This is a genomic window from Alteromonas sp. Cnat3-28 (assembly GCF_022348265.1).
GTDB lineage: Bacteria > Pseudomonadota > Gammaproteobacteria > Enterobacterales > Alteromonadaceae > Alteromonas > Alteromonas macleodii.
Map to the genome: position 1 here is coordinate 57,672 of NZ_JAKREY010000006.1, position 193,376 is coordinate 251,047.

At 45.3% G+C, this 193,376-nt stretch carries 169 protein-coding genes, 1 other RNA gene and 2 pseudogenes (1 of these 172 only partly in view); 98 read left to right on the top strand and 74 right to left on the bottom strand.

Annotated features, from left to right (window positions below):
• From prpC to MHM87_RS07985, 3 genes are all read right to left on the bottom strand, one after another.
• Positions 1–724, bottom strand: the 5' portion of a protein-coding gene (prpC, locus tag MHM87_RS07975) for a 2-methylcitrate synthase (protein ID WP_239258501.1). 401 nt of this gene lie to the left of the window's left edge; the window shows 724 of its 1,125 coding nt (coding positions 1–724); the start codon lies at positions 722–724; its stop codon lies beyond the left edge, outside the window.
• A gap of 259 nt (positions 725–983) precedes the next feature.
• Positions 984–1,859, bottom strand: a complete 876-nt coding sequence (gene prpB / locus MHM87_RS07980) for a methylisocitrate lyase (protein WP_239258503.1) — start codon at positions 1,857–1,859, stop codon at positions 984–986.
• Between the two features lie 65 nt (positions 1,860–1,924).
• Positions 1,925–2,587 carry a GntR family transcriptional regulator gene (locus MHM87_RS07985; RefSeq protein WP_014977261.1) on the bottom strand — a complete coding sequence of 221 codons (663 nt, stop codon included), beginning with the start codon at positions 2,585–2,587 and terminating at the stop codon, positions 1,925–1,927.
• Positions 2,588–3,650: 1,063 nt separating this feature from the next.
• Here MHM87_RS07985 and MHM87_RS07990 point away from each other — a divergent pair.
• The 3 genes from MHM87_RS07990 to MHM87_RS08000 all read left to right on the top strand — a co-directional run bounded on the left by MHM87_RS07990 (position 3,651) and on the right by MHM87_RS08000 (position 6,699).
• Positions 3,651–5,915 carry a TonB-dependent receptor gene (locus MHM87_RS07990; RefSeq protein WP_014950531.1) on the top strand — a complete coding sequence of 755 codons (2,265 nt, stop codon included), beginning with the start codon at positions 3,651–3,653 and terminating at the stop codon, positions 5,913–5,915.
• A 160-nt stretch (positions 5,916–6,075) separates the two neighbouring features.
• The gene (locus MHM87_RS07995; RefSeq protein WP_239258505.1) at positions 6,076–6,315 is read left to right on the top strand and encodes a hypothetical protein; all 240 of its coding nucleotides are present in this window, start codon (positions 6,076–6,078) and stop codon (positions 6,313–6,315) included.
• Positions 6,316–6,366: 51 nt separating this feature from the next.
• Complete coding sequence (locus tag MHM87_RS08000; protein WP_239258507.1) at positions 6,367–6,699, top strand: hypothetical protein; 333 nt, start codon at positions 6,367–6,369, stop codon at positions 6,697–6,699.
• A 7-nt stretch (positions 6,700–6,706) separates the two neighbouring features.
• Here MHM87_RS08000 and MHM87_RS08005 read toward each other — a convergent pair whose 3' ends face one another.
• The 10 genes from MHM87_RS08005 to MHM87_RS08050 all read right to left on the bottom strand — a co-directional run bounded on the left by MHM87_RS08005 (position 6,707) and on the right by MHM87_RS08050 (position 16,268).
• A complete protein-coding gene (locus tag MHM87_RS08005; RefSeq protein WP_014950528.1) occupies positions 6,707–7,327 on the bottom strand; it encodes a response regulator transcription factor in 621 nt (206 codons plus the stop codon).
• Positions 7,324–8,514, bottom strand: a complete 1,191-nt coding sequence (locus tag MHM87_RS08010; RefSeq protein ID WP_131137585.1) for a histidine kinase — start codon at positions 8,512–8,514, stop codon at positions 7,324–7,326. The genes MHM87_RS08005 and MHM87_RS08010 overlap by 4 nt, the downstream gene beginning before the upstream one ends.
• A 16-nt stretch (positions 8,515–8,530) precedes the next feature.
• On the bottom strand, positions 8,531–8,860 hold the full coding sequence (locus MHM87_RS08015; RefSeq protein WP_014950526.1) for an SMR family transporter: 330 nt from the start codon (positions 8,858–8,860) through the stop codon (positions 8,531–8,533).
• Between the two features lie 28 nt (positions 8,861–8,888).
• Positions 8,889–9,485 (bottom strand): hypothetical protein, encoded by a 597-nt coding sequence (locus MHM87_RS08020; protein WP_239258509.1) that lies wholly within the window; start codon positions 9,483–9,485, stop codon positions 8,889–8,891.
• 125 nt (positions 9,486–9,610) lie between these two features.
• Positions 9,611–10,993 carry an MFS transporter gene (locus MHM87_RS08025; RefSeq protein WP_343213321.1) on the bottom strand — a complete coding sequence of 461 codons (1,383 nt, stop codon included), beginning with the start codon at positions 10,991–10,993 and terminating at the stop codon, positions 9,611–9,613.
• Positions 10,994–11,012: 19 nt separating this feature from the next.
• Entirely contained in the window at positions 11,013–11,588 is a 576-nt protein-coding gene (locus MHM87_RS08030; protein ID WP_014950523.1) for a BON domain-containing protein, read from the bottom strand.
• Positions 11,589–11,877: 289 nt separating this feature from the next.
• Entirely contained in the window at positions 11,878–12,474 is a 597-nt protein-coding gene (locus MHM87_RS08035) for a phosphoheptose isomerase (protein WP_014950522.1), read from the bottom strand.
• A gap of 177 nt (positions 12,475–12,651) precedes the next feature.
• A complete protein-coding gene (locus tag MHM87_RS08040; RefSeq protein ID WP_039226230.1) occupies positions 12,652–13,740 on the bottom strand; it encodes a glycosyltransferase family 4 protein in 1,089 nt (362 codons plus the stop codon).
• A gap of 181 nt (positions 13,741–13,921) precedes the next feature.
• Positions 13,922–14,263 carry a YraN family protein gene (locus MHM87_RS08045; protein ID WP_014977255.1) on the bottom strand — a complete coding sequence of 114 codons (342 nt, stop codon included), beginning with the start codon at positions 14,261–14,263 and terminating at the stop codon, positions 13,922–13,924.
• 4 nt (positions 14,264–14,267) lie between these two features.
• Positions 14,268–16,268: a penicillin-binding protein activator gene (locus MHM87_RS08050; RefSeq protein ID WP_239258513.1), complete on the bottom strand. Its 2,001-nt coding sequence runs from the start codon at positions 16,266–16,268 to the stop codon at positions 14,268–14,270.
• Positions 16,269–16,409: 141 nt separating this feature from the next.
• On the opposite strand from MHM87_RS08050, the gene rsmI reads away from it, so the two are divergent.
• The 3 genes from rsmI to MHM87_RS08065 all read left to right on the top strand — a co-directional run bounded on the left by rsmI (position 16,410) and on the right by MHM87_RS08065 (position 18,715).
• Positions 16,410–17,246, top strand: a complete 837-nt coding sequence (gene rsmI, locus MHM87_RS08055) for a 16S rRNA (cytidine(1402)-2'-O)-methyltransferase (RefSeq protein ID WP_014980129.1) — start codon at positions 16,410–16,412, stop codon at positions 17,244–17,246.
• 98 nt (positions 17,247–17,344) lie between these two features.
• Positions 17,345–17,608, top strand: a complete 264-nt coding sequence (locus MHM87_RS08060; RefSeq protein WP_014950517.1) for a hypothetical protein — start codon at positions 17,345–17,347, stop codon at positions 17,606–17,608.
• Between the two features lie 270 nt (positions 17,609–17,878).
• Entirely contained in the window at positions 17,879–18,715 is an 837-nt protein-coding gene (locus MHM87_RS08065; RefSeq protein ID WP_014950516.1) for a glycosyltransferase, read from the top strand.
• Between the two features lie 228 nt (positions 18,716–18,943).
• Here MHM87_RS08065 and nspC read toward each other — a convergent pair whose 3' ends face one another.
• From nspC to MHM87_RS08085, 4 genes are all read right to left on the bottom strand, one after another.
• Positions 18,944–20,074 carry a carboxynorspermidine decarboxylase gene (gene nspC, locus MHM87_RS08070; RefSeq protein ID WP_239258516.1) on the bottom strand — a complete coding sequence of 377 codons (1,131 nt, stop codon included), beginning with the start codon at positions 20,072–20,074 and terminating at the stop codon, positions 18,944–18,946.
• 176 nt (positions 20,075–20,250) lie between these two features.
• Positions 20,251–21,453, bottom strand: coding sequence for a saccharopine dehydrogenase family protein (locus MHM87_RS08075; RefSeq protein ID WP_014950514.1), 1,203 nt, complete (start codon positions 21,451–21,453; stop codon positions 20,251–20,253).
• A gap of 434 nt (positions 21,454–21,887) precedes the next feature.
• On the bottom strand, positions 21,888–22,163 hold the full coding sequence (locus MHM87_RS08080) for a hypothetical protein (RefSeq protein WP_239258518.1): 276 nt from the start codon (positions 22,161–22,163) through the stop codon (positions 21,888–21,890).
• 207 nt (positions 22,164–22,370) lie between these two features.
• Positions 22,371–23,405, bottom strand: coding sequence for an AraC family transcriptional regulator (locus tag MHM87_RS08085; RefSeq protein WP_239258520.1), 1,035 nt, complete (start codon positions 23,403–23,405; stop codon positions 22,371–22,373).
• A gap of 365 nt (positions 23,406–23,770) precedes the next feature.
• Here MHM87_RS08085 and MHM87_RS08090 point away from each other — a divergent pair, with 365 nt between their 5' ends.
• Entirely contained in the window at positions 23,771–24,199 is a 429-nt protein-coding gene (locus tag MHM87_RS08090; RefSeq protein WP_061095759.1) for an SRPBCC family protein, read from the top strand.
• On the top strand, positions 24,186–24,998 hold the full coding sequence (locus tag MHM87_RS08095; RefSeq protein WP_239258522.1) for a sterol desaturase family protein: 813 nt from the start codon (positions 24,186–24,188) through the stop codon (positions 24,996–24,998). The genes MHM87_RS08090 and MHM87_RS08095 overlap by 14 nt, the downstream gene beginning before the upstream one ends.
• Positions 24,999–25,119: 121 nt before the next feature.
• Here the strand turns inward: MHM87_RS08095 and MHM87_RS08100 are convergent, their stop codons facing one another.
• Positions 25,120–25,365 carry a DUF4282 domain-containing protein gene (locus MHM87_RS08100; protein ID WP_120961858.1) on the bottom strand — a complete coding sequence of 82 codons (246 nt, stop codon included), beginning with the start codon at positions 25,363–25,365 and terminating at the stop codon, positions 25,120–25,122.
• Between the two features lie 172 nt (positions 25,366–25,537).
• Entirely contained in the window at positions 25,538–26,467 is a 930-nt protein-coding gene (locus tag MHM87_RS08105; RefSeq protein ID WP_239258524.1) for a pyridoxal-phosphate dependent enzyme, read from the bottom strand.
• 107 nt (positions 26,468–26,574) lie between these two features.
• Between MHM87_RS08105 and MHM87_RS08110 the strand changes: the two genes are divergently transcribed.
• The 3 genes from MHM87_RS08110 to MHM87_RS08120 all read left to right on the top strand — a co-directional run bounded on the left by MHM87_RS08110 (position 26,575) and on the right by MHM87_RS08120 (position 28,704).
• A complete protein-coding gene (locus tag MHM87_RS08110) occupies positions 26,575–27,231 on the top strand; it encodes a chalcone isomerase family protein (protein ID WP_239258526.1) in 657 nt (218 codons plus the stop codon).
• Positions 27,232–27,291: 60 nt separating this feature from the next.
• A complete protein-coding gene (locus MHM87_RS08115; protein ID WP_049586013.1) occupies positions 27,292–27,852 on the top strand; it encodes a DUF3833 domain-containing protein in 561 nt (186 codons plus the stop codon).
• Positions 27,853–28,065: 213 nt separating this feature from the next.
• Positions 28,066–28,704, top strand: coding sequence for an RpiB/LacA/LacB family sugar-phosphate isomerase (locus tag MHM87_RS08120; RefSeq protein WP_239258528.1), 639 nt, complete (start codon positions 28,066–28,068; stop codon positions 28,702–28,704).
• 109 nt (positions 28,705–28,813) lie between these two features.
• Here the strand turns inward: MHM87_RS08120 and MHM87_RS08125 are convergent, their stop codons facing one another.
• The 3 genes from MHM87_RS08125 to aceK form a co-directional block, all read right to left on the bottom strand.
• Positions 28,814–30,214, bottom strand: coding sequence for a HAMP domain-containing sensor histidine kinase (locus MHM87_RS08125; RefSeq protein ID WP_039226263.1), 1,401 nt, complete (start codon positions 30,212–30,214; stop codon positions 28,814–28,816).
• Entirely contained in the window at positions 30,211–30,891 is a 681-nt protein-coding gene (locus tag MHM87_RS08130) for a response regulator transcription factor (RefSeq protein WP_014950502.1), read from the bottom strand. The genes MHM87_RS08125 and MHM87_RS08130 overlap by 4 nt, the downstream gene beginning before the upstream one ends.
• A gap of 324 nt (positions 30,892–31,215) precedes the next feature.
• Positions 31,216–32,946 carry a bifunctional isocitrate dehydrogenase kinase/phosphatase gene (gene aceK / locus MHM87_RS08135; protein ID WP_239258530.1) on the bottom strand — a complete coding sequence of 577 codons (1,731 nt, stop codon included), beginning with the start codon at positions 32,944–32,946 and terminating at the stop codon, positions 31,216–31,218.
• Between the two features lie 179 nt (positions 32,947–33,125).
• On the opposite strand from aceK, the gene MHM87_RS08140 reads away from it, so the two are divergent.
• Positions 33,126–33,524 carry a response regulator gene (locus MHM87_RS08140; protein WP_239258532.1) on the top strand — a complete coding sequence of 133 codons (399 nt, stop codon included), beginning with the start codon at positions 33,126–33,128 and terminating at the stop codon, positions 33,522–33,524.
• A gap of 128 nt (positions 33,525–33,652) precedes the next feature.
• Here the strand turns inward: MHM87_RS08140 and arsB are convergent, their stop codons facing one another.
• From arsB to MHM87_RS08170, 6 genes are all read right to left on the bottom strand, one after another.
• A complete protein-coding gene (gene arsB / locus MHM87_RS08145; RefSeq protein WP_239258534.1) occupies positions 33,653–34,681 on the bottom strand; it encodes an ACR3 family arsenite efflux transporter in 1,029 nt (342 codons plus the stop codon).
• A gap of 22 nt (positions 34,682–34,703) precedes the next feature.
• Complete coding sequence (gene arsH / locus MHM87_RS08150; protein ID WP_014950498.1) at positions 34,704–35,471, bottom strand: arsenical resistance protein ArsH; 768 nt, start codon at positions 35,469–35,471, stop codon at positions 34,704–34,706.
• On the bottom strand, positions 35,471–35,938 hold the full coding sequence (locus tag MHM87_RS08155; RefSeq protein WP_014980113.1) for an arsenate reductase ArsC: 468 nt from the start codon (positions 35,936–35,938) through the stop codon (positions 35,471–35,473). The genes arsH and MHM87_RS08155 overlap by 1 nt, the downstream gene beginning before the upstream one ends.
• 172 nt (positions 35,939–36,110) lie before the next feature.
• Positions 36,111–36,455: a metalloregulator ArsR/SmtB family transcription factor gene (locus MHM87_RS08160; RefSeq protein WP_239258537.1), complete on the bottom strand. Its 345-nt coding sequence runs from the start codon at positions 36,453–36,455 to the stop codon at positions 36,111–36,113.
• Between the two features lie 142 nt (positions 36,456–36,597).
• Positions 36,598–37,287, bottom strand: coding sequence for a hypothetical protein (locus tag MHM87_RS08165; RefSeq protein WP_239258540.1), 690 nt, complete (start codon positions 37,285–37,287; stop codon positions 36,598–36,600).
• 238 nt (positions 37,288–37,525) lie between these two features.
• Positions 37,526–38,683, bottom strand: a complete 1,158-nt coding sequence (locus tag MHM87_RS08170) for an S-(hydroxymethyl)glutathione dehydrogenase/class III alcohol dehydrogenase (protein WP_039226285.1) — start codon at positions 38,681–38,683, stop codon at positions 37,526–37,528.
• 189 nt (positions 38,684–38,872) lie between these two features.
• On the opposite strand from MHM87_RS08170, the gene MHM87_RS08175 reads away from it, so the two are divergent.
• The 5 genes from MHM87_RS08175 (at position 38,873) to ung (ending at position 45,715) form a co-directional block, all read left to right on the top strand.
• A complete protein-coding gene (locus tag MHM87_RS08175) occupies positions 38,873–39,751 on the top strand; it encodes a LysR substrate-binding domain-containing protein (RefSeq protein ID WP_039226287.1) in 879 nt (292 codons plus the stop codon).
• A 293-nt stretch (positions 39,752–40,044) separates the two neighbouring features.
• Positions 40,045–42,510, top strand: a complete 2,466-nt coding sequence (gene thrA / locus MHM87_RS08180; protein WP_239258542.1) for a bifunctional aspartate kinase/homoserine dehydrogenase I — start codon at positions 40,045–40,047, stop codon at positions 42,508–42,510.
• A gap of 170 nt (positions 42,511–42,680) precedes the next feature.
• A complete protein-coding gene (gene thrB, locus MHM87_RS08185) occupies positions 42,681–43,625 on the top strand; it encodes a homoserine kinase (protein WP_039226291.1) in 945 nt (314 codons plus the stop codon).
• A 135-nt stretch (positions 43,626–43,760) separates the two neighbouring features.
• Positions 43,761–45,044 (top strand): threonine synthase, encoded by a 1,284-nt coding sequence (gene thrC, locus MHM87_RS08190; protein WP_014950485.1) that lies wholly within the window; start codon positions 43,761–43,763, stop codon positions 45,042–45,044.
• Positions 45,044–45,715 (top strand): uracil-DNA glycosylase, encoded by a 672-nt coding sequence (gene ung / locus MHM87_RS08195; RefSeq protein WP_239258544.1) that lies wholly within the window; start codon positions 45,044–45,046, stop codon positions 45,713–45,715. Before thrC ends, ung begins: the two co-directional genes overlap by 1 nt.
• Before the next feature lie 253 nt (positions 45,716–45,968).
• Here the strand turns inward: ung and MHM87_RS08200 are convergent, their stop codons facing one another.
• The 3 genes from MHM87_RS08200 to tal form a co-directional block, all read right to left on the bottom strand.
• The gene (locus tag MHM87_RS08200) at positions 45,969–46,145 is read right to left on the bottom strand and encodes a DUF3545 family protein (protein ID WP_012519516.1); all 177 of its coding nucleotides are present in this window, start codon (positions 46,143–46,145) and stop codon (positions 45,969–45,971) included.
• Between the two features lie 361 nt (positions 46,146–46,506).
• A complete protein-coding gene (gene pgi, locus MHM87_RS08205) occupies positions 46,507–48,156 on the bottom strand; it encodes a glucose-6-phosphate isomerase (RefSeq protein WP_239258546.1) in 1,650 nt (549 codons plus the stop codon).
• 14 nt (positions 48,157–48,170) lie between these two features.
• On the bottom strand, positions 48,171–49,130 hold the full coding sequence (tal, locus tag MHM87_RS08210; RefSeq protein ID WP_014950483.1) for a transaldolase: 960 nt from the start codon (positions 49,128–49,130) through the stop codon (positions 48,171–48,173).
• A 639-nt stretch (positions 49,131–49,769) separates the two neighbouring features.
• On the opposite strand from tal, the gene yaaA reads away from it, so the two are divergent.
• Together yaaA and MHM87_RS08220 are read left to right on the top strand one after the other, a co-directional pair.
• Positions 49,770–50,546, top strand: coding sequence for a peroxide stress protein YaaA (gene yaaA / locus MHM87_RS08215; RefSeq protein WP_239258548.1), 777 nt, complete (start codon positions 49,770–49,772; stop codon positions 50,544–50,546).
• Between the two features lie 44 nt (positions 50,547–50,590).
• On the top strand, positions 50,591–50,944 hold the full coding sequence (locus MHM87_RS08220; protein WP_039226307.1) for an RNA-binding protein: 354 nt from the start codon (positions 50,591–50,593) through the stop codon (positions 50,942–50,944).
• Between the two features lie 60 nt (positions 50,945–51,004).
• On the opposite strand, the gene MHM87_RS08225 is transcribed toward MHM87_RS08220, so the two are convergent.
• A complete protein-coding gene (locus MHM87_RS08225) occupies positions 51,005–52,264 on the bottom strand; it encodes an MFS transporter (protein WP_039232054.1) in 1,260 nt (419 codons plus the stop codon).
• A 663-nt stretch (positions 52,265–52,927) separates the two neighbouring features.
• Between MHM87_RS08225 and MHM87_RS08230 the strand changes: the two genes are divergently transcribed.
• Genes MHM87_RS08230 through MHM87_RS08240 form a run of 3 tightly spaced genes read left to right on the top strand, consistent with a single transcriptional unit; the run spans position 52,928 to position 54,469 of the window.
• A complete protein-coding gene (locus tag MHM87_RS08230) occupies positions 52,928–53,419 on the top strand; it encodes a helix-turn-helix transcriptional regulator (protein WP_239258550.1) in 492 nt (163 codons plus the stop codon).
• Complete coding sequence (locus MHM87_RS08235) at positions 53,416–54,138, top strand: AzlC family ABC transporter permease (protein ID WP_239258551.1); 723 nt, start codon at positions 53,416–53,418, stop codon at positions 54,136–54,138. The genes MHM87_RS08230 and MHM87_RS08235 overlap by 4 nt, the downstream gene beginning before the upstream one ends.
• The gene (locus MHM87_RS08240) at positions 54,128–54,469 is read left to right on the top strand and encodes an AzlD domain-containing protein (RefSeq protein WP_014950476.1); all 342 of its coding nucleotides are present in this window, start codon (positions 54,128–54,130) and stop codon (positions 54,467–54,469) included. The genes MHM87_RS08235 and MHM87_RS08240 overlap by 11 nt, the downstream gene beginning before the upstream one ends.
• A 28-nt stretch (positions 54,470–54,497) precedes the next feature.
• Here the strand turns inward: MHM87_RS08240 and msrA are convergent.
• Positions 54,498–55,108: pseudogene (gene msrA / locus MHM87_RS08245) on the bottom strand (peptide-methionine (S)-S-oxide reductase MsrA).
• A gap of 447 nt (positions 55,109–55,555) precedes the next feature.
• Here msrA and MHM87_RS08250 point away from each other — a divergent pair.
• Positions 55,556–55,990: an OsmC family protein gene (locus MHM87_RS08250; RefSeq protein ID WP_061486425.1), complete on the top strand. Its 435-nt coding sequence runs from the start codon at positions 55,556–55,558 to the stop codon at positions 55,988–55,990.
• 155 nt (positions 55,991–56,145) lie between these two features.
• Here the strand turns inward: MHM87_RS08250 and sodC are convergent, their stop codons facing one another.
• Positions 56,146–56,691: a superoxide dismutase family protein gene (gene sodC, locus MHM87_RS08255; RefSeq protein WP_039226322.1), complete on the bottom strand. Its 546-nt coding sequence runs from the start codon at positions 56,689–56,691 to the stop codon at positions 56,146–56,148.
• A gap of 419 nt (positions 56,692–57,110) precedes the next feature.
• Between sodC and MHM87_RS08260 the strand changes: the two genes are divergently transcribed.
• The 3 genes from MHM87_RS08260 to MHM87_RS08270 all read left to right on the top strand — a co-directional run bounded on the left by MHM87_RS08260 (position 57,111) and on the right by MHM87_RS08270 (position 60,635).
• Positions 57,111–57,752 carry a glutathione S-transferase family protein gene (locus tag MHM87_RS08260; RefSeq protein WP_101565623.1) on the top strand — a complete coding sequence of 214 codons (642 nt, stop codon included), beginning with the start codon at positions 57,111–57,113 and terminating at the stop codon, positions 57,750–57,752.
• A gap of 237 nt (positions 57,753–57,989) precedes the next feature.
• The gene (locus MHM87_RS08265; RefSeq protein WP_239258552.1) at positions 57,990–59,834 is read left to right on the top strand and encodes a DUF885 domain-containing protein; all 1,845 of its coding nucleotides are present in this window, start codon (positions 57,990–57,992) and stop codon (positions 59,832–59,834) included.
• 465 nt (positions 59,835–60,299) lie between these two features.
• Entirely contained in the window at positions 60,300–60,635 is a 336-nt protein-coding gene (locus tag MHM87_RS08270) for a VOC family protein (protein WP_239258554.1), read from the top strand.
• Here the strand turns inward: MHM87_RS08270 and MHM87_RS08275 are convergent.
• From MHM87_RS08275 to MHM87_RS08295, 5 genes are all read right to left on the bottom strand, one after another.
• On the bottom strand, positions 60,632–62,722 hold the full coding sequence (locus MHM87_RS08275; protein WP_239258558.1) for an NADPH-dependent 2,4-dienoyl-CoA reductase: 2,091 nt from the start codon (positions 62,720–62,722) through the stop codon (positions 60,632–60,634). The two genes, MHM87_RS08270 and MHM87_RS08275, sit on opposite strands and share 4 nt — an antisense overlap.
• A 331-nt stretch (positions 62,723–63,053) precedes the next feature.
• Complete coding sequence (locus tag MHM87_RS08280; protein WP_239258560.1) at positions 63,054–63,527, bottom strand: DUF4426 domain-containing protein; 474 nt, start codon at positions 63,525–63,527, stop codon at positions 63,054–63,056.
• Positions 63,528–63,623: 96 nt separating this feature from the next.
• Positions 63,624–64,160, bottom strand: coding sequence for a YggT family protein (locus MHM87_RS08285; RefSeq protein ID WP_014950467.1), 537 nt, complete (start codon positions 64,158–64,160; stop codon positions 63,624–63,626).
• 20 nt (positions 64,161–64,180) lie between these two features.
• Entirely contained in the window at positions 64,181–65,002 is an 822-nt protein-coding gene (gene proC / locus MHM87_RS08290; protein WP_014950466.1) for a pyrroline-5-carboxylate reductase, read from the bottom strand.
• Between the two features lie 70 nt (positions 65,003–65,072).
• A complete protein-coding gene (locus tag MHM87_RS08295) occupies positions 65,073–65,759 on the bottom strand; it encodes a YggS family pyridoxal phosphate-dependent enzyme (protein ID WP_014999303.1) in 687 nt (228 codons plus the stop codon).
• Positions 65,760–65,786: 27 nt separating this feature from the next.
• Between MHM87_RS08295 and MHM87_RS08300 the strand changes: the two genes are divergently transcribed.
• From MHM87_RS08300 to MHM87_RS08310, 3 genes are all read left to right on the top strand, one after another.
• Positions 65,787–66,830, top strand: a complete 1,044-nt coding sequence (locus MHM87_RS08300) for a type IV pilus twitching motility protein PilT (RefSeq protein ID WP_014950464.1) — start codon at positions 65,787–65,789, stop codon at positions 66,828–66,830.
• An 8-nt stretch (positions 66,831–66,838) separates the two neighbouring features.
• Positions 66,839–67,951 (top strand): PilT/PilU family type 4a pilus ATPase, encoded by a 1,113-nt coding sequence (locus tag MHM87_RS08305; RefSeq protein ID WP_239258562.1) that lies wholly within the window; start codon positions 66,839–66,841, stop codon positions 67,949–67,951.
• Between the two features lie 140 nt (positions 67,952–68,091).
• Entirely contained in the window at positions 68,092–68,409 is a 318-nt protein-coding gene (locus MHM87_RS08310) for a DUF2007 domain-containing protein (protein WP_049586039.1), read from the top strand.
• A 46-nt stretch (positions 68,410–68,455) separates the two neighbouring features.
• Here the strand turns inward: MHM87_RS08310 and ruvX are convergent, their stop codons facing one another.
• From ruvX to MHM87_RS08330, 4 genes are all read right to left on the bottom strand, one after another.
• Positions 68,456–68,887: a Holliday junction resolvase RuvX gene (ruvX, locus tag MHM87_RS08315; RefSeq protein WP_014980071.1), complete on the bottom strand. Its 432-nt coding sequence runs from the start codon at positions 68,885–68,887 to the stop codon at positions 68,456–68,458.
• Positions 68,880–69,446 carry a YqgE/AlgH family protein gene (locus MHM87_RS08320; RefSeq protein ID WP_014950460.1) on the bottom strand — a complete coding sequence of 189 codons (567 nt, stop codon included), beginning with the start codon at positions 69,444–69,446 and terminating at the stop codon, positions 68,880–68,882. Before MHM87_RS08320 ends, ruvX begins: the two co-directional genes overlap by 8 nt.
• A gap of 128 nt (positions 69,447–69,574) precedes the next feature.
• On the bottom strand, positions 69,575–70,528 hold the full coding sequence (gshB, locus tag MHM87_RS08325; protein ID WP_239258564.1) for a glutathione synthase: 954 nt from the start codon (positions 70,526–70,528) through the stop codon (positions 69,575–69,577).
• A 138-nt stretch (positions 70,529–70,666) separates the two neighbouring features.
• The gene (locus tag MHM87_RS08330; protein WP_239258566.1) at positions 70,667–71,395 is read right to left on the bottom strand and encodes a 16S rRNA (uracil(1498)-N(3))-methyltransferase; all 729 of its coding nucleotides are present in this window, start codon (positions 71,393–71,395) and stop codon (positions 70,667–70,669) included.
• A gap of 908 nt (positions 71,396–72,303) precedes the next feature.
• Here MHM87_RS08330 and MHM87_RS08335 point away from each other — a divergent pair.
• Positions 72,304–73,146 carry a mechanosensitive ion channel domain-containing protein gene (locus MHM87_RS08335; protein WP_239258568.1) on the top strand — a complete coding sequence of 281 codons (843 nt, stop codon included), beginning with the start codon at positions 72,304–72,306 and terminating at the stop codon, positions 73,144–73,146.
• A 144-nt stretch (positions 73,147–73,290) separates the two neighbouring features.
• On the opposite strand, the gene MHM87_RS08340 is transcribed toward MHM87_RS08335, so the two are convergent.
• Positions 73,291–74,088, bottom strand: a complete 798-nt coding sequence (locus MHM87_RS08340) for a M48 family metallopeptidase (RefSeq protein WP_014950456.1) — start codon at positions 74,086–74,088, stop codon at positions 73,291–73,293.
• A gap of 502 nt (positions 74,089–74,590) precedes the next feature.
• On the opposite strand from MHM87_RS08340, the gene MHM87_RS08345 reads away from it, so the two are divergent.
• From MHM87_RS08345 to prsR, 4 genes are all read left to right on the top strand, one after another.
• Positions 74,591–76,393: a choice-of-anchor I family protein gene (locus MHM87_RS08345; protein ID WP_014950455.1), complete on the top strand. Its 1,803-nt coding sequence runs from the start codon at positions 74,591–74,593 to the stop codon at positions 76,391–76,393.
• A gap of 408 nt (positions 76,394–76,801) precedes the next feature.
• Positions 76,802–77,926, top strand: coding sequence for a beta-ketoacyl-ACP synthase III (locus MHM87_RS08350; RefSeq protein WP_239258571.1), 1,125 nt, complete (start codon positions 76,802–76,804; stop codon positions 77,924–77,926).
• A gap of 146 nt (positions 77,927–78,072) precedes the next feature.
• Positions 78,073–80,145 (top strand): XrtA/PEP-CTERM system histidine kinase PrsK, encoded by a 2,073-nt coding sequence (prsK, locus tag MHM87_RS08355; protein WP_239258574.1) that lies wholly within the window; start codon positions 78,073–78,075, stop codon positions 80,143–80,145.
• A gap of 75 nt (positions 80,146–80,220) precedes the next feature.
• Positions 80,221–81,582, top strand: coding sequence for a PEP-CTERM-box response regulator transcription factor (prsR, locus tag MHM87_RS08360; RefSeq protein ID WP_014950451.1), 1,362 nt, complete (start codon positions 80,221–80,223; stop codon positions 81,580–81,582).
• A 93-nt stretch (positions 81,583–81,675) separates the two neighbouring features.
• Here the strand turns inward: prsR and MHM87_RS08365 are convergent, their stop codons facing one another.
• From MHM87_RS08365 to MHM87_RS08380, 4 genes are all read right to left on the bottom strand, one after another.
• Positions 81,676–81,993, bottom strand: coding sequence for an ADP-ribosylglycohydrolase (locus MHM87_RS08365; RefSeq protein ID WP_239258576.1), 318 nt, complete (start codon positions 81,991–81,993; stop codon positions 81,676–81,678).
• 18 nt (positions 81,994–82,011) lie between these two features.
• Positions 82,012–84,144 carry a diguanylate cyclase gene (locus MHM87_RS08370; RefSeq protein ID WP_239258578.1) on the bottom strand — a complete coding sequence of 711 codons (2,133 nt, stop codon included), beginning with the start codon at positions 84,142–84,144 and terminating at the stop codon, positions 82,012–82,014.
• A 128-nt stretch (positions 84,145–84,272) separates the two neighbouring features.
• Entirely contained in the window at positions 84,273–84,596 is a 324-nt protein-coding gene (locus tag MHM87_RS08375) for a hypothetical protein (protein ID WP_014950448.1), read from the bottom strand.
• Entirely contained in the window at positions 84,556–85,251 is a 696-nt protein-coding gene (locus tag MHM87_RS08380) for an AAA family ATPase (protein ID WP_014950447.1), read from the bottom strand. Before MHM87_RS08380 ends, MHM87_RS08375 begins: the two co-directional genes overlap by 41 nt.
• A 225-nt stretch (positions 85,252–85,476) precedes the next feature.
• On the opposite strand from MHM87_RS08380, the gene MHM87_RS08385 reads away from it, so the two are divergent.
• From MHM87_RS08385 to MHM87_RS08410, 6 genes are all read left to right on the top strand, one after another.
• The gene (locus MHM87_RS08385; protein WP_239245192.1) at positions 85,477–86,217 is read left to right on the top strand and encodes a glutathione peroxidase; all 741 of its coding nucleotides are present in this window, start codon (positions 85,477–85,479) and stop codon (positions 86,215–86,217) included.
• A gap of 84 nt (positions 86,218–86,301) precedes the next feature.
• Positions 86,302–87,390 (top strand): alpha/beta fold hydrolase, encoded by a 1,089-nt coding sequence (locus MHM87_RS08390; RefSeq protein ID WP_239258663.1) that lies wholly within the window; start codon positions 86,302–86,304, stop codon positions 87,388–87,390.
• A 264-nt stretch (positions 87,391–87,654) separates the two neighbouring features.
• Complete coding sequence (locus tag MHM87_RS08395) at positions 87,655–88,116, top strand: hypothetical protein (protein ID WP_239258580.1); 462 nt, start codon at positions 87,655–87,657, stop codon at positions 88,114–88,116.
• Between the two features lie 188 nt (positions 88,117–88,304).
• Complete coding sequence (locus MHM87_RS08400; RefSeq protein WP_239258582.1) at positions 88,305–89,708, top strand: TolC family protein; 1,404 nt, start codon at positions 88,305–88,307, stop codon at positions 89,706–89,708.
• Positions 89,709–89,720: 12 nt separating this feature from the next.
• A complete protein-coding gene (locus MHM87_RS08405; protein WP_239258584.1) occupies positions 89,721–91,433 on the top strand; it encodes an efflux RND transporter periplasmic adaptor subunit in 1,713 nt (570 codons plus the stop codon).
• Positions 91,426–94,683, top strand: a complete 3,258-nt coding sequence (locus MHM87_RS08410) for an efflux RND transporter permease subunit (protein WP_239258586.1) — start codon at positions 91,426–91,428, stop codon at positions 94,681–94,683. The genes MHM87_RS08405 and MHM87_RS08410 overlap by 8 nt, the downstream gene beginning before the upstream one ends.
• Before the next feature lie 85 nt (positions 94,684–94,768).
• Here the strand turns inward: MHM87_RS08410 and MHM87_RS08415 are convergent, their stop codons facing one another.
• Positions 94,769–96,007: a dipeptidase gene (locus MHM87_RS08415; RefSeq protein WP_239258588.1), complete on the bottom strand. Its 1,239-nt coding sequence runs from the start codon at positions 96,005–96,007 to the stop codon at positions 94,769–94,771.
• 393 nt (positions 96,008–96,400) lie between these two features.
• Here MHM87_RS08415 and MHM87_RS08420 point away from each other — a divergent pair, with 393 nt between their 5' ends.
• From MHM87_RS08420 to MHM87_RS08575, 32 genes are all read left to right on the top strand, one after another.
• Positions 96,401–97,171, top strand: a complete 771-nt coding sequence (locus tag MHM87_RS08420) for a SapC family protein (protein WP_014950439.1) — start codon at positions 96,401–96,403, stop codon at positions 97,169–97,171.
• 170 nt (positions 97,172–97,341) lie between these two features.
• Positions 97,342–98,166 carry a hypothetical protein gene (locus MHM87_RS08425; RefSeq protein ID WP_239258590.1) on the top strand — a complete coding sequence of 275 codons (825 nt, stop codon included), beginning with the start codon at positions 97,342–97,344 and terminating at the stop codon, positions 98,164–98,166.
• Between the two features lie 491 nt (positions 98,167–98,657).
• Complete coding sequence (gene mraZ / locus MHM87_RS08430; protein WP_012519465.1) at positions 98,658–99,116, top strand: division/cell wall cluster transcriptional repressor MraZ; 459 nt, start codon at positions 98,658–98,660, stop codon at positions 99,114–99,116.
• The gene (rsmH, locus tag MHM87_RS08435; RefSeq protein ID WP_014950437.1) at positions 99,113–100,054 is read left to right on the top strand and encodes a 16S rRNA (cytosine(1402)-N(4))-methyltransferase RsmH; all 942 of its coding nucleotides are present in this window, start codon (positions 99,113–99,115) and stop codon (positions 100,052–100,054) included. Before mraZ ends, rsmH begins: the two co-directional genes overlap by 4 nt.
• Complete coding sequence (ftsL, locus tag MHM87_RS08440; protein ID WP_131138155.1) at positions 100,051–100,386, top strand: cell division protein FtsL; 336 nt, start codon at positions 100,051–100,053, stop codon at positions 100,384–100,386. The genes rsmH and ftsL overlap by 4 nt, the downstream gene beginning before the upstream one ends.
• Positions 100,383–102,158: a peptidoglycan glycosyltransferase FtsI gene (locus MHM87_RS08445; protein WP_014977227.1), complete on the top strand. Its 1,776-nt coding sequence runs from the start codon at positions 100,383–100,385 to the stop codon at positions 102,156–102,158. The genes ftsL and MHM87_RS08445 overlap by 4 nt, the downstream gene beginning before the upstream one ends.
• Positions 102,148–103,713 carry a UDP-N-acetylmuramoyl-L-alanyl-D-glutamate--2,6-diaminopimelate ligase gene (locus MHM87_RS08450; protein ID WP_110288237.1) on the top strand — a complete coding sequence of 522 codons (1,566 nt, stop codon included), beginning with the start codon at positions 102,148–102,150 and terminating at the stop codon, positions 103,711–103,713. Before MHM87_RS08445 ends, MHM87_RS08450 begins: the two co-directional genes overlap by 11 nt.
• Positions 103,710–105,119, top strand: coding sequence for a UDP-N-acetylmuramoyl-tripeptide--D-alanyl-D-alanine ligase (gene murF, locus MHM87_RS08455; protein ID WP_239258592.1), 1,410 nt, complete (start codon positions 103,710–103,712; stop codon positions 105,117–105,119). The genes MHM87_RS08450 and murF overlap by 4 nt, the downstream gene beginning before the upstream one ends.
• Positions 105,113–106,195: a phospho-N-acetylmuramoyl-pentapeptide-transferase gene (mraY, locus tag MHM87_RS08460; protein ID WP_014950432.1), complete on the top strand. Its 1,083-nt coding sequence runs from the start codon at positions 105,113–105,115 to the stop codon at positions 106,193–106,195. Before murF ends, mraY begins: the two co-directional genes overlap by 7 nt.
• 21 nt (positions 106,196–106,216) lie before the next feature.
• Entirely contained in the window at positions 106,217–107,749 is a 1,533-nt protein-coding gene (gene murD / locus MHM87_RS08465) for a UDP-N-acetylmuramoyl-L-alanine--D-glutamate ligase (RefSeq protein ID WP_239258595.1), read from the top strand.
• Entirely contained in the window at positions 107,746–109,170 is a 1,425-nt protein-coding gene (ftsW, locus tag MHM87_RS08470; RefSeq protein WP_049586055.1) for a cell division protein FtsW, read from the top strand. Before murD ends, ftsW begins: the two co-directional genes overlap by 4 nt.
• Positions 109,163–110,281 carry an undecaprenyldiphospho-muramoylpentapeptide beta-N-acetylglucosaminyltransferase gene (murG, locus tag MHM87_RS08475; protein WP_239258597.1) on the top strand — a complete coding sequence of 373 codons (1,119 nt, stop codon included), beginning with the start codon at positions 109,163–109,165 and terminating at the stop codon, positions 110,279–110,281. Before ftsW ends, murG begins: the two co-directional genes overlap by 8 nt.
• Positions 110,281–111,726, top strand: coding sequence for a UDP-N-acetylmuramate--L-alanine ligase (gene murC, locus MHM87_RS08480; protein ID WP_187447005.1), 1,446 nt, complete (start codon positions 110,281–110,283; stop codon positions 111,724–111,726). Before murG ends, murC begins: the two co-directional genes overlap by 1 nt.
• A 1-nt stretch (position 111,727) precedes the next feature.
• Complete coding sequence (locus MHM87_RS08485) at positions 111,728–112,711, top strand: D-alanine--D-alanine ligase (protein WP_014999268.1); 984 nt, start codon at positions 111,728–111,730, stop codon at positions 112,709–112,711.
• A 2-nt stretch (positions 112,712–112,713) separates the two neighbouring features.
• Positions 112,714–113,484, top strand: a complete 771-nt coding sequence (locus MHM87_RS08490) for a cell division protein FtsQ/DivIB (RefSeq protein ID WP_014977223.1) — start codon at positions 112,714–112,716, stop codon at positions 113,482–113,484.
• Positions 113,485–113,491: 7 nt separating this feature from the next.
• Positions 113,492–114,721, top strand: a complete 1,230-nt coding sequence (gene ftsA / locus MHM87_RS08495; protein WP_014980043.1) for a cell division protein FtsA — start codon at positions 113,492–113,494, stop codon at positions 114,719–114,721.
• Between the two features lie 108 nt (positions 114,722–114,829).
• Positions 114,830–115,996, top strand: coding sequence for a cell division protein FtsZ (gene ftsZ, locus MHM87_RS08500; RefSeq protein ID WP_239258599.1), 1,167 nt, complete (start codon positions 114,830–114,832; stop codon positions 115,994–115,996).
• Positions 115,997–116,210: 214 nt separating this feature from the next.
• Positions 116,211–117,122, top strand: a complete 912-nt coding sequence (gene lpxC / locus MHM87_RS08505) for a UDP-3-O-acyl-N-acetylglucosamine deacetylase (protein WP_014980041.1) — start codon at positions 116,211–116,213, stop codon at positions 117,120–117,122.
• Between the two features lie 208 nt (positions 117,123–117,330).
• Positions 117,331–118,209: a M23 family metallopeptidase gene (locus tag MHM87_RS08510; protein WP_014950422.1), complete on the top strand. Its 879-nt coding sequence runs from the start codon at positions 117,331–117,333 to the stop codon at positions 118,207–118,209.
• Between the two features lie 181 nt (positions 118,210–118,390).
• Positions 118,391–121,099, top strand: coding sequence for a preprotein translocase subunit SecA (secA, locus tag MHM87_RS08515; RefSeq protein ID WP_239258601.1), 2,709 nt, complete (start codon positions 118,391–118,393; stop codon positions 121,097–121,099).
• Entirely contained in the window at positions 121,099–121,479 is a 381-nt protein-coding gene (gene mutT / locus MHM87_RS08520) for an 8-oxo-dGTP diphosphatase MutT (protein ID WP_239258603.1), read from the top strand. Before secA ends, mutT begins: the two co-directional genes overlap by 1 nt.
• Before the next feature lie 375 nt (positions 121,480–121,854).
• The gene (locus MHM87_RS08525) at positions 121,855–123,762 is read left to right on the top strand and encodes a methyl-accepting chemotaxis protein (protein WP_039227964.1); all 1,908 of its coding nucleotides are present in this window, start codon (positions 121,855–121,857) and stop codon (positions 123,760–123,762) included.
• 36 nt (positions 123,763–123,798) lie between these two features.
• A complete protein-coding gene (locus MHM87_RS08530; RefSeq protein WP_039227966.1) occupies positions 123,799–125,346 on the top strand; it encodes a chemotaxis protein CheW in 1,548 nt (515 codons plus the stop codon).
• A 19-nt stretch (positions 125,347–125,365) separates the two neighbouring features.
• Positions 125,366–126,403 (top strand): chemotaxis protein CheB, encoded by a 1,038-nt coding sequence (locus tag MHM87_RS08535; protein ID WP_131138163.1) that lies wholly within the window; start codon positions 125,366–125,368, stop codon positions 126,401–126,403.
• A 14-nt stretch (positions 126,404–126,417) separates the two neighbouring features.
• Positions 126,418–127,059: a HEAT repeat domain-containing protein gene (locus MHM87_RS08540; protein WP_014950416.1), complete on the top strand. Its 642-nt coding sequence runs from the start codon at positions 126,418–126,420 to the stop codon at positions 127,057–127,059.
• A complete protein-coding gene (locus tag MHM87_RS08545) occupies positions 127,052–127,906 on the top strand; it encodes a protein-glutamate O-methyltransferase CheR (RefSeq protein WP_039227968.1) in 855 nt (284 codons plus the stop codon). The genes MHM87_RS08540 and MHM87_RS08545 overlap by 8 nt, the downstream gene beginning before the upstream one ends.
• A 1-nt stretch (position 127,907) precedes the next feature.
• Positions 127,908–128,285 (top strand): response regulator, encoded by a 378-nt coding sequence (locus MHM87_RS08550; RefSeq protein ID WP_239258605.1) that lies wholly within the window; start codon positions 127,908–127,910, stop codon positions 128,283–128,285.
• Positions 128,278–130,893: a chemotaxis protein CheA gene (locus MHM87_RS08555; protein WP_239258607.1), complete on the top strand. Its 2,616-nt coding sequence runs from the start codon at positions 128,278–128,280 to the stop codon at positions 130,891–130,893. The genes MHM87_RS08550 and MHM87_RS08555 overlap by 8 nt, the downstream gene beginning before the upstream one ends.
• Positions 130,884–131,141, top strand: a complete 258-nt coding sequence (locus tag MHM87_RS08560) for a hypothetical protein (RefSeq protein ID WP_110288244.1) — start codon at positions 130,884–130,886, stop codon at positions 131,139–131,141. Before MHM87_RS08555 ends, MHM87_RS08560 begins: the two co-directional genes overlap by 10 nt.
• Positions 131,138–131,872: a ParA family protein gene (locus MHM87_RS08565; protein WP_101565582.1), complete on the top strand. Its 735-nt coding sequence runs from the start codon at positions 131,138–131,140 to the stop codon at positions 131,870–131,872. The genes MHM87_RS08560 and MHM87_RS08565 overlap by 4 nt, the downstream gene beginning before the upstream one ends.
• A gap of 16 nt (positions 131,873–131,888) precedes the next feature.
• Positions 131,889–132,257, top strand: coding sequence for a response regulator (locus MHM87_RS08570; protein ID WP_014950410.1), 369 nt, complete (start codon positions 131,889–131,891; stop codon positions 132,255–132,257).
• A 9-nt stretch (positions 132,258–132,266) separates the two neighbouring features.
• Positions 132,267–133,556: a methyl-accepting chemotaxis protein gene (locus MHM87_RS08575; RefSeq protein ID WP_239258609.1), complete on the top strand. Its 1,290-nt coding sequence runs from the start codon at positions 132,267–132,269 to the stop codon at positions 133,554–133,556.
• 87 nt (positions 133,557–133,643) lie between these two features.
• Here the strand turns inward: MHM87_RS08575 and MHM87_RS08580 are convergent, their stop codons facing one another.
• From MHM87_RS08580 to MHM87_RS08620, 9 genes are all read right to left on the bottom strand, one after another.
• Positions 133,644–134,516, bottom strand: coding sequence for an aspartoacylase (locus tag MHM87_RS08580; RefSeq protein WP_239258611.1), 873 nt, complete (start codon positions 134,514–134,516; stop codon positions 133,644–133,646).
• Positions 134,517–134,736: 220 nt separating this feature from the next.
• The gene (gene yacG, locus MHM87_RS08585; RefSeq protein ID WP_014980027.1) at positions 134,737–134,964 is read right to left on the bottom strand and encodes a DNA gyrase inhibitor YacG; all 228 of its coding nucleotides are present in this window, start codon (positions 134,962–134,964) and stop codon (positions 134,737–134,739) included.
• A 141-nt stretch (positions 134,965–135,105) separates the two neighbouring features.
• A complete protein-coding gene (zapD, locus tag MHM87_RS08590) occupies positions 135,106–135,858 on the bottom strand; it encodes a cell division protein ZapD (protein ID WP_039227984.1) in 753 nt (250 codons plus the stop codon).
• A gap of 243 nt (positions 135,859–136,101) precedes the next feature.
• Entirely contained in the window at positions 136,102–136,713 is a 612-nt protein-coding gene (gene coaE, locus MHM87_RS08595) for a dephospho-CoA kinase (protein WP_239258614.1), read from the bottom strand.
• Between the two features lie 18 nt (positions 136,714–136,731).
• Positions 136,732–137,625 carry an A24 family peptidase gene (locus MHM87_RS08600; protein ID WP_239258617.1) on the bottom strand — a complete coding sequence of 298 codons (894 nt, stop codon included), beginning with the start codon at positions 137,623–137,625 and terminating at the stop codon, positions 136,732–136,734.
• A 52-nt stretch (positions 137,626–137,677) separates the two neighbouring features.
• Positions 137,678–138,886: a type II secretion system F family protein gene (locus MHM87_RS08605; RefSeq protein ID WP_239258619.1), complete on the bottom strand. Its 1,209-nt coding sequence runs from the start codon at positions 138,884–138,886 to the stop codon at positions 137,678–137,680.
• 82 nt (positions 138,887–138,968) lie between these two features.
• Complete coding sequence (locus tag MHM87_RS08610) at positions 138,969–139,394, bottom strand: prepilin-type N-terminal cleavage/methylation domain-containing protein (protein ID WP_275443375.1); 426 nt, start codon at positions 139,392–139,394, stop codon at positions 138,969–138,971.
• A 569-nt stretch (positions 139,395–139,963) separates the two neighbouring features.
• Positions 139,964–140,818, bottom strand: coding sequence for a carboxylating nicotinate-nucleotide diphosphorylase (nadC, locus tag MHM87_RS08615; RefSeq protein ID WP_239245346.1), 855 nt, complete (start codon positions 140,816–140,818; stop codon positions 139,964–139,966).
• A 32-nt stretch (positions 140,819–140,850) separates the two neighbouring features.
• On the bottom strand, positions 140,851–141,369 hold the full coding sequence (locus tag MHM87_RS08620) for a TIGR02281 family clan AA aspartic protease (protein ID WP_014950400.1): 519 nt from the start codon (positions 141,367–141,369) through the stop codon (positions 140,851–140,853).
• A 183-nt stretch (positions 141,370–141,552) separates the two neighbouring features.
• Between MHM87_RS08620 and ampD the strand changes: the two genes are divergently transcribed.
• The 6 genes from ampD to lpdA all read left to right on the top strand — a co-directional run bounded on the left by ampD (position 141,553) and on the right by lpdA (position 150,660).
• Positions 141,553–142,092: a 1,6-anhydro-N-acetylmuramyl-L-alanine amidase AmpD gene (gene ampD / locus MHM87_RS08625; RefSeq protein ID WP_239258621.1), complete on the top strand. Its 540-nt coding sequence runs from the start codon at positions 141,553–141,555 to the stop codon at positions 142,090–142,092.
• A gap of 42 nt (positions 142,093–142,134) precedes the next feature.
• Positions 142,135–143,037 (top strand): beta-lactamase regulator AmpE, encoded by a 903-nt coding sequence (gene ampE / locus MHM87_RS08630; protein WP_239258623.1) that lies wholly within the window; start codon positions 142,135–142,137, stop codon positions 143,035–143,037.
• 365 nt (positions 143,038–143,402) lie between these two features.
• A complete protein-coding gene (gene pdhR / locus MHM87_RS08635; protein WP_239258625.1) occupies positions 143,403–144,149 on the top strand; it encodes a pyruvate dehydrogenase complex transcriptional repressor PdhR in 747 nt (248 codons plus the stop codon).
• Positions 144,150–144,360: 211 nt separating this feature from the next.
• Positions 144,361–147,036: a pyruvate dehydrogenase (acetyl-transferring), homodimeric type gene (gene aceE / locus MHM87_RS08640; RefSeq protein ID WP_039228012.1), complete on the top strand. Its 2,676-nt coding sequence runs from the start codon at positions 144,361–144,363 to the stop codon at positions 147,034–147,036.
• A 21-nt stretch (positions 147,037–147,057) separates the two neighbouring features.
• Positions 147,058–149,106 carry a pyruvate dehydrogenase complex dihydrolipoyllysine-residue acetyltransferase gene (gene aceF, locus MHM87_RS08645; RefSeq protein ID WP_239258627.1) on the top strand — a complete coding sequence of 683 codons (2,049 nt, stop codon included), beginning with the start codon at positions 147,058–147,060 and terminating at the stop codon, positions 149,104–149,106.
• A gap of 132 nt (positions 149,107–149,238) precedes the next feature.
• Positions 149,239–150,660 carry a dihydrolipoyl dehydrogenase gene (gene lpdA, locus MHM87_RS08650; RefSeq protein WP_014950394.1) on the top strand — a complete coding sequence of 474 codons (1,422 nt, stop codon included), beginning with the start codon at positions 149,239–149,241 and terminating at the stop codon, positions 150,658–150,660.
• A gap of 156 nt (positions 150,661–150,816) precedes the next feature.
• Here the strand turns inward: lpdA and MHM87_RS08655 are convergent, their stop codons facing one another.
• Complete coding sequence (locus MHM87_RS08655) at positions 150,817–151,899, bottom strand: LysR family transcriptional regulator (protein ID WP_239258629.1); 1,083 nt, start codon at positions 151,897–151,899, stop codon at positions 150,817–150,819.
• 404 nt (positions 151,900–152,303) lie between these two features.
• Between MHM87_RS08655 and MHM87_RS08660 the strand changes: the two genes are divergently transcribed.
• The 7 genes from MHM87_RS08660 to MHM87_RS08690 all read left to right on the top strand — a co-directional run bounded on the left by MHM87_RS08660 (position 152,304) and on the right by MHM87_RS08690 (position 160,913).
• A complete protein-coding gene (locus MHM87_RS08660) occupies positions 152,304–153,581 on the top strand; it encodes an efflux RND transporter periplasmic adaptor subunit (protein WP_168462675.1) in 1,278 nt (425 codons plus the stop codon).
• Positions 153,581–156,703: a multidrug efflux RND transporter permease subunit gene (locus tag MHM87_RS08665; protein ID WP_239258631.1), complete on the top strand. Its 3,123-nt coding sequence runs from the start codon at positions 153,581–153,583 to the stop codon at positions 156,701–156,703. Before MHM87_RS08660 ends, MHM87_RS08665 begins: the two co-directional genes overlap by 1 nt.
• A 163-nt stretch (positions 156,704–156,866) precedes the next feature.
• Positions 156,867–157,577, top strand: coding sequence for an SIMPL domain-containing protein (locus MHM87_RS08670; RefSeq protein ID WP_239258633.1), 711 nt, complete (start codon positions 156,867–156,869; stop codon positions 157,575–157,577).
• A gap of 271 nt (positions 157,578–157,848) precedes the next feature.
• Positions 157,849–158,139 carry a DUF1289 domain-containing protein gene (locus tag MHM87_RS08675; RefSeq protein WP_239258635.1) on the top strand — a complete coding sequence of 97 codons (291 nt, stop codon included), beginning with the start codon at positions 157,849–157,851 and terminating at the stop codon, positions 158,137–158,139.
• 40 nt (positions 158,140–158,179) lie between these two features.
• Positions 158,180–159,004, top strand: coding sequence for an HDOD domain-containing protein (locus MHM87_RS08680; RefSeq protein WP_239258637.1), 825 nt, complete (start codon positions 158,180–158,182; stop codon positions 159,002–159,004).
• A 133-nt stretch (positions 159,005–159,137) separates the two neighbouring features.
• Entirely contained in the window at positions 159,138–159,941 is an 804-nt protein-coding gene (locus MHM87_RS08685; protein WP_110288254.1) for a DUF481 domain-containing protein, read from the top strand.
• A 213-nt stretch (positions 159,942–160,154) separates the two neighbouring features.
• The gene (locus MHM87_RS08690; RefSeq protein WP_014950387.1) at positions 160,155–160,913 is read left to right on the top strand and encodes a DUF481 domain-containing protein; all 759 of its coding nucleotides are present in this window, start codon (positions 160,155–160,157) and stop codon (positions 160,911–160,913) included.
• 126 nt (positions 160,914–161,039) lie between these two features.
• Here MHM87_RS08690 and serA read toward each other — a convergent pair whose 3' ends face one another.
• The 7 genes from serA to ssrS all read right to left on the bottom strand — a co-directional run bounded on the left by serA (position 161,040) and on the right by ssrS (position 168,046).
• Entirely contained in the window at positions 161,040–162,269 is a 1,230-nt protein-coding gene (gene serA / locus MHM87_RS08695; protein ID WP_014980012.1) for a phosphoglycerate dehydrogenase, read from the bottom strand.
• Between the two features lie 348 nt (positions 162,270–162,617).
• Positions 162,618–163,274, bottom strand: coding sequence for a ribose-5-phosphate isomerase RpiA (gene rpiA, locus MHM87_RS08700; RefSeq protein ID WP_014950385.1), 657 nt, complete (start codon positions 163,272–163,274; stop codon positions 162,618–162,620).
• 90 nt (positions 163,275–163,364) lie between these two features.
• Positions 163,365–164,138 carry a 5-formyltetrahydrofolate cyclo-ligase gene (locus tag MHM87_RS08705; RefSeq protein WP_239258639.1) on the bottom strand — a complete coding sequence of 258 codons (774 nt, stop codon included), beginning with the start codon at positions 164,136–164,138 and terminating at the stop codon, positions 163,365–163,367.
• Between the two features lie 148 nt (positions 164,139–164,286).
• The gene (locus tag MHM87_RS08710; RefSeq protein WP_275443378.1) at positions 164,287–165,915 is read right to left on the bottom strand and encodes an ATP-binding protein; all 1,629 of its coding nucleotides are present in this window, start codon (positions 165,913–165,915) and stop codon (positions 164,287–164,289) included.
• A gap of 66 nt (positions 165,916–165,981) precedes the next feature.
• Positions 165,982–166,923: a nucleoside hydrolase gene (locus MHM87_RS08720; RefSeq protein ID WP_014977204.1), complete on the bottom strand. Its 942-nt coding sequence runs from the start codon at positions 166,921–166,923 to the stop codon at positions 165,982–165,984.
• 22 nt (positions 166,924–166,945) lie between these two features.
• On the bottom strand, positions 166,946–167,842 hold the full coding sequence (locus MHM87_RS08725) for a ribokinase (RefSeq protein ID WP_014950380.1): 897 nt from the start codon (positions 167,840–167,842) through the stop codon (positions 166,946–166,948).
• 21 nt (positions 167,843–167,863) lie between these two features.
• Positions 167,864–168,046: non-coding RNA, 6S RNA (ssrS, locus tag MHM87_RS08730), on the bottom strand.
• A 594-nt stretch (positions 168,047–168,640) separates the two neighbouring features.
• Here ssrS and MHM87_RS08735 point away from each other — a divergent pair.
• The 8 genes from MHM87_RS08735 to MHM87_RS08770 all read left to right on the top strand — a co-directional run bounded on the left by MHM87_RS08735 (position 168,641) and on the right by MHM87_RS08770 (position 178,447).
• On the top strand, positions 168,641–169,207 hold the full coding sequence (locus MHM87_RS08735; RefSeq protein ID WP_239258641.1) for a UPF0149 family protein: 567 nt from the start codon (positions 168,641–168,643) through the stop codon (positions 169,205–169,207).
• Positions 169,208–169,283: 76 nt separating this feature from the next.
• The gene (pepP, locus tag MHM87_RS08740) at positions 169,284–170,603 is read left to right on the top strand and encodes a Xaa-Pro aminopeptidase (RefSeq protein ID WP_239258643.1); all 1,320 of its coding nucleotides are present in this window, start codon (positions 169,284–169,286) and stop codon (positions 170,601–170,603) included.
• A gap of 205 nt (positions 170,604–170,808) precedes the next feature.
• The gene (locus MHM87_RS08745; protein ID WP_239258645.1) at positions 170,809–172,155 is read left to right on the top strand and encodes an FAD-dependent monooxygenase; all 1,347 of its coding nucleotides are present in this window, start codon (positions 170,809–170,811) and stop codon (positions 172,153–172,155) included.
• Positions 172,142–173,314, top strand: a complete 1,173-nt coding sequence (locus MHM87_RS08750) for an FAD-dependent monooxygenase (RefSeq protein WP_239258647.1) — start codon at positions 172,142–172,144, stop codon at positions 173,312–173,314. Before MHM87_RS08745 ends, MHM87_RS08750 begins: the two co-directional genes overlap by 14 nt.
• 248 nt (positions 173,315–173,562) lie before the next feature.
• The gene (locus MHM87_RS08755; protein WP_239258669.1) at positions 173,563–175,107 is read left to right on the top strand and encodes a M28 family metallopeptidase; all 1,545 of its coding nucleotides are present in this window, start codon (positions 173,563–173,565) and stop codon (positions 175,105–175,107) included.
• Between the two features lie 47 nt (positions 175,108–175,154).
• On the top strand, positions 175,155–176,030 hold the full coding sequence (locus MHM87_RS08760) for an EamA family transporter (protein WP_239258650.1): 876 nt from the start codon (positions 175,155–175,157) through the stop codon (positions 176,028–176,030).
• A gap of 110 nt (positions 176,031–176,140) precedes the next feature.
• The gene (locus tag MHM87_RS08765) at positions 176,141–177,430 is read left to right on the top strand and encodes a Xaa-Pro peptidase family protein (RefSeq protein WP_239258653.1); all 1,290 of its coding nucleotides are present in this window, start codon (positions 176,141–176,143) and stop codon (positions 177,428–177,430) included.
• Between the two features lie 84 nt (positions 177,431–177,514).
• Positions 177,515–178,447: an exopolyphosphatase gene (locus tag MHM87_RS08770; RefSeq protein WP_239258655.1), complete on the top strand. Its 933-nt coding sequence runs from the start codon at positions 177,515–177,517 to the stop codon at positions 178,445–178,447.
• A 53-nt stretch (positions 178,448–178,500) separates the two neighbouring features.
• On the opposite strand, the gene MHM87_RS08775 is transcribed toward MHM87_RS08770, so the two are convergent.
• On the bottom strand, positions 178,501–179,349 hold the full coding sequence (locus tag MHM87_RS08775) for a LysR family transcriptional regulator (RefSeq protein WP_061095674.1): 849 nt from the start codon (positions 179,347–179,349) through the stop codon (positions 178,501–178,503).
• Positions 179,350–179,491: 142 nt separating this feature from the next.
• Between MHM87_RS08775 and gcvT the strand changes: the two genes are divergently transcribed.
• The 3 genes from gcvT to gcvP all read left to right on the top strand — a co-directional run bounded on the left by gcvT (position 179,492) and on the right by gcvP (position 184,006).
• Entirely contained in the window at positions 179,492–180,571 is a 1,080-nt protein-coding gene (gene gcvT, locus MHM87_RS08780) for a glycine cleavage system aminomethyltransferase GcvT (RefSeq protein ID WP_239258657.1), read from the top strand.
• Positions 180,572–180,597: 26 nt separating this feature from the next.
• Complete coding sequence (gene gcvH / locus MHM87_RS08785) at positions 180,598–180,987, top strand: glycine cleavage system protein GcvH (RefSeq protein ID WP_014950360.1); 390 nt, start codon at positions 180,598–180,600, stop codon at positions 180,985–180,987.
• Positions 180,988–181,108: 121 nt separating this feature from the next.
• Positions 181,109–184,006: an aminomethyl-transferring glycine dehydrogenase gene (gene gcvP / locus MHM87_RS08790; RefSeq protein ID WP_239258659.1), complete on the top strand. Its 2,898-nt coding sequence runs from the start codon at positions 181,109–181,111 to the stop codon at positions 184,004–184,006.
• A 413-nt stretch (positions 184,007–184,419) separates the two neighbouring features.
• Here the strand turns inward: gcvP and MHM87_RS08795 are convergent, their stop codons facing one another.
• From MHM87_RS08795 to MHM87_RS08825, 7 genes are all read right to left on the bottom strand, one after another.
• Positions 184,420–187,527, bottom strand: coding sequence for a CusA/CzcA family heavy metal efflux RND transporter (locus tag MHM87_RS08795; RefSeq protein ID WP_032096159.1), 3,108 nt, complete (start codon positions 187,525–187,527; stop codon positions 184,420–184,422).
• Between the two features lie 60 nt (positions 187,528–187,587).
• Positions 187,588–188,517 carry an efflux RND transporter periplasmic adaptor subunit gene (locus MHM87_RS08800; RefSeq protein WP_014951216.1) on the bottom strand — a complete coding sequence of 310 codons (930 nt, stop codon included), beginning with the start codon at positions 188,515–188,517 and terminating at the stop codon, positions 187,588–187,590.
• A complete protein-coding gene (locus MHM87_RS08805) occupies positions 188,510–189,907 on the bottom strand; it encodes a TolC family protein (RefSeq protein WP_239258661.1) in 1,398 nt (465 codons plus the stop codon). Before MHM87_RS08805 ends, MHM87_RS08800 begins: the two co-directional genes overlap by 8 nt.
• A gap of 72 nt (positions 189,908–189,979) precedes the next feature.
• Positions 189,980–190,357 (bottom strand): hypothetical protein, encoded by a 378-nt coding sequence (locus MHM87_RS08810; protein ID WP_014951214.1) that lies wholly within the window; start codon positions 190,355–190,357, stop codon positions 189,980–189,982.
• A 19-nt stretch (positions 190,358–190,376) separates the two neighbouring features.
• A complete protein-coding gene (locus MHM87_RS08815; protein ID WP_014951213.1) occupies positions 190,377–191,276 on the bottom strand; it encodes a cation diffusion facilitator family transporter in 900 nt (299 codons plus the stop codon).
• Positions 191,263–191,628, bottom strand: coding sequence for a DUF3703 domain-containing protein (locus MHM87_RS08820; RefSeq protein ID WP_014951212.1), 366 nt, complete (start codon positions 191,626–191,628; stop codon positions 191,263–191,265). Before MHM87_RS08820 ends, MHM87_RS08815 begins: the two co-directional genes overlap by 14 nt.
• Positions 191,625–192,251: a cation transporter gene (locus MHM87_RS08825; RefSeq protein ID WP_014951211.1), complete on the bottom strand. Its 627-nt coding sequence runs from the start codon at positions 192,249–192,251 to the stop codon at positions 191,625–191,627. Before MHM87_RS08825 ends, MHM87_RS08820 begins: the two co-directional genes overlap by 4 nt.
• A 79-nt stretch (positions 192,252–192,330) precedes the next feature.
• Here MHM87_RS08825 and cadR point away from each other — a divergent pair, with 79 nt between their 5' ends.
• Entirely contained in the window at positions 192,331–192,753 is a 423-nt protein-coding gene (cadR, locus tag MHM87_RS08830) for a Cd(II)/Pb(II)-responsive transcriptional regulator (RefSeq protein ID WP_014951210.1), read from the top strand.
• Positions 192,754–193,080: 327 nt separating this feature from the next.
• Positions 193,081–193,248, top strand: a pseudogene (locus MHM87_RS08835) (helix-turn-helix domain-containing protein); the annotation flags it as partial.
• Positions 193,249–193,376: the final 128 nt, after the last annotated feature.

Sequence of the window (193,376 nt, forward strand, 5' to 3'; positions counted from 1 at the left end):
CTTCTGCGTCATCAGCAGAGGTAAAGCCCTCGATCATTTCCATGGCGGCTTCGTTAGCACCACCGTGAAGCGGGCCGCGAAGTGAGCCGATAGCACCCGTTACACAAGAATGCATATCAGATAAGGTTGAAGCGCAAACACGTGCAGTGAAGGTAGACGCGTTAAATTCATGCTCTGCATAAAGAATTAACGATACATGCATAACCTGTTCATGAAGTTCACGTGGCTTTTCGCCATGAAGCATATGAAGGAAGTGACCTCCAATTGAGTCGTCATCGGTTTCAACGTCTACGCGCACGCCGTCGTGCGAGAAGCGGTACCAGTAACAAATGATACTTGGGAAGCAAGCTAACATGCGATCCGTAACATCTTGTTGCTGGTCGAAGCTGGTTTCCATTTCAAGGTTACCTAGCATTGAACAGCCCGTGCGAAGTACGTCCATTGGGTGGGCATTTTTTGGAATGCGCTCTAGCACTTCTTTAAGTGCTGATGGAAGGCCGCGCATGCCGCGAAGTTTTGTTTTATAAGCGTCTAGCTCAGATTGGTTAGGAAGCTTGCCCTTTAGAATAAGGTACGCCACTTCTTCAAATTGACAGTTTTGCGCTAAGTCTTTTACGTCGTAGCCACGATACGTTAAACCAGAACCTGATTTACCTACGGTTGATAATGCTGTTTTACCTGCAACTTGGCCGCGTAAACCCGCGCCACTTAACTGTTTAGCCATCTTGTTGTCTCCGGTCTTGTAAAATTTGTAAGGTACTTTTTTAAAAATTTAGAAATAAAAACTATATTGAACTCATCAGGCGAGTGGAGTGCGAGGCACCGAGAGAGTGGGGCGGTGCACAGGGCGTTCCCCCCTTTGAGGCATGGATGCCGAAACGGATCCCCCATGGATGGGTTCACGGCGTGGTAACGCCCTGTGTACCGTTTCAACTTCAATGGTGCCTCGCACCTCACTCGCTTCCTGCTGTTTCGTATTCGTGTTAGTTTTTACCTTCTGCGAATAGAGCATCTAGTTTTTGCTCGTACTCGTGGTAGCCAAGATAATCGTACAGTTCCATGCGTGTCTGCATGCTGTCGACAACGGCTTTTTGGTCGCCGTTTTCAAGTATAGATTTGTAAACCATTTCTGCTGCTTTATTCATCGCACGGAATGCACTTAGTGGGTAAAGCACCATGTCGGCACCCCATTCACCAAGCTCTTCTTTATTCCATAGTTCGGTTTTGCCGAACTCAGTGATATTGGCAAGGATCGGAACGTCTAGCGCTTCAGCAAATGCACGGTAATGTTCTTCGGTTTGCACTGCTTCGGCGAATATGCCGTCAGCTCCCGCTGCAACATAGGCTTTTGCACGTTCAATGGCTTTGTCTAAACCTTCTTGTGCGAACGCGTCGGTGCGCGCCATAATGAAAAAGTCTGCGTCAGTTCTGGCGTCAACTGCAGCTTTTATGCGGTCTACCATTTCTTCTGTGCTAACAATTTCTTTGTTAGGACGGTGACCACAGCGCTTTTGCGCAACCTGGTCTTCCATATGAACTGCCGCCGCGCCTGCTTTTTCCATATCGCGAATGGTTTTAGCAATGTTAAATGCGCCGCCCCAACCGGTGTCGATGTCTACCATGAGCGGAAGATCGCACGCGCTGGTAATGCGCTGAACGTCTGCAATCACATCATTAAGTGACGTCATACCCAAATCAGGTAGGCCGTATGATGCATTGGCTACGCCGCCGCCTGAAAGGTAAATGGCTTGATGACCAATGGCTTTTGCCATCATGGCGGTATAGGCATTAATAGTGCCTACAATTTGTAGCGGTCTGTTGTTCTCTAATGCGGTTCTGAATTTCTTTCCTGCACTCATGATAATCACTCGCTTATTTGAAAGTAGGGTAGAGGTGAATTAGGTATGAAGAAGACTGAGTGGTGTTAACCATGATTAAGCTTCTTCTCAATATTATTTTTTGAATAAAGAATATGGCGACGCATTAGCATTTCAGCCAGTTCCTCGTCGCGATTGGCAATGGCATTTACAATGTGTCTGTGCTCATCAAACGCTGTGCTTACGCGGGGGCCTGCCATCCCCAACTGTACGCGGTACATACGAACAAGATGGTAAAGCCCGTCTACAAGTACGCTGATGAGATGATCGTTTTTACTGCCGGTTACAATTCTGTAGTGAAAGTCTACATCGCCGGCTTCTTGATAATAGCTTTGACCGTCTTTTACTTTATCGAAGTGGCTATCAAGCAACGCCTGCATGTCGGCAATTTCTTCATCGCTCATGTAGCGTGCAGCCAAGCGGGCGGCCATACCCTCTAATGCTTCGCGCACTTGGTATAGCTGAATAAGACCTTCGGGGGACAGTGCAACCACACGGGCACCCACGTTAGCTTTACGTTCCACCAAGTGACAGGTAGCGAGACGATTGATGGCTTCACGAATAACGGCGCGACTGACTTCATACTTTGTCGACAATTCCATTTCACTCAGCTTACTGCCTGCTGGAATGATACCCTCAACAATATCCTTTCTTAATTGAAAGAAAGTGCGGTCGGCATTGGTGATGGCTTGTTCGCTTTTTACTAACACTGTATAGAATCTTAAAATGACTAATGTCGACAATATATGCCCATTTTGGCGTTTTTTCAACCTTAAAAGGTTTGGATTGTCGACAACGAGAGTAAGATATTAGTCTGATAGTCTTGTTTAGCGGCCTGTGTTGACAGTTGTGCAATGGTTTAATGCGATACGCAAACAGAGCCATGTGTCAGCTTACGTCTATTAGGCGAACATTGCGCAACCATATTGATAGCTACTGCCCGGACGGAAGAGGGAATTTGGTAACGAAAGTTACATACAGAGGTTCTGAGCTAAAGAATGATTCAAGCCAATGGTGATTTGTTTAAAGTTTGTCCATTTGGTCTAGGTCTTCTTTACTTTATTCGCTTAGGTGTTGTGAAGAGATAGAGTAAATTATCTTTATGATATCTAATTGTTTTTATGGAATTTATACATACTTTTTGTTTGATGCTTAACCTAACCAATTAGTCTAATTTTGAAGTCTTATTTTAGTAAAAGTGTAATGTTTTACTTTGCAAGATCGTAATCTAACGGTAACATATCGTTCCAGTCTTCAAGCCTAAATTCTTCGTACTGAATTTTAGAGGGCTGGAAAAGTAAGTTCTACTTTTAAAGCAGCGTTTCATTGAAAGTAAGTTTGTAATGTTTTATTGCGACTTACTTTTTTATTGCCTGTAATCCAGTATAAGCACAAGGTTATGTGCGCCTCTTAAATTAGGGCCTGTTGACCTTTGGTGTACGAATTTTGGTCTAAATGGAAGCCTTTTAATCGCGAAACAGTCCTGCAAGCCTAGCGGGCTAAGTTAAAGGACTGTGACAAAGAGTAAAAGGCTTCCATAACGACCCCTTCGGGCAGCGCCTTTGTGCCATCTATACTGCGTTGAATGTTCTCGATTTAGAACCACTAAACCGTCAAACATTCGCCTTGTTTAGATGGCACACAGACCGCTGCAAAAATGTACAACAAAGGTCAACAGGCCCTAGTGAGTTTAGTCTTTCAAAGTTCCAAAGAAGAACTTGAAGCGGCCTAGAAATATTATTACACCTAACACTCACGCAAAGAGGTTATACCATGAAAACCAATACTGACGTGTCTAAGGCACTCGCCAGTAAGCTTTCACCTGTCGCACTAGCAGTAGCGATGACCGTTCCAGCAATTTCAAATATTGCCGTTGCCCAAGAAGCAGAAGCAACTGAAGAGCAACAATTTGAAGCCATTACCGTTACCGCAACAAAACGCCCTCAAGTTATCTATGAAGTTCCAATTGCTATTAGCGCCTTTGATGGCGACAAGTTAGCAGACCAAGGTATTACTGATCTGACTGACGTTGGTAAATTCGTTCCAAACCTAAATGTTACTGGTTTCTCTGCCGGCCACACGTCGTCTGTAAACCCATTTATTCGTGGTATCGGTCTTCAAGATCACCTAATCACAACCGATCCGGGTGTGAGTGTTTATGTAGACGGTGTTTATCTGGGCCGTCAGGTTGGTCAAAACTGGAGCCTAAATAATATTGAGCGTATTGAAGTACTTCGTGGCCCTCAAGGAACGCTATATGGTCGTAACTCAATTGGTGGTGCAATTAACATCATCACAAAAGAGCCAGACCAAGGTGATGTAACCAAAATCAACACTGAATTTGGTACACGTGGTCGCGTTAAAGCTGATCTTTTTGTTAACCACGGTCTTTCAGAAACCGTAGCGTTTAACATGAACCTGTCATTTAACAAGCGCGATGGTCTTGGTGAGTTCATCAACGTGCCTAACGCCGAGTACGATGTTGGTGAGACTGAAGATGTTTCTGGCCGCGTTTCTCTTAAGTGGGAGCCATCAAATGACTTCCGCATGGTATTAACTGCAGATGCTAACAATGGTGACGGCGGTCTGCGTCCTTACACTGTGCTAATTGATGAAGTGGGTTCAGATCGCTACTTCGGTGGTCAGAATGGTGTTGGCGTACCGTTACGAAACACAGATGTGACACCTGAAGGCGCTGATATCTACGACAATGCAACAGGTACTGAAGCAGTAACTGGCGTGTCGAACGAAGCGCGTGGACTTTCACTCACTACTGAGTGGGACATTAACGAAGACTACACTGCAAAGGTTGTTGCAAGCCAGCGTACATCTAAGTACAAAGCAGGTCTTGATGATGACGGTACAATTTACTCGTTAGATCAGTTCCCTGAGCGTGGCGAAGCCGATCAAACATCAATCGAACTTCAGCTTAACGGCTATATCAACGAATACACTGACTTTGTTGCTGGTGTTTACTACTTCAACGAAGAAGGTAGCAACCGTCAAGGTGACGACTCTAGTTTTGACGGTGGGGCTAACCTGCTAGAACTCGATCAAGAAACCACTTCAAAAGCGGTTTACGTTAACGTTCGCCGTGACTTAACTGATGAGCTTAGCCTTTCTGGTGGCCTTCGTTACACGAAAGATGAAAAAGAAGCATCAGCGAACGTATTTTCAGCACTTGGTACTATCTATGATTCAAATGATTGGGACGAAGTGACGTGGGAACTTGCCACTAACTACACATTTGAAAATGGCATGACAGGCTATGCGACAATTCAGTCTGGCTACCAGTCGGGTCAATTCCCAGCACGTCCTTACTGCCTAATTGGTGAGTTCTTCGGTGCAGGTGGCTTTGATGATATCGAAGGCGCTCAAGCGGCGGTTCGCGCAAATAACTGTTTTACGGCGTCTGACAATATTACTGCTACTAACTATGAAGTAGGTATTAAAGGTCGTGTGAATGATTACTTCGACATTAGCGTTGCAGTATTTAACACTGAGTTTGAAGATCTTCCTTACCAAGTAAGTCGCGTGAGCGAAGGTGGCTTCGACACCGCAAACCTTGTGGTAGAGCAAACATCTCGTGGTGTTGAAGCTGATGCTACGTTTACCTATGGCAACTTCAGCATGATGACCAGCGTTGGTTATATGGATGTTGATGTTGAAGAGCAAGATGGATTCAATCCTGTAGCGCCACTTACTCCAGACCTAACCCTTGCAATTGGTCCGCAGTATACCTTTGAGCTTGATGGTGGTGATTCAATTCGCGTACGTGCAGATTACTCATATCGTGCAGAAATGTATGGTGAGCCTACTTCAGCACCTGAGCGTATGACTAAACTTGATAGCCGTGAGCTTGTTAACTTCGACATCGCTTATACGCCAGCGAATGATGCGTATACTGTTGCACTTTACGGTCGCAATATTTTTGATGAGCGTTACGACAATGCACGCTTGAATACAGGTGACTACATCCTGCAAATTCTAAGCAACGACGCAAGCGAGTTTGGTGTTAGGTTCTCAACTGAATTCTAATAGCTACAACGAGTTACAATTATAAAGCCAGTCTAAAGACTGGCTTTTTTTTGCTTATTTTTTCTTGTTTTATCTTCATTATTAGCATAGTTTTAAAACTGTTCTAAAAATGCCCAGCAACTATTTATGAAAGTGAAAGCACTTTACGGTATTGGTTTTCTTGTTGTTAATATGCTTTTGTCAGGGTGTTACCTACACGGCGTATTTACCCGACGATGAAGATATAAACGCGAAGAAAAACGGCAAGGTTGCAGTTGCTAAACCTGAATTTGGTAACCAATGTCGTTATAGCGGAAACGGTGAGTATGGCGCGTGCCCAACGTCAAATAGTGAAATGGTTGGAACATCGTGTTCTTGTCCAACACCTTCAGGGCAGATTATGGGAACGGTGTCAAAATAGAAGACGTGCTTTTGTAGTAAGTAGGGCCTTTCAATCATACGGAGATGGAGCGTGGGATTGTTTACCAGTTTTAAAAAATCGCGGTTAGAAAAAAAGTTTAAGAAAAACGAATGGGTAATCATTCAACCTATTCCGTTCGCTCAATTTGAACAACTTATCGTAGACCATGTAGACGGAGGTTGGGAAATAGAAGATGACTATGAACGGCTCGCTGAAACGACCGCTAAGTGGCAGTGTGAATTACGCAAAGGTACGAGTATTTTAACCTGCGTATGGACCGCTAAACAGCACGGTATCGTATACGGTCCCGAACGCGTGCTTACCGGTTTGTCTGAAAAGCTAAATATACCGACGTCTACAGCAATTGCGACGACGTGGTTTTAAGCCTTTATTATAGCCAACCTTTTTGTTTAGCTATGCGAGCAGCATCTACGCGGTTGGTCGCATCGAGCTTTGAAATAGCCTCTGAGAGGTAGTTTCTTACCGTACCTTCAGATAAAAACAGTGATTGAGCAATGCCTTGGGTTTTAAGCCCTTCTGAAGCAAGTTTTAGTGCGGACATTTCTTTTTGCGACAGTGGATTGTTGTCGTCAAGAGCCATGATGGCGAGCTCAGTCGAAATTACCTTTTCTCCCGCAGAGACTTTGTGAATGGCATCTATCAGGTAGTCGCTGTCAGACTCTTTCAATATAAAACCCTTAACCCCTAAACTTAATGCACGCTTGATGTAGCCTGGTTTAGAAAAGGTAGTCATCAATACCACCTTGGTATTGAGATTTTGCTTTGCAATGTGGGCGGCTAGATCTAGCCCTGAAACCAGCGGCATTTCAATATCGCTCAAAATAATGTGTGGTGCAGGGTTATCATTTAAATAATCAATGGCTTCCTTTCCATTACTGCACTTTTCAACAATGGTTAAGTCGTCTTCTAATGACAGAAGCATGGCAATGGCATCGCGAACCAGCGACTGATCTTCAACAATCAAAATGGTAGTTGGCGCTTTTGAGTTCATAGGGAAGCCTTATGTGACAAAGCTTGCTCGGCAGTAAGCTGAACCCTGACAATAGGGTGGGGAAGGAAAGAAATGTCCACATCCGCATGAATAGATGCCGCGCGTTCTCTAATTCCCATTAATCCGTTTCCTTCTTTAATTGATGCGGTGTTCTCAACTACGCCATGATCTTTATAGGTCATTTTCACGGTTTGCTCATTAACTTCAAGACCAAGGGATACCGCGTTACCGTTTGAATAGCGCAAGGTATTGGTTGTCAGCTCTTTGATAATAAGCGCAAGCTGGCTTTCTTGTTTAGCGCTTAAACGTGCTTCAGCGCCGCCTTCAATATCGGTTGTAACATTAAAGCCGTTTTCTTCTAACAGTGATTTGTCTTTTGCTATTTCATCGCTAAGAGAAAGCTGCTTGATATCTGACACTGCTTGACGAATATCACTCAGTAGCGCTTGAGAAAGTTGTGCCAGCGCTTTTACCTCGCGATGCGCGTCTTCAATCTTATCTTTGCTTATAAGTTTATCGGCCAGTTGTGCCTTTAACGAAATAGAGCTGAGTGCGTGACCCGCAACATCATGTAAGTCTCTGCCTATTCGCTCACGTTCAGCGATCGCAGACAATACTCGTAGTGCTTCGGCCTGCTGGCTCTCTTTCAGACTATGGAGCGTTTCTTTGCGCTCCATAACACCAAACCCGAATAGCACTAAGCTGTTGAGCAACGAAGCACTTAAAAGAAAATGTGCGTTATTAAATACGGTAATGTGCAGTGACACGAGTACCAGCATCATCACGCCTATGCTCATTATGCCTGTCTTGAGCGAATTGTAATAACCTACGATAAAAGCAATAAAGCCGATAATGGTTGCGCCACCAGGGTTTTGAAAGCTGCAAGCTACAGAAAGTAGAAACATGAGTAGCAAATAAGTGGGCAGTGTTTTAACAGGCTGGTTTATGGCTTTAATGTAAAGAATGACAAAGCTAAGGTATCCCAGGGTTTGAAGTACCCATGTTTCGATGGGAAGAGGACGGGAAATAATAAGCGGAACAAAAAAGAACAGTGAAAAAAACAAGCTTCCGTGAGACCAGCGCTTTTTCCGTCCACTTGCTAAAAGGGGCATGTCAGGCGCGGCGCTCTCGTTTTTGACGGCAGGCACCGCGCTGTTACTATCTTGTATGCTTTTATTGCTGAGCATTGTGAGTACTTCGTCCCTACTGAAATACAACGGCAGACTTGCTAGTAATTAGCAGCGTACCAGAGATAATCAACATAATACCCAGCACGGCATAAATGTCGAAAGTTTGTTTCCAAAATACCACCGAAGCAGCGGTGATAAGTGCGATTCCCATGCCCGACCAAATGGCGTAGGCGACCCCAATTCCCATATTCTTTAAGACCATGGCAAACAGCATCCCAGATATCGCGTAGAAAAAGATAGCGCCGTACCCAAAAGCCCATTTCTCCCATCCGTTCGACATTTTAAGCAGCATGGTAGCGGTAACTTCGGTGATAACTGCAACTGCTAAAAGTAAATAAGTCATAGTGCATTCCTTTTTAATTAAAGTGAAATTAGTTAGATTTGATTGATTGAAAACGACGTTCAAGGGTGATTAATGACACAATGTAGACAGCGACAATCACAGCCGATATTGCCTCTACCCGCGCATCGGGAAACAAGTACCAGGCGGCGACAATGCCGAAGGTTCTGGTTAGCGTGTGAAAGTAGCCTATCCAGTGTTCGATAGCCCATGATAAAGGCATCCACATCAGGCCTGCGAGAATGCCAATACTCAATGGAACGGTGGTGTGGTCGATGGCTGCAACGGGAAGCGCAATGGCAAATACCATTAGGCTCATAATCATGCCAACGAAGAAAAGACTATCAAAACTGTTCTTTGCCGCCTTCTTGGCAAAAAATCGCTCACCGGTGAGGTAGGAAAGACCTGCACCGAGGTAGAAGATGGCACCTGTGCCGATATACAGCAACCAGGTTATGGTTAATTCAGATACAAAGGGAGCGCTGATACCAAGTAGAGCCCAAACAACAGTGCCTGCCAGCGGCATGGCAATGAATCGGTTCTTTTTAAAATCTTCCCGCTGCTGTTCCAATGGGATGGAAGCATTTTGAACGGGAGTTATTGATGAAGCGTGAGATACTTGTTCCATGAGCTTTACCTGATGTAGTAATGTCTATAGGTAAAGTATGCCGAGGTACCTCAGATTGCGTTAGTCACAAACGTCACCAATCGCGTATGACAATTGTCATCAGTTCACTTAATGAAGCCTATTAACTAAGTCTGTCGTGCTTTTTTCGCTTTTCGTTTGTTTAACACTGAATCACCATCTTCCTTAGACAGCATTAAGCTATCGTAAATGCTGACAAGTGCTACTGCGGCCATAAACATCATAGATAGCGTAAACGTTTGTAGGTTTGGCATGTTGGCGCTTTGTCCAAGAATGAATGCTGCAGCAGCGATAGCAAGCGCAGAAAGCGTAATGCCAAGACCGCGGTTCATTTGCATTAAAATAGCGCCTAGCGTGTTTGCGTCTCGCATTTTATTGGGGGGGACGTCGGCAAAAGCAATGGTGTTTATTAACGTTAAGTGCATTGAGCGAGTAATACCGTTAACAAATAAAATAACGGCAATAGTAAATGACGATGTGGAGTGATTTATCATCGCGAACGCCACAAAACCAAGGGCGATGAGCACGCCGTTTACTACAAGCACGCGTTTGAAGCCGAAGGTATTCATGATCCACGTTGTCGCTGGCTTTATCGCTAAGTTTCCAGCAAACAGCCACAGCAACAGTGAGCCGGCTTCTACAGGTGAGTAACCTAATCCAAGCTGGAGCATGAGTGGCACAAGAAACGGTGCACTGCCAAGTGCGACACGCATCACAGAGCCGCCAAACACAGTAAGCCGGAAGGTTTTGTGTTGCATCGCATCGAAAGAAAATAGTGGATTCTTGGCCGTTTTTACGTGTTTGACTGCCAATACCATGAGTACTAAGCCAATAGCGATGATGCCAAGTGGTCGAATAAGCTTGTCGCTGGTACTAGCTAAAAACTCGATCCCCGCCATAAATAGCGCAAAGCCGATACCGGTGAGTAAAAAGCCTTTAATATCGAATTTACCTACATTGCCTTTAATGTTTTTAAGGAGATACAGTGACGCGATGATAGCGATAATGCCCAGTGGAATATTCATATAAAAAATCCACTGCCAGCTGAAATGAGTGGCGATGTAACCGCCTAGCACAGGACCTAGTAGCGGTGCGCTTAACGCAGGCCAGGTTATAATGGCCACGGTTTTTACCAGCTTTTCCTTTGGCAAGTCCCGCAGAACCACTAATCTTCCCACGGGAACCATCATTGCCCCGCCTAAACCTTGAAGAATTCGAGATAAGGTAAATTCGAATAAGCTGGTACTCAGACCACAAAGCACCGAGGCAAAAGTGAATACGGCAATCGCTGCTACAAATATAGTGCGTGCGCCAAATTTATCGGCGGCGTAACCACTTAATGGAATAAAGAGTGTTACGGCTACCAAGTATGCCGATACACCAATAGATAAGTGGGCTGCCGGCACATTGAAGTCGGCAGCAATGACAGGTAACGCCGTGGTGATAACCGTGGCGTCTAAAATTTCCATAAAGAGTGCCCCTGCAACCAAAAGGGCAGTGGCGAACTCTCTATTGAACAATTTCAAAGGCTCTAACTACGCGCGCGACACCCGTAATATTACGAGCAATATCTACAGCGGCTGTGGCTTCTAAATTGGTTAACCGACCCATCAGGAATACTTCTGAATCTTGAACCACTACCTTAACTTGTAGAGCAGGCACTCGTTCGTCTGCCACAATTTTAGTACGCACTTTTGACGCTAACCACAGGTCGTTGGCTTGTGTGCCTGCACCTATCGCCTCGCCAATTCTAATTTGGTTGTGAATTTTTTTGATATAGCTTACTTCTTGGGCGCGGCGCACAGCTTCGTCAACTAAGCCTTGGTTTGGCGCTTGCCCGGTTAGCAACGCTACACCGTTATAAACATCCACTTGCAGGTTAGCCTGCTCTTTAAGCGCATCGCTTTTAGACCATTGATACGACACCGCAGCATCGGCATTTTGGTCATCAAGCTGCGTGCCCACAGTACGTCTGTCATTAGCCACTTTCGCAGCCATGGCGCCTGCAGCTCCAACGGCCACTACACACCCTTGTAATGTAAGAATTAGGGCTAATAAAGAACCCAGTAGTCCCAAATTTTTCACTTGTGTCCTCGTTATCTGTTTTATACCAATCCGCATAGATCATTGCCCACTCAGAAGGGGCTGGCAAGCTTCATAGCTGCATTCTGGGAATTTGAAAGGGAACAGCCATTCCTGCATTCCCACGCTTTGCTATGAAGCTTGCCAGACGTTCCCGAAGGGCGAGTTTAAAATGTTCGTACTCTTTGTTGTGTCACCTTGATGTAGAACCACTATACCTACGGTAACACGCCGCGATTACGAACATTTTAACTCTCGCTGAGTGGGTAATTATCTATGCGGACTGGTATTACTACTCGTCGCCGTGATCGGCAGGGAATAAGCTGTCGTCAATGCATTCACATAAATTGTGAATTACCAGTAAATGAACTTCTTGAATACGCGAAGTGCGGTTTGACGGCACGCGAATTTCAACATCATGTTCACTTAAAAAGCCCGCCATTTCACCGCCGTCTTTGCCAGTAAGCGCGACAATGGTCATATCGCGAGATAATGCCGCTTCCATCGCTGCTATGACGTTACGAGAGTTACCACTGGTTGAAATAGCCAACAGTATATCTCCGGGTTGGCCGAGCGCTCGTACTTGCTTCGCAAATATTTCTTCGAAGTTATAGTCATTCGCAATAGACGTCAGGGTTGAGGTGTCTGTGCTTAATGCGATTGCCGGTAAGCTGGGACGGTCGCGCTCGTAGCGATTGAGCATGTTGGAAGCAAAATGTTGCGCATCACCTGCAGACCCGCCATTACCACAGCTCAGTACTTTATTACCTCTAATTAAGGCTTCAACGATCATGTACGCCGCTTTCTCAATATGCTCTGGCAATATTTCCGATGCCGCTATTTTGGTTTGTATGCTCTCGGTAAAATTCGCTTTTATCTGTTCAATCATGTGTCATCTCTTTGTTTTCACCAAATGGCAGACCATTTAGTGAAATTTTTTGCGCTGCATTACAGCGCCTTGATTTTTGTAATGGCCAGTATCTGAAAGTCAGAGGTTTAAACTGTGGCCTCAGCGCGAGAGAAAAAGGCCTAACGTTTATCGCTCGCGATAATCAACCCGCATTTTCTATTGAAGCGTGCGAAAAAACTCAACCAAGTTTCTTGCTTCATCTTCAACTTTAAAATTTTTCACAACGTGTTCGCGCCCGGCTTTGCCCATTTCTGCAAGTTTGTCCATATCCGAAAGCAGCAAATCCATCTTTTCTGTGACAGCTTGCTGATCTTTGGTAGGTACAATATACCCATCAACGCCTGGCCTAATGATGTCTTCCCATGCGCCCGCCTGAGTAGCTAATACCGCAGCTCCAGCACTCATGGCTTCAGGTACAGTTAATCCAAACCCTTCGTTATAGCTAAGTGCACTTACTAATGACAGTGCACTGAAGATTCTAGGAATTTGCTCAAACGGCAATTCACCGGTGAAAACAATTCGGTCAGTTAACCCGGCTCTAGAAACTTTTTCTTTAAGCTCGTTTACAAATTCTTGGTTACTCGAGGATATGGCACCTACAACTACTGCGTTCACGTCAGGGTATTTGGGCAATACTTTGATGCACGCTTCAACAAATAGATGAACGCCTTTTTGCTCTCTAACTCTTCCCAGAATACCAATGCCGTACTTGCCGCCGTAGCCTAATGCTTGCCATGCTTCTTGCTTGTTTTCTGCTGGCGTGTAGTTGTCTATTTGCACACCGTGTAGATTTATCTTGGCGGGGGGCTTATTTAGATATTTTGCAGAGCGATTACTCATTGCAATAACCGCATCCATTTTATTGCTTAACCACACCGTAGAAGCCGAACGCTTTCGCTGAGCGGCAGAGCTAAATACAAGCTTTATTTTGGCGCGAAACACGTATTTGAGGATCACACCCTGAATCATCTCGTCAACGCGACGTGCATGAAAAATTCGCCACTTACCATTACTAAGCGGGCGTCGACACATTTTTGCGACCTCCCAAAAAGTAATAGTCATTGATGGGTCTGGAACAAAATGCTTGCCCATTATCCGCAAATTAATCATATGCTTCTGTAGCGATGTTACTTGCAGCATCGTAGACGTTACGCCAGAAAAATTAGAGCTGGAGTTGCCGACTATTAGCTCTATTTCTTGGTTATCAACGCTGCTGGACGAAACCTTGTTGTTGGGATGACTCATTATTTGTGGGAACCTAAGAAACTTTCATCAAACCGATGAAGGGTTGCAAATCATAAGATAAAACAAACGGAATACTTCTGACATAAAGACATTTTCATCAATATCGGCCACGCCCATCGTTGGCGTACGCTTCTAGCCCTCTTTGGGGGACATCAGTTTAAAAGCTGGATATTGTCAGTCTTTAGCCCACGTTCTTCAACCACTGAAGGTTGTCTCCGTCTATGGCAACAACGTCTATTCGCAGAGAAGTAGACGCTGGATTTAAGCCATTATCTAACAAATAGAAATCAAACGCAGCCTGAATTCGCTGGAGCTTTTTGGCAGTCACAAACTCTAGAGCACTGCCAAACTGATTTCGTCTTCGGTATTTAACTTCAACGCACACTATGGTGCTGCCGTCTTGCATAACAATGTCGAGCTCGCCACGCCGAGTGTGGTAATTTCGGCATCGAAGAGTAAGGCCTTGTTCCATCAGATATTTACAGGCCTTGTCTTCTGCTGCACTCCCTTGCAGTGTTGACATAATTTTACTCCGAAAGCATTTGAACTTTTTCGTTACGAATAATTGCCTGAGGCTGTTTGCGTATTACTTCACCTTGTTGATTAAGGGAAAGTGTACCCGTTAACCCTTCGTATGAAAGATATTTCAGCGTGTTAAGCATGCCTAGCTGAGGCAGCAACTGATAGGCATCAAAACCGAACGCAAATAAACGTTTTTGCATAGTATTTTGATTTTGCCAAGCCTGTTCAATCTCCTGCTGAAGAGGTTGCCAACTATGTGAAGGCATTAACCAAGGCATGTCGATAAAGTGTACATTCTGCAGGTCACGCCATTGGTTTTTCCCGCTGTCGTAATCCATTGAACGAGAGGTGGCATACACGGGGACTTGTTTGCCATCGTATGGGTTTAAGCTCGCTTCGATAATGGGGTTAAGCAGTTCTGTGTCTTGAGGTGAGGCAAATGCAACAATGGCATCAATATCACGCCTACTGCGAGGCATGTTGTACACTTCATCATTTGTCATGTACTCAATTTGATTGATACGCTCGTTGCTTTGCGCCACATCTAGCGCCTGTGTAATTCCCTCTCGAAGTGAATTACTGTCGTTAAACGATACCGACGTTATGTTGGCGCGCTGCTTGTTTTCCTGATTGTTGAGTATTCGCCAGTGCTTTTTAAAGGTGTCGTCCATTCGCTGGTACAGACTGCTTTGTGCGGCAATAACGATAGGCGCACGATATCCTTTATTAAAGATAAATTCAGCAAGCTGCTTTGCTTCATCTTCTGGTGCTAGCCCGTAATAATTCAGCGAGGTAGGCAAGCCTAATGAGTGGAGTTCATTTTGTGTGTCATCACCTGCGAGACCTGTACCAGAGGCAAGAGCATCATCGGCTACCGCCGGATTTGACGATCCTGTTGCCAACCCTTTAGTAGACGCATTGTCTGGCAATTCGTCAGGCCTGTTTAATGCAAGTACGTTCACACCAAGCGGCAAACTGGGAATTAAACGTTCAACAGTGTCTTTTAAAAGAGGGCCAATGATGAACTTGGTATCGCCAATTTCGCTGAGTAAATGCTGTGTATCTACTTCGTTGGTGTCGATAAAACGAAGACGAGGTAGAAGGTGTTCATCTTGGCGCTTTTCAACATCGGTGTAATAAGCCGCCATGATGCCATTTTTAACGACTTGTCCTGTGCGAGCTAACCTGCCAGAAAGTGGTAGTAAAACCGCAATGTCGTTGGCGCCAGCATCGGTAAGCTGGGTTGCTTCAATCACGTTTTCAGGCAAAGCGTTTTCTAATACATGACCGCGATAAACCTGCTTGAATTGCTGCAGGCTTTTGGCTAATTTTTCCGGTGACGACGCGTTTTCTTCGGTTAGTTCGCGAAGAGTAATGAAAGGAGACAGGTCGGGATAAGCACTGCCCACTGAATCAAGTGACGATGCTGGAATGGAGGTAATCCACTGCCAAACTTGTTGCACTTTTTCATCGTCAGTAAGATTGGTCTTTAATACGCTATTCGCTGCCGCAGCCAGGTTGCCTTGCTGCGTGAAGAGCTGGGTTTGAAGCTCCGCTTTTTGGAATGCGGTTTCGCCTGTACCGGTTACGCCATCCAACATAGCCAGCAATTCTTCTGCCGAGGCATCAGGCATTCCCGCATAGGCTTTGGTTACCAGAAGGGAGTAATAAGATTGATTTTCCCCTGAAATACCATCTTCTTTTACCTCATATAGCACTTGCTGAGCCAAAACGGGCTGTTGATTTTGAAGGTACAGGTCAGCCGCTTGCAGCAACAGCGTATCGCGCTGTTCTTTGTTGCGGGTGCGCTCCCAAACTTTTTTTGCTTCAAGGAGTTTGTGCTCAGGTGTGACGTTATCTTCAACCTGTGTGGTTTCAATTGGGGTAGGTTGCACTACCACAGGCTTTGACTGGGTTTTAGGTGTACTTCCACAGCCCGTTAGCACCAATACAGAAGCGACGGCTGATAGCGTAAAGATTTTTCCAGCTTGTCCAATATGACGCACAGTTTCATTCCTTTTACATCGTTATAGGCCAAGTTTATCTTAACCAGTGTGAAAATCTACGCTTGCCAGCATAATCTGGACTAATGGCGTGATACACTTATCGCATATTCTTTAAAAATAACGTAAGACTTAACCACTGTTATGACAGACACCGCCACCTTATATATTGTTCCAACACCTATTGGTAATTTAGACGACATAAGTGCCAGAGCAATACGCGTATTAAGTGAAGTAAGCTGGATCGCTGCCGAGGACACCCGTCACAGCGCTCGACTCTTACAGCACTTTAGCATTGGAACGAAAACTCTTTCTCTGCATGAGCATAACGAAGATAAGCGCACAGCAATGCTTTGTGAGCGTTTAAAGGGCGGCGAGTCGGTAGCATTAATAAGTGATGCTGGAACACCGTTAATCAGCGACCCGGGCTTTGTTTTGGTACGCAAGTGCCGTGAGCAAGGTATTCCGGTTAGCGCTCTGCCGGGCCCATGTGCTGCAATTACAGCATTAAGTGCTTCGGGACTGCCAACAGACAAGTTTATATTTGAAGGATTCCTACCGGTTAAAGTGCAGGCACGTGAAAGCGTGTTGTCAGCGCTAATAGATAGAACGTTCACCACTGTTTACTATGAAGCCCCACGACGAATTTTAGACACCGTTACTGATATACAGCGCGTTCTAGGCGATCGCCAGATTGTGGTAGCGAAAGAGCTATCCAAAACCTTCGAAACCTACGTGAGTGGCAGCGCGCAAGATGTAATTGATTATCTCAATGCGGATGTTGCGCACCAGAAAGGCGAATTCGTCGTCATGATTGGCCCTGCGAAGGTAAGTGACCAGGCGATACCCAGTGAGGCAATGTCGTTGCTAAGTGTATTGTGTGAGCACATGCCGCTTAAAAAGGCCGCGGCGGTGGTCGCCACTCACTATGACTTGAAAAAGAATGCGCTTTATCAAGCTGGGCTAGACGCAAAAGCGTAAACACGTTGTTGATCTTAAGGGCCTTAGAATAAATACAAAGGAGTGTAATTCACGTCAACTGCCCAGTTCAAAAAGGACTGAGGTTTATGGAGGCTCATATGACAAAAACACTCAAAATCACCATGTCAGAAGGAAAATGGTTAGTTGATATATTTTCTCAAGCTAACGACTCAGGTGTTTACGACTTAATCCACCCTAATACCTTTGCGGAAGTTTCTCTAAATGAAGGCGAAATGTACGGCTTTCGTTATAGCCTGCATGGAAAAGCAGGAACGTCATTTAAAATTGAGTTAGATGACGAAGTACTGGCTGAAGGTGAGATAGACAAATCTGAGGCGGCGTCGGGAAGTGGAGTTGTATAGTCACTAACCCCATCGCGCCGCCATAAAAATCAATGCGCGATGAATTCCTACGTTGTTTACTTGAATGCTAAGGCCTCGCTTCGACCTGAAATCAATTCAGTTTTTCCTTTTTCAGGAAATAATGTGAGCGAATTAACGTTTTGTGGGTCTTAGTTAACAAAGAAAAAGAAAAAATTTCGTAAAAGAATAGTTTTTATTGGTATTATTTCAATATTCCTTTTGCATTCTTTTTCTTTGTAAATTCATTTTCTTATATTCAACGGCATTATCATGTTTCAGCATTTCATATTAACGCGCTTTAATCTTCGAAAAAAAGGTTGGGATGAGACCAAATCTCAATCCAAAGTTTTAACTGATAGCTGGATGGAAAACAGATTGAAGCTGTTTGAGCAATACTGTTATTCGTCTATAAAATCTCAAACGGTAAAAAACTTTGAATGGCTAGTATTTTTCGATACGAATACACCAGAAATTTATCGCGAAAAAATAAACGAGCTAGCTTCAAAATTCTCCAATTTTATCCCTATTTACGCAGACGGAATGGAAAACTTTTACCCGTCTATAAAAAAAGAAATAGCGTCCAGATTAACAGCCCCCTTTCTTATTACGACGAGGCTTGATAACGATGATAGCCTTCACCAAGACTTCGTTAAAGAAGTACAGAATCAATTTTCAGAGCAATCTTTTATGGCAATTGACTTTGTTGACGGATATACGCTGCAGGTAGCGCCTCGTGTAAGGCTAGGCCTGCACTCACATGTGCATAATCCGTTTATGAGTTTAATTGAAAAAAGTGAAGATTTTAAAACCATCTGGTGTCAAGAAAGGCACGGATATTGGAGTGGTGTAAAAGAACTGACGCCTGTCAGAGGAAAGCGAATGTGGATGTCGATTATTCATTTTGAAAACAAGGTGAATGAATATAAAGGCTATGGAAATGTTCCCAAAGAAAGGGTTGAAGATTTTAATTTACACCCTGCTGCCCTTGAAGACGTTATTGCAAACGTTGAAGATCCCAAAGTCAGTAGAAAAAGCGCGCTAAAGCATAAAATTAAGACAAATTGGAAGGTGAATTTTAAGCTGATGAAGAGGGCGTTATTTTCTTAAGTAGTTATCTAAAACTACTTAGTGTTCGCATCAGTCTTCTCTGGTGACTATTAACTCATATTTGGGTTTAATATTAACCTGAGAAAAATGAGGGGTTCATTGATTAAGGTGAATCAGATAGTAGGGAATTTACTGTGTGAGCCGTGTAAATTAGCAAGCTGTTTGTTTAATCAAACAGCTTGCCCGTAAAAAGGCTTATGAACAATTAGCCAATTACAAAAAAGCTAATTAAGACAAACGACCTTTAAAGTCTTCGTAGCTGAATTCGCGAACCAGCTCAAAGTCGCCGTTAGAACGCAGAATGCCGATAGCAGGATGTTCTACACCGTTGAAGAAGGTGGTTTTTACCATGGTGTAATGCATCATATCCTCAAACTGTAATCGATCGCCGGTCTTAAGCAGCGCATCGAATGAGTAGGTATCAATGACATCGCCAGCAAGGCACGAATTGCCACCTAGCTTCACATTATATGCTTTTTCATTAGGCATACCCGCGCCCAAAATTGTAGGGCGATAAGGCATTTCCAGCACATCTGGCATATGTGCAGTAGCTGAAATGTCTAGAATAGCGATATCACCGTCATTTTCTACCATATCAACCACTTCGCAAATTAATGGCCCTGTCTGCCATGCTACCGCAGACCCTGGCTCAAGAATTACGTCTAGGTGTGGGTAACGGGCTTTAAAGTCTTTTAGTGTTTTGATGAGGTGCTCAACGTCATACCCTTCACGGGTCATCAGGTGTCCGCCACCTAGGTTTAACCACTTTAATTGACCAAGCCATTTGCCAAAACGCTTTTCAATGGCTTCAAGCGTGCGTGCAGTAGCAAAAGAATCACACTCACAAAGGTTGTGGCAGTGAAAACCTTCAATACCCGATAAGTCTACGCCTTCTAGCTCACTAGCGCGTATGCCTAAGCGCGAACCTGGTGCAGCTGGGTCGTACAGTGGTGTATCTGCTTCTTGATGCTCAGGGTTTATGCGAAGGCCTAACGACACGCCTGCTAGCACGTCTTTATGCGCGTTCCACTGGGTCAAACTATTAAAAGACAGGTGATTAACAAGACCCGCCAATTCCTTTGCGTCATTAACCTTGTACGCAGGAGAATATGCGTGAACTTCTTTACCCATCTCTGCAGCAAGTTTCGCTTCCCAAACCGAACTGGCCGTTGCTCCGTGTAAGTACTGTTTGATGATGTCGAAGCAAGACCACATAGAAAAGCCTTTAAGCGCCAAGATAATACGCGCGCCAGATTCGTCTTGAACCCGTTTCATCAGCTCAAGGTTTTTAATTAATTTTGCTTCTTCCAGCACGTAGCAAGGAGAGGGAATATCAGTACGTTGAGTTAAATCGGTCAATGGGATAAAGCTCCAAAAAATAAAACGGCTTTCAACATTTATCAAACGCCTAATGTATTACATTACAGGTCGTAGCTCAAAACTACTCTGTGTCCTACATTCCAGTAATCTGATCTAGATTTAAATAGTGGCGTTAATAAAAAAGGGCGCTTGAATTAAGCGCCCTGATGTTTCAATTATTTAGTGAAAGGGCTACCTTCACATTCGAGTACGTGCCATGGCAGACCATGCTCGTTAAGCATATCCATGAATGGGTCTGGATCGAATTGTTCCATGTTCCATACACCTGCTTCTTTCCATGTGCCGTTAAGCATAAGCGCTGCGCCAATCATCGCAGGAACACCTGTGGTGTAAGATACGGCTTGCGCGCCTACCTCTTCGTTACATTTCGCGTGGTCACAGTTGTTATAGATAAAGATAGTTTTTTCTTTGCCATCTTTAATACCTGTGATGTAAGTGCCAATGCACGTCATACCGCTATAACCTTCAGCAAGTGAGCCTGGGTTAGGAAGTACGGCTTTTAAGAACTCTAGTGGTACAATCTTCTGGCCTTGGAATTCAACTGGCTCAATGCTAGTCATACCAATACCTTCAAGTACACGCAGGTGGTTAAGGTAAGCATCGCCAAAGGTCATCCAGAAGCGTGCACGCTTAAGGGTAGGGAAGTGCTTAACAATAGACTCTAGCTCTTCGTGGAACATCAGGTAAGATGCGCGAACACCAATGTTTTGATAGTCCAGATCTTCACGTACGCTTAACGGATCGGTTTCTTTCCACTCGCCGTTTTCCCAATAGCGACCGCGTTGGGTAATCTCACGAATGTTGATTTCAGGGTTGAAGTTAGTCGCGAAAGCCTGGCCGTGATCGCCGCCATTACAGTCTACGATATCAAGATAGTGGATTTCGTCGAAGTAATGCTTAGCTGCATATGCTGTGTAAACGTTAGTTACACCTGGATCAAAGCCACTGCCAAGAAGGGCCATAATGCCCGCGTCTTTAAACTTGTCTTGGTAAGCCCACTGCCACGAGTATTCAAACTTCGCTTCGTCTTTAGGCTCGTAATTGGCGGTGTCTAGGTAATCAGTATTAGTTGCAAGACATGCATCCATGATTGGAAGGTCTTGATATGGCAACGCAAGGTTGATTACTAGGTCTGGCTTTACTTCGTTGATAAGTGCTTCCACTTCTTTTGCGTTGTCGGCATCAACAGCGAAAACACCCTTAACGCGATCTGCACCTACTTCTTGCTGTAGCGCTTCACACTTAGATACCGTGCGGCTTGCTAAGTAAATTTCGTCGAAATGTTGCGGTAAACGTGCACATTTTTTCACAGTTACCGACGCAACACCGCCAGCACCAATAATTAAAACGCGAGACATAATAACTAATCCCTAATTTTGCTAATGAATTTTGGGCTGAATGCTAGCAGACCAATGGGATTTGGCAAGCAAAGACAGCCCATGACAGTACAAAAAATTTTAATCGTAACAACGAATGTAAAAGGTATTGCACACCTACTAGCGGCCTACCTTTCAAAGCCCTCATTATTGACCGTTTATGGTTCACGCCGAGATACGTCGTTCAATAAAAGTTTGAGCTGATACGAAAGCAGACACGTTTTAAAGTTAATAACGTGTCTGCAATTCTGCTCGGTTTAAAATATAAAGTCGCTCGAATTTCAGCGGGTAACCGTATCAATTGGTGGCGATATGACTACCTTATCATCAACTTTGTAATAAGGGTAAAGAATCAAACGCTCTTCATGATTTGGTGTAGCAGTGGCTATGGCAATGGCGTCGAGGGTTTTACTGTCTTAGGTATTAACCGCCGCAGCATAAACCAATACGCTATAGCTGTTGGTGTCGGTGGTAGTGTCGATAATTCGCCACTGAAGCTGCTCGATAAGCTGCGACTCGCGCTTTTTACCTTGCGTTTCGTCGTTGAAAATACAACCTACCCGGCCGTTTTCATAGATGGCCGCAAAAGGATAAAACACATCGCATACGGGTAACATAAGCTCACATAAGCTTAGTGACTTCGACACGAGTACGTTTAATGGCGTTGGCAATGTAACTGGACGGTCGATCATAGCGCATCTCCTGTGAGTTAGCGTTGCTGGACACTTGCTAATACCTACGCTTACTACGTCACATTAGTTTAATATTCACCATTGCGATAGCTAAACATTACCATTTCATACTAAAAGATTAAGAGACTAATCCTAAGACGATTGCTTTTTATCGGTTGTTTTTCAACGCGACTTAATAGTTCGGCGATAAGGAAGTGGATATTAGCTTTAAGGCGCTAAAAGTTGTTTTCGGTATTTCAGTGGTGTTGTTGAGTACCACTTTTTAAAGGCGTGGGTAAATGATGATTGTTCCTGAAACCCCAATAAATCTGCGGTATCAGCGATAGAGTGATGTTTCAGCAGATCATCTAGGCGGGCTTTGCGTTCGCTATTGAGAATTTGTTGAAAACTAGTGTCACTTTGCTTCAACTTTCGCTGTAAGGTGCGCGGACTGATAAAAAGTGCATTGGCTACGCGTTGCTGATCGCAGCCTTTTAAGGTTGGATTGGCTTTTAAAAGCGCAACGACTCTATGACTTATGTCTTCATGCTGATTGGCGTAGAACTGGCTATTGGCAAATTGAACACGGTCGCCGCCTTTGCTCGCCATTAGTTCTTCTTCGGATACTTTTACGAGCGCACTAAACATCGCTTTGTTCTCGCTGGTAAATGGAATATGTAAAAGGTGCTGAGGAAAAATAATGGCGTTGGTGTTGGCGTTATCAACCACCTCACAATTGAACCACATCGCTAGCATGGCTTTTTCCGAATCGCTCAAAGGAAACGTAAAGGTGACGGCATTTAGTTTACAGGCAGAACCTAATATCTTGTAGACGGTTGCTACCCAGGCTGTAGTGTTGCGCAATACCATCTGCTTGCAATCGGCGCTTTTGGGTACCCACTCAACGCGGGTATTGTCAGGTTCGAAAAACACGCTGGTGGTGCCGATGTCAGCGACTAACGCGTCAAAGCGGGTAAGCGCATTTATGGCTTGAGCCAAGTTTTCGCAGCTTTCAACAAGGTAACCCAGCACCCCGTAATCTTTCGCCTGAATATGTTTACCTAATTCAAAACCAAATAACGAATTGTTGGTTAATGCGACCCCTTGGTTTAACAGCTCAACGTATACATCCATATCAACACGTGAAGAGCCAGACAGTGAGTCATGCTTTTGGGTAGTTAACGAAACATTGTCGGCATTAACGCCTAAGCTAACTAAATAGCTCACCGTACTTTGGATATAGGCTGAGGAAACTGATGGCATATGCTTGTCGCAAAATAACAAAAACACTGTCGCATTAACGCAAGATAAAATAGAAATGTCAATTTATGCTAGGGCCTGTTGACCTTTGGTGTACGAATTTTGGTCTAAATGGAAGCCTTTTAATCGCGAAACAGTCCTGCAAGCCTAGCGGGCTAAGTTAAAGGACTGTGACAAAGAGTAAAAGGCTTCCATAACGACCCCTTCGGGCAGCGCCTTTGTGCCATCTATACTGCGTTGAATGTTCTCGATTTAGAACCACTAAACCGTCAAACATTCGCCTTGTCTAGATGGCACACAGACCGCTGCAAAAATGTACAACAAAGGTCAACAGGCCCTAGGAGCCGTCAAAAAAGGAAATAACGTAGATGGTTAACGTTTACTACCAAAAAAATATTGCTGCAACGCCCAAAGAACTGCGCGATACACTCCTTGATCACCAGAATTTAAGCGATTTTTTCAACGCGTCGTTTAAGGTATTGAAAGCAGAAAATGATAATGAGATTAGCGGCGGAAAGGGCTGCGTAAGAGAAGTCACTATTCTGGGAGTACGCTTTAAAGAAGAAATTGTTCGTGCAGATACCAACGGCATTGAGTATAGAGTGGTTGATGACTTCCCAGTGAAGGCGCACAGGGGCGCTATTGCGTTCACGCAGCAAGAAAATGCAACAAACGTTTCTTATCGCATTGCCTGTCGGGCGCCCTGGTATATACCAAACTGGTTACTGACGCGCCTGTTGCAAAACGATATTAAGCAATGTCTAGATAAGTTAGGAGCACGCTTTGATCCCCGTTGAACTTATTTTGCTAGGCTTGAGCCCTGTATTTTTACTGTGTGTTTTTGTTGAATTTAAAAAAGCACGACAGTTTTACAATGTAAAAGACAGTGCAAATAATGCCTTACTTGCATTACTTCATCAGGGCTCTGATGCCTTGGTCTTGCTTCTACTAATGCCTTTCTTTATTTGGTTGCACCAGTTTTCACTATTTAAAATAGAGCTTAGCGCACTGTCACTTTTTGCAGGTTTTATCCTTCAAGACTTTTTGTACTACTGGTTTCATCGTGCTTCACACAACATACACTGGTTTTGGCTAGCGCATGTGGTACATCACAGCTCGACAAAAATGAATTTCACAACGGCTTTTAGGCAAAGCGTTTTGTATCCTTTTGTGGGCATGTGGCTGTTTTGGGTACCAATGATTCTTATTGGTTTTTCGCCAAGTCTGGTCTTTGCCATTGTCGCCATCAATCTGGCTTATCAGTTTTTTGTACACACTCAAACGATTGGAAACCTAGGCTGGCTAGAGCGTATCTTCAATACGCCTACGCATCACCGTATTCATCATGCAACGAATAAACCATACATCGATAAGAATTACGGTGGCGTACTTATTATATGGGATAAGTTATTCGGCACTTTCGCTGAAGAAGACAAAACGATAACGATAAAGTACGGCATTGTAGGAAAAATGCCTAAGGACAATCCTCTTAGCGCCAACTTCAGTCAAATAGGTGTGCTTCGTGAACAGCTTCAGCACGCAAAAGGGATAAAAGCAAAGTTAAAGAGGTTGTTTGGCTATCCTGTCGCAGATTGATATTAATGGTCTTACACAATCAAAGTACTAGATGGATTGCTAGCGCTACCTAGGGCCTGTTGACCTTTGGTGTACAATAAAGGTCAATAGGCCCTAGAGAAGCGCTAGCCTTGGTATGGCACTATTCTTTACTAGCAATTTTCTGAAGGTTGCTGTGAATTTTGAAAAGTACGATAAGCAGTTCGCACCATATTCTTGCGCCAATACAGCCAGACACGATAATAAATAGGCCGTATAAAAAACTCGCGTCGTACCCTACAAACATCGTTGTTACGCCACTTACCACAGATCCTAGAAGCAATAGCCAGTACACGAAAGTGATAATCTTAGGGGTTAACATTGAGTCGAAGAAGAAAATATCTTTCATAATCATTCCTTGATGAAGTTTGCAGGTAGCAAGCGCTAATGTTTATGCCGCATCCTGCGACAAACTTCTTGTTGTTATCGTTGTTTAGTGTTTAAAAGAATTGTGAGCAAGCTCACAGGGATAGTTGTAACACCGAAAGGTTGTGAGCGCAACACTCTGTTATAAAAGCGTTTTATCTTGCTCCTTGCAAGCCGCCTGTGTGCAGTACAACAATGCGTGACCCGTCTTCAAACATACCTTTGGCCAGCATATCTTTAACTGCCCAAAAGGCTTTGCCGGAATAAATAGGCTCGATATCAAAATCGAAAGTACTATTAAAATCGTTGCAGAAGGTTTGAAGCTCATTTGGCGCTTTGGCGTAACCACCGAAGTGGTAGTTGTGTTCAATATGCCAATTTGATCGCCCAAGCGAGGCTGGAAGAAATTGTTCGACTAATCCTTCTAAGTAGTCTTCACCCTTCAGCACGCCAACACCGACAGCGTTGCAACCAGTGCGATGGAGAGTGTCTTTCGCATTATTTTCATTACGTTTATTTAATGCACTGACTATTCCCGCCAAAGTGGCTCCACTGGCGACAGGAGCGACAATAAAATCAAAATCTATGTTGATTTCATCAACCATGTCCTTTATCCCTTGGAGCGCTTGTGCTTGGCTTCCGCCCTCAGGAATGATCATCGCGTCAGGTTGCTGCTGCTTAAGATGAAGTAGATATGCGCTATCGTTTCGCTTTTTGTAAGTGACTCGGTCTACATATTCGATACGGGTGCCCCAACTTTCCAAATCCTCAATCATGGGTGTAGGTGCAGCGCTGTAGTCACCGCGAATAACGGCGTTAAAAGGAATGCCCAATTTATAACAAACAAAGCCTAGTGCATGCAGGTGGTTAGAAAAACCGCCGCCGAAACTCACTATCGTTTTTGGCAACGGGCTGGTGAGCGCATGACTTAGCTTTCGCCATTTATTACCTGACATTACAGGGTGAATAGCATCATCACGTTTAACAAATAGCGATACCTTGCTGGCACCTTCCCAATTTGGCTTAAATGGGACTAGCGGTGAGGGCAGGGTTAATGACGATTTAAATGCATCAAGGGGAAGCACAACGAGAGCCTAGTATCAGTTGATCAAATGTGTGAAGGCAAGAGTATAACCAGATAGAAATTCAATAAAAGACCTGTAAAGTTTATTACGCTAATAAGAGCATAGTTATGGTTATCAAAATGTATGGCCTATGGCGCCAGTTGAGAGCTAAATCCTTATCAATGCCCCCAGAAAGTGCCAGTGGTGTGTGGGGATATTCGATGTATAGCGCTAGCATGGCTGCGAAGATGTTTTCCATCATTCTTTTTGTTTCGTTATCAACAAGCGGGCTAACCATGTCAAAGAATGCGGTTGCGCAAGAGCCAGATGCTAAGCACATCAGCAATTATGTTCCCAATGCAAAGCTCGTTGGAAAAGGAATGTTCTCTTACTACTTCTGGGATGTGTATACCGGTGAGCTTTATGCGCCTGAAGGTGAATACGCCAACCAGCCCCCCTTTGCACTAAAGTTAACGTACCAGCGAGACTTGGAAGGCAAGAAAATTGCCCAGCGTTCTATTGATGAAATGAAAAAGCAAGGAGACCTATCGGCTGATGATTCAGACAAGTGGCTTTCCCTAATGAATAGTATCTTTCCTGACGTCAGCGAGGGCGACGTCATTACCGGTATCGCTACGAAAGATGGCACGAGTGTGTTTTACGTGAACGGTGAAAAGGCTGATGAAATTGAAGACAAAGTATTTACACAGCGTTTTTTTGATATCTGGCTAAGCGATAAAACGTCTGAGCCAAAATTTAGAAAGAAGTTATTGGGAAACGGATAAGGGCAACGCTTTATTAGCATTACGCCAAGTCTATCTCGTCAATTGATTAAGGTTGCGAAAGTGATAAAGAATACGGTGAAGTTTGTTTTAGGAATCGGAATTGCCACTTTAACGGTGGCAGGGCTATCCGGATGCTCTGTTTCAGTCGATGGTGAAGACTACAGGTCTGTATCGCCTGTTTTCGATATTGAGCAATTTTTTGATGGGAACGTTAAAGCCTGGGGCATTGTTCAGAACCGCTCGGGCGAGGTGGTGCAAAGGTTCGTAGTAGACATCGATGGTTCAGTAGATGGCGATACGTTAACCCTTGATGAATCCTTTAATTACGGTGTGGGCGACGGTCCAACGTCCCGTACTTGGACCATCGTAAAGCAGAGTGATAATAGCTATGTGGGTCGCGCGAGTGACATTGATGGTCCAGCCAAGGGCACAAGCTTTGGCAACGCATTTAACTTTCATTACGAGATGGATTTGCCGGTGGATGACACTACCTATTCAGTGACGTTTGACGATTGGTTTTGGGCATTTGACGACAGTACTATGATGAACCGTTCGTATATTCGTAAGTTTGGCATTGTGATGGCAGAAGTCACCATATTTATGCAAAAACAAACAGACTAATACGCCATTCACCTCGTTTTTTGAAAAATGCTGGCCAGTAGATTTACTGGTCAGTGACTTGTTACTCGTCGGCCCTCCATCTTCATATATTTCCGTTTTCGTTTCACATTTGAAACTAATCGACATTTACTTTGGCATTACCCGTGAGGTGGCATTTCGTTCCATGCTAATGTAAGCGTTTAATTCGTTATTTTTCTTTGCTTAGGAGCGTTCATGAAAGTTGCATTGATGATGGAAAACAGTCAGGCGGCTAAGAATCCGGTAATATTAAATGAGCTCACAAGCGTGGCGGACTCACTGGGACACGCTGTATTCAATGTGGGTATGAACAGCGAAACTGATCACCATCTTACCTATGTGCACTTAGGCATAATGGGAGCTATTCTACTCAACTCGAAAGCTGTCGATTTTGTGATTTCAGGCTGTGGTACGGGTCAAGGGGCTATGATGTCATTGAATGCTCATCCAGGCGTATTTTGCGGTTATTGTATCGACCCTTCAGATGCATTTTTGTTTAACCAAGTTAACAATGGAAATGCGTTAGCGTTACCTTTTGCAAAAGGCTTTGGATGGGGCGCTGAACTTAATGCGCGTTATATCTTTGAGAAAGCGTTAACAGGCGAGCGTGGCGCGGGCTATCCCGTTGAACGTAAAGAACCTCAAGTACGAAACGCTGGTATTCTCGCAGATTTGAAACGTGCGTTGGCTCCAGAGATCTACGTCGATTCACTGAAAAAAATGGACGTTGAACTGGTTAAAACAGCCGTATCTGGCGAGCGTTTCCAGCAGTGTCTATTTGACCACGGTCAAGATGAAGAGATTAAAGCGTACGTGAAGTCGCTGTTAGCGTAAGCGACTGGCACAAATCACAACGTTGAAAATGTAGGATAAAAACGCTGATGCTAAGAAAAAAGCGTCAGCGTTTTTTTATTTTTTGTCGACAAAAGCAATAGTCCAAAGTTTAACGCTTAAACGTAAATACCACACCTAACCCGTGCCCTTTAACTAGCGGGTCGTGAATAAACCAAATGTGGCCGTCGTGTAACTTCACAATGGCAGACACGAGCGATAAGCCCAACCCATTTCCCTTACTGGTTCTACTGCCGTCTGCCCGATAAAATCGGCGCTCCAGATTCACAATTTCATGTTCACCCACGCCAATTCCCGCATCGTTCACAGCAATCACGATATGACTTGCCGTGGTAGAGAGCTGTACGGTGACCACACTGTTTTCGTTAGAGTACTTTATGGCGTTGTCTAACACGTTAGCTACAGCTTGAAATAGCAGGTTAGGATCGGCAAGCATTGTAACTGCATCGAGCTCGCTCGAAAGGGTAATGTCGCGCTCTTCTGCAAGGGGGTGATACAGGTCAACCACGTCCTCTACGATGGCGCGTACGTCAGTGGAACAAAAGCCTTCTTTCTTATTGGTGGTTTCAAGCCCACTTATGCGTAACAAGCTGTTAAACATGTTTAGAAGGTTGTCGGCTTCTTGAGTTGTATCTTCCCTTAGTTGAGTGTCTTCGATTTTTTCTAGCGTGTTACGAAGTCGAGATAATGGAGTGCGAAGGTCATGGGCGATGCTATCGGTCACTGACTTTATATTGTTGACTGAACTCTCGATAGTATCGAGCATTTGATTAAACACAAATGACAAACTGCTCAGATCGTCCCAATTACTGTCAATTTCTAAACGCTCTTGCAGGTTTCCCGTTTTGATAATCTTATCCGCCGTTTGCGACATGCGGTTAATTCGATTAACCACGTAAACGGCTATAGCGAAGCTCAGCACACTCAAGGTACAAAGCAACACCACAATGATCCAGCTGAACGTTTTACCAAACCACTGTGCGCTGTATAAATCGTCAATGCCACGACCAACGTAAAGCACGTGATCGCCAAGGGTTACTTCTCTCATAAGTGCTTGGCGCAGCGTTTTTCTCGTTGTGCTATTGGGGCGGGTGATAACTATTTCTGCGGTAGCAAAACTGGCGCCTTTGTGGCGCTCAAGAACAAGGGGAATTGACGACAAATTGCCAGCCACAACTTGTTCATCTTTACTCAGTGCAACAAATGAACGTAGGTGGTCGGAGGCTGAGGTGATTGTTGAGCCATTTGGCGAATGTTGGCCATTGTCTTTGGCTATCGCTAACTTAACCGCGTCAATACCGAGGTTTTCATAGAGAGTAATAAGCGCGTTTGTTTTGGCATTAACGGCAGCATTCGATTCCGAAATAAACAAGTCGCTGCTCGTTAATCGCCAAAAATAAACAATTAAAACAATGGCAATACAAGCTAGAGTGGTGAGCAATACGCCTACGCGAAAACTTGAACTACGCGTAAAGTCGCGTATTGCTATCATGCAAGCCCATCCGCTATTCGATACCCTGTGCCTCTTACGGTTTCGATAAGCGGGACATTAAACGCCTTATCCACTTTTTGACGCAAGCGGCTAATGTGAACATCTATCACATTCGTTTGCGGGTCGAAATGATAGTTCCAAACCTGCTCAAGCAGCATGCTTCGCGTCACGACTTTACCCTTGTGACGGAGCAGGCATTCAAGCAATTGAAATTCTTTAGACTGCAGGTCGATCTCTTGATCGCCACGCAATACTTTGCGGTTAACCAGGTCTAGAGTGAGGTCGCCTACTTTTATCAGCGTTTTGTCTTCACCTTCTTTGTTACGACCTGCAAGGCCCTCAACGCGAGCAAGTAACTCTTCAAAGGCAAAAGGCTTAGTTAAATAATCATTAGCGCCTGTGCGAAGGCCTTTGACCTTGTCTTCAACCTGACTTTTTGCACTCAGTAATAAAACGGGCGTTGTGTTGCCTTCTTCGCGAAGTTTTTCTAAAACAGAAAAACCGTCGAGTTCGGGCAGCATCACATCCAGAATTACGGCGTCTAATTCGTTACTTGACGCCTGTTGGTAGCCTGATGTTCCATCACCTACAGTAATACACTCATGCCCTTCACCCAATAGTCCATTTGCAATGTGCGAGGCAACCTTTGGATCATCTTCTACAAGTAGCACTTTCATTATTACGCTTCTTTTGTTTATCAACAGTCACACACTTGTTTGGCGTTGCTGTCGCCATTATGTGGCGATTAATCGTCAGCAAGCAAAATCAAGCAGTCGCAAAGCAGTATCGCTTTCACATGCTTTTACGAGTGTTAAGTAACGAAACGATCACTTTTAAGCTTTTTCGCATGTAGCGACAATTTGTTCAGGTGTCTAGTGCCCTAGAGGGCGCATGCACAGTGCGTTGGCTTGCTCTACACTCTTGAACTGCGCTCTCAAACTGTACTCTTGAACTGTACTGGGACCCGGTCAACGTGCACCTTAATCAAACACTTAACTTAATTAGCCTCTGTCAAAACGCATGCTGGCGTTATAAGGCGTGAAGTGTTGAACATCGCCTCGTGCACATTTTTCCTGAACTTCGTGCCAATATTCAGGGGTCATCAAATCACCGTGTAACGATTTAAGTACATCTTTGAACTTGCGTTTACCTACAATGAAATGCTCAAACTGTTCAGGGAATACGTCGTTAGGCGCTACCGAGAGCGTATCAATAGCATAAGGATCGTCAGATTTCGGCAGGGATCTAAAATTGCGCTCATTCATTAAACAAATTTCATCATAGTCGTAGAAAATAACGCGGCCATGACGGGTAATACCGAAGTTTTTATGTAGCATGTCGCCAGGAAATATGTTGGCCATGGCAATTTGCTTAATGCACAGTCCAAGCTCATCTAGTGCACGGGTAATTTTCTCTTCATCTGTTTCTTCTTGTAGATACAGATTAAGCGGCGTCATTTTCCGTTCAATGTACATGTGTTTAATGATGAGTTCAGATTCAGTGAATTCTAGGCTCGATGCACACGTTTCTTTCAATTCTTCAATAAGTTCAGGCTCAATTCTGTCTAGCGGAAACCTGAAGTTTACGTACTCGTGGGTATCTGCCATTCGACCCACACGGTCTGACATTTTCACTAACTTATAGCATTCTTTAACGTGTTCACGCGTGATTTTTTTACTCTCTGCAAACTCGTCTTTAATAATCTTAAACACCACGCCATAAGAGGGCAGATGAAAAACCATCATGACCAGGCCTCGAATGCCAGGGGCCGCCTCAAATTTGTCGTCTGACTCGTCCATGTGCTGCAAGAAGTTGCGATAAAACACTGTTTTACCGTGCTTGTAGTGTCCCATTGCCATGTACAGCTCGAAGTGCTTTTTATTGGGGAGAAGCTCTTGAAGAAAGGCGGCAACTTCCGCAGGGTTTTGAGTGTCAGCCATAAAGTAGCTGCGAGCAAAACCGAAAATAACGCTTAAGTCTTTGCGATCAGTTAGCAGCGCATCCACAAACATATGGGGTTCGTTATAGCGTCTCATGGCGATAACAAACGGCAGCGTTTCGTCGGGCATGCAAATTCGCCCAATCAGGTAAGCGGCTTTTCCTCTAAAAAACGTAGGCTTAAGGATTTCCACAGCTTGAACGCTGGCTAGCTGTTCCTTGTTCAACCGAGCGCGAAGCGCGCTTTCAAGGTTCTGTAGGTCTCGCTCGAAGTTTTCAAACGGAATGTTGTATCGATATATCTTAAAAATTGACTCGTACATTTCACGCACCGAGGTGGTGGTGTCGAAGCTGTTAATCACTTTGTCTCTGTCTTGCCCGGGTAAGAAACAGCGGCTGGGCAAGACAAACATCATATCGTTATCGATTTTTCTATGTTTAAACAAGCGGCCAATTACAGAGTTGTAAAAGGTTTCGGCTAGCTCAAATTGCGGGTGGCCTTCTAGCTGTAATGCAAATACTTTCTTAAGCTCTTGCCAGAAAGCGTCGTCTTTTTGATGTACTTGAGTTAGCTGATAAATTTCGGCGACAGCGTCTGACAGGCTTTGCTCGTAAATGGTTATTCGCTCTTTAGAGGCAAGCTGAGTTTCTTTCCAATTTCCCTTTTCGAACCTTTCTTGAGCGCCACGTGTGATGCGCGTGAACCAGCGGTAACTTTTATCGAAATGAGACAGAATTTGGTAGGCGACTTTTCTCACCAAACTCTTATCTTGACTAGCAGCGAACTCTTGCATGGCCGTGGGATCCTTATTCTGTTACCCGCTATATCTACCACAAAATAAATTGCTTGAAGAGTGGAGATTGGTACAAATAGCGATTAAGTTACCAATAATCAGCCACTTTTTTGTTTTCTTATACTTTTGTTTAATGTATTCTGTTGACGGATTAATAACCAATTATAAGTTTGTATTTGATGGGTTTTAATATTCTTATTTGTGATGACTCGGCGTTAGCACGCAAGATGGCAAGAAGCAATTTGCCGGACGGTTTTGCTGAAACTATTTATGAAGTGTCAAATGGTATGGACGCTTTAGAAGTATTAGCACATCACACAGTAGATTTGGTTTTACTGGATCTTACCATGCCTGTTTTGGATGGTATCAGTGTATTAAGTGAAATAAAACGCCGTCAGCTAGAAACGTTTGTTATCGTCGTGTCTGGCGATATTCAGCCAATGATGAAAGAAAAAGTGATGTCTTTAGGTGCACTGGGCTTTATAGAAAAGCCGATAAAACGGGACGTACTAACGTCAGTTTTGCAGCGCTTTGGCTTTATTCTTCCCGATACTTACAAACCAGCGATTGCGGTTTAAGATTTTAACGACTTATAAAGAGCGTTGTAAAAAGCGTTGTAAAAAGCGTTGTAAAAAGCGTTGATAAAGGTTGATGAGAAAAATTGATGAAAAGGGGCGAACTGCGGTTCGCCCTTTTTCATATGCGCTTAGTCAAACCAGTGGCGCGTTTTGTTCGCAAACCACACTAGCGAAAGCATAACGGGCACTTCAACTAATACACCCACCACAGTGGCAAGTGCTGCGCCGCTGTGTAAACCAAATAGGGAAATAGCGACGGCTACCGCCAATTCAAAAAAGTTAGACGTACCAATCATACATGCAGGTGCTGCAACATTATGCGGCAGTTTCATATGTTTTGCCGCAAAGTAAGCAATGGCAAAAATACCGTAAGTTTGTATTAGTAGCGGTATTGCGATAAGCACGATGTCTTGCGGCTGCGATAAAATAGTTTCGGCCTGAAGACCAAACAAAATAACAATAGTGAGTAGCAGGCCGATAACTGAAAAGGGTTTGAACTTGCTAACCAATGCGTCAACAGCGCCATTTCCTTGTGCGTCATTGCCTTTATTTTCCAAGTGACGGCGCGTGATATAACCCGCGACCAATGGCAATACAACATACAGTGCAACAGAAAGCAGCAGGGTATCCCATGGTACGGTTATATCTGTTACGCCCAGCAGCATGGCGGTAAGCGGAGCAAAGGCAACGACCATAATCAAGTCATTAATTGATACCTGGACTAACGTGTAGTTAGCATCCCCTTTGGTAAGGTGACTCCACACAAATACCATCGCTGTACATGGAGCGACGCCCAGTAGGATCATGCCTGCAATGTACTCAGTGGCCGTTTGCGGATCTACCCAGTCGGCAAAAATGCCCTTAAAAAATAGCCAACCCAATAGTGCCATAGTGAAGGGCTTTATCAGCCAGTTAATCACCAAGGTCAGTACAAGGCCTTTCGGCTTTTTACCCACGTCTTTAATTGAGCCAAAGTCTATTTGTACCATCATTGGGTAAATCATTAGCCAAATAAGTACTGCCACTATCAGGTTTACGTGCGCATATTCAAGCGCCGCAATAGACGCAAATACACCCGGCATGGCATAGCCTAGGCCCACTCCTGCAACAATGCAAAGGCCAACCCACACTGATAAATAACGTTCAAAGAAACCCATTCTGATTCACCTTTGTCTTACTTTACAACGATTTTTGATTAACACGCTTACTCACTTCTTCTGCGCTTTCAACGCGCTCAGAATAGCGGTCAACGAGAAAGTCTTTGTTGTCGCGGGTCAGCAAAGTAAATTTCACCAACTCTTCAACTACGTCCACAATGCGGTTGTAGTAAGGTGACGGCTTCATGCGACCATCGTCTTCAAATTCTAAAAACGCTTTTGCTACAGAAGACTGGTTAGGGATGGTTAACATGCGCATCCAGCGTCCTAAAATACGCATTTGATTTACCGCATTAAATGATTGTGAGCCACCAGATACCTGCATGATCGCCAGCGTTTTTCCTTGTGTCGGACGCACGCCGCCAAGGCTAAGCGGTACCCAATCGATCATGCTTTTCATAATGCCAGTCATGCTGCCGTGACGCTCTGGTGAACACCAAATTTGCCCTTCAGACCACATCATAAGCTCACGCAGTTCTTTCACTTTTGGATGTGAGTCATCTTCAGTATCTGGCTGCGGCAATCCACGAGGGTCAAAGATTTTGGCTTCAGCGCCAAAGTATTCGAGCAACCGCGCCGACTCTTCAATTACTAGGCGGCTGTACGAGCGTTCTCTGAGCGAGCCGTAAAGTAGCAAAATACGCGGCTTGTGATCTGAGAACCTTGATGCAAAGTTAGCCATAATTGGCTTGTGCATTTGCGCCATTACCGCGTTATCAGATGGGCTTTGTGCCGTTGAGCTTTCTTGGTTGCTTGATATATCTTGGCTCATTGATTTACTGTTACCCATTACTGGGCTCCTAATTTTGAGAGTGCCTCTTTAAGCGCTGCTTTATCTAAGTTTTTCTCAGCAAGTTCTGCTAATGCCGCTACACGCTTTTCAATAATATCAATGGTGTTGTTGAATGCCTCTGCTTTCTCTTGTTCGCTACCTTCTAACTTAGACGGGTCTTCTAAGCCCCAGTGCACCTTAAGAGATTTACCGAAATAAACAGGGCATGACTCGCCCGCCGCTGAATCACAAACCGTGACAACAAGATCAGCATCGTAATCTTCAAATTCATCCCACGACTGGCTTTGAAGGCCGTCTGTACTGAACCCGCGCTCTGCAAGGTACTTAAGAGAAAGAGGGTGTACTTCACCGACAGGCTGGCTGCCCGCACTGCGCGCTTCTACATTGCCGTTCGAGGCGTTAGTGATGGCCTCGCAAAGAATGCTGCGACAACGGTTGTGCGTACAAATATATAAAATCTTCATATAAAACCTTGTTTAATGGTCGAGGCTACTGTGGGTAGCTGTAATAAATAGAATAAGACTTCGAAAAAAACAGATACTTGGCGACGTATTAAGCTGCAATTAACACCAAGACCTGTTGACCTTTGCTGTGCATTTTTGCAGCGGTCTTTGTGCCATCCAGAAAGTTTGGAATCTAGCAATTCTCGCAGGACAAATTCGCTAACGCCTCGCTAATATATTCATTGTTATGAATAGCGGTGTTTTTAATGACCTCCAGTGCCCAAGCGGGTAGGTCAGGATGGAGCTGGTAATACACCCATTTACCCTTACGAGTATCGAGAACTAAACCGCACTTTCGTAAGTCAGCGAGATGGCGTGAAATTTTGGGCTGGCTTAATTGAAGCGCATCAGTAAGGTCGCACACGCATAGCTCACCTTTTACACAGAGCATAAGCAGCGTCTTTAAGCGGGTGTCTTCCGACAAGCATTTGAAAAATGTTAAAGGCTGTAGCTGCGAAGAATCAGAACAAGTCGACATAAATCACATCACATATGAAATTTTGTATGTGATGTATCGTATATGAAATTCCGTATGTGTCAATGATAAATCTGAAATTTCATATGTGTTTGGTAGGGACGAGAGGGTCTTAGACCGCCATTATTCTCGGTAAGACAGAAATTTAGTGGTTTTCAGGAGCGGCAGCCTCGAACGACATCGCTACTTCTTTACCGTTTACCTCATTGTAGTGGGCAATTACCTCGTTCATGAAGGCGAACCATGTTGGATTCGGATGCCAAATAGCCATAAGGTCTTTTTGGGCGGCTTGTTCATTTTCACCAAGTACGTTAATTCTGTATAGATACGTAAAAGCAGCGCCTCGCCAATTCAGTTTACAGTGCGTAAGTACCTTGTCTTCTTTGATATCGACGGTTTGCATAAACGCAGCGTAATTTAAAAAGTTGGCTAATGTGGGGCCTTCCCAATCCACGGGCACATTAAAGTAATCGAGTCCTAATTTTGAGGTAGTTAGGATTTCACTGGTTCTATCCCCTGGGATCAAATCTACAACGTGCGTCACCCCTTTTTCTTTCAGTAAAGAAAGGTGAGAGGCATCGGGTAAGCCCGAAGAGAACATATATGGCGCGTTTTCTTGGTAGTTGGTGAGCGTTGTAAGTGTCGGTTTGGTATTCATTTGCGCTTGGTCACTGGTTTGCGGTGTTGAATTGTCTTCATGATATGCGTTCGCATGTGCACTTAAACCTAGCCCTAAACCAATACAGGCCGCACTGACAGCGAGACTACGCTTATACGTTTGGAATGCTTGCGTGCTTTTCTCTTTAGCCAGAATGGTAGGTTTGTGGTTTTTCATAATAGCGGGCTCAGGTTATGGGCGTACAGTTGCAGCAAAATTCTATTTTCTTACGTTACACGCTAGTACATATTTTGTCCAAGTGAGAAAATCAGTAGAGCCTTGTATACTGAAAAATTGAGTTTATAGTGAATTACTGTGTGAGGTATAACCAGCGCAGTCAAGTTGCGCTAGTGGAAAAGAGTAGTTGCTAGGAGAAGCAGAGCTTCTCCTAACGTGTTCCGAGCTAAGGCTTAAATTATTTATCCATATGCACAACAGAGCGGATACTTTCACCTTTATGCATTAAATCAAAGGCATTGTTAATGTCACCAAGACCCATGGTGTGAGTGATAAACTCTTGAAGACCAAAGTCACCATTTAAGTATTGCTCTACAATACCTGGTAGCTCTGAACGACCTTTAACACCGCCAAATGCAGAGCCGCGCCATACACGACCTGTCACTAACTGGAATGGGCGCGTTGAAATTTCTTGTCCTGCACCAGCTACACCAATGATCACAGATTCGCCCCAACCCTTGTGACAGCACTCAAGTGCAGAACGCATCACGTTGACGTTGCCGATACATTCAAACGAGTAGTCAACACCGCCGTCAGTCATTTCAACAATCACTTCCTGAATAGGCTTATCGAAATTCTGAGGGTTTACCACGTCAGTTGCACCAAGCTGTTTTGCTAGGTCAAACTTACTTTCATTAATATCAATACCAATAATGCGGCCGGCGCCTGCCATGCGTGCACCAATAATGGCAGATAGACCGATACCACCTAACCCAAAGATAGCAACCGTGTCGCCTTCTTGTACTTTCGCCGTTTTAAGCACGGCGCCCATACCGGTTGTCACACCACAGCCAAGTAAGCATACTTCTTCTAACGGGGCCGTTTTGTTTACTTTTGCTAGCGATATTTCGGGTAAAACCGTGTATTCAGAAAACGTTGAGCAGCCCATGTAATGATAAATTGGCTCACCATCTTTAGAGAAGCGGCTTGTGCCGTCTGGCATTAAGCCTTTACCTTGTGTTTCGCGCACCGCTTGGCAAAGGTTAGTTTTGCCTGACTTACAGAACTTACATTCGCCACATTCTGCGGTGTAAAGAGGAATAACGTGATCACCAACTTCTACGCTGGTTACACCTTCGCCCACCATTTCAACAATACCACCACCTTCGTGGCCTAGAATTGAAGGGAATACGCCTTCAGGATCATCACCGGACAGCGTAAATGCATCAGTGTGGCATACGCCAGTTGCAACGATGCGTACAAGTACTTCGCCTTTCTTAGGAAGCTCTACGTCAACTTCTTCCATCTTTAACGGCTCACCCGGGCCCCAAGCCACCGCAGCTTTTGACTTAATGTGCGTTTGACCTTCTTGCAACGAATCTTTGAATGACGCCATGTAATGACTCCTTAATCATAAATATTTGATGATGTTTTATAGGCCAAAGTATAGGAGACGGATTACTAATGATAAATACAGTTTTAGTAAATCACTTTTTCATAATTGTAATAATTGATTTAGCCAAATAGAATGTACTTAAATAAACCAGCGCTGTGTTGAACAACGCTAAACTAACGAGTGGCGATAATGAAATATCTAGAAGGCATAGCTGAGTTTTGTGCCGTAGCTGACGTTGGCAATTTTACCGGAGCTGCGAACAAGCTCGACACGTCAGTGGCGCAGATAAGCCGTAAAGTCGCATCACTTGAAAAGCAGCTAGGCGTTAAATTATTACAGCGCACTACGCGAAGTGTTTCACTTACTGAAGCGGGCACGCAGTATTTTCAGCAGGCAATGCCTGCATTAAAGGCGCTCGAAGATGCCCAGCTAGCTGTAAGCGCACTGCAAGCATCGCCGCAAGGGCTAATTAAACTTACCGCTCCCGTAGCGTTTGGCGAAGCCTTTATCGCGCCTTTGCTCAATACCTTTATGCAAAAGTACGCTGGCATTAGCGTGCAATGCACGTTCTCCAATGAAAAACTCGATATTGTGGAGCAAGGCCTCGACCTTGCCATACGCATTGGCAAATTAGAAGACTCGACACTTGTAGCTAAAAAGCTGGCTACACGTCATTTGTTTGTATGCGGTAGCAAAGACTATTTTTCTCAACACTCGATGCCAAAATCTCTACAAGAGCTTAAGGAACATACTTTGTTGGTAGGCTCCCAACCCAACTGGAGGTTCGTTGTAAATAAAGAAGTGCAAACGTTGCCAGTGCAAGGACGTGTGCGATACAACAGTGGCAACGCACTCTGTAGCGCTGCTTTGGCAGGATTGGGGCTTACCCAGCTACCTGGGTTTTATGTGCGTGAAGCATTGGCACGCGGCGAATTGATAGAGGTATTACCAGAATATAAAGACAAGCAAGAAGCTATTTGGGCAGTATTTCCTTCCAATAGAAATGTTGCGCCAAAGATTCGTTTACTGGTTGATTTCCTTGCCCAAAATATCATGGATGATCGCTAGGAAAACAAACAAAGTAAGCCTTGTGTGCCTTAATAAGCAATATTCCGTGTAGAGTATTTCACTTTTTGCAATACAGTGTAGTGAAAACTGCGGTTGACATATAGACGTCTATACGGCAAATTGCTTGTATGAAAAAGATTCTACTTACTCGCACCACCATTATGTTAATTACCACCTTAAAAAGGGCGGTCGCTGACTAGTGCAAGTAAGCAAAAGACAACGAAAGCCCGCCTAACACAGAGCGGGCTTTTTTTTACACACGTTTTAGCATGCGTAACCTTAAGGAGCAGCATATGAAAGTCTTAAAGTTTGGGGGTTCTTCTCTAGCCGATGCACCGCGATATATGCGCGTTATGGAGATTAGCACGGCGACCCACCAAACCGACGGTGCTGCGGTTGTACTCTCTGCCCCAAAGGGGGTAACGAACGCGCTTTCACTACTATGTGAACAAGCAGCCGCGGGTGAAGATTTCCAGCCGTTATTCAATAAGTTGAACGACACGGTTTCCGGCATTGCCAACAACCTAAACGAAGAACTCGACGGGTTTGCACATGCAAGCGTGGTAGAATTCATTAATAGTCACCTTTCAGTATTAAAACAGCACCTTGAAGGTATTAAGCTACTCGGTGTTGCACCTGATAATGTCGCTGCCGGTATTCTAAGTATTGGTGAGTACATCTCGGTGACGCTTTTTAGCGCTATGCTATCTGCTAAAGGTATCGCTAATCGCGTTATTGACCCGGTTAAGTATGTGCTGGCCGAAGGCGATTACCTAGACAGCATTGCCGATGTGTCGCTTAGTAAAGCGCGCTTTTCAGATGTGCCTACTGACGGCAGTGAATTTCTGGTCATGCCGGGGTTTGTTGCTGCTAACGAAGCGGGCGACAAAGTCACGCTTGGGCGTAACGGCTCAGACTATTCAGCGGCCATTTTAGCGGCGTGTATAGACGCAAATTGCTGTGAAATTTGGACAGACGTAGATGGTGTTTATAACGCTGACCCGAACCAAGTTGAAGGGGCAGTGCTGTTAGACAAGCTTACCTATCAAGAAGCGATGGAGCTGTCTTATTTCGGTGCCAAGGTACTTCATCCGAAAACTATCGGTCCTATTGCCCAACACCACATCCCTTGTTTGATCAGAAACACACTAAACCCAGCTGCGCCAGGTACGCTAATCAGCAATGAAAAAAGCGAGGTGTGGACGTCAGTTAAAGGTATTTCACAGCTTGATAACGTCACCATGTTTAACGTTGCAGGCCCTGGCCTTAAAGGCATGGTTGGTATGGCAAGTCGTGTGTTTGAGGTGATGTCGAACGCCAATATTTCAATAAGCCTTATTACCCAGTCTTCTTCAGAATACTCAATTAGTTTCTGTATTCAAAGCAAAGACGCCAGTCGAGCGTTAACGCTTCTTGAAGATGCATTCGCGCTAGAGCTTCAAAATCAATTGCTAGACCCCATTGAAGTGCGTCATGACCTAGCCATTGTTACTTTGGTTGGTGACGGTATGCGTCAAACCAAAGGCTTGGCAGCGCGTTTCTTTAACTCGCTTGCCCAAGCGCGGGTAAACAACGTAGCTATTGCTCAAGGCTCTTCAGAGCGCTCTATTTCAACGGTAATTGAAAGTAAGCGTGCTAAGAAAGCGGTAAAAGTCATTCACCAGAATTTTTTCTCTGACCGCCATACCATCGACGTATTCCTAGTAGGGTGTGGCAATGTGGGAACCGAACTGCTAGGTCAAATTGAAAAACAACAGCCTGCATTGTTAAAACGCAATGTTCAGCTGAGAGTTTATGGCATTGCAAATAGCCGGAAACTGCTGTTAAACAGTCAAGGTATTGACTTAAGCGGTGACTGGAAAGCGGCACTTGAATCGGCAAGCGAAGGATTAAGCGTAGAGCGCCTGCATCAGTTCGCTAACGACAATAGTCTGGTAAACCCGGTGATTGTTGACTGTACTAGTCACGAAGCGATTGCAGAGCAATATGTAGATATGATGGAAAGCGGTTTTCACGTGGTAACGCCAAATAAAAAGGCGAATACGAGCGCTATGTCTTACTACCGCAAGCTTCGCAAGACCGCGCAATCGACAAATCGTCAGTACCTTTACGAAACCACTGTCGGCGCAGGGCTACCGGTTATTGATAACTTGCAAAAGCTATTCAGCGCCGGCGACACCTTACACCGCTTTGAAGGAATTCTATCGGGCAGTTTGTCTTATGTATTTGGCAAACTTGAAGAGGGCATGAGCCTGTCGCAAGCGACACAAACAGCCAAAGACAACGGCTTCACAGAGCCTGATCCGCGCGATGACTTAAGCGGCATGGACGTAGCACGCAAGCTGCTTATCATGGCTCGTGAAGCTGATTTAGCGTTAGAACTATCTGACATTGAAATCGAGTCTGTACTGCCAAAAGGCTTTGCTGAAGATTGTTCAATTGACGAGTTTATGCAGCAGCTGCCAGAGTTAGATGCGTCGTTTGGTGAAAAGGTTGAAGCGGCTAAAGCCGAAGGTAAAGTACTTCGTTATATCGGCAGCATTGAAGACGGAAAATGCAGAGTAAGCATTCAGGCTGTACCGGCAAGTAACCCTCTTTCGCAGGTAAAAGACGGTGAAAACGCGCTGGCGATTAACAGTGACTACTATAGCCCAATCCCTTATGTAATTAGAGGATATGGAGCAGGTGGTACGGTAACAGCAGCAGGGGTGTTTGCTGACATTCTGCGTACTATGCCGTGGAAGCAAATGGCGCACTAAGGGCTAAATAACGCTTAGCTTGCTTAGCGTAGATAGGCGGCTAAAGTAAGATATTCGAAGGTGTGACTTAGTCCAGTAATGTTGTGGCATCGAATTAAAGCGCTAATTTATTGAGCTAATTTGAAGCGCTAATATAAAGAGCACGCCACAAGGGAAGTAAGAGTAATAATATGAAAGCATTCACGGCCTTCGCGCCGGCATCAATAGGAAATGTGAGCTTAGGCTTTGACGTACTGGGCGCAGCGCTTGCGCCCATTGATGGCACTAAGCTAGGTGATGAAGTTGAAATAAAGGCGGCTGAGTCATTTTCACTAGAAACGGTGGGGCGCTTTGCTCACAAACTCCCGGGCGATGCAGACAGTAATATTGTAACCAAGTGCTATCACTATTTCTGTGAGCAAATGGAAAAGGCTGGAAAAACAACCTCTCCTGTTGCGCTTACGCTTCATAAAAACCTTCCAATAGGCAGCGGGTTGGGTTCAAGCGCAAGCTCTATTGTGGCAGCGTTTGCAGCGTTAAATGCTTACTTCGACACCCCGTTCGATGAAGATACTCTGCTTATAATGATGGGCGAATTAGAAGGCCAAATAAGCGGTAGTATTCACTATGATAATGTTGCTCCCTGTTACTTAGGTGGTATGACGTTAATGACAGGTAGCGATGCGCCTGTCACACTGTCGTTGCCGTTAAACGACGAATGGTACTATGCCGTCTGTTATTCAGGCATTAGCGTATCAACGGCGGCTGCTCGCGATATCTTACCTAAACAGGTGGAAATGGCGACGGCACTAACCTTTGGTCGACAGCTAGGTGTGTTTGTACACGCCTTACATGTAGGTAACTTTGATTTGGCGGCATCGGTAATGAACGATGTCATAGCCGAACCTTACAGAAAATCGCTACTGCCTGGCTTTGATGACGCTCGTGCGTTTAGTGAGCAAGCGGGTGCGCTCGCTTTTGGTATTTCTGGCTCGGGACCTACGGTTTTTGCCGTGTGTCCAAGTAAAGCGCAGGCGGAAAAGGTCGCCGCCTATTTAACAGAGAACTACATTCAAAATGAAGATGGCTTTAGCCATGTGTGCCAAATACCAAGCCAAGGCACCATTGTTTCTTAAGGTACATAGCTTTTTAAGGTACATAGTTTCTTAAAGTACATAGTTTCTTAAAGGCAAATGATTTCCTAAAAGCACAATAATTTTTTAAAAGATTAAAAGGGCAGAGTACTTGCCCACATAAAAAGGTAACAGCAAGTGGAATTGGTAAATTTAAAAGATTCATCGGACACAGCAAATTTTGCTGAAGCCGTTAAGCGGGGCTTAGGTAAAAACCAAGGGCTTTATTTTCCAGAGCATATTCCTACCCTAGACAATATTGACGAATTGTTGGAAAAGCCGTTTGTAGAGCGCAGTATTGAAGTACTTCGCGCCCTTATCGGCGATGAGCTGAATAATGGCGAGCTAGAAGAAATTGTTCAGACCGCATTTGCTTTTGGTGCACCAGTTGAGCAGGTCAACGATAACGTATACTGCTTAGAGCTTTTCCATGGTCCAACGCTGGCGTTTAAAGATTTTGGCGGCCGCTTTATGGCGCAAACCCTGTCGCGTATTAGCGAAGGGAAGCCAGTTACCATTCTAACAGCGACTTCAGGTGATACCGGCGCAGCGGTTGCACATGCATTTCACGGCATTGACAATATCAACGTGGTTATTTTGTTTCCAAAGGGCAAGATTAGCTCGCTGCAGGAAAAGCTATTCACTACGCTAGGCGGTAATATTCATACCGTTGCTGTTGAGTCAGACTTTGACGCATGCCAATCACTAGTAAAAACCGCGTTTGACGACCCTGACGTACGTGAAGGCCTTCACCTGAACTCAGCAAACTCAATCAACATCAGCCGTTTACTAGCGCAGGTTTGCTATTACTTTGAAGCAGTAAGTCAGTTGCCAAAAGAGAAACGAGACCAACTCGTTATTTCAGTACCTAGCGGTAACTTTGGTAACCTTACGGCTGGTATGATTGCTAAATCGTTAGGTTTACCTATAAAGCGTTTTATCGCAGCAACTAACTTAAACGACACGGTACCTCGCTACCTTAAAACCGGCGAGTGGGAACCTAAGGCGACGGTTGCGACCATGTCTAACGCAATGGATGTGAGTCAGCCTAATAACTGGCCGCGAATAGAGGCGCTTATTGAGCGTGGCTATATCGACAAAGCGTGTCTTAAAGGTGAGATGGTTGACGAAGAATATACGCAGCTTGCTATGCGTCAATTAGCGCAACAAGGCTATACCAGCGAGCCACATGCCGCGATTGCCTATCGCGCAGTAAGTCATGACTTAGAAGACGGCGAAATTGGTTTGTTCTTAGGAACAGCGCACCCGGCTAAGTTCAGAGAAACCGTTGAAAACGTGCTAGGTAATCCAATCAGCTTACCGAAAGCGTTGGCCGATGTAGCAGGCGAAGACAGCTTAGCGGTAGACTTGCCAGCGTCTTATGATGCACTTAAGCAGCATATGATGGATTTGCTTAAGTAATGACACCCTCGGCTACAACATGGCAAAGCGCGCTTGGTGATGAAAAGCAAAAAGACTATTTTGTTACGTTGCTTGAGCGCGTGAAGCACGCTCGTGAAGCGGGAAGCGTTATCTACCCGCCTCAGTCTGACGTATTCAATGCGCTTAAATACACGCCGCTAGACGAAGTAAAAGTCGTGATCTTAGGTCAAGATCCGTACCACGGTCCTAATCAAGCCCATGGACTTTGTTTTTCAGTAAAAGCTGGCGTTAAAACACCGCCATCGCTTAAAAATATGTACAAAGAGCTGTTGTCTGACATTGATGGTTTCACCGAGCCTAATCACGGCACGCTGACGTCGTGGGCGGAGCAGGGCGTATTGCTACTTAATACTGTATTGACCGTTGAGCAGGGCAAAGCACATAGCCACGCGAAATGGGGATGGGAAACCTTTACCGATAAGGTTATCGATGTGGTCAATGAGCACTGCCACAATGTCGTGTTTCTTTTGTGGGGAAGCCACGCGCAAAAGAAAGGTAAGCACATTAACCGTGAAAAACACCACGTTTTACATGCGCCTCATCCGTCGCCACTCTCAGCACACAGAGGCTTTTTAGGTTGCAAACACTTCAGCCAAACAAACGAATACCTTATTGCTAAGGGCAAAGAACCCATTAATTGGCAGGTATAGTACTGGTACAAATAGCAGCTAGCCACACAGCAAGTGTGGTTGCCTTATTCAGGGCCTATCAATGACTCACTAGATAAATGCCTAAATAGCTATGAGACATGTTATGCGGTCTGGCCGCAATTAGGCACAGAGCATATTCCTTAGCGAATACGCTATTACATAGAGCCAGCGAAGAGACACCACGCTTGCACGTGAAGCATTTACAGCACGCTAGAAAGTAAAAAGGCCGCCTGTGTAACAGGCGGCCTTCGTTTTATCTTTCCAGTGTTTCTAGCTCGTACTCGAAACCACAGTCGAGTTCAGCCAGTTCTTTTTCTAATTTGTAGCGATCTTGTAGCGCTTCGATTTCTCTCCACTTACGTTTTTTGCTTTTGGTTTTTGCTGGGCTTGCTTCGATGTCTAACATGGCAAATAGATCTGATTTATCCACTGGGATCTCCTTTTTATACCACTACAACTAATACAGAGTTTTTGTTTTTAATTCCCTCTGTACAATTTTGTATCACAGCCGCCACTAAAATAAAATAGTTTAATTTACCTTTTATTAACAAAATGTGACGATATGATGACAACGGTAAGGAAATGTCCAGTGTGTTTAAAGCGTGAACAATAACTGTTGTAATTGATCCTATTTGTTTTGTTAGTAATCAATTGTACAGTGTTACGGATATCAAAAATGTCTGTCGTATTGTTGATGAAAACCGCAACAAAAAACGGCTAGCTTCCGAAAAAGCTAGCCGTTCAGTTTGTTATTTGCACCAATTGGGTGATTTTAAATCACCTCGCATTCCTTATTTTGGTGCATTCGCTGCTCTGAATTTGGCAATCAATTGTTGTGTTGAAGCGTCGAAATTATCTTTGTCTGCCTCGCCTTGAATGCCTGCAAGTACTTGGTTTCCTAGTACTTTACCTAACTCAACGCCCCATTGGTCGAATGAGTTAAGGTTCCAGATAACACCCTGAACGAATACCTTATGTTCATACATTGCAACCAGCGCGCCAAGTGTTTTAGGCGTAAGGCTATCAAACAAGAAAGTATTGCTAGGCTTGTTGCCAGGCATGGTTTTATGAGCGGCCAAGCGTTTGCGTTCAGCGTCGTCTAGGCCTTTACCGTCAAGGTCTGCATAACACTCTTCAAAGGTTTTACCCTGCATTAGTGCCTGTGTTTGACCAAAACAGTTAGACGCAAGCATAGCGTGATGCGTGTCGTCCTGGTTAGGAACGTTAAGTGGCAACATGAAGTCTGCTGGGATAACGCCAGAACCTTGGTGAATAAGCTGATGGAAGCTATGCTGGCCGTTTGTACCTTCACTGCCCCAAATAATTGGGCCAGTAGGGTAATCTACGTGCTCACCTTCTTGCGTCACTTCTTTACCATTACTTTCCATATCTAACTGCTGTACGTAAGCTGGTAAGCCGCGAAGATAATGATAGTAAGGTAATAAAACGTGTGATTGCGCGTCGAAGAAGTTTCTGTACCACACGCCTAACAGTGCAAGTAGAACAGGCATGTTTTCTTCTAGCGGTGCGGTTGTGAAATGGGTGTCCATGTCAAATGCACCTTCAAGTAAGCCTTTGAAGTTTTCAAACCCAAGGGCTAGCGAGATAGGCAGGCCAATAGCAGACCACAGTGAGTAACGACCGCCTACCCAATCCCACATAGGGAAAATATTGTCGGCGCTAATACCAAACTCGGTGGCTGCTTTAACGTTTGAAGACACGGCTACAAAGTGTTTAGCAATATCTTCTTGTGTACCGCCAGACTTTAAGAACCAGTCTTTAGCCGTAAGTGTATTTTGAAGCGTCTCTTGGGTAGAGAACGACTTTGATGACATGACCACCAAAGTTTCTTCAAAATCTACGCCAGATAGCACATCGTGAATGTGGCAACCGTCAACATTGGCAACAAAGTGAACCTTCACAGCATCGACTGTATGCGGCTTAAGTGCCTCGGTCATAATTTTAGGACCAAGGAACGAACCACCAATACCAATTGCCACAATGTGCTTGATAGGCTTGCCGGTATAACCTTTGTGTTCACCGCTGTGAACCGATGCGGTAAACGCTTCAATTTTTGCAAGCGTAGCATGCACTTCAGGCATTACGTCTTCGCCATCTACCAGTACTTTACGGTCTGAGAAATTACGAAGTGCGGTGTGAAGCACAGCGCGACCTTCTGTTGAGTTAATCTGCTCACCAGAAAACATCGCGTTGCGAAGGGTTTCTAGTTTGCAGGCTCGGGCAAGGTCGAAAAGTCCTTTAAGCGCGTCATCATTTACACGGTTTTTCGAGTAATCAAGAAAAATACCGCAGGCTTCAAGCTGCATCTTGTTCGCGCGATTTGCATCTTGTGCAAACCAGTCGCGCATGTGCGCATCTTTTACCGTTGCAGCAAGTTCAGACAGTTTTTTCCATTCAGGAAGAGAAGTTAAAACACTCATTGTTTCAATAGCCCTTACGCGCTTAGTTTTTCGCGAAGCATGGTTTCAAGTTTTTCCTGATCTGCGGCGAAGTTGCGGATGCCTTCAGACAGCTTTTCGGTTGCCATTGCATCTTCGTTCATTGCCCAGCGGAATTCGCTTTCTGTTAAGCGGTCACCTGGTGTTTTTGTAGCGCCATTGTCTTTAAGTTTAACCTCTAGATCGCCAGGCTCGTTTGCCAGTTCTTCTAGCAGTGCTGGGCTAATGGTTAGACGATCACAACCTGCCAACGCTTGAATTTCACCAATGTTACGGAAACTTGCACCCATTACTACGGTATTGTAGCCGTGCTCTTTGTAGTAGTTGTAAATTTTAGTTACAGATACTACGCCTGGATCTTCATCTGGTGCGTAAGACTCAGTACCGGTCGCTTTTTTGTACCAGTCTAAAATGCGCCCTACGAATGGAGAGATAAGATAAACACCGGCCTCTGCACAAGCTTGTGCTTGGGCGAAGCTAAATAGAAGCGTTAAGTTACACTGAATGCCTTTCTTCTCTAGCTCTTCTGCTGCCTGAATACCTTCCCAAGTAGACGCAATTTTAATAAGAATGCGTGACTTATCGATACCCGCGTCTTCATATAGCTGAACCAAACGTTCCGCTTTTTCGATAGTGGCGGCAGTGTCGAACGATAGGCGTGCGTCTACTTCAGTTGAGATTCGCCCAGGAATAGTGGCAGAGATTTCTTTACCAATCGCTACCGCTAGTTTGTCTGCTGCATCGGTAAGCTGCTGGTCAGCGTCGTTTGACTGAAGTTTTGCCCATGCTACAGCATCATCAATTAGGCTTGCATATTGAGGAAGACCAGCCGCTTTTAAAAGTAGCGACGGGTTAGTTGTGGCATCGACTGGTTGATACTTTTTAATGGCATCGATGTCGCCCGTGTCGGCAACAACGGTAGTGATATCACGTAATGAAGCTAACTGATTGCTCATAATTCTCTCTGTTCTTTATCAAAATAAATTTGGACAACTCGCTGGAAAAGCCAGTTGAATAAAACGGTTCGCTTGCGCGTGTGTAGGGCTTCGCGCTTGCGTTCTTTTTTACCAGTTCTTAGTTCTTTAACAAGTACTGGTACATGCAGCGCTTTGGTAATTGAGGTACGTTCACGGAGGGTGTATCTCAATTATTGTTTGAATAATTATTTGTAACGCTATTTATATCAAACCCGTGTGACAATTCATACATTGAATAGCGACAAAATGGCTAATCGGATTTCTCTGTTAAGCCAATTTACGTCTTTCTTATGCCATTTTGCTTTTTGAAGCGTATCAGGTGGTACAATACTGTAATACCAATCCGCATAGATCATTACCCACTCAGCGAGAGTTAAAATGCTCGTAATCGCGGCGTGTCACCGCAGGTATAGTGGTTCTACATTAAGGTGGCACAACAAAGAGTACGGGCATTTTAAACTCGCCCTTCGGGAAGGTCTGGCAAGCTTCCTAGCTTCATTCTGGGAATTTGAAAGGGAACAGCCATTCCTGCATTCCCAGGCTTTGCTAGGAAACTTGCCAGAGCCTTCTGAGTCGGCAATGATCTATGCGGATTGGTATTGAACCTAAGGAGTCGAAATGTTAGTTGTAGTATCCCCAGCAAAAAATTTAGATTTTGAAAGCGAAATTCCTGTGAGCCAGTTCACTCAGCCTGCCATGCTTGAAGACACTGAACGTTTGATGGAAGTTTGCCGCACCTTATCGCCTGCTGACTTATCATCGCTGATGAAGATAAGCGACAAGTTAGCAACGTTGAACGCCAACCGTTTTGCTGAGTTTTCTACGCCGTTTTCGCCCGATAATGCACGCCAAGCAATGTATGCGTTTAATGGTGATGTGTATACTGGGTTAGATGCTTACTCGCTTGATAGCGAAACGGTAGAATATGCGCAAAAACATCTTCGAATTTTGTCTGGCCTATACGGATTGCTTCGTCCTCTAGACTTAATGCAGGCCTATCGTTTAGAAATGGGCACTAAATTAGCAAACCCTGAAGGTAAAGACCTGTATGCGTTTTGGGATGATCGCATTACTTATATGCTAAATAAGGCATTAGAAGAACAGGGTGACAATGTGTTGATCAACCTTGCTTCAAATGAGTACTTTAAAGCAGTGAAGAAAAAATCTTTAGATGGCATGATCATTACGCCAACATTTAAAGACTGCAAGAATGGTCAGTATAAAATTATCAGTTTCTTCGCGAAGAAAGCCCGTGGTTTAATGGCGCGTTATATTCTTGAAAACCGTGTAGAAGACGTAGAAGGTCTGAAAAACTTCGACGTAGATGGCTATGTGTTTAGCGAAGAACAAAGTTCATCAACGGAACTTGTGTTTCTGCGTAACCAGGAAAGTTAATAACACCCGTTCATCCATAATCACCTTAAAAGTAGGATATAAATTTGAGCATATTAGTTCGCAATTTACCTAAAACATTTACTCAGGAGAATCTTGAAGACTTGTTTTTCGAGTTTGGCACCATAGCGTCGTGCGACTTGGTGATGGATGAGGCTTCTGGCTTATCGAAAGGCTTTGGTTTCGTAGAAATGAGCACGCAAGAAGAAACCGATAAAGCCATTGAAAAACTTAACGCCAAAGTTATCGACGGTAAGAAAATTCGTGTTAAGTGGTCAAATCAAGAGAAGAAGCAGGCTGAAGCGATAGCTAGTGCGCCAGCGCCCAAAAGAGACATTCCCGAAGATGTATGGGGAAGTGCTTCTCGCAATAACTCTGATCTTGAAAACGACGCCGAGTAATACCGAGGGAATATAATTGACAAGCGCTGACAACGAAGGTTGTCAGCGCTCAACCTTCATTTAACCAGATACGGTTGCTGTTTGTACTTGAGTATTGCGAGCAGTCATAACAATGGCCAGCCACACCAGTACACCACCACCGGCAAGCGCTAGGCCTACCCAACCCGTTGATGTATAGCCATAACCCGCTGACAGTGTCATTCCTGCCAACCAAGGGCCAAGTGCATTAGCGGTGTTAAAAGCCGCATGGTTCATGGCACCGGCTAAAGTCTGAGCCTCGCCAGCGACATCCATAAGCCTTGTTTGCAGCGGCACCACCATGCCACCACCGATACCAATGAAAAACAGTGATGCTGCCATTAAGTATGGATTCCCCATCGACGCAGCGTAAGCTGCAGCTGATAGGCCCAGTAAAACCTGAAACGTAATCGCTGACGTCAGTAGCCTGCCTTCAGAATAGCGGCCTGCAATAATATTGCCCAAGGTTACGCCTATGCCATAGATAAGCAATGTGGCCGAGATTCCCCACTCAGGTGATGAGGTTGTATTGAGGTAAGAGGCGCTGAAATAAGAATAAACTGAGAACATACCACCAAAGCCAATCGCGCCCATAAGTAGTACCAGCAGCACGTCTTTGTTTTTCAGAGCTTTAAGCTCGGTTAGCGGTTTGGCATCTGGATTAGGGCCGCGGTACGGTGCGGTTTTCCAAACCATTAATGCAGTAACTAACGCAAAGGCTGAAATAATAAAGAAGCCAGTTCGCCATCCGAACATTTGCCCAATACCACTAATTGACGGCACACCAATAATATTGGCAATAGCCAAGCCTAAAATGACGTTACTGACCGCTTGCGCCCGCTTATTTTTACCGGCAATGTCTGCAGCAAAGAGCATGGCAATGCCGAAGTAAGCGCCATGAGGTAGGCCAGCAATAAAGCGCGCTATGTTCATTGTCCATTCTGACCACGCTAGCGCTGTTAGCAAGTTTCCGCCAGCATAGAATACCATCATTGAAATAAGCATGGTGCGTCTTGCAAGCCTGGAAAAAAAGATAGTGATAAGCGGCGCGCCCACTACAACACCAATGGCATAAGCACTAATTGCGTGACCAGCGACATTTTCAGTAATGCCAAAATCTTCTGCAAAGTAAGGTAATAAACCCATTGCCGCAAATTCACTGCAACCAATCACAAAGGTTCCGAAAGCCAGCCAAAAGGTTATAGTGGCCAGTGAGTATTCACCCAACGCTGAGTGCTGCTCTGAATAGGCCTGCTTTGAAGAGGCTTGGTCAGAAAGAATCTTGTCGGTTTGATTCGTCATAAACGTCCTTTTGTTCATTGAGTTCAATCACGTACTTAGTGGCTGTTTTAGCGTGGGTCTGTTGAGCTTTGCTGTGCATTTTTACAATGTCTGTGTGTCATCAAAGATAAAAGACGCTCAGCAGACTAGCGCTTTGATGAAACGCAAAAACCGGCTCAACGGAATGTTTGCCGGTTCTCTTCGAAAAGTCGCCCTTATCATCGATAATATTTAGCAACCGTCGGTAATATTTAGCAATGATCAACAGCCCACAGGTTCGTGCTTTTCGTATTCGTTTAATGCAAGAGATCGTAGCATCGCTCAGATAGCAAGTAACGGTAACTGATAAGGTTTCTTAATCAATTCAGCGATTTAAATGTAGTGCTTTTGTTAATAAATTACGTCGGACCTTTTGCGTTAGAAAGTCGAATGGGCGTTTATAAAAAGCGAAGGTGACTGTTTTCTGTGCACAAATATTGGTTACCTTTTAGTTCATCCCTTTGTCATCTTTTAACATTTGTCACGTTTTCCAATCGTGGCGTGAGCACAACGCCGTATCTATGCCTCCATTGAAAACAAACTTCTTGACTTTGAGGCGTTCTATATATAGAACGTTCTTTAAATGGAACAACATTAAATTGGTAAGGTGTGAATCAATCAACGCTCAACATCCTCGGAAGGCATTTGCAGAAACTCAGGCAAGACAAAGGTGTCTCGCTGTCGCAATTGGCAGCAGGGGCAGGTATCGCTAAATCTAACCTTTCAAGATTGGAGCAGGGCAACGGCAACCCGACGCTAGACACCATTTGGCGGTTAGCTAAACAACTAGACGTTCCGTTCGGTCAGCTAGTTCAGCCTCTTAGCGCAATCGTTGGAGAAAAGGGCGTAGAAGTTCGTTTAATTGAGCAAGGACAAGGTATCCCGAACGTTGATGCTTATTGGATGTCGGTTGCACCCAATACTTTTCGAGAGGCAGAAGCTCACGCCACAGGAACAGAAGAAACGATTACCGTTGTTAGCGGCTCTCTGGAAGCTGGGAATAGTGGAAATACTCAATGGCTGCATCCGGGTCAAAGTTTAGCATTTAACGCTGATTTGCCCCACGTATACAAAACGGGAGACGAGTGGGCGACATGTCTTATCACAATCGTTTATCACAAAGAGGCAAAGGAATGAGCCAACTTTCATCAAAAAGTGGACTTAAGCAAGGGGTTATTGACGGGTTACCTTTGTTAGGTGGCTATATTCCGGTAGCCATTTCATTTGGCGTGATCGCAGTTCAAGCCGGTTTTTCTACGCTGGAAGCCACGCTAATTTCCATATTCATTTACGCAGGCGCGTCGCAGTTTCTTTTGGTAGCCATGGTGGCATCAGGTGCGCCACTTTGGCTAGCGGTTTGTATGACGTTATTAGTTAATGTGCGTCATGTGGTTTATGCGCCCAACTTGGTGCCTTATTTACCGCAAAGTAAAGCTTGGCCCTATTTAATGCACGGCCTTACTGACCAGATTTTTGCGCTAGCCCATACTCGCTTGCCGCTAATGGACGATGCTAAAAAGGTAGATTGGTTTAAAGGTGTATCGATGGTGGCGTGGCTTAGTTGGATCGTAGGGACAGCGCTTGGCGGTATCGCAGGGGACTCCCTTACCCAACAATGGCCAATATTAGACAGCGTGATGCCCTTTGCTTTACCTGCACTTTTCCTTGTGCTACTCGCGCCTAAATTCTCAAGTAAACTGTGGAGCGCTACCTTGCTCGCTACAATGACGGCGGCTCTCTTTTTGGCTCTCAGCGCCTTTAAAAACGCTGCAATTCCACTGGCAGCACTATGCGGTGCGATAACCTTTTATCTTCTCACCTCGCACGTTGAAAGGAAGCAATCTCATGCACGTTGATATTTGGATAGCTATTGTTGTAGCGGCCATCGGAACATATGCATTGCGCGTAGTACCGTTGCTGTGGACTCAGCGTCACTTTAATAAACACAAGGCCAATAACACTGAGGCGCGTTTACCTACGTGGCTAAGCGTGTTAGGGCCGTTAATGATTGCCGCTATGCTAGGAGCGTCACTTATTCCAAAAGCACCGTCAGCGGCGAGTTGGATTGCAACCGCAATAGGCACTGTTGTCACTGTGCTTGTTTGGCGCAAATTCAAAAGCTTAGGGCTGCCAGTGTTTTGCGGCGTGCTTTCTTTTGGTGTGGCTTTTGGTATCGCTTTGGTTTAGCGTTGGGCGTAGATGTTAAGTTGCTGGGCTAAGACTTATTCTTACCCAAGACTTTCTCGCCCCAAATTTCTTCCAAGCGCTGGTCACGCCCACAGTTCCATCGGTAGAACTTATAGCGAACGGGACTTTTTTTATAAAAATCTTGATGGCCAATTTCGTCGCCTTTTATCGGATAAAAGGTAGAAGCATCGAGTATGGGCGTTACCACCTTTTTATTGGGAAATTGGGCTACCACGTCAGCTTTTGTTTTTTCTGCTATAGCACGTTCTTTATCGTTTGCTACAAAGATGGCGCTTAAGTAACTGGGGCCCTTATCACAAAACTGACCTCGGTCATCGAAAGGGTCAATGTTCACCCAAAAATGATCGAGAATATCATTATAAGAAAGCATATCGCCGTCGTAGGTGATCTTTACCGCCTCAAAGTGTCCTTGTGATTGCCATTATAAGTCGGATTTGGCGCGCTTCCGCCAGTGAACCCCGACACCACATCAGTAACCCCGTCTAGCTTTTCAAAATCAGACTCCATGCACCAAAAGCAGCCCCCAGCTAGTATGGCCTCGTCGGCACTTGTTGATGGCGTAAAAACCGAAGCGCTCAACGCTGTGCTAATAAAAACTGCAGAAAGTGTTAATTTCATCATTCACCTTTTATGTGTTGGTTCGACGTTGTAGCGACCTTCGCGTTTAATTCGTCAGACCCCAGTTTGCGAAGATATACGGTTAACAAATAAAGAACGGTTTAAGCTGAAATTAATTTCATCGCGGTGCAGCGAGTTAATTCCATTTTTGTTTTACAAGCGTACATTTTTTACAAGCGCACATTTTTTCTAAGCGCACATTGCGAAGCTTGAGGCTTGGCGCGAAACCATAGCTACTGAAAAAGACTAGGAGGAGGTAAGTAAAATTTTCATCTCACTCTGTAGTCTTCTTTCAAAAAGGGAACTGTCTTCGATTTCACCATTTACAAGACGGGGCTGTAAAGGCGCTATGACAAGGGATAAAGCGTTTTCTTATGATCGGCAGAGCACTTGCATCTTATCCAACTACATGAAAATCAGTTTAGTTAAAATGAAAGGAAAGATGATATGTCGATAGTCAAATCAGGTAGTGCAGTTTACAAACCGCTAGGTAAAAAGGGAAAGGGGAGCATTTCTACACAAACCGGTGCTTTATCGAACCAGCCTTATGGTTTTAACACGCGGTTTGAAGATGGAAAGGGAACCAACCCCGAGGAATTAATTGGTGCGGCGCATGCGAGTTGCTTCACCATGGCACTTTCTTTTGCGCTTTCAGATGCGGGATACAATGACGGCGAGTTAAATACCACTGCAAAAATCAGTTTAGAGAAAAACGATGACGGCTTTGAAATAACTCAATCGGCACTAAGCTTAGATGCTGAAGTTGAAGGGATTACCGAAGATGAGTTTGAGAAAATTGCACAGGAAGCAAAAGAAAATTGCCCAGTATCTCAACTTCTTAATGCCAACATCACATTGGAATACCGATTGAATATTGAATAAGAGATAAAGGCTATTACTACCTTTATCGAAAGATAGGACTCGCTTTGTTAGACAACAGCAGGCAGTTGTTTTTATCAGTGTGTGTATAAAAAAGCGGCTTTTGAAGCCGCTTTTTTGTATAAAATGTTGATTGCATAACATGAGGTGGCGTTAGTTTATTTCCCAATTACGCCACATGCTACGCGGTCACCACCGCCACCTAACTTTTTAGGTGAATCAGAGTAATTGTCGCCACCTGCGTGAATCATTAAGGCGCGGCCTTCAATATCATCTAACTCAAGCTCTGGTGCAAAGATAGGCTGGGTTGCGTTTCCATTTTCATCAACATAAAGCACGGGTAGATCGCCCTCGTGACCCTTTTCAGACCAAGGAGCACGGTGTTTACCGGTATCTTCTGGATCGAAATGGCCGCCCGCTGCGCCGCCCAACACTTTTTTTCCATCTGTCATTGCTGGTGAACAATCACCATTTTGATGAACATGAAAACCATGAATGCCCGGGGTTAACCCTGACAGATTTGGCGTAAATACTACACCGTCATCATCATAACTGCTCACCACTACTGAGCCCATGCTCATCCCTGTTTCCAGGTTATTCATTATCACTTCTTTTCCATCGCTATCATGATGGCCTGCGAAACTGCTCGCACTTAACATTAATGTCAGTGAGCCTGCTAAGGTAGATAATAAACGTTTCTTCATCGTGTTCTCCTTCACTCAATTATTAACGAATTTGTTAAAAGCATTGAAGTGAGATGAGCATAAAGTGAACCATTGTGGCGCATAACTCAGGGATACTACGCAAGACTAGGAATACTAGGGCGTTGAAGCGACAACCGAGTTGTGTGTTAGCGCATAGCTACTGGCATTTACGGAAATCATTATATTGGTTACGTGAAAAAGTTACCGACCATTACCTTATCTTTTTGGCTTTTCCTTATGATTTTCACTCTTTTTGAAGGTAGCCTCTTTATATGGTCTTTGGATATGCAGCCTCTCCATAAGTAGGCGGTACTGTCATACAGAAGTTACAGTGTTAAAACTCAGTAACAATATGGCAGTAGCACTTTTTTCCTATTCGACTTACAGTTAGCTCACATTACATAAGCAAGGGCATAGGTATGTATACACTTTACGGATATCCGAAAACTCGCTCGGTTCGCGTGGCATGGGCACTGGAAGAGCTAGGTTTACCTTTTGAGTACAGCTTAGTTGACTTAAAACAGGGGCAACACCTGTCAGAAGAATATAAAGCCATCAGTCCTGCCTCTAAAATCCCAGCGCTTTCGACGCCAGAAGGTACCTTGACGGAATCGGCGGCTATCGTCACTTTTTTAGCTGAACGTCACGGCATGCATGAATTCATTCCAGAGCCTGGTAGCTTCGAGCGAGCCAAATATGAAGAAATGATGTTGTTTCTCACCAATGAGTTAGAGCAACCGATTTGGAATTTGGCAAAGCACACCTTTGCACTACCCAAAGAGCAAAGACTTGAACAAATGCGTGATGTAGCGGTGTGGGAGTTTAAGCGCGTGTTGCCAGTATTTTCTTCTATGCTGGGCGATAAAGAATTTGTATGCGGCACCATGTTTACCATGGCCGACATAATAGCAGGTCATATTTTGGCGTGGGCAAAAGGCAGCAAGCTAGATATCACGCTAGACGGTAAAACAGACAATGTATCCGCGTACGCACAACGTGTGTTAGGTCGTGAAGCGTATGAGAGGGCGTGGCGAAAAGAGATGGATCATTTGCCTGAATAAACAGTGCATCCTGAAAAACCTTAAATGAATAGATACCGTGTGAAGATGTGGCTAATTAAGTAAACGTTGAATTGCATTGTACAGCCGGTATGCCTGATATCTGGCGTCAGGTACGCATTATTAGGTTTAAATGCGCTTGTCACGCGGTATATAGAATCAAGAAAACACATAACGACAGCGCTTTTTTTTTTGCGAAATATAAGCAAAAACAGCGAAGAAATAACAAGGGAACAAAAAATGAAAGCATTCAAAACACTACTTGTAAGTAGTGCAGTAACCATGGCACTGGGCCTTAGCTCAGCAGTGGCACATGAACACGGCAACGCAAATGTGCAGAGTTCATCAAAAAGTACTTCAGTGTCAAAAGAAGCGTCTGAGCACGAAAAACTTTTTGCGTTATTTGCAGCCGCTGACCAGCGTGATATTGAGCTAAACCCAATCATGGCCATTTTTCGCGGCGACATGCGTTACGCAGACAGAATGGGCGACTTCTTAACAGACTCTCACGCTTTAGCGGGAAAGACAGCGACATTGCTGAATTTGTCAGAGCTTAAACAAATTGACCGCAGTAAGTTAAGCGACACCGATAAACTCGCCTACGACGTATTTAAATACAACGAAGAGCGCTCGCTAAAAATGTCTACCGACGAGATTGAAGCGCTAACGGAAGTGCGTCCTGTTAATCACTTCAGTGGGTTCCATACCTTCTACCCGACCTTTGCGAGCGGAAAGGGCGCAGCGCCATTTAAAACAGTAGAAGATTACGAAAATAACTTATCTCGCCATAAGGATTACATTGCTATTTCTGACCGCGCTATCGGAAAGTTCCGCGAGGGCATGGAAAGCGGTGTTCTTGAAACTAAGCTGACAATCGATCGCGTGATCAAGCAGTTCGATACTCAGCTGGCTATCCCAATTAAAGAGTCACAGTTTTGGGGGCCAATTACTATGTTCCCAGAAAGTTTCTCTGACGAAGAAAAAGCCCGTTTAACCGATGACTACGAGAAAGCGACGCAAGAGATTTACGATGCAACCACGCGTATGCGCGACTTCCTTCGCGATGAGTATTTGCCTGTTGCCCGTGAAAGCATTGGCCTTAGCGATATGAAAGGTGGTGCAAAGCTTTATCAATTGATGGTGGAAGGTTCAACCACACTGCCAATGACGCCTGATGAACTGCATAACCTTGGTTTAAAAGAAGTTAAGCGTATCAAAAATGACATGCTTGAAATTAAGGACGAAGTGAAGTTTGAAGGGACATTAAACGAATTCTTCGACTATGTACGTACCGATCCTAAGTTCAAGCCTGAAAGCCGTGAAGCGCTAACACAGAGCTATTACGATATTGGCCGTGAAGTTGATGAGAAAATTGATCAGTATTTTTCACTGTTGCCGAAGTCTGAGCTAGAAATCAAACCCTACGACCCTGCTATCGAGCAATTCAGTGCGGGTGGCTCATATCAGCCGGGCACACCAGATGGCTCTCGTCCAGGTACTTTCTTCTTTAATGCCTACGATTTGCCTAGCCGCTTAACCACTGGAAACGTCACCTTGTACCTACACGAAGGCGCTCCAGGTCACCATTTCCAAGTGAGTCTAGCGCAAGAAAATGAAGCGCTACCTTCATTCATGCGCTTTAGCTTCCTACCAGCCTTCGGTGAAGGTTGGGCGCTGTATTCTGAAACGCTAGGATATGAAATGGGGTTCTTTGACGATCCATGGAATCGTTATGGCACGCTTCAAGATGAGCAGTTGCGCGCCATGCGTTTGGTGGTAGACACAGGTATTCACGCGAAAGGTTGGACCCGCGAACAAGCCATCGACTTTATGCTTGATAACTCAGGCATGACCCGCACAGAAGTTGTTGCCGAGGTAGAGCGTTATATTGCGATCCCGTCGCAAGCGCTATCTTACAAAGTGGGCGCGCTTAAAATTCAAGAATTGCGCGCGCGCGCGGAGAAGGCATTAGGTGATGATTTCGATATCCGTGAGTTCCACGCACAAGTGTTAAACACGGGCGGCATTCCACTTGCTATTCTTGAGCAGAAAATTGATCGCTGGATCGCTAGTCAAAAAAGTTAAGGAATAATATTTTTATTTAAACTTTTTACAGCGCAATCAGCGTTAGGTTAAGAGCAGTAAGACGCCGATATTTGACGTAAAGCCAGTAATATTCAGTATTACTGGCTTTTTTCTTTTTGCGACTAATGGCAGTGATATTGTTCAAAAGCTTCACTAGAGTAATAATACCAATCCGCATAGATTATTACCCACGCAGCGAGATTGAAAATGTTCGTTATCGCGGCGTGTTACCGCAGGTATAGTGGTACTACACCAAGGTGACACAACAAAGAGTACGGACATTTAAACTCGCCCTTCGGGAAGGTCTGGCAAGCTTCCTAGCTTCATTCTGGGAATTTGAAAGGGAACAGCCATTCCTGCATTCCCACGCTTTGCTAGGAAACTTGCCAGCGCCTTCTGAGTGGGCAATTATCTATGCGGATTGGTATACGTGAACAATGGTTACGAAATTTAAGGGAGAATAAAGTGGAGTTAGGGCTATTTTCGTTAAGTTTAACGGTTAAAGACATCAGCAGGTCGAAGACGTTTTATGAGGCCTTGGGCTTTGAAGCCATGCCTTCATGCGGCTCGGTGGAAGATAAATGGTTAATGATGAAAAATGGCACCACCATGATTGGGTTATTCGAAGGGATGTTTGAAGATAACATTATGACCTTCAACCCAAGTGATGTTAGGGCACTTCAGGCAAATCTAGTTGAACAAGGCATCGCTTTAGACGTGCCTGTGAAAGGCGATAGCGGCCCCGGGCATCTAATTGTTAAAGACCCGGACGGCAACGCTATCATGTTCGATCAGTTTTAAATTCGCGCTGCCAGTTCAGCGCCTTGACGGATAGCGCGTTTAGCATCAAGTTCAGCCGCTACGTCAGCACCGCCGATAATGTGCACGGTAAATCCTGCCTCTTCTAGAGGTTGTTGCAGAGGCTTAAACGGCTCCTGACCAGCACATACAATGACGTTATCGACAGGCAATACTTTGGGGGTGTCGTTAATCAGCACGTGCAGGCCTTCATCGTCTACTTTCTCGTAGCTCACACCATTTATCATTTGAACATTATGGTGTTTCAACGATTGCCTATGGATCCAGCCCGTTGTTTTGCCTAGCCCTTTGCCCACTTTAGACGTTTTACGTTGTAGTAGATACACTTCCCGCTCAGAAGGCTCTATGGCTTTTTCTTTTAGTGCGCCAGGAGCAGAATAATCTTTATCTATACCCCAGTGCGCCAGCCACTTTTCTTTATCTTTGGCTAAATGTTCGTGTTCTACTAGGAATTCCGCTACATCAAACCCAATGCCGCCAGCGCCAACAATAGCTACTTTCTTGCCTACTGGCTTGTGGTCGCGCAATACGTCTAAATAACTCATCACTTTAGGGTGGTCGTGCCCTTCAATTGTAAGCGTACGAGGATTAATACCGGTGGCTAGCACCACTTCATCAAACCTCTCATCGGCAAGGCTTTCTGCGTTAATCTCGGTGTTAAGGTGAACCGTAACGCCCACTCGAACTAGCTGATTGTCAAAGTAGCGTAGGGTTTCGTAAAACTCTTCTTTACCCGGCACTTGCTTGGCGTAATTAAATTGACCGCCAATTTCACTGGCTTTATCAAATAGATGTACCTCGTGGCCGCGCTCTGCCGCATACATGGAAAACGCTAAACCCGCAGGCCCTGCGCCTACTATCGCTAGTTTTTTCTTATTGTGAGTAGGGGTAAAGGTAAGTTCGGTCTCGTAGCACGCTTGTGGGTTTACCAAGCAACTTGCACGCTTTTGTTCGAATGCATGGTCTAGGCAAGCCTGGTTACAGGCAATACACGTGTTGATTAGCTTAGACTCATTGCGCATGGCCTTCGCTACAAAGTGTGCGTCAGCCAAGAAAGGTCGCGCCATCGATACCATATCAGCATGGCCTTGTGCGAGTACCGATTCTGCAACTTCAGGCGTATTGATACGGTTAGTGGTAATAAGAGGGATAGACACCTCTTTTTTCATGCGTTCGGTTATCCAGGTAAACGCCGCGCGAGGCACCGATGTGGAAATAGTAGGTACCCGCGCTTCGTGCCATCCAATGCCGGTATTAATTAGCGTAGCGCCTGCTTTTTCGATTTCTTTGGCTAAATATACAACCTCGTCCCACTTAGCGCCGCCTTCGACTAAGTCCAGCATAGACAGGCGATAAATAATAATGAAGTTAGTGCCCACTTTCTCGCGCACACCTTTTACTATCTCAATCGCTAAGCGAGCGCGGTTTTCTAAGCTGCCACCCCATTCATCATTTCTGTGGTTGGTGCGCTCACAGAAAAACTGATTTATGAGGTAGCCTTCAGAACCCATAATTTCCACGCCGTCATAGCCTGCTTGCTGGGCAAGGGCTGCACATTTTACGTAGTCTTTAATTGTGCTTCTTACGCCACGTGAGGACAATTCGCGAGGCTTAAAAGGGGTAATAGGCGACTTCATAGGTGAAGCCGAAACAGCAAGTGGGTGATAACCGTAACGGCCTGAATGCAAAATTTGCATGCAAATTTTGCCGTCTTCCTTATGCACAGCGTCGGTAATAACACGGTGCTTTTTCGCGTGGCGAGAGCGGGTCATTCTGCCAGCAAAGGGCGCTACCCAACCTGAAATATTAGGGCTAATACCACCTGTTACGATTAGCCCCGCACCACCTTTTGCTCGCTCAGCGTAAAACGCAGCAAGTTTGTCAAAACCGCCTTTCTCTTCTTCTAGGCCTAAATGCATTGAACCCATAAGGGTGCGGTTGCGAAGTGTGGTAAAGCCCAAATCTAACGGAGCTAACAGATTAGGGAAGTAAGGCGAGAGTTGTTCCGAATTGTTGGCAGACTGCGGTGTAGCTGTCTGAGATACGGTCTGAGACGAGGGCGTATTCATAATTGTTCTCTTTTTATTTGCTATGAAGGCAGTTAGTGCATGTCGCTCTTTGCTGCGGCGCAGTGTTCAACTGTCTTTCGTGATTTAAGTGCTAATGGTTACACATAATCCAATCACACTAACTTGCCCGACCAGTTGCTTTGATTATTTACCACCGCACTCAATTGGTAAAGTGCAGTTCCCATATTTTTAACATAATAAAAAAGCGAGATACCGGGCTAACGGATATCTCGCTTCGTTAATCATGGCTTTTTCTCAAAAGCATGAATGTTTTATGGGTGAGCGCTTGCTAATGCCATGGGCACTCTTAAAGCGCTAATCGCCCTATGAATTACTCGTCTACGTACATTTTCTGCTGGAACTTGAGTGTTTGTTTACTGCTACCTTTTTTAACGTCAATCTCAAACCTAAAGGTTTCCTGATCGCGAAATGGCAGCGCGGCAAGGTAATAGATAGCATCACCTTCTTCCACCTTTTTGAAAGTCAGCTTACGCGAGTTACCTAACAGATTCTTAGCCGTACCTGTGACATCTGCCCGTTGCGCTTCACCGGAAACTTTGTCTAACACCGAAATGTTAACCAACGCATTAAACTTACTTCTCACAATGCCGTAGCTAGCCGCCACTTCAGGTGTGAGAAATGGCGTACTCACCACCATATAGTGAACATCCCATTCACCAAGCGTTTGCTTCTGCTCGGCAAATGCGGAAACGCTTAAGCATGACATAGCCATCACAAGAAGTGCGACGTAAGCTTTTTTGATTTGATTTATTCTACCCATGATAGAAACTACCTCTGCCTTCATCTTATTTTCAATTCTTACCCATTACAGCTTGTTTTGCTCTATGAACCAAACTGCAAGACCAATACTTTCCCTAACAGTGTCTTGAACTGACATTAGTTACATAGGGAAAGTGTCTTGGATCAGAAGCTGTAAAAACTGTAATGCGATGATGGCAATAAGCACTGACAAGTCCAAACCGCCCAATGGTGGAATGACTTTGCGTATTGGCGCTAAAAACGGCTCGGTTAGCTGATACAGAACATAGTCAACCGGAGACTGACCTTGTGACACCCAGCTCAAAATAGCGCGTAGTAGTAACACCCAGAACATTAACGACAGGGTTTCTTTTATCACACCAATTACTGACAAAATCGCAATGCCGACTGGGTTTAGACTACCGCCAAACATTAACCCTAGGGTTATTAGCTTGAGCGCGCATACCGCTACCGCTAACACAAAAGTAGCGGTGTCGAACCTGCCGATTGACGGAATAATACGGCGCAACGGCCCCACGATAGGGTGGGTTGCTTTTACTACAAATTGACTGAGTGGATTATAAAAATCTGCCTGAACCATTTGTAACCAAAGGCGCAGAATAACCACCATCAAATAAAGGCTAAATAAGGTATCAACCAAAAATACCGTTGCGTTCATATTGTGTTTTTCCTAAAACGTTATAGCTGTTTTGCCATTTCTTCAGCACGTGCTACGGCGGCGCGCATCGACTTGCTGACAATATCTTTTAAACCTTCATTAATGAAAGTGTTAACGGCTTCTGCGGTAGTGCCGCCCTTAGACGTAACTTGGGCACGAAGCTCGCTTAATTCAAGGTCTGGGTTGTTACAAACCATTTCGGCTGCGCCTAACATCGCTTGTTGGACCATTAAGCGAGATTGCGCTTTGTCAAAGCCCATGTTCATGGCTTCTTCCTGCATATTTTGTAAGAACAAGAAGAAATAAGCTGGGCTGCTGCCCGCTGCGGCGATAACACCGTTAATACCCTCTTCTTTATCTACCCAAACGGTTTCGCCAACGCTGTTCATTACATCGTCAACGTATTGCCTGTCTGACTCAGAAACCGTGTCGTCGGCATACATCCCAGACATGCCCTTGCCTAACAAGCTCGGGGTGTTTGGCATAATACGAACAACAGGGTATTCACCACCTAGCATTTCTTGCAATCTGGCTACCGGCAGCCCAGCTGCAATGCTCATAAACAACTTGCCCGAAAGGTCATTGTTTTTCTGAAGCTCGCCGCACATATCGCCCATTATTTGTGGTTTTACCGCAAGGACTATGGCATCAGCGAATTGGCAGGCTTCATCATTAGATTGTGTGGTGTGAATACCAAACTCGGCCTTCAGGCCGTCTAACTTTGGTGTGGAAGGGTTTGCCGCAAGGATGTTTTCTTTCGCGTACCCAGATTTGATAAGACCACTGATGATGCTGCGGCTCATGTTACCCGCGCCAATAAATGCTAATTTTTTCTGTTGCATGTAAATCCTATTTGTTGGTTGCGTTTAAGTCTGTGTAGCGAGGCGAAGCGCTATCATTCAGATTAGCGCGCTAGTTTCGCTTACCGAAAATAGCGGTACCGATGCGCACCATAGTCGACCCGTGTTGAATCGCTTCAGCCATATCACTACTCATTCCTACGGATAGGGTATCAAAATTGCTCAATGATGTATGGTAGTGGTCGAATAATTCTTTTAGCTTAGACAGCGTGGCGTGCTGCTGTTCTTCACTAGGATCAGCTTTAGGAATCGCCATTAGTCCACGCAAAGTCAGGTGCTCTTGAGAGTTAACAAACTCCACTAGCGCATCTAATTCACTTAGGGCTACCCCAGACTTACTCTCTTCATCATCAATATTAACCTGAATGCACACGTTTAACGGCGGCATAGAGTCAGGGCGCTGCTCGTTTAAGCGACGAGCAATTTTTTCTCTATCTACCGACTGAACCCAATCAAAGTGTTCGGCTACCACTTTGGTTTTATTCGATTGGATTGGACCAATCATGTGCCATTCTATATCGCTTAAGTGAGAAAGTTCCTGAACCTTTTCAACACCTTCCTGCACGTAATTTTCGCCGAACATACGTTGTCCGGCTTCATACGCTTCCATGATATCTGATACGGGTTTTGTTTTGCTAACCGCTAGCAATTTAACGGAATTTGGTGGACGATGTGCACTGGTAGCGGCTTGGTCTATTCCTTTTCGTGCGGAATCTAGTCTTTCTGCTATTGTTTGCATTATTCACCTTGTTTTGGAGAAGTGGTTGTGGATATTACCGAACTTTTGGCTTTCAGTGTTAAGAATAACGCCTCAGATTTACACTTATCAGCGGGCCTACCACCAATAATTCGTGTAGATGGCGAAATGCGTAAACTGAACGTGCCAGCCCTCGATCACAAGCAAGTACATGGTCTCGTTTATGAGATTATGAATGACATGCAGCGCAAAGAATACGAAGAAAACCTGGAAACCGATTTTTCTTTCGAAGTTAATGGCTTGTCGCGCTTTCGTGTTAACGCGTTTGTGCAAAACCGAGGCGCCGCGGCAGTATTACGTACTATCCCCAGTAAAGTATTAACCTTAGACGACCTTGGCGCGCCTGAAATTTTCAAGGAAATTATAAATCAGCCTACCGGCATTGTACTTGTGACAGGTGCCACCGGCTCGGGTAAAAGTACCACGCTTGCGGCCATGGTCGACCATATCAACACCCACAAGCGTGAACATATTCTTACCATTGAAGACCCTATCGAATTCGTGCACGACAACAAGCTTAGCTTGGTAAACCAGCGGGAAGTACACCGCGATACGCACTCGTTTAATAACGCACTGCGCTCGGCGCTTCGTGAAGACCCAGACGTAATTCTAGTCGGTGAGCTACGTGACTTAGAAACCATACGCCTTGCCATTTCAGCTGCCGAAACCGGCCATTTAGTATTCGGCACTCTTCACACCAACTCCGCACCAAAAACCATTGACCGTATTATCGATGTTTTCCCGGCAGAAGAAAAAGCCATGGTGCGTTCTATGTTGTCGGAATCATTGCGTGCGGTTATTTCACAGACACTGCTTAAGAAAGTAGGTGGGGGCCGAGTTGCGGCTCATGAAATCATGGTGGGGATCCCCGCTATTCGTAACCTTATTCGAGAAGATAAAGTGCCGCAAATGTACTCGGTTATTCAAACGGGTCAGGCTCACGGTATGCAAACTATGGATCAGTGTCTTCAGCGCTTAGTGGCGATGGGGGTTATCACCAAACAAGACGCCGCAGCAAAGTCAGTTGATAAACAGTCGATGAACAGTTTCTAGAGGCCAATATGTTAGATTCACTACTACAAAAAATGGTCGATACCAACTCATCGGATTTATTCGTAACGGCGGGGTTTCCGGTAAGTGCCAAAATTAACGGCAAACTTACGCCAGTGACGGAAAGCGCGACCTCGGAAGAGGCATCGCTGGCGCTGGTTCACGAAGCGATGACTGAAAAACAGCAGAATGAGTTTCACACGACCAAAGAATGTAATTTCGCCATAGTACGAGAGGGCATTGGTCGTTTCCGCTGCTCTGCATTTTGGCAGCGTGACCAAGCGGGCATGGTGATTCGCCGCATCGTTACTCAAATTCCGAAAGCTGATGATTTGGGTCTGCCGCGAGTATTAAAAGAAATTATTATGGCTAAACGCGGTCTTGTTCTATTTGTAGGTGGAACAGGCACGGGTAAATCAACGTCATTGGCTGCGCTTATTGGGCATAGAAATGAAAATTCGCACGGGCATATACTGACTATTGAAGACCCCATTGAGTTTGTTCATGAGCATAAAAACTGTGTTATTACCCAGCGCGAGGTGGGCATAGATACTCAGTCTTTCGATGACGCCCTTAAAAGTTCGCTACGTCAGGCGCCTGATGTCATTCTTATTGGTGAAATTCGTTCAATGGAAACCATGGAATATGCCATGTCGTTTGCTGATACAGGGCATTTGTGTGTGGCTACGCTGCACGCTAACAACGCGAACCAAGCTATTGAACGTATTATGCATTTAGCGCCGAAAGATCAGCACGATAAGTTGCGCTTTGACTTAAGCTTAAACATCCGCGCCATTGTTGCGCAGCAACTAGTACCTACGCCAGACGGCAAGGGTAGGGTTGCGGCAATAGAAATATTGCTTAATTCGCCGCTAGTGCGCGACCTAATACAGCGCAATGAAATAGGCGCGTTAAAAGAAGCAATGAAAAAAGGCAAAGAGCAGGGCATGCAGAGCTTTGATATGGCCCTGTATGATTTGTACAAAGCGGGTAAGATTGATATGGACCAAGCGCTGCACCACGCCGACTCGCCTAATGACCTGCGCTTAATGATCAAGCTTGATACCAGCGACGGTTCTAGCTTAGGTACACTGTCAAATGTATCTATTGATATGGATGACTAATTGCTTTCGCTTTATGCTGAAATCCCTTTAGGGGGAGCTGCATTTGAAACGCTTACTGAAATAAAGCAGTAGAGAGACACGTTTTTCTCGCATGATGAGCAGCCCACGGGCTGCTTTTGTGTTTAACAAGAGGGTAGCCATTGAAAAAACTCTTCACTTCACAAGACGCTTTTGAACTTCAAGCGGTTCGCAGCGAGCTTGATGCTTTATCTATTCCTTATATGGTAAAAAATGAGTTTGCCAGTGGCGCAATCGGAGAGCTGCCTTGGCAAGATTCTCAGCAGGAAGTTTGGCTTGTTGACGATAGCTGGTATGCAAGAGCGTCGAAAGTTATTGAGCTCTTCATTCAGAAATCAAACGATAAGGCATTATCTAGTGAAGACTGGATTTGTGGTGAGTGCAGTGAACAAAACGGCGCTGCTTTTGATGTCTGCTGGCAGTGTGGGGCAGAAAAGTAATAATAGCAAGAGCCAGCAGCATACAAAGGTCAACAGGCCCTAACAATTATTCGTACTGACTCTCGCTCCAGCTAGCGAATATTACACAGGCCGACACACTATCAACCTTATCTTTAGTCAGTTTCTTATAGCCACCTAACTCAAACAGCATGGCTTTAGCGTCTGTGGTAGTCAATCGCTCATCACAGGTGTCAACGGCCACTTTAAAACGCCCATGTAGACGGTTTGCAAATTTGCGGGCGCGTTGAGTCATCTCCTGCTCAGTACCATCCATATTAAGCGGTAAACCCACCACCACGATATGCGGTTGCCATTCTTCGTAAAGCTTTTCTATTAACGTCCAGTCAGGAATACCGTCTCGTGCCTTCAGCGCTGCAAGAGGGGAAGCCGTACCGGTAATTTCCTGACCTACCGCCACGCCAATGCTTTTGGTACCAAAATCAAACGCAAGTACCGTACGATTTCCTATATCAGGCATGTCCCGCTCCCGGTGCTAGCTGCCATACATCCACACCGAGTTTATTTACTGTTGCTTGCCATTTCTTGTGCATAGGCGTGTTAAACAGAATTTCTTCGTCAGCTTCGATGGTGAGCCATGCGTTTTCCTGCATTTCCTTCTCAAGCTGACCGGCTGTCCAGCCCGCGTACCCCAAAGCAATCAAAACGTCTTCAGGGCCTTCATCATTGGCAATAGCAGTCAAAATGTCCTTGGAGGTGGTCACCATAACCCCTGGTGCAAGCTTTAAGCTAGATGCCCACTCTCTTTGCGACGAGTGCAGCACAAATCCTCGCTCTTGGCTTACAGGACCGCCAGCCAGCACGATTTGCTCTGCTTTGTCGTCAGACACAGTGAGTTCTTTGTCAGTCTGTTCAAGAAGCTGCTTCACGTTCATGGTAGAGGGTTGATTTACTACAATACCCATAGCACCTTCAGCGTTGTGTTCACAAATATAAATGAGTGAGCGAGAAAAATACGGATCGTCCAAACTAGGCATCGCGACCAGAAAATGATTTTGTAGGCTTTTTAATTCCGTCATAGTTTGTCTTTTATCTACTATCTTTTGCTCTGTGAGGGCCTTTACACTATTGAAGCTAAAGGCGCTCTATCCACTCATATTTGCTTTTTACGATACGAACTGCACTGTGTTACCAATACAACCTTACTTTATTTACTGGCCAAGCGCTTTTCAATGGCGTCAAACAGCGCACCCATTATATTAACATCGTAAGCTGCTTCTATTTCTCTTACGCAAGTTGGGCTAGTAATGTTTATTTCAGTAATTTTGCTGCCAATAACATCAAGTCCTACAAATAAAATGTTATTTTCCTTGAGCGTTGGCGCGATGGCTTCGGCTAGGGCGCGGTCAGAATCTGAGATTGGCTGAGGGCGTCCTGTACCGCCAGCGGCTAGGTTACCTCTGGTTTCCCCTTTTGTAGGCAGTCGCGCTAAGCAGTACGGCATGACTTCACCATCAACGATGAGTACGCGCTTGTCGCCGTCTTTAATCTCTGGAAGGTACTCTTGCACCATCATGTAGCGCGTGCCTAACTTGGTTAGGGTTTCAATAATAACGCCTAAGTTATTGCCATCAGGCTTCACTCTAAAGATAGACGCGCCACCCATACCGTCTAAGGGTTTGCAAATAATGTCTTGGTGCTTGGCGTGAAACTCACGGATAAGCGTTTGGTTGTTTGTGACTAACGTATTGGGAATGTGTTCTGGGAAGTATGACGTAAACAACTTCTCGTTGTAGTCGCGAAGCGCTTGAGGGTTATTCACAACTAGCGCTCCCGCGTCCTGCGCAAGCGACAGCACCTGAGTCGCATACAAAAACTCGCTGTCAAAGGGTGGATCTTTGCGCATGAGTAACACATCAACGTCGCCTAAATACAACGTAGACTCGTCTTCAATGGTGTAGAAATCTGTAGCTTGATCCTTGACCGATACGGTTTTACCTAAACCCATAGGCTTACCATTGTCTAAATACAGGTCTTTTAATTCAAAATATACAACCTTTGCACCGCGGCGCTGAGCTTCAAGCATCATCGCAAAGCTTGTATCTTTATGTGGCTTAATACTCGCGATGGGGTCCATAATTACGCCAACGGTATATTGCATAATGTTTTCACCTTGAATGTTGATAAAATGCCGGCTCAGATGGCCCAGCTGATTGTAAACTTATATGGGGGCACACCTGAATTCTTCAAGTTACTGAGCTAGCACTATGCTTGCTATATAGCTGCCTAAAATACTGACTTAGAAGTCGCCGTGCTGAGCTTGAAGAATACTTAGGCTTGTAATCGCCGCTGTCTCGGTGCGCAAAATACGTGGGCCCAAACTTACCGACTGATAGCCGTTTTCGTTTGCCTGATGAATTTCTGTTTCAGATAACCCACCTTCAGGGCCAATAAGCAAACGAAAGCCTTGAGCATTATAAGGTTGTCTTGCCAAGCTTTGCTCTGCGCCAGGTGCGAGAACTAATCTTGTGGTATTGGTTGAAGACGACAACCATTGATTAAGACTAACCGGGGAGTTGAGCGCGGGAATAATGTTGCGACCGCTTTGTTCACAGGCGCCAATAATGATCTTCTGCCATTGCTGAATTTTCTTTTCCCAGCGTGACTCGTCGAGTTTAACCGTACAGCGTTCAGTGATGACGGGCGTTATTTCTGATACGCCAAGTTCCACGCTTTTTTGTAGCACGGTATCCATTCTATCGCCTTTAGATACCCCTTGACCTAAGTGCAAATGAAGCGGGGATTCTTTCGCTAGCGATAAACAAGCGTCGGCTTCAACCGTCACTTTTTTTCTTTGAACGCTAATAATTTGCGCACTGTATTCATTGCCGTCGCCATTAAAAAGCACAATAGGGCGATTGGGCTTAATACGCAGTACCGTCGCGATGTGATGACCGGCGTCTTCAGTTAACTCAAACTCTTGTTCTAACGGGATTGGATTGGGGTAATAAACTCTTGGTATACGCATAGCAAATCAGATGTGTAGTTTTAACGCGTATAATACGTGTGTGGATACAGGTTGCAATGCTGTCGACAACATCGCGTAAGTAAATATGCAAAAACTTACGCAAACGACAGCATGCTGCCTATTTAAGAATCACATGACTCACTCTCTAGGCCGCGGAAGGCGAAGAGTTTCTCGAAGTAGATTTCAACACGTTGGATGAAGACTTCGATTGGGCTGCTGGGCGGTAGTCCGCTCTTGCGTACTTAGTATGTTTTCCTTTATCGGTGCGCAGTGAATATAAAAATAAACACAAAACCACCGAAAACAGGGTTATGAGAAGCAACATGCGTTAATCCTTTACGTGACATAGTTTGCTAAAGCTCCTTCATGAAGTTGCTCAACACACACTGATGAGGCGTAGTGAAAAGTCAACTTTCATGAAACTTTAGTCTAAAACTTTATGGCTAAAAAATCATCAAAAAAAATGTCTTATAACTCGGCAACTTCCAAAAAATGGAAAAGAAACACAAAGCGCATTTAAGCTTCGTGATGAAGAATGCGCTTGTTGAGTGACAAGCGTGTGACAAGCGAAGAAAAAGTGTTCATTTTTTGTTTTTTCATTCTAGCGCCTGTGTGCCACCTAAACGGGATAGAAACTTGTCGATTTAGAGTCACTACACCGTCAAACATCCGCCTTGCCTAGATGGCAAAAAAAACGCTGCAAAAATATACAGAAAAGGTCAGTAAGTCCTAAAGTAAAACAAATAAATTTCCGCTACTTTTGTATAATGCTAACGTTTTTAAACACCCATGTAGCTTAGACTTTAGAGCAAATTTACTGTGTTTGAGGCCATATTATATTGGTCTTAAATAAAATAGCTGCTACCTTATTTGAGCAATTATCAACTAACCATGACAAGGATTATATTATGGAAGAAAAACTTTCGCTTTTTTCTGCAAGCGATGTTGAAAGGTACATAAACGATTACGCCATCCCGTGGGGGATTAACATTCTGATGGCAATCGCGATTTATGTAATAGGTAGGATCGTAGTTGGATTCATTTTATCTGTATTTAGACGCCTAATGGCCAAGTCTAAATACGACAGCATGCTAGTGGACTTCCTGGAAGCTATCCTTAGCGCCATTTTAATGTTGTTTGTTATTGTCGCTTCGCTTGATCAGCTAGGCGTAGATACAACGTCATTAGTTGCTATATTAGGTGCTGCTGGTTTAGCTATTGGTTTGTCATTGCAAGACTCGCTTAAGAACTTTGCAGCTGGCGTAATGCTTCTAGTTTTCAAACCATTTAAAGCGGGTGACTTTGTCGAAGCTGCAGGTACTGCTGGTTCTATTGTTAAGATTGGTATTTTCACCACAACAATGAACACACCAGACAATAAAGAAATTATTGTTCCTAATGGCAACATCTACGGTGGCAACATCACTAACTATTCAGCAAGAGACACGCGTCGTGTAGACATGGTTGTTGGTATTGGTTACGACGCTGACCTTCTTAAAGCGAAAAGAATTCTTGAAGAAATGGTGGCGGCTGATGAGCGTATTCTTGCAGAGCCAGCGCCTAAAATTGCAGTATCTGAACTGGCCGACAGCAGCGTGAACTTTATTGTTCGTCCATGGGTGAATTCTGCCGATTTCTGGGGTGTTAAATTCGACTTCACTGAAAACGTTAAACTGCGTTTTGATGAAGAGGGTATTTCAATTCCATTCCCACAAATGGATGTACATCTTCACAAAGCAGACAGCGAATAATTTCGTTGGTTTCAAACAAAAAACGCTGCATTTCGCAGCGTTTTTTTTATCCTAAGATTAAGTGCGACGTAACACGCCGCGATTACGAACATTTTAACTCTCGATGAGCGGGTAATGACCTATACGAAATGGTATTACTTACTTTTAGCGACAGTTTGGGCGGTAAGCAGTAGCTTGATAGTCTGCATAGGCGTTAGGCATGTTCGCTTGTAAATTATCAATTCTGGTTTGAGGTGCTGGGTGAGTCGACAAAAGTTCCATTGGGCGGTTGCCGCCGCTTGCTGCGTCCATGTTTTGCCACAAGTTTACAGATTGTCTTGGGTCAAACCCAGACTTCGCCATTAGCTGAAGACCAATGACATCGGCTTCAGATTCATGAGTTCGGCTAAATGGAAGTTGAACACCGACTTGAACACCTAATCCGATCGCAGCCATGATAGGACCTGACTGGGGCACTTCATTCGCGGCTAAAACTTGGCCTACCGCCTGACTGCCCATGTTTATCAATGTTGACTGAGACATTCTCTCATTACCATGCTCTGCAATAACATGACCTACTTCATGGCCAATGACAGCAGCAAGTTGATGCTGGTTTTCTGCAACGTTGAGCAAGCCGGTATAGACACCAATTTTTCCACCGGGTAGCGCAAATGCGTTAACTTGTTCATCGTCGAATACAACGACTTCCCATTGACCATTGAATACCGTGGCTGGTACTTGAGCAGTGATGGCATTTGCAACGCATTCTACGTAAGAATTTTGAACCGCTTTATTCGAAATTTTTAATTCTTCTTTCATGCCTGTGAATGCCTGATCACCCATTTGCGCGAGCTGAGTTTCAGAATAGAGCAACACTTGATTTCTACCCGTAGGAGATGTTGCACAGGCTGTTAAAGTAAGCGCTGCGGCAATAACTGCCGAAGCTGTGAATTTCAATTTCATGGTTAATCCTTTTTTATCACTGAATGTTCTCGCTTCGCTCACTTTTGCGCGCTAAAGCACTATCCCATTCAGTTTATACGTCTATTTGGCAATATTAGTATCAGATAGTGCTTATAAATAAAACTATACCTTTGAAAAAGCGAAGCGTGTTCCGCTGTTAAGCTAAACCGTTTTTCCTTACACGCATTAGGATATTTGAAATATATGCTTACAATTGCATGAACGAAGTGTGATTACTTTGAGCCTACTGCTCCGTGCTGTCCATATTTAAAGCGGCGTGTGTGCCATCTATTGTTATAGAAAAGTTACGCGCTTTTGCCTATTTAATATTTGTGTCATAAACTGATTCTAATTTATACATAGAAGTTACATAAAATTTCTGGTGTACTAAGGTTAGGGATCCCTGTTTTCTTCCTTCGCTTTGCGAGAACAAGGTGGAAAAATCCTTGGGTTTCTCGAGCCTCATAACGTACGACAAAAATACAAATAAAAAGGAAATCAAATGGCAGTGCGTAATAAGTTTAAATACGGGTTACTTGCATTTTTAGTATCAGCGGCGCTCACGGGATGTGGCCTTGATGGTGACGACGGTGCGCAGGGCGAAACAGGAGCTCAAGGACCTCAAGGGGAACAAGGTGACCCAGGGACAGACGGAAGTGATGGTACCGATGCGTCAATCGGCATTGCAATGGATATCGTTGGTCGTGCTTTCTTAGGCAATCAAACGGCCGCAGAAATTGTTCAGTACCATGCTGAGACCAATACGATTTACGCGACAAACGGCGAGACCAATACAATAGCAGTTATTGATGCCTCTAGCGTAAGCACGGCTACTATGGCTGATCCGATAAACACCACTACGCTAACGCTTACCACTATCGCACTGCCTGCCGATATAAATGGTGTGACTTTAGGTAGCTTAACAAGTATTGCGGTTAGCGGTGACCTTATGGCTGTAGCTGTACCTGCAGACGTTAAAACTGATAACGGTTATGTGTTGTTCTACAACGGGCTAGACAGTTCTGCTCCAGCCTTTTTGGATTCTGTCGAGGTTGGCGCACTACCGGATATGGTCACTTTTACGCCAGATGGTGGCAAAGTGTTGGTAGCGAACGAGGGTGAGCCTTCTGATGACTACACCATTGACCCTGAAGGTTCTGTTAGCGTCATTAATATTCTTGCAAGTGGTGAGCCAGAAGAAACGGGGACGACCGTTGGCTTTACTGCTCTAAACGGTACTGAAGCAGATTTGATGGCGCAGGGAATGATGTTTCCTAACCCAGCAGGACGCACGATTAACGGCACAGCTATTACCTCAACGGTAGCGAAAGATCTGGAACCAGAATACATCACCGCTACTAACGACGTTGCATACGTTAGTCTCCAGGAAAACAATGGCCTTGCGATTATTGACTTGGAAGAGTTAACGGTAGATGTCGTCGGCCTAGGAACTAAGTCTTGGGCTGGACTTAATATTGATATCCAAGAAAATGATGCGGTGAGTTTTGGTCAGTACACAGGTATTTATGGTGTATACCAGCCTGATACCATTGCTAACTTTACATGGAAGGATGCGACTTTCATTCTTACCGCTAACGAAGGCGATGCCCGTGAGTACTTCTTTGACGCTGCTGATGAGGCGGCATGTACTGCTGCAGGTGGTGTTGATTTTGACGAAGATGATGGCTGTCTAGCTTATACAGACGAAGTTAAAGTAGAAGATCTTACCGCCGCCGCCAACTCTGAATTAGCTATGCTACAGGCGACAGGTGAAGCGGACGACTTACGTGTAACTTCAGCTATGGGTGATGCTGACGGAAACGGCGAGTACGATGCAGCGTACGCTTACGGTGCACGTTCATTCACTATTTGGGATCAAAATGGTTTAGTGGTTTATGACTCGGGTGATGATTTTGAACGTATTACAGCGTCGGTTCATGGGGCGCAGTTCAACAATGGTGACGATGAAAATGCAAGCGACTCGCGCTCAGAGAATAAAGGTCCTGAGCCAGAAGCGTTAACCGTGGGTCAAGTTGGCGATCGCACTTACGCGTTTATCGGCACAGAGCGCATGGGCGGTATTTTCGTATACGACGTTACTAACCCTTATGACGTTCAATTTGCAGAATATGTAATTAACCGTGACCTAACCGAAGGTTTGACAAGCGACGATGTCATTGGTGACTTAGCGCCAGAAAGCCTGGTTTTTGTTAGCGCTGAAGACAGCCCAAGCGGTGTGCCTCTTCTTGTTGTAGGCAACGAAGTTAGCGGCACAGTAACGGTGTGGCAAATCAACCAGCTGTAAGCTCCCGCATTGATTACATGAAACCCCGCTTTGAAGCGGGGTTTTTTTATTGGTAGCTTGCCAGACCTTCCCGAAGGGCGAGTTTTAAATGTCCTTACTCTTTGTTGTGTCACCTTGATGTAGAGCCACTATACCTGCGAAAACACGCCACGATTACGAACATTTTAAGTCTCGCTGAGTGGGTAATTATCTATGCGGACTGGTATTAAAAGGAGGAATAGAGCTTTCCTTGCGTTCACTATGGTTACACCGTTTAAGGATTAAGGTAAGCTATAACCCATAAAACGCAGTCGTATTTTTAAAGGTAAATACGATTAGGCTCAATTGCACTGGTATAGATGCGTTTAGGACACAGAGTAACGCAATGCTCAATACCGCCATAGTGCTATCAAATAATAGAGAATGCCTATGTCTCAGCAAGTTGTGATTAGTGGTGTGGGTGTATGGCACCCTAAAGACAGTATAACTAACGAAGAGCTCGTAGATAGCTACAATGCTTACGTAGATGCGTTTAACGAAGAAAATAAAGCGCAAATCGAATCAGGTGATGTAGCAGCAATGCCTTATTCAAGTGCAGAGTTCATCGAAAAAGCATCAGGAATTAAAAGTCGCTACATCTATCAAAAAGAGGGTGCGCTAGACATCACTCGAATGAAGCCTAAGATTGCCCCTCGAGCAGATGACGAACTTTCTCACCAAGCCGAAATTGCCGTCGAAGCGGCCAAGTTAGCTCTTGCATCCGCCAATGTTACTGCCGATGAGATTGATGCTGTGATTGTGTCGTGTGCATACACCCAGCGTGCTTATCCTGCGATTGCAATTGAAGTACAAGAAGCCCTTAATATTGAAGGGTTTGGTTTCGATATGCTAGTTGCTTGTTCTGCAGCAACGTTCGGTATGCATCGCGCCTATGAAATGCTGAGCGCGAAAAATGCGACTCGCGTATTGGTTATTAACCCTGAGTTGGTCTCACCGCAAATTAACTACGCTGATCGCGACAGTCACTTTATTTTTGGCGATGTGGCTACGGCGACTGTGCTTGAGCTTGCTGAAACCGCCAAAAGTGAGCACGTATACGACGTGCTAAGCACCAAGGCATTGACGAAATTCTCAAACAATATTCGTTCTAATTTTGGCTACATGACACGTGCCGAAGACGTTGATCCGTATGGACCTGATAAGCTGTTCCATCAAGCGGGTCGCAAAGTTTTCAAGGAAGTGTGTCCATTGGCAGCAGCGCATATTGAAGCGCATTTAGCGAGTCACGACATTGCGCCAGAAGGCGTCAAGCGTTGGTGGCTTCACCAAGCTAATATCAATATGAACACCTTGATTTGCAAACGCCTGTTAGGTCGCGATGCTGACCGTACCGAAGCGCCAATTGTGTTGGACGAGTTTGCCAACACTGCTTCTGCGGGTTCTGTGATTGCGTTTGGTTTAAACCATGAAGACCTGGTTGCCGGTGACGTGGGAGTACTTTGCTCTTTCGGTGCAGGGTATTCAATTGGCTCACTAGTGATCCGTAAACGATAGTTTTTATCATAGCGCGGGCGATGCCTGCGCACCGTACCTAGCTGAAAACGTTATGTGCTGTATATCGAAGGTTTCAGGGACGTTGCATCAATGCGCCTCCCTGTATTTCATCTCCTAAATAATGATAATAAAGGTGAGATAAAAGGATGATTTCAGATGTAGGCTATGGGTTAAATAGTCTGGCGCACTTAGCCCTTTTATTGCTGTTGTTAACGGTACGCAAACCCGGCGTAGCCAAGCATTTATTGGTGTTGGCGACCGCAGCCACCTTTTTATGGTCTACAACCTTAATCACTTCGCTATTTGGACCTATCTCGCTAAGCTGGTTACTCAGCGCTGACGTGCTTAAGCAGCTCGCATGGCTACTCTTTTTGGCTGGCTGTATACAGACCAGCTTTAGTAATATCTTCGACGTTCTAAAACGACCAGTAACGTTAATTATTATTGCCCCCGCACTAGCAGCATTGCTCGCCCCTTATCTATTGGTAGTAAATCCCGCGTGGAGCTTTCTTGTACTGATCGTGCTGTCATTAGAAGTGCTTGTTCTTCTGGAAGTTGTGTATCGACAGGCGGGGCGTGAGCAGTGGGCGTTTAAACCCATTATTATTTATCTGGGAGCAACCAACCTGTTTGAGTTCGTTACCTATGCAAACGCTACCATGGTAAACCAGGTGGAAATTGGCTACATAGCGGCACGAGGCTATATTTACTTCTTGTTAATGCCCTTACTCGTCATATCGATTCGACGAATTCATCACTGGGGCATTGATATCTTTATCTCGCGGGACGTGGTATTGCACAGCTCTCTACTCTTAGTGGCGGGCGGTTATCTTTTTGTGATGGCTGTTGTCGGCTACGCCATAAATTATATGGGAGGCAACTGGGGAGCGACGGTTCAAATCATATTGGTTGTGATGTCATTCGCATTGCTCGCCACGGTATTCTTGTCCAACGGCTTTCGCACTAAGATAAAAGTATTTATCACTAAACATTTCTTTGCGAATCAGTTCGACTACCGGGTTGAGTGGGTGAAATTAACGCAGTGGTTAACACGTGCAGGGGATACCTCATCAGATGTTTACCACGCTGGCCTAACAGGAATGCTTAACGCCATTCAATATGAGTCAGGTCTGCTGTTTAAAGTCACGCAGAATGGCTATGAATGCGTGGCTAAGGCATCACCTATTACAAACACTGCGTCAACAGATAACAATGAATCGTCAACTGATTCGAAAGAAAACAACGCTACCTGTACAACGTTGGAAACGCTTGCAAGTTACAGCGACAAAAATGGCTGGATCATTGATACGGACGCCTACCTCGTCAAACCATTCGATTACGAGGGGTTAAAGCTAGATAGAGATGCACTAAAAGCATGGGGCTACCAACTCTTCGTGCCTTTCTTAAAAGAGGGTAAACTGTGGGGATTTGCTGTTCTCGCGTCAGGAGACAATGAAAAAATCACTTTAAATTGGGAAGTGAAAGACTATCTAACCGCCGTATCTGAGCAAGTAGGCACGTACATGCAGCACCACGAGGCCGCTCAAGTGGTAGCAGAAAACGCCCAGTTTGCGGCGTTCAATCGAATGTCTGCGTTCGTTTTACATGACTTAAAAAATGTACTTGCTCAAGTCGACCTTATTCTTGCCAATGCTCAACAGCATAAACACAACCATGAATTTATCGAAGACACCTTCGAAACCTTGGAGCATACTAAGGCAAGAATGGAAAAAATGCTCAAACAGCTGACTGATAAGAAGGCCGTTGAAGAAGGTGTAAACTCAGAAGTTTTGATTTCGGAGCTGGCCAAAGATGTGGTCAACAACCGCTGTTCAGGTTTACGTCCGCTACCAACAGTTCATGTGCTAAAAGAAACGGCCGTGACGGTTGATAAGGATAAGGTGGCAAACGTGCTTTATCACCTAATCAGCAACGCTCAGCAGGCAACCGCAGATGACGGAGAAGTCGACGTGGTGATTACTGGAAATTCTGACAACAAAACGCAGCTAGTTTTGATAGAAGATACAGGGTCAGGTATGGATAAAGCGTTTATTGAAGAGCGACTATTCAAGCCATTTGATACCACGAAAGGCAATGCTGGTATGGGGATTGGTGCATATGATGCAAAAACATATATCGAGTCTATCGGTGGCAAACTAACTGTTCAAAGTGAACCTGGACGCGGTAGCTGTTTTACGCTGCATTTTCCGATAGGATAGGGTGTATAACTAAAAAGTGGATATTATCAAATCCACTCCCTTTCGATGGATGAAGTAGAATAATAGGATGATGAAATGACCGATACCATTTTGGTAGTAGATGATGATTTAGGTATCCAAAAGCAACTTAAATGGAGTCTTACCGATTACAACGTTGTTTTTGCGGACGATCACACATCTGCCATAGCCCAGCTCCGTCGTTTTGAACCTAAGGTTGTTACCCTAGATTTAGGGCTTCCGCCAGATCCAGCGAATGCGTCGGAAGGTTTGCGTATTCTTCACGACATCATTGCGCTAGCGCCTAGAACCAAAGTTATCGTTGTTACAGGTAATAACGATAAACAACACGCATTAAAAGCAATCGATTTTGGGGCATACGATTTTTATCAGAAGCCTATCGATTCAGATACCATCAAATTATTGGTGCACCGTGCGCTTAACCTGTCTAAGTTAGAGCATGAGAATAGCATTCTTGCCCGCACCCGTTCTGGTATGTCCAGAATAGTGGGTAACAGCGAAGCTATTCAAAAAGTGGTACGTCGCGCTGAGAAAATTGCCAATACCGACATAAGCACTCTGTTACTTGGTGAAAGTGGCACAGGTAAAGAAGTTTTCGCGCGCAGTATTCACGAACACAGCCCTAGAAAAGACAAACCTTTTGTTGCTATTAACTGTGCGTCTATCCCAGAGAACTTACTAGAAAGTGAGTTGTTCGGTTACGAAAAAGGGGCGTTTACTGGCGCGAACAAAACCACCGTCGGCAAGATAGAAACAGCACAAGGCGGAACACTATTTTTAGATGAAATTGGTGATATGCCCATTGGTCTGCAAGCTAAGATGCTTCGTTTTCTGCAGGAGCGCGTGATCGAACGTGTTGGTGGACGCAATGAAATTCCCGTTGATATACGCGTAATTTGTGCAACGCACCGCGATTTACAGGCTATGGTGGCACAAGAAACATTCAGGGAAGATTTATATTACCGTGTGGGGGAAATGCCGATTATGATTCCTCCTTTACGTGAACGAGACCAAGACATTATTTTACTTGCACGTACGTTCTTGAATATTTATCGCGAAGAATTCAAAGCTAAAGCGAAGAGCTTTTCAGAAACTGCAGTTAACGCCATGCTAGCCCATAAGTGGCCGGGCAACATTCGAGAAATGCAAAACAAGCTAAAGTCTGCGGTTATTATGGCTGAAGGTACGGTAATTCAACCTGACGATTTAGGCTTGATGCCTGTAGATGCCCATGATGAGCCTGAAACGTTGAATCTGCGTGAAGTGCGAGAAATTGCTGAAAGTCGAGCTATTCGCAGGGCCTATCAAAAAGCAGATAAGAATATGTCAAAAACGGCAGAATTACTTGGCGTCACTCGTCCCACGTTGTATTCGCTCATTGATAAATACCATATGGAAGACATCAAAAATAGCGACTAGGGTAGACATGACTACCAAACAGGAGAGAAATGTACTTCTCACCTGTTGATATCTGGGCGAACGCGCAGTTCGCCTTTATCCTTGTGTACCCACCTAAAATACAAACTGGCAGTGAGACTCTGCTAAGACGTCATGACCGCTGAAGGTCACCTCAACCGACACTTGGTTAGAGCCACGCTCAACAAAGATAACGCTCCCACAAATGTTACACACGTGGTGGGTTTCGTCATTAGCCTCGTGTAGTTCCGCTAGCGCTGACGGTGCACAGTCAATAACCAGCTGCTCTTTTTCAACTGTAACGCGCAGTTCCCTGGTATCTGAATGGCTTAGCGTTTCGTCATCGGCGTCAAGCTCTCCGATATGATCAATTTCATATTGAATTGCTTGGCAGCTGCAGCTTCCTCTGTACATATCTCTATTCCTCTACTGCTATTTCTCGAGGGTCTCCGGCCATTTGATACTTGCCACGTTGTTGAACGATGTGGCAATTCTCGAACCAGGAAAATTAAACTTCGTATCTAGTGGAGTGGGGTATTCCCTTGGAGTTTTAAGCGTTTCGATTACGCCAACCCATCCATTTCTCCCTGATAACTTAGTGGCATACAGCGCGTAATCGATAACAGCGAATGTGCGTTTCCACGCGGTATCAAAGTCTTCCTCTCTATCTGGAGGAAGCAGCGAAAAGCCAATGCTACAAGTAATATTGATTGGTTTTTCTAAGCCGATATCAAAAGGAGTGTTTGCGACCATTTCTCGGCAGCGCTCGGCAACCTCAGGGAGCTCTTCACGAGTAGATTGGCGACAAACCACCAAAAACTCCTCGCCTCCCCATCGAATAATTAAATCCGTTTGTCTGAACACCTTTTTGAGGACATTGGCAAACGCTGATAGCACTTTATCGCCGGCAATATGCCCATAGTCGTCGTTGATGCGCTTAAAGTGGTCGATATCAATAAGTAAGCAAAGTAAGTCTTGTTTCGTCTTTCCTGTGCTGGGGCTTTGTTTCGCCGAGAACTGGCTGCGCCTTATTTCACCGGGAAGCTGCGATTCGAGGTAGTGCCTATTGTACAAACCCGTTAACGGATCGCGCAGGCTTACCTCTTCTAGCGTTTTATAGGCTCTTTCCAGTTCTTGATTTTTTTCTTGAAGATTGAGTGTTTGCTGGCGTACTTCTCGGCGCAAAATAATCGTTTGCTGACGTTGTTTGTAGCGGCTCCACACTAAAAACGTCAAGAGTAACGCTGCTAATGATATGCTCCAAAAAAGAGTCGTCTGCAGGTTTTCTCGCTCAGCTTGCGCTAACGCCAGCTGCTTGGATTCTTCCAGTTTCTCCAACGTCCTAGATTGCCTCACAAGCTCAATCTCAGCCTGCAGGCCTTCAATGGCAGACTTGTTTTCTGAATCAAGTAGTACTTCACGCAGCTGCTGCATAACAGATTGAATATCTAAGGCTTTTTTGAATTCACCTAGTGATACAAAGGCGCTTAGCTGTAACGAAAGAAAACTAAGCTGTCCTCTAAGGTCTCTATTTTTTCTCGCGTCAATGGTACCCGTGCGAGCCTCTTCCAAGGCTAATTCGAAACTCTGCTCTTTCATATAGGCTTGCGCTAAAGCGAGTCTGCCTTCTTTGACCAATTTTGCCTGACCCGATGAGTCGGCAAATTGCATGGCTTCCTGCAATAACTCTCGCCCTTTAGCCGTATCGCCGTTTTCAACCGATGCTCTTCCCAATAGCATTTTTGCTTCGGCTATGGCCCCTACATCAGAGGTGGATAGCAGGAGTACAAGACCTTCGTTAATTGCTCTTATCGCTTGGTCTACAGAGCCTGTTTTGAGAGACAGGGCACCAATACGAGTTTTGATCACACCAAGTAATCGGGTCTCCTGTGTTTCCTCGATACTGTCGAAAGCGTCTTGGTAGTAGGTATGAGCCAAAGTAGCTTGGTTGAGCAAACTGTATATCTCACCGATGCGCAGCAACGTAACACTCATTTCATTGGCCATGTTATTTTCACGAAAATAACGTAGCGCTTGCTTTAACGGCTCCAAAGCGGTTTCAATTTCGCCTTGTTCTTGTTGAATTATGCCTAGCTCAAGGTTCAATTGAGCCTTAAGTAATTCATTACGCTCAATTTGAGCAATAGACATAGCGCGACGCACATAAGTCAGTGCAATGGCATAATTTGAGAGGTGTCTTTCTGAGGTGGCTAGTTGTAATAGCGTTGACGCCATTTTGTTTAGTTCACCATCTGTGGTGTAGCGCTCTAAGGCGGCATTAAAAATGGCTTTTGACACCTCAAAACGCGATGCGTTTTGAAGTAAGAGTCCGAGGGCAGAAAATGTATCAGCAGACATTTGTTGCTGTTGTAGCGCTTGCTCTAAAAGCAACAGTGCCTTGCTATCGGCGTCAGCATATTGCTTGGCATTTAAAAGGTTCTCGACATCAGCAATCTCGGTATTGAAAAGCTCGAACGCTTCTACCGTTTTTACCTGTGCGCCATGCACAGCAATTAGCAGGGCACACACCAGCACGCGCACTGTGCTAAATCCTTCACGGCCCATTCGATTGTATCTCCTATACGCTGTCAGAACATGCTGTCGGTGAGTATCCCAGTAGGCTAACGCCAAGGCAACATTATTATTGTGAAGGATAAAACGAATGAAATACGTATTTGGGTTTATACTTTAGTCTAATTTATGCTGTTGTTTTCAATCCACTCTCGAATCAGTGCAGACTTGGCTTTACCTGTCTTTTGGGCAATGTTTGCAAGTTTTTCAATACATTGCGGTGTTAACGTAAAGGTAGCATGTCGCATACCTTCTGATTTTGCAGGCTTTCTTATCGGCACGACGCGGTCTGTACGAACGTCTTTTAAATCGTTTTTTGCCGCCGATGGTTGCTTTTTATCCACTTTACCTTGGGCATAAAGCAGCGCATCGTCGATAAAATCTTCTACAGTTCGTAGATTGGGCTTAGCTAACGGCTTCGACTTTTTGAGGTTGAGTAAACTCATAAGCATCCTCCACTTTGCCAGCTAGTAGCTCTTCAAACAAGGTTCTTATTTCTGTGGCCGCTTTACCTTCTGGTTCACTCTCAATAACTGACTGCCCTGACTCTTCTGAATCGTCATACATGTTTCTACTAAAAGTAACAGAGTTTAGGACGGGAATACCAAATGAGCGACACACTTCTTTTGCCTCTAGAATACGGTTTGCCAGGCTAGGTAGAGAAGGGCACTGTGTGATAACGAACGCGGCGTTCATTTTCGGGTTAACCATTTTACAGGTAGATAAAATATCTTCCATGTGAGGTACCGTTTTGAGATCGCGACGTTTGGGTCTAAGTGGAATCAGTATATGGTCAGCAACAGCCATTGACGAGCGAAGCGCTAGGTTATCTTGTCCACCACAATCTATTACAACGTAATCGTAATACTGACGCAGGCTAAGTAATTCGTTACGTATTTTACCGTATAACTGAACACAGTTAATTTCAGCGAGACGAGGGTTAGCTTTACGCTCTTGGATCCAGTCTGAGGTCGTTCGCTGCGGGTCACAGTCGACCATTAACACCTTGGCACCTTTTTCAGTGCGAAGATACACTGCAATGTTTTGTGCCAGGCAGCTCTTTCCGCTACCGCCTTTTTCTCCACCAACCAAAATAATCATGGTGATAACCCTCGAATATCGCTTATGTTAAAATACTGAGCGTTACGGTGGGTCGTGAATGGTGTCACGACCGTACCTAACCTCCACTCAAAGCATAGGCAGGCTATCAGCTAGGTTCAGCATCAAAATCGATATTAACGAATGTAAGACAATACCTATTGATTTGTGCAAAAACTCATTCTAGTCTTCTTACTTTATAATTGAGATTACCGATAAGAGGTTGTTATGTCAGAAAGTCGCTTCACTTCCAAAGAAGGCCAAAAAGTACCTAGCGTTTCATTTCCGTGCAGAGAAGGTGAGACGTGGGTAACGAAAACGACAGATGAATTATTTTCTGGCAAAAATGTCGTGGTGTTCTCACTTCCAGGTGCTTTTACACCAACCTGTTCTTCTACCCACTTGCCTCGCTATAACGCTTTAGCGAAAAAGTTTGCGAAGCACGGCATTGATGAGATTGTTTGTGTATCGGTAAACGATACTTTCGTTATGAATGCATGGGCCGCAGAGCAAGAAGCCGCTAACATAACCGTTATTCCCGACGGTAACGGAGAATTTACCGATGGCATGGGTATGCTAGTCGATAAAGCGGATTTGGGTTTCGGCAAAAGAAGTTGGCGTTACTCGATGCTAGTGAAAGATGGCGTGGTAGACAAAATGTTTATTGAACCTGATGTAGCTGGCGACCCGTTTGAGGTGTCGGATGCAGATACCATGCTGGCTTACATTGCGCCAGAGGAGCAAACTAACGCACCTGTTTCTATTATCACAAAACCGGGTTGTCCTTTCTGTGCTAAAGCGAAAAAACTGCTTGATGAAAAAGGCTACGAGTACGAAGAAATAGTGTTGGGTAAAGATGCATCACTAACCAGCTTAACGGCGATTAGCGGTCGTGAAACTGTGCCGCAGGTCTTTATCGGTGGTAAACATATCGGTGGTTCTGACGATCTAGAGGTTTACTTTAGCTAACGTAATATACGTATTAATCGTCACAAGAAACGGGAGCATGGTAAACTGCTCCCGTTTTTTATTAATTATCCGTAGCGGAGAATAATAGTGTCATCGAAGTTTTTTGTAAAAATGCTCATAGGTATTGTTGCGCTTTTAGGTGTAAATATGGCTATAGCCGCAAATTTATCTATACCCGATACGAGCGAAATGAAAAGCAGAAGTTTTTCAGACCTTCAAAATCAGTTCAAAGCATTTTACGAAAAAGAGTGGGGCCAAACCCAGCTGTGTAGAGAAACGGCACTCAATCGTTTTTCGGTATGCAGCAACGTATTGCGCAATGAAGGCAATTCGCCTTTCATGCTGACCAACAAATCAAGCAGCAAGGTGGCAGTGCTTATCCACGGCTTAAGCGACTCACCTTTCTTCATGCGTGAAATCGCCAACATCTTATTTGAACAGGGTTTCACTGTAGTCGTGCCGCTTTTGCCTGGGCATGGTAAACGAGATGCCGACGATGACATGTCTGACTGGGATTTAGCTGAGCGCTGGCAGGGGCATGTTGATGAAGTCATTAAATTGGCTGATAGCATGGGTGATACTTTGCTTGTAGGTGGCTTCTCTACAGGTGGTGCGCTGGCGGTTGAACATTATCTGGATAGTGCAGGAAACGAGGTAAATAATATTGATGGTCTTATGCTATTTTCTGGCGCGCTGGCGCTGTCTGATAATGCTGAAAGTATGTCTCGAATTTGGGGCATTAAACTTTTAGCCAGAATTATTGATGGAACCTATCAAACTCATGGCCCCAACCCTTATAAGTATCCAAATGTGGCAGGTTTAGCAGGGTTGGAATTGATGGATTTAATAAACATCATTCGGGACAAAGTCGAGGAAGGACAGCAAATTGAAGTGCCGCTATTTGCCGCTCATTCTCAAGCTGATGTAACCACGCCAATTCGCGGCATAGAGCAGTTAATGGACGCAAGTAAAGGTCCGAATACCTTTTTCGTTATCGATGAATCGTACGGGTTGTGCCATGCAGATTTAGTTGTGAATACAAGCTTGCTCAATAAAATGAATTTCAACGCAAACATGGTTAATCAGCAAGAAGAGTGTGCGGTACCTAAAGCAAACCCGCTATTTTCAACCATGGGCCTTATGTTGCGAGATTACCTGTCTCAGTTTGAATAATGCGAGATTACCTGTCTCAGTTTGAATAAGTTACTGGGGCCTGTTGATCTCTGGTGTACAACAAAGGTCAACAGGCCCTAGCTTAGCGACATTAACGGCTAGCTTTACTGCTTGGTTACATCACGCTATTATTTCGTTGCACAATAGACAGCAATATTTTGAGTACAGTATTTGAGAAAGTTTCGGATTAGTTTAACGCGCAAACGGTATAGGTCGGCGAATGCAAGTTCGTTTATCCTTACACTGTTTTTAATGGTGGCCCTCGTGTCGTCAGGGAGCGCTGTATCTATCGAACATTCATACGAACATGCCCATTCAATGTCGGTGATGACACCGCAGTCGGATGCTGCTCATGCTAACCATCAGGTTCGAATGCCTGAGTCTGCTAATACACATTGTCAGCACCAAGAATTGTCATCACAACATGCGGATTTAAGTGCTAAAAACAGCAAGAGCAAACCCGCTCAGTTCGACGGCCTACAAGTTAGCGATGCAGGCGTGAATAGCGTGAAAGCATCACAGATGAGCGACATGTCTTGCTGCAAGGATGAATGTAATTGCCCAGCCGATCACTGTTTTAACCTTAGCGCGAGTGCGCTCATTCAGCCTACCGTTGAAACCGAAATATCGGTAGCCAGAATGGCTGCCACTGCACCTATACTGGGGCAGCGCTCATCTCCTCACTTCGGGCAGTTTCGCCCACCTAAGTCACTTTTCACAGCATAGATCTATCTCGCGGATTTATTTCGCAGCAGAGACGTTTTTATGTCACGACGTCGTCTAGTCGTTTTGAGATGTCTCTAATCTTTTATCTATGTAACGCGTGGTAAGCCTTTTTGCTAATTCCCTTTGTCGAATTTAGCGAAGAGCGGGGCAACGTCAACACGCCTTACACCTGAAAAGTGATGTTATACATGAGCAACTATTCGGTACCTAAAAAAGTGAACGAAAGCGCTAACAGACCTTGTAAAGTAAGCGCCTTGTTCGCCTTAATTTTTGTGCTTTCTTCTTTTTTGATGGCTAATAAGCCTGTTGTCGCGCAGACCCTAAGCCTGGAACAAGCGCTGCAGTTAGCTATTCAATACGACCCTTTGCTTAAAGGGAATGCGCATCGAAAGGATCGCTTTAATGCAGAAGCTGAAGCGTCATCATATTGGGCAAATCCACAGGTTTCAGCGTCTGTACAAAACTTGCCTACCGATGGCTTCGCATTTGACCAAGAGCCTATGACGCAATTTAAAGTTGGTTTGAAGCAGCAGTTACCGCGAGGTGATGAAAACCTCTACAGCCAGCAAAAGTATCAGGTTATGGCTGATCAAATGTCGGTAGAGAGCCAAGCGAGAAAGGCGTGGCTTAAACGTGAGGTTACCCTTACCTGGTTAGATTGGGTCTATGCAACACGTCGCATTGGATTATTGGACAAAGAGAAATCATTGCTTACACAGCTACTCGATTTTACTGACTCCAGATACAGCCAAGGCGTTGGTGCAGCGGCGCAACAAGACATACTGCAAGTGCGCTTGGCATTGTTGTCACTAGACGACAAATATGTGCAGGCCTACCAGCAAAAAAATGAAGCGAGATCGGCACTTTCAAAATGGTTTGGTGCGCCGCTAGATGACTCTGTAAGCGCACCGCTGGCTCAATCAACGCCTTCTTATCCAACGCGTATCGAGCTCGATGCTATCTTAAACGACAGCCACCTCAGCCTTTCTTCGTTCTTAACGGTTATTGAGAACAGTGAGCCTTTTTCAATACTACAGCATCATCCTGAGGCTATGCTGCTTCAAATTCAGACCCAGATAGAAGCGCAAAATGTGAACATAGCGCGAGAGCAAACTAAGTCTCAGTGGGCATTTGAAGCAAGTTATGGATACAGACAAGATGCACAAAATGGCGCAAGCCGAGCTGATTTTGTGTCATTGGGTGTTCAAGTAGACCTTCCGTTTTTCAATAAATCTCGTCAAGACGCTTCAATAGCCGCAGCGGCTTCCAAAATGAGTGCGTCTGAAACGGACTTCCGCTTGAAAGTGAACGAGCTTGCCGCGAATGCAGAGGTGCTTAAATCACGCTTGTCAGCGCTAAGTGAGCGCAAAGCGCTTTATGAAACGGCGTTAATTGGTGAAACACGGCAACTTTCTGAAGCTGAACTGACAGCTTATACCACAGACACCGGTGATATCGGTGATGTTGTCAATGCCAATCTCAAGCAAGTACAGGTACAGGATGATTTACTCAAAATCGACATCGAGCGCGCCAGAACATTGGCGTCACTTGCTTATTTGTACCTGCCCACTCACGCCCATTTTTTCGAATAAAGAGTAGTTAATATGACATCTTCAACTCACCCTGCTCCAGATACAAAAAGCACGCTAATAAAAGGTTTGCTAGTAGGTCTGCTATTTGGCGGCCTATTAGCGTTCGGCTTGGCTTCACTATTGTTGTCTGATTCATCAAAACACGGAAATGGCGAAAGTGCCCTTAGCGACGAAACTGATGATAAAGCCCCTTTATATTGGGTAGCGCCTATGGATGACAGCTATCGCCGTGACAAACCGGGAAAGTCGCCGATGGGAATGGACTTGGTGCCGGTATACGCCAATGACGACGCAACATCTGCGAAAAGTAATGAGCGTACGCCTGGTACCGTAATGATTCCGCCAAATGTACAGCACAATATAGGTGTTGAAGTCGCGCCCGTTACCATTGGAGCACTTCAACAGACCGTAACGGCGGTGGGCAACGTTGCTTACGATGAAGATAGCATTGTGCACATCCACCCTAGAGTATCAGGTTGGGTCGACAGGCTTTTCATTAAATCTCAAGGTGAGCAAGTAGAAAAAGGACAGGCACTTTATACCCTGTATTCGCCAGAATTAGTTAGCGCACAAGAAGAATACGTTTTAGCCCTTAAGCGAGGAGACGCACGTTTAATTCAGGGCGCAGCCGAGCGCCTAAGAACGCTGGGGCTATCAAAGAGCGTTATTGAAGCATTGCAAAAAACTAGACGAGTAACACAAACCGTCACATTTAACGCGCCGCAAAGCGGTGTGGTAGAAGCTCTGAATATTCGGGAGGGGTTTTACGTTCAGCCCGGGACAACCTTGATGAGCATCGCACAGCTAGATACGGTGTGGGTGATTGCAGAGGTGCCTGAAAAGTACGCGCAAATCATAGCGCCTCATAATGGCGCTGTGGTTACCCTCGACGAAATGGACCATGGGTCCGATGCTAAATGGGAAAGTCACGTAGAGTATATTTATCCGTCTTTGTCGGAAACAACGCGAACCCTGAAAGTGCGCATACCGCTAAACAATAACAACCACACGTTAAAGCCCAATATGTTTGCCCACGTTGGAATAAAGCCTACTCAACGCAAGGCAGCGTTACTGGTTCCTCGCAGTGCCGTTATTCGCACGGCTGAGGGCGCAAAAGTAGTACTCAGTGATGGCGATGGCAACTTTAAGTCGGTACGGGTAACGCTGGGGCAAAGCGATAGTACACATTTTGAAGTCGTCGAAGGCTTGTTGCCAGAGGATGATGTGGTGGTATCAGCACAATTTTTGATTGATTCAGAGTCGTCGAAAAGCAGTGACTTTGAGCGAATGAAAGCGCCCGATCACCAGGCCACGACAACAGGTACTATTGAGGCAATTGAATTGCCGGCTGACACCGAAACGAATGGCGCTTCGAATAACGCAAAGTTAGTGATCGCTCGCGGACCGATTGAAAAATGGGGACGGGGACCTGCGACAATGTCATTTTCGGTATCAAATCATATTGACTTATCTCAGTTCAGAGAAGGCGACAACATCATGTTCACCTTTGTGACTGGCGAAGAATTCATGGTTATTGATATGCATAAACATAGTGAACATGCGGTGGACAAGGGCATGGTGCATGACTCAGGTCACAGCAATCATAACCATAATGCGGGCGAGCGGAAGGGCGATGGAGAGCAAAGCGATGCCCACGAGTCAATGGTTCACAAGTCGGCAGAACAAAAATCGATAAATCATAAGGAGCATATGCACCATGATTGAATCGGTAATTCGCTGGTCGGTAAACAATAGAATACTGGTATTGCTGAGCGCTATTATGCTCAGTATTGCTGGTGTCTGGGCGGTGAAAAACACCCCCGTCGATGCTATCCCTGATTTATCTGATGTCCAAGTTATAGTGAAAGTAAACTATCCCGGTCAGTCGCCGCAAGTGGTGGAAGATCAGGTGACGTTTCCTCTCACCTCTGCGCTAATGTCAGTGCCTGGCGCACAGACGGTGCGAGGGTATTCATTCTTCGGCGATGCCTACGTATATATAATCTTTGATGACGATACAGACATGTACTGGGCTCGAAGCCGTGTTCTGGAATACCTAAGCCAAGCGTCTTCGCAACTTCCAGAAGGCGTGACACCTCAGTTAGGTCCAGATGCGACAGGGGTAGGTTGGGTTTACATTTATGCGTTGGAGAACGATGCTAGTCAGCCAAATGCGCTAGATGCTGGTGAGTTGAGGGCGTTGCAAGACTGGTTCTTGAAGTTTGAGCTTCAGTCAGTTGAAGGCGTATCTGAAGTGGCGTCTGTTGGAGGGATGGTTAAACAATACCAAGTTATTGTCGACCCTGAAAAATTACGTGCCTACAACATTCAGCCATCCATGATAGAAATTGCCCTTAAACGGGGTAACCGCGCGTCAGGCGCTTCGGTTATTGAAATGGCCGAGGCAGAGTACATGGTTAGTGCGCAAAGCTACATTCAGGGCATTGACGACATACTGTCGTTGCCTACAGGTGTTATCAAGGACGGCGTTAGCATAACGATTAATGATGTAGCACAAGTGGTAGAAAGCCCGTTGATGCGCCGCGGTATTGCTGAACTAAACGGGAATGGCGAAACCGTGGGCGGCATTATAGTTATGCGCTATGGCGAAAACGCAAAAGCCACTATCGATGCGGTTAAAGCTAAGCTGGATTCATTAAAAGCGAGCTTGCCGGAAGGGGTGAATATCGTTCCCGTGTACGATCGCTCCACCCTTATTGATAAGTCCGTCGATACCCTCACCAATAAGCTAGTTGAGGAATTGCTGGTTGTTGGTCTGGTATGCGCTATCTTCTTGTTTCACATACGTTCATCTATGGTTGCGTTAATCAGTTTGCCTATTGGTATTCTCGCCGCCTTTATCGTAATGAAGCTGCAGGGACTTAATGCCAACATCATGTCTTTAGGTGGCATTGCTATCGCTATTGGTGCAATGGTGGATGGCGCTATTGTTGTGGTTGAAAATTTACACAAGCACATTCATCAGCATGCTGTTCCATCAAGTCAGGGAGCCTCAGCGAGTCAAAGGGATTCAGCAAGTCAGGTGGGACCAGGGAGTGCCCAGTCGCAAACATCTTTACCAGCCTCTGCGCCAACATCTGCAAAGCTTTCGGCAGCCAAACGTTGGGAACTGGTGATTAAGTCGACCACCGAAGTTGGCCCAGCTTTATTCTTTGCGCTCCTAATTATAACCGTATCCTTTATTCCTGTTTTTGCGTTAGAAGCACAAGAAGGGCGTCTTTTTGCGCCTCTTGCCTTTACCAAAACCTATGCCATGGCAGCAGCTGCGGCGCTGGCAATTACCTTGGTACCTGTGCTGGCGGGTTATTTTGTACGCGGAAAAATACGATCTGAAGCCCAGAACCCGGTAAATAGAGCTTTAGAGCGCGTATATCAACCATTGCTGACGCGGTTGCTTAACTACCCACTGCTCACTTTGGCGGGGGCATTTTGCTTGTTGCTTTCCATGTACTGGCCGTTAAGCCAACTAGGTAGTGAATTTATGCCCGAACTGGACGAAGGCGATTTGATGTATATGCCTACAACCTACCCGGGTATTTCAGTGGGTAAAGCCAGAGAGCTTTTACAGCAGACGGACAAGCTTATTGCAACCTTGCCCGAGGTTGAAACGGTATTCGGGAAAATTGGACGCGCAGATACGGCCACAGACCCTGCACCATTGACGATGATTGAAACCTTCATTCAGCTTAAACCGAAAGCCCAGTGGAGGGCGGGCATGACCACTGAAAAGCTCAAAGAAGAGCTTAACGCTCTGGTGCAATTTCCTGGGCTGACCAATGCGTGGGTAATGCCAATTAAAACCCGCATCGACATGTTGGCAACCGGGATAAAAACCCCTGTTGGGATCAAGATTGCGGGGCCTGACCTTGCGGGCATTGAAGCCATCGGAAAGGATATAGAGACACTGCTTAAAGACCTGCCCAACACAGCATCAGTTTACGCTGAGCGGGTGGTAGGTGGCCGTTATGTTTATATCGATATCGACAGGCAGTTGGCGGCGCGTTATGGCATGACGATAGACGATGTTCACAGTATTGTGGGCTCGGCAGTGGGCGGCAAAGTGGTTACGCAGTCAGTGGAAGGGCGTGAGCGTTTTCCTATTGCCATGCGTTTTTTACAGCACTACCGCGATACGCCTGAATCTCTAGCATCCATGCCTTTCGTCACGCCAAGCGGTGTTCACATTACCCTTGGCGATGTGGCAACTGTGCGTATTGACGACGGGCCGGCGGGAATTAAAAGCGAAAATGCCCGATTAAATGGATGGGTATACATTGATATCTCGTCAGACTCGGCCACAGGTATTGACTTAGGGGGCTATGTAGATAGCGCGAAACGTCATTTGTCAGAGCACCTCGATTTACCCACTGGATACTCCATCACGTGGGCGGGGCAGTTTGCTTACCTTGAGCGCGCGAAAGCAAAACTGTCGGTGGTTATACCGCTAACGTTAGCCATTATCTGCCTTTTGCTTTATCTGGCATTCAAACGCCTTCGCGATGTGGCACTCATACTTGCTACCTTACCGTTGGCGCTGGTGGGCAGTGTATGGTTGCTTTACCTTCTTAATTTTAATCTGTCGGTGGCGGTAGGCGTAGGGTTTATTGCCTTAGCCGGCGTAGCGGTAGAAATAGGCGTTATCATGTTGGTCTATCTAAACCAATATGTATCAGATGCACTTACTAAGCACGCAACAGAAAATGGCAACATTAAAAAAGATGAGCTTGTTAAAACGGCTATTGTCCATGCCGCCTCGGCAAGGCTTCGCCCTGTGATGATGACATCGCTTTCAATTATTGTGGGCTTATTACCTGTGCTTTATGCCACTGGAACCGGTAGTGAGTTGATGCAGCGAATTGCGGCGCCTATGGTAGGCGGTATGGCGAGTGCACTGGTATTAACGCTGTTGGTATTGCCAAGCGCGTTTTACTTAATTGTGTCACGCAAAAAATAATAGAATTGAAAATACTATAGAGTAGATAAAGCATGGGGAAGCGATAACACGCTTCCCTACGCTTTATTTTTAAAGCATTGTGCGATTAGTGCGCTGCCTCGTGATCTTCCGAATAACCTTCCGCATATTCTTCAACTTGTTGCCAAACGCGTAAAAGGTTTCCGCTCAATATCTTTTCGATGTCAGTACGGCTATAACCTCTATCCAGCAATCCTTGTACTAAGTTTGGAAAACTCGCCACGTCTTTAAGGCCAATGGGTAATGAGTCACCTACACCGTCATAGTCTGAACCAATACCTACATGATCAACACCAATCAGTTTTACCACGTGATCGATATGGTCAAGCACTTCATCAAGGGTTGAATAAGGGTATGGCACTTCTTTGCGATAATTCTCTTCAAAGTTCTCTAGCTTAGGGCTGTCTTCGCCTTCTTTTTCAACCAAGGCTTTGCGCGCTGCAGTAAGGCCACTACGCCACTTGCCAGCTTCTTTAGATACAAAACTAGAACCAAAGTTAATCATAATAACACCGCCATTTTCGCCGAGTTTTTTGATCATCTCGTCGTCCATGTTGCGCTCAAAACCGGGGGTAAAGCGGCGCAGTGAAGAATGTGATGCTATAACTGGCACCTTTGTTAACTCAATAACTTGGTAAAAGGCGTCGTCAGACACATGGGAAATATCTAGCATGATGCCGATGTTGTTCATCTCGCCCACTAAAGTTTTGCCAAACGGGCTAAGGCCTTTCCATTTTCTGCGCAGGTCATACGAAGAGTCAGAAATGTGGTTGGCTTGACTGTGAGCAAGGGTGATGTAGCGAATGCCCCGCTTGTAAAACGCCGTTAGATTCGCCAAGTCACCTTGAATAGGAGAACCATTTTCCATGCCCATTGGCAGTGAAATTAACCCTTTTTCAAATTGGGCTTTTACGTCAGAAGGGCTTTTAGCAATGGCAAATTTATCAGGTGCGCGGGCAACAATGGCTTCTACTGAATCGATGAGCTCATGGGCAAGCTGCGTAGATTCTGGAGAGTTGTCTAAACTAGCAGGCACGTAAATACTCATAAAAGGGGCGTTCAAACCACCAGATACTGCACGAGGGTAGTCGAAGTCGCCGTCCTGCGTGGCTTTAGTGACATCAACCCACTTTTCCTTTACGCGATACGGAACATCAATGTGTCCATCAACAATAATAGTTTCTTGTGCGATCTTGATAGCTTTTTCAGATGCTGAATAAGTAGAGGTCTCAGCAAGTACAGAGTGTGAAGCAAAAAGCGCAGAGATAAGTAATGCGCAAGATGAGAGTGGGAAGCGCCCCTTCATAGAAAATCCTTATTTTGTTTTTTTATCGCTTAGGTCAACAACCGCTAACTTAATAGCAATACGAGACTAAAGGATAATGCGCACTGCGACAATAGGGTTTTACTTGCTATGCATTTACCCCAGATTGCTCTCGCTAAGCCCTAAATTAGTCGATATTGCTCATTTTTAGAGCGCTTGTGCTTGTTTACTTCAAGTTTACATTGCAATAAAAATTTAAAACTTGTTATGGTGAAGACTGCGTGACTTCATTGCGCGAATACGGGATACTCCCAAGCGCTCCGCCAATTATCGATGACTACTATGCATCAGCGCGGCCGACGTAATTTTTTAGTGGCACCCGCTCTTCTCACATAATCAAGCCGGGGCCACAGCTAACAAGTATGAGAAATAAATATGGCTATTAATTTTGTACCGCTAGATAAAGAAAAGCATAAAGACCTAAAGGTTGCGGTAAATACATCTTTCAGCTTTGCGAAAAATACACACCTTGCAGCAGCAACGATCCGTGAATTTGCACAACTAGCTGCGACAATGCCGCTAGTGTTCATTGAAGACACTACATCAAAGCGTCACCACGTTGTGACTATGCTTGGTATGGAACAAGGTCAAAACCTTTTTCTAACTGGCGACAGCTGGAAAGGCCCTCACGTTCCAATGAACATCCTTCGCTATCCATTCGACGTGCGTCCAGACGGCGACAAGCTTGGCGTTTACATTGATGAAAACTCTGACCTTATTTCTGACGAAGGCCAAGCGCTATTCACTGAAGCTGGTGAAGCAAGCGAGTTCCTAGATAACCGTCAGAAATTCCTAGCAGACCTTGCGAATAGCGAAATGCTAACTCAGCGTTTTGTTGCGAAAGTCGTTGAACTGGACCTTCTTGATCCAATTCAAATTCGCCTTACTTACCAAGATGGTAAACAGCGCAATGTTACCGGCATGATGAGCATCAACGAGAAGAAGCTTCTTGAGTTGCCAGAAGAGCAGGTGCTTGAGCTACACAAGCAAGGCTTCCTAGGTGCTATCTACGCAGTAATGATGTCTGTTGGTCAGCTAAACCGCCTTGTTGAGCTTTCTAACGACACAGAAAACCCAATTCGCAGCATGCAGCTTTCTGCGGTTAAAGCAGAAGAAGCAGCACCCGAAGCGGCGCCAAACGCGTAATCGCTCCCTCATTATGAAGTTTAAAAGCCCGCAAAGTTGCGGGTTTTTTTGTACCTAAAATTCACGTTCAGACTTCGTCACGTTTCGTTCAGAAACCGTTAAGTTTTAATGTCTTATCTTATGCGGGCTGGTTATTACAGTTCCCAACACATTTTTTAAGGACAAAAGACATGAACACTAACACTAATAAGCTAAAAACTACGCTAACTGCACTATCACTTATCACGGTTTCAGTATTTACAGTCTCAGCAGCACATGCAGCTACACAAAACGAAGTACAGGTTACCGCTGTCGATCCTGAAGGATTCGATGACAACCTCTACGGTGCAAGGTATGTGCGCTACCTAGAAGAAGTTAGCGGAAACAGCGGCGCTTACCTTATAAACCCTTATCTTCAGCGTGTATCGAGTTTATCTGGTGGTTACGCCAATTTAGATGGAGCCGACTTTTTTAATCTTGGAGCGACGTTTTACATCGATGAAAACTTAATGTTAGCAATCGAAGGGGTTCATAGGAAATGGAACAATGGCTATGGCGAATCTGATAGCACCGACATAAATGCTAAGCTGGGTTACAACTTATCACGTGAGTGGCAAGTTGGCGCAGGTTTGACTTATCAGCACTTCAGCACTGAATATGCCTTCGAAGATGACGTGTTTGAAGCTAGCGGTAACGAATCTTCTGCATTAATTTTTACTCGTTACACAACTGTTGGAAAGGAGGGTAAAGGCTGGGACTTTATGGCCGAGTATATAGCTGAAAGTAATGACGTTTTTTATGGCTCAGCTCGTTACTTCTTCAATAAAGGTTTCAGTGTTGCTGGCTTGTTCACCTATTCAGATGCGCCAGACGGCTTTGTAAATGAAAAGGCTGTTGGAGTAGCACTCGATTATTGGGTCAATGAACAGTTTTCAATATCAGCAAGCTATGAAACGGATATTGATGGGGAAGAAAGCAGTGACGTTGCTTCACTTTCAGCATCCTATCGTTTCTAAGTAAGAACTCCCTGATTATTGCTATGCGTTAGCACGCGTTGATGTAAATGCAGTGAGTTAGCACTAGTCGTGTTAACTCACTCGTTTTTTAACGTGCTGATGTGGCGCAGCTGTTTGAATTACGACTCAGCATACGCGCAATACCGCTGAAAACAGCGTTAAACATAATCGTGAGATCTCGCCGCTTATTTACAGTCAAAAACAGCAGTTCATCGATTAATTACACCTTTATTTTTTCTCACCTGAATATTTTTTAATCTTTTTTACACGCCTAATCATACACTTCCTAAAAACACTGTATATCCAACCAGTTTAAACCCAGTGTTTATGCGGCCTTCACGCCTTTTTTCTACTTGACAGTGGGGATCATTGATACCTAAACTGTATCTCAGTGGGTAAATGTGGCGAATTGTGGATCAAATCATCATCACTTTGCAGATTAGTACTCAAAAAACAAGAAAACCAAGAGCAAATAATAAAAGGCTAGGGGAATGTTCCGCGGCGCTAACGCAATCAATCTGGATACAAAAGGCAGACTGGCTATACCGACGAAGTATCGTCAGTCGCTGCTGGATGATTGTCAGGGACAACTGGTCTGCACAGTCGATACACAACAAAGTTGTTTGCTACTTTACCCACTTCCCGAATGGGAAGAGATTGAGCTTAAACTCTCTAAGCTTTCAAGCATGATCCCAGCCGAGCGTCGCTTGCAGCGATTGCTACTAGGTTATGCTTCTGAAGGTGAGATGGATAAAAGCGGGCGCATTCTTGTTCCTACTCCACTGCGAAGTTTCGCAAAACTCTCAAAAGAAGTCATGTTAGTTGGTCAGTTAAACAAATTCGAAATTTGGGATGCCGATATTTGGGCACAACAAGTTGAAGCTGATATAGACACCGAACGCAAAGGCGAATTTGAACTTACCGAACGATTACAGGACTTTTCTCTATGACGCAGCCTAGCGAATTTAAACATATTTCAGTATTACTTGATGAATGCATTGAAGCCCTAGCGATCAAACCGAACGGTATCTACATTGACGCCACTTTCGGCCGTGGGGGGCACTCAGCACATATTTTGGATGCATTGGGCGAACACGGGCGACTCATCGCCTTTGACCGTGACCCGCAAGCAATCAAAGCGGCAGAACGTTTCGCCGATGATAAGCGTTTTAGCATTATCCACTCACCGTTTGGTGATATGGCAGAAGAAATCGAAGCGCTGGGACTAACCGGTAAGATTGACGGTGTGCTTATGGATTTGGGGGTGTCTTCACCTCAGCTAGATGATGCCGAGCGTGGTTTTAGCTTCCTTCGTGACGGCCCGCTGGATATGCGTATGGACACCTCACGTGGACAAAGTGCTGCAGACTGGTTGGCTAACGCCGAAGAACAAGACATTACGCAGGTTATTAAAGAGTTTGGCGAAGAGAAGTTCGGCAAACGCATAGCCCATGCCATTGTAAACACGCGCAAAGAAACACCCATCACGCGCACAGCTCAGCTAGCCAAAATTATCGACGAAGCGGTTCCTGTAAAGGATAAGTTTAAACATCCGGCAACCCGTGCATTCCAAGGTATTCGCATCTACATCAATGCGGAGCTGGAGCAACTTCGTGTTGGCCTTAAAGCCGCGACACAGGTGTTGGCGAAAGAAGGTCGTCTTGCCGTTATTTCGTTTCACTCGCTTGAAGACCGTTTAGTAAAACGCTTCATTAAGGATCAAAGTAAAGGTAAATCAGTACCACACAACTTACCGATTACTCAGGCTGAAATAGATGCAGATAAAGTGTTAAAAGCCTTGGGCAAAGCGATAAAACCTTCAGAACAGGAGATTGCGAACAACGTTCGCTCTCGCAGTTCGGTATTACGTGTGGCAGAAAAGTTATGACCAAAGCCTCGCCAGACAAGGCCAGCACTAATTTTAAATTACTGCTAATAATTGTTTCAGATTTGACCCGCAACAAGTTGCGGGTTTTGTTGTATTTAATGGTTATCACAAGTGCCATGGCAGTGACACTAAGCAGTCATCACAACAGACAGCAGGTCATTGCCCTTGAAGACCTTATGCAAGAGAAAGATGAGCTTGATGTCGAGTGGCGTAACCTCGTGCTTGAGCAACGCGCGTTGACCGAGCATAACCGCATAGAAAACCTGGTTGAAAAACAGTTAGAAATGTACCGTCCAACCGCAGACGATGAAGTAGTGGTGAAGTTAAAATGAGTACAACAGCACTTTCTCGCCAACGTAAAAAAACCGGTGCAAAACAAAATGTCACTCCAAGCTTAGTGCACTGGCGCTTTGTCGTTGTGCTTGTTGTTATTATGCTAGTTTTCAGCGTGCTAGCCGCCCGTGCAGCCTATATTCAAGTTATTGAGCCAGACGAGCTAATTCAACAGGGCGACAACCGCACACTAAGAACCCGTGACATGCCAACCTATCGCGGGCTCATTACCGATAGAAATGGTGTTGAGCTGGCGGTGAGTGTGCCTGTTCGGGCCATCTACGCAGACCCTAAGGTTATCCATGAAAACAACGGCTTCGAGGAAGAGCGCCGTTGGGAAGCGCTGGCAGATGTACTGCGCCAAGACGTCAATGAACTCAAAGAAAAAGTGGCAAACCCCAAACGCCGCTTTGTTTACTTGCAGCGTCAGGTGTCGCCTGCCATGGCAGAGTACGTTGATAAACTGGACATTCCAGGCATTTATCTTCGCCGTGAAAGCCGCCGCTACTATCCTACAGGCGAAGTTTCAGCGCAGTTAATCGGCGTAACCGATGTTGATGATACAGGGGTTGAAGGCTTGGAGCGCATGTATAACGAGTGGCTAACGGGCACGCCGGGTTCTCGTAAAATACGCCGCGATGCGAAAGGTCGTCAGGTAGAAATCTTGGAAACAAAATCAGGCGAAAAAGCCGGCGACCTGCAGCTGACTATTGATCAGCGTATTCAGGCACTTGCTTATAAAGAAATTAAAGAAGCCATGATTTATTACCAATCAAGCTCGGCTTCCGCCATTGTCATCGATGTAAAAAGCGGTGATGTATTAGCCATGGTGAATGCACCGTCGTTCAATCCGAATGACAGAAGCGATATTTCTGCGCACAGAATGCGTAACAGGGTTATTACCGATGCGTTCGAACCAGGCTCGGCGCTAAAACCGCTGGCCGTCCTTACTGCATTAGAGTTCGGTGAAGTGGAGCCTGAAGACTCAGTAAACACTCATCCAGGATGGATGCGATTAGGCGGCAGCCTAGTAAAAGATTCGCGCAACTACGGCGAACTAACGCTAGAAGAAATTATTCAGCATTCCTCAAATATGGGGACGTCGAAGCTGGCGCTTTCTGTGCCGAAACAGTTCCTGCTGGATACCTATTACAATATGGGCTTAATGAGCGATACCGGGCTTAATATGGCGGGTGAGAGTAGCGGTATCTTTCATGAGCGCAGCCGCTGGTCTGAATTTGAGCTAGCCACGCTGTCATTTGGATACGGCATTTCGGTTACCACTGCACAGTTGGGGCGTCTTTACGCAACGTTGGCGAACGGCGGTATTAAAACACCGCTTAATGTCATCAAGTCGCCAGAGCAACCTTCATGGCAGGCTCAATCTGAGCGGGTGATCAGCGAAGAAAACGCTAACGCTATTGTTCAAATGATGGAAAGCGTAACCCAGCGTGGCGGCACAGCAACAAAAGCGTCGGTACCAGGTTATCGCGTTGCTGGGAAAACAGGAACAAGCCGAAAAGCGGTGGCCGGCGGGTACGGCGAAGAGTACGTCAACATTTTCGCCGGTATCGCACCTGTGTCTGACCCCAGGCTAGTAACTATTGTATTGATCAACGAACCTGGCGGCGATTTATATCACGCTGGGGATACCGCTGCACCTGTCTTTTCATCAATTATGGGTGGCGCACTGCACATGTTAAACGTTACGCCCGATGACAAGCAGGTTACATCTAGCCGCTTATTGAAAGGAGGTCAAAGTGGTAGTTAGTGCCTTTATTCAAAGTATAAAAGCTTTATTGGCGAAATTTGGTGTAGACGCCCCAGATATCCGCATTGAAGGTTTAACGCTAGACAGCCGAGAAGTGAATACACGCTTAGCGTTCTTGGCAATTAAGGGCCACGAACGCGATGGTCGAGATTTTATACCCCAGGCAATAAGTTTAGGGGCCCGTGTAATTCTGGCGCAAACTGAAGACAGTAGTGCCCATGGTCAGATGGAAATGCGTGACCACAGCGTCATTATCTCGCTGTATGAATTACCACAAATGCTCTCTGCATTAGCTGCTGCATTTTACGACTACCCTGCTCAGAAAATGACGACGGTAGCAGTGACAGGGACAAACGGAAAAACCTCTACAGTTCAATTGCTTACCCAGCTTAAGGATGCGTTAGGTACACGTAGTGCAAGCATCGGAACTCTAGGGAGCAGTGTGTTTGAAGGCGATGAAACCCAGTGGTCGAACACGCCGGCAGCAAACACTACGCCCGATGCCATACGTATGCAGTATTTGTTGGCAGACTTTGTGCAAAGTGAAGTGCGCCATACGGCCTTCGAAGCAAGTTCTCACGCATTGGTTCAAGGTCGGCTTGGTACAGTAAAAACCGATATCGCTGTTTTCACCAACCTTACTCGAGATCATCTCGATTACCACGGCACCATGGAAGAGTACGGCAAAGCCAAGCGCTTGCTGCTTCAGCAGCCAGGTTTAAAGGCTGTGGTATTAAACGCTAATGATGATGAAAGTAAGAAGTGGGATGGTGCAGCAGATAAGTCGATTACACGCATCTGGACAGGTATAGACGAAAGTGGTCAGGATGGAAGCGGTGAAAGTGAGTACTTGCGAGAGCATAACAATCCTCAAAGTCGCCATTGTTTCGCCACAAATGCTTCTTATCATGCAGGTGGATGTAGCTTTGAACTGGTGAGTTCGTGGGGAAGCGCTGCTATTTCGCTGCCACTATTCGGAAAGTTCAATATCAGTAATGTATTGAGTGCTATAGGTACGTTACTCGCTGAAGGTGAGCGTTTTGATGACGTGGTTAACGCGGTAAATGCAATCACGTCTGTACCCGGGCGAATGGAAGTTTTCCCTGTAACGGGTGCGGCTAACTTGGTGGTGGACTACGCGCACACACCAGACGCTCTGGAGAAAGTGCTGTTAAGCGCCAAATTCCATACAACGGGCAAAGTGTGGTGTGTGTTTGGCTGTGGCGGGGACAGAGACAAAGGCAAGCGACCGTTAATGGGGCAGGCTGCCGAGGTTGGTGCTGACGCTATTGTGATCACCACAGATAACAGTCGCAGTGAAAGCCCTGAATCTATCGCCGAGGATATCATTGCGGGTTTGAAAAACCGTGAGCTGGCAGTGTCTATTCCCGATCGCGAGCAAGCTATTCGTCATTGCCTTGAGCATGCGCATGAAAGCGACATCATCATCGTGGCCGGAAAAGGCCATGAAGATTACCAAATTATCGGTGACAAAAAGACTAACTATAACGAACGTGCAGTTGTGGCGCGACTGCAACAGGAGTACAGCAAATGATAACAACAACGCTGTCATGGATAGCCGAAAAGGTTAATGGAAAATTATTGAAAGGCGCTGCTGACGTTGAAGTGTCTGCAGTAAGTACCGATACCCGCACCCTAGAAGATGGCGCAGTTTACTTGGCCTTGAAAGGTCCGAAATTTAACGGCCATGATTTTATTTCAACGGCGGAGAAAGCGGGAGCAAGTGCAGTTATTGCCAGTGAAGACGTAGCAACCTCGTTACCTGTCATCATGGTTGAAGATACCAAAGAAGCACTTGGTCTATTAGGTGCGGCAGTAAAAGCTTATGTGGCACCCAAAACGATTGCGATTACCGGAAGCAGTGGCAAAACCACCGTAAAGGAAATGTGTGCCGCTATTTTGGAGCGAAGAGGCAATGTATTAGCCACAAACGGTAACTTCAATAATGATATCGGTGTGCCGCTAACCCTTCTACGCCTTGAACCTCAGCATGAATATGCAGTGATGGAGTTAGGCGCAAATCACATTGGTGAAATCGCCTATACCACGAACCTTGTTAAGCCGGACGTCGCGACTATCGTAAACGCCGCCGCTTCTCATCTAGAAGGCTTTGGAAGTTTGCTAGGTGTAGCGCGCGCCAAAAGTGAAATTTTTAAAGGCTTAGGCAGTGACGGCGTGGCGGTAGTCAATGTTGATAGCCAGTTTTCTGAATTTTGGCAAGGCAAACTTAAACAGACCAAAACGCTAACGTTTTCGCCCCAGCAGAAAAACGATGCTGACTATAGAGCAGAAGATATCACCATTGGGCTAGATGGGTGCGCCGCATTCCACTTGGTTTGCCCGCAAGGAGATATGTCTATTCAGCTTACTATTCCTGGCGTTCACAACGTGGGGAATGCCCTTGTCGCTGCGGCATTAACGCTGCAAGTTGGCGCAACATTAGAAAACGTACGCGACGGCTTACTTGCCATGAAGCAGGTCAGCGGGCGCTTGAATGTAAAACAACTCACCGAACAGGTTCGCCTGTTAGATGACACCTACAACGCCAACGTGGCGTCTGTAAATGCGGCAATTGATACGCTAAGTAGCTTTTCAGGCATTCGCGTTCTTGTTCTGGGCGACATGAAAGAGTTGGGTGAAAAGGCGCGTTTTTACCACGAGCAGGTGGGGGAATACGCTAAACAAAAAGGAATTAATTACCTGTATACCATGGGTGTTTTGAGTCAATCAGCCAGTGCTGTGTTTAATGAAAATGGTGGCCATTTCAGCGATGTTGAAAGTTTGTTGGCCGCAATGGAGAGTGATTTGTTAGTGCAGCAGCGCGATATTTCAATTTTAGTTAAAGGTTCACGCAGTTCCAGAATGGAACGTGTGGTAGAGGCGGTAGAGGCCTCTGCGCTGGGAAAGCACGATAGCCGTCGGGAGCGAATAGCATGTTAATTTGGCTAGCCGACTGGCTGACACAATTCGATTCAGGGTTTAACGTATTTTCATACCTTACCCTTCGTGCAATTTTAAGCACGCTGACCGCATTGCTTATTGCCATTCTTATTGGCCCTAAGATGATTCGTTATTTGCAGCGTATGCAAATTGGTCAAACTGTACGAGACGATGGCCCGCAAAGCCATTTGTCAAAATCAGGCACACCCACTATGGGCGGGTTACTTATACTCGCAGCAATTGTAGTAAGCGGCCTGCTTTGGGCTGACCTGACTAACCGTTATGTGTTGGTAACCCTTACCGTGGTTGTGGCCTACGGTATTATTGGGTTTGTTGACGACTACAGAAAAGTGATCCGCAAAGATTCGAAGGGGCTTATCGCCCGTTGGAAATATTTCTGGCAATCTGTGGTTGCGTTAGGCGTCGCATTCTATCTATACAGCAGTGCAACAATAAGCGCTGAAACCTCACTACTGGTGCCTTTCTTCAAAGAAGTGTTCCCGCAGTTAGGTGCGTTCTTCATCATTATTACCTACTTTGCCATTGTAGGCACAAGTAACGCGGTAAACCTTACCGATGGATTGGATGGGCTTGCCATTGTGCCCACTATATTGGTGGCAGGCGCATTTGCCATTTTCGCCTATGTGACAGGTAATGCGAACTTTGCTGAATACCTGAATATTCCTCATATTCCGCTTACCAGCGAACTGGTGATTGTGTGTACCGCCATGGTCGGTGCAGGCTTAGGCTTTTTATGGTTTAACACGTATCCGGCACAAGTATTTATGGGTGACGTTGGCTCACTAGCGCTAGGCGGCACACTAGGTGTGTTAGCTGTATTAGTGCGCCAAGAACTCGTGTTAATCATCATGGGTGGTGTTTTTGTTATGGAAACCCTGTCGGTCATCCTTCAGGTAGGTTCTTACAAATTGCGTGGCCAGCGTATTTTTCGTATGGCGCCTATTCACCATCACTATGAATTGAAGGGCTGGCCAGAGCCGCGCGTAATAGTGCGTTTTTGGATCATTTCAATCATTTTGGTGTTGGTGGGTCTTGCTACCCTCAAACTTAGATAAGCGGTAAAGAGATAAATCGTAATGTCGTATAACGTACGTGAGCATAGTTATGTAGTCGGTGGCCTAGGTGTTACAGGTCTGGCTTGCGTGCGCTTTTTGTTGCAAAAGCAGGCAACGGTTAAAGCATTTGATACCCGTGCTAATTTTACTCTAGTTACCGACCCTGATTCTGATATTGATACTGACATGCAAGCGTTTATGGCGGAGAAGGTCACTTGCACTGCTCTAAGCGAAGATTACTTTGATGGTGTAGACACCTTGGTGTTAAGCCCGGGGCTTGCTCTGAATATTGAACAAGTGGCTTTAGCGCAAAAGTGTGGTGTTGAGGTGTTCGGCGACGTGGAATTGTTTGCCCGATTAAATGCCTCCACGAGTGATGCTACGCCAGCTAAGCGCGTAGTAGGTATAACCGGCTCTAACGGTAAAACCACGGTTACTTTATTAGTGAACCATCTGCTCAAAAGCTGCGGCGTAAAAAGTATTGAAGCGGGTAACGTAGGTCGCCCTGTGCTTGAAGCGCTTCAAAGTGATGCAGACGTAGTGGTGATGGAGCTATCAAGTTTTCAACTTGAAACAACGTCAAGCTTGGAGCTCGAAGCTGCTACTGTCCTTAATATTTCCGATGATCACCTTGACCGTCACGGTACCCTTGAAGCCTATATCGATGCCAAGCATCGCATTTTTGATAACGCGAAATCTGCGGTTGTGTGGCGAGACGGTGAGTTTGTAGCACCTTACGAGCAGCTTATTGCTGACGCTAAGGGTAATGCTGCATCAAATGCAGCATCTGATGGCGAATCTAATGCCGCGTCTAATGAAGAGTCGCTAGCGTCAAAAAATATCGTTGAATATGGACTGGGAGAGTCGACCACAGGGTTTGCGATTGCGTCTTTTGACCGTGACGATAGTGCTCGTGACGATGAACAAAGTCTATATATAACGTTTAAAGGCGAAAAGCTTATTGCCCTTAGCGATATTCATTTGGCGGGCATGCACAACGTACTAAACATCATGGCTGCATTGGGTATCTGCCTTCAGCTAGGTGTTTCGCCAGCGCTCGCGGTTAAACATCTACACAGTTTTAAAGCTGCACCACATCGGTGTGTGGAAATAGCCCGCGTAAACGACATCCGCTATATCGACGACTCCAAAGCAACCAACATTGGCGCCACGGTAGCTGCCCTTGAAGGGTTAGCCCCGACTATACAAGGGAAGCTCATTCTTATTGCAGGTGGTGACGCTAAAGGCGCTGATATAGCCAGCCTCTCGCCTTATCTAACTAAATATGTATCGCACGTGTTTGCTTTGGGCAAAGATGCACACTTGTTTGAAAAGAGTTTTGCGCATACAACTCGTGTGGCAACGATGAAAGACGCCGTAAAAGCAGCAACAAGACTTGCAGCCCCTGGTGATGTTGTGCTGCTTTCGCCTGCGTGTGCAAGTTTAGATATGTTTAAGAACTATATGCATCGCGGTGACGTGTTTAAACAAGATGTACACGACCTACTTAATCTACACAGTCAGAGCGACGACGCTGTGGAGGCCACATCATGATTGCTGCCTCTACCAAACTTAGCGCGTTGTTTGCCGCGAAGCACGACGGACAACCTTCGGCAACGCATCCCTATGACGTGACGCTTATCTTAATTGCGCTCGCGCTAATGAGTATTGGCATTATTATCGTCACCTCGGCGTCGATGCCGGTGGCCGATAGGCTGCACGACAACCCCTTCTATTTTGCTATTCGCCACGGTATTTACATTGTTGGGGCGATCGTTGCCGCTATGGTAGTGCTGAATTTGCCCATGCAGTTTTGGCGCATGACCAATCCCTATCTTCTGCTCGCGGCCATCGCGCTATTGCTAGCAGTTCTGGTAGTGGGAAGAACTGTAAACGGGAGTACCCGTTGGTTGGCGATTGGGCCTATAACCATTCAAGCTGCCGAGCCTGCTAAGCTCTTTTTCTTTGCCTATTTGGCGGGTTATCTGGTTCGCCGCTACGAAGAAGTGACCGAAAATCTAAAAGGATTTATTAAACCCCTTGTCGTGTTCTTTGCGTTAGCGATGCTATTACTGCTACAGCCAGACTTAGGTACCGTCGTTGTGATGTTTGCAACAACGATTGGCTTGCTGTTTTTAGCGGGTGCACGACTTTGGCAGTTCTTCGCACTGGTGTTTGCAGGCATATTGGCGGTTGTAGCGCTTATCGTGTTTGAAGAATACCGAATGAAACGGGTTACTTCCTTTTTAGACCCTTGGGCTGATCCGTTTGGCGCTGGTTATCAGCTAACCCAGTCTTTAATGGCCTATGGCCGGGGTAACTGGTTTGGGCAAGGCCTAGGCAATAGCTTGCAAAAACTGGAATTCTTACCCGAAGCACACACTGACTTTGTTATGGCCATCTTGGCGGAAGAGCTGGGCTTCGTTGGTGTGCTTGCAGTACTCGGCCTTATTTTGTGGATGGTGTTGCGTGCGCTGAGCATTGGAAATAAGGCACTTGAAAAAGGGCGAGCGTTTGATGGTTACATGGCTTACAGCATAGGCATCTGGTTCAGTTTCCAAACGGCGGTAAATATTGGTGCAAGCGCAGGTATTCTGCCAACAAAAGGGTTAACACTGCCGTTAGTTAGCTACGGCGGCTCGTCACTTATCATCATGTCAGTAGCAGTAGCCATATTACTTCGTATCGATTTTGAATTACGGGTTGATGGCGTACAGGCGATTGGCCGAGGCGACAGCAAATCCGGTAAGAGCAAGGCCCGCCGTAAAAAGCCTATTCCTACAAGCGCGTCGCAAACTAAAGCGTCACAAGCTGAAGGTGAGGCAAGTGTAGAGAGTGGGGCCGATGAAGCGGATTTTTCTACAGCGACGGTTGAAGCTAAACCTAGCGCCAAAACATCAAGTGCAGAAGATGAAGGAAAAGCTGGCATTAAAGCTATACTCGCGCGGGTAGCGCAGGAGGCTGATAATGGCTAAGCGTTGCTTAATTATGGCTGGCGGTACAGGCGGGCATGTTTTCCCAGGCCTTGCAGTGGCAAACGCGCTTCGAAAGGAAGGTTGGGACATTCATTGGCTAGGCACCGCCGAGCGGATGGAAGCGCAAGTTGTGCCTAAGCACGACATACCTATTCACTTTATTCCGGTAAAAGGGCTTCGTGGCAAAGGTGTCTCGGCACGTCTTCAAGGTGCTGTTGCGTTAGTTAAAAGCTTATTTTCTGCAAGGCGAATTATAAAGCGCCTTCAACCTGATATCGTTGTTGGGTTTGGCGGTTACGCTAGCGGCCCTGGTGGGGTTGCTGCAAAAAGCTTAGGTATTCCCGTTATTGTGCATGAACAAAATGCAGCGGCAGGCATGACCAATAAGCTTCTTAGTAAATTCGCAAGTCGCGTGCTTCTGGGCTTTGACGATGCCAAAGAACAATTTTCAGGTGGCGCTACTAAGGTGCATACTGTGGGCAATCCTGTTCGTGATGAAATTTGGCAGGTGAAGCCCAAATCTGTAGACATTGACGCAGACGCTCGTGAAAACACCACAGAGCATAAACAAGGCCTTAATTTACTTGTTGTAGGCGGCAGTTTAGGCGCACAAATTCTCAATGAAACCGTGCCGGAGACTTGCGGGGTGCAAGAAGGTTTATCAATCAAACACCAATGTGGAAAAGGTAACAGTGAAGGTGTCATTAAAGCCTACACGTCGGTGGGCGCAGATATGTCGAAAATCGATGTCAGTGACTTTATTGATGACATGGCCGCAGCTTATGAATGGGCAGACTTTGTTGTCTGTAGAGCCGGTGCGCTTACGGTAAGTGAAGTTGCAGCTGCCGGACGCGCGGCGATTTTCGTACCGCTACCTTTTGCGGTAGACGATCACCAAACAAAAAATGCGCAGTCGTTAGTCAAGCAAAATGCGGCACTGATGATTGCTCAATCTGTATTAAAAGAAAATTTAGGGCAGGCGGTGCGTCAGTGGTTACAACACCCTGAAGGCTGCTTAAAGATGGGTGCTGTAGCGAAAACATGTGCAAGCACTCATGCCACGGAAAATGTAGTAAGCCACGTTAAAAGCGTGGTAGGAGTAGGGGACTAATGGTTTTTAAAACCCCATTTGAAAGCCCGCAAATGCGCAGGGTTAAAAATATATTCTTTATTGGTATCGGCGGTGCCGGTATGGGTGGTATTGCCGAAGTATTACTGAACGAAGGTTATGCTATTGCTGGCTCTGACATTCAAGAAGGGCCAATGACACAGCGGCTAAGCGAATTAGGTGCTGATGTGAAAATAGGCCACCGTGCGGAAAATGTTGAAGGCATGGACGTTATTGTGGTGTCTAGCGCCATCAACGAGCAAAACCCAGAGATTATCGTGGCTCGTGAAAAGCGCATTCCGATTATTCGCCGTGCAGAAATGCTGGCAGAATTGATGCGATTCCGTCACGGTATTGCGGTGGCGGGTACCCACGGCAAAACGACTACAACCAGTTTGATTTCAACGATTTTCGCAGAAGCGGAGTATGATCCTACGTTTGTTATCGGTGGTTTGCTTAACAGCGCTGGTACGAATGCGCGACTAGGCAAGAGCCGTTATCTAATCGCAGAGGCTGACGAGAGCGATGCGTCCTTCCTTCATTTGCAGCCGATGGTTTCCGTGGTGACCAATATTGAAGCCGACCATATGGATACTTATGGTGGCGATTTCTCAAAGGTGAAAGATACCTTTGTTGATTTCTTGTCGAACCTACCCTTTTACGGGCAGGCCATCGTGTGCGGTGACGATGCAAATATTCAAGAGATTCGCCCTCGTATAGGCCGAAGTATTCTGACCTACGGTTTTGAATCTCATAATGACTATCGCGCAGAAAATGTTTCACTGTCATTCGGTAAAGCGAATTTTACGGTTATTCGCCCAGAACGCGAACCGTTAGATATAACGCTGAACCTCACCGGTAACCACAACGTGCTTAATGCCCTTGCCGCTATCGCTGTCGCAACCGACGAAGGTGTAGATGACGACGCTATCATTCGCGCACTAGCTAGTTTTGGCGGCATAGGTCGTCGTTTCGAGCAGCTAGGTACGTTTACTACCAGTAAGGGCGAGGTGTGTTTAGTCGATGACTATGGTCACCACCCAACGGAAGTAAGGGCGACTATCGCTGCGGCTCGTGCAAACTGGCCTGATAAGCGCTTGGTTATGGTTTACCAGCCACATCGCTTTACGCGCACCCGCGACCTTTACGAAGACTTTGTTGAGGTACTGTCGAGCGTTGATGCACTGTTGCTTCTTGATGTATATGCTGCCAGTGAACAACCTATTGAAGGTGCTGACAGTAAAGCGCTATGCCGTTCTATTCGTCAGCGCGGTCAAATAGAGCCTGTGTACGTAGGTGACAAAGACGCCTTACCAGCTATTTTGGCGAATATCATGCAAGATGGCGACATTGTCATGACACAAGGTGCGGGAAATATCGGACAAATTGCTAAGCTACTTGCCCGTCATGAATTAGAAGCAACATCGCTTGCAAAGGAAGGGGAATAAGATGTCTAAACCTTCAGTAGGTATGCATTCTCAAAAAACACACTCTCCTGACGAGTATGGAAAAGTTGCTGTACTGCTTGGCGGCGATTCTGCTGAGCGCGAGGTATCACTAAATTCTGGGAATGCGGTGCTAAACGCGCTGTTAAGACAAGGCGTGGATGCGTTTGCGTTTGACCCAGCAGAGCGACCACTTACCGATCTTCTCGACCTAAACGTTGATAGAGCACTAATTATGCTGCACGGTCGTGGTGGTGAAGATGGCTCTATGCAAGGAGCTCTTCAGCTACTGAAAATCCCCTATACCGGAAGTCGAGTTTTAGGTTCTGCACTGGCAATGGACAAAATTCATACTAAGCAAGTGTGGCAAAGTTTAGGCTTACCCACTGCAAAATATGAAATTGCTGATAAAAGGCACTTTGAAGCTGGTAAGTGCAGCGCTATAATGGATAAATTGGGGAATGAAGTCATGGTAAAACCGGCCAGAGAAGGGTCGAGTATTGGCATGGCAAGAGTGACAAGCGCTAAACAGCTCGAAACTGCCATTCAGGACGCCTTTAAATACGATAATCAAGTCCTGTTAGAGCAGTATATAGATGGCCCCGAATTCACTGTTTCTGTATTGCAGGGACAGGCGTTGCCGTCTATTCGCATGTCTACTCCACATACATTCTATGATTATGCTGCGAAATATCAGGATAATACAACAGAATACTATTGCCCAAGCGGCTTGTCTGAAGAGCAAGAAGCACAGCTAGCAAAACTAGCATCCCGTGCTTTTGATGCTATTTCTGGCAGCGGCTGGGGTAGAATTGACGTTATGCAGGACAACCAAAGGCAGTTTTATTTGCTAGAGGCGAACACAGTGCCTGGCATGACAGAAAAAAGTTTGGTGCCTAAGGCAGCCAAAGTTGCAGGATTAACTTTTGATGAACTGGTATTAAGTATTCTTTCTACCAGTTTTGATGACGTTGCAAACAAGGCGTAAACGTGGCTGATACCAACACTAATCAAGGTAAGCCCGCTTCTGCAAAGAGCGGCAAAAGTAAAACGGCAGTGTGGGGCGGCGTCGCTTTCTTACTGTTTGTTATTGCTGGATTAGTGTTTGGTGGGCTTAAAGCAAACCAGTATTTGCAGGATGAACAGCAAATGCCGGTACAGGTTATCGATTTTTCTGGTGATTATCAGCACATCGATATTACCAAGCTAGAGCGGTTAATACGCAAGGCGCAGCCTGGAAGTTTTTTCGCGCTTGACGTCAACGAAGTATTTGAGCTTGTTGAAGCGCAGCCTTGGGTTTATCGCGCGTCTGTAAGAAAGAAGTGGCCAAATACGTTAAAAATTTATTTGGTTGAGCAGCAGCCGGTTGCGCAATGGAATGAAGATTTGTTGTTAAACCCTTATGGCGATACGTTTAACGACGAAGGCGTGAAGTTAGACTTACCGCGCCTTTACGGCCCGGGTGGCAGCGAAAAAACCGCCCTTGAAGGCTACAACGCCATGCACGCGTTGATTGCGACGACGGATATGACGTTAGACGAGCTGTCCTTAAGCGAGCGATTTGCATGGCAAGTGCAGTTGAAAAACGGCATTAAATTGAATTTAGGACGTCAGGAGTTTATCGATAGGCTACAACGCTTTATTGATGTTTATCCACTTCTGGCGCAACAAGAGAAGGCGGTGAAATACGTCGACCTTCGCTATGACACGGGCGTAGCAGTCGGATGGAAAGACGACAGCGCCACAGATGAAGAGAGTTAAGGAAACCATGTCAAAACCTGCTGAACGCAATTTGATTGTAGGACTAGATATCGGCACCAGCCAAGTAAAAGCTGTTGTGGGTGAATTACTAGAAGATGATCAAATCAGTATTGTTGGCGTGGGCACCCATGCATCGAAAGGCATGGATAAGGGCGGCGTTAACGATTTGAACCTGGTGGTGAAATCGGTCCAGCGTGCAGTAAACGAGATGGAGCTAATGGCAGATTGCCGTGTGTCTTCAGTTTTTATGTCTATCTCGGGACGACACGTTAAGTGCCAAAATGAAAATGGCATGGTACCGATTAACAATCAGGAAGTAACACAAGAAGACGTAGATAACGTTATTCATGCAGCGCGCAGTGTGCCAATTGCAGCGGAACGTCGTCTACTACACGTGTTACCACAAGAATTTACTATTGATGTGCAGGAAGGGATTAAGAACCCTATTGGCATGTCGGGAGTAAGAATGGAAGCGGATGCTCACATTATTACCTGTGCCGACGATATGGCGAAAAACATGGTGAAATGTGTTGAGCGTTGTGAACTTAATGCCGATCAGCTGATCTTTTCAGCGTTGGCATCAAGTTATGCGGTACTGACTGACGACGAGCGCGAGCTTGGCGTGTGTGTGGTTGATATCGGTGGTGGTACTATGGATATGGTTATCTACACCGATGGCGCTATTCGCCACACGGCGGTAATACCGGTTGCGGGTAATCAAATTACCAGCGACATCGCTAAAATATTTAGAACACCTATTAGCAATGCAGAAGAAATTAAGGTGAATTACGCCTGTGCATTGAAGGATATGGTGAGTATGGAAGACAGCATTGAAGTGCCTAGCGTGGGTGGACGCCCAGCTAGAGTGATGTCTCGTCATACGTTAGCTGAGGTGATTGAACCTCGCTATCAAGAGCTTTTTGAGCTGGTACATGATGAAATTCGTGCCAGCGGTCTGGAAGAGCAAATCGCTGCAGGCCTTGTGCTTACAGGCGGTACCGCTAAGATGGAAGGTGCCGTGGAATTTGCCGAAGAACTTTTCCAGATGCCCGTGCGCGTGGGCAAACCCATCAACGTAAAAGGCTTGTCCGAATATGTTGATGACGCTGGGTTTGCGACAGTCGTAGGACTGCTGCAATATGGCAAAGTACAATCTGACAATAAGAAGTCCAGTACGCAGAAGACCGGTGAAAGCTTATTTCATCGAGTGCAAAGCTGGTTTAAAGGTGAATTTTAATTTTATTTTGGGGGCGCTATAGCTACGGCATCAAGGCTAGCAGGAAGCAATTAGCCTAAGGGAATGACCTGGCGTAGTGTTTAAAAGACGTACAACCGGAGAGTAAGTATGTTCGAATTAATGGATAGTCACGGCGAAGAAGCCGTAATCAAAGTCATCGGTGTCGGTGGCGGCGGCGGCAATGCCGTTGAGCACATGGTGTCTCAAAGCATTGAAGGCGTAGAATTTATTGCAGTTAACACCGATGCACAGGTGCTTCGCAGCTCAAATGCAGACGTTACACTTCAAATTGGCTCAAGTGTAACAAAAGGGTTAGGTGCGGGTGCTGATCCGAACATTGGCCGAGAAGCAGCACAAGAAGACAGAGAAACCATTCGTCAGGCGCTAGACGGTGCAGATATGGTTTTCATCACTGCCGGTATGGGCGGTGGTACAGGAACGGGCGCAGCGCCAGAAGTGGCAAAGATTGCTCGTGAAATGGGCATCCTTACGGTAGCGGTAGTTACCAAGCCATTCCCATTTGAAGGTAAAAAACGCACCTCGTTTGCGGAACAGGGCATTGTTGAGTTGTCTAACAACGTTGACTCGCTAATTACCATTCCTAATGAAAAGTTGTTAAAAGTAATGGGGCCAGGCACGCCGCTTCTTCAAGCGTTTAGCGCTGCAAATGACGTATTACGTGGTGCAGTTCAAGGTATTGCTGAACTGATTACCCGTCCTGGTCTAATCAACGTTGACTTCGCAGACGTACGTACCGTTATGTCTGAGATGGGTAAAGCGATGATGGGTAGTGGCGCTGCAAGCGGTCCAGACCGTGCTGAAGAAGCTGCTGAAGCCGCGATTGCCAGCCCGCTTCTTGAAGATATCGATTTGTCAGGCGCGCGCGGTATTCTTGTGAATATCACTGCGGGTCCAGATTTCGCCATCGACGAGTTTGAGACTGTTGGTAACGCCGTTAAAGCGTTTGCCTCAGAGAACGCCACAGTGGTTGTGGGTACAGTGATCGATATGGAAATGACAGACGAGCTTCGCGTAACGGTTGTTGCAACCGGTATTGGCGCAGAGCGCAAGCCTGACATTTCGCTAGTAAGCTCTGAAGGCTCTCGTCTAACACAGCCTGCAAAAGAATACGGTAACACGCAATCAAGTGAACCACGTTCTGCAGTAGGCGGTACAGAGGGCAATCAGGCGCTGAAGGCCGACGACAGTGCACAGCCAGAAAATGATTTGGAATATCTAGATATTCCTGCATTTCTTCGTAAGCAGGCAGACTAATTTAGCTGCCTGAAACGGAAGGGAATTATTTCGCGTTTGTGATGTCTCACCTAGTAAGGTGTATTTATACAACGTGAAAAATTTCGCGTGGATAGGTTGATTAAATACGTAATCTGACAGAGTTAAATCCGTCAGAACGGGTGTTTTTTGACATGTGAGTAATAACTCACTATAATTCGCGCCCGCTTTTTTTAATAGGTAAAAGCTTAAGCAGATGATTAGACAACGTACAATCAAGCAATCGGTACAAGAGACCGGAATTGGGCTTCATAAAGGGGAAAAGGTCACAATGACTCTCCGACCTGCGCCAGCAAACACGGGTATCGTGTTTAGGCGTGTTGACCTTGAACCACATGTTGACATACCTTCGCGTGCGAACGCGGTAGGTAATACCATGCTGTGTACGTGCCTAAATAACGAAGACGGTGTGACTATCCAAACGGTAGAACACTTAGCGTCTGCGCTTGCAGGTTTAGGTATCGACAATATTATTGTTGAAGTAGACAGTAACGAGCTGCCAATTATGGACGGAAGTGCTAGCCCGTTCGTATTCTTGCTTCAATCTGCCGGTATCGAAGAGCTAAACGCGCCTAAGCAATTTATTCGTATTAAAAAGCCAGTTCGTGTAGAAGATGGCGATAAGTGGGCCGAATTAGTGCCTTATGACGGTTTCCGCGTCGATTTCCAAATTGACTTTGATCATCCTGTGATCAGTCAAACTCGTCAGCATATGGTGATGGATTTTGATTCATGTTCATATGTAAGCGAAGTTAGCCGTGCACGAACTTTTGGTTTTATGCGCGACTTAGAGTACATGAATGCTAACAACCTAGCGTTGGGTGGCAGCATGGAAAACGCAGTGGCGTTGGACGAATTCCGCGTACTCAACCCTGAAGGGTTGCGCTACGACGATGAGTTCTTAAAGCATAAGATTTTGGATGCTATCGGTGACTTATATCTTGGTGGCCATAGTCTAATTGGTGAATTGCGTGCGTACAAAACAGGCCATGGTCTGAATAACAAGCTATTAAATGCAGTACTTGCGCAAAAAGAGTGTTGGGAGTTCGTAACCTACGACTCGCAGGAAACAGCACCAATTCGTTATGCTCAGCCCGCATTAGCGTAAGAATTTTAAAAAGCCGCCTTACGGGCGGCTTTTTTTCGTATGGCAATTACTGAAATAAATGATACAGTAGCCGAATAATTAATATAAATTTCACCCATGTGACATAAAAACGATAGGTCGAAGGTTGTCGCCTTTGGCTAAAAACACATTCATCGTGGTATGAAGTGGTATGAAAAGAGTGGCGTGAAACAGCAATTTTCTTCGTGGTATGAAACTAACAATTACACTCGCTGGTAAAAATAAACGCTATAGGCACAGTATTAGTGTCCGTACGCTTGTGAGCGCAACCGTGCTCTCGTCTATTTTTATGCTAGTGTCGAGCCGTTCAACAGAATCGGTATCAGAAGATATTGCACGAGTTCGTTTGGCGCAGACTGAAGTCAACGAACGACAAAAAGACGTTGAAGCGTTAAAACAGCAAACAACGGTCAAATTACAAGCTTTGCTTTCTCACGTCGCAGAGTTATCTGCGCAGGCTACATTGCTGGACGAGAAAGGTAAGCAAATCGCAACAGAATTAGGTATGTCAGCGGCTGACCTGGACGCTTTCGTACCGGTATCGATACCGGATAACCTTCAAGACGATCCCATCCTTCACGAAATAGCCAAACTAGAGCAATCACTCGATTTGAAGTCTCAACAGTTGTCTATGCTTGAAAGTTTGGTCAGGGGTCACCATATCCACGAACAGAGCCAATTATCTGGTCGTCCGATAGAGTCAGGGTGGTTGTCTTCTTATTATGGTATGCGGGCCGACCCGTTTACTGGCGAACCAACTATGCACAAAGGGCTAGATTTCGCTGGTAAGGCAGGGGAAAACGTAGTGGCAACTGCCGCAGGTATTGTGACCTGGGCTGGTGATCGCTACGGCTATGGCCAACTTGTAGAAATTGATCACGGTGATGGTTTTGTTACCCGCTATGGGCATAACGACACCCTTACTGTCTCAATAGGCGACGTGGTAACCAAAGGGGAACCTATCGCTAAAATGGGCAATACGGGGCGCTCAACGGGCGTTCATGTTCACTACGAAGTAATAAGAAACGGAAAACAAGTCGATCCTCTGCCTTTTGTCTACAAAAAGTAGCATAGGTAGCAGCCAGGTAATTCTCGTAGACGGTGCCTTTATTAATTAAAAGTCATCTAAAACGAAGAAGCATAATTTTAGAACATCGCAAAACACAACGTGGTTACCGTTGTGTTTTATACGTTTAATTTAGCTGTGCACATTGTGCGGCGCCTCGACAAGTAGTGGAATAATAAAGCTAATGTTTTCAAGCATCCTTCGAAAAGTATTCGGTAGTAGAAACGACCGACTATTAAAAAAATTACGCAAAAACGTAGATGCCATCAATGCACTGGAAGCAGAATTTGAAAAGCTTTCCGATGAGGCGCTAAAGGCTAAGACAGACGAATTTAAAGCGCGTATTGAAAAGGGTGAAACCCTTGACGATATTCTTGTAGAAGCCTTCGCTACTGTGCGTGAAGCAAGTAAACGCGTATACGGCATGCGTCACTTCGACGTTCAGATGCTAGGTGGTCAAGTACTTCACCAAGGTAAAATTTCAGAAATGCGCACGGGTGAAGGTAAGACGCTAACTGCTACCTTGCCAACTTACCTTAATGCTTTGTCTGGCAAAGGGGTTCACGTTGTTACTGTGAATGATTACCTTGCTCGTCGTGATGCTGAGTGGAGTAACCAGTTATTTACTTACCTAGGTATGCGTGTGGGCTGTAACGTGCCTGGTATGTCGCCGCAGCAAAAGCGTGAAGCTTACCAAGCAGACGTAACCTATGGTACGAACAACGAATTTGGTTTTGACTACCTTCGTGACAATATGGCATTTAGCCCACAAGACCGCGTACAGCGCCCGCTTAACTATGCGGTAGTGGATGAGGTTGACTCAATTCTTATCGACGAAGCCCGTACACCACTTATTATTTCTGGTCAGGCCGAAGATAGCTCAGAGCTGTATCGCCGCATCAACACCATTATTCCTAAACTTGTTCAGCAAGAAAAAGAGGATGAAGAAGGCCAAGAGGGCGATGGTGACTACACGATTGACCTTAAGGCAAAACAAATTCATCTTACCGAGCGCGGTCAAATTCACGTTGAGGAAATTCTTCAACAAGAGGGCATGCTGCCTGAAGGCGAGTCGCTGTTTGCTGCAGGTAATATTTCACTGCTTCACCATATTAACGCTGCGCTTCGTGCACACAAGTTGTTTGCTAAAGACGTAGACTACATCGTTAAAGAAGACCAAATCGTTATTGTTGACGAGCACACCGGCCGTACGATGGAAGGCCGTCGCTGGTCTGAAGGTCTGCACCAAGCTGTAGAAGCGAAAGAAGGGGTTCGTATTCAAAACGAAAACCAAACCCTTGCGTCAATTACCTTCCAGAATTATTTCCGCTTGTATAACAAGCTTGCGGGTATGACAGGTACAGCAGATACAGAAGCCTTCGAATTTAACCATATTTACGGCCTGGAAACGGTAGTTATCCCAACTAACCGTCCTATGCAGCGTAAAGACATGGCTGACCTCATCTACCTAACGGCAGAAGAAAAGTACGAAGCCATTGTTGAAGATATTAAAGATTGCGTAAAACGCGGTCAGCCTACCCTTGTAGGTACGGTTTCTATCGAGAACTCAGAGCTCATCTCTCGCATTCTTAAGAAATCGAAGATTCCTCACAAGGTACTAAACGCCAAGTTCCACGAACACGAAGCAGATATCGTCGCTCAGGCTGGTAAGCCAGGCGCGGTTACGATTGCGACTAACATGGCAGGTCGTGGTACCGATATCGTGTTAGGTGGTAACTGGCAGGCAGAAGTAGAAAAGATTGAAAATCCAACTGAAGCGCAAATCGAGAAGATCAAAGCCGAATGGAAAGAAAGCCATGACGCTGTGCTTGCCTCAGGTGGTTTACACATTATTGGTACAGAGCGTCACGAGTCTCGCCGTATTGATAACCAGCTTCGCGGTCGTTCAGGCCGTCAGGGTGACCCCGGTTCAAGCCGTTTCTACCTGTCATTAGACGATGCACTTATGCGTATCTTTGCCTCTGAAAAAATGGGCAACATGATGAAGCGTTTAGGTATGGAGCGCGGTGAAGCCATTGAGCATCCGTGGGTAACTCGCGCCATCGAGAATGCACAGCGCAAAGTAGAAGGTCGTAACTTCGACATTCGTAAGCAGTTGCTTGAATACGATGATGTGGCCAACGACCAGCGTAAAGTCATCTACGAGCAGCGCAATGAGCTTCTTGATGAAGGCGATATTAGCGAGACTATCGCGGCTATTCGTGAAGACGTTATTTCAAGTGTTGTCGATGAGTACATTCCGCCACAGTCTCTAGAAGAAATGTGGGATGTAAGCGGACTTGAAGAGCGCATGCGTGCCGATTTCGCCGTAGACTTGCCAATCAAGACCTGGCTTGAAAATGACGACAAACTTTACGAAGAGAAGCTTCGCGAGCGCATTCTTGGCGAAGTCGTTGATGCTTATAAGCAGAAAGAAGCGGTAGTGGGCGAGCAGGTACTGCGCCAGTTTGAAAAAGCGGTAATGCTTCAAAACCTAGACAGCCATTGGAAAGAGCATTTGGCGGCAATGGATCACCTGCGCCAAGGTATTCATTTACGCGGCTATGCGCAGAAAAATCCTAAGCAAGAATACAAGCGTGAGTCGTTTGCTTTGTTCTCACAAATGTTAGAAGCGCTTAAAGTTGAAGTGATCACTATTCTTGCGCGTGTAAAAGTACAAGCTGAAGAAGACGTGCAAAAAGTAGAAGAACAACGTCGTCAAGCTGACGATGTGCCTAAGAACTTCGAGCACGAAGAAGCGAACGCAACGCCAGAAGAGGCAAGTGACAAAGTACGTACGCAAGTTCGCGAAGGTGCGAAAGTGGGCCGTAATGACCCATGTCCTTGTGGCTCTGGTAAAAAGTATAAGCAGTGTCACGGCAAGCTTAAGTAATGAAAGTAGTACATGTTGCTGTGGGCGTTATCGCCCGCGGCGATGAAATATTCATTACTCTTCGCCCTGACAATGTTCATCAGGGCGGAAAATGGGAATTTCCCGGCGGCAAAGTAGAAGACGGTGAGGCCGTTCTACAGGCGCTGAAGCGAGAGCTTGCTGAAGAAGTTGGGATTATTGTGAACCGCAGCGAGCCTGTGATTGTGATCACCCATGATTACGGCGACAAGCAAGTTAAACTAGATGTTCATCGCGTGTGTGATTTTACCGGCGAGCCGCACGGCAGAGAAGGCCAACAGTCGCGGTGGGTCAAGGTAACGTCACTAAACGCCTCTGACTTTCCTGAAGCAAACGTTCCCATAATTAACGCTTTACAATAGTTCTGCGTTATCCACCGTACAAAGTGAAGCGGCGTTCAGCCGCTTTTTTCTTATACCTAAGTATAAGTTGCTAATTCCTCGGTAATTTTTTTAAAAATTAATCTCAATCCTCAGAAGCGCATTAGACTATTGTACTTTGACAAAGTCGCTAGCATCATCTTTCTAGAACACACGTATATAAGTTTTTGATTTTATATTGATATGTAAAAAAAGTGTCATTTATGACATTTGCGCCATTTTGCCGTTGAATTATGTTTCTACGGAAACAACGTGCCTCTCTTCATACAAACGTATTTCGTTTAATACATTAATGCGCCCGGTTCTCAACGATATTTGAATAGTGTTTTTACAGCCATTCACATATCGAGGTTACTTATGGCGCTCAAAAAATCTACCGAACAAACAGTCGCACCAGCAGTGCGAGTTGATGCAAAGATGCGTAAAGAAGCGGAAGAGGAGCGCCGCAAAGCAAGAACACTCGCGAGGCAGCAGCAAGCCGCAGAGCGCGTTGCTTCCGCCACGACTGAATTAGCAAGTGGTATAAATCAGGCCTCAAGCGCAACCGATCAGTTATCCACTGCAGTTAACGAAATAGCGGCGGGCGCTGAAGAATCAAGCAGTGCCAGCCAAGAAAGCTTAGCGGCTATCACACAGATTTCAGGTGGTCTTGTTGCACAGCTTGAACTGGCAGGCTCGACAATGGACAAAACCAACGAGCTTCAAACCTATCTTGAACGCGTTGTCGGTGATTTAAGCACCATGATGACCAGCGTTAAAACCGCATCTGAGCATCAATCACGCTCTGTAGTAATGATGAGCGAGTTAGAGCAACAAGCATCAAACATCGGCGAAGCTGTCAAACAAGTGACCCGCATTGCCGATCAGACGAACTTGCTAGCGCTTAACGCTGCTATTGAAGCGGGACGGGCTGGTAAGCACGGAAAGGGATTTGCTGTAGTCGCCGATACGGTTCGCGCGCTCGCAGAAGTGTCAGACAAAAGTGCTGCAGATATAGCTAAGCAGATAGAGCGTATTCAACAGCAATCTAACAGTGTCTCTGATGCCGTTAAATCATCATCGCAAGCGGCGCTTGAGGAAGTGACCAAAGGTCAAGCGGTTACCGAGCAACTTATCACCATAAAATCAGACATGCAGAGCATTGCTGACGGTGCGGGTGAACTACAGGCACAAGTCAAATCGATGGATGCAGCGGCTAAAGAAATTCAAACTGGTTCAGAAGCAATCTCGTGCGCGGCCGACGAGCAGTCAACCGCTGCCCAGGAAGTGTCATCTAATGTCTCTGAGCAGAGCGTGGCTTTGTCTCAAGCTGAACAGGCTGCACAGTCACTAGAAATAATCACCGAAGAGCTGAAAAACAGCACAGACATTAACAAGAGCGCAGAAGAGGTGGCATCGTCAGCTGAAGAGTTGTCAGCAACCCTTGAAGAAATCAATCGCTCATCCAGTGAAATCATGACGGCATTGACTCAAGTGAATAACGGTTCGCAGCAGGCAGCAAGCTCTGTCGACCAAGCCGTGGGAAATATCGACCTGTTAAGAGAAGGTGTTGATAAAGCCTCAGCGCAGTGTGATGTAGCGTTAGAGAAAGGCAATGCTATTACTGGATTACTTAAAGAAAACCGTGCGCTGATTGAGGGAATGGTTAGCGGCATAAATCTGGCGCTTGAAACTAGCAAAGAAAATGTGAGTGCTATTAGTGAGATGGAAGTCATGACGCGCCAAATAGACAAGGTTATCGACACTATTACCACGGTATCAGTGAAAACCAGCATGTTGGCAGTCAACGGCGCAGTAGAAGCGGCGCGAGCAGGTGAGTATGGCAAAGGTTTTGCGGTCGTGTCTGCAGATATTCAAAGCCTAGCAGATGAAGCTGCTGAAAATGTAGAGCAGATAAAAGACCTCATCAAAGCCATTCAAGACCAGACAATGAGCGTAAAAACAGACTTAACTAATGTTGCTGAAAGTGCATCTAGAGAGGTCATGAAAGCGAAGCAAACGACGCAAGATGTCGAGCAAATTGCGACTGATATCGACGAAGTTGTGCAATATAACCAGGCAATGAAAGAGCGGGGTGAAGAAATTGCCGCGGGTGTTACACAGGCCCAGCGGGGACTAGAGCAAATTGCGACGGCAAATGAGCAAGCGAGCAGTAACTGTCAGCAGGCACTTAACGCAGCAGACCAGCAAAGTAAAGGCATGGAAGTGTTGGCCAAGTCCATTGAAGAAATTGCTTCAGTGGCTGACGAAATGCAAAACGGCTAATCCATAGCGCTTGTGTCTAATAGAGGAGCTTGCCTCATGAGTAACGAAAATACGAACAACGAGACCGCAAACGAAACTGAGCCAATGTCAGGTGGTGAACAACAGTTCGTGTCCTTCATGGTCAACGAGGAGCGTTTCACTTTTCCTATGCTTGCGGTGGGCGAAATCATTCGCGTACCGACTATGGTGTCTGTCCCCCTTGGTCCCGCACAAATGATTGGCTTAGCAAACTTACGTGGGAACGTATTGCCCGTGTATGACTTAAGCACAATCTTACTTGGAGCGAAGTCACAAGAGAGTGACGTTACCCGCGTAGTTGTAGTGGAGTCTGAGCTTGGTAGCGTAGGATTTCTGGTAGACAGAGTACTGCGCGTCTACAGTGTTAGCAGCGATGCTGTTATCGATAAAACCTCAATGACGGATTCTATCGCCTACGACTATATGCAGGGCATCATTAAACAAAGCGACCAGCCTGTAGAGCAAATCCTTGATGTTTCTGCGCTTGCAAAAGCACAGGCAGTCATCAAGCAAGATGGCAATACTATGCAGCTGTCGGGAATGCAGCATATTGATAACGATGCGCCTGAAGATTCTCAAGAGGACGAAAATTTACAGCAGTTAGTGTGCTTCTCACTAGAGGAACAAGAGTTCGCATTTCACCTTCAAGATGTAGAAGAAATTGTGCGTGTTCCCGCAGAGATATCGCAACTTCCGGATAGTGCACCTTCTGTTTTGGGGCTGGTCAATCTGCGCGGCCGCATCATTCCCATTGTCGACTTGTCGAACTCCATTGGCATGATGCGCACTGAAATTAACGAAGCATCGCGCATTGTAGTAACACAAAACAGTGAGTTTGGTAGCGTTGGCTTTGTGGTAGCCAAAGTCAGTAATGTGGTGTCTATTTCTGAAGCTGAACTGGAATCTGTTCCTTCGGTATGTAATGACGGCGCGGAATCGGGGCTGCTTGAAGCGGTCTACCGCAGCGATGGCGGCAAACGTCTGGTGTCTATTATCAACCTTTCTAACATCTACAGCCGTGCGCTGATGAGCGCTTTAACCAGTCTTGATGCCGATATTCAGCAGGAGTCTCAAATGAATGATGGCAACGATTTAGCAATTGATGAAGATGACTGCGAGCAATACGTCATCTTTTGGATTAATGGGCAAGAATACGGTGTAAGCATTGACGATACGCAAGAGATTACTCGAGTACCTGAAAAGCTTGAAAGTGTGCCGAGTACGCCAGATTACCTGAAAGGCATTGTTAACCTTCGCGGTACGGTGTTGCCGGTTATCGACTTGCGCAGCCGCTTAGGTATGCCGTGCAGCGAAACGTCAGAGCGTCAGCGCATCGTTGTTCTTACTAAAGATAAACAGCGTACCGGGTTCATCGTTGATGGTGTTGCCGAAGTGAAGACCGTCGTTAGACAGACTATTGAAGAAGCGCCTTCTCTTTCTGAGATGCAATCTGAGTTCTTAAACCGCCTGATTAAGCTGAATGATGAAAAACGCATTATTCAAATTATCGAGCCCAAAGTCTTGCTCGATGACAATGCGGTATCTAAAGCTCAAGAGCAATGCTAGCTAATATTCGAGGTTATTTATGACAGTAAAAGTACTTATCGTCGACGATTCCGCGTTAATGCGAAAGCTGTTCACGCAACTCTTCGAGAAAGAGGGCTTTATTGTTCAAGTAGCACGTAACGGCGAAGAAGCGCTAACTAAAGCTGTAGAGTTCGAGCCAGACTGTATAACACTGGACATTAATATGCCGGTAATGGATGGCATGACGTGTCTGGCGATGCTCAAGAAACTTTATCCTTGTCCTATTATCATGGTGTCTTCGCTTACGCAAAAGGGAGCCACCATTACCCTAGAGGCACTCGCGCTTGGCGCAAGTGACTTTGTGTTAAAAACAGGGGGCACTGTTTCGCGGGATATTTCAGATTTAGAGGCGCCTTTAATAAACAAAATTCACGCCCTAGCCAAAACTGGCAAACCACAGCGTCCTACAATTAAACCGCCCCCAGTCGTGACACAAAAAGTTGTTCGCCACAAAACGAGCGTACCCTTTGAAGTCGTTCTGGTAGGCGTTTCCACTGGTGGTCCCAAAAAGCTTGAACACCTGGTAGCTAACTTAAGCCCCGCATTTCCGATTCCTATCGTTATTTCACAGCACATGCCAGCCTCTTTCACCAGTGCGCTGGCTAAGCGCTTGGACGGAATCAGTCCGCTCAACGTGGTTGAGGTGAATGCGAAGATGCCCATAAAGGCTGGCAATGTTTATCTTGCAAAAGGGGATGCTGATCTTGCCTTCTCAAAAATCGGCGGTGAAGTCTCAGCGCGCCCTGTGCCATCAAGCCCAAGTTTTCTGTGGCATCCAAGTGTGGATCGTATGGTAGACAGCGCACTTAACTGCTACAAGCCACTTTCTATGCTGTGCGTACAGCTGACCGGAATGGGGTGTGATGGTGTTGCCGCTATGAGCAAAGCGTTTAAAGAAGGTGCGACAACGATCGCAGAGAGTGAGGCGACCTCAGTTGTCTTCGGTATGCCAAAAGAGCTTATTGAAGCGGGTTGCGCCAGCTTCGTACTAGATAGTCCCAAAGTCGCATCTAAATTGAACGCGCTTTGTCGTTAAGAGGAGAAGTAATTATGGGTCTCAAGAAGAAAGTAGAACCTATTGCCGATGTTTCCGATGACTTTGAGGAAAAGCGCGAACACCCTCGAACGAAAGAGCAACTCATTAGCGACCTAAACTCGAGCGACAGTGATGTGCGCCGGTGGGCAGTAAGAGATTTGAGTGGCCAAAAAGATGCGCACGACGCCTTTATATATCGATTGCCACAAGAAGATGACCCAACAGTGATCGAGGCCTTATTTAGCGCGCTCGAGCATGATATGACTCAAAGTCATGCCTCGCAGGTTATTACCATGCTTAAAAGCGAACACGTGCAATTGCGAAATGGGGCTATTGAGCTTATGCAGCAAAACCCTGATATTTTTGCTGCGAATGTCAATTTACTCATGCACGACGAGGACCCTGACACCCGTATTTTCTGCGTAGACATTATAGGTGCGGTTGCTCACATAGATGCTGTGAACTGGCTGCACCAATTCGCTCTAAATGACGACAATGAAAACGTTGTGGGTACTGCACTGGACAAACTGGCTGAAATTGCTGATGTGTCTACTTTGGATATTTTGCAAACTGTTGAAAGCCGATTTCCGAATCATAACTACATTCAGTTTGTTATTTCACTAATTCGTAATCAAGTGAGAAACGCCGATGAATAGTGTAGCACTAGACAAAATAGGTGCTGCCGATTTCGAACGGTTTCGCTCTATGTTTTACCGAAAAACCGGGATCCATTTCGAAGACTCGAAGCGCTATTTTGTAGACAAACGTCTTCATGAACGCATGAAGGCTACAGGTCATACGAGCTTTAAAGGTTACTTCACTTACATGCGATTCCAAGCGTCAGGTGAAGAATTTCAAAACCTCGTGAATTCAATGACTGTCAATGAAACGTATTTCTTTCGCGAAGAATATCAATTTGAAGCGATGACAAGAGAAATAATGGATGAGTTAGACGGTTATCGTCCTGCCGGAGAAGATTTGCGCATTTGGTCAGTACCCTCAAGTACGGGCGAAGAGCCATACTCAATAGCGATATATCTTATCGAGTATTGGAAAGGGTTGGCGCACAGAGATGTAGAGCTCATCTCTTCTGATATTGACAGCAACGTGCTGGCATCAGCAAAAAAAGGGCTTTATTCCAAGCGCTCTGTTCAGAACATTCCGCTCCCGCTGGTGAAGAAGTATTTCAAAGAAATCAATGGGCAATTCCAGCTTAGTGATGACATACGTGAGTCCGTATCCTTTACGCTCGCGAATATTTTATCCGCAAATAATATGAAGCAGTTTAGGCATTTTGACCTCATTTTTTGCCGAAACTTGCTCATTTATTTTGATGATGAATCGCGTAAGAAGGCGGCGCAGGTACTCTTTGATGCGATGAAACCAGGTGGATACATTTTTTTAGGGCACAGCGAATCTATGAGCCGTATTTCGTCTATGTTTAAAGTACGCAAATTCGGTGATGTGATTGCTTACCAGAAGCCACTTACAGGAGGGGCATAACATGAAAACAGTAATGATTGTTGATGATGCCTCTACGGTAAGAATGTTCCACAAAATGCTGGTGACTTCGCCAGACAGAATTATCGAAGAGGCGGAGAATGGTGTAGAAGCGCTTGAGAAAGCTATAGGTACAAATGTGGATTTGTTCCTTGTTGATGTGAACATGCCAAAGATGGACGGTTATAGGCTATGTAAGGAAATACGGCTCAATAAGGCACTACGTGCGGTCCCCATTATCATGATAAGTACCGAGTCGGCTAATCAAGATGCCGAGCGAGCCTATCAATGTGGAGCAAACTATTACATGACGAAGCCTGTGGATGCAGACACGTTGAAGTCAGTAGTAAGTGCAGTGATTGGGGGGGAAGCCAATGAGTGAATTACTTGATGTGTTTATTGGCGAGTCCCGGGAGAATTTAGAGTCGGCGAGCCAAGAGCTTTTAGAAATTCAGTCGTCGGGCCCAGCTTCTGAGCGTGTGGACAAAATTTTTCGCGACCTGCACACCATTAAAGGTTCTTCTGATTTATTTGATATTAAACCTTTGACTCGCTTGGCTCACGCAGCAGAAGATTTGCTTGATAGTGTAAGGTCTAACGAGGTCACTTACAGCGATGATATAGGCGATTTGTTGCTTGAAGCCTTAGACCAAATTTCAATATGGTTCGACGAGCTCGAAGTAGGTTCTCAGAATGTAGAGCAATGGAAACCAATATCGACACAGCTTAGTGCTCAATTAAGACACTTTATCGACCCGACAGCATCGAGTGAAGTCGATGAAAGCAGCGCCACCGTTAACAACGAAAGCCCAATAGCCGACCCGCAAACGCTAAGCGAAGAGCACATAGCACTGATCGCCAATTTTGGTAGAAACGCCGACTTAGACCTACTTTGTAAAGCGACTGGCCCAGACTGCTATTTCATTCAGTACACGCCCGACGAAGGCTGCTTCTTTCGCGGAGAAGACCCAATAAATGTCACCGTAGCCTTACCTGGAATAAAGGCGTTTGATATTGAAATGCCCGAATTAGGCGAAGATGCAGATATCTATAACTGTTTCACTTCAATCAAAGCGCTTGGCGTTGCCGGCGAAGATGAAATTAAACAGCATATGGCGTATTACGAGGGGCAGTACTCTTGCGTTAGTTTTTCCACTCAAGCCTTAAAAGCTGCATGCACCGGTAAAATTCAAAAGTGCGTCGAGACTATCGACGACGAAACCTTAAACAGTGCCCTGAATGACACAGACATAGACCAAGTGCATGCTAGCGCTGGACTACTGCTTGCCTCACTGAACTTTGACGACAGCGAAGATGATAGCGCTAATAGGGCTGTGCTGAGCCTGCTATCTTCAATCGACGATTTGAGTTTTCTTAATAACGAGATTCGAGAGGATGGATGCTCAGGTAAAGACACCAGTACGAATGCGTCTCCTGAAGTCAGTAATAGTTCGGCAAGCGAATCAGGCGACTCGAAGAGAGAAGCGCCTAAGCCAAAAAACTTAGCGTTGCATGAACGAGCAATGCTGACACAACAGCTCACGCTACTAAATTCGGATAACTATAAATCTGAGTTCATGTTTCCTTCTATCGCAGGGCTGGTGGGTAATATTCTGGGCGCTGAGTTTGAAAATGAGGACGCGCTGGCGGTTGCCATTAGTAACGCGTTAGATGAGGAAACAATTCAAGCGCAAGTAAATGACGAGCAAGCGCAACAAACGTCGAATAACGTGACAGCTGAGGCTACACAGCCAGCTAACGCACTAGAAACGACAGAAGACACAGCTGCTCCTGTAAAAGCTGAACGCCAAGCGGTGAAAATGCTCAAGGTCGACCAGTCAAAAATAGATTACTTAATGGACATTGTTGGCGAGCTAACCGTTGCCAAAAATTCTCTGCCTTATCTTGCAAAGCAGGCAGAAGAAGAGGGAGGCAGTAGAAAGCTCAGTAAGCAAATCAAAGCCCATTTTTCCATTGTTAACCGATTAACAGAATCGCTCCAAAGTGCAGTGCTTCAGATTCGTATGGTACCTGTTTCCCACGTATTTCAACGCTACCCTCGCTTAGTGCGGGATTTAGCCAGAAAGCTCGATAAAAAAATCGATTTGTGTATGCAGGGGGAAGATACCGAGTTTGACAAAAATTTAATTGAGTCCTTATCTGAACCGCTTATTCACTTGCTAAGAAATAGCATAGATCACGGCATAGAGTCTCCTGCAGAGCGGCTTGCAGCAGGAAAACCTGAAGTAGGTCGCATCGACCTCATCGCAACGCCGCTTGATGATAGCGTAATCATAGAGATTCGCGATGATGGTAAAGGCATTGACCCTCAAAAAATAAAGCTTTTGGCATTTCAAAAAGGGGTTATCAGCGAAACGCAGCTTGAAAACTTGGATGATAATGAAGCGCTACAGTTAATCTTTGCCGCTGGTTTTTCAACGTCTGAGCAAGTGTCAGACTTATCTGGGCGCGGCGTTGGAATGGATGCGGTAAAAACAATGGTTAGCCAGGCTGGCGGCACGATCGAAATGCAAAGCGAAGTGGGAGTAGGAAGTACTTTCAAACTCTTGCTGCCCCAAACCATGTCAGTGAACCGAGTAATGATGTTCGAAGTGAACGACCAAATGTTTGGCGTTGGAATGGATGCCGTCGTTGAGACTGTCAAAGTGCCCACTGCCGATATCCAGCGTATTCGCAACGAACACGTACTGGTTATCCGCGAAAAGCTCATACCTCTTTGTGACTTGCGTGAAGCGTTAGGGTTCGAAGCAGCCGAAGAAAGGGAAGAACATTCAATTCTTGTGGTATCAACGCCTCAGGGAGAGTTTGGATTAATCATTGATAAGTTTCACGAAGGGATTGACGTCATTCAAAAACCGCTTGAAGGCGTGTTGGCCGGGTACGCTCACTTTTCGGGAACGGCGCTGCTTGGCGACGGGCGTGTGTTATTGATTATCAACGTTCAAGAGGTATTAGCAAAATGCCTATAACTTACAAAAAGAAAGTCGCGGTCATGACCGGGCACTGTGAAATAGAAGAAGCTGAAGCGCTCTTTGCTTGGTTGAATGAAGAGACTTCCCGACAAGTTAATTTAAAAGCCTTAGGTAGCGCACATACCGCTGTGTATCAGGTATTGCTAGCGAAAAAGCCAAAAGTGAGCGTGTGGCCTGAAGCTGATGCACTATATTGGCTGACTGAAATGATCCAAAACAAGCAGAGTAAAGTGTGGTTCGAATGAGAGTGATCACGGTAGCTAATCGCAAAGGCGGTACGGCGAAAACCACCACGGTGGTAAATCTTGCTTATGGCTTCGCACAAGCGAATAAACGGGTCATTGTGTTGGATCTTGATAATCAAGGCCATGTTATGCATGGCTTAAAAGCACTAGGATGCGTTCAACAAAGTGATATAACTGAACTGCCTCTCAACACCTTCTTTACCTCTATTGTGAAGTGCGCTGACAACATATATGCCACCGATGTTGATACTTGTAATGCGAATACAAATGAAGAAATCACGCTAGATGTATTGCGTAACTGGTGCGACTCGGAAGCGGTAACGAAACATTTCGATATTGTTCTTATTGATACACCGCCAACATTGAGCCCGCAGCTTATGGCTGCGCTATCGGCAGCGACCGACATTATTATTCCAGCAACACCCCTTCCACTGGCAAGTGACGGTGTTCAGAAACTGCTCAATGCCTGCAGAAATGCAATGGCAGAGCGAAAGTTTAGAGCAACCAAACTCACTATTTTACCCGTCATGGTAGAACAAAATCTAAAATTGCACAGACAGGAGTTAAGTAACTGGTACGGGCGCTATGGACGAAGCAAAGTGCTTAATCCCATTAGAAAGAGCATCAAACTCGCCGAGGCATTTGCAGAGAATAAGCCTGTATTTGCCTATGCTCCTAACAGTCGTGGCGCACATGACTATACTGAATTATGTAAACAATTAATTGGCTAACACGAGAGGTAATGCAATGAGCGCAATACACTTAGTAGATGACTCGGCCACCATGTTAATGAGCATGGAAATGTTATTAAAACGAGCGGGCTATACGGTCACAAAATCAGAGAGTGCGGAAGCGGCTATGACAGCCCTTGAATCAATCAGTCCTAAACTAATTATCACAGACTTAAACATGCCAGGTATGAACGGCATAGAGCTTATTAAAACGTTGAAACAGCAGTCTAAGTTCAGGTTCACCCCTATGTTGATGTTAACCACTGAATCTCAACAGAGTCGTCGCGAAGAAGCGAAAGCGGCGGGCGCGACAGGTTGGCTTGTTAAGCCTGTTGAGCCAGAGCAGTTATTAGGTGTAGTAAAGCAGTTGGTGCCAACTGCATAAGGTTAGATTATGAAAGTACTTGAAAAAACAAAGCAGTATTATGAGTTGGTACTCGCTGAGAAGTTTAAAGTGCTTAAGGATAAGACGAACAAAGTTCAGGACTCACTTTTACTTTGGAGCGGTTTGGTTGGTGTGTCTATATTGAGCATGGCAATTTCGTTGAATATATCGCCACAGCTATTAAATGGGCAAGCAGGTACCGTTGCCACAATACTGGGTTTCTTGAGTTTTATTACATGGTATTCGCATAGGCAAACAAGCGTATTCAAAGCCAGTCTTAATAAACAGGAGAGTTACTTACAAGAAACCTCTGATCAACTCAACGAAACACATGCTCAAGTCAGTGAATATGTAGCCATCCTCAAAGGCCAAATGGACGGCATAAGCGCTATCACAGAAGATGCATCGATGGAATTGATGAAGGCGCTGTACGAAATTGAAAGTAGCATTCAAGACAGTATAGATAACGTTGAGTTAGGGCAGAAGAACGCGCTTAGCTGCAAAGAAAAAAGCGCCGATGAGTTTGAGCTGGCTGCAAAGCGCTTATCGAGTATTAAAGCCATGATAAGTACCCAGCGAGAGCAGCAGATTGCAGATACTGAAGCGATTCAAGGCGTAATGCGAGAAGTCGAGAACCTCAAAGAGTTGACGGAGTTAGTTAAAAATATTGCATCGCAAACTAACTTGCTAGCGCTAAACGCTGCTATCGAGGCAGCTCGAGCAGGAGAATACGGAAGAGGCTTTGCGGTGGTGGCAGAACAAGTGCGAATACTGTCTTCTCAGTCGTCAGATGCGGCTGAAAAAATAGAATCAGGTATAAAGTCCGCTCTTGATGCCGCGCATCATCAGGGAGAGAAAATGCTTAATTCAACGCGTGCTAACGATACGTGCGAACTATTAACGGGGTTTTCTGAATCGTTAGAAAACATTACGAGCCACTATCGGGTATTAGAAGAACTCAATCCCAAAATGCTGGCATGCTTTTCACAAAGCGCGACAGAAGTGGCGTCTAAAGTGAGTGGTGCAATAGCCAAAATTCAATTCCAAGATATTATTCGCCAGCGCACCGAACACGTGAAGTTAGAGCAAGATGCCATTGTTAGCTTGTTCGGACAATTCTCGTCTTACATCAATAATCGCGAACATTTTGACGAGTCTTTTAATTTAAGCACGAAAGAAATGTTTGAAAAATACGTTATGGAAGATCAGCGTAAAATCCACTTTGACATCAATGAATCTTCACCAGAAGAGAAAAATGAGTTTGAAGAGGCGCGAGAGCCAAAAATAGAACTCTTTTAGCTGAGGGCCCATCAGGGCCCAATAGCCTTTCTGACTGTGCTTTTGTTATTCTTTTGCTGGTAAGTCAAATAACAAGATAACTTACGCTTAAAGCGTTATTCGTTCAGCGGTGGCAAATGCCACATCCAGTTTGAAATAAGCGGCTTCATTAATAAAGTGCGGGTAGGTTTCAGTTTCGTTTTCCCACACGATATCTTTGCCGTCAAACGTCCGAAATACAGGTGCCCCAGGTATGAGAGGTTTGAAATCGTTATCTTGCAGTGAATGATGGATCATGGCGGTACGTTTTCCATTGGCATCTAACGGAAAAGACACATTATCGCCTAAACGAAAAGCTTCACAGGCAGGCAAAGCGTCAGTACTGATTTGCCCTTTATTATACGCGGCACAAAAATCCAATATTGCTTCAGCCATGGTTTGTGTTAGGAGGTAAACATCTTCTCTTAACACGCCCTGTGGCTGCCCACCCACTTCTATCATTACACCTTTCTTACCAGTGGTGCACAGGTAACCATGTTCAAGGTAGGGCTTTTCGTCTTCTACCAAAATGTTGGCTTCTGGCATTTGTTGCTTTACGTATCGGGCCATTTGAATATGAAATTCATCCGCTTCTAGAATGATAAGCGTGGCACCCATTTCACTGGTGGTGTTGTGGATATCAATCACCAAATCCGTATTCGAATTACCTTTAGGCCCAAACGTATTGTTAAGCGATTTAGCCAACACGGCTTCTTTGGCTGGATTGTCGCCCGACAAACGCTCAAGCGTAAATTGTCGGTTTAAGTCTTCTTCTACAAATCGTACGTTTGCAGCAAGGGCGGCTTCATTGGCAATATTCAATGAAACATTAAGTCCATTAAATCGCGAAGGTAGGCCGAGCTGTTGCCAGTTTCGAATAAGCTGAATACCACTGGTTTCGTTACCGTGAGTACCACCAACAAGCGCGATAGAATTAAACATTCATGTTCCTTTTTTGTATAGGTTGAGGATGAGGAAGGCTGCGCAGCGAGCTATTGATTAATATTGTGATGAATTAATTCGTTCGCTGTCTGCGCATCTACCCACGACTTGGAGATCAAGTAAGCCGATACTACACCACTGCGCTTTGTACGAGAATACGTCTTAGTGGAATTTACCTAAATACTGGTGTTTGCCAAATTGTGGGGAAAGACAGCGCGTATTAGTGCTTAAAGAAGTCATCTGTTTGCTGTGCTAGCATCGCCTCTATCTCTTCAACATCGATATGCTTGGGCGTTGCGTCTTCTGCAGGCTTGCCGGCTATTTTTCTGTCTTCAGCGGCCCATTCACCTAAATCGATAAGTTGGCATTTTTTACTGCAAAAAGGGCGATATTCGCTTGTTGGTGCCCAAACAACCTGCTTGGCACAAATAGGACATTTCACTTCCATTATTTACTCCAGTGAAATACGTCTAAACGGCGAAGTTTGCGATTTGCTTATACTACCGCAGACGGGAAATAATAAATTAAAGACTCTGGCCTGCTGATCTTTTGATCTTTGCGGTACATCACACGTCAGCAGGTCTTAAGTTTAACAGGCAGCTAAACGAAACTGAATACTGCTTTCCACTGCGCCAGATTGGCCCTCTTGAGGAGAAAATAGCATGAAGCGGAGTGCGTAACGGTATTTGTTGCCGCTAAGCGTAGGGTAATACCCTTCATCAACGCTACATTTAACGCGAATTAACTCGTTTTTATCTTCTGCAGCGCCTTGATAAAAACCGTTGTCAGCAACCACATTGACAAATTGACCTCGTTCGCGAATGAACGACAGGCTAACAGCAATAGCATCATCGAGTAAGGCTAACGTTTCAAGCCATTGCGCTATTTCAGCGAGGCGTTGTTCAAGGGGTTGTTGTAACCAAAAATGAAGATTGGGCAAATCGAAGCTGCACGCGCCACCTGGAATGGCAAAGCGCTGCCTGATTGCGCTTAGCAGTTTATCTTCTTTCAAAGCACTACCAAAACGGCGGTCTGTTTTTAGCTTTTGTTTTAGGGTAAGCACGGTTTTTAGTGCTTGCTCTAAGGCGGTGCTGTCAATTTTCGGGTGCTTAGACCAATAAACCAAGTTCTTTTCATGGGCTTCGAGGTCTTTGGTAAGATCGGAGCGAAGATCCAGTCTTTCAATGAGATCAAGTAGTTCGAAAAGCTGTTCAAAGAACACCAGCTGCAGATGAGTATGTTCTGATTTAGCCGTAATTTTAAGTTGTCCAAGCAGCTGCTCAACACGTAAATAGTTACGTACTTTTTCCTTTAGTGGAAATTCGAAAACAGCGTGACCCATGGAACCCCTTAAAACACATAGACTTAGAGAAATGTCGCTAAAAATTTAGCTGAACAGTGAAAGGCAACAAGCCTAAAGCATCAAAGCGTTTAAGCCAAGTATACTTGTTCGCCAAATCTTTACTTTGACGTTAATTGGTCAAAAAAGTTTCAAAAATCAATCCGTAAGGCTGTAACGCCTTGCGTTTAGGTGGTGAATTTAGTTATTAGGGATGTGTTTTTGCGTTAACTTCGTCTATCAACTTCACGCTTTAGATAGCAAAAGTAAGTGTTCATGCAAGGTCGAAACTTGCGAAGAGAGGGCGTTTAGGCTGGTGCTATTGTCTAATACATGGTCTGCAGCGCTCAGCCGTTCTTTACGGCTTGCTTGTGACGCCATAATACTTTTTATCGTTGCTTCAGAGCTACCATCTCGCTTTAAGGCGCGTTCAAGCTGAAGCACTTCAGGGCAGTCAACCACTACTACGTGGTTACACATTTCAGTAAGCTTGTTTTCAACCAATAGTGGAACAGACAAGATGCAATAGGGGGAAGTCGATTCCATGATTAGCTGTTGCATGCGAGAACGAATAAGCGGGTGGAGAAGGCCGTTCAGCCAGGTTTTTTCATCTGGGTTAGCAAAAACCTTCTCTCGAAGTGCGGCGCGATCAAGGCTACCGTCTTCAAGCAAAATATGCTCGCCAAAATGCTCAGCTATTTGAAGCAACCCTTGTGAGCCCACGGCAACCACATCTCTTGCGACCTCGTCGGCATCCACGATGTCTATGCCTAACGACGCAAAAATATCAGTGGCAGCAGATTTACCGCTACCTATCCCGCCAGTAAGGCCTACTACAAAGGGGGTCTGCTTATTCATAATGCCGGTATCTTCTAACTAAAGTACGTAATCAAGATAGGTGGTAATAATGGCATCTTTAAAAAGCAGTGTCAGCCAACCCGCCACTGCGAGATAGGGACCAAAAGGAATTGCCAACGACTTACCTTTGTTTTGAATCACCATTATGAGTATGCCTGCAATTGCACCAACAAACGAAGAGAGCAAAATAATAATGGGCAAACCTTGCCAGCCCGTATAAGCGCCAAGTGCGGCGAGCAGCTTGAAATCGCCATAGCCCATGCCTTCTTTGCCAGTGGCAAGTTTAAATAGCCAATAAACAGACCATAAACTTAAATAACCCGCCGCTGCGCCAATAATAGCGTCGGTGGTGCTTACAAAAATGTGTTGCGTGCTCAACAGTAACCCTAACCACAGTAGAGGCAGTGTTAACTGGTCAGGTAATAGCATCTTATCTAAATCAATAAAAAGCAGAGCAACGAGTATGTAGGTAAACAATACGGCCCATAGTGCTTGCGATGTGACACCAAATTGATAGGCCGCAAACGTACAGGCTAAAGCAGTAAACAATTCAACCAGCGGGTAACGAACTGATATTCCAACTTTGCATTTAGCGCATTTACCTTTAAGGAATAGGTAGCTAATAACAGGAATATTTTCCCATGCGCGAATCTTGTGGCCGCAGCTAGGGCATGTGCTGTCTGGTTTTACAAGATTAAATACTTCCTCTGACGCTGTTGAGTTTTTATCGTGAGGTGTCGGCGCACCCTCGCTAAAATAGCTTTGGTACTCTTGCTGCCAGCTGCGTTCCATCATAATAGGCAAGCGGTAAATCACCACGTTCAAGAAACTGCCAACCATTAAACTTACAAAAAAGACTAGGGAGTAGAATACAGCAGGGTAAAGCTGACTAAGCGTAATTATCGCGTCCATGGTATGTGGTTCTTATAATTGTTGATTTTCGTTCTTTTGGTGCTGAGCCACGTTATACCACGTTACCCATCTGGAATATAGGGAGGTACATAGCCACAATCAAGCCGCCGATTACCACGCCAAGTACGGCCATGATCATTGGTTCTAGTAGGCTGGTTAAACCGTCTACCATATCATCTACTTCAGCTTCATATATGGTGGCAATTTTACTAAGCATTTCATCAACCGCGCCCGACTCCTCACCAATGGCAATCATCTGCGTCACCATGTCAGGGAATACTTGTGTAGCGCGCATCGCAACATGCATTGGCATACCGCCCGCCACTTCTTTACGCATGTATAAAATGGCTTCGCGGTATACTGCGTTGCCTGAAGCTCCGGCAGCGGATTCTAGTGCGCCAATAAGCGGCACACCTGCTGCAAAGGTCGTGGCTAAGGTTCGGGTAAATCGCGCAATACTGGCTTTTTTTAGAATTTCGCCGATAACAGGAATTTTTAAAATGTTGCGGTCTAGCGAGTCACGTAGCTTCTGGCTTCGCTTATAGGTGCGCATAAACATAAAGCCTGCAACACCAATTCCTATGGCAATAAAAATACCGAAGTCTTGGACGAATCGGGAAATAGCCAATACGAACTGGGTGAAAGCGGGAAGTTCTGCCCCGAAGCTGCTGAAAATTTCTTCAAACTGCGGCACAACAAATATAAGAAGGATGGTCGTAACAATAAAAGCAACAACCAAAACTGCGATAGGGTAAAACATCGCTTTTTTGATTTTTGATTTTAGTGCTTCGGCTTTCTCTTTGTAGGTCGCGATGCGGTCATAAATGGTTTCAAGTGCGCCCGACTGCTCACCGGTGTAAACCAAGTCGCAATATAAATCGTCAAAATACAAAGGGTGTTTTCTTAAAGCAGATGACAATGGATTACCTGCTTTTACCTCATCGGTTATTTCACCTAGAAGTTTGCGCATCGAAGAATTGGCGTGACCTTGTGCAATCATTTCTAAAGATTGAATTAGCGTTACGCCAGCGGCAAGCATAGTGGCGATTTGCCGAGATATAACGGAAATATCTGAAAGTTTGATCTTCTGGGCACCGCCGAAAAGGGGCTTAGCAAGCTTCTTTACCTTATTTGCGGAAATGCCTTGGCGTCGAAGTAGGTTTTTTGCTTCTGAGAGCGATGTAGCGGAAATTTCGCCTTTACGGGCTTGGCCGTGTCGATCCTTTCCCTGCCATGTGAATACCGAAGCCGCCTTAGCCATTTTATAATATCCGAACTGAGGTTAAACAAAAAAACCCAGTTACAACACTGGGTTTTTCTTTTATTGTTCTATGCACTTATGATTAGCAAAGTGTAGTTGGTACGCATGCCGCAGCCCAAGTAACACGGCCGTCAGCCACTGTAGGAGTAAGTGTATAAGTAGCTGGGTCTGTGCCATCTGTCACACCTGAGTTACCAGAAGCTTCAGCTTCGATTACACCATTTAGTGTTGTAACGCCAACTGCAGTAGCAGATTGTGTTACGTCTGCTGGAACACCGCTTGTACCGCCGTCACAAGCTGCAAGCGTAGCGTCAACAGTTTGTGCGCAAATCTCTACAGCAGTTTTTGCTGCCGCAGTTGCGTTAGTTACTTCTGTAAACTTCGCTTTTTGCGTGTAGTTTTGGTAAGCAGGAAGTGCGATTGCTGCAAGGATACCGATGATTGCAACAACAATCATTAGTTCGATTAGGGTGAAACCTTTTTGGTTTTTAGTATTCATGTTCATCATGGTTTTTCTCCGGGACGTGTATAACACGTAAAGTTTAAATCTAATTCAAATTGACGTTTATACCCGAGTCGTCCATTTAACGCCCCTGGTACTTGATACTCAGTATAGAATTTTATTTGTTACTGACAAGTATAGGCAAATATACCTATGTCTAGCTTTTTCAGTATGACACGGTTCGCCGCGCCTTGGCAGGCTTTATCACTTGAACTTTCGTATAAAAGTTAATGACTTAAGTGCGTATGTCTATCTATACACAAAAAGCATTATCGAGAAATGACTGAACAGAATGACGAGTAACCGTATTGTAAATTATACATCTACTCGGTGATTTAAAATCACTGTGTAACCTAAACCATTAAGGTCTCAGTAATTAAAGCCACAGTATAGGAAAGTGATAATTGCGATAACGTAAATTTCACTGAAACACTGTATCTTTATAATAAAACACGTGCAACAAAGAAGCCGCGTTATAAAGGTGGAAGTACAAGGGGATAAGCAACACATTCGCTTACCTAATGTTAAATCCACCTTTACAGCTTTTAAATTGGCTCTTTATCTTTCTTGCTCTGCTATGACAAATTAATGCGCAGCGACAAATCAATGGCCTGAACGTGTTTAGTTAAGGCACCAGATGAAATGTAATCTACGCCTAGCTTAGCGAGAGACGCCAGTCGTTCATCAGTAATGTTTCCTGATACTTCCAGTTTACATTGACCTTTGTTGAGCGCTACTGCCTGTTGGATCTGTTCGTTAGAAAAATTATCCAGCATGACAATGTCGGCACCTGCACTAAGGGCTTGTTCAAGCTCGGTTAAGTTCTCTACTTCTACTTCAACGGGCTTGCCCGGCATCATTGTTTTCGCTCGGCTTACGGCTTTTTCGATGTTTCCGCAAGAAAATATGTGGTTTTCCTTAATTAAGAATGCATCGAACAAACCCACACGATGGTTTTGACCACCACCACAACGCACCGCGTATTTCTGTGCGTGCCGCAAACCTGGCAACGTTTTGCGGGTATCGAGAATTTTAGTGTCGGAGCCATCTAAATACTTAGCGTAAAAGGCAGTAACAGTGGCGGTTGCCGACAGGGTTTGTAGGAAGTTAAGCGCCGTACGTTCTGCCGTCAATATCGCGCGAGCAGAGCCTTCCAAACTAACCAGTACGGTGTTGGCATCAACTTTGTCACCATCTTTTACATGCCACGTTAGCGACACCGACTCGTCGATTAGTGCAAATGCTTGGTTTGCCCATGCGATTCCACAAACCACGCAAGGCTCTCGCGTAATAATAGTGGCTTTTGCGTTAACGCTTTCATCTATCAGGTTCGCCGTAATGTCGTTTGCAGCATTTAATTCGCCGCCAAGATCTTCAATAAGCGCGTTCGATACTTGCTCTCGAATCGCTTGCATGTCTGGTGATGTCATCTTCATCGCTATGATCTATGCTATCTGTGTATTTAAAGGGTACGCAATATTAACCATTCTCCGCGCTGAGTAAACTCTAATTGGCGAAGAACACTCATTCCCAGCAATATATGGTCATCTTGCATACCGGGGTTTAAGTTTGCTTTTACATCGCGCACCACGATTTCGCCAATGCGCAAAGTTTCAATGGTCGATTCGGCAACTCTTACAACGCCGTTAGCTGTGCTGGCTAACCCTTCTCGACCCGCTTTGAGTTGAAGCTTATTAGCCAAATGAGCGGGAACGGCTACGTCAGTGGCACCCGTATCAACAAGAAATACGACTTCCTCACCATTAATATAACCTGTTGTCACATAGTGACCTTGGCGATTTTGCTTAAGTCGGACTTCGGTTTGTGAACCAATACGCTCTGATGTTGGTTCGCTATTTGGGTTAATTTGTTTTTCTAAAAGATCTGAGAAAACAAAAACCAGTAGACCAAAACCGCAAATCCAAGCAAGCGCAACCATCCATTTACCCGTTGACGCTGTCGGGTCTTGTTGTTCATTCATGCTTCTACCTTTCTTATAATAGTGGTGCACCGCTTTTCGTATTGCTAAATACTCGGCGTAATCTCTTAAGCAAAGGACTAACGTGCTGATTAGCTTATTAGAATGCAATGTATAGCCCTATACACTTATATCCATATACAATGTAGGCTATAACGCAGAAAATCAATTATCGAAGCAAATACTATGGTGCTTTACAACGAAGCAAAGTACACAGCAAGTCCGCATTATGATGCCCGTCCTGACAGCGCAGACGTTAGCCTGTTAGTGATACACAATATTTCACTACCTCCTTCACAGTTTGGTACGCCGGGCATTCGCCAATTGTTTACCGGAACCATCAATCCTGATGAACATCCTTTCTATAGAGAAATTGCTGGGTTACGGGTCTCTGCTCATTGTGTAATTTATCGAACGGGTGAAATAGAGCAATTTGTGCCCTTTGAACAGCGGGCATGGCACGCGGGCCTGTCTTCATTTCAAGGCCGCAGCCGCTGTAACGACTATGCTATAGGTATTGAACTTGAAGGTACTGATACGTTGCCTTACACCGATGCACAGTACCAAGCCCTTGGCGAACTCACTGATTTTATTACGAGATACTATCCTCGGATCACTTTAGGGCGTATCGTAGGCCATAATGATATAGCACCAGGGCGAAAAACTGACCCTGGTGCAGCTTTCGATTGGGCAAGATATAGAATGCGCGTTGCTGGGTTTAAATAATTTAACTAATCCGCACTGCAGAAAAAAGGAAACTCAATACCTATGATGTTAATGAGCTTGCTATTAGTTCTCAGCCTCGAGCGGTTGATAACAAAAACACCTAATTGGCATATTGAAAAGTATGCCGCTCAATATCGTGCTTTTCTTCAAGATAAAGGGTTGATTAAGTTTCAAGAAGGAAATGAAGGTGAGGAGGGGAGTAAAAAGGCCTCATCCACAGCACTTTATTTCTATCTTTTACTTCCCGCAGTATTGCTGGGAGCAATTGAATACTGGGTACTTGGTGCATTTCTTACGTTTATAGAGCAAAGCATAATTTTGTTCATCTGTATTGGCTGCCCTGCATTGCGAGCCGTCTACAAGAGTTTTTTGAATGCTGCTGATCGAGGTGACCTTCAGGCGTGCAGTATGTACACCGACCAACTAGGGCATTGTGCAAGTCAAACAGACAGTGACGGAAGTGCGGGTACAGAAGGCAAAACTTTTGGCCAACACCTTACCTGGCTTAACTATCAACACTATGCCGCTGTGATGCTGTGGTTTATTGCTTTTGGTGCACCTGGCGCGCTGTTTTATAGCTTGAGTCGAAGCACAACCGAGGCATTGTGTGATGCAAATCACCCTTTAAAAGCCGCTGCGGGAAGATTGATGTTTGCGCTCGATTATATTCCTGTTCGCGTTACCGCTTTTGGCATGTTGATGATGGGACATTTCTCACGAGCGTTGCCTGAGTGGATTAAGTATGCACTTCAGTTCGATGTACCTGCATACGATGTGCTTACACAAATTTCTTCGAAAGCTGAGATTCTAACGCCTGATGAACAGCAGTTGCAGGCTGAAAATGCAGCAATAGAACCGAAGGTGCTTGTGAAGTTAGCAAAACGTAATGTTATTTTTCTTCTTGTAATAACATCAGCGCTCACGCTTGTAGGCAGTCTTGCATAGTCATTATTTTTAACATTTACTAGCCTACTTGGCTTAGAAGGGCGTTTGGTCTATTTATTAATTGTATGTAGATCAGGCGCTTTGCCCCTATTACTGCATTCCCCCTTCCTCATCAGACCAGTTTGCGGTTACTGATTTTTCTTAACAAATTCAACAATAAAGCTTAACACCCAGCAAAAGGTAAATGCTTTGCTATGCTTGTGAGTATTTACCTCGAAATCGATCTGCCTTAAACTAGATAGGTAAAATGGTATTACCAATTGTGTTTGTGATTAAATATTCCACGATTATTTTTTACATTCACCGCTCTTATAACGTCGCTATTGTTATAGAGCAGGTTTTAAATAAAAGGATACGTAGCGCGCATGCGGCAGCAGCGAAAAAAACTCTCTGATGTGATTACCGAGCAACTCGAGTCAATGATACTCGACGGTACGTTATTGGCTGGTCAGAAATTACCGCCAGAGAGAGAGCTTGCGCTTGAATTTGATGTATCGCGACCTTCGCTTAGGGAAGCCATTGGTAATTTACAGGCACGTGGGTTGGTAGAACGTAAGCAAGGCGGCGGTACGTTTGTTAACCGCAACCTTAACTCAGCCATGACAGACCCCCTAATGGACTTAGTTAGCCAGCGTCCTGAAACTCAATTTGATTTGCTTGAATTTCGTCATGCGCTTGAAGGGATGGCGGCGTACTACGCGGCACTTCGTGGTCAACCTGAAGATTACAACGCATTGAAGCAAGCGCTGAACGACGTACCTACGCCTCAAGCTCACGAAAGCAAGCGTGCCCAAGCTGAGGCGCTAGGACAGTTTTATATCATTATGGCAAGAGCATCACACAATATGGTGTTGTTGCACGTAATGAGCACCATGCAAAGCATGCTGGTGGACAATATTGAACGAAACTTTGACATGTTGGCAGCGCACCCTGAAGCGGTGGAAGACATTGCTAAGCAGCGTCGTGAAATTGTAGAAGCCATTGCTTCTCGCGACCCTGAAGCTGCGCGTCAGGCATGTAATACGCATTTGGCGTTTATTGAAAAAACGCTATTAACCATTAATCAACGCGATACCCGCGTACAGCGCGCATTGCGACGATTAGAGATTTAGTTACTAGTCTGACCTTTTATAAGATAAGGGCTAGATAGCTATTCATTCGCAGAGGCCGGTCAGGTTTTTCCTGTGCCACTGCAAAAGCAGGTGAGCCAGATTGGGTCACTGTGAGTACAACGTAATTTAGTTTTCCTTCTTTTAGCGCCTTTAAGAGTAGAGGCAATGCTAAGGGAGGATTTTCTATATAAGCAAAAAATAGGATGGCACCATGTCTGATATGATGCACCAAGATGTAGATCCTCAAGAAACTAAAGAGTGGATTGATGCGCTTGAGTCGGTTTTAGAAGAGGAAGGCGTAGAACGCGCCCATTATTTACTCGAAAAACTTATTGATAAAGCACGTCGCAGCGGAGCGCATCTACCGTATGACGCAACTACTGCCTACATCAATACTATCCCAGCAGCGCAAGAGCCAAAAATGCCTGGTGACTTGACCATCGAAGCGCGCATCCGTGCGGCAATTCGTTGGAACGCATTGATGATTGTATTGCGTGCATCTAAAAAAGACCTAGAGCTTGGTGGCCACATTGGTAGCTTCGCATCATCGGCTATGCTTTACGATGTTGGCTTTAACCACTTCTTCAAAGCGCCTAACGAGAACCAAGGCGGCGACTTTATTTTCGCTCAGGGCCATATTTCTCCAGGTATTTATGCGCGCTCATATATGGAAGGCAACTTAACTGAAGAGCAGTTAAACAACTTCCGTCAAGAGTGTGCTGGCGATGGTCTGTCGTCTTACCCACACCCTCACTTGATGAAAGACTACTGGCAATTCCCAACCGTATCTATGGGTCTTGGTCCACTTCAAGCTATCTACACAGCGCGCTTCCTTAAGTACCTAACTAACCGTGGTATCAAAGACTGTTCAGGTCAGCGCGTTTACTGCTACATGGGTGACGGTGAGTGTGATGAGCCAGAAAGCTTGGGTGCAATTGGTCTTGCTTCTCGTGAAGGCCTAGACAACCTAACGTTTGTTATCAACTGTAACCTTCAACGTCTAGACGGCCCGGTACGTGGTAACGGCAAAATTATCCAAGAACTTGAAGGCACATTCCGCGGCGCTGGCTGGGAAGTTGTGAAAGTTATTTGGGGTAGCTACTGGGATGAGCTACTGGCTCGTGATAAATCTGGCAAGCTTATCCAGCTTATGGGCGAAACGGTAGACGGTGAATACCAAAACTGTAAAGCCAAAGGCGGCAAGTACACCCGTGAAAACTTCTTCAACAAGTATCCTGAAACAGCGGCACTTGTAGCGAACATGTCTGACGACGACATCTGGCGCTTGAACCGAGGTGGTCACGATCCAGTTAAAGTATTCGCGGCTTACCAAAAAGCCATTGATACGAAAGGTCGTCCAACGGTAATCCTTGCTAAAACGGTTAAAGGTTTCGGTCTAGGTGCATCAGGCGAAGCACAAAACGTAGCGCACAACGTTAAGAAAATGGACGTTGATTCAATCAAAGCGTTCCGCGATCGTTTCAATATTCCTGTAGCAGACGAGAAAATTGCTGACCTGCCATACTTCAAATTTGACGAAGACAGCGAAGAAATGAAGTACCTTCGCGAGCGTCGTGAAGCTCTAGGCGGTTACTTGCCTTCTCGTCGTGAACAGGCTGAAGAACAGCTTGAAATTCCTGAGCTAAGTGCATTCGACGCCATCTTAAAAGGTTCAGGTGACCGTCAAGTATCGTCAACCATGACGTTTGTACGTGTACTTAACGCGCTATTGAAAGATAAGAAAATTGGTAAGCGTATTGTGCCAATTATTCCTGATGAAGCCCGTACATTCGGTATGGAAGGCTTGTTCCGTCAGGTAGGTATTTACGCCAATGAAGGCCAGAAATACGTACCTCAAGATGCCGACCAAGTCGCTTACTATCGCGAAGATAAGAAAGGTCAGGTATTACAAGAAGGTATTAACGAGCTAGGTGCAATGGCATCGTGGGTTGCGTCGGGTACGTCTTACTCAACGTGTAACGCTACCACTATTCCGTTCTACATCTACTACTCGATGTTTGGTTTCCAACGTGTTGGTGACTTGGCATGGGCAGCAGGCGATAGCCAAGCACGTGGTTTCCTTTTAGGCGCAACTGCGGGTAGAACCACACTTAACGGTGAAGGTCTACAGCACCAAGACGGCCACTCACATGTTCAAGCGAACCTAATTCCTAACTGTATTACTTACGACCCAACGTATGGTTACGAAGTAGCAGTTATCGTTCAAGACGGTCTACGTCGCATGTACGGTAATAACGAGAATATCTTCTATTACCTAACGTTGATGAACGAGAACTATCAGCACCCTGCAATGCCAGAAGGTGATGATGTTGCTGAGCAAATCATTAAAGGTATCTACAAGCTTGAGCGTGTTGAAAATGACAAGTCTAAGCTGAATGTTCAGCTAATGGGCTCAGGCACTATCTTGAACGAAGTGCGTAAAGCGGCACAAATTCTTTGTGACGACTACAACGTATCATCTGACGTTTACTCAGTGACCTCGTTCAACGAGCTAGCGCGTGAAGGTCAAGACGTTGCACGCTGGAACATGCTAAACCCAGAAGCTGAGCAAAAAGTACCTTACATAGGTCAGGTAATCACGAAAGATGCAGGTCCTGCGATTTCTGCCACTGACTATGTGAAGAACTACTCAGACCAAGTACGTGCGTTCATCGAAACTGAATACCGCTGCCTAGGTACAGACGGTTTCGGTCGAAGCGATAGCCGTGAAAACTTGCGTACTCACTTTGAAGTTAATGCGTCATACATTGTGGTGGCATCACTTTACGAATTGGCTCAGCGCGGTGACGTTGAGAAGAAAGTGGTAGCAGAAGCCATTAAGCGTTTTGAAATTAACGCTGAAAAACTTAACCCACTTTACGCGTAAGCCAGATAAGGTATTTTACATATGTCAGATATTCAAAAGATTATCGTACCCGACGTAGGCGGTGACGAAGTTGAAGTTATCGAGCTATGTGTTGCCGTAGGCGACAACATTGAGGCTGATGAAGGCGTTGTTACTGTTGAAAGTGACAAGGCGTCAATGGACATCCCAGCACCGTTTGAAGGTGAGATTGTTAGCCTGTCTGTATCAGTAGGCGATAAAATCAAAGAAGGCGATGTGATTGGTGAAATGAAAGTTGCCAATGGTGACAGTGCCGATGAAGGCGCGTCTGAAGAAAACGCTTCAGACGAATCTTCTAAAGAAGATGCACCTAAGCAAGAAGCACCAAAAGACGAAAGCAAGTCAGAAGCAGCGCCAGCTGCGTCTGGCAGCAGCGAAGTGATTGAAGTTGCAGTACCGGATATCGGTTCTGACGACGAAGTAGACGTAATCGACGTATTGGTTTCAGTGGGCGACACCATTGAAAAAGAAGATGGGCTAATTACCCTTGAAACCGATAAAGCAACCATGGACGTTCCTTCAACACACGTAGGTACGGTGAAAGAAGTATTCATCAGTACTGGCGATAAAGTGAAAGAAGGTACGGTTGTTATTAAGCTTGAAGTAGCGGGTTCAGGCTCGTCTTCAAGTGAATCGGCGTCTAGCGATGCTTCTTCTGAAGCGTCTGCACCGGCTGCACAGGAAAGTGCAAAGCAAGAGTCAGCGCCAGCGGCGTCTGCCGGTAGCGAGACTATCGAAGTTGCTGTACCAGATATTGGTGAAGACGGTGAAGTTGACGTTATCGATGTACTTGTATCAGCTGGCGATACCGTTGAAAAAGAAGACGGTCTTATCACGCTAGAAACTGATAAAGCGACCATGGATGTGCCGTCAACACATGCAGGTACGATTAAAGAAGTCTTTATTAAAGCGGGTGACAAAGTTAAGCAAGGCACCTTGGTTGTTAAGCTTGAGACCAGCGGTGGCTCGTCTTCAAGTGCAGCTGAAAAGCCTGCTGAAGCGCCTAAGCAAGAAGAGACTAAACAAGACTCACAGCGAGACGAGACTCAACAAGGGTCACAGCAGGAAGCCTCGCAAGGTCGCTCTCCTGTGCCTCCAGCGCCAGAAGCCAAGAATACAGGTAAAGCACATGCTTCTCCTTCGGTTCGCCGTATTGCTCGTGAGTTTGGTGTAGACCTTACTCAAGTTAACGGCTCTGGTCCTAAAAACCGTATCTTGAAAGAAGACGTTCAAGCCTATGTGAAAGCTGAGCTTGCGAAACCTCGCACAGCAGCAGCTTCAGGCAGTGCTCCTGTGGGCGACAACGTACTTCAAATCGTTCCGGTTAAGCCTGTTGATCACAGCAAGTTTGGCGAGATTGAAGAACAAAAGCTTTCTCGAATTCAAAAGATCTCTGGACCGTTTTTACACCGTAACTGGGCGACTATCCCGCACGTTACGCAGTTCGACGAAGCAGATATCACTGAAGTTGAAGAATTCCGTAAAGAGCAAAACGCTTACCACGCGAAAATTAAGTCTGGTCTTAAGATCACACCACTAGTATTCGTTATGAAAGCGGTAGCGAAAGCGCTTGAGAAATACGAAGTATTCAACTCATCACTGTCTGACGACGGCGAGAGCTTAATCATTAAGAAGTTTATCAACATTGGTATTGCGGTTGAAACACCGGGAGGCCTTGTTGTACCTGTTATTCGTGACGTGAATAAGAAAGGTATTGAGCAGCTGTCTCAAGAGCTTATTGAAACATCTAAGAAAGCCCGTGAAGGCAAGCTTAAAGCGGCTGACATGCAGGGTGGAACGTTCACCATCTCTAGTCTAGGTGGTATTGGTGGCACGGCGTTTACGCCTATTGTAAATGCACCAGAAGTCGCCATATTAGGTGTGTCTAAGTCTGAGATGAAGCCTAAGTGGAATGGTAAAGAGTTTGAGCCGCGCTTAATGGTGCCGCTAAGCCTGTCATACGACCACCGAGTCATCGATGGTGCGGTAGGTGCAAGATTCTCTACTGAGGTTGCTGCAAACCTAACTGACTTACGCAGAATCATACTTTAAATAAAAGGTCGAAAAAGTTTACAATATCAGTAACATTTTCGACGATTTTATAAGCCCATTTGGTGGCATTTAGGTTATGCTATTACACAAAAGTAATAGCATGACCCTACAAGAACAGGATTGAGGTTCACAATGAGCGAAATTAAAACGCAATTGGTGGTACTGGGCGGCGGCCCTGGCGGTTATTCAGCAGCATTCCGTGCGGCTGACTTAGGTATTGAAACAGTTATCGTAGACTCACGCGACACGCTTGGTGGTGTTTGTCTTAACGTTGGCTGTATCCCTTCAAAAGCCCTTCTTCACGTTGCTAAAGTGATGAAAGAAGCGAAGCACCTTGCTAGTCACGGTGTATCGTTTGGCGAGCCTACCATCGATTTAGATAAAATCCGCGAATACAAAGACGGCGTTGTTAAGCAATTGACAAATGGCCTTAGCGGTATGTCTAAAATGCGTAAAACCAAGCATGTACAAGGCTTCGGTAAATTTACAGGCGCAAACACCCTAGAAGTAAAAAATGGTGACGACGTTACTACTATTACTTTCGAGAAAGCGATTATCGCTGCGGGTTCTGAGCCAGTAAGCCTACCGTTCATCCCAGAAGATGATCGTGTAATCGACTCAACTGGCGCACTGGAAATGAAAGACATTCCAGAGAAAATGCTAGTACTAGGCGGTGGTATCATCGGTCTAGAAATGGGTACTGTGTACGAAGCACTTGGCTCGAACATTGATGTAGTTGAATTCTTAGATCAGCTAATTCCAGCAGCTGACAAAGACATCATGAAAGTGTTCATGAAAGACTACAAAGACAAGTTTAACATCATGCTTGAAACCAAAGTGACTGCGGTTGAAGCAAAAGACGATGGCTTGTACGTAACATTTGAAGGTAAGAACGCACCTGCTGAGCCAGTGCGCTACGACAAAGTACTTGTTGCTGTTGGTCGTAAGCCAAACGGTAAGCTAGTTGGCGCAGATGCAGCTGGCGTAAACGTTGACGAGCGTGGCTTCATCAACGTTGATAAGCAAATGCGTACTAACGTTGACCACATCTTCGCAATCGGTGACCTTGTAGGTCAGCCAATGCTTGCGCACAAAGCGGTTCACGAAGGTCACGTTGCTGCAGAAGTTATTGCTGGACAGAAGCATTACTTCGACCCACGTGCTATTCCTTCAGTAGCGTACACTGAGCCAGAAGTTGCTTGGGTTGGTCTAACTGAAAAAGAAGCGAAAGAGCAGGGCGTAAGCTATGAAACAGCAACGTTCCCATGGGCTGCTTCAGGCCGTGCAATTGCATCTGATGCAACTAACGGTATGACTAAGATGATTTTCGAAAAAGAAACGGGCCGCGTAATCGGTGGTGCTATGGTAGGTACCAACGCGGGCGAAATGCTTGGCGAAATCGGCCTAGCTATTGAGATGGGTGCTGATGCTGAAGACGTAGCATTGACTATCCATGCTCACCCAACGCTTAACGAATCAATTGGTCTTGCGTCTGAAATCTTCGAAGGAAGTATTACTGACCTACCAAACCCGAAAGCAAAGAAAAAGAAGTAAATTAGCTTCTTTGTTCGAACTAAGAAAAAGCCGCTCTTTGAGCGGTTTTTTTATTAGGGCTTTGAATGTTTTAGAACCACTTTACCTGCGATAGCACAACGCAATGACGAACATGTTAAGTCTCGCCGAGTGGGTAGTTGTCTAAGCAAACTGGTATTAAGCCGTTTCTTTTCCAACCGCTACAGTGTCGAGTCTTTTGTCCATTTCATCATTGCTGGGCGTTTTCAAATGCGCTGGCGTAAATTCTTCGCAGTCCATATTGCGCTGGTCCATAAAGCGCTTAACCGTTTCGGCGCAATAGGCTTTTCTACAGCATTGAGAGAGCAGCATTTCATGACGTTGTACACGCTCGCGAATAAATCTAACTACGAGTCCTCTAAGCCACTGTAAACCGGCGTCTTGATCCTGACGTTTGTGCCACATCACAGATAGCGGAGAGCTGACAATTTCTATTGGCGTTTCAAATACCGCCAGTTCCCCTGAGAAAATTTCTTTTTCCATTACCAAAGACGGTGCTACACAAATAAGGTTGCTCTCTTTTAATAACGGTGTAGCGTTATAAAACTGGTTTACTGACATTGCCACGCGGCGTTTAAGGCCTAAATTCGCCAACACCTGATCTGTAGGGCCAGTCACATCGCCTGTAACAGAAACCAGAAGATGATCAGCCGCGACAAAGTCTTCTAAAGTCAATTGAGATTTTGCTAATGGATGATCGGGGCGCATTACCACAACCCAGCTTGGGTCGAGAACATGTTCGGCATGAATAACAGAGCCAGGCTTCTGATATTTAGAGAAAGTGAGCTCTGCTTCAGCGTCCTTGAGTATTTTGTCGGTTTCCATGTCGTAATTAGGAATGGCATGGATGTTAATACCTGGCGCTTCATTCTCAATCACTTTGCGTAGCGGCCCCCACACCATAGAAACGATGCTGTCAGTTGCAGCTATACGAAAGGTACGCTTAGCTGTTGCAGGGTTAAAGTCAGTTGGGTTAACGGCGACTTCGAGTTCGCCTAAAGGGCCCTGAATCTGACTCCATAAATTTTTAGCAAATGAGGTAGGCTGAATACCACGGCCGTCTTTAACGAACAGTTCATCTTTCCAAGCTGTGCGCATACGAGAAAGTGCGTTAGATACCGCAGGTTGCGTCATCGACAGCCTGTCAGCTGCGCGGGTAATTGCACCCTCGGTCATGATGGCATCAAAAATCATCAATAAATTTAAATCATGTGGACGCATGGTTGTCTCCGGTGTCTATTGCGGACAATCTACTTTCACCTATCGAACAATGAAAAAAGCTGCCATTTACTTCTTTTTTGGCTATGTAATTTAACTGACATAGTTTAGTTATAGGTTATAGCTAAAAGCATTTATTTTCCAAATGAATGCGACGAGCGACACTGGTACACTGTATCGCTGTAACCGTTGATTTCCCTAAGCTCTCGCTTTTTATACGGTTATTCTCATTTTCTCTGCGAAACCACTCTTCTAAATCTTTAAAAGCGGTTGTCTCTGTCAGCCCGATTTTCAATATATAATATCATATGATGTGTTGCATATAAAAAGATAATTATTTTTATTGTTGGTGGCGATACATAATGCACAGCATCAAACTTTAGTTTAATTTTTAAGAGAATCTTGCAATGAAAACTTTTACCCGTCTATTGGCAATAGTAAGCCTAACTGCGCTTGTCGCTGCATGTGGTGGTGACGAGCAGGATCCGAGTCAATCAATGAGCGCTGGCACAAATGCTGGTGTTCCAGTTGATGTGGCAACGGTAGTGTCTCAGCGTTTAACCGAGTGGGATAATTTTACAGGCCGTTTAGAGTCTCCACAAATTGTAGCGCTTCGCCCTCGCGTGTCGGGCTACATTGACTTTGTTGCATTTGACGAAGGCGAATATGTCGAACAAGGGCAAACCCTATTCTTAATTGATAACCGCACGTTTAAAGCAGAAGTTGATCGATTGACTGCACAGCTTGAAGAAGCCAAAAGTCGCGTTCAGTTGGCTGAGCAAAACTATAGTCGTGCTTTTAAACTTCGTAAAACCCAGGCGGTTTCTGAAGAAGTTCTTGATGCCCGTTTAGCTGAGAAAAACCAAGCGCTTGCAAGCTTAAACCAAACGCAAGCCGCACTTGAAGTAGCGCGCCTAAATCGAGGCTTTGCTCGTGTTGAAGCACCTATTTCTGGACGTATTTCTCGCGCAAACATTACTGAAGGTAACTTTGTTACCGCAGGACAAACAGAGTTGACTCGCATCGTATCGACCGACCGTTTATATGCGTATTTCGATATTGATGAGCAGACCTACCTAAACTATCTAACCGATAAATCAGCGGCTTCAACAGCAGTGAGCGAGCAGCCAGTAGCGATGCGCCTTGCTAACGAGTCTGATTATAACCACTGGGGTCAAATTGATTTTATCGACAACCAGGTTAACGGTAGCACCGGCACACTTCGCGTTCGCGCCGTATTCAATAATGAAGAAGGTCGCTTAATTCCGGGATTATTTGCACACTTAAAATTGGCAGGTGACACCGATGAACAGGGCATTCTTATTAAAGAAAAAGCTATCGGCACAGATCTTAATAATAAGTTTGTACTGGTTGTAAACGACGAAAGTAAAGTGGAATACCGTGCGGTTAAGCTAGGCGACAAAGTGGGAAGCATGCGCATCATCACAAGCGGCTTGAACGTAAACGACACCATTGTGGTTGATGGCTTACAGCGCGTTCGCCCTGGTGCCCAAGTTGCCGCTAACGAAGTGCCTATGGGTGATGAAGATGCTTTGGCAAATTTATCTAGCTGGCAGTCACGTGTTGATAATGCAACACAAGTAACCCAAAACATGGCGCAGTATGAGGATGTTTTATCTGGTGGTTCATTTGCCACAGGTACAGCAACAGCAGGTCTTAAGTAATGAACATTTCGCAGTTTTTCATTAGCCGCCCGATTTTTGCGGGCGTGCTTTCCCTACTTATTTTTATAGGTGGTGCAATTGCTGTCTGGCAACTACCTATCACTGAATACCCAGAAGTAGTGCCGCCTACCGTGGTGGTAACTGCGAATTATCCCGGTGCAAACCCAGAAGTTATCGCCGAAACAGTTGCAACGCCGCTAGAACAAGAAATTAACGGTGTTGAAAACATGCTGTATATGTCATCACAGGCAACCAGTGATGGCCGTATGACGCTAACAATTACGTTTGCCATTGGTACGGATCCAGATGAAGCCACGACGTTGGTACAAAACCGTGTAAATCGCGCGACACCGCGTTTACCTCAAGAAGTGCAGCGCTTAGGTGTGGTAACTGAAAAATCGTCACCAGATTTAACCATGGTAGTGCACCTGACGTCGCCTGATAATCGTTATGACATGCTTTATCTTTCAAACTATGCTGATCAGTTTGTTAAAGACGAGCTAGCGCGAATCAATGGCGTTGGGCAAGTGCGCCTGTTCGGTGCTGGTGAATTCAGCATGCGAGTATGGTTAGACCCTAACAAACTGGCTGCGCTCCAGTTAAACCCTGGCGATGTGGCAGCAGCTATTGCCGACCAAAACCAGCAAGCGGCGGCAGGTAGCCTAGGTGCACAGCCTACGGGTACCAGCGAATTTCAGCTGCTTATCAATGTGCGCGGCCGTTTAAAAGATGAAGCCGAATTTGAAAATATTATTGTTAAGTCGGGTGAGAATGGTGAAATAACCCGTCTTAAAGACGTTGCTCGTATCGAACTAGGTTCAGAGTTTTATGCACTGCGTTCACTTATTAACAATAACCCTGCGGCAGCGGTGCCGGTTTTCCAAGCACCAGGCTCTAATGCAATCCAAATTTCAGATGACGTTCGCGCTCGTATGGCGGAACTGTCTAAGGCGTTCCCTGAAGGCCTTGAATACGAAATTGCCTATGACCCTACCGTATTTGTTCGCGGTTCAATTGAAGCGGTAATTAGTACACTTCTTGAAGCTGTATTGTTAGTTGTACTTGTTGTTGTGCTGTTCTTACAAACATGGCGTGCGTCTATTATCCCACTCGTTGCAGTGCCTATTTCACTTGTGGGAACGTTCGCCTTTATGCAGCTAATGGGCTTCTCGCTGAATGCACTGTCGCTGTTTGGTCTAGTGTTGGCAATCGGTATTGTTGTGGACGACGCCATCGTTGTTGTTGAAAACGTAGAGCGTAATATCTCTGAAGGCAAAGCGCCGTTTGAAGCCACCGTACAAGCAATGAAAGAAGTAACCGGTCCTATCATTGCCACAACACTGGTACTTGCTGCGGTATTCGTACCTACTGCTTTCATGAGCGGTCTTACCGGTCAGTTCTATAAGCAGTTTGCGCTAACAATTACTATCTCTACGGTAATTTCTGCAATTAACTCGTTAACGCTTAGCCCTGCATTATCTGCATTACTATTGAAACCTCACGGTAAAGCGAATGACTGGTTAACCCGTTTAATGGATAAAGTGTTTGGCCGCTTTGTATTTTCACCGTTTAACCGTTTCTTTGACCGTAATTCAAAGCGCTACACTGGTGCTGTGGGTGGGCTTATCCGTAAGAGCAGTATCATCATGGTGCTTTACGCGGGTCTGCTAGGGCTCACTTACTTCCAGTTTGCCAATACACCAACAGGCTATGTTCCTCCGCAAGATAAGCAGTATCTGGTCGCCTTTGCTCAACTGCCTAATGCAGCAAGCTTAGACAGAACTGAAGAAGTGATCCGTGAAATGTCTCGTATTGCTATGGAACACCCTGGTGTTGAAGATGCAATTGCATTCCCTGGCTTGAATATTAACGGGTTTACCAATAGTCCAAGCTCAGGTGTGTTGTTTGCAACCCTGACTGACTTTGATAAAAGAACGACGCCTGATCTATCTGGTGGCGCCATTGCTGCACAGCTTAACCAGAACTTTGGGTCTATAAAAGGTGCCTTTGTGGCAATATTCCCGCCGCCACCAGTAATGGGGTTAGGCACGATTGGTGGTTTCCGTTTACAGGTTGAAGACAGAGGAAACCTGGGCTTTGAAGAACTTGAGCGTGTAACGCAAGAAGTGATTGGCAAAGCGTGGGCACACCCAGCGCTTACCGATGCATTCACTAGCTTCACTGTTGCTGTACCTCAGCTCGATGTGGATGTAGACCGTGAAAAAGCGGTAAGCCAAGGTGTAAACATCGATACCTTGTTTACCACCATGCAGGGCTACTTAGGTTCGTTATACGTGAACGACTTCAACTTGTTCGGTAGAACTTACCAAGTAAATGTACAAGCTGATGCTCAATATCGTCAGGATATTGAGAACATTACCCAGTTTAAAGTGCGTAATGCACAAGGTGAGATGATCCCGCTTGGCTCATTCTTGAACATTGAGCACAGTGCAGGCCCTGACCGTGTTATGCACTATAACGGATACGTCACCGCTGAAATAAACGGTGCAGCAGCGCCAGGCTATTCTTCTGACCAAGCGAAGGCCGCTATTGAAGAAATACTGGCTGAAACGTTACCACTTGGCATGACTTACGAGTGGACTGAGATCACCTATCAGCAAATATTAGCGGGTAATGCATCAACGTTTGTATTCCCATTAGTTGTGCTTTTAGTGTTCTTAGTTCTGGCTGCGCAATACGAAAGCCTGCGTTTGCCACTGGCAATCATATTGATCGTTCCCATGACCTTGCTGAGCGCGCTTATTGGTGTGCAAGTTTATGGCGGCGACAACAATGTTTTTACCCAAATAGGTTTGATTGTATTGGTTGGCCTTGCAACGAAGAACGCTATTCTTATTGTCGAGTTTGCAAAAGAGTTACAAGACAAGGGGATGGACGCGCTTTCAGCCATTAAAGAAGCCAGTCGCTTACGTCTTCGTCCAATACTAATGACATCCATTGCTTTCATCATGGGTGTGCTGCCAATGGCGGTATCAACCGGTGCCGGCTCTGAAATGCGTCAGGCCATGGGTGTGGCAGTATTCTCAGGCATGATTGGTGTTACCGTATTTGGACTTATCTTAACTCCGGTATTTTATTACCTGATACAGCGTAAAGGTTAACTCTCCCGTCTACCCAAGCGTTGCCCTCTTAAGGGGCTCTTTAGGCCACTCATTTGAGTGGCCTTTTTTTTGCCACCATTGGTCAGCTTTTATCTCGTTTTGTGAAACCGAAAAGCTTATATTCGCTTGTATCCTGTTGAAAACAGAAAGAATGGAGATTCGAATGAAAATAGGTGCGGCGATAGTAATGGCGATGGGCATGGTGGTTGCTGTGTCTTTGCTTGGTGTTCAGGTGTCTTCTGCCATGAACGATATGCAAACGTGGGATAGAGTAGTAACCGTAAAAGGATTGTCAGAGCGAGAATACATTGCTGATCAGGTTATTTGGCCTATTCAATTTGTCGACGCGGGCAATGACTTACCTCAACTGTATGAACATATTGAAAAGAATAGCCTTCAGGTAGCTAACTTTTTAGAAGAGAAGGGCATTTCAGCAGAAAGCATTACTATTGGAAAGCCAGAAATAAATGACAAATTGGCACAACAATATGGAAGTAGTGAAAAAGCGCCATTTCGCTACAGTGCCATTCAAACCGTTACTGTCTTTTCAAATGATGTTGAAAAGGTGCGAGCGCTTAGGCAGCAAATTGGGGAGTTAATTAAAACTGGTATTGTATTATCAGACCAAAGCTACCGCGCTCAGCCCGACTATGTATTTACCCGCTTAAACGAAGTAAAGCCGGAAATGATTGAAGAAGCTACGCTCAATGCGAGAGAGGTTGCGGAAAAATTTGCCAAAGATTCAAAAAGTACTTTGGGCAAAATTAAGCGCGCTAACCAAGGGCAGTTCAGTATTTCTAGTCGCGACAGTCATCATCCACATATAAAGAAAGTGCGCGTGGTTTCTACTATCGAATACACACTTATCGACTAGCGCATCAGGCTTTCGAACATGGTATAGCAGTCAACAGGCCGTATTTCGTGCTATGCTTTGTCATATCGAAAAGGCCTGCGAGTCGAATTGCTTAGTTTTAAAGCAGCGTGGCTTAGATGATTGGAATGCCTTACTGCTAATGTCTAGTGGCTAGATGTTGGAGTATGCGTTTTAATTTATATTGATAAAGCTAAAGCGTGGCCACTGTTGCTTGCTTGAAAATGCAGCCTAAGTGGTATTCGTTTCACCTTTTGAAGGTTATGCCACTGACATGACGGAACAAAAATCACAATCCCAACAGCTGGAGTTTTTTGAAATTCCAAGCCCATGCATTGGTGTGTGTGAGTCAGGTCCAAGGGGTTTCTGTAAAGGGTGCTATCGAAGTCGCGACGAGCGCCTGTACTGGCTTAAGGTTGATGATGAAACTAAACGTAAAATAATCAGCGCCTGTGCTCGGCGCAAAAAAGCGGTGCTGACGCGCGCTCGCAAGCAACAGCAAAAAGAGCTGGGGGAATCAATTGGGCAGTTCACGCTGTTTGATGATCCGCCAAGTTCAGAATAAGCGGCCTTGAGTTTGTAAAAAGTAGACTGAGAGTTTCTAGATGTCGTTAGATAAGTATGTTTCGTATGCCGCGAAATCATTTACGTTACCGGATATATGCGTGCGCCTGCGTTCAACATTAGACGATTCCCGTTCCAGCGCCGAGGATATTGGCGAGCTTATTAGTGCTGATCCCTCTCTTACCGCGAAGGTACTAAGGCTGGCAAATAGCTCGCTGTTTCGGTTTCCTTCTCAAGTAGAATCTGTTGCCAAAGCAATCAGTGTGATTGGAGGCGAAGCCCTGTATAACTTGGTAATTGCAGAAACTGCCAGCACAGCATTTAAACGCTTTGATACTAAGTTAATAAATTTAGACAAACATTGGTATGCATCAGTGTATTGCGGCATGGTGGCCAAAAGTCTTGCGATGAGACTTAACGTGCGCGGAGCAGAACGCTTCTTTGTAATGGGTATATTGCAAAACTTAAGTGAGCTGGTCGTGGCCAAGAAAGAAACTAAACGCTACCAGTCATACCTGAATGCTGAGACGAACGTGTTGCCTCACGTTAATCAGTTGGAGCATTTCGGTTTTACGTTTGCTCAATGCAGCGGTATCATACTAGAAAATTGGTGCTTACCTATTGGGTTGTACTATCCGGTAACGTTCATGAATGATGAAGCTAAACATAAATCTGATGTAGATATCTGCGTCCTGTGTTTAGCAAATCGAATTACGGTAAGTCAGTTAAATAAAGAAAGTTACGCTGACATTGAACTTTTTACCCCTGAGATAGCCAATACAGTAAGTCTCAACATGGAAGTGATAAGTAATTCAATTGAATACGCCGAACAAGAAACGGCAAAAATTGTGTCGCTTATTCACTGAGCTTTCGGTGCAACAACTCCGTTACTTTACTGATAATTAGCAAAATGTAGTAAAGCTCATCCAGAGGATTGGTATAACAAGCGTCGTACTAAGACGTAATCTAAAAACTATAAAGCTCAACGTAAATCAGATTATGTTCAAAAAAATCTTCCGGCCAAGCATTGTTGTTGGCATTGTTTGTTGCTGCGTGTGTGTGCACGCAAGTGCGAGGGATCTTATACAAACCCTCTATCACGCAGATTTCACGCCCGACACCGATGACGAAATTCCTCGTTTTACGCTAGACGGTGAACTAGGTGTACTTGTAAACACCGGAAACACCTCAGCTGCCAGTGTGAAAGCCGCGGTCAATGCTGACCATGAAACGGAAAATTGGAGCAGTATCTACTTCGCCGAGTTGCTCTATAAAGAAAGTGGCACGCCGACAACAGAGCGAGACATCAGCGCCCAGCGCTTTTTCACCAGCGCGCAGTTCGACTATAAACTCATGAATCCTGGTCGCCGTCTTTTTATGTACGGTGATTACGAAGACGATCAATTTACCGGTTACGATCATCGTGCTTCGCTGGCAGCGGGCTGGTCTCAGCGCCTCTGGCGCAGTGAAGACAGTGAGTTTCGCTATAGCATTGGTCCTGGCTACAGTTTTATTGAAGCTGAAGAAGATAATGAAAGCGTAGTCAACGATGGCATCATTGTAAGAGCGTCCGCCGAATACAAATACCACTGGAGCTCAGGTGCCAAGTTAAGGCAGTTTGTTAGCACTGAGGCGGGTGAAGAAAATATGAAATCGCGGTCAGAAACTTCGCTTTCAGCCAACGTATTCGGTTCACTGGCGATGAAGTTATCCTTCATACTAAACCATGAAACAGACACCGCCGAAGATGTTGCAGCCTTAAGCACAGAGACCTCCGTGGCGCTGGTCTATCAGTTTTTTTAGTCAATTAGTGTAAATTAACGGGTTATCTTTGGCTTTTTACCGTGTTCGCATTGACTGAGAGCTTTGAAAATGTACACTGCGCATCATTGTTTGTAGTGCTTGCTGTCTCGCGGCACTGTCTAGCAGATCTCTTTTAAAACTCGTGTTGTACCGCCTTGCAGTTCAAAAGGTATCGAGTACAACGAATGGACCGATAATCAATAGGATTGTTCAATGAAAAAGCAAGTGCTTGCATCTTTAGTTGCAATTTCTCTTTCTCCAGCCGCTTTCGCTCAAGACGATGAAGTTAAGCCTTTTACAATGGAAGGCGAACTAGGTTTTATTTCGACTTCAGGTAACACTGAAACCACGTCAATCAGTGCGGGTATTCAGGCTCACCAAGAGCTTGAAAAATGGAGTAACGACTACGTTTTAAAAGGTCTGTACAAACAGGAAACTGTTCAACAAGAAAATGATGCAGGCGAGCAAGAAGATATCGAGTTTACTTCTGCACAGAAGTTCTTTGGTTCAGCCCAGGGTAACTACAAACTAGAAAATCCTGATAACCGTTTATTCGGCTTCGCTTCATATGAAGACGACCGCTTTAGTAACTTTAATTACCAATCAACTATTGCGGCGGGTTGGAACCAAAAAGTACTTGAGAACAAGCGCCACACCCTTGAGTATTCAATTGGTCCTGGTTACTCATTCATCGAAACTCAGGATGGCGAGGATCTTGACAGCGTAATCGTTCGTGCGTCATCAGCTTATTCTTGGAAAATTTCAGATACCGCTAAATTTACGCAAACAGTGAGTACCGAAGTGGGTTCTGACAACACGAAATCTCGTGCTGAGTCAGCCCTTACAGCTACAATCAGCGGTAACCTTTCAATGCGTCTTTCTTTCAAACTTGATCACAACACCAATGTTGATGACGACGTTGAAAAACTAGACACAGAAACTGCAGTTAGCTTAGTCTACAACTTCTTCTAAGCCTACCTTATATGCTCAGCGCACTGAAGTAGGGCTGGGCACTGCAACGCATTGAAGTAAAATCACAGGCATAAAAAAACGCTGCACATTGTGCAGCGTTTTTATTTAGCCTTTAAACAACTCTTCTTAGTGAAGAATACGTGTCTTAATTGTGCCATCAATTTGCTGAAGCTCTGCAAGTGCTTCGTAACCACGGTCTTCTTTAACATCAACTACTACATAACCAATTTCTGCGTTAGTTTGTAGGTACTGGGCTTCGATGTTGATGCCTTTTTCTGCAAACGCTTGGTTAATCTGAGTAAGAATACCTGGCTGGTTTTTGTGTACGTGAAGTAGGCGTGAACGACCAGTATGCTCTGGCAGTGACACTTCAGGGAAGTTAACGGCTGACAGCGTTGAACCGTTGTCGCTGTACTTCGCGAGTTTACCCGCTACTTCAATACCAATATTTTCTTGCGCTTCTTGCGTGCTGCCGCCCACATGCGGGGTCAGAATGACATTATCGAACGCGCGAAGTGGCGACTCGAATTCTTCAGTATTAGATTTAGGCTCAACCGGGAATACATCAATAGCAGCGCCGTTTAGTTGGCCGCTTTCCAATGCCTTCGCAAGCGCATCGATATCTACCACAGTACCGCGAGACGCGTTAATCAAAATGCTGCCTTTCTTCATTTGAGACAGTTCTTTTTCACCAATCATATCTTGAGTTTGTGGTGTTTCAGGAACGTGAAGTGAAACAACGTCAGAGGTATTAAGCAGCTTTTCAAGCGATTTTACTTGGGCAGAATTACCTAGCACAAGCTTGTCTTCGATATCGAAAAATTGAACGCGCATACCTAGGTGTTCAGCAAGAATACTCAGCTGTGTGCCTATATGACCATAACCAATGATACCAAGTGTCTTACCACGGGCTTCATATGAGCCGACTGCCGTTTTTTCCCACTCACCGCGGTGAGCCTTGGCATTTTTACTCGGCACCTGGCGAAGCAAAAGGATAATTTGGCCAAGTACAAGTTCTGCAACCGAACGAGTGTTGGAAAATGGCGCGTTAAACACGGGAATGCCGCGGCGTTGGGTGGCTTCAAGATCAACTTGGTTGGTGCCAATACAGAAACAACCGATAGCCACAAGCTTTTGTGCTGCTTCAACTACCTTCTCTGTAATTTGAGTACGCGAGCGAATACCAACAAAGTGGGCGTCTTTAATTTTCTCAATTAACTCGTCTTCAGGAAGAGAGGTCTTGAGAAATTCAATATTGCTATACCCATTGCTTTTTAGTGTCTCCAAAGCACTTTGGTGAACACCTTCCAACAACAAAATTCGGATCTTATCCTTCTCTAATGAAACTTTGCTCATGAACTCGCTATCTCTCACTGATGTAATTTTGGTTTGCTTGCACCGCCAATCCAAGACTCTCAGAAACCTGCCAGTATGAAACACAAAGCTGTGTTTAACCTGCGCTGCAACGACATCGCTTTGCAGCTCTGAAAGCCTTGCTTGGGCGTTATTGCTACCAAGCTTTTATAATCACGTTGATTGCTTTCGTTATTAAGGAATTGGCCTTAACTAACGTAAAAGTTGAGACGCTTAGTGAACTTCTTTTAAGGACATCTAGACGTCTAAACGGAAACTAACAGAAAACGCGTTAAGTTGAAAGTAGTATTTTGTATAGCTTTTCACCGCACTATACGTCTTACTCAGTTATCACTTAAAGGTTTCAACACCACTATCTGTAGCACTTAGCACTATGTCCGCGCCTCGTAGTGCGAAAATGCCGTTCGTTACCACGCCAGGAATATTATTTATTTTTTGTTCTAGCTCACGAGGATTCAGAATCTCAAGGTTGTGAACATCTAAAATAACGTTGCCGTTATCGGTGACAACACCTTGTCTATATTCAGGATCGCCACCAAGCTTTACTAGCTCTCGTGCTACGAAAGAGCGAGCCATGGGAATAACTTCAACGGGAAGGGGGAACGAGCCCAATACAGGAACGCGCTTACTTTCATCAACAATACACACAAACGTGGTCGCCGCACCGGCTACAATTTTCTCGCGAGTGAGTGCTGCGCCTCCGCCTTTAATCATATGCTTGTGTTCGGTCACTTCATCGGCACCGTCGATATAAACCGATAGATTGCTGACTTCGTTTAACTCGAATACCTCAATGCCTAAGGCTTTTAAACGCTCGGTAGAGGCTTCTGAACTTGATACTGCGCCTTCAATTTTGTGTTTAATTTTACCGAGTTCTTCAATAAAGAAATTTACGGTAGAACCTGTACCCACACCGACAATGCTGTCTGCTTCAACATATTCGATGGCTGCTTTGGCTACGGCTTGTTTTTTTGCGTTCTGATCCATGGTCAATCTCCGACTTATTGTGTTCGCAAGTGTAACTTATAAGCGCACGTGAACCCACAAGTTCGTATGTTCAATTTGTTATAATGACTATCACGGTTTAGTGAATTGCAGTGTGCGCGAGGGCGTCACGATGGCATCAAGGGGGACATCCCATGGTGCAACGGGCAGAGCATCTACTTCTTGAATGTCGTGGGCAATACCCACTAACTTAGGCGTTTTACTAACCGAAAATGAATGTGAATCTGGCGCGCGTTGGGTAAAACTCAAAGTTCGGTCGTAGTAGCCGCCCCCCATACCCAGGCGATTGCCGTTTACATCAAACCCTACAAGCGGCATAAGAATAACGTCGCATTGCCTAACAGGAACGACGTTTTCACACGACAATACTGGCTCTTCAATGTTGTACTTATTCTTCACCAATTGAGAGTGCTGGGCATAAGACAAAAATAACAAATGTCCTTTACATACAGGGTGTAATACAGGTAGAGCGAATTTTTTATCATGTGAAGACTGCCAAATAGACTCGATAAAATAGGTTAAATTGACCTCGCCATCGTTAACCAAATATCCGGCTATGGTCGTGCTGTTATCAAGAAAGGGCAGTGTACGTAGTCGTGAAGCAATGCGCTTAGCGGCGTCCGTATGTTGCTGGTTAGTTAACCCTCGGCGTGCCTCGCGAAGCTTTTTTCTAAGCTGAGCGCGGGCCTGCATGTCTTCTTTAGAAACGCTTGTTTGTATGGTTTGCGACGGCGCAATCTGCGTTGTTTTCATTGCTAAAGCTGGTGCTGAAGCCGTTTCCGTTGAATTAACCTTGTTAGACGTCAACGATCTAGAAGTGCCGCTTCCTGAAGATGAGGGGGACATGGTAGAGGAGTTCTCCTGTCTTACAATTGAGTTAGCTTATACTACCACGGCTGTTAAAAAAGGTTTGTTGGGCTAGGTAAAGATGACTCAGGAAAAATCACTGTGGTAAAACTACTTAGATAAAGCTACTTAAATAAAACGAATAGATTCATTGGTCTGGATGCCCTAAATAGTGATTGAGCACACGCACCAATTCGCTACTATCTATGGGTTTAGTGAGAACGTCATCAAGACCTTGTTTTCGCAAATATTCAGGCTGGGTAATGGCATCGGCCGTCAATGCAACAATAGGCAAGTTTGGCTTAAACCCCTTTATTTTTACTGTTGCTTCATCGCCTTGAATACCTGGTAAATTAAGATCCATAAGAACTAAGTCGACGGGATTAGACTTGGCGTATTCAACGCCTTCCTCGCCAGTGCTTACCACAGAAAGCGACACGCCCAGTTTTTCAAACAAAGTTTGAATAACCACTTGGTTTATATAGTGGTCTTCAACTACCAATACATTTACTGAGTTATCTATGTTTACTTGGGCAACAAAGCTACGCGGTTGTGCCTCAACGAATTGGTTTGCGCTTAGGGCTTCGGCAGGTAAGGTCACACTTATTCGGGTACCGTGATTCAATTTACTACTAACTTCAATAGACCCGTCCATGAGCTCGACAAGGCGCTTCGATATATTTAAGCCTAAGCCGGTTCCACTTATCTGACGGGCGTTTTCCATTCGCTCGAAAGGTGTAAAAAGCCGCTTTTGATCGTCATCGCTCATGCCAATGCCTTGATCAATGACATTAAATATTACCTTGCCGCTTTTGTATTTTACCTGCGCTTTTACTGACTTGCCGTGATTAGTGAACTTAATCGCATTCGACAGCAAATTAAGCGCAACTTGACCAAATTTGGTGTCATCGAAAAACAACGAGTCGGGCACAGCGTCATCAATACTGGTGCTAAATACGATACCGCTGTCTTCAGCGCGGATCTTAGTAAGCGAAAATAAGTGGGTGAAAAAGTCTTTGGTATTCACCGCACGTGGCATCACACGCATTTTCCCCGCTTCTATCTGCTTTATATCTAAAACAGAATTTACTATTTCTAAAAGCCTTTCACCGCTTTGGCTTACATGAGAAAGCGGGGTGGTAAATGACGAGGGTAAATTTAACTTTTGGGCTTCGCCTTCAAGCAACTGACTAAACGTATTTATGGCATTAAGCGGTGTTCTAATTTCGTGGCTTACGTAAGAAAGAAAGTCAGACTTGAATTGACTGGTGCGCTCAAGCTCTCGGTTTTTCCGCTTTAACTCTAAATGTGCTACTACCGATTTACTTAAGGTTTGGAGCGAGGCTTTTTGTGTTTCGGTTAGCTTGCGTGGTTTGCTATCAATGGCGCACAGCGTGCCAATTGCATGGCCAGACGGGGTAATCAGTGGTGCGCCGGCGTAAAACCGAATATCAGGCGCGCCAGTCACCAGCGGGTTATCGTGAAACCGAGGGTCTAACGTAGCGTTAGGTATTTCAAACACATCGCTTTGCAAAATAGCATGTGAGCAAAACGCGATGTCTCGTGATGTTTCTTCTGCGTCTAAACCTACTCTTGATTTAAACCATTGGCGGTTTGGATCAATGAGGCTGATAAGCGCAATAGGGGTTTCACAAATTTGAGAGGCCAGGGCTGTAAGGTCATCAAAGAGTTGTTCAGCTTCAGTATCGAGTACGTCGTAGCTGAGCAGTTCGGCAAGACGTTCATCTTCATTTTGAGGGAGGGGCGCCGCTTTCATAACCGTTGAGTTTAAACCTAGCTGTAAATAAAAAAGGGATTGTGTATTAACAATCCCTTAAACATATCATAGAGCGTAGGTGTCTATGAATAGTTGTTCCAGCTTTTTGTGGTCAACTTTGGTCGCTACCTTTATGGTATTTGCTTCATTCCATAGTGGACTCGGTGTTGTACCTTTAGGCGCAACTACAGTTTGACCTCTATCTAGTGTCCCTGTACCAACGCGCACGTGACCTTCAGTCAGTTCAAATAGCTCAGGGTGGCGAAGGTGGGCAATCGGGAATGCATCGTGGAAGAAACACACGCGATCTTCACGGTTTTGCGAGTAGAAATCCATGTAGAACTGGGCGCTTTCTTTCACAAAACCACCAAGGGTATTGTTTTTCTCTTCAAGCTTTTCAACAAAGGCTGGCGAGAACGGCGTGAAGTTTGTTACGTCCAAACCAAACATGGTCAGCTCCCAGTCTGCTGCGAAAACGATTTCTGCTGCATGTGCATCGTTCCAAATGTTCGCTTCAGCTACCGGCGTAACGTTACCTGGTACAAACGCTGCACCACCCATTATGCTAACGCCTTTTACCAACTTAGGAAGTTCTGGCTCAAGACGAAGCGCAAGGGCCAAGTTACCTAGTGGGCCAATAGCAACAATGGTAACTTCGCCAGGGTACTTACGTGCCATATCAACGATAAACTGCGCAGAGCTGCGTGGGTCAAGCTCGGTTTTAGGCGCTTCAGGTTTAATATGACCGAAGCCGTGCTCACCGTGTACGAAGTGTGCGTACGTTGACTCTGGGCCAACCCATGGCATGCCAACACCTTTGGTTACAGGAATATCTTTACCTGCAATTTCGCAAAGTGTCAGTGCGTTTTGCGCTGCCATTGTTACTGGAACGTTACCGTAAACGGTCGTTAAGCCAAGTACTTCAATGTCTGGAGACTGAAAGGCGAAAAAGATCGCCATTGCATCATCAATCCCCGGATCCGTATCTAATATGATCTTATGTGCCATCAATTTATCTCGGTGCGTCTTGCTAGTTGGCGTGTTTCGCTAAGAAACGATCCACTTCTTTTTGTGTTGGAATACTCTGCGCTGCGCCCTCGCGTGTTACCGCAATGGCTGAAGCTGCACACCCGCGACGCAATGCTTGTTTAGCATCGGTGTGGTTGCTGTATGCAGACAGGAAATAACCGATAAAGGTGTCACCGGCTGCGGTGGTATCTACCGCGTCTACAGAGAATGCTTTTACTTCTACAACATCGTTTTTGCGCAGCATCATTACACCCGCTTTACCCAGTGTAATAATAACTTCGCTGTGTGACCACTGCTCTTTGAACACTGTCACAATATCTTCAAGTTCTTCTTTACCGGTAATCGCAGCAGCTTCGGTTTCATTTACAATAAGTAAATCTACACAGTCTAACGGAAGCTGTTTAACCGACTCGCTCATAGGCGCTGGGTTAAAGGCTACTTTAAGCTGCTTTTCTTTCGCTTGGCGAAGTACTTCTTCAATGCTGCTTGTTTCATTTTGGGTTAGTACCCAATCTGAAGGACGCGTATCGTCTAACGCTTGCATTACGGTTTTTGCGGTAATGGTTTGGTTAGCACCACCAAATAATACAATAGCGTTTTCACCGCTAGGCGTGACTTGGATAATCGCGTGACCTGAAGGAACTTCTGAGCACTTTACGCCACGACAATCAACACCCTTCTTAATAAGAGCTTGTTTAAATGAGGCGTCGTTTTCGTGAATGCTGCCGACGTGTCTTACGTCTGCACCTGCTTGCGCTAAAGCAATAGACTGGTTTGCACCCTTACCACCTAATAAGGTTTGATAATGGGTAGAGGCCAACGTCTCACCAGGTTGTACAAAGTGATCTACCTGATAAACGTGGTCAATATTTATAGAGCCAAAATTTATTATTGCCATTTCTTCTTCCGTCGAAAGAGGGCGCTTCCCAGAATGCCGCTGTCCATGTTTCGCCCGTGAACCGAAAAGTTCAGGGCGGAAGTATCACAATTGCCGTAGGCTTCTCGATACGCGTCGAGCTTGCACAATAGCAGCTGTTTCAACTTCCTTGGTTTAAAGCATCGGCCAGGGACATGAATGAACTAGCAAACATCCCAGGAAACATTGTTGTTGTATTAACGCAACAGGGTATAACAAACGCGAGATCCAGTGAAGAGGATCACCTAAAGCGCTTTATAACTATTTTGCGTGGTGATTATAAAAGCGGTAAAAAAATATTACTTTTCTTGACCAGTTGGTCAGCAATTATACACGCATATAAGAGAAGCTCAATAATAACCAATCAGCTATTCAGGCATTAAAGGCTAATGAACGTTGTCACGCTGTTGCTAAAGGAATTCCGTATCCAACACCAGCGATCTTAGATGAAATCTGACGATGTTGCTAGCCGTCCGGCAACGAATTTAGCGAAATAGCCGCAAATTAAACATCGTTTGAACAGTGAGTAAACAACGTTTAAGTAGCGTTGTGTAAAGTGTGTACGACACAGTGTTATTAGACCTTGAATGTACTTTTGCTGTTTGTTCAAAGTTAGAGCAGTGGCAGGGCAAAAGGAGGCGTTACACATTGATTTTTGCTAGTATTAACTCCATCAAGAGATGACAGTGACGTAAGTCGCCGCCAAAATAGACGGTAATTAATCGCTAAATAAAAGTGGCGCCTGTATCTCAAACTATTCAAAACAAAAGAGAACAATTCGTGGAAAAACAGCTCGATTACGATAGCGTAAGTAATAAATTGTCTCAACAAGGCGTAATTGTTGATGCTGCAGAAGTGCATGGCATCCTGTGCGGTATGCTTTGCGGAGGCATGTCGCTTACCGACCAAAAATGGCTAGAAGCGTTAAGTGAAACCATTAATCAGGGTGATGCGTTTAGCGACCCTACCCAGCACCTTTTAAATAGTCTTTTCAATCAAACCTGTCAGCAGCTTCTTGAGCCTGAATTCGCGCTCAATTTGTTACTTCCTGATGATCAAGCGCCTATCAACGATCGCGGTGCTGCGCTAATAAACTGGGTGCAAGGTTTCATGCTTGGGTTTGGTCTACACCAGCAAGACCTTATGGAATGTTCTGACGACGTAAAAGAAGCACTTGAAGACTTTTCAGATATTTCACGTATGGAAGAGCCAATGGACGCGGACGAAGAGTCTGAGAAGGCGCTGTTAGAGGTTGAAGAATACGTGAAAATTTCAGCAATTTTATGCTTCAGCGAACTTGGCCAATCACTTCTAGATGATCAACAAGACACGCCATCCGTACACTAGTAATTAACTGAAGATATTAAAAGTGGCCGTAAGTCGCCACTTGTTTTAACGAGATTTTTTTAGGGTTTTCTCTTTTATGATTAGTGCGCAAGAGTTTATCTCCAGGCAGGACCGACTGCTTGCACAGTGCGAGCCGAACAGTGTGTGTATTGTGCCAGCAGCAGGTATGGTAACCCGAAGTCGCGATACCGAATATACGTTCAGGCAAGATAGCGACTTTTGGTATCTGACAGGATTTGAAGAGCCTAATGCTTGGTTGATATTGTCTAACCACCCTCGTTACGGTGAAAGTTATCGTGCAATGGTGGTACAAGAGAAAGATAAGAGTGCAGAAATTTGGCACGGCAAACGGTTAGGAGCCGAAGCTGCACTTGCCCGATTTAGTCTAGATGAAGCGTTTGAGTTGCAAGAACTTGAAGAAGCGCTGTTAGCGTCAATTCAAGGTCAAGACAATGTGTACTTTTCGTTGGGTCACAAGAAAGACAATGACCTGTTATTTTCTGAAGCGCTAAACACCTTGCGCGATGCGCCTAAAGAATCACTGGCGCCAAGGGCGATTCACGACTTACAGCCTATTTTACACGAAATGCGTTTATTCAAGTCAGCATGTGAAGTGGCCATGATGAAAGCGGCGGGTGAGATAAGCGCACGTGCGCACAAGCGAGCTATGCAGTTCGCCGCGCCTGGTTGTTACGAGTACCAGCTAGAAGCTGAAATTCACCATGAATTTGCGATGGCGGGAGCCCGTTCACCTGCTTATAGCACTATTGTTGGAAGCGGCGACAATGCGTGTATTTTGCATTACACGCAAAATAACGCGCAGGTAAATGACGGTGACTTGATCTTGATCGATGCAGGTGCTGAATATCAAGGTTATGCTGCGGATATCACGCGAACGTTTCCTGTAAATGGAAAGTTCACGCATGCTCAGCGCGAAATTTACACCGTTGTATTAAAAGCGCAAAAAAGCGTGCTAGATATGTTAGCGCCCGGCGTTACCCTGTCACAAGCCATGTTACATAGCGTAGAAATTATTACTCAAGGTTTAGTTGACCTTGGCGTTCTTGAAGGTAGTGTGGCAGAAAACCTTGAAAATGAAACGTGGCGTCAGTTTTACATGCATGGTTTAGGGCACTATTTAGGTCTAGATGTGCATGATGTTGGCAACTACAAAATTGACGGTGAAGACCGTCCGTTAAAGCCTGGCATGGTGATCACTGTTGAGCCCGGCATTTACATTAGCCAAGACAGCAACGTGCCGGAAAAATACAAAGGCATTGGTGTAAGAATTGAAGATGATGTGGTGATTACTGCGACGGGTGTCGATATTCTTACTGCAGATGTGCCAAAAGACATTGATGAGATTGAAGCACTTATGGCTGAAAGCAGAGCCTAGTTGTCAAAATTTGCTAAGTCTACCAAGGTTTGAAAAACTGCGATAAGTGTGAAATACGGAGTTTTGGTTTGAGTTAGCGGTTCAAGTTACCGGTTTAAACTACCGGTTTAAATTACGCTAAAAACTAGCCTTTAATATAAAGAAAAAATCTCAGAATTAACGCTTTTAATAATTATAGCCTCTGGGCAACAGGAAAATAAAAACAGTGGAATCGGCAGCAGCGGTTGACGTAGTAATTATTGGTGGTGGTATTGTCGGTACTGTATTAGCCAAAGCACTCGCAGAGAAAGTATCTCCTGCAAACAGCTCTGGCTTATCTGTCACCCTAATTGATGCGGCTGACCCAGAGCAAACCAGTAAAAGCTTAGTCGACTTTAACCCTTTTACCGACACCCGAGTGATTGCCTTGGCAAGGCGTACCGTTGAAGAACTGTCTCACATGGGGCTAAACCTTGATGATGTAGCTAAGCAGCACAACGGTGAGTTACCTCCTCAAATTAAGCATATTGAGGTTAGCGACAAGGGGCACTTGGGGCTATTAAACCTTCAAAGCAGTGACTACCACATTGACGCGTTTGGCCAGGTGGTGAGCTTAAGCGCACTAACGCGATTGGCGGCAGGTGCAACCTCAAGCTACCAATATATCGCACCTGCCAAGGTAACGAACGTAAAGCAGCAGTCTAATTTTGTAGAGGTGCAGCTAGATAGTGGGCAATCGCTTACCACAAAGTTGCTGGTACTAGCCGATGGCGGTCGTTCAGGATTAGCTAACCAGGTTGGCATTTTAAAAACAGTTGATGATTATCATCAAACGGCCATTGTCTTTAACGTACACACTCAGCTCCCACATGAAAACAAAGCGTACGAGCGTTTCACCCAAAGTGGCCCGCTAGCGTTCCTGCCTTTCGACAGTGAAATCGATGATATCAAGGCTAGTGGAAACGGCTTTTCAGTTGTATGGACTGTAGATACTGACGCAGCAAAGTCGTTAATGGCATTAAACCAATGCGCATTTATCAAGGCCCTACAGGAAGCATTTGGCTATCGACAGGGCAAAGTATTGAGAGTCAGTGAGTTGGCAAGTTACCCGTTAGCGCTTACTAAAGCCCAGCAAGTTGCTAGTCATCGCACCGTGGTGGTAGGGAATGCGGCACAGGCGCTACATCCTATTGCAGGGCAAGGCTTCAATCTAGGCTTACGTGACTTAACGGCTTTAGTGTCTGTTTTGCAAGCGTCAGCGGAAAAGCACGGCGAGCATAATTCATACGAAGAGAAAAGCGATACAATCGCATCAGCTAATTTCGATGCAGGCGCTTTTAGTATTACTCAGCATTACGCTAATTCGCGTAAGAATGATAGGGATAACACAATAGTCCTGACCGATACGCTAGTTCGCACCTTTTCAAACCAGTATTTTCCAACGGTAATTGGGCGTAATGTATCGTTATTGGCATTAAGCATGATGCCCCAGGCGAAAAAAGCGTTTGTTAAACACACGACGGGCTACGGCGAAACACCACTAAGAAAAAGAGATAACAATGCAGCATGTTGATATAGCGATAGTGGGCGGCGGAATTGTAGGGCTAACCCTTGCAGCGGCGCTTAAACACAGTGAATTGAGCATAGCAATAGTCGATAAAGCGGCGTGTTATCAGACTCTGGACGAGAAGCCTACGGCGAGAGTGAGTGCCATAAACCAGGCTAATATTAAAGCGCTGCAACAGTTTGATGTGTGGTCGCATTTGCAGCAAGACCGCGCCACCCCTTACACCGACATGCATGTATGGGACAAAGACAGTTTTGGCGACATTCACTTTTCATGCGATGAAATGGGCAGTGATGCTCTTGGCGTGATTGTAGAGAATCAGGCTTTAGTTAATGCACTGTCTAAATCTGTGGAAGTGCAGCCTAACGTGGAGTTGATCACCGCGGGTATTGATAGAGTGTTAGCTGGCCCAAATCAAACCATGCTGATGCTTGATAATGACGACGTGCTAAGCTGCAGGTTGTTAGTAGGCGCCGATGGCGCAAATTCGTTTGTGAGAAAGCAGGCTGGCTTGCCTATTACTTTTAAAGACTACGAGCATACCGCGATTGTCGCTAATATCAAAACGGTAGAGCCGCATAATAATGTGGCGAGACAAGCGTTCACACCCACAGGACCGCTCGCGCTACTGCCTATGTCTGAGCCAAATGTATGTTCTATTGTATGGTCTCAAACGCCAGAGCAAGCAAACTCATTAATGGCATTGGATGACGCTGCGTTCTGCAATGCGTTAACTGCGGCTAGTAATAGCGTTCTTGGCACTATTTCGCTTGAAACCAAGCGCGCCGCTTTCCCGTTGACCATGCGTTATGCACGCCAGTGGGCGAAAGACGGTGTGGTGCTGGTAGGCGATGCAGCGCATACCATTCACCCGCTTGCAGGGCAGGGCGCTAACTTGGGAATGCAAGATGCGCTCGCACTGGCGGAAACCCTAAACAACTTAAAGGCGTCGGGCAAAGACATTGGTTTGTACAAGCACTTACGCAGCTACGAGCGAAGCCGTAAAACAGAAGCCACGAAAATGATTGCCGCAATGGACGGCTTTAAATTCTTATTCGACGGCGACGACCCCCTCAAAAAGTTGCTCAGAGGAATCGGTCTTTCAGCCACAGACAAACTCAGCACCATTAAAAACGCCTTCGTCAGCCACGCCATGGGCCTATAAACCCCATTATTATGGTTTAGTCGTTTCGGCGTTGAGATAGTCAGCGGTACAGGATACTCTTCGGTATCCTTTTTTATTTGTACCAATGGCTTATGTTTACTTATCTTTGCAAACCTTATCGCGCCTTTTCCTTTGTCTGCGCCGCTTCTGTACTTACTTCTACTTTAATGACTGGTTCGGCGAATGCCGAAGTACCTGCTTCTAATTTAGCCTCGGTTGAATCGTCTGCGACAACAAAAAGCAAAAAGATGACGCTGAGTAATGCCTCTATCGATTTGGATGTTTATCGTCAGCACGTTAAAACACTGGCAAGCGATGAGTTTGAAGGGCGAGGGCCTTTGTCGAAAGGTGAAGAGAAAACAGTCGATTACTTGGTAACTCAATACAAAAAGCTAGGGTTGAAGCCAGCCTTTGGCGATAGCTACACTCAAGCTGTGCCTTTAGCTAAAATAACGCCTAAGAACATTTCATCTTTAAAAATAGGCGGGCTTGATTTTAGCGCAGGCAGCGAGTTTACAGCCCGTACTCAGCGCATTGTTAATGACTACTCACTTACAAATAGTGACGTAGTTTTTGTGGGTTATGGCATTAATGCCCCAGAGTACAATTGGAATGATTACGCAGGCCTTGATGTAAAAGGAAAAACCGTTGTAATGCTGGTAAACGACCCGGGTTTCGCTTCTAAAGATCCAGAGCTTTTTCAGGGCAACGCAATGACTTATTACGGTCGCTGGACATATAAGTACGAAGAAGCAGCCAGGCAGGGGGCAGAAGCGGTTTTCATTATTCATGAAACCATGCCTGCGGGTTACGGGTGGGGCGTAGTCGAAAACTCAAATTCCAATACCAAATTCAGTTTAGTCGACGACAACAACAATGCTTCACAAGTCGGTGTAATGGGTTGGCTTCATTTAAATGCCGCCAGAAAGCTATTTGAAAAAGTGGGTATGGACTATGGCGAGCTTAAAAACAAAGCTTCAAAGCCAGGATTTATGCCCATCGCGCTAAACACAAAAGCATCATTGGGCTTCACCAATACTATTGAGCGTGCCGAGTCTCAAAATGTTGCGGGTATTTTAGAAGGAACAGATAAGCCAGAAGAATGGGTAATGCTTCACGCTCACTGGGACCACCTAGGCAAAGTTGAGAAGAACGGCCAAACCACTATTTACAATGGTGCGGTAGACAACGCGTCAGGCGTAGCTGGTGTGCTTACATTGGCAGATGCGCTGTCAAAACGCGAAGAGGGCTTTGCACGTACACTAATGTTTAGTGCGTTTACCGCCGAGGAAACAGGACTACTCGGTGCCGATTATTTTGCAAATAACCCACCGGTACCAACGTCGAACATGGTGGCTTTTTTAAATATAGACGGCATGAATGTAAACGATGATGTTGATTACATTTTGCAGTACGGCGAAGGCTATTTGTCTATTGAAGACGATTTAGCGACAGCTGCCGCATTACAAGGGCGAACGGTCAAAATGGATCCGCGACCTCAAAATGGATTGTTCTTCCGCTCAGATCACTTCGCGCTTGCTAAGCAGGGCGTGCCTTCAATTTTGTTCATGAGCTTAGGCGATACCGACCCTAGCTTCATCGCCAAACGCTACCATAAAGCGGATGATGACTACCTTCCAAGCTGGACATTAGGTGGTGTGCAACAAGACCTCTCACTTATCGGCTCTATGCTGAACTACTATGCCCAAGGCGATGTGTGGCCATACTGGAAACGCGACTCTGATTTTAAAGACAAGCGCGTACAGGCAATGGAAGCTAAAGAGGCAAAGTAATTCGCGCCTAACTGTAGGTAGCGATATAACAAGGTAAAGCGACGCTAATGAGTTGGATTTTATTTACGTTGGGCGCGGTAGTTATGCAAACCGTGCGCAATGCACTGCAGAGCAAGCTGAGCGGCGCAGTTAACACCTCTGGGGTGACGCTCTCTCGCTTTATCTTGGCTCCGCCAATAGCCTTCGTCTATTTACTCATTCTCTACAGCAGTAGCGCCAGTCAAGTGCCTGAGTTCTCAGGCTCTTTTATTGCAGTGATACTGTGTGCTTCGCTACTTCAAATAGCGGCCACTTCTTTAATGGTGATTTTGTTCAAGCAGAAGAATTTTGCCATTGGCGCAGGTCTAGCGAAGAGTGAGGCCTTGGTGGCCGGCGTTGTAGGCATGCTCTTTTTCGGAAGTTATTTAACGCCCCTTGGGTGGGCGGGCATAGTAATAGGCGCAATAGCAGTATTTGTGTTAAGCAGCGGCAATCGGCTCCATGGCATTAGTGTGAAAACCATGGTTATAGGTCTTGCCTGCGGTACCTGTTTTGCGCTTACATCACTGTTGGTGCGCGAGGCTAGCCATATGCTAAATGTTCAGCATACAGTGGCTGCTGCTTGGGTGTTGTTATGGGTGCTATGTGTACAAACGATAAGTTTAAGTGGTTATATTGCGCTAACTAAACCCTTCGTTTTCAGACAGCTAACCAACGCTAAAAAGCAGGTGCTAGCGATTAGCACGGTAAGCTGTTTGGGCTCAATTTGTTGGTTCACCGCTATGGCATTGCAACATGTGGCGCTAGTAAAAACGCTTGGGCAGTTAGAGGTGTTACTTACCTTGATACTTTCACATTACTGGCTAAAAAATGCAGTCACAAAACGCGAAATTGCTGGCTTACTTCTTATTGGGCTTGCCGCCATCTTCGTTATGTGGGCATAAAGTACTGACAATATTAAACACTGAAATTTTTAGTACAAAATCAATTCAATGTTATTTTCATAAAACAAAAAAGTGCTAAACAACCTTAATTAAAACGACAGGAAGGGAACATGGATAAGCGGCATTTCTTGAAATTAGCGGGCGCTAGCTTTGCGCTTGCTCCTGTGGCTTCTATGGCTGCAATTAATCAAACCAATGCAACAGACATTAACGGTTTAAGCGGGCTAAGTGATATCACCGCAAATGCGAAGCCGATTACCGTAGAAGAATGCAAAGCACGTATTGAAAAAGCGCAGTCGCTTATGAAAGCCCAAGACATTGCGGCAATTCTGGTCGAGCCTGGCGCTGCAATGGATTATTTTTCAGGGATTAAATGGTGGCGTAGTGAGCGCTTGACCGCGCTGGTTATCCCTCAAAAAGGTGACATGGCGGTGGTAACGCCATTTTTCGAAAAGCCAAGTGTGCTTGAGTCGTTAGCTATAGGCGATGATGTAAGAGTGTGGCAAGAGCATGAAAGCCCGTTTGATGTCGTAGCCAATGTTTTAAAATCGCGCGGTATAACAAGCGGCAATATCGGCTTTGAAAGCAGCGTACGCTACTTTGTCGTTACTGGAGTCAGCCGAGCGCTGCCAAACATTAATATCGTTCCCGCCGAGCCAATTACACTAGGTTGTCGCATGTATAAAGCTGCGAGTGAACTGGCACTTATGCATAAGGCCAATGAAGTTACTTTACGTGCTTACGAGTTTGTTTTTAGTAACCTCAAGCTAGGCATGAGTCAGCAGGATGTAAAAAGTTTGATGAACACCGCACAGCAGCACTTAGGCGGCAGCGGTACATGGTGTTTGGCGCTGTTTAACGATGCAAGTGCTTATCCTCATGGCACAAATGCAGCACAAACTATCAAAGAAGGTTCGGTGATCTTGCTAGACAGTGGTTGCAGCGTGCACGGTTACCAAAGCGACATAAGTCGTACTTTGGTATTTGGCAAGGCGTCTCAGAAAGTTCAGGACGTATGGCATACAGTAAGGGAAGGGCAGAACGTGGCATTTGCCGCAGCAAAAGTTGGTGAACCAGCAGGAACAGTGGATGATGCAGTGCGCCAATTCTACGCCAGCAAAGGGTACAGCAAAGACTATGCATTGCCTGGGCTAAGTCACAGAACAGGTCACGGTATCGGCATGGAAGGACACGAGAGTGTTAACTTCGTGCGTGGTGAAAATACGCCACTTAGAAAAGGCATGTGCTTTTCTAATGAGCCAGGTATCTATATTCCGGGTGAATTTGGTGTGCGCTTAGAAGACTGTTTGTACATGACAGAAACAGGCCCCGCTTACTTTACCGAACCGCCAGAAAGTTTGGCGAAACCGCTGGGTAAATTACTGAATTTAAAAAGCTAAATAAGAAGTTAATAAACCTGTCTCTCAAAATTTTTATTAGCTGTTACACTTAAAATTATTACCTAAGTGAATGATGGATAAACTATGCCTGACAGAAAATTTAGATTGGTTACGCGAAGTGATTTCGATGGACTGGTATGTGCGGTTTTATTGAAAGATTTAGACTTAATTGACGATATTTTGTTTGTTCATCCAAAAGACATGCAAGACGGTAAAATTGATATTACCGAGAATGATATCACTACTAACCTGCCTTACGTTGCGGGTTGCCATATTGCCTTCGACCATCACTTAAGCGAAACAGTGCGTAACTCAGGCGATATTGATAATCACATCATTGACCCGAAAGCGCCGTCGGCAGCGCGCGTTGTTTACGACTATTACGGTGGTGCAGATAAATTTCCTAATATCTCAGTAGATATGATGGATGCAGTAGATAAAGGAGACTCTGCACAGTTTAGCGAAGAAGAAATCCTTGAGCCCACAGATTGGGTGCTCATGAATTTCATCATGGATGCGCGAACTGGGCTTGGTCGTTTCAGAGATTTCAAAATCTCTAACTATCAGCTAATGATGAAGCTAATAGATGCGTGCAAAGACCACAGCATTGGAGAAATACTGCAAATGGAAGACGTGGCCGAGCGCGTGAGTTTGTATCACGAGCACAATGAAATGGCGAAGGCGCAAATTGCCAAGTGTTCTACTGTATACGACAACCTAGTAGTGCTTGATTTAACCGACCAAGAAACCATTTACGCGACAAACCGGTTTGTTATTTATGCCATGTATCCCGACTGCAATATCTCTATTCACAAGATGTGGGGGCTGAAAAAGCAAAACGTGGTATTTGCTATTGGTAAATCCATTACTAATCGTAGCTCAAAAACCAATGTGGGAGAGTTGTGCTTGAAGTATGGCGGCGGTGGTCACATGAACGCAGGTACATGTCAGGTTGAAACCAGCAAAGCCGAAACTGTACTCGGCGAGCTTATCGAAACTATCACAAATGATGGCTAAAGCTAATTGAATAAGAACGGTGGGGCAGAAAAAGTACTCTGACCCCCCAATTTTTATTGGGTTAGCCGAACTTTAAAGAATTCGGCGAGTGTTTTACTTATTACCGGGTGCTGGGTGTCTTGGTTAAATAAGCAAATGTTGACCTTGCCTAGCTTGGGCAGGTGCGGGTGGTTTAGCGCTATAAGGTTTGCCGGTAAGCTTGATTTTGCTAGAGCTGTCACGCCTAGCCCCTGTTGAATGGCGGCAACCAGCCCGCCTAAATCTGCGTTGGTATAGCTAATTTTCCATGCAAAGGTTTGCTGCTTTAACTGCTCAATAACGCGGCTTCGATACATACAACCGTCGGGAGCAAGCACCAAAGGAATATTGTTGCCAACCAACGGGTGAGCCGTGTCGCCAACCCAAACTACATCATCTTCTAACACAACTTCGCCTTCTGTCTGCTCGCCCGGGTTAACCAACGCCAAAATCAAATCGAAATGATCGCGCTGAGTCGGGTGCAGCAAATCACGGCTTAAGGCCGAGGTCACTTCAAGTGATACATCGGGATAGCGCTTTGAAAATTCGCCAATTAGGCCCGGCAGTAGCGTAGAGGCAAATTCATTGGGAATACCCAAGCGTAATCTGCCGCTAAGTGGCGCAGGAGTGAGGCTTCTAAAAATGTTGTCGTTAAGTTCTAACAGCTCTTTCGCTTTTGGGTACAGCCAATTGCCGTCGGCGCTAGGTACATGCCTTTGCCCAACTTTGGTAAATAGCTTGCGGTCTAACTGCGATTCTAGCTTTTTAATTTGTAGGCTTATTGCCGGTTGAGAGCGGCCTAAAAAGTCGCCCGCTTTAGCGTAGCCACCAAGCTCAATAACGCTAACAAAGGTGCGTAAGGTATCAAGGGAAAGCTGCTTCATGTTGATTTGCAATCCTAATGTAGTTTAACCAATACATTATAAATATAAATGTATTGATAAGAAATTCCAATTTGTTGCATAAACGTTAGCTCACTATACTCAACTTCGTTTTCTACCTTTCAATTCAAAAAGAGTAAGTGGAATGTCTAATACCACCGCCCTACACGCAAAGCACCTAGAAGCCGGTGCGAAAATGGTCGATTTCTTCGGCTGGGATATGCCAATTAACTATGGTTCACAAATTGAAGAGCATCACGCTGTGCGTCAAGACGCCGGTATGTTTGATGTGTCTCACATGACCATTGTTGACGTAAAAGGCGCGCAAGCCAAAGCGTATCTTCAGTATCTTTTAGCCAACGACGTGGCAAAACTAAAAGACAAAGGCAAAGCGCTATACAGCGGCATGCTTAACGAAGAAGGCGGTGTTGTAGACGACCTTATCGTTTATCACTTCGACGAAACTAACTATCGCCTAGTAGTTAACTCAGCAACGCGCGAAAAAGACATGAACTGGTTAATGAGCAAAGCAGAAGGCTTTGACGTAACCATCACCGAGCGCCCTGAATTTGCCATGATTGCCGTACAAGGCCCTAACGCAAAAGAAAAAGCAGCCACCTTGTTCAGCGCAGCGCAAAAAGAAGCGGTAGCGGGCATGAAGCCATTCTTTGGTGTACAAGCAGAAGACTTGTTCATTGCCACTACAGGTTATACCGGTGAAGCAGGTTACGAAATCATGGTGCCAGCTGAGCAAGCGGAAAGCTTCTGGCAAGCACTACTAGACGCGGGCGTTAAGCCATGCGGCCTGGGTGCTCGCGACACCCTTCGTCTAGAAGCAGGTATGAACCTGTACGGACAAGATATGGATGAAACCGTATCACCACTAGCCGCCAACATGGGCTGGACAATTACATGGGAACCGGCTGATCGTGATTTCGTAGGGCGTAAAGCACTAGAAGCGCAGCGCGAAGCGGGTACCGACAAGCTAGTAGGCTTGGTGATGATTGAAAAAGGCGTGCTGCGTCACGGTCTTAAAGTGAAAACAGAAAGCGGCGAAGGCGTTATCACTTCAGGTACGTTCTCTCCAACTCTAGGTCACTCAATTGCGATGGCACGAGTACCAAGTGATGTTGGTGAAACGGTAGAAGTGGAAATGCGCAAAAAGTGGGTTACAGTAAAAGTGGTTAAGCCCTCCTTTGTTCGCAATGGAAAAAGTGTTTTATAAGTTAACAGAGAATAACAGGAACGATTATGAGCAACATCCCAACTGATTTACGCTATGCCGCTACGCACGAATGGGTTCGCCCTGAAGGTGACGGTGTTTTCACTGTAGGTATTTCTGAGCACGCACAAGGCTTACTTGGCGACATGGTTTTCGTTGATTTGCCAGATGTTGGCGACGCAGTAAGCACTGGCGACGACGTATGTGTTGCTGAATCGGTAAAAGCAGCGTCTGACGTTTACGCGCCAATTTCAGGTGAAATTGTAGCGATTAACGAAGACCTAGAAGATTCACCAGAGCTAGTTAACTCTGACCCGTACGGCGACGGTTGGCTATTCAAAATTAAAGCTGACGATGCGGCAGAAGTAGAAGGTCTACTAGACGCTGAAGGCTACGAAAACAGCATCGACGAAGAGTAATTCGTTACGCAGTTTTAAAAGAACCATAATTTGAAAAGGGGCATGAAGATAATTCAGCCCCTTTTTAACTTAAAGATTTAACGCGCCCTTGCGGCAACCATTACGAGTGCTTAACAACGTTATGTCGAATACTTCCCCTACATTGGCTCAACTAGAGCAAAAAGATACATTTATCCGCCGTCACATTGGCCCGGGTAAAGGCGAAATTGAAGAAATGCTGTCTGCTATTGGTGCAAGCTCACTAGACGATTTAATTGAGCAAACTGTACCGGCAGGTATTGCGCTACCAGAGCCACTAAAATGTGGTGAAGGGGCGACAGAAGTTGAAGCATTAAGTGAACTTAAAGCCGTTGCACAAAAGAACAAAATTAACCGCTCTTTCATTGGTATGGGTTACTACGATACGCACGTACCAAACGTTATTCTTCGCAACGTGCTAGAAAACCCAGGTTGGTACACAGCGTACACGCCTTACCAGCCAGAAATTGCCCAAGGTCGTTTGGAAGCCATTCTTAACTTCCAACAAGTGACCATTGACCTAACTGGCCTAGAGCTAGCATCGGCGTCATTACTTGATGAAGGTACAGCGGCGGCTGAAGCCATGGGCCTTGCTAAGCGTGTGTCTAAGAACAAAAAAGCGAATGCGTTCTTTATTGCTAACGACGTTCACCCGCAAACGGTTGACGTGGTTGAAACCCGCGCTGAAATGTTCGGTTTTGAAATCATCAAAGGTGCGGCAGAAGAAGCAGCAGAACACGACGTATTCGGTGCGCTACTTCAATACCCAACCTCTACCGGTGAAGTAAAAGACATCAGCGACATCATTGCAGCAGTACAAGAGAAAAAAGGCATTGTGGCAGTAGCCGCTGACCTAATGAGCTTAGTAATGCTTAAGTCGCCTGGCGAGCTAGGTGCAGACGTGGCACTTGGTAGTGCACAGCGCTTTGGTGTACCTATGGGCTACGGTGGCCCGCATGCGGCATTCTTTGCTACACGCGACAGCTACAAGCGTTCACTACCTGGCCGTATTATCGGTGTAAGTAAAGACACCCGTGGACGCCCAGCACTTCGCATGGCGCTACAAACCCGTGAACAGCACATTCGCCGTGAAAAAGCGAACTCGAACATTTGTACAGCGCAGGTGCTGCTAGCCAACATGGCAAGCTTCTACGCGGTGTACCACGGCCCACAAGGCCTTAAAACTATTGCTGAGCGCATTCACCGCTTCGCCGACATTCTTGCTACTGGTTTAAACCAGAAAGGTGTAGCTCTTAAGCACAGCACGTACTTCGACACGCTAACCGTAATGGTAAGCAACAAAGAAGACGTACTAGCAAAAGCCTATGCAAAAGGCATGAACCTACGTGCTGACCTTGAAGGTGCGGTAGGTGTGTCGCTAGACGAAACTACCACACGTGAAGACATTGTTGCGCTATTCGACGTACTTCTTGGTGAAGAGCACGGCTTAACAGTGGAAGGTCTGGATGCAGAAGTAACCACGCAAGACGTAAAATCTATTCCTGAAGGTTTATTACGTACTAGCGACTTCCTAACGCACGAAGTGTTTAACAAGTATCACTCTGAAACAGAGATGCTTCGTTACATCAAGAGCCTTGAAAATAAAGACTTGGCGCTTAACCACTCAATGATTTCATTGGGTTCGTGCACCATGAAGCTAAACGCAACGGCTGAAATGATCCCAGTAACATGGGCTGAATTCGGTCAGCTTCACCCGTTTGCGCCACTAGACCAAGCAGCGGGCTATCAAGAAATGATTGCCGAACTTAGCGAGTGGTTAATTAACGTAACAGGTTACGACGCGCTTTCAATGCAGCCTAACTCAGGTGCTCAAGGTGAATACGCAGGCCTATTGGCTATTCAGCGTTACCACGAAAGCCGTGGCGAAGGTCACAGAAACGTGTGCCTAATTCCAAGCTCTGCCCACGGTACTAACCCGGCTTCTGCGCAAATGGTTAGCCTTAAAGTGGTAGTAGTAGCATGTGATAGCAAAGGTAACGTAGACCTTAACGACCTTCGCAAGAAAGCGGAAGAAGTGGGCGATAACCTATCGTGCGCCATGATCACATACCCGTCTACCCACGGTGTATATGAAGAAACCGTACGCGAGATTTGTGACATTGTTCACCAATACGGCGGTCAGGTTTACATGGACGGCGCGAACATGAACGCGCAGGTGGGCATTACGTCACCTGGCTTCATTGGTTCAGACGTATCGCACCTTAACCTACACAAAACCTTCTGTATTCCTCATGGTGGCGGTGGCCCAGGTATGGGACCAATTGGTGTTAAATCGCACCTTGCGCCATTCCTACCAAACCACACGGTTGTTAACGTAGAAACAGCAGGCAAAGACTGTGGTGCAGTATCGGCAGCACCATGGGGGAGTGCGTCTATTCTGCCTATTAGCTACATGTACATCAAAATGATGGGTAGCGCAGGCCTTCGCCGTGCAACCGAAGTTGCTATTCTTAACGCTAACTATGTGGCTAAGAAGCTAGAAGGGCACTTCCCAGTGCTTTACAAAGGCAACAATGGCCGCGTAGCGCACGAGTGTATTATTGACCTTCGCCCGCTTAAAGAAGCAAGCGGTGTAACAGAGCTAGACATTGCGAAGCGCCTAAACGACTACGGTTTCCATGCGCCAACCATGAGCTTCCCAGTTGCGGGTACGCTTATGATTGAGCCAACCGAGTCGGAAGCGAAGTACGAACTAGACCGTTTCATTAACGCTATGGTTAGCATTCGCCAAGAAATTGCGAAAGTAGAAAGCGGCGAGTGGGATGCCACTGACAATCCGCTACACAATGCACCGCACACACTAGCTGACATCTGTGACAGCGACTGGAACCGCAGCTACGACCGCATGCTAGCGGCGTACCCAGCACCAGAAGTACACAGAAACAAGTTCTGGCCAACGGTTAACCGTATTGATGATGTTTATGGCGACCGTAACTTGATCTGCTCTTGCCCTAGCATTGAGAGCTATGTTGAAGAGTAGGGTGGTTTAGCTGCGTTGCTGTTAGAGCTTGATTGATTTGAAAGGCGAACCGGTTGGTTCGCCTTTTTTGTTTCAAGTTTTAGTGTTTAGAAGTCCGTTTTAGACAAACAGCAGACGTTCAGGGCTCTCTGCTCTTGATTCCGATATTTACCATAAGCGGAAGTTAATATGCTTTATTCTGACTGACTCTTCAGTGGCATAAAGCAGTTATTCAGACCACAATAGTCCACAGGATGCGCCTCCAAAAGCCGAATGTTGAATATTACAATTGATAACCAACCCTACAACTCCAAATTTTTATTACAAAGCGATTTACGAGCCACCTCCCCATTTTGTCAAAAGAAGTCGAATGATCGTCATGGGGGTAAGTAAATCCGGGGCATTGATTTATAAACCCAAATGCCCCAGTGCTGCTAATTCACCTTATAGTGAACGAGTCTATAGAGTACAGGTAGTACAACCAGAGTTAACAAGGTAGAGGATATGATCCCACCAATGACCACCGTTGCCAGAGGTCGCTGCACCTCTGCGCCAGTACCTACGTTAAGCGCCATGGGCACGAAACCAAGACTCGCCACTAACGCTGTCATCAGCACTGGCCGCAAGCGAGTCATTGCACCATCAATAATCGAGTTTACCAACTCGCCAGTCTCTTCCATCCTCTGCCTGATAAAAGACAGCATTACCAGACCATTCAATACAGCAATACCAGAGAGCGCGATAAAACCAATCCCTGCCGATATTGAAAGAGGCATATCTCTGATCCAAAGAGCAAAGATGCCGCCAGTTAATGCCAAAGGGACGCCTGTGAAAATTATCAAGGCGTCTTTGACTGAGCCAAATGCAATCACAAGTAATGCAAGGATCAGGAAAAGCGTTGCGGGCACAACCAAGCTCAGTCGTTGACTTGCACTTTCCAATTGCTCAAACGTTCCACCATAACTTATCCAATAACCACTCGGCAGTGCCACATTGGCTGCGATTTGCTCTTTAGCATCATTGACAAAAGAGCCTAAATCACGATCTCTCACATTTGCTGTGACGACGATACGGCGTTTTGCGTTTTCTCGACTTATTTGACTGGGTATATTGGTATATTCAAGCTCAGCCACCTCGGCGATTGGCACATACTCACCATCATTGGTCATGATGGGTATATTTCCCAGCGCTTCTAAATCATTGCGAATCTCTTCAGGATAACGAACAACAATCTCAAAGCGTCTGTCGCCTTCAAATACCAAACCAGCTTCTTTGCCGCCAACTGATGCACTTAACCACGTTTGCAAGTCAGTTACGTCTAAGTTGTAACGCGCCAGCGCATAAGGCTTCGGGTTCACCGTGAAGATGGGGATCTCATCTACTTGTTCTACTCGTGCATCAGCAGCGCCCGGAATATCTTGTAATACGGATAAAACATCACCAGCTGAATCCCGCAGCTTATCCAGATCATCACCATATATCTTGATCCCTAAATCTGCCCTAACGCCACTAATTAATTCGTTAAAGCGCATCTGTATAGGTTGCGTAAACTCATAGTTATTGCCGGGTACATTTTGAAGATCCCTCTCCAATTGCTCGACAAATTCCGTTTTCGATAATGCAGGGTTTGGCCATTCATCAATTGGTTTTAGCATTACAAAAGTGTCAGTGACGTTGGGTGGCATAGCATCAGTAGCCACCTCAGCAGTACCCGTTTTAGCAAATACGGTGTTTACCTGTGGGTATTGCATAATGACCTGTTCAAGCCGTTTTTGCATATCGACAGCTTGTTCAATTCCTGTGCCGGGCACTCTCATTGCATGAAGGGCTATGTCACCCTCATCTAGTTGCGGCACAAATTCAGAACCTAGGCGCATCCCAAACCAAACACTGATAACTACGAGTAATGTTGCTGCACCTACTACCAACCATCGTAATTTTAATGCCCACTCCAGTACAGGGCGGTAAACTGATTTAGCCCCAGTGATTATTGGACTCGCTTTTTCACTGACTTTGCCTGACATAAACATAGCAACAGCTGCGGGCACAATGGTGATTGAAAATACCATTGCCGCTAGCAATGCCAATATTACGGTAGCCGCCATTGGGTGAAACATCTTCCCTTCGACACCTGTTAAGCTAAAGATAGGAATGTACACAATCGTGATTATCATCACGCCAAATAGACTTGGGCGTATCACCTCATTCGTTGCCTCAAATACGACTTCCAGCCGTTCTTTAAGAGGCAGTATTGCACCCGTTCGCCGCTGCGATTCACTTAATCGCCTAATACAGTTCTCGACGATAATAACCGCTCCGTCAACAATCAGTCCAAAGTCTAACGCACCTAAGCTCATTAGGTTCGCGCTAACGCCCGTTTGTACCATGCCTATTATTGTGGCAAGCATGGCAAGTGGGATGACAGCGGCGGTGATAATTGCTGCCCGTATATTGCCCAGCAATAAAAATAAGACAACAATAACGAGTAGTGCGCCTTCAACAAGGTTTTTTTGTACTGTATTGATGGCTTTATCCACGAGCGTAGTGCGATCGTATACACTTTGGATAATTACGCCCTCTGGCAGGCTTGCTTGGATTTCATCCACTTTATCAGCCACGTCTAGCGCAACAGCTCGGCTATTTTCGCCTATTAGCATCATAGCTGTGCCCAACACCGTCTCTTGACCTTCTCGTGTTGCAGCGCCCGTTCTAAGCTCCTTACCGATGGCGACCTCTGCAATGTCACTTACCGTGACGGGAGATCGGTTTGTAAGCGTTACCACCACGTTACCGATGTCCTCAACGCTCGAAAGTCTCGCTTGTGAACGTACTAGTATTTGCTGGCCGTTGCGTTCAATGTACCCAGCGCCCTGATTAGCGTTATTTCGATTTAATGCCCGCAATAAATCGTCAGTACTAACGCCGTAATTAAGCATAAGTTGAGGATTAGGCTTCACATGATACTGTTTGGTAAACCCCCCAATAGCATTAACCTCTGTTACCCCTTTCACCAAGGCCAGTTGAGGTTTCACCACCCAATCGTGTAACTCTCGAAGCGCCATTGCATCAAATTTTCTGCCATCGACAGTTACTGTGCCGGGCTTCGCGCTAAGCGTGTACATGTAAATTTCACCCAAACCTGTGGCAATCGGCCCCATCTTAGGCTCAATACCATCGGGCAATTGGCTTTTGATAATGCCTAGCCGTTCGTTTATGAGGTTTCTGGCAAAATAGAGATCCGTGCCTTCTTCAAAAACGGCCGTCACTTGTGATAAGCCATAGCGCGATAGTGAACGTGTGTAGTCCAAGTTTGGTAATCCTGCCAAAGCGTTTTCTACCAAAAAGGTGATACGTTGTTCAGTTTCAAGCGGTGAATAACCTTCTGCTTGTGTGTTGATTTGTACCTGAACGTTGGTGATATCGGGTACGGCATCAATAGGCAGCTTTTGATAACTGAATAGGCCTAATCCAATCACCAAAAAGGAAAGCATCAGAAAAATACCGCGCTTTTCGATTGCGGTACGAATAATGGAAACTAGCATCTTAAACCTCCCTTAGAACTACACGCCATTTGACAGGGAAATATCAGTTGTAGTGAGGCATTAATGATCATGGCCTGCCTCCGATTTTTCCAAATCTGCTTTAATTATGTAGCTATTGGAAGCCACGACGCGTTCGCCTGCTTCAAGGCCACTGATAACCTCGATATAGTGACCATCTGAGACACCAAGCTCTACCGCTCTGGGCGCATACTCATCACCCTCAACCACAAAAACAACTTGTTTGGCTTCATACTCTTGCACAGAAGATAGAGGAACCGAATGACTTACTGACTTAGTTGACGTCGTAACTTGTGCTTTGACCAGCGTACCGAGTGGCCAATATCCAGTACTATTATCGACAGCTACATTGGCAAGAGAGTGTGGATTGCCATCAGCTGAAGGCGTAATATATGCAATCTTGGAGGTTTGGTTGAAACCTGCGTGGCTTAGTTCAACTGACTGTCCAACCTTGATGCTGCTAAGCATTTGTGAAAAAACGGTCAGCTGTGCCCATACGTTTTTATAGTTAGCTAACGAAAAAAGTACTTGCCCGTTTGATAACTCACCATTATTCGCATGTCGCGCAATCACATTGCCATCAAAAGGTGACGTGATGGAATAACTTTTTAAACTCTCATTGGACTCAACAACCGCTAAAATATCACCTTTCTTAACGGAATCGCCAATGTTGACTTTTACATCTTTAATAACACCGTCAAACCGTGCTCTTATATGACTTAATGAGGCGGGGTCTGCACTAATTCGCCCATAAAGCGTACTCGTTAACGCAATATCGCGTGCGAGCACGGGAGTTGCAGAAATACCATTCTGAATTGCTGTTTCATTGCTCATTCTTACGACTTCACCTGCGTGATTGTCTTGATCGCTGGAACTTACATCACTGTGTTTACCTCCTGCGATTGCGGTTAGGCTATAAAGGCTAAGGGTGAAGATAGAAATAAGTACTTTTTGTATTGTGAATTTATTCATAATCATGACTTCTTATCGAAATGTTAGATGACTGCTGCCAATTGCTTTTGTGACTTGGGTGAAATGAGTCATCATTGTGCTCATTCGTCAGCGCGAGACCTGTGAGTGTTTCAATTTCTGTTTTGCTTAAGTGAACTTGAGACGCTGCCTCTATTAATGTCAGCCGGGTTGTCAGAAATTCTTGTCGAGTAGTTACCCATTCCAAGTAGCTGAAACGGCCCTCCAAATAGGCGTTCTCGACTAAATCTAACGCGCCCTTTAACGGAGGAATCACCTTGCGCTGAAGTGTGTCAATCTCTAGCAATGCTCGTGTATGTTCGCCTAACGCTTGATTAACTGAATGTAATAGGCTTCGAACGTTGCTTTGTCTTTGCTGCTCTATTGCGTCAAGACGTGCCCTGTTTGCTTCATATTCACCAAGGTTTCGTTCTTTTTGAAACAATGGAACGCTTACTCCGGCAACCAGTGCTGTTTCATCAATACCTTGCATTCTGCGAAGCCCCGCTGACCACTCAATATCAGCGCGGTTATTCGCTTGCACTAAACGAAGCTGCGCCGCTTGCACACGGCTTTGTTTAGCGTATAGGTCAATGTGAGGGCTATTTTGGATTGCGACTGCCAGCGCATCAAACGACTCAATCTTATTAAAAGCAAAAAGATCGCCTTCCACACGCTTAAAGCTCGGTACCTGCTCCCCCCACATGATGGATAAACTGCGCAAGGCAAACGTTAGGTCCTGTTGAGCTAGATTAACATCGAGCTTTGCTTGGGCCAGCGCAGCTTGGGCACGTTTTTGTTCTAACAAGGGGGACGCGCCTGCTTCAACGCGTTTCGTTACGGCATTCAATGTATAAAGTGCAAGTGCCTCTGCATCTTTTATGACGTCTAAGTTCGCCCGCAATACGAGTACTTTGATGTAACGACGATTAAGCTCACCGAGGATATCTAAGGTGAGTATTCGCTTTTCAACATCTTGCTGTATTCTTCGTTCAGAGAGTACATTCAACCTTGCTGCTGGCTTATCATTGAGCTGTAACACTGATGATAATGTCAAGGTAACTTCAAGCTCTTTGAGACCTGATACCTCGCCAGTTCCCAAAAAGTTCTCTAATTCAACCCCTGCATTCAATGCGGGTTTAAGCGCCGCCGTTTTTGACTCTCCGTCTATAACACGTTGTTTAAATTTAAACTCATACAGACTTGGATTATTGGCAAGTGTTAGTCTAATAGCGTCCTCAAGAGTCAGCGTTTCTCGTATGGGCGCTTGGACACTTTTGTCTACAAATCTGTTGGTTTTCGCCGCATGAGCGGTCGGTGGACTGAGTAATAAGCCCAGTATGCAACTGCACACAATGGCAGATGCATGCCCGAAAATAGGAAACATTTTCATTGGAATATCCTAATAATTTATCAATATTTAGCATCGCGAGTGTTATCAGCGCGGTGCTATCGAAAAAACGTACTAGGAAGTAATTTTGGGGGGGCGAAGTAAGCGGTTAATAGGTGCGTCAATTACCGCATCTAAATAGTTGAAATTGTGGACTGAAACCACTGTTTTCAGACTGTTGATATGACTCTGACTGACCCATTGTGCATGTGTGCCATGGCAGTGGCCGCAATGGTGACAATCAGCAGGATTGTGGTGCTCTGTACTTACTTTATCACTGGTTTCATTGGCAGACAGCTCAGACTGCACTTGCTCGTGCTCAGAATGCTTATGCTCGTGTTGCAAGTGCTGAATGTCTATTGCATGAAAATCTAACGAATTCGCCACAGCAGAAAACGACTGAAAGAGTATCAGCGAGATCACGATGTAACTTATGCGTTTTAGATTTTTCATGTATGAAAGGTTACCAAGCCTAATTCACTTCGTCACGACATTGTTCATTAGCAAACTCCAGCTCAACTGTCGTATGTTCAAATTTATACTTTTCTAACGAACTGTGTATGTTTTCTTTGAGTGATTGGAGGTGCTCAAGACTGACATCTTCATCAAGAACAAGATGGACCGTCATTACGTTACGCTCACCGTCTAGAGACCAAATATGAAAATGATGAAGATCACTTACCTTATCGTTTGCCAGTAAATCGCTTCGAATCTTTGAAAGCTGTTCTTCATCGGGCGTTGCTTGCAAAAACAGCATTAGGGTTTCTTTGAGATTGCGGAACACATTGAAAAGGATGAACAAAGTAAAGCCAATGGATAAGATTGGATCTAAAATAGGCCAAGGCTTAAACATTAAGACGATGGACACGATAAATACTGCTACCCAACCAAGCACATCTTCCAGCAAATGCCAGTTGAGGACTCGCTCATTTAATGAGTCTCCCTCACTCAGTTTATAAGCCGCAAAGCCGTTTACTGCCATCCCAAAGATAGACAATAAAACCATCCCTTCAACTTGGGGCATTTCAGGCTCAGCCAAACGAGGTATCGCTTCAAGCAATATCCAAATGGAGCCTACCGTCAGCACAATACCGTTAATCAATGCACCGAGTAAGGAAAATCTTTTGTAGCCGTATGAGAATGTTTGATTAGAATCTTTATCGCTAAGCTTGTTTAATCCCCACGCTGTACCAATGGAAAGACTATCACCCAAATCGTGCACTGCGTCAGCCATAATAGCGGTGCTGTTGGTAAGCCATCCACCAATGAATTCAATAACAGTGAACACCACATTTAAGAAAAACGCCCATCCAATACGTTTAGACGCGTCGGTTGAATTCTCTTGCGAGTGTGAATGGTTATGACTGTGCATTTCTAATTTTTTCCAATATGGCTTTGTTTTCGGGTGAAATAGACATTGACTTGAATGGACTCACGTTTGCCCCACCAGTATTGCCCTCAGGCAATAAGCCAATTGGAGTTTTAGTCAGCGCACCTAGCATTCTAAAAATTTGTCCAAATATCTCTTTAAGGTCGCGGCGTTCTATTCCAAATTTAAGCATTTCATAATGCACTCGTGTGTGGTGGTATGTTGAGTGCTGACCGATGACATGAGCATCCTCTAAGGCCTTAAATCCTGCTTTATTGTCATTGTTCGAAAGGGATTGATGCGCGGCGCTCAGTTTTTGAAGTATGTAAGGTTTTGCTGCTTGAGTGAAATTCATACGATCTCTCCATTCGTCGAGCTGTTTTCACGGAATTCCTGTCTGGCGTCTTTTAGAATTAAGACTGCGCCTCGTAACACAACGATAGACACAATAAAACCTATGACCAAATCAGGCCAACGAGTATCGAATAGATAAACCATCACACCCGCCAATATCACTCCTATGTTTGCAATGACGTCGTTTGCCGAGAATATCCAACTTGCTCGCATATGCACCTCGCCATTTTTTTGTTTTCTGATTATCGCCAAACATATAACGTTAGCGATAAGTGCAACACCGCCCATGCCCATCATAAGCATAGATTCAGGCCCACTTCCAAAGGTTGCGCGACGAGCTATGTCAAACAAAATTAATAGGCCTAATGCCAATTGAAAATATCCACTTACCTTTGCAGCATTGGCTTTGTGAACAATTGTTTTCCCTACTGCATATATACCAACACCGTAAACGACTGCGTCAGCCAACATATCAAGGGAGTCTGCAATAAGTGCTGTTGAGTCAGCGAGTAACCCTACACTCATTTCAATGATAAACATCACAGCATTGATGCCCAATAGCCAGTAGAGAACTGCCTTTTGTTCTTGGTCTTTTATCTCAATTTCGCACCCACAACCACTCATAAAAACACTCGCTTTACTCACCTATAACGCGAGTGTAAACTCTATACTTGGTATAGAGTCAAGCTTTAGGCAAGTTAAAATGAAAATTGGGCTTCTGGCAGCTAAGACAGGGTTGAGTATTCAGACAATTCGTTTTTATGAGCGTAAATCACTATTGGCTGCACCTGAGCGAACGGCATCGAATTATCGAAGCTACTCTGAAGATGCACTGAAGCAGTTATTGTTTATAAAGCAATGTCGCGCATTAGATATGACAATCGAGGAAATTAAATTAGTACTGGAAACCCGAGCAAACCCAGAGAATAGCTGCGAAAACGTTAATACTACAATAGATAAGCATGTTGACGATATCGAACATCGGATAGCTGAATTAAAAGTACTACAAGAAACACTGATTTCAATTCGTTCTGCTTGCGATCATGATAAGAAGGTTAAAGAGTGCGGGGTATTGCATCAATTAGATAGCATTGCAGAAGTGTGTTCTTCTAGTACGGAGAATTAGTCTCGAATTATCAGTTTTATGTTGGAGCTTTGTCATAGGTATTCGGCTAAAGCAGCCATTCAATTTTTATTAGTAGCATGACCGTTGATTACCTCATTCGTGTCATTAAAATCTTAATGAGCCAAGGTCTGCTTCACGTGCACAAGAGACTGTCAATTTTGGTCTAGCTCTATCTCTGAAAGTGTCAGGTTAAGTGACGACTAATCCAGTTTAGCGTGTTAACACCAAGCGACTTTGTCGTATCTTAATTACCAAGCGATTCTGTCGGTCATTTTTTTATGTGCCTGTTAGTGTTTTGTTTTTTGAATACTAGAAGGCATGTTGAGGATGATTGTGATGGATTCTAAAGCTCAACTCACCGTTGATATAATAGCTAAAGTGGTTGAAGGTAAAATATCGATTGCCAATGCTACCAAGTTACTCAATAAATCCCGACGTTCAATTGAACGCTATATAAAACGCTATCAAGAAGTCGGTATTCAGTTTGTGGTGCATGTGCATATTCCGGCCTGATCTGAACAGCGATTCTGGAAACACTTGAACACCTATTCTGGAATTATTTGAACACTGATTCCGGATTTATTTAGTACAGTTTTGGGCTTATTTCCGGAATCGGTGTTCAA

What these genes read in the sequence shown, in the direction of transcription:
- prpB (WP_239258503.1), bottom strand. Translation starts at nt 1,859, where the DNA reads ATGAGTGCAGGAAAGAAATTCAGAACCGCATTAGAGAACAACAGACCG.
- MHM87_RS07990 (WP_014950531.1), top strand. Translation starts at nt 3,651, where the DNA reads ATGAAAACCAATACTGACGTGTCTAAGGCACTCGCCAGTAAGCTTTCA.
- MHM87_RS08005 (WP_014950528.1), bottom strand. Translation starts at nt 7,327, where the DNA reads ATGAACTCAAAAGCGCCAACTACCATTTTGATTGTTGAAGATCAGTCG.
- MHM87_RS08010 (WP_131137585.1), bottom strand. Translation starts at nt 8,514, where the DNA reads ATGCTCAGCAATAAAAGCATACAAGATAGTAACAGCGCGGTGCCTGCC.
- MHM87_RS08015 (WP_014950526.1), bottom strand. Translation starts at nt 8,860, where the DNA reads ATGACTTATTTACTTTTAGCAGTTGCAGTTATCACCGAAGTTACCGCT.
- MHM87_RS08020 (WP_239258509.1), bottom strand. Translation starts at nt 9,485, where the DNA reads ATGGAACAAGTATCTCACGCTTCATCAATAACTCCCGTTCAAAATGCT.
- MHM87_RS08035 (WP_014950522.1), bottom strand. Translation starts at nt 12,474, where the DNA reads ATGATTGAACAGATAAAAGCGAATTTTACCGAGAGCATACAAACCAAA.
- MHM87_RS08040 (WP_039226230.1), bottom strand. Translation starts at nt 13,740, where the DNA reads ATGAGTCATCCCAACAACAAGGTTTCGTCCAGCAGCGTTGATAACCAA.
- MHM87_RS08045 (WP_014977255.1), bottom strand. Translation starts at nt 14,263, where the DNA reads ATGTCAACACTGCAAGGGAGTGCAGCAGAAGACAAGGCCTGTAAATAT.
- rsmI (WP_014980129.1), top strand. Translation starts at nt 16,410, where the DNA reads ATGACAGACACCGCCACCTTATATATTGTTCCAACACCTATTGGTAAT.
- MHM87_RS08060 (WP_014950517.1), top strand. Translation starts at nt 17,345, where the DNA reads ATGACAAAAACACTCAAAATCACCATGTCAGAAGGAAAATGGTTAGTT.
- MHM87_RS08065 (WP_014950516.1), top strand. Translation starts at nt 17,879, where the DNA reads ATGTTTCAGCATTTCATATTAACGCGCTTTAATCTTCGAAAAAAAGGT.
- MHM87_RS08075 (WP_014950514.1), bottom strand. Translation starts at nt 21,453, where the DNA reads ATGTCTCGCGTTTTAATTATTGGTGCTGGCGGTGTTGCGTCGGTAACT.
- MHM87_RS08080 (WP_239258518.1), bottom strand. Translation starts at nt 22,163, where the DNA reads ATGATCGACCGTCCAGTTACATTGCCAACGCCATTAAACGTACTCGTG.
- MHM87_RS08085 (WP_239258520.1), bottom strand. Translation starts at nt 23,405, where the DNA reads ATGCCATCAGTTTCCTCAGCCTATATCCAAAGTACGGTGAGCTATTTA.
- MHM87_RS08090 (WP_061095759.1), top strand. Translation starts at nt 23,771, where the DNA reads ATGGTTAACGTTTACTACCAAAAAAATATTGCTGCAACGCCCAAAGAA.
- MHM87_RS08100 (WP_120961858.1), bottom strand. Translation starts at nt 25,365, where the DNA reads ATGAAAGATATTTTCTTCTTCGACTCAATGTTAACCCCTAAGATTATC.
- MHM87_RS08110 (WP_239258526.1), top strand. Translation starts at nt 26,575, where the DNA reads ATGGTTATCAAAATGTATGGCCTATGGCGCCAGTTGAGAGCTAAATCC.
- MHM87_RS08120 (WP_239258528.1), top strand. Translation starts at nt 28,066, where the DNA reads ATGAAAGTTGCATTGATGATGGAAAACAGTCAGGCGGCTAAGAATCCG.
- MHM87_RS08125 (WP_039226263.1), bottom strand. Translation starts at nt 30,214, where the DNA reads ATGATAGCAATACGCGACTTTACGCGTAGTTCAAGTTTTCGCGTAGGC.
- MHM87_RS08130 (WP_014950502.1), bottom strand. Translation starts at nt 30,891, where the DNA reads ATGAAAGTGCTACTTGTAGAAGATGATCCAAAGGTTGCCTCGCACATT.
- aceK (WP_239258530.1), bottom strand. Translation starts at nt 32,946, where the DNA reads ATGCAAGAGTTCGCTGCTAGTCAAGATAAGAGTTTGGTGAGAAAAGTC.
- MHM87_RS08140 (WP_239258532.1), top strand. Translation starts at nt 33,126, where the DNA reads ATGGGTTTTAATATTCTTATTTGTGATGACTCGGCGTTAGCACGCAAG.
- arsB (WP_239258534.1), bottom strand. Translation starts at nt 34,681, where the DNA reads ATGGGTTTCTTTGAACGTTATTTATCAGTGTGGGTTGGCCTTTGCATT.
- arsH (WP_014950498.1), bottom strand. Translation starts at nt 35,471, where the DNA reads ATGGGTAACAGTAAATCAATGAGCCAAGATATATCAAGCAACCAAGAA.
- MHM87_RS08155 (WP_014980113.1), bottom strand. Translation starts at nt 35,938, where the DNA reads ATGAAGATTTTATATATTTGTACGCACAACCGTTGTCGCAGCATTCTT.
- MHM87_RS08160 (WP_239258537.1), bottom strand. Translation starts at nt 36,455, where the DNA reads ATGTCGACTTGTTCTGATTCTTCGCAGCTACAGCCTTTAACATTTTTC.
- MHM87_RS08165 (WP_239258540.1), bottom strand. Translation starts at nt 37,287, where the DNA reads ATGAAAAACCACAAACCTACCATTCTGGCTAAAGAGAAAAGCACGCAA.
- MHM87_RS08170 (WP_039226285.1), bottom strand. Translation starts at nt 38,683, where the DNA reads ATGGCGTCATTCAAAGATTCGTTGCAAGAAGGTCAAACGCACATTAAG.
- MHM87_RS08175 (WP_039226287.1), top strand. Translation starts at nt 38,873, where the DNA reads ATGAAATATCTAGAAGGCATAGCTGAGTTTTGTGCCGTAGCTGACGTT.
- thrA (WP_239258542.1), top strand. Translation starts at nt 40,045, where the DNA reads ATGAAAGTCTTAAAGTTTGGGGGTTCTTCTCTAGCCGATGCACCGCGA.
- thrB (WP_039226291.1), top strand. Translation starts at nt 42,681, where the DNA reads ATGAAAGCATTCACGGCCTTCGCGCCGGCATCAATAGGAAATGTGAGC.
- ung (WP_239258544.1), top strand. Translation starts at nt 45,044, where the DNA reads ATGACACCCTCGGCTACAACATGGCAAAGCGCGCTTGGTGATGAAAAG.
- pgi (WP_239258546.1), bottom strand. Translation starts at nt 48,156, where the DNA reads ATGAGTGTTTTAACTTCTCTTCCTGAATGGAAAAAACTGTCTGAACTT.
- tal (WP_014950483.1), bottom strand. Translation starts at nt 49,130, where the DNA reads ATGAGCAATCAGTTAGCTTCATTACGTGATATCACTACCGTTGTTGCC.
- yaaA (WP_239258548.1), top strand. Translation starts at nt 49,770, where the DNA reads ATGTTAGTTGTAGTATCCCCAGCAAAAAATTTAGATTTTGAAAGCGAA.
- MHM87_RS08225 (WP_039232054.1), bottom strand. Translation starts at nt 52,264, where the DNA reads ATGACGAATCAAACCGACAAGATTCTTTCTGACCAAGCCTCTTCAAAG.
- MHM87_RS08235 (WP_239258551.1), top strand. Translation starts at nt 53,416, where the DNA reads ATGAGCCAACTTTCATCAAAAAGTGGACTTAAGCAAGGGGTTATTGAC.
- MHM87_RS08240 (WP_014950476.1), top strand. Translation starts at nt 54,128, where the DNA reads ATGCACGTTGATATTTGGATAGCTATTGTTGTAGCGGCCATCGGAACA.
- MHM87_RS08250 (WP_061486425.1), top strand. Translation starts at nt 55,556, where the DNA reads ATGTCGATAGTCAAATCAGGTAGTGCAGTTTACAAACCGCTAGGTAAA.
- sodC (WP_039226322.1), bottom strand. Translation starts at nt 56,691, where the DNA reads ATGAAGAAACGTTTATTATCTACCTTAGCAGGCTCACTGACATTAATG.
- MHM87_RS08260 (WP_101565623.1), top strand. Translation starts at nt 57,111, where the DNA reads ATGTATACACTTTACGGATATCCGAAAACTCGCTCGGTTCGCGTGGCA.
- MHM87_RS08265 (WP_239258552.1), top strand. Translation starts at nt 57,990, where the DNA reads ATGAAAGCATTCAAAACACTACTTGTAAGTAGTGCAGTAACCATGGCA.
- MHM87_RS08275 (WP_239258558.1), bottom strand. Translation starts at nt 62,722, where the DNA reads ATGAATACGCCCTCGTCTCAGACCGTATCTCAGACAGCTACACCGCAG.
- MHM87_RS08280 (WP_239258560.1), bottom strand. Translation starts at nt 63,527, where the DNA reads ATGAAGGCAGAGGTAGTTTCTATCATGGGTAGAATAAATCAAATCAAA.
- MHM87_RS08285 (WP_014950467.1), bottom strand. Translation starts at nt 64,160, where the DNA reads ATGAACGCAACGGTATTTTTGGTTGATACCTTATTTAGCCTTTATTTG.
- proC (WP_014950466.1), bottom strand. Translation starts at nt 65,002, where the DNA reads ATGCAACAGAAAAAATTAGCATTTATTGGCGCGGGTAACATGAGCCGC.
- MHM87_RS08295 (WP_014999303.1), bottom strand. Translation starts at nt 65,759, where the DNA reads ATGCAAACAATAGCAGAAAGACTAGATTCCGCACGAAAAGGAATAGAC.
- MHM87_RS08305 (WP_239258562.1), top strand. Translation starts at nt 66,839, where the DNA reads ATGTTAGATTCACTACTACAAAAAATGGTCGATACCAACTCATCGGAT.
- ruvX (WP_014980071.1), bottom strand. Translation starts at nt 68,887, where the DNA reads ATGCCTGATATAGGAAATCGTACGGTACTTGCGTTTGATTTTGGTACC.
- MHM87_RS08320 (WP_014950460.1), bottom strand. Translation starts at nt 69,446, where the DNA reads ATGACGGAATTAAAAAGCCTACAAAATCATTTTCTGGTCGCGATGCCT.
- gshB (WP_239258564.1), bottom strand. Translation starts at nt 70,528, where the DNA reads ATGCAATATACCGTTGGCGTAATTATGGACCCCATCGCGAGTATTAAG.
- MHM87_RS08330 (WP_239258566.1), bottom strand. Translation starts at nt 71,395, where the DNA reads ATGCGTATACCAAGAGTTTATTACCCCAATCCAATCCCGTTAGAACAA.
- MHM87_RS08335 (WP_239258568.1), top strand. Translation starts at nt 72,304, where the DNA reads ATGGAAGAAAAACTTTCGCTTTTTTCTGCAAGCGATGTTGAAAGGTAC.
- MHM87_RS08340 (WP_014950456.1), bottom strand. Translation starts at nt 74,088, where the DNA reads ATGAAATTGAAATTCACAGCTTCGGCAGTTATTGCCGCAGCGCTTACT.
- MHM87_RS08345 (WP_014950455.1), top strand. Translation starts at nt 74,591, where the DNA reads ATGGCAGTGCGTAATAAGTTTAAATACGGGTTACTTGCATTTTTAGTA.
- MHM87_RS08350 (WP_239258571.1), top strand. Translation starts at nt 76,802, where the DNA reads ATGTCTCAGCAAGTTGTGATTAGTGGTGTGGGTGTATGGCACCCTAAA.
- prsK (WP_239258574.1), top strand. Translation starts at nt 78,073, where the DNA reads ATGATTTCAGATGTAGGCTATGGGTTAAATAGTCTGGCGCACTTAGCC.
- prsR (WP_014950451.1), top strand. Translation starts at nt 80,221, where the DNA reads ATGACCGATACCATTTTGGTAGTAGATGATGATTTAGGTATCCAAAAG.
- MHM87_RS08365 (WP_239258576.1), bottom strand. Translation starts at nt 81,993, where the DNA reads ATGTACAGAGGAAGCTGCAGCTGCCAAGCAATTCAATATGAAATTGAT.
- MHM87_RS08370 (WP_239258578.1), bottom strand. Translation starts at nt 84,144, where the DNA reads ATGGGCCGTGAAGGATTTAGCACAGTGCGCGTGCTGGTGTGTGCCCTG.
- MHM87_RS08375 (WP_014950448.1), bottom strand. Translation starts at nt 84,596, where the DNA reads ATGAGTTTACTCAACCTCAAAAAGTCGAAGCCGTTAGCTAAGCCCAAT.
- MHM87_RS08380 (WP_014950447.1), bottom strand. Translation starts at nt 85,251, where the DNA reads ATGATTATTTTGGTTGGTGGAGAAAAAGGCGGTAGCGGAAAGAGCTGC.
- MHM87_RS08385 (WP_239245192.1), top strand. Translation starts at nt 85,477, where the DNA reads ATGTCAGAAAGTCGCTTCACTTCCAAAGAAGGCCAAAAAGTACCTAGC.
- MHM87_RS08400 (WP_239258582.1), top strand. Translation starts at nt 88,305, where the DNA reads ATGAGCAACTATTCGGTACCTAAAAAAGTGAACGAAAGCGCTAACAGA.
- MHM87_RS08405 (WP_239258584.1), top strand. Translation starts at nt 89,721, where the DNA reads ATGACATCTTCAACTCACCCTGCTCCAGATACAAAAAGCACGCTAATA.
- MHM87_RS08410 (WP_239258586.1), top strand. Translation starts at nt 91,426, where the DNA reads ATGATTGAATCGGTAATTCGCTGGTCGGTAAACAATAGAATACTGGTA.
- MHM87_RS08415 (WP_239258588.1), bottom strand. Translation starts at nt 96,007, where the DNA reads ATGAAGGGGCGCTTCCCACTCTCATCTTGCGCATTACTTATCTCTGCG.
- MHM87_RS08420 (WP_014950439.1), top strand. Translation starts at nt 96,401, where the DNA reads ATGGCTATTAATTTTGTACCGCTAGATAAAGAAAAGCATAAAGACCTA.
- MHM87_RS08425 (WP_239258590.1), top strand. Translation starts at nt 97,342, where the DNA reads ATGAACACTAACACTAATAAGCTAAAAACTACGCTAACTGCACTATCA.
- mraZ (WP_012519465.1), top strand. Translation starts at nt 98,658, where the DNA reads ATGTTCCGCGGCGCTAACGCAATCAATCTGGATACAAAAGGCAGACTG.
- rsmH (WP_014950437.1), top strand. Translation starts at nt 99,113, where the DNA reads ATGACGCAGCCTAGCGAATTTAAACATATTTCAGTATTACTTGATGAA.
- ftsL (WP_131138155.1), top strand. Translation starts at nt 100,051, where the DNA reads ATGACCAAAGCCTCGCCAGACAAGGCCAGCACTAATTTTAAATTACTG.
- MHM87_RS08445 (WP_014977227.1), top strand. Translation starts at nt 100,383, where the DNA reads ATGAGTACAACAGCACTTTCTCGCCAACGTAAAAAAACCGGTGCAAAA.
- murF (WP_239258592.1), top strand. Translation starts at nt 103,710, where the DNA reads ATGATAACAACAACGCTGTCATGGATAGCCGAAAAGGTTAATGGAAAA.
- mraY (WP_014950432.1), top strand. Translation starts at nt 105,113, where the DNA reads ATGTTAATTTGGCTAGCCGACTGGCTGACACAATTCGATTCAGGGTTT.
- murD (WP_239258595.1), top strand. Translation starts at nt 106,217, where the DNA reads ATGTCGTATAACGTACGTGAGCATAGTTATGTAGTCGGTGGCCTAGGT.
- ftsW (WP_049586055.1), top strand. Translation starts at nt 107,746, where the DNA reads ATGATTGCTGCCTCTACCAAACTTAGCGCGTTGTTTGCCGCGAAGCAC.
- murG (WP_239258597.1), top strand. Translation starts at nt 109,163, where the DNA reads ATGGCTAAGCGTTGCTTAATTATGGCTGGCGGTACAGGCGGGCATGTT.
- murC (WP_187447005.1), top strand. Translation starts at nt 110,281, where the DNA reads ATGGTTTTTAAAACCCCATTTGAAAGCCCGCAAATGCGCAGGGTTAAA.
- MHM87_RS08485 (WP_014999268.1), top strand. Translation starts at nt 111,728, where the DNA reads ATGTCTAAACCTTCAGTAGGTATGCATTCTCAAAAAACACACTCTCCT.
- ftsA (WP_014980043.1), top strand. Translation starts at nt 113,492, where the DNA reads ATGTCAAAACCTGCTGAACGCAATTTGATTGTAGGACTAGATATCGGC.
- ftsZ (WP_239258599.1), top strand. Translation starts at nt 114,830, where the DNA reads ATGTTCGAATTAATGGATAGTCACGGCGAAGAAGCCGTAATCAAAGTC.
- lpxC (WP_014980041.1), top strand. Translation starts at nt 116,211, where the DNA reads ATGATTAGACAACGTACAATCAAGCAATCGGTACAAGAGACCGGAATT.
- MHM87_RS08510 (WP_014950422.1), top strand. Translation starts at nt 117,331, where the DNA reads ATGAAACTAACAATTACACTCGCTGGTAAAAATAAACGCTATAGGCAC.
- secA (WP_239258601.1), top strand. Translation starts at nt 118,391, where the DNA reads ATGTTTTCAAGCATCCTTCGAAAAGTATTCGGTAGTAGAAACGACCGA.
- mutT (WP_239258603.1), top strand. Translation starts at nt 121,099, where the DNA reads ATGAAAGTAGTACATGTTGCTGTGGGCGTTATCGCCCGCGGCGATGAA.
- MHM87_RS08525 (WP_039227964.1), top strand. Translation starts at nt 121,855, where the DNA reads ATGGCGCTCAAAAAATCTACCGAACAAACAGTCGCACCAGCAGTGCGA.
- MHM87_RS08530 (WP_039227966.1), top strand. Translation starts at nt 123,799, where the DNA reads ATGAGTAACGAAAATACGAACAACGAGACCGCAAACGAAACTGAGCCA.
- MHM87_RS08535 (WP_131138163.1), top strand. Translation starts at nt 125,366, where the DNA reads ATGACAGTAAAAGTACTTATCGTCGACGATTCCGCGTTAATGCGAAAG.
- MHM87_RS08540 (WP_014950416.1), top strand. Translation starts at nt 126,418, where the DNA reads ATGGGTCTCAAGAAGAAAGTAGAACCTATTGCCGATGTTTCCGATGAC.
- MHM87_RS08545 (WP_039227968.1), top strand. Translation starts at nt 127,052, where the DNA reads ATGAATAGTGTAGCACTAGACAAAATAGGTGCTGCCGATTTCGAACGG.
- MHM87_RS08550 (WP_239258605.1), top strand. Translation starts at nt 127,908, where the DNA reads ATGAAAACAGTAATGATTGTTGATGATGCCTCTACGGTAAGAATGTTC.
- MHM87_RS08555 (WP_239258607.1), top strand. Translation starts at nt 128,278, where the DNA reads ATGAGTGAATTACTTGATGTGTTTATTGGCGAGTCCCGGGAGAATTTA.
- MHM87_RS08560 (WP_110288244.1), top strand. Translation starts at nt 130,884, where the DNA reads ATGCCTATAACTTACAAAAAGAAAGTCGCGGTCATGACCGGGCACTGT.
- MHM87_RS08565 (WP_101565582.1), top strand. Translation starts at nt 131,138, where the DNA reads ATGAGAGTGATCACGGTAGCTAATCGCAAAGGCGGTACGGCGAAAACC.
- MHM87_RS08570 (WP_014950410.1), top strand. Translation starts at nt 131,889, where the DNA reads ATGAGCGCAATACACTTAGTAGATGACTCGGCCACCATGTTAATGAGC.
- MHM87_RS08575 (WP_239258609.1), top strand. Translation starts at nt 132,267, where the DNA reads ATGAAAGTACTTGAAAAAACAAAGCAGTATTATGAGTTGGTACTCGCT.
- MHM87_RS08580 (WP_239258611.1), bottom strand. Translation starts at nt 134,516, where the DNA reads ATGTTTAATTCTATCGCGCTTGTTGGTGGTACTCACGGTAACGAAACC.
- yacG (WP_014980027.1), bottom strand. Translation starts at nt 134,964, where the DNA reads ATGGAAGTGAAATGTCCTATTTGTGCCAAGCAGGTTGTTTGGGCACCA.
- zapD (WP_039227984.1), bottom strand. Translation starts at nt 135,858, where the DNA reads ATGGGTCACGCTGTTTTCGAATTTCCACTAAAGGAAAAAGTACGTAAC.
- coaE (WP_239258614.1), bottom strand. Translation starts at nt 136,713, where the DNA reads ATGAATAAGCAGACCCCCTTTGTAGTAGGCCTTACTGGCGGGATAGGT.
- MHM87_RS08600 (WP_239258617.1), bottom strand. Translation starts at nt 137,625, where the DNA reads ATGGACGCGATAATTACGCTTAGTCAGCTTTACCCTGCTGTATTCTAC.
- MHM87_RS08605 (WP_239258619.1), bottom strand. Translation starts at nt 138,886, where the DNA reads ATGGCTAAGGCGGCTTCGGTATTCACATGGCAGGGAAAGGATCGACAC.
- MHM87_RS08610 (WP_275443375.1), bottom strand. Translation starts at nt 139,394, where the DNA reads ATGATGAACATGAATACTAAAAACCAAAAAGGTTTCACCCTAATCGAA.
- nadC (WP_239245346.1), bottom strand. Translation starts at nt 140,818, where the DNA reads ATGACATCACCAGACATGCAAGCGATTCGAGAGCAAGTATCGAACGCG.
- MHM87_RS08620 (WP_014950400.1), bottom strand. Translation starts at nt 141,369, where the DNA reads ATGAATGAACAACAAGACCCGACAGCGTCAACGGGTAAATGGATGGTT.
- ampD (WP_239258621.1), top strand. Translation starts at nt 141,553, where the DNA reads ATGGTGCTTTACAACGAAGCAAAGTACACAGCAAGTCCGCATTATGAT.
- ampE (WP_239258623.1), top strand. Translation starts at nt 142,135, where the DNA reads ATGATGTTAATGAGCTTGCTATTAGTTCTCAGCCTCGAGCGGTTGATA.
- pdhR (WP_239258625.1), top strand. Translation starts at nt 143,403, where the DNA reads ATGCGGCAGCAGCGAAAAAAACTCTCTGATGTGATTACCGAGCAACTC.
- aceE (WP_039228012.1), top strand. Translation starts at nt 144,361, where the DNA reads ATGTCTGATATGATGCACCAAGATGTAGATCCTCAAGAAACTAAAGAG.
- aceF (WP_239258627.1), top strand. Translation starts at nt 147,058, where the DNA reads ATGTCAGATATTCAAAAGATTATCGTACCCGACGTAGGCGGTGACGAA.
- lpdA (WP_014950394.1), top strand. Translation starts at nt 149,239, where the DNA reads ATGAGCGAAATTAAAACGCAATTGGTGGTACTGGGCGGCGGCCCTGGC.
- MHM87_RS08655 (WP_239258629.1), bottom strand. Translation starts at nt 151,899, where the DNA reads ATGCGTCCACATGATTTAAATTTATTGATGATTTTTGATGCCATCATG.
- MHM87_RS08660 (WP_168462675.1), top strand. Translation starts at nt 152,304, where the DNA reads ATGAAAACTTTTACCCGTCTATTGGCAATAGTAAGCCTAACTGCGCTT.
- MHM87_RS08665 (WP_239258631.1), top strand. Translation starts at nt 153,581, where the DNA reads ATGAACATTTCGCAGTTTTTCATTAGCCGCCCGATTTTTGCGGGCGTG.
- MHM87_RS08670 (WP_239258633.1), top strand. Translation starts at nt 156,867, where the DNA reads ATGAAAATAGGTGCGGCGATAGTAATGGCGATGGGCATGGTGGTTGCT.
- MHM87_RS08675 (WP_239258635.1), top strand. Translation starts at nt 157,849, where the DNA reads ATGACGGAACAAAAATCACAATCCCAACAGCTGGAGTTTTTTGAAATT.
- MHM87_RS08680 (WP_239258637.1), top strand. Translation starts at nt 158,180, where the DNA reads ATGTCGTTAGATAAGTATGTTTCGTATGCCGCGAAATCATTTACGTTA.
- MHM87_RS08685 (WP_110288254.1), top strand. Translation starts at nt 159,138, where the DNA reads ATGTTCAAAAAAATCTTCCGGCCAAGCATTGTTGTTGGCATTGTTTGT.
- MHM87_RS08690 (WP_014950387.1), top strand. Translation starts at nt 160,155, where the DNA reads ATGAAAAAGCAAGTGCTTGCATCTTTAGTTGCAATTTCTCTTTCTCCA.
- serA (WP_014980012.1), bottom strand. Translation starts at nt 162,269, where the DNA reads ATGAGCAAAGTTTCATTAGAGAAGGATAAGATCCGAATTTTGTTGTTG.
- rpiA (WP_014950385.1), bottom strand. Translation starts at nt 163,274, where the DNA reads ATGGATCAGAACGCAAAAAAACAAGCCGTAGCCAAAGCAGCCATCGAA.
- MHM87_RS08705 (WP_239258639.1), bottom strand. Translation starts at nt 164,138, where the DNA reads ATGTCCCCCTCATCTTCAGGAAGCGGCACTTCTAGATCGTTGACGTCT.
- MHM87_RS08710 (WP_275443378.1), bottom strand. Translation starts at nt 165,915, where the DNA reads ATGAAAGCGGCGCCCCTCCCTCAAAATGAAGATGAACGTCTTGCCGAA.
- MHM87_RS08720 (WP_014977204.1), bottom strand. Translation starts at nt 166,923, where the DNA reads ATGGCACATAAGATCATATTAGATACGGATCCGGGGATTGATGATGCA.
- MHM87_RS08725 (WP_014950380.1), bottom strand. Translation starts at nt 167,842, where the DNA reads ATGGCAATAATAAATTTTGGCTCTATAAATATTGACCACGTTTATCAG.
- pepP (WP_239258643.1), top strand. Translation starts at nt 169,284, where the DNA reads ATGATTAGTGCGCAAGAGTTTATCTCCAGGCAGGACCGACTGCTTGCA.
- MHM87_RS08750 (WP_239258647.1), top strand. Translation starts at nt 172,142, where the DNA reads ATGCAGCATGTTGATATAGCGATAGTGGGCGGCGGAATTGTAGGGCTA.
- MHM87_RS08755 (WP_239258669.1), top strand. Translation starts at nt 173,563, where the DNA reads ATGACGCTGAGTAATGCCTCTATCGATTTGGATGTTTATCGTCAGCAC.
- MHM87_RS08760 (WP_239258650.1), top strand. Translation starts at nt 175,155, where the DNA reads ATGAGTTGGATTTTATTTACGTTGGGCGCGGTAGTTATGCAAACCGTG.
- MHM87_RS08765 (WP_239258653.1), top strand. Translation starts at nt 176,141, where the DNA reads ATGGATAAGCGGCATTTCTTGAAATTAGCGGGCGCTAGCTTTGCGCTT.
- MHM87_RS08770 (WP_239258655.1), top strand. Translation starts at nt 177,515, where the DNA reads ATGCCTGACAGAAAATTTAGATTGGTTACGCGAAGTGATTTCGATGGA.
- MHM87_RS08775 (WP_061095674.1), bottom strand. Translation starts at nt 179,349, where the DNA reads ATGAAGCAGCTTTCCCTTGATACCTTACGCACCTTTGTTAGCGTTATT.
- gcvT (WP_239258657.1), top strand. Translation starts at nt 179,492, where the DNA reads ATGTCTAATACCACCGCCCTACACGCAAAGCACCTAGAAGCCGGTGCG.
- gcvH (WP_014950360.1), top strand. Translation starts at nt 180,598, where the DNA reads ATGAGCAACATCCCAACTGATTTACGCTATGCCGCTACGCACGAATGG.
- gcvP (WP_239258659.1), top strand. Translation starts at nt 181,109, where the DNA reads ATGTCGAATACTTCCCCTACATTGGCTCAACTAGAGCAAAAAGATACA.
- MHM87_RS08795 (WP_032096159.1), bottom strand. Translation starts at nt 187,527, where the DNA reads ATGCTAGTTTCCATTATTCGTACCGCAATCGAAAAGCGCGGTATTTTT.
- MHM87_RS08800 (WP_014951216.1), bottom strand. Translation starts at nt 188,517, where the DNA reads ATGAATAAATTCACAATACAAAAAGTACTTATTTCTATCTTCACCCTT.
- MHM87_RS08805 (WP_239258661.1), bottom strand. Translation starts at nt 189,907, where the DNA reads ATGAAAATGTTTCCTATTTTCGGGCATGCATCTGCCATTGTGTGCAGT.
- MHM87_RS08810 (WP_014951214.1), bottom strand. Translation starts at nt 190,357, where the DNA reads ATGAAAAATCTAAAACGCATAAGTTACATCGTGATCTCGCTGATACTC.
- MHM87_RS08815 (WP_014951213.1), bottom strand. Translation starts at nt 191,276, where the DNA reads ATGCACAGTCATAACCATTCACACTCGCAAGAGAATTCAACCGACGCG.
- MHM87_RS08820 (WP_014951212.1), bottom strand. Translation starts at nt 191,628, where the DNA reads ATGAATTTCACTCAAGCAGCAAAACCTTACATACTTCAAAAACTGAGC.
- MHM87_RS08825 (WP_014951211.1), bottom strand. Translation starts at nt 192,251, where the DNA reads ATGAGTGGTTGTGGGTGCGAAATTGAGATAAAAGACCAAGAACAAAAG.
- cadR (WP_014951210.1), top strand. Translation starts at nt 192,331, where the DNA reads ATGAAAATTGGGCTTCTGGCAGCTAAGACAGGGTTGAGTATTCAGACA.